The following is a 230,686-nucleotide window of genomic DNA, read 5'->3' on the forward strand; positions in this document are numbered from 1 at the left end:
CACCGGAAGCGTCGCCCCGCCGCGCCTGGAGGCGAGCAGCGCCTGCCCCTGCACGGTCCGGGGCAGCCCGAGCCACCGCACCGGCTGCTGCACCGTCCGTACGTCCTCGATCTGCTGCCACGGCATCGTGGAGGTGCTCAGGAAGCGGACTCGCCGCAGCCCGGCCCGGCTGACCCAGACGCCCATCCGCAGCATCCGCAGCGCCGACGCGATCACGGCGAGGGCGACCACCAGGACCGCGAGCGCCGCGGCCGGACCGCCGGTGAACGCGATGATCACCGCGGCGAGCAGCACGAACGAGGCGAGGAGCAGCAGCACGGCGGCCGCTCCGACCCGCCAGGGGCCCGGCCGGTAGGGACGCCGCCAGCGGTCGTGGTCGTCGAAGGGCAGCGCGACGTCGTCGGCGGTCGCATCGAATGCGCGGTCGGCCGTCAGGAAGGGCAGGGGCACGACTGATCCTCACTCACAAGCACGCTCGATTGGCTGTGCCCGGTGAGGCTACCCAGGAGGCAGTCGGACGACCACTTCCGGGGGGCCGTGGGGGTGTCTCCCACGCCATTCGGGCGATGGGGGAGAGGGTCAGCGCCCGTCCGCCTGGGACTGCTGGGAGTGGCCCGGCGACTGGGCCGGTTCGAGCGCCGGCACGCCGAACAGGAGCGAGCCCGCGAGCCCGGCCACCACGGTGAGCCCGACCAGCGTACGGCCCACTATTCGGCCGGCGCCGGCACGCTCGCGCGGCGGCGGGGCGACATTGCTGCGGAAGCGGTCGGCCTCGGCGACGAACGTGAAGGGGACGGACTCCCGCCGGCGGAACATGAGGGGCTTCTCCTTGCCTCTGGGGTGGTGCACGGGCTGTGGTGGTGTGCTCGAACTGTGATGCGTCTACCGGTACAGACGTGCGGAGTTGAGGATTGGTGCCCGAATTCCCCGAATTGGCCGAAGAATTCTGTGACGGGTCGTCAGCGCGGGCCTGTCGGCGCCGGGCCACTGGAGCGGGCGCCGCCGTACCGGGTGGGCTGGTCGTACTACGAGGAGTCGGGCCGCTACCGGGAGCTCCAGCCGGTGTCGTACGTGCCGGGCGCCGAGGCCCAGCAGGAGCTACGGAGGAGCGCTGGGCGAAGCTCATGCCGCTCACCCGTGCCGCCTTCAACACCAACGGCCGCGTCGCCCCGTAAGTTGCCCGAATCGGCCCGTACGGGCACAGATGTGCGGATAGCCCGCGCAAAGTGTCCGTATTGCGGCGTTTCGTGAAGTTCATCTAGGCTGATCAAACGGACCCGGCACTGCTTGAACCCCCGAGCAGGCAGTGCCGGGCTCCCTCTGCCACGTCCCCCGAGGGGACACCGGGCGCTGAGCAGCGAGTAGCGTGTTACCCATGGCTCCGATCTCCACTCCGCAGACCCCCTTCGGGCGGGTCCTCACCGCCATGGTCACGCCCTTCACGGCGGACGGCGCACTCGACCTCGACGGCGCGCAGCGGCTCGCCGTCCACCTGGTCGACGCAGGTAACGACGGACTGATCGTCAACGGCACCACCGGCGAGTCCCCGACCACCAGCGACGCGGAGAAAGACCAGCTCGTACGGGCCGTACTGGAAGCGGTCGGAGACCGGGCCCACGTCGTAGCCGGCATCGGCACCAATGACACGCGTCACACCCTGGAGCTGGCCCGCACGGCCGAACGCTCCGGCGCACACGGCCTGCTCGCCGTCACGCCGTACTACAACAAGCCCCCTCAGGAGGGCCTGTACCGGCACTTCTCGGCCATCGCCGACGCCACCGAGCTCCCGGTGATGCTCTACGACATCCCCGGCCGCAGCGGTGTCCCGATCGACACCGAAACCCTGGTGCGCCTCGCCGAGCACCCGCGTATCGTCGCCAACAAGGACGCCAAGGGCGACCTCGGCCGTGCCAGCTGGGCCATCGCCCGCTCCGGCCTCGCCTGGTACTCCGGCGACGACATGCTCAACCTGCCGCTGCTCTCGGTCGGCGCGGTCGGCTTCGTCTCCGTCGTCGGCCATGTGGTCACCCCCGAGCTGCGCGCGCTCCTCGACGCGTACCTCTCGGGCAACGTCCAGAAGGCCACCGAGATCCACCAGCGGCTGCTCCCGGTGTACACGGGCATGTTCCGTACCCAGGGAGTGATCACCACCAAGGCCGCGCTGGCCCTCCAGGGGCTGCCCGGCGGACCGCTGCGACTGCCGATGACGGAACTGACGGCGGAGGAAACCGCCCAGCTCAAGATCGATCTTGCGGCCGGCGGGGTACAGCTGTAGCCCCTGCGGGGTAGAGCTGTCACCACAGACTTCACAACTGAATACGAAGAACGAAACAGACAACAGCAAGTGCACGAATGTCATGCGCGCCACGTGCCCTATAGGTACGTGGCGTGCGTGGTGAGGAGAGTCTTTTGAGTCATCCGCATCCCGAGCTCGGCACCCCGCCGCAGCTTCCCAAGAACGGCCTGCGCGTCACCCCGCTCGGCGGCCTCGGCGAAATCGGCCGGAACATGACGGTCTTCGAGTTCGGCGGCCGCCTGCTCATCGTCGACTGCGGCGTGCTCTTCCCCGAGGAGGAGCAGCCCGGCGTCGACCTGATCCTGCCGGACTTCAGCAGCATCAGGGACCGCCTCGACGACATCGAAGGCATCGTGCTCACGCACGGCCACGAGGACCACATCGGCGGCGTCCCGTACCTGCTCCGCGAGAAGCCGGACATCCCGCTGATCGGCTCCAAGCTGACCCTCGCGCTGATCGAGGCGAAGCTCCAGGAGCACCGCATCCGCCCGTACACGCTGGAGGTCGCCGAGGGCGACCGCGAGCGCCTGGGCCCCTTCGACTGCGAGTTCATCGCGGTCAACCACTCCATCCCGGACGCCCTCGCGGTCGCCATCCGCACCCCCGCGGGCCTGGCCGTCGCCACCGGCGACTTCAAGATGGACCAGCTCCCGCTGGACGGGCGCCTCACGGACCTGCACGCCTTCGCCCGGCTGAGCGAGGAGGGCATCGACCTCCTCCTCTCCGACTCGACGAACGCCGAGGTCCCCGGCTTCGTACCGCCCGAGCGGGACATCTCCAACGTCCTGCGCACGGTGTTCGCCAACGCCGACAAGCGGATCATCGTGGCCAGCTTCGCCAGCCATGTGCACCGCATCCAGCAGATCCTGGACGCCGCCCACGAGTACGGCCGTCGGGTCGCCTTCGTCGGCCGCTCGATGGTCCGCAACATGGGCATCGCGCGCGACCTCGGCTATCTGAAGGTCCCCGCGGGCCTCGTCGTGGACGTCAAGACCCTCGACGACCTGCCGGACGACGAGGTCGTGCTGGTCTGCACCGGTTCGCAGGGCGAGCCCATGGCGGCCCTGTCCCGTATGGCCAACCGAGACCACCAGATCCGGATCGTCCAGGGCGACACCGTGATCCTGGCGTCGTCCCTGATCCCCGGCAACGAGAACGCGGTCTACCGCGTCATCAACGGCCTGACCCGCTGGGGCGCGAACGTCGTCCACAAGGGCAACGCCAAGGTGCACGTCTCGGGCCACGCCTCGGCCGGCGAGCTGCTGTACTTCTACAACATCTGCAAGCCGAAGAACCTGATGCCGGTCCACGGCGAATGGCGCCACCTGCGGGCGAACGCGGAGCTCGGAGCCCTCACCGGCGTCCCGAAGAACCACATCGTCATCGCCGAGGACGGCGTGGTCGTCGACCTGGTCGACGGCGCCGCGAAGATCGTCGGCAAGGTCCAGGCGGGTTACGTGTACGTGGACGGCCTCTCGGTCGGCGACGTCACCGAGTCCTCGCTCAAGGACCGCCGCATCCTCGGGGACGAGGGCATCATCTCGGTCTTCGTGGTCGTCGACGCGTCGAGCGGAAAGATCGTCAGCGGTCCGACGATCCAGGCACGCGGCTCCGGCATCGAGGACTCGGCGTTCACGCCGGCGCTCTCGAAGGTCGAGGAGGCGCTCAACAAGTCCGCCCAGGACGGCGTAGTGGAGCCCCACCAGCTCCAGCAGCTGATCCGCCGCTCGGTCGGCAAGTGGGTCTCGGACACCTACCGTCGCCGCCCGATGATCCTCCCGGTCGTCGTCGAGGTCTGACGACCCGTCTGACACCAACGGCGTACGCCCGGAGCGGGGCCCCTCGATTTGCGTCGGGGCGCCCCGCTCCAGTACGTTTACATCTCCTCCAGACGGGAACCCGGCACCTTCGCGTGCCTCCCGCGTCATCGACGCGGGGACAGGGAAACCGAACGGGAGGGAAATTCCGACTCAGAATCTCTGATAAAGTCGGAGTCGCCGGAAAGGGAAACGCGAAAGCGAAAACCTGGAAAGCGAATCCCGCTGACTGGGAATCGGACACGAAAGAGTCTGATAGAGTCGGAAACGAAGGAAGCGCCCGGAGGGCCCGGAAACGGGAACAAAGGAAGCGTCCGTACCTTGAGAACTCAACAGCGTGCCAAAAGTCAACGCCAGATTGACAACCCCGGCCCATCCCTTGTGGTGGGTTGGAGGTTCCTTTGAAAAGTCCTGTCGGCCCTTGTGGCGGGCAGGCAATTACACAGCGAGGACGCTGAGGACGGTCGGTCTTATTCCGACATGACTGTCCCGCTCTTTCGTGTGTGTGGACCGGATTACCGGTAAACATTCATGGAGAGTTTGATCCTGGCTCAGGACGAACGCTGGCGGCGTGCTTAACACATGCAAGTCGAACGATGAAGCCTTTCGGGGTGGATTAGTGGCGAACGGGTGAGTAACACGTGGGCAATCTGCCCTTCACTCTGGGACAAGCCCTGGAAACGGGGTCTAATACCGGATAACACTCCTGCCTGCATGGGCGGGGGTTGAAAGCTCCGGCGGTGAAGGATGAGCCCGCGGCCTATCAGCTTGTTGGTGGGGTGATGGCCTACCAAGGCGACGACGGGTAGCCGGCCTGAGAGGGCGACCGGCCACACTGGGACTGAGACACGGCCCAGACTCCTACGGGAGGCAGCAGTGGGGAATATTGCACAATGGGCGAAAGCCTGATGCAGCGACGCCGCGTGAGGGATGACGGCCTTCGGGTTGTAAACCTCTTTCAGCAGGGAAGAAGCGAAAGTGACGGTACCTGCAGAAGAAGCGCCGGCTAACTACGTGCCAGCAGCCGCGGTAATACGTAGGGCGCAAGCGTTGTCCGGAATTATTGGGCGTAAAGAGCTCGTAGGCGGCTTGTCACGTCGGATGTGAAAGCCCGGGGCTTAACCCCGGGTCTGCATTCGATACGGGCTAGCTAGAGTGTGGTAGGGGAGATCGGAATTCCTGGTGTAGCGGTGAAATGCGCAGATATCAGGAGGAACACCGGTGGCGAAGGCGGATCTCTGGGCCATTACTGACGCTGAGGAGCGAAAGCGTGGGGAGCGAACAGGATTAGATACCCTGGTAGTCCACGCCGTAAACGTTGGGAACTAGGTGTTGGCGACATTCCACGTCGTCGGTGCCGCAGCTAACGCATTAAGTTCCCCGCCTGGGGAGTACGGCCGCAAGGCTAAAACTCAAAGGAATTGACGGGGGCCCGCACAAGCAGCGGAGCATGTGGCTTAATTCGACGCAACGCGAAGAACCTTACCAAGGCTTGACATATACCGGAAACGGCCAGAGATGGTCGCCCCCTTGTGGTCGGTATACAGGTGGTGCATGGCTGTCGTCAGCTCGTGTCGTGAGATGTTGGGTTAAGTCCCGCAACGAGCGCAACCCTTGTTCTGTGTTGCCAGCATGCCCTTCGGGGTGATGGGGACTCACAGGAGACTGCCGGGGTCAACTCGGAGGAAGGTGGGGACGACGTCAAGTCATCATGCCCCTTATGTCTTGGGCTGCACACGTGCTACAATGGCCGGTACAATGAGCTGCGATGCCGTGAGGCGGAGCGAATCTCAAAAAGCCGGTCTCAGTTCGGATTGGGGTCTGCAACTCGACCCCATGAAGTCGGAGTTGCTAGTAATCGCAGATCAGCATTGCTGCGGTGAATACGTTCCCGGGCCTTGTACACACCGCCCGTCACGTCACGAAAGTCGGTAACACCCGAAGCCGGTGGCCCAACCCCTTGTGGGAGGGAGCTGTCGAAGGTGGGACTGGCGATTGGGACGAAGTCGTAACAAGGTAGCCGTACCGGAAGGTGCGGCTGGATCACCTCCTTTCTAAGGAGCACAGTACCGATTGCAGGCAAATGTTCTGCACGGTCAGCTCATGGGTGGAACGTTGACTATTCGGCACTTCTGGAAGGTTGTCACTAGTACTGCTTCGGCGTGGAACGTGGGGATCGTCTGGAAGGGCCGGGCACGCTGTTGGGTGTCTGAAGGCACGGGCTGTAAAGCCTGTCCTTCGGTATGCCGGCCCCAGTGCACTCACCATGTTGTTGGTGGGGTGATGGGTGGCTGGTCGTTGTTTGAGAACTGCACAGTGGACGCGAGCATCTGTGGCCAAGTTTTTAAGGGCGCACGGTGGATGCCTTGGCACCAGGAACCGATGAAGGACGTGGGAGGCCACGATAGTCCCCGGGGAGCCGTCAACCAGGCTTTGATCCGGGGGTTTCCGAATGGGGAAACCCGGCAGTCGTCATGGGCTGTCACCCATGCCTGAACACATAGGGCATGTGGAGGGAACGAGGGGAAGTGAAACATCTCAGTACCCTCAGGAAGAGAAAACAACCGTGATTCCGGGAGTAGTGGCGAGCGAAACCGGATGAGGCCAAACCTACGACGTGTGATACCCGGCAGGGGTTGCGTCGTGGGGGTTGTGGGATCTCTTTTTCACAGTCTGCCGGCTGTGAGACGAGTCAGAAACCGTTGATGTAGGCGAAGGACATGCGAAAGGTCCGGCGTAGAGGGTAAGACCCCCGTAGCTGAAACATCAACGGCTCGTTTAAGAGACACCCAAGTAGCACGGGGCCCGAGAAATCCCGTGTGAATCTGGCGGGACCACCCGTTAAGCCTAAATATTCCCTGGTGACCGATAGCGGATAGTACCGTGAGGGAATGGTGAAAAGTACCGCGGGAGCGGAGTGAAATAGTACCTGAAACCGTGTGCCTACAAGCCGTGGGAGCGTCGCGCATCGAGTTTACTTGGTGCGTCGTGACTGCGTGCCTTTTGAAGAATGAGCCTGCGAGTTAGCGGTGTGTAGCGAGGTTAACCCGTGTGGGGAAGCCGTAGCGAAAGCGAGTCCGAACAGGGCGTTTGAGTTGCACGCTCTAGACCCGAAGCGGAGTGATCTAGCCATGGGCAGGTTGAAGCGGAGGTAAGACTTCGTGGAGGACCGAACCCACCAGGGTTGAAAACCTGGGGGATGACCTGTGGTTAGGGGTGAAAGGCCAATCAAACTCCGTGATAGCTGGTTCTCCCCGAAATGCATTTAGGTGCAGCGTCGTGTGTTTCTTGCCGGAGGTAGAGCACTGGATAGGCGATGGGCCCTACCGGGTTACTGACCTTAGCCAAACTCCGAATGCCGGTAAGTGAGAGCGCGGCAGTGAGACTGTGGGGGATAAGCTCCATGGTCGAGAGGGAAACAGCCCAGAGCATCGACTAAGGCCCCTAAGCGTACGCTAAGTGGGAAAGGATGTGGAGTCGCAGAGACAACCAGGAGGTTGGCTTAGAAGCAGCCACCCTTGAAAGAGTGCGTAATAGCTCACTGGTCAAGTGATTCCGCGCCGACAATGTAGCGGGGCTCAAGCGTACCGCCGAAGTCGTGTCATTCATACACATAGCCCCAACGGGCGTATGGATGGGTAGGGGAGCGTCGTGTGCCGGGTGAAGCCGCAGCGGAAGCTAGTGGTGGACGGTTCACGAGTGAGAATGCAGGCATGAGTAGCGATACACACGTGAGAAACGTGTGCGCCGATTGACTAAGGGTTCCTGGGTCAAGCTGATCTGCCCAGGGTAAGTCGGGACCTAAGGCGAGGCCGACAGGCGTAGTCGATGGACAACCGGTTGATATTCCGGTACCCGCTTTGAAACGCCCAATATCGAATCCATTAATGCTAAGGCCGTGAAGCCGTTCCGGACCCTTCGGGGAAAGGAAAGTGGTGGAGCCGTCGATCCAAGGTGGTAGTAGGTAAGCGATGGGGTGACGCAGGAAGGTAGTCCAGCCCGGGCGGTGGTAGTCCCGGGGTAAGGGTGTAGGCCGTGTGATAGGCAAATCCGTCACACATTAAGGCTGAGACCTGATGCCGAGCCGATTGTGGTGAAGTGGATGATCCTATGCTGTCGAGAAAAGCCTCTAGCGAGTTTCATGGCGGCCCGTACCCTAAACCGACTCAGGTGGTCAGGTAGAGAATACCGAGGCGTTCGGGTGAACTATGGTTAAGGAACTCGGCAAAATGCCCCCGTAACTTCGGGAGAAGGGGGGCCATCACTGGTGAGGGAACTTGCTTCCTGAGCTGGGGGTGGCCGCAGAGACCAGCGAGAAGCGACTGTTTACTAAAAACACAGGTCCGTGCGAAGCCGTAAGGCGATGTATACGGACTGACGCCTGCCCGGTGCTGGAACGTTAAGGGGACCGGTTAGTCAAGATTCGTCTTGGCGAAGCTGAGAACTTAAGCGCCAGTAAACGGCGGTGGTAACTATAACCATCCTAAGGTAGCGAAATTCCTTGTCGGGTAAGTTCCGACCTGCACGAATGGCGTAACGACTTCTCGACTGTCTCAACCATAGGCCCGGTGAAATTGCACTACGAGTAAAGATGCTCGTTTCGCGCAGCAGGACGGAAAGACCCCGGGACCTTTACTACAGTTTGATATTGGTGTTCGGTTCGGCTTGTGTAGGATAGGTGGGAGACTGTGAAGCGGCCACGCCAGTGGTTGTGGAGTCGTCGTTGAAATACCACTCTGGTCGTGCTGGATGTCTAACCTGGGTCCGTGATCCGGATCAGGGACAGTGTCTGATGGGTAGTTTAACTGGGGCGGTTGCCTCCTAAAGAGTAACGGAGGCGCCCAAAGGTTCCCTCAGCCTGGTTGGCAATCAGGTGTTGAGTGTAAGTGCACAAGGGAGCTTGACTGTGAGACCGACGGGTCGAGCAGGGACGAAAGTCGGGACTAGTGATCCGGCGGTGGCTTGTGGAAGCGCCGTCGCTCAACGGATAAAAGGTACCCCGGGGATAACAGGCTGATCTTCCCCAAGAGTCCATATCGACGGGATGGTTTGGCACCTCGATGTCGGCTCGTCGCATCCTGGGGCTGGAGTCGGTCCCAAGGGTTGGGCTGTTCGCCCATTAAAGCGGTACGCGAGCTGGGTTTAGAACGTCGTGAGACAGTTCGGTCCCTATCCGCTGCGCGCGCAGGAATATTGAGAAGGGCTGTCCCTAGTACGAGAGGACCGGGACGGACGAACCTCTGGTGTGCCAGTTGTCCTGCCAAGGGCATGGCTGGTTGGCTACGTTCGGAAAGGATAACCGCTGAAAGCATCTAAGCGGGAAGCCTGCTTCGAGATGAGTATTCCCACCTCCTTGAGAGGGTAAGGCTCCCAGTAGACGACTGGGTTGATAGGCCAGATGTGGAAGCCTCGTAAGGGGTGGAGCTGACTGGTACTAATAGGCCGAGGGCTTGTCCTCAGTTGCTCGCGTCCACTGTGTTAGTTCTGAAATAACGAACAGCCGTGTTGTTGCCCGGTTTCGTTAATTTCATAGTGTTTCGGTGGTCATAGCGTTAGGGAAACGCCCGGTTACATTCCGAACCCGGAAGCTAAGCCTTTCAGCGCCGATGGTACTGCAGGGGGGACCCTGTGGGAGAGTAGGACGCCGCCGAACAAATTTTCAACGCGGGTTCCCGAGCTTCGGCTCGGGGACCCGCGTTTTTTTATGCCCGATCACCTGCTGTTCATATGGTGCGAGCACCATGCCCAGCTATGGGGATCATCGGAAAGCTGGAGTCCGCGGGCTTCGCGGCCGGAGACGAAGTGATCGTGCCGGCGTACGACGACGGTGCGGTGGCCCGGGCCGTGGTGGCGGCCGGAGCCCTGCCGGTGTTCGCCGACATAGACCCGGAGACGTACTGCCTGGGCGTCGGGGGCATCGAGGCCGTTGTGACCTCGCGGACCGTCGGGCTCGTGCTCGTCCACCGCTTCGGGCACCCGGCCGACGCCGGGCAGTTCAGGCAACTCGCCGACCGGCTCGGGCTGCTGCTGGTGGAGAGGGACGAAGACGACGGCGCGGGCGGCGATGTCGTGCAACGCCGGGAGCGGGCCGGGTACTTGGACCGGCGGCTCATCGGCGTACGGACGCCCGTACCGGCCGCTGGGCACGGGTACCAGCGCTATGTCGTACGGGTTCCTGGGAACGGGCGGCCCGACCGGGACGCGTTCGCGCGGCTGTTGCGGCGGCGCGGGGTCGAGTGTGAGGTGCCCGTGCTCACGCCCGTACACCGCACGCGGGAGTTCAGGCGGGTCGGCTGTGTGCTGCCGGAGACCGAGCGGGCCGTGGACGAGACGCTCGCACTGCCCCGTCTCGACGGGCTTTCCGACGCGGGCGTACGGAAGTTGGTCTCGGTCTGCAATGCCCTTGGAGGGCTGCTTCAGCCCGCGTGACGGGGGTGCTGGGAAGGGCGCCGGAGGAACTGGCGAGCGCGGTTCGGACCACCGTCTGATTCGGGGTATGCTTTATCTCGTTGGTGAGGGGGAAACCCCGAAACAACAACCGGCCCCTATAGCTCAGTCGGTAGAGCGTCTCCATGGTAAGGAGAAGGTCTGCGGTTCGATTCCGCATGGGGGCTCAGGAGAAAGACGATGAAAGGCCCCGCCCAATTGGGCGGGGCCTTTCGCGTTCTTACGGTCACCGGTTTCCGGTGGCCCTCGGCCCTGTCGGGCTCCCCGGCCCCGCTTAGCGCCGGGGCTGTTCCGGGATGCGCATCGACAGGATCGCCATGTCGTCGGACGCGGGCTCGGCGGCGAAGCGTTCCACCGCGCGCAGGACGCGGGCCGCAACGGCGCCGGCGGTCAGGCCCGTACACGTGGCGAGGACGTCGGTCAGACCGTCGTCTCCCAGCATCCGGGTACCCTCGCGGCGCTCGGTGATGCCATCGGTCACACAGAGCAGGACGTCGCCCGGGTCCAGGGTGATCGTCTGCTCGTACAGCTCCAGGTCCTCCATGACGCCGAGCAGCGGCTGGGGTTCGGCGGCGGGTTCGACCGTGCCGTCCTGGCGCAGGCGCAGCGGGAGCGGATGGCCCGCGCACACGACCTTCAGCACCGCGCTGCCGTCCTCCTGCGGCCACAACTCGCCGTACAGGAGCGTCAGGAAGCGGCTGCGGGCGCCCTCGTCGAGGATCGCGGCGTTGAGGCGTTCCAGGACCGCAGGGCCGCCGAAACCCTCGCGGGCGAGGAGGCGCAGGGCGTGGCGGGCCAGGCCCGTGACGGCCGCCGCCTCGGGGCCGGTGCCGCAGACGTCGCCGATGGCGAAGCCGTACGCGCCGTCGCGGATCGGGAAGAGGTCGTAGAAGTCTCCGCCCACCTCGTTGCCCTCGCCGGCCGCGCGGTAGATGACCTCGACCTCGACGCCGGGGATCTGCGGGAGGCCGGGCGGCAGGAGGCTGCGCTGGAGGGAGCGGCTGATGGCCATGCGCTCCGAGTAGAGGCGGGCGTTGTCGAGGGCGAGCGCGGCCCGGCGCGAGAGGTCTTCGGCCAGTTCCAGGATCTCCTGGCGGAAGTGGTCGTCGGAGGGCTTGCCGAGCGTGAGCATGCCGATGACGCGGTTGCGGGCGACCAGGGGCAGGACGACCGTCTCGCCGCCGACCGCGGCGGCCGTGGACAGTGTGGTGCCGAGGCCGCTGCCCAGGTGCGGGCTGGTGCCGCGGCCGAGGTCGCGCATGGAGGTGCGCAGCGCGGCCTGGTGGGCCGCTTCGCCGGGGGCGGTCCAGACGCGGGCGCCCGGGGTGGGGACCGGCTCCGGCGGGTCGATCTTGGAGAGGAGCGCCTTGAGGCCGTCGATGCGCTCCTCGTCCTCGTGGAGGACGTACGACAGGTAGGGATCGGAGGCCTGGTCCGCGATCGTGTAGACGGCGCACCAGGTGGCGAGGGTGGGGACGGTCATCTGTGCCATCAGGGCCAACGTCTGGTCCCGGTCCAGGGTTCCCGCGAGCAGGTCCGAGGCTTCCACGAGGAAGCTCAGCGATCCCCGGCGCAGCCGTTCGAGCTCGCCCAGGCGGGCCGACTCGACGGCGAGCGCGATGCGGTCGGCGGCGAACTGGAGGCGCAACGCTTCTTCGTTGGAGTAGCGCCCGGCCGATTCGGCGGCGACGCCGAGGGAGCCGGTGAGGCGGCCCTCGACCTTGAGGGGGACGGTGACGACCGAGCGCATGCCGGAGCCGCCCAGGATCGGGACGGCGCCGGGGAGGGCCGCGAGGTCCTCGTGGACGGCGGGCATCCTGGCCGAGCCGTAGCGGCCGGTGCCCGCTTCGACGGGCACGCGCGCGAAGCGCTGGCGGGCGGACGGGAGGCCGGTGGTGGCCCGGACCTCCAGTTCGGTCTCGTCGTCGGTGGCCAGGAGCAGGAACGCGGCGTCGCCGTCGAGCATGTCGCGGGCGCGCTCCACGGTCCGCTGGAGCAGTCCGTCGAGGTCGTCGGGGGCGGGGGAGCCGATGAAGACCTCGAACGGGTCGACGTTGCGGCTCTCGCCCATGGAGGCGGAGTCGGCGGGGGCCCGCACGGGGGTCTGGAGTACGGCTCGCTCGTCGTCGCGGACCAGCAGGCAGACGGTGGACGGCTCGCCATTGGTGTCGCGTACCCGAAGATGTGACGCGTACACGGGCAGGACGCGGCCGTCGGAGCCGCGGATGCCGTAACTGCCCTCCCAGCGCGAGAGTTGCAGGGCCTCGACGATTCCGGTGGAGGTGCCGGGGGTGTGCGGCCAGGCCGCGAACTCGGTGAGCTGCTTGCCGGTGACCTTCTCGGCGGGGTAGCCGAACAGTTCCTCGGCGTCCTCGTTCCAGGCGCGGACGGCGCCCGTGCGGTCGATCTGGATGACCGCGACGCGGACCCGGCCGTCGGTGACGGGCAGCAGCTCCACGGGCAGGGCCGGTCCGGCCGAGCGGGTGCCCACCGGGCGGGCGGGGAGGTCGAGCTGGAACCAGACGTGCTTCTGGGTGGGGGTGTACTCGACGCCCCAGCGGGAGGCGATGGCGGCGCACAGCAGGAGGCCGCGGCCGTTCTCGCGGTCGGGGCTTGCGACCTCGGCGGGGGAGGCGTGGAGCGGAACTTCCCGTTCGGGGTAATGGTCGGCGACCTCGACCCGGACGCCGTCCTCGGAGCGCAGGCAGAGTACGTCGGCGGCGGTGCCCGCGTGGACGACCGCGTTGGTGACGAGCTCACTGGTGAGGACGACGGCGTCGTCGACGACGTCCGCGTACCCCCAGCCCTGGAGGGTGTCGCGGACGAAGGCGCGGGCGGTCGCGACGGACCGCCCGACGGGTTCGAAGCTGGCTTCCGCCCGCGCGGTGATCACAGAACTCCTCGTACGCGTCTCGACGGCCGGTTTCCCCTGCCGGGGTCCGGGAAGGTGCCCCCCGGGAATCAACACTCCCATGTGTGGCCCGCCCCCTCCGGTGTCCCGTGGTCGTCCTTGTGGCGCCCGCTGCGCCCCGGGCTCAGAGGAGCAGGGGGCGCTCCCGCCTTCGGACGGACCGGGGCGGTTGGACAGCCGGAAGCCAGGTTACTTACCTTCGCTGTCCTAGCGGATGCCGGTCACCAGTGTTTCCGCCCTCCGAGGGCGGGGACGGTATGCGAAGCTGCCGAACTGTTATGGCCGGGTTCGGCCATGGTGAAACACTGGGAAGGCTTGAAGGAAGCCCGACGAGGGCGGTCGACCCCTGCGGGAGGGACACGGTGGAGTCTGGCGTGGCGGCGCGTGGCAAGAGCACGCGCGCGAAAGGCGGACGGACCCGCGGCAAGGGGACGACCGAGGTGGACACCGCTGCGCTGCAGCGGCTGCTCGCCGCACTGGCGTCGATGCGGGACGGCAATTTCCGCAAGCGGCTGACCGTCTCCGGGGACGGGGTGATGGCCGAGATCGCCGCCGTGTTCAACGAGGTCGCCGACCGCAACCTCCATCTGACCGGGGAGATCGCCCGGGTACGGCGGATGGTGGGGCGCGAGGGGAAGCTGAGCGAGCGGCTGGAGAACGGGGCCTGTGAGGGCTCCTGGGCGGCCGCCATCGACGCCTCGAACGCCCTGGTGGACGATCTGGCCAGGCCGGTCTCCGAGGTCGGCAGGGTGCTGTCGGCGGTCGCCGAGGGCGATCTGGAACAGCGCATGGACCTGCGCTCGCACGGTGTGGACAACGCCGAGCGGCCGTTGCGCGGTGAGTTCCTCAAAGTGGGGCGAACCGTCAACAACCTGGTCGACCAGCTGTCGGCGTTCACCGACGAAGTGACGAGGGTCGCACTGGAGGTCGGCACCGAGGGCAAGCTCGGCGGCCAGGCGCAGGTGCGTGGAATGTCCGGTTCGTGGAAGGATCTCACGGATTCGGTGAACACGATGGCGTACCGGCTGACCGCCCAGGTACGTGACATCGCTCTCGTGACGACGGCGGTCGCCAAGGGCGATCTGTCGCGCAAGGTGACCGTGCACGTCGCCGGCGAGATGCTCCAGCTGAAGAACACCGTGAACACGATGGTCGACCAGCTCTCCTCGTTCTCCTCCGAGGTGACGAGGGTCGCGCGCGAGGTGGGCACCGAGGGCGAGCTCGGCGGCCAGGCGCAGGTGCCGGGCGTCGCGGGCGTGTGGAAGGACCTGACCGACTCCGTCAACCTGATGGCGGGCAATCTCACCGCCCAGGTGCGCGGGATCGCCCAGGTGACGACGGCGGTCGCCAACGGCGACCTGTCGCAGAAGGTGACCGTCAACGCGCGCGGGGAGGTCGCCCAGCTCGCCGAGACGATCAATCAGATGACCGAGACGCTGCGGACGTTCGCCGACGAGGTGACCCGGGTCGCCAACGAGGTCGGCGCCGAGGGCCTGCTGGGCGGTCAGGCGCAGGTGCCGGGCGCGGCGGGCACCTGGAAGGACCTGACCGACTCGGTCAACACGGTCTTCCGCAATCTGACGACGCAGGTGCGGGACATCGCCCAGGTGACCACGGCGGTCGCCAACGGCGACATGACCCAGAAGGTCACGGTCGACGTCGCGGGCGAGATGCTGGAGCTGAAGAACACCGTCAACACGATGGTGGACCAGCTCCAGTCGTTCGGTTCCGAAGTGACCCGGGTGGCCCGGGAGGTCGGCGTCGAGGGGCGTCTGGGCGGTCAGGCCGAGGTGCCGGGCGCGGCCGGCACGTGGAAGGACCTGACGGACTCCGTCAACAACGCGTTCCGCAACCTCACCGGTCAGGTGCGCAACATCGCTCAGGTGACGACGGCGGTCGCCAACGGCGACCTGTCGCAGAAGGTCACGGTGGACGTCTCCGGCGAGATGCTGGAGTTGAAGAACACCGTCAACACGATGGTCGACCAGCTGGCGTCGTTCTCCGCCCAGTTGACGCGGATGGCGCAGGACGTGGGCACGGAGGGCCGGCTCGGCGGCCAGGCGCGGGTGGACGGCGTCCTGGGCACCTGGAAGGAACTCACCGACTCCGTCAACTTCATGGCGGGCAACCTCACCTCCCAGGTGCGCCAGATCGCCCAGGTGACCACCGCGGTGGCGCGCGGCGACCTGTCGCAGAAGATCGACGTGGACGCCCGCGGCGAGATCCTGGAGCTCAAGAACACCATCAACAACATGGTCGACCAGCTGTCCGGCTTCGCCGAGCAGGTGACCAGGGTCGCGCGCGAGGTGGGCACCGACGGCCGCCTCGGCGGCCAGGCGCAGGTGCCGGGCGTGGCCGGTGTGTGGCGCGATCTGACCGACTCGGTGAACGGCATGGCCGGCAACCTCACCGCCCAGGTCCGCAACATCGCCCAGGTCGCCACGGCGGTGGCGCGGGGCGACCTGTCGCAGAAGATCGACGTGGACGCGCGCGGCGAGATCCTGGAGCTGAAGAACGTCCTGAACACGATGGTCGACCAGCTCTCGAACTTCGCGGAGCAGGTGACCCGGGTGGCCCGCGAGGTGGGCACCGAGGGCATCCTGGGCGGCCAGGCCGAGGTGCAGGGCGTCTCGGGCACCTGGAAGGACCTCACCCAGTCCGTCAACTTCATGGCGAACAACCTGACGTTCCAGGTGCGCAACATCGCCGAGGTGACGACGGCGGTCGCCAAGGGCGACCTCTCGAAGAAGATCACCGTCGATGCCAAGGGCGAGATCCTGGAGCTGGTGACGACCGTCAACACGATGGTCGACCAGCTCTCCAACTTTGCGGACGAGGTGACGAGGGTCGCGCGCGAGGTGGGCACCGAGGGCATCCTCGGCGGCCAGGCCCGGGTGCGCGGGGTCACCGGCATCTGGAAGGACCTCAGCGACAACGTCAACCTGATGGCCGCGAACCTCACCTACCAGGTGCGCAACATCGCCCGTGTCTCGACGGCCGTCGCCAACGGAGACCTCACCAAGAAGGTGACGGTCGAGGCGCGCGGCGAGGTCGCGGAACTCGCCGACACCGTCAACACGATGGTGACGACCCTGTCGTCCTTCGCCGACCAGGTGACCCGCGTCGCGCGCGAGGTGGGCACCGACGGCATCCTCGGCGGCCAGGCCCGCGTCCCCGGTGTCTCCGGTACGTGGAAGGACCTCACCGAGTCGGTGAACTCCATGGCCGACAACCTCACCGGCCAGGTGCGCCAGATCGCCACCGTCACCACCGCCATCGCCAAGGGCGATCTCACCAAGAAGATCGACATCGACGCGCGCGGTGAGATCCAGGAGCTGAAGAACACCATCAACACGATGGTCGACCAGCTGTCGTCGTTCGCCGTGGAGGTGACCAGGGTCGCCCGCGAAGTGGGCACCGAGGGCCAGCTCGGCGGCCACGCGCGCGTACGCGACGTCGACGGCACCTGGCGCGACCTCACCGAGTCCGTGAACGAGATGGCCGGGAACCTGACCCGGCAGGTCCGCGCCATCGCGGCCGTCGCCACCGCGGTGACCCGCGGCGACCTCAACCTCAAGATCGACGTGGACGCGGCGGGCGAGATCCAGGCCCTCCAGGACAACATCAACACGATGATCGCCAACCTTCGCGACACCACGGTCGCCAACAAGGAGCAGGACTGGCTCAAGGGCAACCTCGCCCGTATCTCCGGCCTGATGCAGGGCCGCCGGGATCTGGACGACGTCGCCTCCCTGATCATGACCGAGCTGACGCCGGTGGTCTCGGCCCAGCACGGCGCGTTCTTCCTCGCGCTGCCGACCGTCGGCTCCCCCGAGGTCGGCGGGGACGAGGACAGCCCGTACGAGCTGAAGATGCGCGGGAGTTACGGGTACTCGTCGGGCTCGATGCCCACCTCGTTCCGGCCCGGCGAGACGCTGATCGGCACGGCGGCGGAGGAGAAGCGCACGATCCTGGTGGAGAACGTGCCGCCGGGCTATCTGAAGATCTCCTCCGGCCTCGGGGAGGCGCCGCCCGCGCATGTGATCGTGCTGCCGGTGCTCTTCGAGGGCAAGGTCCTCGGCGTGATCGAGCTGGCGTCGTTCCAGCCGTTCACCCACATCCAGAAGGACTTCCTCAACCAGATCGCGGAGATGATCGCGACCAGCGTCAACACGATCAGCGTCAACTCCAAGACCGAGGTGCTGCTCAAGCAGTCGCAGGAGCTGACCGAGCAGCTGCGCGAGCGGTCGGCGGAGCTGGAGAACCGGCAGAAGGCCCTGCAGGAGTCCAACGCGGAGCTGGAGGAGAAGGCCGAGCTGCTCGCCCAGCAGAACCGTGACATCGAGGTGAAGAACACCGAGATCGAGGAGGCCCGGCAGGTCCTGGAGGAGCGCGCCGAACAGCTCGCGGTCTCGATGCGCTACAAGTCCGAGTTCCTGGCGAACATGTCGCACGAGCTGCGCACGCCCCTCAACTCGCTGCTGATCCTGGCCAAGTTGCTCGCCGACAACGCGGAGGGCAACCTCTCGCCGAAGCAGGTCGAGTTCGCGGAAACGATCCATGGTGCGGGTTCGGACCTGCTCCAGCTCATCAACGACATCCTCGACCTGTCGAAGGTCGAGGCGGGCAAGATGGACGTCAGCCCCACCCGGATCGCCCTGGTGCAGCTCGTCGACTACGTGGAGGCGACCTTCCGGCCGCTCACCGCGGAGAAGGGGCTCGACTTCTCCGTACGGGTCTCGCCGGAGCTCCCGGCGACGCTGCACACCGATGAGCAGCGGCTGCTGCAGGTGCTGCGCAACCTGCTGTCGAACGCGGTGAAGTTCACCGACAGCGGCGCTGTCGAGCTGGTGATCAGGCCCGCCCACGCCGACGTTCCGCACGCGATCCGCGAACAGCTCCTGGAGGCGGGCTCGCTGCGCGACGCGGACGCCGATCTGATCGCGTTCTCGGTCACCGACACCGGCATCGGCATCGCGGCCAGCAAGATGCGGGTGATCTTCGAGGCGTTCAAGCAGGCCGACGGCACGACCAGCCGCAAGTACGGCGGCACCGGCCTCGGCCTCTCCATCAGCCGCGAGATCGCCCGGCTGCTCGGCGGTGAGATCCACGCGGCGAGCGAGCCCGGCCGCGGCTCCACCTTCACGCTCTATCTCCCGCTGCACCCCAGCGAGTTGCCGCCGCAGGGTTACCCGCAGCTGCCGCCCGGCGGCGAGGCGGCCGCCGAGGGCGCCCCGGCGGACGGCGTACGGCAGGACCTCGTCCCGCGCGAGAGCGCGGCGCCCACGCCGGGCGAGAGCCAGATGGGCGCGGCCGGGCTGTTCCGGCGCCGCCGCAAGGCGCTCGGCACGGAGCCCGCGGCGACGCTGCCCGGCCAGCAGGGAGAGGCGCAGCAGGACTCCTGGGCCGCCCAGGAGCCGGAGCGCGCGCCGACGCGCACCTTCCACTTCGGTGGAGAGAAGGTACTGATCGTCGACGACGACGTACGGAACGTCTTCGCGCTCACCAGCGTCCTGGAGCAGCACGGCCTGTCGGTGCTGTACGCGGAGAACGGCCGCGAGGGGATCGAGGTGCTGGAACAGCACGAGGACACGGCCGTCGTGCTCATGGACATCATGATGCCGGAGATGGACGGGTACGCCACGACGTCGGCGATTCGTCGTATGCCGCAGTTCGCGGGGCTGCCCATCATCGCGCTCACCGCGAAGGCGATGAAGGGCGACCGGGAGAAGGCCATCGAGTCCGGCGCGTCCGACTACGTCACCAAGCCGGTCGACCCCGACCATCTGCTCTCGGTGATGGAGCAGTGGATGCACGGGAAGTGATCGGTGGCCGCACGGTTCACCGCGAGTTGCTGACTGACTGTGGCCGAAGGCGTGTGAGACGGCGGTATTCGGGGAACCTTCTGGTCTCCCGCTACGTTTCTGCTACGTGCACAGTGACATCGCGGTGACAGGGTGTGGCGACAGGCGGGGTGCGGCTACCATGACCGGCACAAGGACGGGCGGCGCAAGGGAGTCGTCCCCTGGGGCGGCGCCCGGTGCACTGCCGGGGCGAGGAGGACGGGCCATGGTGCAGAAGGCCAAGATCCTCCTGGTCGATGACCGGCCGGAGAATCTGCTGGCGCTGGAGGCCATCCTCTCTGCGCTCGATCAGACACTGGTGCGGGCATCGTCAGGGGAGGAAGCGCTCAAAGCACTGCTGACGGACGATTTCGCAGTCATCCTGCTGGACGTCCAGATGCCGGGCATGGACGGTTTCGAGACCGCCGCGCACATCAAGCGGCGGGAGCGGACCCGGGACATCCCGATCATCTTCCTCACCGCCATCAACCACGGCCCGCACCACACGTTCCGGGGGTACGCGGCGGGAGCCGTCGACTACATCTCGAAGCCCTTCGACCCCTGGGTGCTGCGCGCCAAGGTGTCGGTGTTCGTCGAGCTCTATATGAAGAACTGTCAGCTGCGCGAGCAGGCCGCGCTGCTGCGGCTCCAGCTGGAGGGCGGCGGCCAGACGGCCGGCGACCCCAAGGAGCCGGCGGGCCTCCTCGCCGAACTGTCCGCGCGGCTCGCGGCGGTCGAGGAGCAGGCCGAGGCGCTCTCCAAGCAGCTCGACGACGAGTCGGCGGACGCGGCGGCGGTGGCCACCGCCGCCCACCTGGAGCGCAAACTGACCGGCCTGCGGCGGGCTCTTGACGCCCTGGAGCCCGGCACCGGCAGCGGCACGGCGGCCCTGCCCTCGCAGAACTGAGCGGCGCTGAGCGGCTCCGAGTGGCTGTGAGCGGCGCGGAATCGAGCGGTCCGGAGGGGCCTGACGCTGATGAGGCGTCAGGCCCCTTTGTGCGTACGTGAGTATCGTCTTTCGGTACGACACGAACGGGTGAAGCACCGGCCGTCGTGTCGACCGCCGCCCGCACCGGTAACCTCAGCACCATGGCCTCACGTACGTCCGGCAAGGGTTCCCAGGGCACGGCGGGCACCGCGAAGCGCGCCGGCCGTACCGCGGCACCCGCCAAGAAGGCGGCCGCGCCCGCCAAGAAAGCGCCCGCGAAGAAGGCTGCCGCGCCCGCGAAGAAAGCTCCCGCCAAAAAGGCACCCGCCAAGAAGGCGGCGGCCGCCAAGCCCGCGCCCAAGCCGGCGCCTTCGCCCACCGGGGGCGTGTACCGGCTCGCGCGCGCCGTCTGGCTGGGCGCGGCCCACGGGGTCGGGGCGATGTTCCGCGGCATAGGGCGGGGCGCCAAGGGCCTCGACCCGGCCCACCGCAAGGACGGGCTCGCCCTGCTGCTGCTCGGTGTCGCGCTGATCGTCGCCGCGGGCACCTGGTCGAATCTGCGCGGCCCGGTCGGCGACCTTGTCGAGATGCTGGTGACCGGCGCGTTCGGACGGCTCGACCTGCTGGTGCCGCTGCTGCTCGGCGCGATCGCCGTCCGTCTGATCCTCTACCCGGAGAAGCCCGAGGCCAACGGCCGGATCGTGATCGGCCTCTCCGCACTGGTGCTCGGCGTGCTCGGCCAGGTCCACATCGCCTGCGGCTCGCCGGGCCGGGACGACGGCACCAGCGCGATGCAGGACGCGGGCGGTCTCATCGGCTGGGCCGCGTCCAAGCCGCTCGAATTCCTGATGGGCGATGTCCTGGCGGTGCCGATGCTGGTGCTGCTGACCGTCTTCGGGCTGCTAGTGGTCACCGCGACGCCCGTCAACGCCATCCCGCAGCGGCTGCGGGCCCTGGGCGCCCGGCTCGGCATCGTCGAGCCCCTGCCGGAGGAGTACGGCGAGGACGAGCTGTACGAGGACGACTGGCGTGACGAGGAGCCCGCGCCGCGCGCCCGGCGTACGCCCGGGCGCCGCGTCGCCCCGGCCGACGAGTACGCCCAGGGCGAGGCCGAGCAGGCGGCGCTCTCGCAGCGCCGCAAGCCCCGGCGCGCCTCGGTGCAACCGCCGTTCGACCTGCCGATGGACCCGGTCGACGTGGCCGCCGCCGCGGCCGCCGCGCTCGACGGCGCCGTACTGAACGGCCTGCCGCCGTCCCCGATCGTCGCCGACCTCACCCAGGGCGTCTCCGTCGAGCGGGAGCGCGGCAGCACCACACCGGTGCCCACGGCCCGCGGCGGGGCCGCCGCCAAGGCCGGGGCGCAGCCCGCCGCCAAGACCGACGTCACCAAGCCGGCGCCCAGGGCGACCCCGGGCGCGCCCGGCGTCGTACCGGATCTGACCAAGGCGGCGCCGGAGCACTCCGAGATGCCCTCGCGCGCCGAGCAGCTCCAGCTCGCGGGCGACATCACCTACGCGCTGCCCTCGCTGGACCTGCTGGAGCGGGGCGGCCCGGGCAAGACGCGCAGCGCCGCCAACGACGCCATAGTGGCCTCGCTGCAGAACGTCTTCGTGGAGTTCAAGGTCGACGCGGCCGTCACCGGCTTCACCCGGGGCCCGACGGTCACGCGGTACGAGGTGGAGCTGGGCCCGGCCGTGAAGGTCGAGCGGATCACCGCGCTGACCAAGAACATCGCGTACGCGGTGGCCAGCCCGGACGTACGGATCATTTCGCCGATCCCCGGCAAGTCGGCGGTCGGCATCGAGATCCCCAACACGGACCGCGAGATGGTCAACCTCGGCGACGTGCTGCGTCTGGCGGACGCGGCCGAGGACGACCATCCGATGCTCGTCGCGCTCGGCAAGGACGTCGAGGGCGGCTATGTGATGGCCAACCTGGCGAAGATGCCGCACGTCCTGGTGGCCGGCGCGACCGGCTCCGGCAAGTCGTCCTGCATCAACTGCCTGATCACCTCGGTGATGGTGCGGGCGACGCCGGAGGACGTACGGATGGTGCTCGTCGACCCCAAGCGCGTCGAACTCACCGCGTACGAGGGCATTCCGCACCTGATCACGCCGATCATCACCAACCCCAAGCGGGCCGCCGAGGCTCTTCAGTGGGTCGTGCGCGAGATGGATCTTCGCTACGACGACCTGGCGGCGTTCGGTTTCCGCCATATCGACGACTTCAACGAGGCGATCCGCAACGGCAAGGTCAAGCTGCCCGAAGGCAGCGAGCGGGAGCTGACCCCGTACCCGTATCTGCTGGTGATCGTCGACGAGCTCGCGGACCTGATGATGGTGGCGCCGCGTGACGTCGAGGACGCGATCGTGCGCATCACCCAGCTGGCCCGCGCCGCCGGCATCCATCTGGTGCTCGCCACCCAGCGGCCGTCCGTGGACGTCGTGACCGGCCTGATCAAGGCGAACGTGCCGTCGAGGCTCGCCTTCGCGACCTCCTCGCTGGCCGACAGCCGCGTCATCCTCGATCAGCCCGGCGCCGAAAAGCTCATCGGAAAGGGTGACGGACTGTTCCTGCCGATGGGCGCGAACAAGCCGACCCGCCTCCAGGGCGCGTTCGTCACCGAGGACGAGATCGCGGGGATCGTCCAGCACTGCAAGGACCAGATGGCGCCGGTCTTCCGCGAGGACGTCACCGTCGGGCAGAAGCAGAAGAAGGACATCGACGAGGAGATCGGCGACGACCTCGATCTGCTTTGCCAGGCCGCTGAGCTGGTCGTCTCCACCCAGTTCGGGTCGACGTCCATGCTCCAGCGCAAGTTGCGGGTCGGCTTCGCCAAGGCGGGCCGGCTGATGGACCTGATGGAGTCGCGCGGGATCGTGGGCCCCAGCGAGGGCTCCAAGGCGCGTGACGTCCTGGTCAAGCCGGATGAACTCGACGGTGTGCTGGCGGTGATCCGCGGGGAGGCTCCCTAGTGGCCCGGGGCGGGCCCGAGGGGCCGGTCCCGCGGCCGAATGGAGCACAGGGACAGGAGCGTGGGGCAACCGTTTTCCCCGGCTGTACGTCCAGTTGAGGGAAGAGCAGGAACGTGTCCCCCTCCTGACCCGTTAGGAGGAAGGGAGGAGGCCATTCCTATGGCGTACAAACTCCACCCTCCCGGTTGCCCCACCCTTTCGTACCCCCCCTAGACTGAACACCCAGCAGGTGGCTCACGCTCGAAAGGCGCCCCCGTGTCCATCGGCAACTCCCCCGAAGACGACCGGCCTTCCCTCGGCGACGACGACCGGCCCTCCTTCGCTGACGACGATCGGCCGACGATCGGCCACGCCCTCAAGCAGGCCCGTATCGCGGCAGGACTGACCGTCGACGAGGTCAGTTCGATCACGCGGGTGCGCATCCCGATCGTGCAGGGCCTGGAGGAGGACGACTTCTCCCGGTGCGGCGGCGATGTGTACGCGCGCGGACACATCCGCACGGTCGCGCGCGCCGTGCGCCTCGATCCGGAGCCCCTGGTCGAGCGGTACGACGCCGAGCACGGCGGCCGTCCCGCGCCCACGCCCGCGGCGCCCATGTTCGAGGCCGAGCGGATCAGGCCCGAGCGGCGCCGCCCGAACTGGACCGCGGCCATGGTCGCCGCGATCGTGGTGGTCGTCGGCTTCGTCGGCTTCACGATGTTCAGCGGCAGTGGCGACTCCAAGGGCAAGAGCGCCCAGGTCGCCGAGGGCCCGACCCAGACGCAGCAGCAGAGCCCCAGCCCCAAGCCGGCCCCGAGCCTGCCCGCCGCGCCCAAGCCCCCCGCCCCCTCCGACAGCGCCATCGCCGCGGCCCCGCAGGACAAGGTCACCGTCAAGCTCAGCGCCATCTCCGACAAGAGCTGGATCTCCGCCAAGGCGCACAACGGCCAGGTGCTCTACGACGGCCTCCTGGAGAAGGGCGAGTCGAAGACCTTCGTGGACGGCGAGAAGATCGACCTGATCCTCGGCAACGCCGGGGCGATCGAGCTCTACGTGAACGGCAAGAAGGTCGAGGACCAGTTCGGTGACGGCCAGGTCGAGCGGCTGACCTACACCAAGGGCGACCCGGTCGTCGGCTGACCGGAGCCGCCGCGCCCCGGCCGCGTACGGCCGCCGATTCCTTGATCAACCCTCGCGGCGGGGACGCGGGCCGGGACAAAGTAGTCTTGAGTCCATGCCCGAACGCCGTACCGTCGCCCTTGTCACTCTCGGCTGCGCCCGTAACGAGGTGGACTCGGAGGAGCTTGCAGGCCGCTTGGCAGCGGACGGCTGGGAGCTCGTCGAGGACGCCTCGGACGCCGATGTCGCCGTCGTCAACACCTGTGGGTTCGTCGAAGCCGCCAAGAAGGACTCCGTCGACGCCCTCCTCGAAGCCAACGATCTCAAGGACCACGGCCGCACCCAGGCCGTGGTCGCTGTCGGCTGCATGGCCGAGCGGTACGGCAAGGAACTCGCCGACGCGCTCCCCGAGGCCGACGGCGTGCTCGGTTTCGACGACTACTCCGACATCTCCAACCGGCTCCAGACCATCCTCAACGGTGGCAGTGTGGAGGCGCACACCCCGCGCGACCGGCGCAAGCTGCTGCCGCTGAGCCCCGTCGAGCGCCAGAGCGCCGACGTGGCGCTGCCCGGCCACGCGCAGGAGGCACCGGAGAGCGCCCCCGAGGACCTGCCCGAGGGCGTCGCGCCCGCCTCCGGCCCGCGCGCCCCGCTGCGCCGCCGCCTGGACACCAGCCCGGTCGCCTCGGTGAAGCTGGCCTCCGGCTGCGACCGCCGCTGCACGTTCTGCGCCATCCCGTCCTTCCGCGGCTCCTTCATCTCGCGCCGCCCCTCGGACGTCCTCGGCGAGACGCGCTGGCTGGCCGAGCAGGGCGTCAAGGAGGTCATGCTGGTCTCCGAGAACAACACCTCGTACGGCAAGGACCTCGGCGACATCCGGCTCCTGGAGACGCTGCTGCCGGAGCTCGCGGCCGTCGACGGCATCGAGCGTGTACGCGTCAGCTACCTCCAGCCCGCCGAGATGCGGCCGGGTCTGATCGACGTGCTGACCTCGACCGACAAGGTCGTCCCGTACTTCGACCTGTCCTTCCAGCACTCCGCGCCCGGCGTGCTGCGGGCCATGCGGCGCTTCGGCGACACCGAGCGGTTCCTGGAGCTCCTGGAGACGATCCGCGCCAAGGCCCCGCTGGCCGGTGTGCGCTCCAACTTCATCGTCGGCTTCCCCGGTGAGACCGAGGCCGACTTCCAGGAGCTGGAACGCTTCCTCACCGGCGCCCGGCTCGACGCCATCGGCGTCTTCGGCTACTCCGACGAGGACGGCACCGAAGCCGTCACGTACGAGAACAAGCTGGACGCCGAGGTGATCGCCGAGCGGCTCGACCACCTGTCGCGGCTCGCCGAGGAGCTGACCGCCCAGCGTGCCGAGGAGCGCGTCGGCGACACCGTCCGGGTGCTGGTCGAGTCGGTCGACAGCGAGGACGGCGTGATCGGCCGCGCCGAGCACCAGGCGCCCGAGACCGATGGTCAAGTGCGGTTCACGGAGGGCGCGGGACTGACGCCGGGCCGTATCGTCGAGGCGAAGGTCGTCGCCGCCGAGGGCGTCGACCTGGTGGTGACGAGTCTCGACGTCCTTGAGGAGGCGGCCAGATGACCGGAGTCCCGGCATCCGCGGCGGGCGGTACCGGCCGGACGCCGGCGCCCGGCGGCAAGCTGGGCGCGGCGGCCGTCAACCAGGCCAGCCTCTGGAACATCGCCAACATCCTCACCATGATCCGGCTCGTCCTCGTGCCGGGCTTCGTGGCGCTGATGCTGCAGGACGGCGGGTACGACCCGGCCTGGCGGGCCTGGGCGTGGGCGGCGTTCGCCGTCGCCATGATCACGGACATCTTCGACGGCCATCTGGCCCGGACGTACAACCTGGTCACGGACTTCGGGAAGATCGCGGACCCGATCGCGGACAAGGCGATCATGGGCGCCGCGCTGGTCTGCCTCTCCTCGCTCGGCGATCTGCCGTGGTGGGTGACCGGGGCGATCCTCTTCCGGGAACTCGGGATCACGCTCATGCGTTTCTGGGTCATCAGGCACGGGGTGATTCCCGCCAGCCGGGGCGGGAAGCTGAAGACCCTGGCGCAGGGCACGGCAACGGGGATGTACGTGCTGGCGCTCACGGGTCCGCTGGCGACCCTGCGCTTCTGGGTGATGGCGGTCGCCGTGGTGCTGACGATCGTCACCGGGCTCGACTATGTGCGACAGGCGGTCGTACTGAGGCGCCAGGGGCTCGCGGCGCAGCGCGCGGCGCGCGCCGCCGAGGCCGCCGTGGAGGGACCGGGCCGGTGAGCGGGGCGGCCCGGATCGTGCGGATTCTCACGGAGCGTGAGCAGACGCTTGCGGTGGCGGAGTCGCTCACGGGCGGTCTGGTGGCCGCCGAGGTGACATCCGTGGCGGGCGCCTCGCGCGTCTTCCGCGGCTCCGTCACGGCGTACGCGACCGAGCTGAAGCGGGACGTACTGGGCGTCGACGCGACCCTTCTGGGCGAGCGCGGAGCGGTGGATCCCGAGGTCGCACGGCAGATGGCGGCGGGGGTGCGGAAGGTTCTGGGCGCCGACTGGGGCATCGCCACCACCGGCGTCGCCGGGCCCGCACCCCAGGACGGCCGGCCGGTCGGGACCGTCTACGTGGCGGTCGAGGGGCCGGACGGGAACGGGAAAACCGTCGCTTTGAGGTTGAACGGCGACAGGGCGGAAATCCGTAGAGTGAGTGTACGGAGCGTGCTCGAACTGCTCTCCGGTGAACTCGGCGCAGATGCGCGGGCACAGGATACGGAACAGAACGGGGGGAATTGATGTTTGCAGCCCTGAGTGAACACGACATCGCTCCCCGCACGGCCGCAGCGCGAGGCGGTACGGTGGGGCGTGAAGGATGCGGCTACGCGGTCCGAGGAGGGAGCCACCGATGATTCTGCTCCGTCGCCTGCTGGGTGACGTGCTGCGTCGGCAGCGCCAGCGCCAGGGCCGTACTCTGCGCGAAGTCTCCTCGTCCGCCCGAGTCTCACTCGGCTATCTCTCCGAGGTGGAGCGGGGGCAGAAGGAGGCATCCTCCGAGCTGCTCTCCGCGATCTGCGACGCGCTTGACGTACGGATGTCCGAGCTCATGCGGGAAGTGAGCGACGAGCTGGCACTTGCCGAGCTCGCTGCCTCGGCGGCGGCGAGCGATCCGGTGCCCGCACCGGTACGTCCGATGCTCAATTCGATCTCCGTGACGTCGGTGACCGGTGTCCCGACCGAGCGAGTGACGATCAAGGCGCCCGCGGAAGCGGTGGACGTCGTCGCGGCCTGACGCTGTCGGGCTCTGTCTGTGAGTGGCCCCGGCCGGTCTGTTGACCGGCCGGGGCTTCTTCTTTTCCCCGGAATGCCCCATTTGGGGCTTCCGTGTAAAGGTGGGGGAGGAGAAGCGGAGAGTCGGCGCATACGAAACGGAGTGCACGCATGTCTGTCGTGAAGAGCTCGCTGTCCGAGGCCGACCTGAAGGTGGTGGGCGACGCGTTGCAGGGCGCCCTCGTCGACCTCGTGGACCTGTCGCTGGTCGCCAAGCAGGTGCACTGGAACGTGGTCGGGCCGCGCTTCAGGTCCGTCCACCTCCAGCTCGACGAGGTCGTCGACACGGCCAGGCTCCACTCCGACACGGTGGCCGAGCGGGCCGCGGCGCTCGGGGTCACCCCGGACGGCCGGGCGGCGACCGTGGCGTCGTCGAGCGCGATCGGCAAGGTGCCCACCGGCTGGATCAAGGACGGTGACGCGGTACGGATCCTGGTCGACGCGCTGGGCGCGGTGATCACCAGGATGCGCGAGCGGGTCGGGTCCACCGGCGATCCGGACCCGGTCAGCCAGGACGTGCTCATCGGGCTGACGGCGGACCTGGAGAAGCATGCGTGGATGTTCCAGGCGGAGACGGCCTGAGGGTCTGCGGTCCTGGGTTTTTGTGGCCTTGGGTTCTGTGGCCTTTTGGGTTCTGCGGTCTGAGGCGCTTGAGGGGTGTGTGGGGCGCGCGGGGTGGTGTGTGCGCCGGGACTGCATCCGGTGCGCCCTCCCGGTGAACGAGGGGGCGGTCTAGCGTCGGCCCGAGGAGGCGGCCATGGCAGTGGCGGTGCGCTGGGTGCCGGCGCTCGTGGTCGGGGCGCTGTGGTGGTGGGCGGTGCTGCGCCTGCTGACGGCGCCCGACGAGGCCGGAGTTCTCGAAGGTGCGGTGGCCGCGGGCGGCTGGGGTCTGAGCCTGCTGCCGGTGCACGTCGCGAGCCCCGCGGTCACCACGGCATCGCGACGCCGCCGTTCGGACGCAGGATCTGGCCCGTCGTGAACGACGACGCGTCCGAGGCGAGATAGAGCACGGTGTGTGCGATGTCCTCGGGCTCGCCGACCCGCCCGAGCGGGGAGAGCCGGACCATCGTCGACTCGATCTGCCGCTGGTGCTCGGCCGAGTGCCGCTCGGTCATCGGCGTGCGGACCCAGCCCGGCGCGACGGCGTTGACGCGGATGGAGTGCGGGCCGAGCTCCGTGGCGAGGGTCTTGGTCAGCTGGACGACGGCCGCCTTCGAGGCGCTGTAGCAGAAAAGGCCGGGCCCGGCGGAGTCGACGGCTCCGGACGCCATGGTGATGATGCTGCCCGCCGTACCGTTCTCGATCATGACGCGGGCCGCCTCCTGGCAGGAGTGCAGCACGCCCTTGAAGTTGACCGCGAGAACGCGGTCGAGGTCGGCGTCTTCGGTGTCGAGGACCGTACTGGAGTGCATGATCCCGGCGACGGCGGCCAGGACGTCGACCCGGCCCGCGGCCCGCACGGCCGCGCGCAGCCGGGTGCGATCGGTCACGTCGAGCACATGCGTGTACGCGGTGCCCCCGGCCTTGGCGATCAGCTCACGGGTGCCCTGGAGGCCCTGCTCGTCGAGGTCGGCGCAGTGCACGACCGCGCCCGCCTCCGCGAGCAGTACGGCACTGGCCCGCCCGATACCGCCGGCGGCGCCGGTCACGAAGGCGGTCCGATCGGTGAGGTCGTACGCCGAGAGGGGCATGCGGGGACGGTACGACTGGATCTGACGGGTCGTCAACTCTCGTGTCGTCGTAGCTGCTTCGCCGCGTCCACCGGTCGGCCGGGTCAGCCGCCGTTCTGCCCGGGGCGGCTGTCCGCCGGAGGGTTGGGCTGGCACCGGGGGCACCAGTAGGTGGGGCGCTCGCTGCCGGCCGGGTCGCGCAGGGTGGTGGCGCGCAGTGCCGTACCGCAGCGGGGGCAGGGCTGCCCGCCGCGCCCGTACACATACACCTTCCGGGACGTGCGCTCCCGGTTCGCCTCCAGGAGCTTCTTGGCGGCGACGACGACCCGCGCGGGGTCGGTGAGCTCGCCCACCGGCAGCCACGGCACGGCCCGGACGACGAAGCAGATCTCCGACTTGTAGATGTTGCCGACCCCCGCCAGATTGCGCTGGTCGAGCAGCGCCTCGCCGAGCGGCCGGGCCGGGTCCTGGAGCAGATTGCGCAGGGCCAGCTCGGGGTCCCAGCCGGGCCCGAGCAGATCGGGGCCGAGGTGGCCGACGACGCGGTGTTCGTCGCGGGTGCGGAGCAGTTCGAGCACGGCCAGCCGGTACCCGACGGCCGTCCGCTCCGCCGTGCCCAGGATCGCCCGGATCTGGTCGCTCCGGCCGCCGCGCCAGCGCTCCCCGGGGGCGAACACCCGCCAGGACCCTTCCATCCGCAGATGCGAGTGGAGGGTGAGACCGCCCTCGATCCGGGTGAGCAGATGCTTCCCGCGCGGGGTGACGTCCAGCACGGTCCGCCCGGTCAGGTCGACGGTCGCGAGCCTGGGCACGCGCAGATCGGACCGGATCAGCTCACATCCGCCGAGCGCGTCATCGAGCCGCCGGGCGGCCTGCCAGACGGTGTCTCCTTCGGGCATGGGGACATTGTGCCGGGGTGGGGGCCTGGGGGCGTACGGGGCGGTGCTGGCGCGGCCCTTGTCGGTGGGGGTGGCGGGGATCCGTGGAGGGGGTCGGTGGCGGGGTTGGGGTTCGGGGCCAGCCGCTCAGTGGGTGGCAAGGGTCGGGGCGTGCCCCGGGGGCGTGCGGGGGAGCGAGCCCTGACCGGGTGCGGGGTTCGGGGCGGAGCCCGAGGAGGTTCGGGGGCGCGGCCCCGCTTGGAGGCTCAGGGGAGGGCGAAGCCCCCGGGAAACCCACCTCATCCGCCACCGGCCGCCCGCAGGGCGTTCCGGAACGGGCGGGGTGGGGAACATTCAAGGCCGCAGCCGCAACCCCCTCGGTGTCGGGACGAAGCCCGCCGCCTCCAGCGCCCGGGCGAGCGGCGACGTGAGCGCGGACTCGGCGTTGACCCGCTCCACGGTCACCGTCCCCAGCCGCCCCGCACGCGCCGCCCCCGCCAGCGCCTCCACCGCCGCCAGCAGCGCCGGATCGTCGGGCTCGGCGGGCCAGACCAGCAGGGACTTGCCGCCACGCTCCATGTAGAGCGCGAGCTCACCGTCCACCAGGACCACCATCGACCCGGCCTTGCGGCCCGGCTTGTGCCCGGCCCCCGTCGGCGGCTCGGGCCAGGGAAGCGCCGCCCCGTAGGCGTTGGCGGGGTCGGCAGCCGCCAGCACCACGCCACGGGTCGCGGGCCGCGCCTCCGCACGGTCGCGCGCGGTGGCCGCCGCCCGCAGCCGGTCCACCGCCCCGTCCATCGCGAACTGGGCCGCGCCCAGCCCCTCGACGACATAGCCCCGCCGCGCCTGGCCGCTGTCCTCGAACGCCGCCAGGATCCGGTACGTCGCCGAGAAGCCGCCTTCGACTCCCTCGGCCGCGACCGCGCCCCGGGTGACCACGCCGTGGCGGTCGAGGAGCGTACGGGCCAGGGCGTGCGCCCGGTGTGTGGGGTCCGGCTCGCGGGCGGGCAGCAGCGACCAGCGGCCCGAAACCGTCGGCGGCCCGGTGCGTGACGCGGGCCGCGCCGCCGCCGTCAGCGTCCCGTAACGCCCGCGTGGAACGGTCCGCCTGGCCCGGTGCGCCGTGGACCCGGCGGTGCGGCCCGACCCGAGCAGCGCCCGCAGCGGCGCCAGCGTGTCGTTGGTGAGCCGCCCCGACCACGCCAGATCCCATACGGCGTCGGCCAGTTGGGGGTCGCTCGCCTCCGGGTGCGTGGTGGAGCGGACCTGGTCGGCGATCTGGCGGAAGAACAGCCCGTATCCCGGGGCGAGCGTTGTCAGCACCGACTCGTGCAGCGCGGTGAGCTCCAGGGGGTGCGGCGGTGGCAGCAGCAGCGGCGCCGCGTCCGCGAGGAACAGGGAGATCCAGCCGTCCTTGCCCGGCAGTGCGCCCGCCCCCGCCCACAGGACCTCGCCGGTGGTGGTGAGCTCGTCGAGCAGCCCCGGCCCGTAGTCGGAGACCCGGGACGGCAGGACCAGTTTCTCCAGGGCGGACGCGGGCACGGCGGCGCCCTGCAGCTGCTCGACGGCCCGGGCCAGCCCGTCGATGCCGCGCAGGCTGTTGCTCCCCAGGTGCTGCCACTGCGGCAGGAAGGTGGCGAGCGCCGCGGGCGGCACCGGTTCGAGCTCCTGGCGCAGCGCGGCCAGGGAGCGGCGGCGCAGCCTGCGCAGCACCGTCGCGTCGCACCACTCCTGCCCGAGCCCCGCCGGATGGAACTCGCCCTGCACCACCCGCCCGCTCGCCGCCAGCCGTTGCAGCGCGCCGTCGGTGACGGCCGTGCCGAGGCCGAACCGGGCGGCCGCCGTGGCCGAGGTGAACGGCCCGTGCGTGCGCGCGTACCGCGACAGGAGGTCGCCGAGCGGGTCCTTGACCGGCTCCATGAACGCCTCGGGCACGCCCACCGGCAGCGCCGTGCCCAGCGCGTCGCGCAACCGCCCCGCGTCCTCGATCGCCGCCCAGTGATCGGCGCCGCCGACCCGCACCCGGATGGCGCGACGGGCACCCGCGAGCTCTTGCGGCCACCCCGGGTCGGCGCCGCGCGCGACCAACTCGTCGTCGGTCAGCGGCCCCAGGACCCGCAGCAGGTCGGCGACGCCCTCCACGTCCTTGATCCGGCGGTCCTCGGTGAGCCACTGGAGCTCCTGCTCCAGCTCGGTCAGGACGTCCGCGTCCAGGAGCTCGCGCAACTCGGCCTGGCCGAGCAGCTCGGCCAGGAGGCGGGAGTCGAGCGAGAGGGCCGCGGCCCGCCGCTCGGCCAGCGGCGAGTCGCCCTCGTAGAGGAACTGGGCGACATAGCCGAAGAGCAGCGAGCGAGCGAAGGGGGACGGCTCGGGCGTGGTCACCTCGACCAGCCGGACCCGGCGCGCCTCCAGGTCACCCATCAGCTCGGTCAGCCCCGGCACGTCGAAGACGTCCTGGAGGCACTCGCGGACGGCCTCCAGGACGATCGGGAACGAGCCGAACTCGCTCGCCACCTGGAGCAGTTGGGCCGCGCGCTGGCGCTGCTGCCACAGTGGGGTGCGCTTGCCGGGGTTGCGCCGGGGCAGCAGCAACGCGCGCGCGGCGCACTCCCGGAAGCGGGCGGCGAACAGTGCGGAGCCGCCCACCTGGTCGGTGACGATCTGCTCGATCTCGCCCTTGTCGAAGACGGCGTCCGCGGCGCCGACCGGGGCCTGCTCGCTGTCGTAGGTCGAGTCCAGGTGCCCAGGGTCCTGGTCGAGGAGGTCGAGGCCCATCAGGTCGGCGTCGGGCAGCCGCAGCACGATGCCGTCGTCCGCGTGCATGACCTGGGCGTCCATCCCGTACCGCTCGGCCAGACGGGCGCCGAGGGCCAGCGCCCAGGGCGCGTGCACCTGGGCCCCGAAGGGGGAGTGGATGACGACCCGCCAGTCGCCCAGCTCGTCGCGGAACCGCTCGACGAGGATGGTGCGGTCGTCGGGCACGTGGCCGCACGCGCGGCGCTGCTCGTCGAGGTAGGCCAGGACGTTGTCGGCCGCCCAGGCGTCCAGGCCCGCGCTCAGCAGCCGCAGCCGTGCGTCCTCGGGGCTGAGCGAGCCGACCTCGCGCAGGAACGCGCCCAGTGCGCGCCCCAGTTCGAGCGGGCGGCCCAGCTGGTCGCCCTTCCAGAACGGCAGCCTTCCCGGCACGCCTGGGGCGGGGGAGACCAGCACGCGGTCGCGGGTGATGTCCTCGATGCGCCAGGACGTCGTGCCCAGCGTGAACACATCGCCTACGCGCGACTCGTAGACCATCTCCTCGTCGAGCTCGCCGACCCGGCCGCCGCCCTTCTTGGGGTCGGAGCCCGCCAGGAAGACCCCGAAGAGGCCGCGGTCCGGGATGGTGCCGCCGGACGTCACCGCGAGCCGCTGCGCGCCGGGGCGGCCCGTCACCGTACCGGCCACGCGGTCCCACACCACGCGCGGGCGCAGCTCCGCGAAGGCGTCGGACGGATAGCGGCCCGCCAGCATGTCCAGGACGGCCGTGAACGCCGACTCCGGCAGCGCCGCGAACGGCGCCGCCCGGCGGACCAGCGCCAGCAGATCGTCCGCCTGCCAGCTGTCCAGGGCCGTCATGGCGACCAGTTGCTGCGCCAGCACGTCCAGCGGATTCGACGGGATCCGCAGCGACTCGATGGCTCCCGAGCGCATCCGCTCGGTGACCACCGCCGACTGGACCAGATCGCCCCGGTACTTCGGGAAGACCACCCCCGTGGAGACCGCGCCCACCTGGTGACCCGCGCGGCCCACCCGCTGGAGGCCAGAGGCGACCGAGGGCGGCGACTCGACCTGCACCACCAGGTCCACCGCGCCCATGTCGATGCCCAGTTCAAGACTGGAGGTGGCGACGACGGCCGGCAGTCGGCCCGCCTTCAGGTCCTCCTCGACAAGGGCGCGCTGCTCCTTGGAGACCGAGCCGTGATGGGCGCGCGCGAGGACGGGCGGCGCGCCCTTGGCCGCCCCCGACTGGGCCATGACCTCGGCCGGGGAGTGGGCCTCCGCCAAGGGCACGGCGGCCTCGCCCGCCTCCAGCGCGGCCGCCGTGGCCCGCTCGTACGCGATCTCGTTGAGCCGGTTGCACAGCCGCTCCGCGAGGCGGCGGGAGTTGGCGAAGACGATCGTCGAGCGGTGCGCCTGCACCAGGTCGACGATGCGCTCCTCGACATGCGGCCAGATGGACGGCTTCTCCGCGCCCTCGGAGGCGTCGGCCGCCGGTGAGCCGCCCAGCTCTCCCAGGTCCTCCACCGGAACGACCACCGACAGGTCGAACTCCTTGGTGGAGCGCGGCTGGACGATCTCCACCTTGCGCTGCGGCGACAGGAAGCGCGCCACCTCGTCCACCGGACGCACCGTCGCCGAAAGGCCGATCCGGCGGGCGGGCCTGGCCAGCAGTTCGTCCAACCGCTCCAGGGACAGCGCGAGATGGGCACCTCGCTTGGTGCCCGCCACCGCGTGCACCTCGTCCAGGATCACCGTCTCCACGCCCGACAGCGCCTCGCGCGCGGAGGACGTGAGCATCAGGAACAGCGACTCGGGCGTGGTGATCAGAATGTCCGGCGGCCGGGTCGACATGGCACGGCGCTCGGCGGGCGGGGTGTCGCCGGAACGGATCCCGACCCGCACCTCCGGCTCCGGCAGCCCCAGGCGCACCGACTCCTGGCGGATACCGGTGAGCGGGGAGCGCAGATTGCGCTCGACGTCGACGGCCAGCGCCTTCAGCGGCGACACGTACAGCACCCGGCAGCGCTTCTTCGCCTCGGCGGGCGGCGGGGCGGCGGCCAGCGCGTCCAGAGCGGCCAGGAACGCGGCGAGGGTCTTGCCCGAGCCGGTCGGCGCGACCACCAGGACGTCCGAACCCTCGGAGATCGCCTGCCAGGCGCCCTCCTGCGCGGCGGTGGGCGCGGTGAAGGCTCCCGTGAACCAGCCCCTGGTCGCGGGAGAGAAGGAGTCCAGTGCTGTCCTTGCCATGGTCCCCATCGTGCACCCACCCACTGACAATGGCCCGGACCTGGGAGAATGGGGATATGAACGCGGCCGAGGAGTGGGCACGGCACTGGCAGTACCCGGGACTGCCGGGCCTGGAACTGCTCCACGCCCGCTACGTCAGCCACTCCTTCTCCCGGCACAGCCACGAGGGCTTCGTCTTCGGCGCGGTGCGCGGCGGGATCGAGGACGTGGTCCTGCCCGGCGAGACCATACGGGCCCGGCCCGGCACCGTCGTCATGATCAACCCCGAGGTGCCGCACTCCGCCCACGCCGGAGTCCCCGAGGGCTGGACGTACGCCACGCTCTACCCCTCGTCGCAGCTGATCGCCGACATCGCCGCCGAGGTCACCACCCTGCGCGGTACCGCGGGATTCGCCGAGATCATCGTCGAGGACCCGGACACCTCCCTGCTCATCCAGGAGGTGCACCGGGCGGCCGAGCAGGGCAACGCGCTCGCCGCCGACACCGTGTTCCGCGTCGCCGTCGCCCGGCTGCTGCGCCGCCACGGACGCTCCCTGCCCGCGCGCACCACCGGCTCGGCGGGTGCTCGCACGGCGGCAGCCGCACGCGCCGTCCTGGAGCAGCGGCTGGCCGACCCGCCGTCCCTGGAACAGCTGGCCCACGGCCTCGGGACCAGCCCGTTCGCGCTGCTGCGGGCCTTCAAGAGCGCGTACGGGCTGCCCCCGCACACCTGGCTCACCGGCGAACGCGTCCGCCGGGCCCGGCAGCTCCTGGAGGCCGGGACCGCGCCCGCGGAGGCCGCCGTGGCCGTCGGCTTCACCGACCAGCCGCACCTCAACCGCCACTTCACCCGCATCGTGGGCGTGACGCCGGGCGTGTACCGCAGGGAGCGCGCAAGAACGTACAAGAACGCGGGAACCCCACCCACGTAACGTCCCGGACGTGGCAACAGAACAGTCAGCACTCCCAGAAATACGCCCGGAGGGCGAAGCCCAACCGGTCGCCGCGGCGACCGGCACCGGTTCGCACCCCGCCGTCGTGCGCGAGGCCAAGCCGGACTCCGCCGTCGTCAGGGACGCCCTCGGCGTCGGCGTGGCCGTCGGGCTCTCCGGCTTCGCCTTCGGTGTGACCTCGGCGGGATCGGGGCTCACGCTCCTCCAGACCTGTGCGCTCAGCCTCCTCGTCTTCACCGGAGCCTCGCAGTTCGCCCTGGTGGGCGCGCTCGCCGCGGGCGGCAACCCGTTCACGGCGGCAGCCGGCGCCTTCTTCCTGGGCGTACGCAACGCGTTCTACGGGCTGCGGCTGTCGCAGCTGCTCGCACTCCCGCGCGCGTTGCGGCCGTTCGCCGCCCAGTGGGTGATCGACGAGACGACCGCTGTGACCCTCGCCCAGCCCACCCGGCGGGCCGCGCGGATCGGCTTCACCGTCACCGGACTCACGCTCTACGTGCTGTGGAATCTGACGACCCTGGCCGGAGCCCTGGGCGCGGAGGCGATCGGCGACACCGACGCGTGGGGGCTGGACGCGGCGAGCCCCGCCGTCTTCCTGGCGCTGCTCGCGCCGATGCTCACCACCGCCACGGAACGGATCACCGCCGGACTCGCCGTACTGCTCGCCCTGGGCTTTCTGCCGGTACTGCCCGCCGGAGCGCCGGTCCTGATGGCCGCGCTCGCCGCCCCCGTCGTGCTGTTCCTCAAGGGACGCGGGGACGCGGCGAAGGGTCGCGAGAACACCAGGAAGAGCCGGGCGAAGTCCGTATCGGCCGACGGGAACTCCGGGAAGGGAGCGGGACGTTGAACGTCTGGATCGCCATCGCAGCCACCGCCGTCGGCTGCTACCTGTTCAAGCTCCTCGGCCTCCTGGTCCCCGCCGGGGCGCTGGAGCGGCCACTGGTGCAACGGCTCGCCGCACTGCTGCCGGTGGCGCTGCTGGCCGCCCTCACCGCCCAGCAGACCTTCAGCAGCGGGCAGCACCTGGTGCTCGACGCCAGAGGCGCGGGCCTCGCGGCGGCAGCCGTCGCCCTGATGCTGCGCGCCCCCTTCCTGGTGATCGTCACCGCCGCCGTACTGGTGACGGCGGGGGTGCGGGCACTGGGCGGCTGAGAGCTGCCCCGCACAGCCCATACGGAGGGCATCCGCCCACCGCCTGCACGGAAGGCAGTCCGTCCTCCGTACGAGAGAGGCGGACGGCCTTCCGTACAGGGAAGACGGGCCGCCCTCCGTAGGGGACAGGTGGACCGCCCTCCGTAGGGGACAGGTGGATGCCCGGCTGTCGGGACGCCCGGCGTCAGTCGATCGCGCGGCCGTACGCGCGCAGGGTCCGCAGCGCCTCGATCGTCACGATCGGCCGCCACTCCAGAGCGGTGCCCGGCGCCCACTCGCGCCAGTGGATGGGCCAGCCGCCGTCCTCCCGCTGCTCGGCCGCGAGGTGGTCGAGCGAGCGCGCCATCTCCTCGTCCGTGAACCACCGGCGGGCCAGCGATTCCGGCACGCGCGCGTAGTCGTGCGGAAAGTGATGCTCGGCCGGGGCGTACCCCGGGGCGACCGGAAAGTCCTCGATCCGGTCCGGATCGAGCACCGCGAGCCGCTGCTCGCGCACCAGCCGCCCGAGCCGGTCCGCCGCCGCCTCGGCCCGCGCGCGGTCCGGCACCCCGTCCAGAAAGGCGATTGCCGCCTCGATCTCGTACGGGTGCGACTTCTCCAGGGTGTCGACCGCCGCCCAGCAGAAGTCCGTCGCCCGGAAGAGCCAGGCGTGCCACACCTGGTTGCGGTGGAGCAGCCCGACCACCGGACCCGTGGCCAGCAGTTCGCTGGGCGGGTCGTCGACGATCTGCACGAACGGCGCCACGGGATAGCCGCGTGCCGACGGGTGCAGCGCGGGCAGGGCGCCGTCCCGCGTCGAGACCGCCGTCAGATAGCCGCAGATCCGCTCCGTCCGCCGGCCGCTCACACGGCCGACGGAGTCCAGGACGCGCAGCGCGTGCGCGGTGGGCAGGGGCTGGCTGACGGGGCCGCGCAGATCGGGCTCCAGCGCGTGCCCGTAGCCCCCGTCGTCGTTCTGGTAGGCGGCGAGTGCGGTCTCCACCGGGTCGGCGCCGCCGCCGAGGAAGTGGTGCGCGAACCGCCGCTGCTCCAGCACACGGGCCGTGAGCCAGACGAAGTGCTCGGCTCGGGCGAGCGGCGTGCGGAGCGTGGGGACAGTCGCGGGTGATGTTCCGGATCCGGCCATGGTCCGACCGTAGGGCGCGAAGCGCCGCAGACAAGCCGGACGGCCCCGGCTGCACTCTCAGGGGCGGGATACTGGGGTCATGCGGTTGACGATTTTCTGGGAGCGGATGGCCGACCACTTCGGCGCCGCCTACGCCGACTCCTTCGCGCGCGACCATGTGATGGCGGAGCTCGGCGGGCGTACCGTGCACGAGGCGCTCGACGCGGGCTGGGAGACCAAGGACGTCTGGCGGGCCGTGTGCACCGCCATGGACGTGCCCGCGTACAAGCGGTGACGATCCGGGGCTGAGGGCCCGCTGTCGCAGGCATGGGCGAGACTTGCTGCGTGGCACCGACTGACGAGAGCGACACCCAGACAGACCGCCTGGCCGACCGCCCGGCCGGGAACGACCGCAGACCCGGGGACGAAGTCCGTTCCGAGGGCGAGCTCCGTTCCGACGGCGACGGGCGCCTGCCCGAGGACGGCCGCCTGTCCGCGACGGGCGGCGACCACGGGCGCGCGCTCCCGCACGCGGCCGTGGGCGAGACCCCGGCCGCGCCCGGAGCGGCTCCGGGCGCCGGGACCGCCGGGCCGCCGCCGCCCGTGCCCGGGACCGGCGGCGCCGTGCGCATGCCGCGGTGGCTGCCGCGCGCCATGGTGCTCGCGCTTGCCCTCTACGCCTGCTTCCAGCTCGGCAGCTGGGCCTTCCACCAGCTCATCGGGCTGCTGATCAACATTCTGATCTCGTTCTTCCTCGCCCTCGCGGTGGAGCCGGCCGTCGGGCGGATGTCGGCCCGCGGGATACGCCGCGGCCTCGCCACCTTCATCGTCTTCTTCGCGGTGATCATCGCGGCGGCCGGGTTCATCGTGCTGCTCGGCTCGATGCTGGCGGGCCAGATCGTCGACATGGTCGAGCACTTCCCGAAGTACCTCGACTCGGTGATCAGCTGGATCAACGAGTCGTTCCACACCGACCTCTCACGCGTCGAGGTCCAGGACAGCCTGCTGCACTCGGACTGGCTCCAGAAGTACGTGCAGAACAGCGCGAGCGGTGTGCTCGACGTCTCGGCCACCGTCCTGGGCGGCCTCTTCCGGGTGCTGACGATCTTCCTCTTCTCGTTCTACTTCGCGGCCGACGGGCCCCGGCTGCGGCGCACGGTCTGCTCCATGCTGCCGCCCGCCCGCCAGGCCGAGGTGCTGCGCGCCTGGGAGATCGCGGTCGACAAGACCGGCGGCTACCTCTACTCGCGCGGCCTGATGGCGCTCATCTCCGGCATCGCGCACTACATCCTGCTGCAGATCCTGGGCGTGCCGTACGCGCCGGTGCTCGCGGTCTGGGTGGGTCTGGTCTCCCAGTTCATCCCCACCATCGGTACGTATCTGGCGGGCGCGCTGCCGATGCTGATCGCCTTCACCGTCGACCCCTGGTACGCGGTGTGGGTGCTCGGATTCGTGGTGATCTACCAGCAGTTCGAGAACTACATGCTGCAGCCCAAGCTCACCGCCAAGACCGTCGACATCCACCCGGCGGTCGCCTTCGGCTCGGTCATCGCCGGCACCGCGCTGATGGGTGCGGTCGGCGCGCTGATCGCGATCCCCGCGGTGGCGACGCTCCAAGCGTTCCTGGGCGCCTATGTGAAGCGCTACGACGTGACGGACGACCCGCGCGTGCACGGCAGGCGCGAGCGGGTCGGAGACTCCGCCCTGGTGCGCATACGGCGTGCGCTGAGCCGGGACCGGGTGTCGGAGCCGGTCGCTCCGACGGGCGGCGACGGCGCCTGAGGCGCCGGCCGGAGCCGCCCGGCAGCGCCCTCGCCCGTGCCGCGTGGTGCGCTTGACACCAAAATCGAACATCCATTCATATGGAAGCAGGGCCCTGTGTTCCCTTGGGTTCCGCCGGGTTTCCGGTGGGGGTTATCCACAGGCGGGAGGGACTCCGGGGCCCATTGTCAGTGGCAGGGGTTAGCGTCTTTGACGTGAAGCGATCGACTCAAGTAAACCGGGTGGAACCCATGGCAGGAACCGACCGCGAGAAGGCGTTGGACGCCGCGCTCGCACAGATTGAACGGCAATTCGGCAAGGGCGCGGTGATGCGCCTGGGCGAGCGGCCGAACGAGCCCATCGAGGTCATCCCCACCGGGTCGACCGCGCTCGACGTGGCGCTCGGCGTAGGCGGTCTGCCGCGCGGCCGCGTGGTGGAGGTCTACGGACCGGAGTCCTCCGGCAAGACGACCCTGACCCTGCACGCGGTGGCGAACGCGCAGAAGGCCGGCGGCCAGGTCGCCTTCGTGGACGCCGAGCACGCCCTGGACCCCGAGTACGCGAAGAAGCTCGGCGTCGACATCGACAACCTGATCCTGTCCCAGCCGGACAACGGCGAGCAGGCTCTGGAGATCGTCGACATGCTGGTGCGCTCGGGCGCCCTCGACCTGATCGTCATCGACTCCGTCGCCGCCCTGGTGCCGCGCGCGGAGATCGAGGGCGAGATGGGCGACTCGCACGTGGGCCTCCAGGCCCGTCTGATGAGCCAGGCGCTCCGGAAGATCACCAGCGCGCTGAACCAGTCCAAGACCACCGCGATCTTCATCAACCAGCTCCGCGAGAAGATCGGCGTGATGTTCGGCTCGCCGGAGACCACGACCGGTGGCCGCGCCCTGAAGTTCTACGCCTCGGTGCGCCTCGACATCCGCCGCATCGAGACCCTGAAGGACGGCACCGACGCGGTCGGCAACCGCACCCGCGTCAAGGTCGTCAAGAACAAGGTCGCGCCGCCCTTCAAGCAGGCCGAGTTCGACATCCTCTACGGCCAGGGCATCAGCCGCGAGGGCGGTCTGATCGACATGGGCGTCGAGCACGGCTTCGTCCGCAAGGCCGGCGCCTGGTACACGTACGAGGGCGACCAGCTCGGCCAGGGCAAGGAGAACGCCCGCAACTTCCTGAAGGACAACCCCGACCTCGCCGACGAGATCGAGAAGAAGATCAAGGAGAAGCTGGGCGTCGGCGTCCGGCCCGAGGAGCCCAAGGCCGAGCCCGGCCCGGACGCGGCCGGTGCGACCACGGAGGCGGAGGCGGCATCCGTGCCCGCCCCGGCCACCAAGGCCAAGACGGCCAAGGCCACCGCCGCCAAGAGCTAGACCATGACACGCAGGACCGAATGGGCCGAGCCGGACGGGACGGGTCCCGACCGGGCCCGGTCCGGGCGGCCGGGCCCGAAGCGGGCCGGCTCCCGACGGGCCGGCCCGGAGGGATTCGGCGACGGTGCCGACTCGTCGAGGGCCGAGAAGGAACCGGCGCCGCAGGACCCGGCTGAGCGGGCGCGGGCGATCTGCCTGCGCCTGCTCACCGGGACCCCCCGGACCCGCAAGCAACTGGCCGACGCCCTCAAGAAGCGGGAGATCCCCGACGAGGTCGCCGATGAAGTCCTCTCGCGCTTCGAAGAGGTCGGGCTGATCAACGACGCGGCGTTCGCGGGGGCCTGGGTCGAATCCCGCCACCACGGGCGCGGCCTGGCCCGCCGGGCACTCGCCCGCGAGCTCCGCACCAAGGGCGTGGACTCGGCGGTCGTCGACGAGGCCGTCGGGCAGCTCGACCCCGGCCAGGAGGAGGAGACCGCGCGGGAACTGGTGGCCCGCAAGCTCCGCTCCACCCGGGGCCTGGACCGCGACCGCCGCATCCGCCGCCTCGCCGGCATGCTGGCCCGCAAGGGCTACCCGGAAGGCATGGCCCTCAGAGTCGTCCGCCAGGCCCTGGAAGCCGAGGGCGAAACCGCGGACGACCTGTACGAGACGTACTGAGGTTCTTCCCAGGGCTGGCGCACCCCCAGAGCCGACTTCCGCCGGCCCGAGGTCAAGGCCCGCAGCTCCACCCCGGAGCCCGGGCAACTCGCCGCCGCAGCCGCACACGCCCCCGGTCACCCGGCCGGGGGCGTTGTCGTGCGCGGCTCCCACGCCTCTTCGTCCAACCACCACCGACCCTTCTGAGCTGCGGAAACCGTGCTTCCCCCGCACGGGGCGGGGGATATCCCCACCCCGAGGACGCCGGGGCACTCCAGTGCACAGGTATCTGTGCACAGGCGAATGTGTACGCATGGCACAGCAACCCGGCGGTACCGAGATCGCGGATCTCGCCGCGCTCAAGGCGCTGGCGCAGCCGCGGCGGCAGCAGATCCTTCAGCACCTCGCCCTCCACGGCCCGGCCACCTCCGCGATCCTGGCGCGTGGCCTCGGCCTGAACACCGGCGCCACCAGTTACCACCTGCGCGAACTCGCCCGGTACGGCTTCGTCGAGGAGACCGAGGGCAACAGCCCGCGCCGGCAACGCTGGTGGCGGGCCGTCCCCGGCGACCGGCGCTTTCCGCCCCGCAGCCGTCAGACCACGGAGATGCGGCTCGTCATGGACGAGCTGAACCACCACGCCTACGCGGCCGACGTCGAGCTCTTCGAACGGCTTCAGCGCGAGAGTTCCACCGACGACTTCGCCTACTCACGCAGTGAGATCCGGCTCACGGACGCCGAACTCCGCGAGTTCTTCGAGGAGTACATCGCTCTCCTCAACCGCTACAAGCGCGCGAAGGGGGAGACGCCGGCGGGGGCACGGGTCGTGCACACCCGGCTGATGGCCTTCCCCGCCCCCTTTCCCCTCCCCACCCCCACCCCCTCCGCCCCCGAAACTCACGCCCCCGAGGAATCCTCATGATGTTGCGCTATGCCTTGCAGACCATCCGGGACCGCAAGGGCGGGTTCCTCGGTGCGTTTACCGCCCTGATGTGCGCGGCCGCGCTGATCACCGCATGCGGGACGCTCCTGGAGACCGGGTTGCGCGGAAAGATAGCTACCGAACGCTATGCCGCCGCGCCTCTGATCGTCTCCGCCGACCAGAACGTCCACCAGACCACGGTCAAGGAGAAGAAGGGCAAGACCAAGGTCAAGCACAAGGCCAAACCCGTCGCTGAAAGAGCCTGGCTGCCCGACCGACTGCTCCCGGCCGTACGTGCCGTGCCCGGCGTCAAGTCCGCCGTCCCTGAACTCACCTTTCTCGCCCAGCCGTTGGTGACGGGTGGGACGGTCCAGGCGACGTACGGGCACAGCTGGGAGTCCGCTCCGCTCACTCCTTTCTCGCTGGTTCAGGGACGCGCCCCGAGAGCGGCCACCGATGTGGTCATCGACCAGGGGCTCGCCTCGCGCGCCCACCTCACCCCCGGCGACAGGCTGACGGTGCAGTCGACCCAGTCCCCGCAGACGTACACCGTCACCGGGGTAGCCGCTCCCTCCTCCGGTCAGCTCAAGCGTCAGACCTCTCTCTTCTTCGCCGCCGCCGAAGCCACGCGCCTCGCCGCCCGGCCCGGGCAGCTCTCCGCCATCGGAGTCGTCCCCGAACCCGGCGTGGACGTCGGGCAGTTGAAGGCGGACATCGGCAAGGCGCTCGCCGTCGCGACGGGTGGCGGTCGGGGTGCGGCCGCCGGGGACACTCCTCGCGGCGCTGCCCGGATCTCCACCGGGGACGCCCGGGGCGCCGTCGAGTTCCTGGATGCGGCCGGGGCCCGTACCAAGCTGGTTTCCATGGGCGGTGCCATCGGCGGCACCTCGCTGCTCGTCGCAGTCCTGGTCGTCGTCGGCACCTTCGCCCTCTCCATCCAGCAGCGACACCGTGAACTCGCCCTGCTGCGCGCCATCGCCGCCACTCCCCAGCAGGTGCGCAGGCTGATCGGCCGCGAGGCGCTGCTCGTGGGCGCGGTCGCCGGGGTGCTCGGATCCCTCGCCGGACTGCCGCTGGGGGCCTGGCTGCTCGGCCGGTTCGTCGCGATGGGCGCCGTCCCGGTCACCCTGGAGCGAGCCGTCAGCGTCTTCCCGATGTTTGCCGCGGTCGCCGCGACCCTGCTCGGCGCCTGGGGCGCCGCCCGTATCTCGGCCCGCCGGATCTCCCGGATCCGTCCCGCCGAAGCCATGGCCGAGTCCGCCGTGGAGCGCGCTCGCCCCGCCTGGGGCCGGGTCATCGCCGGTCTGATCCTGCTCGCGGGCGGGGTCGTCCTCGTCGTCGTACTGAGCGGACTGCGCACCGAGCCCGCCTCAACTCCGGTCACGTTCCTCGCTGTTGTGGTCCTGGCATCCTCCGTCTCGCTGCTCGGTCCGCTGCTGGTCAAGGGTGCGGCCGCACTGCTCGCCGGGCCGCTGCGGCTCGCCGGTTCCGGCGGCCGGCTCGCCACCGCCAATCTGCGGGGGAACGCCGCTCGGATGGCCGCCGCCGTCACTCCGCTCGCCCTGCTCATCGGTATGACCTGCACGGTCCTGTTCGTCCAGCCGACGCTCGGTGACGCGGCCCGAGCCCAGGTCCGTGACGGCCTTCGCGCCGACTGGGTGCTCGTCGCACAGGGCCCGGGTGTCCCGGCCCGCGCCGCCGAGAAGATCCGTACGACCCACGGGGTCGCGGCCACCACCGAGATCGTCCGGACCACCGTCCGGGTCGGCCTCGACAAGTACGCCGCCCAGGGCGCCACTCCGGACGGTCTTGCGCGCACCTGGGACCCGGATGTGACCCGCGGCAGCCTCGCCCCGCTCACCCGTGACAAGAACGCCGTCGCCGTCAGCCAACTCGCCGCCGACCAGCTGGGGCTGCGCCCCGGCGGCACGCTCAAGCTCACTCTCGGCGACGGAACGCCCGCCACCCTGACCGTCGCCGCCGTATATGCCCGCGGGCTCGGCTTCGGTGACATCACCCTCCCGCACGACCTGCTCGCCCACCACATGGACAACCCCCTCGCCTCCACCGTCCTGGTCTCCGCCGCCAACACGGTTACGCAGAGTGAACTCGCGGCCGCGGTGAAGGAGTTCCCCGGCCTGTCTGTTGTCACCCGTTCGAGTGTCGACAAGCTCCAGGCCGATCAGCAGCGGGCGGGCGCCGAGGTCAACTACCTGGCCATGGGGCTGGTGCTCGCCTTCACCGCCATCGCCGTCGTCAACACGCTCGCCATGTCGGTGTCCGAGCGGTTCCGGGAGTTCGCGATGCTCCGGCTCGCGGGTGCCACGCGCCGCCAGGTGCTGCGGATGCTCCGTCTCGAAGCCGTCGCGGTGCTGTTGATCGCCGCGGTGCTCGGCTCGGCGATCTCGCTGGCCGTGCTCACCGCCTTCAGCGTGGGCATGACGGGCAGCGCCGCCCCGGCCGTCCTTCCGCTGGTGTACGTGACCGTCGTCGGGGTCGCCGGGCTGCTGGCCCTCGTCGCGACGGCCCTGCCCGGGCGGATGGCGCTCGCCGTACGCCCGGTGGAGGTGGCCACCAGCAAGCAGTAGCCCCCCTCGGCCGCCGCCCCCCGGGCTCGGCTCTCTCCTCCACCGGTCCGGGCCCGGGCTGGCGGTCAGCGGATGCACACCAGCTGACCGCCAGCCCTGGCGCTTGCAGGCACACGGGCAAGCCCTGCCACCCCTTGTGCCTGCAAGTGCGGCCGGCCCGCTAGGCCCGCGAAGCCCGCTCGCGCGTCACCCGGCAGGAGCCGTCACCGGCAGTCCGTCCGCGCGCCACGCCTGGAATCCGCCGACGAGGTCCGTCGCCCGGTGCAGCCCCAACTGGCGCAGGGACGCGGCCGCCAGGGACGACGCGTAGCCCTCGTTGCAGATCACCACGACCCGCAGATCGTGGCCGGTGGCCTCCGGGGCGCGGTGGCTGCCCTGCGGGTCGAGCCGCCACTCCAGCTCGTTGCGCTCGACGACGAGTGCTCCGGGGATCAGGCCGTCGCGCTCCCGCAGCGCCGCGTACCGGATGTCGACCAGGAGCGCCTCGCCCGCCCGCGCGGCGTCGTGCGCCTCCCGCGCCTCGACCCGGTCCAGGTCCTCGCGGACCCGGTCCAGCAACTCGTCGATTCCCACCGGGCGTTCGCTCACTGCCAGTCCTCCGGGCGTTCGACGTGCTCCAGCCGCAGCACCGCGCCCGTACGGCTGTAGCGCCGGATCAGGGGCAGTGGCGGGTAGTACGCGTGGACCGAGATCGTGTGCGCGGTCGTCGACTCGTTGCGCACCTCGTGCACGTGGTGCGGCCCGAAAGCCCGCCCCTTTCCGGCCTCCACACTCCGTGAACGGTCGAGGTCCTCGGCGAGTTCCAGCGTCTTCCACCCCTCGGACGGCAGCCTCGCTGCCAGGGAGTCCTCCTTGAGCGTCCCGGCCGCCGTCGCGAACGCGCCGTGGGAGCCACCGTGGTCGTGCCAGCCGGTGCCGGTGCCCGGTGGCCAGCCGATCAGCCAGGCCTCGCTGCCGCCGGGGCCGTCCAGCCGGATCCAGGTCCTGCCCTGCGGGTCGAGCGGCAGGGAGGCGACGAGCGAGGCGTCGGCGGCGGTGCGGCGGGCGAAGTCGAGCAGGTCCGCCTGGCTCGGCGCGGAGGGGGAAGCGGGCCCGGGCAGGGAGACACGGGTGGAATCGGGCGTAGGGGGATGCGCGGAAGGTGACACGTGGGACCGTCCTGGGGAAGTTCGCGTGTGCGCGCGTACGCCGGACGGCGGCCCGGCGGCGCGAGGGGAGAGAGGCGAATCAGCAGGACGGGCGACACACGCAGCCCGCATAGCGGACGAGGTCCATATGGACCCTCCGCCACAGGCGCACATCGGTGTCGGTCACGTTCCGGAGTACACCATGTGCGCCTGTGTCGGTCAATTGATGTCCGCGGTGCGGTCCTCCACGCGCGCGTGGACGACGGCCCCGCCGCGCGCCGTGTCGGCGGCCGTGTACAGCTCGCCCGGCCACACCCCGCCGAACGCGGTGACCAGGTGCCCGTCGGGGCGTACGAGCAGCACGGTGTGGGCCGCGGCTCCCGGGTACTCCTCGGCCACCAGCAGCTCGGCGTCGGCGGGCAGGGCGTTCACCGCGGCCGTCAGGCGTGGCATCACCCCGGCGGTCAGCCAGTGCCGCCGGTCCCAGACGCCCGTGCCCGGTGCGATCAGGACCACCAGGAGCCGTCCCCGGCCCAGCCGGTCCCGCAGTGCCACCGGGGATCCGTCCGGAGCTGTCACGGGGACGTCCTCGACCGGTGCGCCCGCCTCCGTGCCGACCGGCGCGTGCGCCTCGGCGGGTGGGGGTGCGAGGGGGGAGTGCGGGTAGGCGGGCGGCGCGCCGAGCGGGCCGTGCCCCAGGTGGCCGTCGGCGAGCAGCGCGTCGTGGCCGCGTGCCGCGCCCGGGATGTACGAGCGCAGCCCTCCACCGCCGCGCAGCACCGGCATCGCCTGGTCGGCGGCGCGCAGCCGGGCGGCGACACTCGCGCGCCGCTCCGTCTGATAGCTGTCGAGCAGCACCTCGGAGGCGCCGTGGTGCCAGGCCTGCGCCAGCTTCCAGGCCAGGTTCGAGGCGTCCCGCAGCCCCTCGTCAAGGCCCTGGATGCCCACCGCGCCCAGCAGATGGGCGGCGTCCCCGGCGAGGAAGGCGCGGCGCACCCGCCAGCGTCGGGCGAGACGGTGGTGGAGCGTGTAGACGCCGGTGTCCAGGAGTTCGTACGAGGGAGTCGTGCCGCACCACCCGGCCAGCGTGTCGCGCAGCCGGCCCGTCAGCGCGTCCGGGGTGACGAGTTCGGCGCGGGGCGGCAGCAGCCAGTCGATGCGCCAGGTCCCGTCGAGCAGCGGACGGGCCGTCACCTCCTCGCCGCCGGTGCGCCATGGCGGCAGCCGGTGCAGCAACGCCTCGCCGGGCCAGGGCAGTTCGGTGCGCAGGGCGACGACGGCCTGGCGCTCCACCGCCGTACGCCCGGCGAAGCGGACGTCGAGGAGTTTGCGCACGGTGGAGCGCGCGCCGTCGCAGCCCACCAGGTAGCTGCCTCGCCACCAGGTGGCGCCCGGGCCGGTGGTGTGGGCGGAGACGCCGTTGTCGTCCTGCTCCAGGGCGTCCAGACGGCTCTGGGGTGCCAGCTTGACGAGCCGGGAGGCGGCCGCCGCTTCCCGCAGGCCGAGGGTGAGGGCGTGCTGGGGCAGGTGGACCGGCGAGGGGCCGCCGTCGAGACCGTCTCCGAAGGAGACTTGACGTTGCAGGGTGCCGCGCCGCATGCCCCGCCAGCCCACCCAGCGGGCGCCCTCGTCGCGTACCGCGGAGCAGCCCAGCCGTTCCGCGAAGGCGGCCGTGTCGGGCCGCAGGACGGCCGTACGGACCTGGCGGGGCTCCTCACCGCCGGATCCCTCGTCCAGGACGACGGAGGGCACCTTCTGGGCGGCGAGGGAGAGGGCGAGCGCGAGTCCGACCGGACCGGCGCCGACGACGATCACCGGGTCCACGGCGTGGCTCCCTGGGCCCGGCGGGACGGCTGGCAGGTGGCGCTGAGGACCCGGTGCACGATCACAGAACGTATGCAACCCACTGCGGGTGCTTGCGTCAAGTGACGGAGGCAGTGACGCGAGCGCCACTGCCTCATACACCGTCAGTTTGTCGTACCGCCGGGCCCGTCGGGCACTTCGGCACCGGCTCCCACGACCGTACCGACGGGGTCGGCGCCGGTCACTGGGGCCGCTGCCGCAGCCATGGTGATGCCGGTCTTCGCGCGCCTGCCGCGCCGCTCGATCCAGGTGGCGAGCCCGGAGAGCGCCATGCACATCGCCACGTAGATGGTGCCGATGACGACGATCGTCGACACGTACGGGTACTGGCCGTTGACCTGGGTGTTGCTTGCGATCAGGCGGGCTGTCTGGAGCAGTTCGGGGTAGAGGATGATGAAGCCGAGCGAGGTGTCCTTGAGGGTCACCACCAGCTGGCTGATGATCGTCGGCAGCATCGCCCGGACCGCCTGCGGCATCAGCACGCTGGTCATGACCTGGGTCTTGCTCATGCCGAGCGCGTACGCCGCCTCGCGCTGGCCCTTGGGCACGGAGTTGACGCCCGCGCGCAGCACCTCGGCCTGGACACAGCCGTTGTAGATCGACAGGCCGAGCGCCAGCGCCCACATCGAGTAGTCGGTCAGGAATCCGACCCAGACGGCGTAGATGGTGATCAGCAGCGGGATCGACCGGAACAGCTCGATGAAGCCCGTCGCGGCCCAGCGGACCGGCTTGTGGTCGGAGAGCCGGGCGACCGCCAGGAGCACACCGAGGACCAGCGAGCCGACCGCCGCCAGGCCGAAGGCCTTCAGGGTGGCGACGACACCGTCGGCGATGTTCTCCCGGATGCCCGAGTAGTTGAAGATGTCCCACATCTCGGGGGCGAGATGCCCCTTGTCCGACAGCCGCACGATGCTCAGGGCGAGCAGCGCGAGGATGGCGAGCGAGCCGAGGACGGCGTAGATCCGGTTGCGTACGACGGCCTTGGGGCCCGGGGCGTCGTAGAGAACGCTGGCGCTCATCGGGCGACCTCCATGCGGCTCTCCAGCAGGCGGAAGGCGCCGCTGATGGCGAAGGTGACGACCAGGTAGCCCAGGGCGACCCAGACGAAGACGGGGACGATGTCGTAGCCCTGGTCGCTCATCAGCTTCTGCCAGCCGAAGAGTTCGGTGACGCTGAAGGCGCCGGCGATCGCCGAGTTCTTGGTGAGCGCGATGAAGATCGAGCTCAGCGGCGGGATGACGGTCCGGGTGGCCTGCGGCAGGACGATCAGGCGCAGGGTCTGCGCGAACGTCATGCCGATCGAGCGGGCGGCCTCGGCCTGGCCCAGCGGCACGGTGTTGATGCCGGACCTGACGGTCTCGCACACGAAGGAGGCGGTGTAGAAGCCGAGGGCGAGCGAGCCGAGCAGGAAGGGGCTCATCCCGGGGAAGAAGATCTCCGGGACGACGAAGAAGAAGACGAGGAACAGCAGGGTCAGCGGGGTGTTGCGCAGCAGCGTCACCCAGGCGGTGCCGAAGAAGCGCAGCGGCGGCACCGGCGAGACGCGGAATCCGGCCAGCAGCAGCCCGAGGACCAGGGCGATGACCGAACTGACGGCGGTGATCTCCACGGTTCCTATGAAGCCGTCACGGAATTCCGAGAAGTTGTCGAGCAGTACGTTCATGAGGTCTCCGCGTCGGCGGGCGGCTGGGCGGGCAGGGCCGGGAGCGCCCTCCACGCGCGCGTGGAGGGCGGCTCAGTCGGCCGGATCGGTGGCGGCGCGGTCAACCGTGCCGTCTCGGTGACACCCGTAGGGGTGCGACCGGATCAGTAGCGCTGGACGGCCGGCGGGTCGACGTACTTGGCGTCCGACAGACCGAGGGTCGCCTCGTAGATCTTCTTGTAGGTGCCGTCCTTGACGTGCTTCTCGATCGAGTCGTTGATGAAGTCGCGCAGCGCCTTGTCGTCCTTGCCCATGCCGACGCCGTACGGCTCCTGGGTGAAGGGGTGGCCGGTCACCTTGAGCTTGCCGTGGTTGGCGGCCGCGTAGCCCTTGAGGATCGAGTCGTCGGTGGTGACCGCGTCGACCTGCTTGGTCAGCAGCTGCTGCACGCAGTCGGAGTACTTGGCGAGCTGGACGACCTTTGCGCCGTACTCCGGCTTCTTGATCTCCTGGAGCGGGGTGGAGCCGACGATCGAGCAGACCTTCTTGCCCTTGACCGTGTCCTTGTTGGTGATCGCGGTCTCGTCCTTGCGGACCAGCAGGTCGGCGCCGGCCTTGTAGTACGGGCCCGCGAAGCCGACCAGCTTCTTGCGCTTGTCGTTGATCGTGTAGGTGCCTACGTAGTAGTCGACCTGGCCCTTGGAGATCGCGGTCTCACGGATGCCGGAGTCGACGGTCTTCCACTCGATCTGCTGGTCGGTGAAGCCCAGGTCGGCGGCGATCATCTTGGCGATCTCGACGTCGAAGCCGGAGCGCACCTTGGTCGACTGGTCCTCGAAGCCGAGGTAGGGCTGGTCGGCCTTGGAGCCGATGACCAGCTTGCCGCGGGCCTTGGCGGCCTTGAAGGCGGGGGAGTCGAGGGCGACGTCCTTGGCGACGGTGTACGTGGGCAGCTGCGGGGCGCCCGACTGGCCGGGCTTGGCGGCCTGCTTGTCGCCCGCGGAACCGGACTTGCCGCCGCAGGCGGTCGCGGTCAGCGCGAGCACAGCGATCGCCGCGAAGGCGGCGGACTGGCGGAGCTTCATGTGAACATCCCTCGTATCGCTTGAATCGCTCAGATGTGGGGGCCGTCGGCCGGTGGCGCCGGTGCGGGAGGAGCCGCACTCGGGCAGCCGCTCCGGATCCGCGGGGAGCCTCAGTGGTGAAGGATCTTCGACAGGAAGTCCTTGGCCCGGTCGCTGCGCGGGTTGCTGAAGAACTGGTCGGGCGTGGCCTCTTCGACGATCTTTCCGTCGGCCATGAAGACGACGCGGTTGGCGGCCGAGCGGGCGAAGCCCATCTCATGGGTGACGACGATCATGGTCATGCCGTCGCGCGCCAGCTGCTGCATGACTTCCAGGACCTCGTTGATCATCTCCGGGTCGAGCGCGGAGGTGGGCTCGTCGAAGAGCATGACCTTCGGGTCCATCGCCAACGCGCGCGCGATGGCGACGCGTTGCTGCTGTCCGCCGGACAGCTGCGCGGGGTACTTGTCGGCCTGGGTGCCCACGCCGACCCGGTCGAGCAGGGCGCGGCCCTTGGCCTCGGCCTGCTTCTTCTCCGCCCTGCGGACCTTGGTCTGGCCCAGCATGACGTTCTCCAGCACGGTCTTGTGCGCGAAGAGGTTGAACGACTGGAAGACCATGCCGACGTCGGCGCGGAGCCGGGCCAGTTCGCGGCCCTCCTGCGGCAGCGGCTTCCCGTCGATCGATATCGCCCCGGAGTCGATCGTCTCCAGGCGGTTGATGGTGCGGCACAGCGTGGACTTTCCGGACCCCGACGGTCCGATCACGACCACGACCTCGCCGCGCGCGATCGTCAGATCGATGTCCTGGAGCACGTGCAGCGCGCCGAAGTGCTTGTTGACGTTGCTCAGCACGACCAGGTCGCCCGACGCGGGTGCCGCGTCCTCGGCGTCCTTGGCCACTGATACTCCGCTCATCGGCTTCCAGCTCCGCTCTTCCTCGGTTGGGGAGGAACGTAGTGCGCCGCTACGACCAGCGTCATTACATCTGAGCGGAAATTGAGCATCACGATCCGGTAGCGGAGTGACACTCTCCGTTAAGGGGGCGCATGGTGCAATACCGGCTGCGTAACGGAAGCCGCGCTCCGGTGCGCGCCCTCTTGACGCACACCGGCGGCATGGGCGTGGATGCGGGAGTACATGCCTGGCGACGACTACGGAAGGGGGGACGATGAGACTGCTGCTCGTCGAGGACGACGACCATGTGGCCGCGGCCCTGTCCGCCGTGCTCGCCAAGCACGGCTTCGCCGTGGTGCACGCGCGCAACGGCGAGGAGGCGCTGCGGGCGCTGCTGCCCGACGACCGCGCCCCCAAGGAGCCCTTCGGGGTCGTCCTGCTCGACCTCGGACTGCCCGACCAGGACGGCTACGAGGTCTGCGGGAAGATCCGCAAGCGCACCGCCATCCCGGTGATCATGGTCACCGCGCGCGCGGACGTGCGCTCGCGCATCCACGGCCTCAACCTCGGCGCCGACGACTACGTGGTCAAGCCCTACGACACCGGCGAGCTGCTGGCGCGCATCCACGCGGTCAGCCGCCGCACCACCACCGGCGAGGACAGCGGCGCGATCCCGGCGGTCGCCCTGCGGCTGGGGCGTGTCCAGATCGAGCTGCCCACCCGTCGGGTCAGCGTCGACGGCGAGTGCGTCCAGCTCACCCGCAAGGAGTTCGACCTGCTCGCCCTGCTCGCCCAGCGGCCCGGGGTGGTCTTCCGGCGCGAGCAGATCATCAGCGAGGTGTGGCGGACCAGCTGGGAGGGGACGGGGCGCACCCTCGAAGTGCACGTCGCGTCCCTGCGCTCCAAGCTGCGGATGCCGGCCCTGATCGAGACCGTGCGCGGCGTCGGCTACCGGCTCGTCGCCCCGGCCGCGCTGTAAGGCCCGACGCCCCCGGTGCGTACGCGACTCCTGCCGCTGCTGATCTTCCTGCTCGCCCTCGTCCTGATGGCGCTGGGCTTCCCGCTCGCGATCAGCGTCGCCTCCGCCCAGCAGCAGAAGGTCGTCGTCGACCGCATCGACGACACCGCACGCTTCGCGGCGCTCGCCCAGTTCGTCACCGCCGCCGACGACAAGGACACCAGCAGCAAGGAGCGCCTGGCGACCCTGGAGGAGGAACTCGCCCGCTACCACGAGCTGTACGGGATCCGCGCGGGCGTCTTCTTCCGCAACGGCGTCGCCATGGCGAGCGCCCCCAGGGGCTGGGGCGTGCCGGACGACGGCAAGGGCGGCGACGCCTTCCAGGAGGCGCTGGCGGGCCGCAGGAGCCACGATCCGCCCCAGGTCTGGCCGTGGCAGCGCGGACGGCTCGTGGTGGCCTCTCCGGTGGTGCGCGAGGGCGATGTGATCGCCGTGGTGGTCACCGACTCGCCCACCGGGCACATGCGTTCGCGGGTGCTGCGCGGCTGGCTGCTGATCGCGGCGGGCGAGGTGGCGGCGATGCTGCTCGCGGTCGGTGCGGCCTTCCGGCTCACCAGCTGGGTGCTGCGGCCCGTACGCGTCCTGGACGCGGCCACCCACGACATAGCGACCGGGCGCATGAAGTCACGGGTCGCGGTCGCCGGCGGACCCCCGGAACTAAGAAGGCTGGCCCGGTCGTTCAACGAGATGGCGGACAACGTCGAGGACGTGCTGGACCAGCAGCGCGCCTTCGTCGCCGACGCCTCCCACCAGTTGCGCAACCCGCTCTCCGCCCTGCTGTTGCGCATCGAACTCCTCGCGCTCGAACTGCCCGAAGGGAACGAGGAGATCGCCTCCGTGCGCGCCGAGGGCAAGCGCCTCGCCCAGGTGCTCGACGACCTGCTGGGCCTGGCGCTGGCCGAGCACGCCGAGGCGGACCTCCATCTCACCGACATCGGCGCGCTGGCGGGCGAGCGGGTGGGGGCCTGGCGTCCGCTCGCCGAGGACAAGGGCGTGCGGCTCACCGAGCAGCGGGCCGCCGTCACCGCCTGGGTGGACCCGGTGGCGCTCTCCAGCGCCCTGGACGCCGTCATCGACAACGCACTGAAGTTCACGCCGGAGGGGGAGGAGGTCACGGTCGCCGTCGCCGCCGACGGCGATTACTCGAAGATCACCGTCACCGATCGCGGACCCGGCCTGACCGACGACGAACTGAGCCGGATCGGGGACCGGTTCTGGCGCTCGGGCCGGCACCAGAACATCAAGGGATCGGGCCTCGGCCTGTCCATCTCGCGGATCCTGCTCGCGGCGGGCGACGGCACCATCACGTACGCCCACCACGAGCCGCACGGCCTGCGGGTGACGCTCAGGGTGCCGCGCACCTCCCCGACGGGCTGAAGGCGCCTGCGGCCCCGGGACGGGCCGGCTGAGGCGGGCGGCCGCCCGCCGGTGGCAGCCCCGGGTCAGGGCTTGGTCGAGAGGTAGTAGCGGCGCGCGCCGTCGTGCAGCGGCAGCGGCTCCGTGTAGATCGCGGTGCGCAGATCCACCAGCTGCGCGGCGTGCACCTCGCGACCGATGGCGTCACGGCTGCGGATCACCGTATGGGTGAACTCCTCGGTCAGGCCCCGGTCCGTACGGTCCGTGGTGACCAGCAGGTTCGCCACCGCGATCGTCGGTACGGCGACGCCCCGCTGCGCCTGCGGATAGGCGTCGGCGGGCATGGTCGCCGCCCGGTAGAAACCGGTGGGGCCGTCCTCGCGGTGCAGCGCGGTGACCAGGTCGCCCAGCGGCACCAGGCGGATCTGGTCCTGCTCGGACAGCCGCAGCACCGCCGTGGTGGGCAGCCCGCCCGACCAGAAGAACGCGTCGATCTTCCCGGTCCGCAGCAGCTCCGGCATGGTGTCGATGCCCGCCGACACCGGAGTGATGTCATGCGCCGGATCCAGCTTGGCGGCGGTCATCAGCCGCTCCGCGAGCAGCCGCACCCCCGACCCGGGCTGGCCTATGCCGACGCGCTTTGAGCGCAGGTCCGCCGTCGTGCGCACCGACGAGTCGCGGCCCACGACGAGCTGGACGTAGTCGTCGTAGAGGCGGGCGCAGCCGCGCAGCCGGTCGGCCCCGACGGAGCCGTCGCGGAGATACTTGGCCACCGCGTCGGCGGTCGCGATGGTGAAGTCGGCCTGCCCGGTGGCCACCCGCTTCAGGTTCTGCTGCGAGCCCTCGCTGGTCTGGAGCCGGACGTCCACCTCGGGCAGATCGTCGGCCAGCGCCCGCTCCAGCAGCTCGCCGTACCGCTGGTACACCCCGGTCCGCACGCCCGTACTGAACGTGATCGTCCCCGACGGCCGCGAGGCCCCCAGCGACAGCAGCCACCACAGCAGCAGCCCGAACACCACCAGGGCCGCGACCGCCCCCTGGAGGGCACGACGGCGACTGACACGGGGGAGGGCCTGGAGCATGGCGCGATCCTGCCAGCTCACTCCCCGTGATGGCCAGGCCCGGGGTCGGGGGAAGGCGGGGCGGCGTGCCGGTACGACCTCGTACCCTGGTGTACGAGATGAGCGAGGTAGAGGGTTTGAAAACGTACGAGGTGCGCACCTACGGGTGCCAGATGAACGTGCACGACTCCGAGCGGCTGTCCGGCCTCCTGGAGGGCGCGGGCTACGTACGCGCGCCCGAGGGCAGCGACGGTGACGCCGACGTCGTCGTCTTCAACACCTGCGCGGTGCGCGAGAACGCCGACAACAAGCTGTACGGCAATCTCGGCCGGCTCGCCCCGATGAAGACGAAGCGGCCCGGGATGCAGATCGCCGTCGGCGGCTGTCTGGCCCAGAAGGACCGCGACACCATCGTCCGGCGGGCGCCCTGGGTGGACGTCGTCTTCGGCACGCACAACATCGGCAAGCTGCCGGTGCTCCTTGAGCGCGCCCGCATCCAGGAAGAGGCGCAGGTCGAGATCGCCGAGTCGCTGGAGGCGTTCCCCTCGACGCTGCCGACCCGGCGCGAGTCCGCCTACGCGGCCTGGGTCTCCATCTCGGTCGGCTGCAACAACACCTGCACCTTCTGCATCGTCCCCGCGCTGCGCGGCAAGGAGAAGGACCGCCGCCCCGGCGACATCCTCGCCGAGGTCGAGGCGCTGGTCGCCGAGGGCGTCTCCGAGATCACCCTGCTCGGCCAGAACGTCAACGCGTACGGCTCGGACATCGGCGACCGCGAGGCCTTCTCCAAGCTGCTGCGCGCCTGCGGCAAGATCGAGGGCCTGGAGCGGGTCCGCTTCACCTCGCCGCACCCGCGCGACTTCACGGACGACGTGATCGCCGCGATGGCCGAGACCCCGAACGTGATGCCGCAGCTCCACATGCCGATGCAGTCCGGCTCGGACACCATCCTGAAGGCGATGCGCCGCTCGTACCGGCAGGAGCGTTTCCTCGGGATCATCGAGAAGGTCCGCGCCGCCATTCCGCACGCTGCCATCTCCACCGACATCATCGTGGGCTTCCCCGGCGAGACCGAGGAGGACTTCGAGCAGACCATGCACGCGGTCCGCGAGGCCCGCTTCGCGAACGCCTTCACCTTCCAGTACTCCAAGCGCCCCGGCACCCCCGCGGCGACCATGGAGGGACAGATCCCCAAGGAGGTCGTGCAGGCGCGCTACGAGCGTCTGGTGGCCCTCCAGGAGGAGATCTCCTGGTCGGAGAACAAGAAGCAGGTCAGCCGCACCCTGGAGGTCATGGTCGCCGAGGGCGAGGGCCGCAAGGACGGCAGCACGCACCGGCTCTCCGGCCGCGCCCCCGACAACCGCCTGGTGCACTTCACCAAGCCGGAGCAGGACGTGCGCCCCGGCGACGTGGTGACCGTCGAGATCACCTACGCCGCCCCGCACCACCTGCTGGCCGAGGGCCCGACGGGCGCCGTGCGCCGCACCCGCGCGGGCGACGCCTGGGAGAAGCGCAACGCGGCCCCGGCACAGCCCGCCGGAGTGCTGCTCGGCCTGCCGAAGATCGGTGTCCCCGAGCCGCTGCCGGCCGCGACGGGCGGATGCAGCGTCGTCTGATCGCCCCTCCACGCGCGCGTGGACGAAGCCACTCGCGGGTGGCCCGTTGACGCGCGCGTGGCAGGCTCCGGCTCGTGGCGCGGATGAGTTGCCCGTACGGGCTCCGCTCACGCGCGCGTGGCCGGTTCATCGGTAAGCGCGCCGCCGTCCGGATCGCCTTCGCTCCGCTCGCGCGTATGGCCGGTTCGTGGCGCCGGTGCGGGGCCGAAGCCGGGCGCACCCACTACGCTGCGGATCATGCTCGTAGCCGCCGCCGTCTGCCCCTGTCCGCCGCTACTGGTGCCCGCGGTCGCCTCCGGCGCCGCGCCGGAGCTCGATGCCGCGCGGGACGCCTGCGCCGACGCCGTGGGGCTGCTGGCCGCCTCCCGGCCCGATCTGCTCGTCGTGGTCGGCCCCGCCGACCAAGCGGCGCGCGGCCCCCACCCCCAGGGCGCACCCGGGTCCTTCGCGGGCTTCGGGGTGGACCTTCCCGTACGGCTCGGCCCGGCACCGACCGACGGTGACGCGCGCGAGGAGCGAGAGCTGCCGCCCTCGCTCGCTGTCGGCGCGTGGCTGCTGGAACGGTCCGGCTGGTCGGACGCCCCGGTAGAGGGGCTGGGAGTGGGCGAGCCGCTGGAGGCCGCACACTGCGCCGACGCGGGGCGGGGCCTGGGCGCCAGGGCCGACCGTGTCGCTCTCCTGGTGATGGGCGACGGCAGCGCCTGCCGCACCCTCAAGGCCCCCGGCTACCTCGACGAGCGCGCCACCGCCTTCGACGAGGGCGTGGCGAGCGCGCTGGGCGCCGCCGACACGCGCGCGTTGCTGGAGCTGGACGCGGAGCTCGCGTACGAACTCAAGGCGGCCGGCCGGGCACCCTGGCAGGTGCTTGCGGGCGCCGCCGAGGGGGCGGGCCTGGCGGGCCGGATGCTGTACGAGGACGCGCCGTACGGCGTGGGGTACTTCGTCGCCGTCTGGTCCTGAGCGACACCGGATCCCGGCCGGGCCGACCCGAAGCAGCGCACGCGGGGCGGCGCACAAGGCCGCGACGCCGCGACACCACACGGGGACGGCCGTGGAGCTTGAGCGCTCCACGGCCGTCCCCGAGGTGATCAGGCCGTCGGTGGCGGAGTGCCGCCGTCGCCCTTGTGCGAGATCCGGTCCAGGGCGTCCTTGGCCTTCCCCGTACCCGTTTGGATCTTGTCGCTGTACTTGCCCTTGGTCTTTTCGTCGACGGTCTTGGCGACCTTGTCCAGCCCCTGTCCGATCTTGGCCTCGTGCTGCTGTGCGAAGTCGGACACCTTGTCCTTGGCGGGGGCCAGTTTGTCCTTCAGGCTCTCCAAGAAGCCCATGTGGTCACCTTCCCTCTGCCCTCATCTCGGGAACTGCGCGCCCTCGACCAGGGGACCGTACGAAATGCATGCATACGCCACGTTACTTCCGGGCGCTCTCGCCCGCCTCGTTGTCCGCCGCTTCCTCCGCCGACTGCTGCTTGGGAATCTCCACGCCCTCGGCGGCGGCGGCTTCGGCGGACTCCTCCGCCGTGGCCTCCGCGGCAGGCTCGGAACCCTCCGTGGCGGCGGTCTCCGCCTCGCCCTCCGCGGCCTCCCCCTCGGCCGTCAGGGTGGCGGACTTCGCCTCCTCGGTTGACTCCGCTACAGCCTCCTCGGCCTTACGGCGAAACCTTGAAAAAACACCCATATCTACTCCATAGCGTACTCGTGTGGGCGAAATCCCGCCCCCATCCGGAGCGCCTCATTGCGTCGCCCGGGGGCACCGGTTCGGCAAACCGGCGGTCGGAACCTCGCAACAGGCAACGAACCCGCATGCACCCCGTCACGTAGCTCGTTCGGGGACGGTGGCCGAGGTTTGCGAGACTGTGACAGTGAGAACTGCAGCTCCCGCACCGCGGGTCATCGCCGTCGTCGGCCCCACAGCGGCCGGAAAGTCCGATTTGGGTGTCTTCCTGGCCCAGCAGCTCGGCGGCGAGGTCGTCAACGCCGACTCGATGCAGCTCTACCGGGGGATGGACATCGGCACCGCCAAGCTGACGCTCGACGAGCGCGGCGGAGTGCCCCACCACCTCCTGGACATCTGGGACGTGACCGAGCCCGCCAGCGTCGCCGAGTACCAGAAGCTCGCCCGCGCCGAGATCGACCGGCTGCTCGCCGAGGGCCGCACGCCGGTCCTCGTCGGCGGCTCCGGCCTCTACGTGCGCGGCGCGATCGACGTGCTCGACTTCCCCGGAACCGACCCCGAGGTGCGCGCGCGTCTCGAACGCGAGCTGGAGCAGGACGGGCCCGGCGCGCTGCACCGGCTCCTGGCCGAGGCCGACCCCGAGGCGGCGCGCGCGATCCTGCCCAGCAACGGCCGCAGGATCGTGCGGGCCCTGGAGGTCATCGAGATCACCGGCAAGCCGTTCACGGCCAACCTGCCCGGCCACGACTCCGTGTACGACACCGTGCAGATCGGCGTCGACGTCGGCCGCCCCGAGCTCGACGAGCGGATCGCCGTCCGGGTCGACCGGATGTGGGAGGCGGGCCTGGTGGACGAGGTGCGCGCGCTGGAGGCCCAGGGGCTGCGGGAGGGGCGTACCGCATCGCGCGCGTTGGGCTACCAGCAGGTGCTCACGGCGCTCGCGGGGGAGTGCACCGAGGACGAGGCGCGCGCCGAGACCGTCCGTGCCACCAAGCGCTTCGCGCGCCGCCAGGACTCCTGGTTCCGCCGGGACCCGCGCGTGCACTGGCTGAGCGGCGCCGTCGAGCACCGAGGGGAACTCCCGGGGCAGGCGCTGGCGTTGGTCGAACGAGCGGTTACAGCCTGATCACGTGATGGCATCGGGACGCACCGCCGGTCATTCCGGCACCCGCGCGCGTGCCATCATCGACCTCGATCGACCAGTGGAGTCCGAGTTGGGAGGGCGCGTGGCGATGGAGGCCGGCCCTCGCGACAGAGAGCACGGAACGCGGGACGAGCCCGCGCAACCGGGTCCTTCGGAAGTGGCAGCAGTGTCGGAAGGGCCGGACGTGAGCGACGCCGGACGGGAGCCCGCCCACCGCGACGCCCCGGAGCCGAGCCCCGCGGAGCTGAGCGTCGGCGCCCTGGGCCCGGCCGTGCCGGGAGCCGTCGGGCTCACCCCCGACGGACCGCAGGACGACGGCGTGCTCGCCGAGGGCGGCGAGGTCGAGGTCGAGATCCGCCCGCAGCGCAGGCTGCGGATCTGGCAGCTCGCGCCGATCGTGATGCTCGCGGCCATGGGCTCGCTGATGTTCGCCTTCCCGCTCGCCTTCGAGTTCGGCGACGGCGGCCCGGTCGTGGCCATGCTCGGCCTCCTGATCAGCTGCTGCGCCGCCGGCTGGGGCATGATGGCCGCCCGCCGGGTCGGCTACACCTGGCCGGGGCTGCCCGCGCGCGGATCGGGCGAGCGGCCCGACTGGCGGGTGATCGGGCTGTACGTGGGCGGCCTGGCCGTGGCGGTGGCACTGGCCGTCTGGCGCGTCGCCCGGCTGCGCTGAGCGCCGCGGCCCGGCGTGACCCGGCGGCGCCCGCCGACTCCGACGAGGACCCATCGACCCGGCCCCCCCGCCCGGGACCCATCGACGCAGCCCCTCCCCGCCCAGGACCCGTCGTCCCGGAGCGCCCCGGCCCGTTGTCGGTGGGCACCCGTACGATTGACGGCGTGAACAACACCTCGCCGCTCACCTTCCTCAAGGGCCACGGGACCGAGAACGACTTCGTGATCCTCCCCGACCCGGACAACGCCCTCGACCTGCCCGCCTCGACCGTCGCCCGCCTCTGCGACCGCCGGGCCGGCATCGGCGGCGACGGGCTGCTCCACGTCGTGCGCAGCGCCGCGCACCCCGAGGCGAAGACCATGGCCGGCGAGGCCGAGTGGTTCATGGACTACCGCAACTCGGACGGCTCGATCGCCGAGATGTGCGGCAACGGGGTGCGCGTCTTCGCCGGGTACCTCCAGCGCGCCGGGCTCGTCGAGGAGGGCGACCTGGCGATCGCCACTCGCGGCGGGGTCAAGAAGGCGCACATCTCCAAGAGCGGCGACATCACGGTCTCCATGGGCCGCGCCGTGCTGCCGGACGAGGGCGTCACGGTCGCGGTCGAGGGCCGCAGCTGGCCCGCCCGCAACGTCAACATGGGCAACCCGCACGCGGTCGCCTTCGTCGAGGACCTGGCCCACGCGGGCGAACTGCGCTCGGTGCCGCCGTACAGCCCGGCCGCCGTCTACCCGGAGGGTGTGAACGTCGAGTTCGTCGTCGACCGGGGCCCCGGCCATGTGGCGATGCGCGTGTACGAGCGCGGCTCCGGCGAGACCCGCTCCTGCGGCACGGGCGCGTGCGCGGTCGCCGTGGCGGCGGCGCGCAGGGACGGCGCGGACCCCGCCCTCACCGGCGCTCCCGTGACGTACACGGTGGACCTCCCGGGCGGGACTCTGGTGATCACGGAGTTCCCCGACGGCGAGATCGAGATGACCGGCCCCGCCGTGATCGTCGCCGAAGGCGTGATCGACCCGGTGCTCCTCGAAACGGTTGAAACGGCCATGGCCTGAACCTTCGCTCGAATGGGTGATCCGGTTCACGCTGAGCGAGAGCCGGACTGCGCCACGTGGTGGGGTCGGTAGCATCAAGCACCGGCCCGGAGGGCACGCCTGCCTTTCCACCGCCGGTCGATGCTGCCGGAGGTGCCCCATGAGTGCAGAGGCCACGAATCCTGACGCGCAGAGTCGCCGACGCGGACTCCCCAGGATCGACCTCCGCAGGCTGGGCCGGGCCGCCCTGCTGGGCCCCACGTCGCGCGACCGGCTGCCCGACGCCATCGGGCACGTCGCCGAGGCGCACCGGGCCCACCACCCCGACGCCGACTTGGCGGTGCTGCGGCGCGCGTACGTACTCGCGGAAACGTCCCACCGGGGCCAGTTCCGCAAGAGCGGCGAGCCGTACATCACGCATCCGCTGGCCGTCACCCTCATCCTCGCCGAACTGGGCGCCGAGACCACCACGTTGACGGCCTCGCTGCTGCACGACACCGTCGAGGACACCGAGGTGACACTCGATCAGGTACGGGCGGAGTTCGGCGAGGGAGTCACCTATCTGGTGGACGGCGTCACCAAGTTGGAGAAGGTCGAATACGGCGCGGCGGCCGAGCCCGAGACCTTCCGCAAGATGCTCGTCGCCACCGGCAACGACGTACGCGTGATGTCGATCAAACTCGCCGACCGGCTGCACAACATGCGCACCCTGGGCGTGATGCGCCCGGAGAAGCAGGCGAGGATCGCCAAAGTCACCCGTGACGTGCTGATTCCACTGGCCGAACGGCTGGGGGTGCAGGCCCTCAAGACCGAACTGGAGGATCTGGTTTTCGCCATCCTCCACCCCGAGGAGTACGAGCACACCCGGGCCCTGATCGCGGCCAACTCGGGCTCCGAGGACCCGCTGACCGCCATCGCGGACGGCGTCAGGGCCGTGCTGCGCGAGGCCGGCATCAGCGCCGAAGTCCTCATCCGGCCACGGCACTTCGTCTCCGTCCACCGCGTCCAGCTCAAACGCGGAGAGCTGCGCGGCACCGACCTCGGCCGGCTGCTCGTCCTGGTCGCCGAGGACGCCGACTGCTACGCCGTCCTCGGTGAGCTGCACACCTGCTTCACCCCGGTGATCTCCGAGTTCAAGGACTTCATCGCCGCTCCCAAGTTCAACCTGTACCAGTCGCTGCACACGGCGGTGGCGAGCTCCGACGGCGCGGTGGCCGAAGTCCTCATCCGCACCCACCAGATGCACAAGGTCGCCGAGGCCGGCGTCATCGCCCTCGGGAACCCGTACGCCGGGGGCGGGCCCGGCGACGGCGCCGACCCGGCGGCCGACGAGCGCGAGGACCCCACCCGGCCCGGCTGGCTCTCCCGCCTCCTGGACTGGCAGCAGAACGCGCCGGACCCCGACACCTTCTGGTCCTCCCTACGGGAGGAACTGGCGCAGGACCGCGAGATCACCGTCTTCGGCGCCGACGGCCGCACCCTGGACCTGCCGGCCGGAGCGAGCTGCGTGGACGCCGCGTACGGCCAGTACGGCGAGGCCGCCCACCGCTGCATCGGCGCGCGCGTCAACGGCCGTCTGGCGACGCTCAGTACGGTGCTGAGCGACGGCGACACCGTGCAACTGCTGCTCGCCCAGGACGCCGCCTCCGGGCCGTCCCCGGACTGGCTCGACCACGCCAGGACCCCGGCCGCGCGGATCGCCATCACCGGCTGGCTGGCCGACCACCCCGAAGGGGTCAAGATCCCGGCGGCCGCGCCCCGCCCGCAGGTCACCTTCACCACCGACCGGCGCAGCGCCGCCAACGCCGTCACCGACCTGCCGGACGCGACGGTACGGCTCGCGGGGTGCTGTACGCCGGTGCCGCCGGACGCGGTCACCGGCTTCGCGGTGCGCGGCGGCGCCGTGACCGTCCACCGCGAGGAGTGCCCGGCGGTGGCCCGTATGACGACCCTCGGACGGGCCAGGGTCGGGGTGCGCTGGGGCGACACCGCCGCCTGCCGGGTCACGCTGGTCGCCGAGGCGTTCGGGCGCCCGCGCCTGCTCGCCGACCTCACCGAGGCCATCGCCACCGCGGGCGCCGCGATCGTCTCCGCCACCGTCGAGCCCCCCAGCGAGCAGCGGGTGCGGCACACCTACACCCTCCAGCTGCCCGACGCCGCCGAGCTGCCCGCCCTGATGCGCGTGATGCGCGATGTGCCGGGCGTGTACGACGTGACCCGCGCGCAGCACCCGGCCGCGGCCGGCTGAACCGACGGGCCGACGCTCGTTCGGGTGGGGGTGGTGCGCGTCGGCCCCGCCCTCGCACGGTGTGCTGGTAGCGGTAGGGCATGCTGCTCTCCTCACGCCGTATGCGTGCCGCTCTGCTGGCCACCGCAGCCGCCTGTGTCCTGGCCGCCGCTCCGCCGCCGCCCGCCCCGGCCGGAATCGGCGACCCGCTCTTCCCGCGTCTGGGCAACCCCGGGTACGACGTCCTCTCGTACGACATCGGATTCACCTATCAGGGCGACAACAGCAAGCCGCTGGAGGCCGTCACCACCATCGACGCCCGCGCCACCGACTGGCTCGACCGGATCAACCTGGACTTCGCGCGCGGCACCGTCCACGGCGTCGAAGTCAACGGGAAGCAGGCCGAGTTCGCGAGCGCCGACGAGGACCTGGTGATCACCCCGCGCCACCCGGTGTACGGGGGAGAGAAGCTGCGGATCACCGTCCGGCACACCAGCGACCCGCGCGGCGCCGAGGACGGCGGCTGGGTGCGCACCACCGACGGCCTGGTGATGGCCAACCAGGCCGACGCCGCGCACCGCGTGTTCCCGTGCAACGACCACCCCTCCGACAAGGCGCTGTTCACCTTCCGGGTGGACGCCCCCAAGGAGTACACGGTCGTCGCCAACGGGCTGGAGACCGGCTGGACGAGGGCGGGCGGCCGGGCCGTCTCCACGTACCGCACCGAGCACCCGATGGCGACCGAGCTCGCCCAGGTCTCCATCGGCCGCTCGGCCGTGGTGCGCCGCCAGGGGCCGCACGGGCTGCCCTTGCGCGACGTCGTCCCGGCGGCCGACCGGCAGCAGCTGGAGCGCTGGCTGAAGAAGACGCCGGCCGAGATCGCGTGGATGGAGAACCAGGTCGGGCCGTACCCGTTCGAGACGTACGGCGTCCTCATCGCCGGCGCCGACACCGGGTTCGAGCTGGAGACCCAGACGCTGTCGCTCTTCGAGCGCTCGCTGTTCCTGCGCTCCGGGTACCCCGAGTGGTACGTGGACTCGGTGATGGTGCACGAGCTGGCGCACCACTGGTTCGGCGACAGCGTCTCCCCGCGCGCGTGGTCCGACCTCTGGCTCAACGAGGGGCACGCCACCTGGTACGAGGCGCTGTACGCGCAGGAGCACGGCAAGCGGCCGATGGAGACGCGGATGCGCGAGGCCTACCGACAGTCCGACGCCTGGCGTGCCGCGGGCGGGCCGCCTGCGGCCCCCAAGCCGCCCGCCCCCGGCCAGAAGATCAGCATCTTCCGTCCGGTCGTCTACGACGGGAGCGCGCTGGTGCTGTTCGCGCTGCGGCAGGAGATCGGAGCGGCGAGGTTCGGCGAGCTGGAGCGGCGCTGGGTGAGCGACCACGAGGACGGGACGGCCGCCACCGCCGACTTCGTCGGCCTGGCGTCCGAGGTCGCCGGGCGCGACCTCGCCGGGTTCTTCCAGGGCTGGCTGTACGGGGCGAAGACGCCGCCGATGCCCGGACACAAGGACTGGCGCAGCGCCGCACCCCGGCACGCCTAGGCGCACGGGCGCCGCGGGACCTGCCCCCGGTGCCGCCCAGAGCCGGAAAACCGGGGTGACGGGCCCGGTGGCACCGTGCGACCATCGACGGGTCGGCGGCGCTGCCGGGGCCGGATTCCACTCGGGAATCTTTCGGGTCCATTACGCGTTGTGACCGACGTAACCGCAATTCCAACGACGTAAGGATCCAATGACCTCCTCTTCTTCCCCTTCCCAGGACGAGCAGAGCTTCGCGGAGAAGAACCGCACCGAGAGCCTTCGGGCCGATGCCCTGATGGAAGAGGACGTCGCCTGGAGCCACGAGATCGACGGCGCGCGGGACGGCGAGCAGCTAGACCGCTCCGAGCGTGCCGCCCTGCGGCGCGTGGCGGGCCTCTCCACCGAGCTCGAAGACGTCACCGAGGTCGAGTACCGCCAGCTGCGCCTGGAGCGCGTCGTGTTGGTGGGCGTCTGGACCACGGGCACGCTCAAGGACGCGGAGAACTCCCTGGCGGAGCTCGCCGCACTCGCCGAGACGGCGGGCGCGATGGTGCTCGACGGCGTGTACCAGCGCCGTGACAAGCCCGACCCGGCAACCTACATCGGCTCCGGCAAGGCGCTGGAGCTGCGGGACATCGTCCTGGAGTCCGGCGCCGACACCGTGGTCTGCGACGGTGAGCTCAGCCCCGGCCAGCTGATCCATCTGGAAGACGTCGTCAAGGTAAAGGTGGTCGACCGAACCGCCCTGATCCTCGACATCTTCGCCCAGCACGCCAAGTCCCGAGAGGGCAAGGCCCAGGTCTCGCTGGCCCAGATGCAGTACATGCTGCCCAGGCTGCGCGGCTGGGGCCAGTCGCTCTCCCGGCAGATGGGTGGTGGCGGCTCCGGCTCGTCCGGCGGCGGCATGGCCACCCGTGGTCCCGGTGAGACCAAGATCGAGACGGACCGGCGGCGGATCCGCGAGAAGATGGCGAAGATGCGCCGGGAGATCGCGGAGATGAAGACCGGCCGCGAGATCAAGCGCCAGGAGCGCCGTCGCAACAAGGTCCCCTCGGTAGCCATCGCGGGGTACACCAACGCCGGCAAGTCCTCGCTGCTCAACCGCCTCACGGGCGCGGGCGTGCTGGTGGAGAACTCACTGTTCGCCACCCTCGACCCGACCGTGCGCCGGGCCGAGACGCCCAGCGGCCGGCTGTACACACTGGCCGACACCGTCGGGTTCGTCCGGCACCTGCCGCACCACCTGGTCGAGGCGTTCCGCTCCACCATGGAGGAGGTCGGCGACTCCGACCTGATCCTGCACGTGGTGGACGGCTCGCACCCCGCCCCGGAGGAGCAGCTGGCCGCCGTGCGCGAGGTGATCCGCGAGGTCGGCGCGGTCGACGTGCCCGAGATCGTGGTGATCAACAAGGCGGACGCGGCCGACCCGCTGGTCCTCCAGCGACTGCTGCGGATCGAGAAGCACTCCATTGCGGTCTCCGCCCGTACGGGCATGGGCATCGAGCAGCTGCTCGGCATCATCGACGCCGAACTGCCGCGCCCCGAGGTCGAGATCGAGGCCCTCGTGCCGTACACGCACGGACAGCTGGTCTCGCGGGTGCATGCCGAGGGCGAGGTGATCTCCGAGGAGCACACCCCGGAGGGCACGCTGCTCAAGGCGCGGGTGCACGAGGCGCTGGCGGCGGAGCTCGCTCCGTACGTACCGGCCAAGCACTGACCGCACGCGCGGCCGGGCACCGACCGGCGCGCAGACGCGAACAAGGCCCGCCCCCTCCGTACGAGGGGGCGGGCCTTGTCGTCGTCAGGTGTCAGCAGTCCTACCGGCCGCCGTACTTCTGACTCATCTGGGTGAAGATCTGCTGGGCGCCGGCGCCCAGCTGGGGTCCGGCCAGCCAGCCCGAAGTGACCGGGCCGATCGAGGTGTTGGAGACCAGCTCCGCCTTGCCGCTCGTGCCGGTGATGAACCAGCCGCCACCGGAGGAACCGCCGGTCATCGTGCAGCCGATGCGGTACATCGCGGGCGTGCCGGGGCTGACCGAGAGACGGCCGGGGCGGTCGACGCACTTGAACATCTTGAGGCCGTCGTACGGCGGCGCCGCCGGGTAACCCCAGGCGCCCATCGCGGAGACCGAGTGCGCGGCCGGCGTCGAGAAGTTGACGGTCAGCGCGTTGCCGACGGTCTCCTCAAGCGACTTGGTGCCGTTCTCCGGCTTCACGTGCAGCACGGAGTAGTCGTACGGGGCGCCGGAGCCGCCGGTGGGCCCGCCGCCAGTGATCCACTCGCCCGACGTGGAGGCCCAGTCGGCCCAGAACGCGCCGTACGGGGCGACTTCCTGCGGCTGCGCGTTGCGCAGCTGCGCCGCCGACTTGCCCTTGTCGTTGTAGGCCGGGACGAAGGCGATGTTGCGGTACCAGCCGCCCTTGGCGCCCGCGTGGACGCAGTGGCCCGCGGTCCAGACGAGGTTGGACTTGCCGGGGTGGGCCGGGTCCTTCACGACGGTGCCCGAGCACACCATGGAGCCCTCGGGGGAGTCGAAGAACACCTTGCCGACCGGGGCGGCGTAGTTGTGGTACGGCAGACTCTCGGCCTTGGCCTGGACCGGCCGCGGCTCCGGGTCGCTGATGCCCTGGTCGCCGTTGACGTCACCGGCGGCCATGGTCTTCTGCGGGTCCTTGGCGGACTTCATCCGCTCGGGCTTCCACAGGTCCGCGATGACCGGGTTGACGAAGTCCTTGGCGTCACGCAGCCACTTGGATTTGTCCCAGTTCTTCCAGTCGCCGTTCTTCCACTTGTCCAGGTCGACGCCGTGCTTCTTGAGGGCGCCGGCGACATCGTCGGGAAGACCCTGGTCGCCCTTGCCCTGGGCGGTGCTGGACGCGGACGGCTTGCTGTCCGCGCCGTCGTCGCCGGGGCCGCACGCGGTGGCCGTCAGCGCGAGTGCCGCCACGAGGCCGGTGGAGGCCAGCAGCGGACGTATGGATCGCATGGAAACGATTCCCCCTGAAATTGCTCGTACCTTGTTCAGTTGCGCGCGCCGGGCAGCACACCGCGAAGGGTGTGTTGCCATGGGCACGTCATCTCGCGAAGCGGGGTCTTCCGGGACCGCCGTTTCGCAGCCCCCCACTATGCCGGTCGCACGTGGGGGTCTCGCACAGGGGTCCGGGAGCTCTCGTGGAGAGAGCTCCCGGACCCGGCCGGGGCCTACTGGCCCGCGTACTTGTTGCTGACCGAGTCGTACACGCCCTTGGCCTCCGGGCCCAGACGCGGACCCGCCAGCCAGCCGGCCGTCACCGGGCCGATGGAGGTGTTGGAGACCAGCGCGGGCTTGCCGTCGGCGCCCGCGGCGATCCAGCCGCCGCCGGAGGAGCCGCCGGTCATGGTGCAGCCCAGGCGGTACATGGTCGGGCTGCCGGCGTCGAGCGAGAGCCGGCCCGGCTTGTCCTTGCACTGGTACAGCTTCTGGCCGTCGTACGGCGGCGCGGCCGGGTAGCCGTTGGCCGTCATGCTCGCGATCTTCGGCACGGCCGGGGCGTTGAAGTCCACCGGGAGCGCCGTACCGACCGTCTCCTCAAGGGACTTGCCGCCCTTGCCCTTCTCAAGGGTGACGTGCAGCACCGCGAAGTCGTACGGAGCGCCCTGGCCGCCGGTCGAGCCGCCCCCCTGGATCCACTGCTGCGACGTCTGCGCCCAGTCGGCCCAGTACACGCCGTACGGCGCGATCTGCTGCTTGGTCGCCTTCTGCAGCTGCGCGAGCGACATGTCGGCGTTGTTGTACGAGGGCACAAAGGCGATGTTGCGGTACCAGCCGCCCTTGGCGCCCGCGTGGACGCAGTGGCCCGCCGTCCACACCATGTTGGACTTGCCGGGGTGCGCCGGGTCCTTCACGACGGTCGCGGAGCAGACCATCGAGCCCTCGGGGCCGTCGAAGAACAGCTTGCCGAGCTCCGGCAGGCTCTGGTGGTACGGAGCCTTCTGAGCCCGGGCCTTGACGGGCGCCGGGGTCGGGTCCGTCACGCCCTTGTCGCCCGAGATGTCGTTGGGGACGGGCTTCTGCGGGGGCTTGTCGGCCTTCCGCATCCGGTCCGGGTCCCACAGGTCCTGGATGATCGGGTTGACGAAGTCCCTGGCCTCACGCAGCCACTTGGACTTGTCCCAGTTCTTCCACTCGCCGTTCTTCCACTTGTCCGGGTCGATTCCGTGTTTCTTGAGCCGGTCCTTGATGTCGTCCGGGAGCTGGAGGCCGTCGTCGCCGGCGGTCGCCGAGGCGGTCGGCTTGGCGTCGGCCTTGTCGTCGCCGCCCGGACCGCACGCGGTGGCGGTCAGGGCGAGAGCGGCCGTGAGGCCGAGCGCTGCCAGTACGGGGGAGGTCCGGCGAAGTGCGCCCCTCCCACCACGGGCCGCGGAATTCGGGCGTGTCGGTCGCATGTTCTTGATCCCCCTGGGACTTCGGTACTGAAGCTGCTGATGCGCGGTGCAGCCACCGTTGCTCCACCGCTTGTGGTTACTGAAGCGAACCCGTCGGCTTCCTCGAAGCCGTCGGCCCACCTCGCTCCGGCCGGAAAGTACTGGCCGAAGTGCGGCCCCCACTATGCCGGTGCCGGTTGGGACGGTGCGCGGCAGGGCCACGGTTCCGCTCCGCAAGGATCTTCGCGCCTGCCCGTGATCCTCCGGCCCCGGCGTCGTTGGTACGTACGGGGGACAACACGCCAGCGTTCAGCCCCACCGTTCGCACCGGGCAACGGGCGTGCCACGGAACCGTCACAGGGTCCCGGCGCGGCTGGCACAGCAGAGCGCGCACCGTGGGAGGACCAGAACTCGTGGCCGTGACCGAATCCGCGCCGGTACCACCGCCGGCCGAGCTTCCGACCACATCGCCGCGGACACCGCCCGCCCACGAGGGAATCCTGCGGCGGCAGTCCCTGCGCGAGTCCGCCGCCCGGACGTACGCCCGCTCGCTGCCGATCGTGCCCGTGCGCGCCCGCGGGCTGACCATCGAAGGGGCGGACGGGCGGCGTTACCTCGACTGCCTCGCGGGCGCGGGCACCCTCGCCCTCGGGCACAACCACCCGGTCGTCCTCGAAGCCATCCGCAAGGTCCTCGACTCCGGCGCCCCGCTGCACGCGCTCGACCTGGCCACCCCGGTCAAGGACGCGTTCACCACCGAGCTGTTCACCACCCTGCCGCGCCCCCTGGCCGACCACGCGCGGATCCAGTTCTGCAGCCCGGCCGGGACCGACGCGGTCGAGGCCGCGCTGAAGCTGGTCCGCACCGCGACCGGCCGCAGCGGGCTGCTCGCCTTCACCGGGGCGTACCACGGCATGACGGCGGGCGCCCTCGACGCCTCGGGCGGCGCCTCCAACGCGCGCGTGACGCGGCTGCCCTACCCGCTCAACTACCGCTGTCCGTACGGCGTGGGAGGCGAACGCGGCGCCGAACTCGCCGCCCGCTGGACCGAGAGCCTGCTCGACGACCCCAAGGGCGGGGTGCCCGCGCCCGCCGGGATGATCGTCGAGCCGGTGCAGGGCGAGGGCGGGGTGAACCCCGCGCCCGACACCTGGATGCGCCGGATGCGCGAGATCACCGCTGCCCGCTCCATCCCGCTCATCGCCGACGAGGTGCAGACCGGCGTGGGGCGCACCGGCGCCTTCTGGGGCGTCGAACACAGCGGGATCGTGCCGGACGTGATGGTCCTGTCCAAGGCCATCGGCGGCTCGCTGCCGCTCGCCGTGATCGTCTACCGCGACGACCTCGACGTCTGGCAGCCCGGCGCCCACGCCGGCACCTTCCGCGGCAACCAGCTCGCCATGGCCGCGGGCACCGCGACCATCGCCTACGTCCGCGAGAACCGGCTCGCCGAACGCGCCGCCCTGCTCGGCGGCCGGATGCTCGCCCGGCTCCAGGGCCTGGCGGCGGACCACCCCAGCATCGGCGACGTCCGCGGCCGGGGGCTGATGATCGGCGTCGAACTCGTCGACCCCGAGCGCGAGGACCCCCACACCGGCACCGCGGCCGCCGCGCCCACGCTGGCCACCGCCGTCCAGCGGGAGTGCCTGCGCCGTGGCCTCATCGTCGAACTCGGCGGCCGTCACTCCAGCGTCGTGCGACTGCTGCCACCCCTCACCCTCACCGACGAACAGGCGGCCGCCGTGCTCGACCGGCTGGCCGACGCCCTGGCCGCCGCGGAGCGCGCGACCCGCCACCGGACCGACGCCGGGCCGTCCCACTGACCCGGTCCACCACACAAGGAAGCCCACCGTGAACCGCATCCCCGCGCCCGACGCGCCCGACGGCCCCGGCCGCCCCACCGCCCCCTGCGGCCCCCTTGTGGCAGAGACGGCGACGGTGCCGCGCCAGAAGGCGGGGATCCACGGCGAACGGCTGCCCGCCGACGATCCGGCCGAGCACGGCCGCGATCCCCGGAGCCAAGTCCCCGTGAGCCAGGGCCCCCTGGACCCGGACCTCCAGGACCGGGAGCTTCTGGACCACCCGGACCCGGAAGCCGCCGCCGAGGCCGCGGCCGTCGAGAATCTGCTCCGCTGCTGGGTACGGGAGAACGACCTCGCCGCACCCGAAGGGCCCGTGCTGCGCATCCCACTGCGCGCCAGCGGCACCGCCCTGCTCGTCCCCGTCCGGTACTGGTCCGCCACCGGCTGGCACCGCTTCGGCATGCCGGAGCTCGACGGTGCCCCGCACGGCGCCCCGGCCGTGGACGCCGTCACCGTGGCCGCCCTGATCAACCGCGAGTCCGGCCGCAGCGAGGGCGCCGATCTGGTGGGCCGCGTCGCGGATTCGGTCCGGCACACCGCGGAGTTCATCGCGGAACGCCGCCGCCACCCCGGCCCCGCCGACGAGGCCGACCTCTTCCTCAGCGCCGAACAGTCCCTGCTCCTAGGTCACCCCCTCCACCCCACCCCGAAGAGCCGTGAAGGACTCTCCGAGGCCGAAGTGCGCCTCTACTCACCCGAGTTGTTCGGCTCCTTCCCGCTCCACTGGATGGCCGTCGACCGCACCGTCCTCGCCGCCGACTCGGCCTGGACGGACGGCGGCCGCCCGGTCGCCGCCGACGAACTCACCGCCCGGCTCGCCGCCGGACTCCACGTCCCGGCGAACACCGTGGCGCTGCCCCTGCACCCGTGGCAGGCGCGCGAGCTCGCCCACCGGCCGGCCGTCGTCGAACTGCTCGACGCCGGGTTCCTGCGCGACCTCGGCCCGTACGGCGAACCCTGGCACCCCACCTCCTCCGTCCGTACCGTGCACCGGCCCGGCGCCGACGCCATGCTCAAGCTCTCCCTCGGCCTGCGCATCACCAACTCCCGCCGGGAGAACCTCCGCAAGGAACTCCACCGAGGCGTGGAGGTCCACCGGCTGCTGCGCACCGGCCTCGCCGAGCAGTGGCAGGCGGCGCACCCCGGATTCGACATCGTCCGCGACCCGGCCTGGCTCGCCGTCGACGCCCTGGACGGCCAGCCGGTCCGCGGGCTCGACGTGATGATCCGCCACAACCCGTTCGGCCCCAGTGACGACGCCGTCTGCATCGCCGCCCTGACCGCGCCGCGCCCCCTGCCCGGCCGCCCCGGGACCGCGATGCACTCGCGCCTCGCGGACATCGTGGCCAAGCTCGCCGCCCGAACCGGCCGTCCGACCCCGGCCGTGGCCGCCGAGTGGTTCCTGCGCTACCTCGACCAGGTCGTCCGCCCCGTGCTCTGGCTGGACGCCACGGCGGGGATCGCGCTCGAAGCCCACCAGCAGAACACGCTGGTGCTGCTCGACCCCGACGGCTGGCCCGTCGGCGGCCGCTACCGCGACAACCAGGGCTACTACTTCCGCGAGTCCCACCGGGACGCCCTCGAACGCCGACTGCCCGAAGTCGGCGCCGCCAGCGACACCTTCGTCTCCGACGCCGTCACCGACGAACGCTTCGCCTACTACCTCGGCATCAACAACGTCCTCGGCCTCGTCGGGGCCTTCGGGGCCCAGCGCCTGGCCGACGAGCGCGTGCTCCTCGCCGCCCTGCGGCAGTTCCTGGCCAAGGCCACCGCCCTCGGCTCACCGCTGCCCGCGTACCTGCTGGACAGCCCGACCCTGCGCTGCAAGGCCAACCTCATGACCCGGCTGCACGGCCTCGACGAACTCGTCGGCCCGGTCGACACCCAGTCCGTCTACGTCACCATCGCCAACCCCCTCCACACCAACGGAACTTGATCCCCACGAACAGCTGAATGACGAGAGAGGAGCGTCGCCGTGCCTCCCACCGATGCGAGCACCGACGCCGACGCCGGAGCCGGTCCCTCCCCCCAGCCCGGCGGCGCCGAGGACACGCTGGACATGCGGCTGCCCTACGAACTCATCGCGCTGTTCGGAGAGTCGAGGACGGCCGGGACCGGCGCGGCAGAGGTGGGCGGCGACAGTGCGAGAGAGGGCAGTGCGGGAGAGGGCAGCGGTGAGGATGGCGATGAGGACGGCGTCCCGGGCTCCGGTGCGCCGGACCGCGGGGCTCCAGCGTCGGGTGTCCCGGACTCCCGGGCCTCCGACTCCGGTGTGCCGGACTCCGCGCCCCTCGGCTCCGGGACCCCCGACGCCGGAGTCCCGGGCCGTGGAACCCCCGACCCCGACGCGGCCGAGCCCGCGACGGCGGGTGCGGAAGCGGGCGCCCGCACCCCGTCACATTTCCAGCCCGAGGCCGACCGCTCCGATGCGGCCCTTCGTACCACCCACTCGTACGGCGCGATCGGCGCATCCCACATCGCCTCTCAACCCGTCGGCGCATCCCGCATCGCTTCCCGCATCGCCTCCCACCCCGGCGGGGACGACCTGCTCGACTGTCCCGGGGCATGGGGACCGGTCACCACACCCCTCGGCGTCTTCCAGCTCGTACCCGCTCGTGTCGAACGTGACCTCTCCCTTCTGAGTACCTGGATGAACGATCCCGCCGTGGCCGCCTTCTGGGAGCTGGCCGGGCCCGAGTCGGTCACGGCGGCCCATCTCCGTCCCCAACTCGACGGCGACGGGCGGAGCGTGCCGTGCCTCGGCCTGCTGGACGGCGTCCCCATGAGCTATTGGGAGATCTACCGGGCCGATCTCGACCCGCTGGCCCGGCACTATCCGGCGCGTCCGCACGACACCGGTATCCACCTCCTCATCGGCGGTGTCGCCGACCGCGGGCGCGGGACCGGGACCGCACTGCTCCGGGCCGTCGCCGATCTCGTCCTCGACAACCGGCCGCAGTGTCCCCGTGTGGTCGCTGAACCCGATCTGCGCAACACCCCCTCCGTCTCCGCCTTTCTGAGCGCCGGCTTCCGGTTCTCCGCGGAAGTCGACCTTCCCGACAAGCGGGCCGCCCTCATGGTTCGTGATCGCGCGCTCAGGCACCTGCTGTGAACCACCCGCTGCCCTACATACACCGCTCGAACCACATCGGTTCCACCCCGAGGAGTCGCCTTGCCGAATCCGCTTGTCCCCGATGATTTCGACGAACGGGAGGAGCCGCCCACACCGCCTGGGCTGTCCACACCACCAGCGCCACCCACACTGCTCGCCCCGCCCGAGCTGAACCGCGAAGCCTGGGACCGCGCAGCCCGTCGGCTGCTCGCCAAGATGCTCGGCGCCTTCGCGTACGAAGGGATCATCGAGCCGGTCCCGCAGTGGGGCGGCGGCAGCGAGGACCTCCGACCGGAAGACACCCCGGGGCGGGACGACGCCTCCCACGGTGCCCCGCACGCCGCCGCCCACGGCACCCCCCGCCGCCCCCGTGCCCACTACACCCAGCCCCTGGACGACGGCTCCGCCCTCTCCTTCCGGGCCCGGCGCGGCTCGTACGACGACTGGCTCGTCGACGCCGACTCCGTCAGCCACGGCGGGCGGCCCTTCACCGACCCGCTCGCCTTCCTCGTGCGGGCCCGCCGCACGCTCGGGCTCGACGGCGCCACCTTCGGCCACCTCGTCGGCGAGCTCACGGCCACGCTCACCGCCGACACCCGCCTCGACCACACCGCGCTGCCCGCCGCCCGCCTCGCGGAGCTCGGGTACGCGGAGCTGGAAGGCCACCAGACCGGACACCCCTGGCTCGTCCTGAACAAGGGGCGGCTGGGGTTCTCGGCCGTCGACGCCGCCCGATGGGCCCCCGAGGCCCGCAGGCCCGACCGGCTGCCCTGGATCGCCGTCCGCACCGACCTCGCCCGCTACCGGGGCGTCGGCGCGCTCGCCACGCCCGACCGGCTCTACACCCGGGAGCTCGACCCGGCGGTCCGCGAGGGCTTCGCCGCCGCGCTACGCGCGCGTGGTCTCGCCCCGGACGACTACCTCTACCTGCCCGTGCACCCCTGGCAGTGGGACGAGGTGGTGCTGCCGCTCTTCGCCCCGGCCGTCGCCGACGGCGCGATCGTCCCGCTGCCGGGCGACGCCGACCTCCGGCTGCCGCAGCAGTCCATCCGGACCTTCCTCAACACCTCGCGCCCCGACCGGCACACAGTGAAGCTGCCGCTCTCGATCCTGAACACGCTGGTCTGGCGAGGGTTGCCGACGGAGCGCACCCTCGCCGCCCCGGCCGTCACCGCCTGGGTCCACGCCCTGCGCGACGCCGATCCGTTCCTGCGTGACGAATGCGGGGTGATCCTGCTCGGAGAGGTGGCCTCCGTGGCGGTCGAGCACCCGCTGTACGACCACCTCGCCGAGGTTCCGTACCAGTACAAAGAGCTGCTCGGGGCGATCTGGCGCGAGCCGCTGCAGACCCGCCTCGCGGTGGGCGAACGCGCGCGTACCCTCGCCGCGCTGCTCCACACCGATCCGCAGGGACGTGCCTTCACCGCCGAACTCGTCGCCCGCTCGGGCCTCGCCCCCCAGGTCTGGCTGCGCCGCCTGTTCGCCGCGCTGCTGCCGCCGCTGCTGCGGTTCCTCTACCGCTACGGGACGGTCTTCTCGCCGCACGGCGAGAACGCCATCGTCGTCTTCGACGACCACGACGTGCCCGTACGCCTGGCGATCAAGGACTTCGTGGACGACGTCAACATCAGCGCGGAGTCGCTGCCCGAGCACGACTCCATGCCCGACGACGTCCGGGACGTCCTGCTGACCGAGCCGCCCTCCTTCCTCACCCAGTTCATCCACTCCGGTCTCTTCGTCGGGGTGTTCCGCTATCTCGCGCCGCTGTGCGAGGAGCAACTGGACGTTCCGGAGTGCGACTTCTGGGCGCTGGTGCGCGACGAGATCCTGCGCCACCAGGCGCGGTTCCCCGAGCTCAAGGAGCGCTACGAGACGTTCGACCTGCTCACGCCGCGTATCGAGCGGCTCTGTCTGAACCGGAACCGGCTGCATCTGGACGGCTACCGGGACCGCCCCGAGCGCCCGCACGCGGCCGTCGCGGGTACCGTCCCGAACCCGCTCGCACCGCCGACGTGATCGGATTGTCAGTGGTGCCCTTTAGGGTGGACAGGCTATGACGAAGCCATCTCTCCCCGAGCTCCTGCACGCCGCCGTCTCCGCCGTCGGCGGTCTTGAGCGCCCCGGCCAGGTCACCATGGCCACGGCTGTCGCCGACGCCATCGACGGCGGTTCCCACCTGCTCGTCCAGGCCGGCACCGGCACCGGAAAGTCCCTGGGCTATCTGGTGCCGGCGCTGGCGCACGGCGAGCGCGTCGTGGTGGCCACGGCGACCCTGGCGCTCCAGCGGCAGCTCGTGGAGCGCGATCTTCCGCGTACGGTCGACGCGCTGCACCCGCAGCTGCGCCGCCGCCCGGAGTTCGCCATGCTCAAGGGCCGCTCGAACTACCTCTGTCTGCACCGCCTCCACGAGGGGGTGCCGCAGGAAGAGGAGGAGGGTCTCTTCGACCAGTTCGAGGCGGCCGCGCCCACCAGCAAGCTCGGGCAGGACCTGCTGCGGATGCGGGACTGGGCCGACGAGACGGAGACGGGCGACCGGGACGACCTGACGCCCGGCGTCTCGGACCGCGCCTGGGGCCAGGTGTCCGTCTCCTCCCGGGAGTGCCTGGGCGCCTCGAAGTGCGCGTACGGGGCGGAGTGCTTCGCGGAGATGGCCCGCGAGCGCGCCAAACTCTCGGACGTCGTGGTCACCAACCACGCCCTGCTCGCCATCGACGCCATCGAGGGCGCCCCGGTGCTCCCGCAGCACGAAGTGCTGATCGTCGACGAGGCGCACGAGCTGGTCTCCCGGGTCACCGGAGTCGCCACCGGAGAGCTCACCCCGGGGCAGGTCAACCGGGCCGTGCGGCGGGCCGCCAAGCTCGTCAACGAGAAGGCGGCCGACCAGCTCCAGACCGCCGCCGAGGGCTTCGAGCGGCTGATGGAGCTGGCGCTGCCCGGCCGTCTGGAGGAGGTCCCGGAGGACCTCGGGTACGCCCTGATGGCGCTGCGCGACGCGGCTCGTACGGTGATCTCGGCGCTCGGCTCCACCCGCGACAAGTCCGTCCAGGACGAGGACGCGGTGCGCAAGCAGGCCCTCGCGGCGGTCGAGAGCGTCCACGGGGTGGCCGAGCGGATCTCCAACGGATCCGAGTACGACGTCGTCTGGTACGAGCGGCACGACCGCTTCGGCGCCTCCCTGCGGGTCGCCCCGCTCTCCGTGTCGGGGCTGCTGCGGGAGAAGCTCTTCGCCGACCGTTCGGTGGTGCTCACCTCGGCCACGCTCAAGCTCGGCGGTGACTTCAACGGGGTCGGCGCGTCGCTGGGCCTCGCGCCGGAGGGCACCGAGGGCGAGGACGTCCCGCAGTGGAAGGGGATCGACGTCGGCTCGCCCTTCGACTACCCCAAGCAGGGCATCCTCTACGTCGCCCGGCATCTGGCCACCCCGGGCCGTGAGGGCTCGCGCGGCGACATGATGGACGAGCTGGCGGAGCTGGTCGAGGCGGCCGGTGGCCGGACGCTGGGCCTGTTCTCGTCGATGCGGGCCGCCCAGGCCGCCGCCGAGGAGCTGCGCGGCCGCCTTGACAGGCCGATCCTGCTCCAGGGTGAGGACACGCTGGGCGAGCTGATCAAGACCTTCTCGGGTGACCCGGAGACCTGTCTGTTCGGCACGCTCTCCCTCTGGCAGGGCGTGGACGTGCCGGGCGCGAGCTGCCAGCTGGTGGTCATGGACCGGATCCCGTTCCCCCGGCCCGACGACCCGCTGATGAGCGCCCGCCAGAAGGCGGTGGAGGAGGGCGGCGGCAATGGCTTCATGGCGGTGGCCGCGACTCATGCCGCGCTGCTGATGGCCCAGGGCGCGGGCCGTCTGGTCCGGGCGACGGGGGACCGGGGTGTCGTCGCCGTGCTCGACCCCAGGCTGGCCAACGCGCGCTACGGCAGCTATCTGCGGGCCTCGCTGCCGGACTTCTGGTACACCACGGACCGCAATCAGGTGCGCCGCTCGCTCTCCGCGATCGACGCGGTCGCCAAGGCCGACGGGAAGTAGCCGTCCCTCCGGCAGTGCAGTAGGCCCGGGCGCTCGGACGGGCAGTGACGCAGCCCCCTGCGGAGGATCCGGCACCCGGACACAACAGGGCCCCGGGACCGGCGCAGGGGGTCCCGGGGCCGGTCCTGGCCGGCGGGTCGGTCAGACCCGCCGCAGCACCGCCACCACCTTGCCGAGGATGGTGGCCTCGTCACCGGGGATGGGCTGGTACGCGGAGTTGTGCGGGAGCAGCCAGATGTGGTTGTCCTCGCGCTTGAACCGCTTCACTGTGGCTTCGCCGTCCAGCATCGCCGCGACGATGTCGCCGTTCTCCGCGACCGGCTGGCGGCGCACGGTGACCCAGTCGCCGTCGCAGATCGCGGCCTCGATCATCGAGTCACCGACGACCTTCAGGACGAAGAGCTCGCCGTCGCCGACCAGCTGGCGGGGCAGCGGGAAGACGTCCTCGACCGACTCCTCGGCGAGGATGGGGCCACCGGCGGCGATCCGGCCGACCAGCGGCACATAGGAGGCCGCGGGCTTGCCGGTGGTGTCGGTCGGCTGGCTGCTCGGCTGGTCCGAGCCGCGCACCTCGTACGCCCGCGGGCGGTGGGGGTCGCGGCGGAGGAAGCCCTTGCGCTCCAGGGCCATGAGCTGGTGGGCGACGGAGGACGTGCTGGAGAGACCCACCGCCTGACCGATCTCCCGCATCGACGGCGGGTACCCCCGGCGCTGGACGGAGTCCCGGATGACCTCGATGACCCGCCGCTGCCGGTCGGTGAGACCGGAGCTGTCCGCCCTGATGCCCGGAGGTCGGCCGGGCAGCGAGCGTGTGGCCCGCGCTGGGTCGCCGCCCTCCTGGTTCGTGACTGCGTCATTCATGGCATGCACCGGCTCAAGTCGGGTCTGGGAGCGGTCCTGGGCAGTGATGGTGGCACTGTCTGCGGTGGTGGTCACGTCGGCCCCTCTCGAAATGGTCTCCCTAGCTGGACAACGGTAGTTGCTTTCGAAAGGTTGCGCCAAACACACGTTCGAGTGAAAAATCGCAGAAAGCGTGACGTGATGATGGGGCCGGGTGTATGCGGGCACCCTTGACGGGGCCGGTCGGCAGGCAATTCGGTCGATTACGGTACCCTTCACCGCTGAGGCCGGAGCCCGAAGGCGCCGCCCGGGAGCGTCGCCGACAGCCACCGGACCGTGCGTACGTACGACCGCGACGCGATGGCCGGTACCGGGCTCCCAGTCTGCCATCCGGTCGCCCGGAAACGGGGGCGGGCGCGCCCGCCCCGGCGTCCCCGATCCGGCGTTCCGTCGGATGTTCGTCGGGTGGTTCGTCGCCCTCCGGGCCCGCCCGGACACGGGCCGGAACCAAGCCCCTCGGCGCGGTTCCCTGCGCTACCGATCCGCGACACGCGGTAGTGGGCAGTTGGCGGCAAAACCCCAGATCTAGTGGTTGGATTGGCACCGCCACCCAGAAGTTGTGGTCGTTGGTCCTCCGGACTGCGGCCATCGCCTATGCTTGTGGCTGCTTCGCGGGGCCTGTTCAGGCCTGTCGAGGCTATTCGGTCGTGCTGCGAAGGAGGGTTGGGTTTCATGCACTGCCCCTTCTGCAGGCACCCCGACAGCCGTGTCGTCGACAGTCGGACCACCGACGACGGCACGTCGATCCGCAGGCGCCGTCAGTGCCCCGACTGCTCCCGTCGTTTCACGACGGTGGAGACGGCCTCGCTGATGGTGGTCAAGCGGTCGGGCGTCACTGAACCTTTCTCTCGCACCAAGGTCATCTCTGGCGTCCGCAAGGCGTGCCAGGGGCGGCCGGTCACCGAGGACGCCCTCGCCAAGCTCGGCCAGCGGGTCGAGGAGGCGGTGCGCGCCACCGGCAGCGCCGAGCTGACCACCCATGACGTGGGTCTGGCCATACTCGGCCCGTTGCAGGAGCTCGACCTCGTCGCGTACCTGCGCTTCGCGTCCGTGTACCGGGCATTCGACACCCTTGAAGACTTCGAGGCCGCCATCGCGGAACTCCGCGAACAACGGCCTCCCGCGGACGACGCGGACGCGCGCGTGGCCGGAGTGACCCCCGAGGTCCCCGTGCCCGCCACCGCTGCCGACTGACCGGCGGACTCCGGTCGCGATCGGCGGCAATCCAGGACCTGTCACGGGCGCTCTGCGCGGCGTCCGGGGCACCAGACAAACACCGTGCCACGGGAACATTCGGGCACTTTTGGGCGTTTTCGCCCGCGTATGGGAGGCGGCATGACAGAGACGACGAGCGGCCCGGCACGAGGATCCCGCACCAAGGGTTCCAAGGCGAGCAAGGGTCTGCGTATCGAGCGCATCCACACCACCCCCGGCGTGCATCCGTACGACGAGGTGACGTGGGAGCGCCGTGACGTCGTCATGACCAACTGGCGCGACGGCTCGATCAACTTCGAGCAGCGTGGCGTCGAGTTCCCCGACTTCTGGTCGGTGAACGCGGTCAACATCGTCACCAGCAAGTACTTCCGCGGGGCCGTCGGCACCCCGCAGCGCGAGACCGGTCTGAAGCAGCTGATCGACCGGATCGTGAAGACCTACCGCAAGGCAGGCGAGGACTACAGCTACTTCGCCTCGCCCGCGGACGCCGAGATCTTCGAGCACGAGCTGGCGTACGCCCTCCTGCACCAGATCTTCAGCTTCAACAGCCCCGTGTGGTTCAACGTGGGCACCCCGCAGCCCCAGCAGGTCTCCGCCTGCTTCATCCTGTCCGTCGACGACTCCATGGAGTCGATCCTCGACTGGTACAAGGAAGAGGGCATGATCTTCAAGGGCGGCTCCGGCGCCGGCCTGAACCTCTCCCGCATCCGCTCCTCCAAGGAGCTGCTCTCCTCCGGCGGCAACGCCTCCGGCCCGGTCTCCTTCATGCGCGGTGCCGACGCCTCCGCCGGAACCATCAAGTCGGGCGGCGCCACCCGCCGCGCGGCCAAGATGGTCATCCTCGACGTCGACCACCCCGACATCGAGAACTTCATCGAGACCAAGGTGAAGGAGGAGGAGAAGATCCGCGCGCTGCGCGACGCGGGCTTCGACATGGACCTGGGCGGCGACGACATCACGTCCGTCCAGTACCAGAACGCCAACAACTCGGTCCGGGTGAACGACGAGTTCATGAAGGCCGTCGAGACCGGCGGCAAGTTCGGGCTGCGCGCCCGGATGACCGGTGACGTCATCGAAGAGGTCGACGCCAAGTCGCTCTTCCGCAAGATGGCCGAGGCGGCGTGGGCCTGCGCCGACCCGGGCATCCAGTACGACGACACGATCAACCACTGGCACACCTGCCCGGAGTCCGGCCGCATCAACGGCTCGAACCCGTGCAGCGAGTACATGCACCTGGACAACACGTCCTGCAACCTCGCCTCGCTGAACCTCATGAAGTTCCTCAAGGACGACGGCGAGGGCCACCAGTCCTTCGAGGTCGAGCGGTTCGCCAAGGTCGTCGAGCTGGTCATCACCGCGATGGACATCTCCATCTGCTTCGCGGACTTCCCGACCCAGAAGATCGGCGAGAACACCCGCGCCTACCGCCAGCTGGGCATCGGCTACGCCAACCTCGGCGCCCTGCTGATGGCCACCGGCCACGCGTACGACTCGGACGGCGGCCGCGCGCTCGCCGGTGCCATCACCTCGCTGATGACCGGCACCTCGTACAAGCGCTCCGCCGAGCTGGCCGCGGTCGTCGGCGCGTACGACGGCTACGCCCGCAACGCCGAGCCGCACCAGCGCGTCATGAAGCAGCACGCCGACGCCAACACGACGGCCGTGCGCATGGACGACCTGGACTCGCCGATCTGGGCCGCCGCCACGGAGGCCTGGCAGGACGTGGTCCGCCTGGGCGAGAAGAACGGTTTCCGCAACGCTCAGGCGTCGGTCATCGCCCCGACCGGCACCATCGGTCTCGCGATGTCCTGCGACACCACCGGCCTGGAGCCCGACCTCGCGCTGGTCAAGTTCAAGAAGCTGGTCGGCGGCGGCTCGATGCAGATCGTCAACGGCACGGTGCCGCAGGCGCTGCGCCGCCTCGGCTACCAGCCGGAGCAGATCGAGGCGGTCGTCGCCCACATCGCCGAGAACGGCAATGTGATCGACGCCCCCGGTCTGAAGACCGAGCACTACGAGGTCTTCGACTGCGCCATGGGCGAGCGCTCCATCTCCGCGATGGGCCACGTCCGCATGATGGCGGCCATCCAGCCGTGGATCTCGGGCGCCCTCTCCAAGACGGTCAACCTGCCGGAGACGGCGACCGTCGAGGACGTCGAGGAGGTCTACTTCGAGGCGTGGAAGATGGGCGTCAAGGCGCTCGCGATCTACCGCGACAACTGCAAGGTCGGCCAGCCCCTCTCCGCGAAGACCAAGGAGAAGGAGAAGGTCGAGGTCACCGAGAAGACCGAGGCCGAGATCCGCAAGGCCGTCGAGAAGGTCGTCGAGTACCGCCCGGTCCGCAAGCGCCTGCCCAAGGGCCGTCCGGGCATCACCACCTCCTTCACGGTCGGTGGCGCCGAGGGCTACATGACCGCCAACTCCTACCCGGACGACGGCCTGGGTGAGGTCTTCCTGAAGATGTCCAAGCAGGGCTCGACCCTCGCGGGCATGATGGACGCCTTCTCGATCGCCGTCTCGGTCGGTCTGCAGTACGGCGTTCCGCTGGAGACGTACGTCTCGAAGTTCACCAACATGCGCTTCGAGCCGGCCGGCATGACGGACGACCCGGACGTGCGGATGGCGCAGTCGATCGTCGACTACATCTTCCGCCGCCTGGCGCTGGACTTCCTGCCGTTCGAGACCCGCTCGGCGCTCGGCATCCACTCCGCCGAGGAGCGTCAGCGCCACCTGGACACCGGTTCGTACGAGCCGACCCTGGACGACGAGGAGATGGACGTCGAGGGCCTGGCCCAGTCCGCCCCGCGTCAGACGGAGACGCTGAAGGCCGTCGCCGCGCCCAAGCCGGCGGTCGTCGAGCCCCCGAAGGCCGTGCACAACTCGGCCGAGCTCGTCGAGATGCAGCTCGGCGTCAGCGCCGACGCGCCGCTCTGCTTCTCCTGCGGCACCAAGATGCAGCGGGCCGGCTCCTGCTACATCTGCGAGGGCTGCGGCTCGACCAGCGGCTGCAGCTGATCACGGGCGCTCGAAGCCCGAGCGCTTCTGAGGGCTGAGAGGCCCTGCCCTGTGGGGACCGGTGAACTGCCGGTCCCCACTTGGGCGTTCGGGGGCAGGCGCACGCCCTCGTCCTTCACCTACGTACTACGTACGCAGGTGTCAGAGGGACCGTGCGCCCATCGCGGCGGTGAAGGCGTCCGGGTCCAGGTCGAAGCCGTGCACGGCCGGGTGGAACTCCCAGGCGCCGCCCGAGGTCCGGACGAACTCCGCGACCGTCGCGGCCGTGCTGTGCGCGACGCCGGAGAAGTCGTCGCTCGCCAGTACCGTGTAGCCCTCGCGGATGTGCACCTCGGGGTTGGCGATGTCCGCGAAGACGAGCCGGTCCGGGCGCTGTTGGATGACCACGCCGACCACGATCCGGGCGTGGGCGTCCGGCTGGCGGGCGAACTCCAGCGTCAGCACCTCGTCGTCCCCGAAGCCCTTTCCGGTGGTGCTGTCGCGGCTCAGATAGACCGTGCCGTCGGGGGAGCGGCTGTCGAAGTGCACCAGATAGGCGGGGCTGCCGTACGGATCGGACGCCGGGTAGACCGCGGCGATGACATCCAGGTCGTGGGGCGGGGAGCCGAACGGGCTCGGGTCCCACCGCAGTGCCACCTCGACCTTGTCGAGCCCCTTGCTGAAGCCGCTCATCGCCAAACCCCTCCCCGTGACTGCCCGTTGTCAGCCGCTCACCGACCATGCTGCCACGCGCGCGGGGCGAACCGGTCCGCCGGAGTGGGACCGGCGCCGTGGGCGCGGGCCGTACGATGGCGCGGTGCTGGTCAAGTGGATTCGCTGCACTGTGGTCGACCGTCCCGGCTTCGACCGGGGGCAGCGGAAGTGGGCGGGACTGCTGGGGGAGCCGGGATTCAGAGGCCAGGGCGGCGGGTGGAGCCGGGGGCGGCCCGATGTCGCGCACGTCTTCACGTTCTGGGAAAGCCGCCCGTTCTACGACTCCTTCATGGCGCGCGCCCACGACCGCCTCGCCGCCGCGCAGTCCGGCACGTACAGGGACGCGCGCGCCAAGCTGTTCGACCACCGCTTCGACGTGAAGACCGGCTTCGAGCCGCGCTTCACCGACGCCGATGTGGTGCGGGTGGCGAACTGCCGGGTGCACGCCGACCGCGTCGAGCACTTCGCGTCGGCGCAGGAGCGGATCTGGAACCCGGCGATGGCCGGGTCGCCGGGGATGCTGCGCGGGGTGTTCGGGGAGGCGCCGGGCAACGAGTTCCTGGTGCTCTCCATGTGGCGGTCGGCGGCCGAGCACGGCAAGTACCGGGCCGACCGGGTGGAGCGGCTGTCGCTGCGCGCGGGGACGGAGGCCGACGTCGCGGGCCTGACCGGGGCCGTCGTCGACCTGAACCCCAGCTGGACGGTGTGAGCGATACGCCGGATGGCGGCCGGACGGCTGCTCGGATGTCAGACCGGCGATCTAGGGTTTACGCATGGCAAGACCGCGTCGCATCGTCCTCGTCCGGCACGGCGAGTCGGAGGGGAACGCCGATGACACCGTGTACGAGCGCGAACCCGACCACGCGCTGCGGCTCACCGAGGCCGGGCTGCGCCAGGCCCGCGCGACCGGCACGGGGCTGCGCGAGATATTCGGGCGCGAGCGCGTCAGCGTCTACGTCTCGCCGTACCGGCGCACCCATGAGACGTTCCGGGCGTTCGGGCTCGATCCGGAGCTCGTGCGGATCAGGGAGGAGCCCAGGCTCCGCGAGCAGGACTGGGGGAACTGGCAGGACCGCGACGACGTACGCCTGCAGAAGGCCTACCGGGACGCGTACGGACACTTCTTCTACCGCTTCGCCCAGGGCGAGTCGGGGGCGGACGTGTACGACCGGGTGGGGTCGTTCCTGGAGAGCCTGCACCGCAGCTTCGAGGCGCCGGACCACCCGCCGAACGTTCTGCTCGTCACCCACGGCCTGACGATGCGGCTGTTCTGCATGCGCTGGTTCCACTGGACGGTGGCGGACTTCGAGTCGCTCTCCAATCCGGGGAACGCGGAGAGCAGGACACTGCTGCTCGGCCCGGACGGGCGGTACACACTGGACCGGCAGTTCGCGCGGTGGCGCGTCCCCGAGCCGTACGGCATCACCGGTTAGAGTGGGTGTGCGATGACCGCTGACTCCACACTCGACGCACGCTTCGAACGCGCGCTGGGCAGCCTGCGCGGGCTGTCCGTGGGAGACGCCCTGGGCTCCCAGTTCTTCGTCCCCGCCCACTATCCGCTGCTCAAACGGCGTCGGCTGCCCGACGGCCCGTGGCAGTGGACCGACGACACCGAGATGGCCTGCTCGGTCCTGGCCGTACTGGCCGCGCACGGCCGCATCGACCAGGACCGGCTCGCCCGCTCCTTCGCCGAGCACCACGACTTCGACCGGGGGTACGGCCCGGCCGTCAACCGGATGCTGCGGCTGATCCGGGAGGGCGGGGACTGGCGGGAGCTGGCCGCCGCGCTCTTCAACGGGCAGGGCTCCTGGGGCAACGGCTCCGCGATGCGGATCGCGCCCCTGGGTGCCTGGTACGCGGACGACCCGGAGCAGGCCACCCACCAGGCCGAGATCTCCTCGTACACCACCCACCAGCACCGCGAGGCCGTGGTGGGCTCGATGGCGGTGGCGGCCGCCGCCGCGCTGGCCGCCGCTCCGGCGGGCCCGCCGACCCCGGCGGAGCTGCTCGACGGCGTCGTTGCGCTGGTGCCGCGCAGCGCGGTCGGTGCGGGGCTGCGGCGGGCGCGGGACATGCTGGACTACGGGGACGCGGGCACGGTGGCCGCGGTGCTCGGGTGCGGGCGGCGGACCAGTGCGCACGACACGGTGCCGTTCGCGCTGTGGTCGGCGGCGCGGGGGCTCGGGGACTTCGAGAAGGCGTTCTGGACGACCGCGCAGGCGGGCGGCGACGTCGACACCACCTGCGCGATCGTCGGCGGGGTGATCGCGGCCGGCAAGGCCGGGGCGCCCCCGGCCGAGTGGCTGGCGCGGACCGAGGAGCTGCCGGGCTGGGTCCCGGCGACGGCTCCGCGCTGAGACGGGCCTTCGCGCCGGGCCTCAGCCGGTGGCCGTGGGGCCTTCCCGGGCGCCCCGGACCGGTGGGCGCCCGGACCGGTGGGTGTCACCCGCCGGCACGCCCGCCTTGCCGCTCAGCGCCTCCAGATCGCTCTTGCGTACCTGGATGACGAAGACGGCGACCAGCGCGGCGAGGGACACCAGGGCCACGGCGGCGATGAAGGCCGTGCCGATGCCGTGGGCGAGGACCTCGTCGCTCCAGGGCGCGGGCAGCTGGTGGGACTTGGCGAAGGCCGCCTTCTGCTCGGGTGAGCCGTGCGCGAGGAAGTCCTGGAGCTGGGTCCTGCCCTCGTTGCGGCTCGCGGTGCCGAAGACCGTGGTCAGGATGGACAGGCCGAGCGCGCCGCCGACCTGCTGGGTGGTGTTGAGCAGGCCGGACGCGGCCCCCGACTCGCTGTCGGCGATGCCGGAGACCGCGGTCAGGGTGAGCGTGACGAAGTTGAGGCCCATGCCGAAGCCGAAGAGCAGCAGCGGGCCGATGATCCCGCCGGTGTAGGTGCTGTCCGGGTCGATCAGGGTCAGCCAGGCCATGGCGCCCGCGGTGATCAGTGTCCCGGTGACCACGATGGGCTTGGGACCGATGCGGGGCAGCAGGTTTGTGGCGAGGCCCGCCGCGAGGACGATGGCCAGGGTCGAGGGGAAGAAGGCGACTCCTGCCTTGACCGGGCTGTAGTGCAGCACGTTCTGCACGAAGAGCACGATGAAGAAGAACATGCCGAACATGGCCGCGGCGAGGCTCAGCATGATCACGTACGTACCGGAGCGGTTGCGGTCGGCGAACATCCGCAGCGGGGTGATCGGCTGCGGGGAGCGCCGCTCCACCGCCACGAAGGCGAGGAGCAGGACGACTGCCACGCCGAAGGAACCCAGGGTCAGGCCGTCGCGCCAGCCGTCGCTCGCGGCCCGGATGAACCCGTAGACCAATGCCGCCATGCCGCCGGTCGAGGTGAACGCGCCGGCCAGGTCGAAGCTGCCGGGGTGACGTTGCGACTCCCGGATGTAGCGGGGCGCGAGTGCGGCGATGACCAGGCCGATGGGGACGTTGACGAAGAGTACCCAGCGCCAGTTGAGCCAGTCGGTGAGCATGCCGCCCGCGATCAGACCGATGGCGCCGCCGCCCGCGGAGACCGCCGAGAAGACGCCGAACGCCCGGTTGCGCGCGGGGCCTTCGGGGAACGTGGTCGCGATCAGGGCGAGCGAGGTGGGGGAGGCGATCGCGCCGCCGATGCCCTGGAGGGCGCGGGCGGCGAGCAGCTGCCAGGGTTCCTGGGCGAAGCCGCCGAGGAGCGAGGCGAGCGTGAAGACCAGGATGCCGGTGATGAACATCCGGCGCCGGCCGAGGAGGTCGCCGGCCCGGCCGCCGAGCAGGAGCAGCCCGCCGAAGGTCAGCGCGTAGGCGTTGATGACCCAGGTCAGGTCGCTGGTGGAGAAGCCGAGGGAGGTCTGGATGTGGGGGAGCGCGATGTTCACGATCGTCGCGTCCAGGACCACCATCAGCTGGCACATCGCGATGACCGCGAGGGCGATGCCGGGGCGGTCCGGGCGTGGGGGGTGCGGTTCGGGAGTGTGGGCGCCGGGCTTCGCGTCTATCTGATCTGACGTCATAAAGGGTCCCCTTGAGCAGCCGTGCTAGGAAACGCCACCGTTCACTATGGAAGACCCTAGCGAGCCGGAGAGAGTGAACACAAGCGTTCACTAAGGGGAGTTGGGGCAGGCGGGCGGTGGGATGGCGGGACCCGTACGGGGTGTTCGGGGATGCCGTGCCTGGTCAAACGGATGGCGGGCGACCACCATGGGGGCAGACCCGTCCGCCCCGCGGACCCGTCCCCAACGGAGAGAAGACGATGGCTACTTCGCGCCTGACTGCTGCCGACGAGGCCCCGCAGGTCTCGCCGCGCCGCCGGGGACCCGTCCTGGAACGGGCGATCCTCGACGCGGCCCTTGAGCAGTTGAGCACGGTCGGCTGGAACGCCCTCACCATGGAGGGCGTGGCCGCCGGAGCGCAGACCGGGAAGGCCGCGGTGTACCGGCGCTGGTCCTCCAAGGCGGAGCTGGTGGCCGACGCGCTGCGGAACGGGCTGCCGGATCTGGACCGGGCCGACGACCACGGCTCGGTGCGCGAGGACCTCTACCAGCTCTGTCTGCGGCTGCGGGAGGCGATGTACTCGCGGTCGGGGTTCGCACTGCGCTCGGTGCTTTACGAGTGCGACGCCGCCAGCGCCGAACGGTTCCACGGGATGGTGCTGCGGCGCCTGGTCGAGCCCGCCCAGCGGCTCTTCCGGGAGGCCGTGCAGCGCGGAATCGAGCGGGGTGACGTGCGGTCCGACGCCACGGCGGAGGTGATCTTCGATGTCATTCCCGGGCTGATGATGTTCCGGGCGAAGGTGCGCGGAAGCGAATGGCCGGACGAGGCGGTCGCGGAGATGATCGATCACGTGATGGTGCCGCTGCTGCGGGCCGGGTCTGCTTGACCACGGTGCAGGGTCTGCTTGACCACGGTGCAGGGTCTGCCTGATCACGGTGTCGGGCCTGCCTGATCACGGTGCCGGGTCTGTCCGATCGTGTGGTCCGGACTCCCCGCTCACCGGGTTCGCGCGGCCCGACCGCGCGGTACGGGGTGGCCGGGGTGTCATCGGCGTCCCGGGCGGCGTAACCTTGCTGACGCCATGCCGTACGAACCACCCACCCACACCGTCGAGCGCTCGATTCGCGCCACCACCGGATGCAAGATCATTGCCGGTGTCGACGAGGTCGGACGCGGGGCGTGGGCCGGTCCCGTCACGGTGTGCGCCGCCATCACGGGGCTGCGCCGGCCGCCCGAGGGCCTGACCGACTCCAAACTGATCAGCCCCAAGCGCCGCCTCGAACTGGCCGGGATCCTGGAGTCCTGGGTGACGTCGTACGCGCTCGGGCACTCCTCGCCACAAGAGATCGACGAGCTCGGAATGACCGCCGCGCTCCGTCTCGCCGCCGTCCGCGCACTGGACGCGCTTCCGGTACGGCCGGAGGCGGTGATCCTCGACGGCAAGCACGACTACCTCGGCGACCCGTGGCGGGTCCGTACCGTCATCAAGGGGGACCAGTCCTGCATCGCGGTCGCGGCCGCCTCGGTGATCGCCAAGGTGCGCCGGGACGCGATGATGGCCGAACTCGGGGGAGCGGCGGGGGAGTACGAGGTGTTCGGCTTCGCCGACAACGCCGGCTACCCCTCGCCCACGCACAAGACGGCACTGGAGGACCGGGGGCCGACCCCGTACCACCGGCTGTCCTGGGCGTACCTCGACGCGATGCCGCGCTGGCGGCACTTGAAGAAGGTCCGGGTCTCCGCGGCGGCGGCCGCGCTGGAAAGCGGGGGCCAGCTCGGCTTCGACTTCTGAAATCCCTGGACTTTCCCCGCCCTTAACGGGGAGACTCCGCCCCGATCGCACTTTTGTGCCCACCTGGTGGTGCCCCATTCACCGGCGTTTGATAGACCTTTACCCATGCCTCTCATCCCCGAGGAGCCTCAGATTCACGAGAGCGCCCAGGGTCCCCGCGTCACTCCGGCCGCCGGCCGCACCGCGCCGACCCCCCGTCCCGTTCCTGGTCCGCGTACCGCGGCCGCACCGCGTCCCGGCACCCCGGGCCCCGGTCCTGCCCGGCCCACGCCCCCCGCGCAGCGCACGCACACCGCCGCGCAGCCCCAGGCACCCCGTCCGGAGACCGCTTCCGGGCCGCAGATCCAGCTGATCCCGGCCCCGGCCGACGGCGCGCTCGACGCCGCGGGCGAGGCGGTGGACCTGCTGCTCGACACCGGCCGCGCGCCGGGCGAGATCCTGGTCCTCACCACCGGTGACCCGCACCCGTGGGCGGCGCACGAGCTGTCCTTCGGCGAGGAGCCGTACTGGGCGCAGCACGACGCGCGCGACGACGTCTTCTACGCGGACGCGGCGAACGCCGCCCGTGCGGCCGCCCGGCCCGTGGTGATCGTCGCAGTCAACGGCGGGGATGACGCGGCTCTGGCCGCGCTGCCGGTCGCGCGCGAGCGCGCGCGGGCGCTGCTGATCGTCTGCGGTGACCCGCAGCGGATCAACGCGGCGCTCAGCGCGGGCGTCTGAGGGCGGGCTCTCTGGGTGCGGGTCGTTTTGGGCTGATCGCGCAGTTCCCCGCGCCCCTGGGTGGCCAGGGGCGCGGGGAACTGCTCGCCCAGCCACCCACGGTCCGCAGACGATACTCAGCTCAAGGCGTTGCGACGCGCTAGCGGGCCGCCACCCTGCGGAGGGTTTCCGCAGGGCCGCTGCGCAGGGGCAGGGGAGCGAGGTCGGGGTCGCCCAGGGAACCCGGGCGGGTCGCGGAGTTGGGTTGGCGGCCGCCGCGGCCCTCGCCCAGCACCTGCCAGCCGCCGCGCGTCAGCGTGATGTACGCGCCGCAGCGCAGCCCGTGCAGGGTGCAGGCGTCCCGCAGGCCCCACATCCAGGCGCCGTCCTCCTCGGTCCAACGCTCGTCGCCGTCACGGCAGTAGAGCAGTACGGCGGTGCGCACCGGGGTCCGGCGGCGCAGGTCGTGCGGGAGCACCCTGCGCAGGTGTGCGAGGAGCGCGTTGCGGAACTCCCAGCCGTCGGCGGCGACCGGGCGCCGGACGAACGAGGCGCTGGCGGCCAGCCGTTCCTCGTGGTCCAGGACGGCGATCACGGCGGTCGACAGGGTCGGGCGGTGCCTGCTGTGCAGCCCGCTGACCACCTCGCGGGGGTTGCGCAGCAGCGGGATCCCCGCCGAGGCCCACTCCGCGGGCTCCAGCATCCTGGCGAGGCGGTTCGCCGAGGCCGCCGACATGAGGGACGACGCGCCTGCCGAGGCTGCGGACGGAGCGAATCCGAAGGTCACGGTCCTCCCTTCCGGATACGCGCCCACAGTGCGGGCAGGGTCGGGTGAGGGCGCAGCACGGCAGGGCCCCGGACACCGGGTCCGCCGTTGAGGCGCGGCTCCAATTCTCGCTGGCCGACGGGCACGCGGCAACGAGCAATTGGAGCCGCTGACTGGAATCGGAGGGTATGGCGCTCATATCCCTGCCCAGTCGCACCCCGGGTCACGCCCCGGACTCCCAGCGGTCACCCCTGCACGGCGAGGACCAGCGGAAACACCCCCTGCGCGCCCGCCCGGCGCAGCAGCCGGGACGCCACGGCCAGCGTCCAGCCCGTGTCCGAGCGGTCGTCGACGAGCAGCACCGGGCCGCCCGCCTCCCGCACCGCCCGCGCCAGCTCGTCCGGCACCGTGAAGGCGTGGTGCAGGGCGCGCACCCGCTGGGCGCTGTTGGAGGCGGGAACGCGGGCCCCGGCGGCCTCCTCCCCGTACTCCACGCGTCCGAGGAGGGGCATGCGGCCGATCTCCGCGATCCGGGCGCCCAGCGACTCGACGAGGCGGGGCCGGGTGAGCGAGGCGACGGTGACCACTCCGGCGGGCCGGGGCGGCGCGTCGGGGCCGCCGCCCGCCCAGCCGCCGGGGCCCTTGGCCCAGTCGGCCAGGACGGTCACGACGGCGTCGACCACATCGTCCGGAACCGGTCCGTCGGGGGCCTGGGGGGCGAGCATCGGGCGCAGCCGGTTGCCCCAGCCGATGTCCGAGAGGCGGCCCAGCGCCCGGCCGGGGAAGGCCTGTTCGCCCGCGGGGATACGGCCCTTGAGGTCGACGCCGACCGCCGCGAGCCCGGTCGGCCACATCTTGCGGGGCTCGACCTCGACGCCGGGCCTGCCCAGCTCGCCCTTGGCCGCGTCCAGCGCCTTCCCGGAGACCTCGGCGGTGAAGCGGGCGCCCGCGCAGTTGTCGCAGCGGCCGCACGGGGCCGCCTGTTCGTCGTCGAGCTGGCGGCGCAGGAACTCCATCCGGCAGCCGCTCGCCGCCGCGTAGTCACGCATCGCCTGCTGCTCGGCGGAGCGCTGGCGGGCCACCCACGCGTACCGCTCCGCGTCGTACACCCAGGGTTGTCCGGTGGATGTCCAGCCGCCCTTGACGCGGTGGACCGCGCCGTCCACGTCGAGGACCTTGAGCATGGTCTCCAGGCGGGTGCGCCGCAGCTCGACCAGCGGCTCCAGGGCGGGCAGCGAGAGCGGGCGGCCCGCCTGGGCCAGCACGTCCAGGGTGCGGCGGACCTGCTCCTCGGGCGGGAAGGCGACCGAGGCGAAGTAGCGCCAGATCGCCTCGTCCTCCTTGCCGGGGAGCAGCAGGACCTCCGCGTGCTCCACACCGCGGCCGGCGCGGCCCACCTGCTGGTAGTAGGCGATGGGGGAGGAGGGCGAGCCGAGGTGGACCACGAAGCCGAGGTCCGGCTTGTCGAAGCCCATGCCCAGGGCCGAGGTGGCGACCAGTGCCTTGACCCGGTTGGCCAGCAGGTCGTCCTCGGCCTGCTGGCGGTCCGCGTTCTCCGTGCGGCCCGTGTAGGAGGCGACCGGGTGCCCGCACTGGCGCAGATACGCGGTGATCTCCTCGGCGGCCGCCACGGTCAGCGTGTAGATGATCCCGGAGCCCGGCAGTTCGTCGAGGTGGTCGGCGAGCCAAGCCAGGCGGTGCGCCGCGTCCGGCAGCGACAGCACGTTCAGACTCAGGCTCTCGCGGTCGAGGGGGCCGCGGAGCACCAGCGCGTCGGTGTCCGCGCCGGTGCCCAGCTGCTCCGCCACGTCGGCCGTCACGCGCGCGTTGGCCGTCGCCGTTGTCGCGAGGACCGGGACGCCCGGGGGGAGCTCGGCGAGCATGGTGCGCAGCCGGCGGTAGTCGGGGCGGAAGTCGTGGCCCCAGTCGGAGATGCAGTGCGCCTCGTCCACCACGAGCAGGCCGGTGGCCGCCGAGAGCTTGGGCAGCACCTCGTCGCGGAAGTCCGGGTTGTTGAGCCGCTCCGGGCTCACCAGGAGGACGTCGACCTCGCCCGCGGCCACCTCGGCCTGGACGGTCTCCCACTCCTCGGTGTTCGACGAGTTGATCGTGCGGGCGCGGATGCCCGCGCGGGCGGCGGCCTCCACCTGGTTGCGCATCAGCGCGAGCAGCGGCGAGACGATCACGGTGGGGCCGCTGCCGCGCTCGCGCAGCAGCGAGGTCGCCACGAAGTACACCGCGGACTTGCCCCAGCCGGTGCGCTGGACGACCAGTGCCCGCCGCCCCCCGGCGACGAGCGCCTCGATGGCGCGCCACTGGTCCTCGCGCAGCCGGGCCGCCCCCGTCGGGTCGCCGACCAGGCGGGCCAGGACGGCGTCGGCCGCGGTGCGCAGATCCGTGGTGCTCGTGTCGTTCATGCCCCCATACAACAGGACGGGTCTGACATCCGGCCCGTCCACGGGCGCCCCCGGCCCCGCCGCACGCCCCCGGGCCGGCCGCTACGGCGTGATGTGGTCCGAGCGCAGGCCGTCGAGCACGATGTCGATGTAGCGTCGCCAGTCGCCGGTGCGGCGGTGCACGATCGAGGTGAGGCCGCAGGTCAGGGCGAGGATGTCGACGCCCGCGATGTCGCGCCGGATGGAGCCGGTCGCCTGGCCCTTGCCTACCAGGTCCACGAGCTCGGCCTCCAGGTCGGCCCGCATGGTGCTGGGCGGGCCCTCGGAGCCGAGCGTGCCGCCGACGACGCTGGCGAAGCCGCGGTCGCGGGCCTCCACCTCGCCGACCCGGGTGAGCAGCATCTGGAGCGCTTCGAGCGGCTCGGCCGACTCGCGGCACACCGTGCGGTAGTACGTGAGGATCTCGCCGAAGCGCTGCTGGGAGGCCGCCACGACCATGGCTTCCTTGGTGGGGAAGTGGCGGTAGAGCGTGCCCACGCCGACCTCGGCGTGCCGGGCCACCTCGTCCATGGACACGTTGGCGCCGCGTTCCGCGAAGAGCTCGCGCGCCGCGTTCAGGACCCGGGCCCGGTTGCGCTCCGCGTCAGCCCGGAGCCGGCGGGGACCGCTCTCACTGACTGGCGTTGACGTTGGCATACGGAACCTCCCTCCGTTTGACTCTACTATGCCCTGCCGTTACCTACTGAACCAGCCCCGACTTCACGCCAGTTGGGGTATGCGGTTCGCAGTTGCCCAGTCTGTTCCAAAGGTCGGCCCCGGGTGTTGACAATGGCCTGGTAGCCGGAGTGAGACGGAAGGAAGAACACGATGTCGTTGCCCCTGGGGCGTACGAGTGCGCCGGAGGTGTCGGCGTCGGTGGAGGCATTCCTGGCGGAGCCGCACATCGGCACGCTGACCACCATCCGGCCCGACGGGTCCCCGCACGTGGCACCGGTGCGGTTCACCTGGGACGCGGAGGCGGGGCTCGCCCGGGTGATGACGGTGTCCTCGTCCCGCAAGGCCCGCAACCTGATCGCCACGGCGGGCGGCCGGGTCGCCATCTGCCAGGTTGCCGGGTTCAGTTGGGTCACCCTGGAGGGCGCGGCCGCGGTCGTCGACGAGCCCGCACGGGTCACCGAGGGCGCGCGCCGCTACGCCCGGCGCTACCGCTCCGGCCCGCCCAACCCGCCCGGCCGCGTGGTGGTCGAGATCCGGGTCGACCGCGTGCTGAGCCTGAACGTGTAGGGAAGGCCGTACGGCGAAGGCCGAGCGGCAACTGCCGAGCGGCAACCGCCAAGCAGAGCGCGGCGGTACGGGGAGTGTTTCCCCGTACCGCCGCGCTCTTGTTCGTCGTGGGCGCTCAGCCCTTGCGGGGCGGGGTGCCGGTCACCCAGATCATGCGCAGCGACAGCAGGCTCAGCCGCCAGCCGTCCGGGGTGCGGCGGGCCTTCGCGCTCACCAGGCTGCCGTTCGCGAATATCGGAGCGCGGTCGGCGTCCTCCGGATGGTCGGAGGGGTGGTGCACGTGGGTGGAGACGATGTTGGCGCGCAAAGAGGCGTGGTCGCCGTCGATTTCGACCACGGCGGGCGAGTTGATGTGCTGGGTGAGGGCGAACGCCGCCAGCGCCGTGCTGTGGTACTCGGCGAGGCCCGCGATCCCCTCGTGCCGGCTCATCGGGAACTCGACGACGGCGTCCTCGGTGAACAGCCCCCGGGCCCAGGCGTCATCGAGCTTGTCGTCGTCCAGATTGATCAGGTAGCGGTCGAGCAGTCCCGCCACATCGGCGGTGGATTGGCTTGAGGTCATGGTTGAGGATGACTCCGGTACAGGCCTCTGACCAAGACTCCTTGTAGCGGAGTTGACGTACTTGTCAAAGGCCTGTACTAGCAGCTATTTACGCTCGGTTGCCCCCTCGGGATACTGGAGAAACGCCAGTCGGAAGAGGGTAGATGTCTAACTTTGACGCGGACGTAATTATCGCGGGAGCCGGCCCCACTGGACTCATGCTCGCAGGCGAACTGCGCCTGAACGGCGTGTCCGTGATTGTCGTCGATCGCCTTGCCGAGCCGATACAGCAGTCGCGTGCTCTGGGATTCTCGGCGCGTACCATCGAGGAATTCGGCCAGCGTGGACTGCTGGAGCGTTTCGGTGGTGTGGACGTCATTCCGGTCGGCCATTTCGGCGGAGTGTCCATCGATTACCGGTTGGTCGAGGGCGGTTCGTACGGGGCTCGGGGCATCCCCCAGTCGCGCACCGAGGGCGTGCTGGCCGGCTGGGCCGGGCAGCTGGGCGCCGAGGTCCGCCGCGGGGTCGAGGTCACCGGCCTGGAGGACGGCGCCGACGGGGTCACCGTGGAGGTCTCCACGCCCGACGGGCCGGCCACGCTGCGCGGCCGTTACCTGGTGGGCGCGGACGGCGCCCGCAGTGTGGTGCGCAAGCTCGCGGGCATCGACTTCCCGGGCACCGACCCGGCCATCGAGCTCCGGTTCGCCGACATCAGCGGGGTGCCGTTGCGCCCGCGCTTCAGCGGCGAGCGGGTGCCCGGCGGCATGGTCATGGTGCTGCCGCTCGGCCCGGAGCGCTGCCGGATCGTCTACTTCGACCGGAGCGAGCCGCTCCGCAAGAGCCCGGACCCGATCACCTTCGACGAGGTGGCCGAGACGTTCAAGCGCCTGTCCGGTGAGGACATCAGCGGCGCCACGGTGCACTGGGTCTCCACCACCACCGATGTGAGCCGCCAGGCCGCCGAGTACCGCAAGGGCCGGGTCTTCCTGGCCGGCGACGCCGCGCACATCCACCTGCCCATCGGAGCCCAGGGAATGAGCGCCGGAGTGCAGGACGCGGTGAACCTCGGCTGGAAGCTCGCCCTGGAGATCAAGGGCCAGGCCCCCGAGGGCCTGCTCGACACGTACCACTCCGAGCGCCACCCGGTCGGTGCCCGGGTGCTCACCAACACGCTCGCCCAGCGGATCCTCTATCTGGGCGGCGACGAGATCACCCCGCTGCTCGATGTCTTCACCGAGCTCACCGGGTTCGAGGACGTCCAGAAGACGCTGATCGGGATGGTCACCGGACTGGACATCCGGCACGACGTGGGCGAGGGCGACCATCCGCTCCTCGGCCGCCGTCTCAAGGACGAGGAACTGGTGGTCGACGGCAAGAAGACCACCAACTTCGAGCTGCTGGCGGCCGGCAAGGCCGTCCTGTTCGACCTCACCGACGACTCCCACCTGCGAGAGCTCGCCGCGGGCTGGGCCGACCGTGTCACCACGGTCACCGCAGAGCAGCACGACTGCGACTCGGGCCTGGACGCCTTCCTTGTGCGTCCCGACGGCTACGTCGCCTGGGTCGCCCCCTCCGCCTCGCGCACGGAGGGGCTCGCCGAATCCCTCAACCGATGGTTCGGCCGAGCCAACTGAGCTGGGCTTACTCCCTTTCCACCCGTACACCCGAAGGAAGCGAAGAACATGCCCAAGATTTCCTCCGATGACCAGAACCTGACCGTCCTCAACCTCTTCTCCACGGACGCCCCGGAGAAGCAGGAGGGCCTGCTCGGCGCGATGCGCGAGATCGTCGACTCGGCCGCCTACCCGGGCTGGATGTCCTCCACCGTGCACGCCGGTGTGGACAAGCCGGGCACGGCCAACTTCATCCAGTGGCGCAGCCGCGCCGACCTGGAGGAGCGGTACGACGGCGAGGAGTTCAAGCACCGTACGCTGCCGCTCTTCGGCGAGCTGACCACCTCGATCCGCCTGCTGCAGAACGAGATCGGCTACTCGCAGTCCAAGTCGGGCGACGGCGTCGAGATCTCCCCGGAGCGCACCGACTACACCGTGATCGCGGTCTTCGGTGTCGAGGAGAAGAACCAGGGCGACCTGGTCGACGCGCTCGGCCCGTCGATGAAGTTCCTGAACGACGTTCCCGGTTACATCTCCCACACGATCCTCAAGGGCGTCGCCGCCCGCGGGCTTGAGGGCTCCTTCGTGGTCTCCTACTCGCAGTGGGAGAGCAAGGAGGCGTTCGACGCCTACCAGGCCGTGCCGCAGGGCGACAAGCCCGCCGCCCGCCAGGACGCCGAGAAGCGCACCGGCTCGCTCCTGACGTCGGTGGACTCCAACACCTACCGCGTGGTCCACACCCGCGCGGCCGGCGAGTAACACCTAGCTCCACCGCAGCACCACGGAACGCCCGGCTCCGCTCCTGGAGCCGGGCGTTTCGGCGTTCCGGGCCCGAACGGGCAGGGGAGACGCTCCGGTTCGCGACCTGACGACACCTGACGCCGACGTGACACTTCTGCGTCAGGCACCTGCTCATCGCTGCCGGTTCTCTGACATGGCTGCGGTGTATTTGCGGAACCTGACCGAACCGGACGTAGACCTGAACCGGGGCGCCTTGAACGGCGAGCGGGATCAGAAGACCCTTGAATACATGATCCGGGGCGTGGTTCGCCACCGCTGATCCTCTCGCTCAACTCCCGTTCATGGCCCTCGTATTCGGGTGCGTCCGACGTCGTACGCGCCAGGAGCACGGCCAGTGCCGGATCAACCGCAACCGCTGAGGAGCGAAAACGTATGCACAGCACGCTGATCGTCGCCCGCATGGAACCCGGTTCGAGCACCGACGTCGCCAAACTGTTCTCCGAGTTCGACGCGACGGACATGCCGCACCTGATGGGAACGCGGCGCCGCCAGCTGTTCTCGTACCGGGGCCTCTACTTCCACCTGCAGGACTTCGACGCGGACAACGGCGGTCAGCTGATCGAGGCCGCGAAGAACGACCCGCGGTTCATCGGGATCAGCAACGACCTCAAGCCGTTCATCCAGGCGTACGACCCGGCCACCTGGCGCTCGCCCGCCGACGCCATGGCCGCCCGCTTCTACAACTGGGAGGCGGGCGCGTGACAACGCCTCGCAGGGTCGTCATCACGGGGATGGAGGTGCTCGCCCCGGGTGGAATCGGCAGCAAGAACTTCTGGAGCCTCCTCAGCGAGGGCCGCACGGCGACGCGCGGCATCACCTTCTTCGACCCGACGCCGTTCCGCTCCCGGGTGGCCGCCGAGATCGACTTCGACCCGTACGAGCACGGTCTGAGCCCGCAGGAGGTCCGCCGCATGGACCGCGCCGGGCAGTTCGCGGTCGTCGCCTCGCGCGGCGCGGTCGCCGACAGCGGCCTGGAGCTCGGCGGACTCGACCCGTACCGCATCGGCGTCACCGTCGGCAGCGCGGTCGGCGCGACCATGGGACTCGACGAGGAGTACCGGGTCGTCAGCGACGGCGGCCGGCTCGACCTCGTGGACCACAAGTACGCGGCCCCGCACCTCTACAACCACCTGGTGCCGAGCTCGTTCGCGGCCGAGGTCGCCTGGGCGGTCGGGGCCGAGGGCCCCAGCACCGTGGTGTCCACCGGCTGCACCTCCGGCATCGACTCGGTCGGCTACGCCGTCGAGCTGATCCGCGAGGGCTCCGCCGACGTCATGATCGCCGGATCCTCGGACGCGCCGATCTCGCCGATCACGATGGCGTGCTTCGACGCGATCAAGGCCACCACGAACCGCTACGACGAGCCCGAGACGGCGTCGCGGCCGTTCGACAACTCCCGCAACGGCTTCGTGCTCGGCGAGGGCACCGCCTTCTTCGTGCTCGAAGAGCTGGAGAGCGCACAGAAGCGCGGCGCCCACATCTACGCGGAGATCGCGGGCTACGCCACGCGCTCCAACGCGTACCACATGACCGGTCTGCGCCCCGACGGCGCGGAGATGGCCGAGGCGATCCGGGTGGCGCTCGACGAGGCGCGGATGAACGGCGACGAGATCGACTACATCAACGCCCACGGCTCCGGCACCAAGCAGAACGACCGCCACGAGACGGCGGCCGTCAAGCGGATCCTCGGCGACCACGCGTACCGGACGCCGATGAGCTCCATCAAGTCGATGGTCGGGCACTCGCTCGGCGCGATCGGCTCGATCGAGATCGCCGCCTCCGCGCTCGCCATGGAGTACAACGTCGTGCCGCCCACGGCGAACCTGCACACGCCCGACCCCGAGTGCGACCTGGACTACGTGCCGCTGACCGCCCGCGACCGGAAGACCGACGCGGTCCTCTCGGTCGGCAGCGGCTTCGGCGGTTTCCAGAGCGCCGTGGTGCTCGCCCGTCCCGAGAGGAAGCTCGCATGACGTCGTCCGTGGTGGTCACCGGCCTGGGGGTGGCGTCCCCCAACGGGCTCGGCATCCAGGACTACTGGGCGGCGACCGTCGGTGGCAAGAGCGGCATCGGCCGCATCACCCGCTTCGACCCGTCGTCCTACCCGGCCAAGCTGGCCGGCGAGGTCCCGGGCTTCGTCGCGGAGGACCTGCTGCCGAGCCGGCTGCTCCCGCAGACCGACCGGGTGACCCGGCTCGCGCTGGTCGCGACCGACTGGGCGCTCGCCGACGCGGGCATCACCCCGGCCGAACTCCCCGAGTTCGACATGGGCGTGGTGACCGCGAGCGCGGCCGGCGGCTTCGAGTTCGGCCAGGGCGAGCTCCAGGCCCTGTGGTCCAAGGGCAGCCAGTACGTCTCGGCGTACCAGTCCTTCGCCTGGTTCTACGCGGTCAACAGCGGCCAGATCTCCATCCGCAACGGGATGAAGGGCCCCAGCGGCGTGGTCGTCAGCGACCAGGCCGGCGGTCTCGACGCGGTGGCGCAGGCCCGGCGGCAGATCCGCAAGGGCACCGCGCTGATCGTCTCCGGCGCCATCGACGCCTCGGTCTGCCCGTGGGGCTGGGTGGCCCAGCTGGCCAGCGACCGGCTCTCCACCAGCGAGGAGCCGACCCGCGCCTATCTGCCCTTCGACAGCGAGGCGGCAGGTTACGTACCCGGCGAGGGCGGCGCGATCCTGATCATGGAGGACGCCGAGGCGGCCCGCGCCCGCGGCGCCCGGATCTACGGCGAGGTCTCCGGATACGGCTCGACCATCGACCCGAAGGCCGGCTCCGGCCGTCCGCCGGGGCTGCGCAAGGCCATCGAACTCGCCCTGGCCGACGCGGGGGTCGCCCCGGGCGACGTGGACGTGGTCTTCGCCGACGCGGCCGCCGACCCCGAGCTCGACCGCCAGGAGGCCGAGGCGCTCAACGCGGTCTTCGGCACCCGGGGAGTCGCGGTCACCGCGCCCAAGACGATGACCGGACGGCTCTACTCGGGCGCGGCCCCGCTGGACCTGGCCGCCGCCTTCCTCGCCATCAAGGACGGGGTCATCCCGCCCACCGTGCACATCGACCCGGCCGCCGAGTACGACCTGGACCTGGTCCTGGGCGAGCCGCGCACCGCCGAGGTGCGCACCGCCCTCGTCCTCGCCCGCGGCTACGGCGGGTTCAACTCCGCCGTGGTCGTCCGCGCAGCCGAGTAGCCGGTGGGCCGCACCGGCCCAACGGACAGACGACACGCCGTACTTACTTTGGAAAGGGAAATCCCATGGCCACCACGTTCACCCTCGACGACCTCAAGCGCATCCTCCTTGAGGCAGCGGGCGCCGAGGAGGGCGTCGACCTGGACGGCGAGATTCTGGACACCGAGTTCGAGGTCCTGGGATACGAGTCGCTCGCGCTCCTGGAGACGGGCGGCCGGATCGAGCGTGAGTACGGCATCTCGCTGGACGACGACGCGCTGACCGACGCCACCACGCCGCGCGCCCTCATCGACGTCGTCAACGCCCAGCTGTCCTCCGCGTCCGCCGCCTGAGCCACAGACAAGGAAGAACGACAATGACCGAGAACACCGCACGGGTCGCACTGGTGACGGGTGCCACGAGCGGCATCGGGCTCTCCGTGGCCCGTCTGCTCGCCTCCCAGGGACACCGGGTCTTCATCGGCGCGCGCAACGCCGACAACGTCACCGAGACCGTCAAGCAGCTCCAGGGCGAAGGCCTCGATGCCGACGGCTCGGCGCTCGACGTCACCGACGCCGACAGCGTCAAGGCGTTCGTCCAGGCGGCCGTCGACCGCTTCGGCACCGTCGACGTGCTGGTCAACAACGCCGGCCGGTCCGGTGGCGGCGTCACCGCCGACATCGAGGACGAGCTGTGGGACGCCGTCATCGACACCAACCTGAACAGCGTCTTCCGGGTCACCCGCGAGGTCCTGAACACCGGCGGCATGCGCCACAAGGACCGCGGCCGGATCATCAACATCGCCTCCACCGCGGGCAAGCAGGGCGTCGTCCTCGGCGCCCCGTACTCGGCCTCCAAGCACGGCGTGGTCGGCTTCACCAAGGCCCTGGGCAACGAGCTCGCGCCCACCGGCATCACGGTCAACGCCGTCTGCCCCGGATACGTCGAGACGCCGATGGCGCAGCGCGTGCGCCAGGGCTACGCCGCCGCGTACTCCACCTCCGAGGACGCGATCCTGGAGAAGTTCCAGTCCAAGATCCCGCTCGGCCGCTACTCCACCCCGGACGAGGTCGCGGGCCTGGTCGGCTACCTGGCCTCCGACACCGCCGCCTCCATCACCGCGCAGGCGCTCAACGTCTGCGGCGGCCTCGGCAACTTCTGATCGCCAAGTTCCTGAAGGAGGAGCGGCTATGACGACCCGTGAGGTCGAGCACGAGATCACCATCGACGCCCCCGCCGCCGCCGTGTACCGGCTGCTGGCGGAGGTGACCAACTGGCCGCGGATCTTCCCGCCCACGATCTACGTGGACCAGGTCGGCGAGCACGACAACCACGAGCGCATCCGGATCTGGGCCACCGCCAACGGCGAGGCCAAGAACTGGACCTCGCACCGCGAGCTGGACCCGGAGGGCCTGCGCATCACCTTCCGCCAGGAGGTCACCACGCCTCCGGTCGCGGCGATGGGCGGCACCTGGATCATCGAGACCCTGGCCGAGAACTCCTCGCGGGTGCGGCTGCTGCACGACTACCGGGCGATCGACGACGACCCCAAGGGCCTGGCCTGGATCGACGAGGCGGTCGACAAGAACAGCCGCTCGGAGCTGGCCGCGCTCAAGCAGAACGTCGAACTGGCCCACGCGACCGAGGAGGTGACGTTCTCGTTCACCGACACCGTCATCGTCCAGGGCTCGCCCAAGGACCTGTACGACTTCATCAACGAGGCGGACCTCTGGTCCGAGCGACTGCCGCACGTGGCCGTCGTCCGGCTCACCGAGGACACCCCCGGGCTCCAGACGCTGGAGATGGACACCCGCGCCAAGGACGGCTCGGTGCACACCACCAAGTCGTACCGGGTGACCTTCCCGCACCACAAGATCGCGTACAAGCAGGTCACGCTGCCCGCGCTGATGACCCTGCACACCGGGATCTGGACGTTCGAGGAGACGCCCGAGGGCACGGCCGCCTCCTCGCAGCACACCGTCACGCTCAACACGGACAACATCGCGAAGATCCTCGGCCCCGAGGCCACCGTCGCGGACGCCCGTGAGTACGTGCACACCGCGCTGTCCACCAACAGCACGGCCACGCTCAACCACGCCAAGACGTACGCCGAGCAGAAGGGCTGAGCCAGAAATGACCCCGGACCGCCTGGACACACAGGTCATCGTCGTCGGCGCCGGCCCCGTCGGGCTTCTGCTCGCCGGTGAGCTGCGTCTTGGCGGCGCCGATGTGGTCGTACTGGAACAACGGGCCACGCCCACCACGGAGTCGAGGGCCTCCACGCTGCACGCCCGCACCATGGAGCTCCTCGACAGCCGTGGCCTGCTCGACGTCTTCGGGACGCCGCCGAACGAGCCGCGCGGCCACTTCGGCGGCATCCCGATGGACCTCACGCTGCCCAGCCCCTTCCCCGGGCAGTGGAAGATGCCCCAGACCCGGACCGAGGCCCTGCTCCAGGAGTGGGCGCTCTCGCTGGGCGTGGACATCCGGCGCGGCCACGAGCTGCGCGAGGTGTCCGACCGGGGCGACTTCGTCGAGGCGACGGCGGCCGGGCCCGAGGGCACGGTCGTGGTGCGCGGTGGCTTCCTCGTCGGGTGCGACGGCGAGGACTCCACCGTGCGCCGCCTCACCGGGGCCGAGTTCCCGGGCAACGACGCCGGCCGCGAGCTGCTGCGCGCGGACGTGGCCGGCGTCACCATCCCCAACCGCCGCTTCGAGCGGCTGTCCGCCGGGCTCGCCATCGCGGCGACCCGCGACGGGGTGACCCGGGTGATGGTGCACGAGTTCGGCTCCACGGCCGAACCGCGCACCGGCGACCCGGAGTTCGGCGAGATCGCGGCGGTCTGGAAGCGCGTCACCGGCGAGGACATCAGCGGCGGGACCCCGCTCTGGGCGAACTCGTTCGGCGACGCCAACCGCCAGCTCACCCAGTACCGCAGCGGCCGGATCCTGTTCGCCGGGGACGCGGCCCACCGCCAGATGCCGATCGGCGGCCAGGCCCTCAACCTCGGCCTCCAGGACGCCTTCAACCTGGGCTGGAAGCTGGCCCTGCACCTCGCAGAGACGGCCCCCGAGGGCCTGCTCGACACGTACCACACCGAACGCCACGAGGTCGGCCGGCGGGTCCTGTCCAACATCAGGACCCAGGCCATGCTGCTGCTCGGCGGCCCCGAGGTGGAGCCGGTGCGCTCGGTGCTCACCGAGCTCCTCGTCCACGACGACGTCCGGGCGCACCTCGCCGGGATGGTCAGCGGTCTCGACATCCGCTACGACGTCGGCGGCCCCGGGCACCCGCTGCTCGGCGCCCGGCTGCCGGACGCGGGCCTGACCACCGGCGAAGGCCCGGTGAACACGGCCCAGTTGCTGCGCACCGCACGCGGTGTGCTCCTCGATCTGTCCGGCGGCGGTGCGGCGCTGCCGGACACCTCCGGCTGGGCGGACCGGGTCACGGCGCTGCCGGCCGCGCCGGAGAAGGACGGCGCCCTCGAAGGCGTGGGCGCCGTCCTGGTGCGGCCCGACGGATACGTGGCCTGGGCCGGCGAGCCGGACACCGACGGCACCGGGCTGCGGGAGGCCCTGGAGCGCTGGTTCGGCCCCGCGCACTGAATCTCCCGTACCACCCCCCACCCCCGCGCACGACCGTACGACTCCTCAGCACGACAGGGCACCACAGGGCACGTCCAGGAAAGGGAACACTATGGAGGGGACAGCCGTGGACACCGATGTCATCATCGTCGGCGCGGGTCCGACCGGTCTCATGCTCGCCGGCGAGCTGCGCCTCGGCGGGGCGCGGGTCGTCGTCGTCGAACGGCTGGCGGAGCCCACCGGGCAGTCCCGTGGCCTGGGCTTCACGGCCCGCGCCATGGAGATCTTCGACCAGCGCGGTCTGCTGCCCCGGTTCGGGCAGGGCGAGACGCTGGAGATCAGCCCGATGGGCCACTTCGGCGGGGTGCAGTTCGACTACACCGTCCTGGAGGGCGGGCACTTCGGGGCGCGCGGCATCCCGCAGTACAAGACCGAGGCGGTCCTGGAGGAGTGGGCGGCCGGTCTTGGCGTCGACATCCGGCGCGGCTGGGACTTCCTGGAGCTGACCGACGGCTTCCTGGACGGCGACGACGTCGAGATCACCGTCCAGACGCCCAACGCGGTACGCAAGCTGCGCGCCTCCTACCTGGTGGGCGCCGACGGCGGCCGCAGCGTGGTGCGCGAGGCCGCCGGGTTCGACTTCCCGGGCACCTCCGCGACCCGGGCGATGTTCCTCGCCGACGTCACCGGCTGCGAGCTGCGCCCGCGCTTCCTGGGGGAGCGGCTCAACAACGGCATGGTGATGGCGGCCCCGCTCGCCCCGGGCGTGGACCGGATCATCGTCTGCCCCGACAACGCGCCCGCCCGCGCCAGCGGCGAGTCGGTCTCCTTCGAGGAGGTCGCCGCCGCCTGGCAGTCGATCACCGGTGAGGACATCTCGCACGGTGGCGCCGAGTGGGTCAGCTTCTTCAGCGACGCCACCCGCCAGGCCTCCGAGTACCGGCGCGGCCGGGTCCTCCTGGTCGGCGACGCCGCCCACATCCACCTTCCGGCCGGCGGCCAGGGCCTGAGCACCGGTGTGCAGGACGCGGCCAACCTCGGCTGGAAGCTGGCCGCGGAGGTCGCCGGGACCGCGCCCGAGGGGCTGCTCGACACCTACCACGACGAGCGCCACCCGGTCGGCGCCCGGCTGCTGATGAACACCCGCGCCCAGGGCATGGTCTTCCTCGGCGGCCCCGAGGCCGACCCGCTGCGCCAGCTCTTCGGCGAGCTCATCCAGTACGACGACGTCAAGCGCCACCTCGCCGGGATCGTCAGTGGTCTGGACATCCGGTACGAGCTGGGTGACGCGTCGCATCCGCTGGTCGGCCGTCGTGTCGCGCACCGCACGCTGGTGGGTGCGGCGGGTGAGACCAGCACCACCGCGCTGCTGCACTCGGCTCGTGGGGTGCTGCTCGATCTGGCCGACTCCGGTGCGGTCCGGGATGCCGCGGCCGGGTGGGCGGGGCGTGTCGATGTCGTCACGGCCTCCGCCAAGCCGGTGGATGGCGGTACCGACCCGCTCGCGGGTGCGGGTGCCGTGCTCGTACGGCCCGATGGATATGTCGCCTGGGCCGGGGACGACGTTTCGGCCCTGGAGGCCGCCCTCGGGCAGTGGTTCGGTCCGGCGAGTTCGTGACGCCGGAGAGCTCGGTCCGGAGGGCTGTGAAGCGTCTGCGGGCCGGCTCCGGCTGGTCGCGCAGTTCCCCGCGCCCCTCTGGGGGTGCGGGGCGTCGGCCACGTAACAGTCGTCCACTCAACAGCCAACGCAAACGGGGGCATTGATGGAAAGCACGCTCGCACCGGCGGTCGTTTCCCAGGGCGTTCGCAGGATCACCCTGGACGCGGGCGGTGTCACCCTGTCCGCGCTGCTGTGCGAGCCGGAAGGCACCCCCCGCGCGACCGTCGTCGCCGTCCACGGCGGCGGCATGAGCGCCGGGTACTTCGACGGCCAGGCCCACCCCGAGCTGTCCCTGCTGACGCTCGGCGCCCGGCTCGGCTACACGGTCCTGGCCGTCGACCGGCCCGGCTACGGGCAGTCCGCCGCCCAGCTGCCCGACGGCCTCACCGTCGCCGACCAGACCGACGTGCTGCGCGCCGGGATCGACGACTTCACCGCCAAGTACCCCACCGGCGCGGGCATCCTGCTCGTCGCCCACTCCTTCGGCGGCAAGCTGGCGCTCTCCGCCGCCGCCCACTGCACCGGCGACGGCCTCCTCGGCCTCGACATCTCCGGCTGCGGCCACCGCTACGCCGTCACCCCGGGCGTGCTCCGCAAGGGCCTCAAGCACATCGCCCGGCACTGGGGCCCGCTGCGGCTGTACCCGCCGAACACGTTCCGCAGCAGCGGCTCCGTCGTGGCGCCGATGCCGGAGCGCGAGGCGGGCGAACTGCCGCGCTGGCCCGAGCTGTTCGCGGCCCTCGCACCGCGCGTCCGCATCCCCGTCCGGCTCACCTTCGCCGAGCACGAGGGCTGGTGGCTGCACGGTGACAAGGACCTCGCCGACCTCGCCGCGCAGCTGACCGCCGCACCCCGCATCGTCGTCGACCGCCAGCCGGACGCCGGCCACAACATCAGCCTCGGCTGGGCGGCCCGCTCCTACCACCTGCGCACGCTCGCCTTCCTGGAGGACTGCATCACCAGGGCGGGACGCGATGCCTGACCATCCGAGCCTATGACCAGCACCTTCGCCCATCCCTTCCGCTCACTGGCGGTCCGTAACTTCCGGCTGTTCGCGGCCGGGCAGGTCGTCTCCGTCGCGGGCACCTGGATGATGGTCGTGGCCCAGGACTGGATCGTCCTGGGCCTGGCCGACAACTCCGGCACCGCCCTCGGCGTCGTCACCGCGCTCCAGTTCACGCCGCTGCTGCTGCTCACCCTGTACGGCGGGCGCCTCGCCGACCGCTACGACAAGCGGCTGCTGCTCACCTGCGCCAATCTGGCGTCCGGTGTGCTGGCCCTGGTCCTGGCGCTGCTGGCGTTCGCGGACGCCGTCCAGCTGTGGCACATCTGGCTCTGCGCGCTCGGCCTCGGGGTCGTCAACGCCGTCGAGGTGCCGACCCGGATGTCGTTCGTCAGCGAGCTGGTCGGGCCCGAACTGCTGCCGAACGCCTCGGCGTTGAGCGCCGCCTACTTCAACACCGCCCGGGTGGTCGGCCCGGCCCTCGCGGGGCTGCTCATCACCGGCTTCGGCACCGGCTGGGTGATGCTGTTCAACTCCGTCAGCTATCTGGCGACCGTGATCGTCCTGCGGATGATGCGGCCCGGCGAACTTCTGCTCGGCGCGCGGCAGGACACCCGGCCCCGGGTGATCGACGGGCTCAAGTACGTCGCCGCCCACCCGGACCTGAAGCTGCCGCTCGCCCTCGTCGGGGTGATCGCGCTCTTCGGGCTCAACTTCCAGCTCACGCTGCCGCTGTACGCCAAGACCGTCTTCCACGCCGACGCCGCCTCGTTCGGGCTGCTCACCACCGGCTTCGCGGCGGGTTCGCTGATCGCCGCGTTCGCCACCACCGCGCGCCGCAGCCGCCCCTCCAGCCGTCTGGTGGTGGGCGCGGCGCTGGTCTTCGCGGTCCTGGAGACGGTGGCGGGCTGGGCGCCCAGCTTCGCGGCCGCGATCGTGCTGCTCTCGCTCACCGGCGGCGCGACCATCTTCTTCGTCCAGGCCGTCAACCACCGCGTCCAGCTCGGCAGCGACCCGCAGTACCGGGGCCGTGTGATGGCGCTGTACACCCTGATCCTCCAGGGTTCGACCCCGCTGGGCTCGCTGCTCATCGGCTGGCTCGCCGAACACCTGGGCGCCCGCTCGGGCTTCTACGTCGGCGGCCTGGTCTCGCTGGCGGCGGCGCTCGCCGCGCTGGCGTACGACCGGCGCGGCGGGCGCGACGCGGGCCTCACCGAGGCCGCCGGGGACGCGGCAGGTGACCCGGAGCAGGGTGACCCGGAGCAGGGCGGCCCCGTCCACGAGGCGGTGCGCCGGTGAACGCGACCCGTACGCCGCTGCGGGCGGCCCCCGCGGCGGGACGGCTGCACCTGCTGGTGTTCCGCCCGCCCGCCGAGGAGGTGGCGCAGGTGTGCCCGCTGATGCGGGCCCTGGACGAGTTGGAGTCGGCGCGCGCGGCGTCCTACGTCTCGGTGCGCGACCGGATCCAGTACGTGGCCGCGCACGCCACCCTGCGGGGCCTGCTCGCCGCGTACACCGGCCTCGAACCCGGCCGGATCGTGCTCGGCCGCGGCGAGGAGCCGTACGGGAAGCCGCAGTTGATCGATCCGCCCGTGCCGCTCCACTTCAACCTCTCGCACAGCCACGGCCTGATCGCCATCGGGGTCGCGGCGGACCCGGTGGGCGTCGACGTCCAGCGCGTCCCGTCGCCCGAGGCCGTCGAGATGGTGCTGCCCCGGCTGCACCCGCAGGAGCGCGAGGAACTGCGCGCGCTGCCCACCGCCGAGCGGACGGTGGCGTTCGCCCGGCTGTGGACCCGCAAGGAGGCCTATCTCAAGGGCCTGGGCACCGGACTCACCCGCTCACCCGCGGCGGACTACCTGGGCGACCGCAACGCCCGGGGCCGCCCGCACGGCTGGACGGTGCGCAATGTGCCCGTACAGCCGGGCTACGCGGCCGCGGCCGCGCTCCGCAACCCGACGTGACCGTGAAGGCAGTCGATTCCGCACCAAGGATCCGCAACCTACAGGGGGAACAGAACATCATGCCGACCACGCCGACCACACAGTCCTCCGCCGAGGTCTCCGACCGGCTGGGCGAACTCAGCGAACGCAAGGAGCAGGCTGTCCGCGGCCCGAGCGACAAGGCGACCGAGGCGCAGCACGCCAAGGGCAAGCTGACCGCGCGCGAGCGGATCGAACTCCTTCTGGACAAGGGCAGTTTCACCGAGGTGGAGCAGCTGCGCAGGCACCGGGCGACCGGCTTCGGCCTGGAGGCCAAGAAGCCGTACACGGACGGTGTCATCACCGGCTGGGGCACGGTCGAGGGCCGTACGGTCTTCGTCTACGCGCACGACTTCCGTATCTTCGGCGGCGCCCTGGGCGAGGCTCACGCCTCCAAGATCCACAAGTTGATGGACATGGCCATCGCGGCCGGGGCGCCGCTGGTGTCCCTGAACGACGGCGCCGGCGCCCGTATCCAGGAGGGCGTCTCGGCGCTGGCGGGCTACGGCGGCATCTTCCAGCGCAACACCCGGGCCAGCGGGGTGATCCCGCAGATCAGCGTGATGCTCGGCCCGTGCGCGGGCGGCGCCGCCTACTCGCCCGCGCTCACGGACTTCGTGTTCATGGTCCGCGAGACCTCGCAGATGTTCATCACCGGCCCGGACGTGGTGCAGGCGGTGACCGGCGAGGAGATCTCCCAGAACGGGCTGGGCGGCGCGGATGTGCACGCCGGGATCTCGGGTGTGGCGCACTTCGCGTACGACGACGAGGAGACCTGCCTCGCCGAGGTCCGCTATCTGCTCTCGCTGCTGCCGTCCAACAACCGGGAGATGCCGCCGCTGGCGCAGACCTCGGACCCGGTGGACCGCGAGGGCGCGGCCCTGCTCGACCTGGTGCCGGCCGACGGCAACCGCTCGTACGACGTGCGCTCGGTGATCGAGGAGCTCGTCGACGAGGGCGAGTACATGGAGATCCACGCCAACTGGGCGCCCAACCTGGTGGTCGCGCTGGCCCGGCTCGACGGCCACGTCGTGGGCATCGTCGCCAACCAGCCCTCCGCCATGGCGGGCGTCCTGGACATCAAGGCGAGTGAGAAGGGCGCGCGGTTCGTCCAGTTCTGCGACTCCTTCAGCATCCCGCTGATCACCCTCGTCGACGTCCCCGGGTTCCTGCCGGGCGTCGACCAGGAGCACGACGGCATCATCCGGCGCGGCGCGAAGCTGCTGTACGCGTACTGCAACGCCACCGTTCCGCGCATCTCGGTAGTGCTGCGCAAGGCGTACGGCGGTGCGTACATCGTGATGGACTCGCGCTCGATCGGCGCCGACCTCGCCTTCGCCTGGCCCACCAACGAGATCGCGGTGATGGGCGCCGAGGGTGCGGCGAACGTGGTGTTCCGCCGGGAGATCGCCGCTGCCGACGACCCCGACGCGATGCGCAAGCAGAAGATCGACGAGTACAAGAACGAGCTGGTGCACCCCTACTTCGCGGCGGAGCGCGGCCTGGTCGACGACGTCATCGACCCGCGCGAGACCCGCTCGGTGCTGTGCCGCTCGGTCGCGATGCTCATCGCCAAGGACGCCGAACTGCCCCGCCGCAAGCACGGCAACCCGCCCCAGTAGGCCCGACTCCTCCAGAGAGGTGACCGACATGAGCGAGATGACCCAGATCACCGAGCCCGCCGCCGAGCCTGCCGCGCCTGCCGAAATGACCCTGGAGCACTGCCGTGAGCTGCTGAGAGTGGAGCGCGGTAATCCGGATCCGGAGGAACTGGCGGCGCTGGCCGCGCTGTTCTTCGCACACTTCTCGGCCATCGAGGCCCGGGAGGAGGCGGCCCGGGTCATGATCCCCAGGCAGCGCCGCTCCGCGAGCTGGCGCCGCACCGACCGGGCGACGGGCTTCGACGGCCCGCGCACCTGGCGGGCGGGCGGCCCGGTGCTCGCCTGACGAAATTCCTGATGGTCCGTCAATTCACGGCCGTCCAGCGCCTTTCCCCTTGTGGGGAGCGGTGCGCAGCGCCCCGAGCGGGCCGCCCCGACCCGGCGGCCCCGCCCGGGGCGCGCCGCTGTTCAGGGCCCCCGGACTTTACTTGACACAGACTCTCCCGGACGACCATTCTGTGCGGTGAATGGGGGTCTTCGTCATGCAGGTGTTGCCGTACTGCAAGCTACAGCCCGATCACAGGGAGCGCTGGGGGGCGCGAGCCGCGCCCGACTGAGGCGCAGTACCGGCGAATTCAAGCCATCGGCCAGCATGACGCCACTTGGACACCTGTTATTTAACTTGCTGTCAGCAAAGTTGCCTGAATTCCGTAAACCTCCAGGCCGATGTGGCGAACATCATGTCATGGCATCGTCAACGTCAGAGGCGCGCCAAGATGGCCGGATTATGTGAGTCGCGGCGAGTTACCCTTGGTTGAATCAACGGATCTACCAGTGTTCCGCTTCCGCATGGCGGGCACTGGTTGACGGGGGCTCCCGGCCGTGATCACGTATGGAAACGAAGAGGGCACCCTGTCCGATCTCGCTCAATAACCGACACAGTTTATTTGTTATTTGCTCGAACCTCTTTGAATTCCGTAGCAGCGGTCTGTAGGTTCGTCGGTGGATCCGGATCGGATCTCGTATTGGACTCACTCAGATGGGGGAGGGACATGACTCGCGGGGGAGGCATGACTCAGAGTTCGTCAGAGGCAGTGCTGGAGCCTCATATACCTGTCCAGCGTGGTCCAGGTGGACCACACCTGATCGAAGAGGGCGTGTCGGAAGCGGTACGCAGGGTGGCGGGCCTCTCCCGGGGCCGGCGGATCCTCGTGGTCGACAGTGACGTCGACGGCGCGGAGTCCCTGGTGTGCCGACTGCGCAGGCACGGCCACGAAGCCATCGGCGTGAAGAGCGGCAGCACCGCCCTGCAGGCGTACGAGGACGTCGACCTCGTCCTGCTCGACCTCGAACTTCCGGACCTGGACGGCCTGGAGGTCTGCCGGGCCATCCGCTCGGTCAGCGGCATCCCGGTCATCATCGTCACGGCCCGCGGCTCCGAGCTCGACTGCGTCCTCGGCCTCCAGGCCGGCGCGGACGACTATGTGGTCAAGCCGTACGGCTTCCGGGAATTAATGGCACGGATCGAAGCCGTCATGCGACGAGCGAGGTTCCAGCCGCCCGTGGCCAGAGAGATCTTGCACGGGCGGTTGCGCATTGACGTGAGCTCCCGCGAGGTGAGCCTGGACGGCCGCGAGGTGGGGCTGACCCGCAAGGAATTCGATCTGCTCTGCCTGCTCGCGTCCCATCCGGACACCGTCATTCCGCGTAAGCGCCTGCTGCAGCAGGTCTGGGGTGACTCATGGTCGCGCCGCACTGTCGACACCCATGTCAGCAGTCTTCGCGGCAAGCTCGGCGACAGCGGATGGATCATTACCGTGCGAGGGGTCGGCTTCAAGCTGGGCAACGGGTGAATCTTCGCCTTTCCGCCCGCCGGGAACAAGAGAAAAACAAGTTGAACAACCGTCATAAATCCAGAGAATTCTTTGGTGCGGCAGCCTGGTAATGGCTACCAAGAGTAAGACGGGTTTTCGGCCGGGGCCTGCGGGGTAATGACATTACCCCGCAGGCCCCGTCGCTTTACCAGTGATTCCCCGGAATATCAATTCCGTGCAACATCCGCATCTGCACACCCGGAACATCCCGGAACACCCCTCTACACCTGAAAGGCCCCCGCGACCGGACGAGCCGGACCGCGGGGGCCTTTCAGGTGTACTGCCGCCGGTTGCCTACGGGTTGAGGACCCATGCGGAGTTGTGCTGGTTGAAGCCGATGTGCGGGTAGTAGTCCACCGCGGCCGGCGCAGACAGCAGGATGACCTTGGCCTGCGGGGCCTCCTTCTGCGTGGCGTCGATCAGCGCCCGGCCGATCCCCGAGCGCTGGTAGTCGCCGCTCACCGCGATGTCCGAGAGGTACGTCGCGTAGCTGAAGTCGGAGATGCTGCGGGCGATGCCGATGAGCCTGCCCTCCGCACGGGCCACGACCACGAGATTGGCGTTCCGCACCATGGCGGCGAACCGCGTCACGTCCTCGATCGGACGGCGCTCACCGAGCCCGGAGGAGCGGTAGACCTCAAGGACCTCCTCCAGGTCCAGGTCGGCACCCTCCACACGCTCAATCTTCCAGGTCACGAAGTTGCTCCAATCGATCGAGAATCACGCCGTGGTTGACGAGGAAACGCTCAGGGCGCAGCTGGCCGATGTCCATGCCCTCCTGGCGCAGCGTGTCCCCGAAGTGCTCGCCGGTGGCGATCGTACGGTTCGCGGCGGCCTGGACCCCGCGGTAGGCCTTCTCCCGCTCCACCCCGTCCGCCAGCAGGTCGGCGAGGACCGCCGAGCTGTAGACGAGGCCGTCGGTACGGTCGATGCCCTCGCGCATCCGGTCCGGGAACACCTTGAGGTCACGGACGAGCTGGGTCGCCATGGTGGCCTGGAAGTGGCCCACCGCCAGAGCGTCCGGCAGGATCACCCGCTCCACCGACTGGTGCGCCAGATCGCGCTCGTGCCACAGCGCCACGTTCTCCAGGGCGGTGGCCGCGTAACCGCGCAGCAGCCGCGCCAGACCGTTCAGCCGCTCGCTCGTGGTCGGGTTCCGCTTGTGGGGCATGGCGCTGGAGCCCTGGTACGCGGAGGTGCGCTGCTCCTCCACCTCGCGGACCTCGGTGCGCTGCAACAGCCGCAGCTCCAGGGCGATCTGCTCGATGCTCGCGCCGAGCAGGGCGACCGCCTGGAGCAGCTGGGCGTGCCGGTCGCGGGCGACGACCTGGCTCGGCGCCGGCTCGACACCGAGCCCGAGCTCCTCGCAGACGTACGCCTCCACCGAGGGGTCGATCAGCGCGTACGTGCCGACCGAGCCGGAGATGGTGCCCACCGCCACGGCCTTGCGGGCCGCCTTGAGGCGGGTGAGCGAGCGGTCCACGGAGAAGGCGAACTGCGCCAGCTTGTGGCCGAACGACGTCGGCTCGGCGTGCACCCCGTGGGTGCGGCCGACGATCACGGTCTCCCAGTGCTCAAGGGCGCGCTCGACCAGGACCTTGCGCAGCTCCACCCCGGCCGCGAGGACCAGGTCGGTGGCGCGGGCCAGGTTGTAGCCGAGGGAGGTGTCGACGAGGTCGTAACTCGTCATGCCGAGGTGGACCCAGCGGGCCGACTCGTCGGGGATGCCCTCGCAGTAGGCGGCGAGGAACGAGAGCACTTCGTGGTCCCGCTCCCGCTCGATCTCCTGCACCCGCTCGGGAGTGGGGACCGAGGCCCGCCGCATGTCCTCGACGGCGTCCTCGGGCACCCGGCCCAGGCGCACCTGGGCCTCGGAGGCGAGGATCTCCACCCGGACCCAGGTCGCGTAGCGCGCCCGGTCCGAGAAGATGTCCGCCATCGCGGGCAGGGTATAGCGGGGAATCATATGGGCCAGCACCCCCAGGGTGAGCTTGTCGACAGGTGGTTCGGACGGGGCATCAGTAGGCCTCGAAGTATTCGCGCTGCTCCCACTCGGTGACCTGGCCCTCGGCCGGCCGCTCCTGGGCGCGCCAGGCCTCGAAGCGGGAGACCTCGCTCTCCTTGAGCTTGGCGAGCGTGGCGGCCAGCGGCTTGCCGAGCAACTCGGCGCCCTGACCGGCCCGGAAGGCCTCCAGAGCCTCGCCGAGGGACTGCGGCAGGGTCTCGTGCGCGTCCTCGCCGCCGGCAGGGCGCGGGGCCGCGCCCGGGGTGGCGGTGAGCCCGTCGAAGCCCGCGGAGAGCTGGGCCGCGATGGCGAGGTACGGGTTGGCGGTGGGCTCGCCGGTCCGGTTCTCGACGTGGGTCGCGGAGCCGCCGCCGACCACGCGGAGCATCACGCTGCGGTCCTCGTAGCTCCAGCCGATCCTGGTCGGCGAGAGCGAGAAGTCCGAGCTGAGGCGGCGGTAGCCGTTGACCGTGGGCACGGAGAGCAGACACAGGTCGCGGGCGCGGGCCAGCAGGCCGTCGATGTACGCCTTGCCCTGGTCCGAGATGCCGCCCTCGGCGGCCGCGAAGATGTTGCGGCCGGTCTTCGCGTCCATCACCGACTGGTGCAGGTGCCAGCCGCTCGGGTCGAAGCTGTCGACGCGCGGCAGCGACATGAAGGTGGCGTGGTAGCCCTGCCGCGTCGCGGTCTGCTTGACCATGGTGCGGAACAGCAGCATCGCGTCGGCGGTGTCCAGCGCGTGCATCGGGTTGAAGGTCGTCTCGATCTGGCCCGGGCCCGACTCGTGCTCGATCGACCGCAGCGGCAGGCCGAGTTCGAGCAGCTTGAGGGCGAGCGGGCTGGTGAAGTGGGCGACCGAGTCGTAGTTGGAGTCCAGGTTGAACTGGTAGCCCGAGTTCACCGCCTCGACCTCGGGAGCGGCGCCCTGGAGGCCGAAGCCGTTGCCCGCGTTTCCGGGGGGACCGGGCAGGCGCTTGGTCAGGTACCACTCGACCTCAAGGCCGAGGACCGGCGTCAGGTCGCGGGCCGCGTACCGGGCGATGACCTGGCGCAGCACATTGCGCGCGGAGAGCGGGTGCGGGGAGCCGTCGCGCAGGTACTCGTCGCCGAGCACCCAGGCGGTGCGCGGCCCCTCGTGCGGCAGTATCTGGAAGGTCAGCGGGTCCGGCACCAGGACGAAGCTGCCCGCGCCGGCGATCTCGTCGACGCCGACGCCCGGGTCGGAGAGGTAGTCGAGCGCGGCCGCGTGGCCGGTGTCGAAGATGAAGGGACCCGAGCTGAAGTCCATGCCGTTGCGCAGGACCGAGCGGAAGGCGTCGACGGTGAGCGTCTTGGAGCGGGCCAGACCGTGCGGGTCGCCGAAGACCAGGCGGACGAGGTCGACCTCGTCGAGCGACGCCTCGATCTGCTCGGCGGCGGCGGCCTGTTCATCGGTCCAGAGGCCGAACTCGGTGACGAACGCGGGGCGTCCGACACCGCCCGACTCGGAGAAGGGGCGGGACCACGACCGGGAGAACATGGTTTACAGGATCCTTTCGGTTACTCGGTCCGGTGCGGCCGGCAGGGGCCCGAGGTCCGCCTCAAGACGGCGTGCGGCTGACAGGACCAGATCGTCCGCCCCGAACGGGCCCACGAGTTGGAGCCCCACCGGGAGGCCGGAGCGGGTGAGCCCGGCCGGGAGGGAAACGGCCGGCTGGCCAGTCATATTGAAGGGATACGTGGCGGGTGTCCACGCCAGCCAGAGCAGGTCCTCCGGACGGCTGGCCCACTGCGGGCCGATCGCGTGGGGGTCGAACGGCTCGATGGGCACGGTGGCCATGGCTAGCAGGTCGTACCGGTCGAAGATCTCGTGCAGTCTGGTACGCAGCGTGAGCCGCACCTCCTCGGCCCGCATCACGGTCGCACCGCTGAGCGTGCGCCCGTGCCGGACGATCGCGAGGCGGCCCGGGTCGCACCACTCCTCGTCGGCGGGCGAGGTGGAGGCGGCGTCGCTGGCGGCGAGGATGTCGACCAGGGCCGGATACGGGTCGCGGAAGGGCACCTCGATCCGCTCGACGTGGTGGCCCTGCGCGCTGAGCGCGGGCAGCGCCTGCTCGCTGACCCGGCGGATCTCCGGCGAGGTGCCCGGGAACTCGATCCAGCCGATGCGCAACGAGCGCCGCTCGCCCGGCACTTCGACCGCGCCGATCAGCGAGTCGGGGTCGCCCGGGTGCCCGCCGGTGATCACCGAGGCGAGCTCGATGACGTCCGGCACGGTCCGCGCGATCGGCCCCTGGTGGGAGAGCCGGTCGGCGCAGGCGGGCACATAGGGCACCTTGGCGAACGACGGCTTGTAGCCGACGACCCCGCAGAACGCCGCGGGGATACGGATCGAGCCCGCGCCGTCGGTGCCGAGCGCCCCCGAGCCGAGGCCCGCCGCCACCGCTGCCGCGGCGCCGCCGCTGGAGCCGCCGGCGGAGAGCTCGGGGTCCCACGGGTTGCGGGTGGGTGGGGCCACCCGGCTCACCGTGGAGGCGCTCCAGCCGTACTCCGACGTCGTGGTCTTGCCGACCACGATGGCCCCGGCCGCTCGCAGCCGGGCGACCGAGGGCGCGTCCGCCCGGGCCCGCCGGTTCTCCAGGAGGGACCCGCGGGCGGTGGGCAGGTCCCCGGTCTGGATGAGGTCCTTCACCGAGACGGTGATCCCGAGCAGCGGCTGCCGCTCGAACGCCGCCCGGCCCAGCTCGCGGATCCGGGCGTCGGCCAGCTCGGCCTCGCGTACGGCCTCGTCGCCCGCGACCGAGACGAACGCCCCGAGCTCGATGTCGGTCTTCTGGATCGCGGTGAGGACCGACTGGACGTGCTCGGCCGCGGTGAGCTCGCCCCGGGCGAGGAGCTCGCGTATGTCACCGATGGAGGTCAACGGATCTCCTTGCAAGGACAGGTGGGACGCCGGTCACGACACCTGGTGCGGCTGCTTGGCGTTCGCCGCGGCGGCCTGGACCGACTTGAGGTGCCACTCGGAGTCGAAGGCGGTGACCTCGATGTCCTCGCCCTCGGCCACCAGTGAGGCGGCGGCGCTCATGGCGCTGGCGATGAACCCGGAGGTCCGGTGGGCGGCGAGCAGGTCGCTCTCGCCGAACGGCCTGCCGTCGCAGCGCAGCAGGCGCAGGTCCATGAACCCGTTGAACTTCTGGCCCATCACCTCGACCGACTGCGGGCTGCGGATGCTGAAGCGCACCTTCGACGCCACATGGCCGTGGTGGTGCTGGTCGGAGTAGAAGGCGACATCGGGGATGGTCGGCGGGATGAAGTGGTCCCGCTCCACCACGGCGGGCACCTTGGGCAGGTTTCCGGCGATGAAGTGCCAGGAGTTGTACTGCATGCGGGACGACATCGCCCAGGCGTTGTCGGCCAGTTGCAGCACCGAGTCCTCGTAGTGGCGCTTGGCGGCGGGGGCGGGCACCACGCAGCAGAAGAAGTCGGTGATGTCCCACTTGGTGATCTCGGTCCAGCTCTGCTCCCGCAGTGCGCGCATGAGTTCGGGTATGGAACGCATGCCCCGGCTCATCGCGAAGTCGGCCTCGAAGACGTCGGTCGCACCGGACACCGTCTCGTACACCAGGGCTTCGAGCCCGGTGTCGAACTCGCCGTGCGGGCGCGCGAGCCAGCCGGGAGACGCGGTGAGGCTCGCGCTCAGCTCCTCGAAGGTGGCGCCGGTGATCGGCAGCCGGTCGCGCAGCCGCGCGGTGAGGTCCGCCTCGCGCTGCTTCGACGCCTCGCCGTACGGCCCGGCCAGGCGCTCGATCTTGTGCATCAGCGCGCCGTGGATCTCGCGGTAGAGCTGGGCGTTGGGCAGGACGTGTCCGACGCGGCGCTCGCGCAGCGCCATGGCCATGGTGTTCAGCGCCTCGACCCGGTGCGTGGGGGCGGCCGGGACCGGCTCGCCGCCGGGCACCGCGTTGTAGTTCTGGCGCGTGCGCTCCAGCATGTACGCGAGGTGGTCCAGGGTGAGCTGGGTGCCGTTGGCCTCCTCGATCCGGCCGGCGCCCGCCGACCGCACGAGCAGGGTGAGGCAGACGACCAGCATCGCGTCGTGGTCGGACCAGCGCTCCATCTCGACGCCGAGCAGGCTGCTGAACGTCTCGCTCGGGTGGCCCGCCCACAGGGTCTTGCCGATGAGGTTGTTGCCCTCGCGGAAGTTGGTGTAGAGCTTCCCCTCCTGGTGGAGGACGAAGGGGGCGGTCCGCAGCGCGGACTCCCGCACCGTCTCCAGGAGTTCGTCGCGGGCCTGGGTGCCGAGCGCCGCCAGCCACTGGCGGCAGTCGACGACCTGGTCGGCGTAGCGGGCGGCCGCGCGGTTGACCTCGCTCTCGTAGTCGAGCAGGTCCTGCGCCGACCACGGCACGTCGATCACGCCGTCGACCAGGTTCTCCTCGTCGGCGAGCGAGCCCTGGGAGGGGACGCGGATGACGATGCGGCCGGTGGTGGTCAGACCCAGCTCGCCCAGGAACGCCGGGCGCTCCAAGGTGTCGCGCACCGGGGCGGGCAGGTTCTCCTCGCGCCACGAGATGCCGCAGAGCACCTTGAGCGCGGCCTCGTCCGCGGTGCGCAGCGCACGCAGCTGGACGTCGCCGGGTACGTGCCCGTCCAGGGTGAGCAGCGCGGTCACCGCGGCCCGCAGGTCGGGGGCCTCGACGGCGGTGTCCCAGGCGCGCTTGAGGAGGGTGGGGAAACCGGCCTCCTCGTCCTTGAGGCGGTCCGGCTTCGGCGTGGCGCCGGCCACCGCGCCCAGGCGGCTGGGCCGGCGGCTCTGCCGCTTCTTGGCGTTGATGGCCCGGCGCGAAGTGCCGTTGCGCTCAGCGAAACTCGTCATGACACACCCTCAGCGGTAAGCCCGATGTGGTTCCACATCTGATCGGACGTCGGGGTCCAGTCCTCGTCCACGTAGATGCAGTCGACGGGGCACTCCAGGACGCACTTGGGGCAGCCCGAGCAGAGTTCCGGGATGATGACGACGTCGAGCCCGTTGTCGAAAATGGCGTTGAACTCGGGCGGGCAGGCACGCAGGCAGGTGTCGCAGGTGATGCATTCGGCCCGCTCGATGCGGCGCGGCGGCTTCTTCCACGTCTCGCTGCGGGTGCGCTCGGCGATCACCTTGTTGCGCCCGGAAACCGAGCCTTCCACCTCGTCGAGTGAGTCGTCCGAAGTATTCGTGGGCATGTGGCCCCCCTCTTGTCCTGTTTCGCTCGTGACCACGTAAGAGAGCATCAATAGCGCGCCGCACCTTGGCGACTTCGGCCAGAATTACACGGAGGCCTGCTTCATGGGAACGGCAGGCGAGCGGTGTGCAGGCGCGGATCAAAACGTGCGGTGGATTCCTGCTGGAGGGAATCTTGAATCGCGCGGACTCTTGATAATCCCCGGTTCCGCAAGGGGATGCAATATGCTCAAGTCACCACGCCGCAGGCGTTGCTGCGCAGGCCCGACGGATCCCGCGAGGAACTCGCTGACCTGCTAGAAGTACGCGATCCGGGCTCGGGTTGCGGCCGGTCGGCCGGGACCCTGAGGGCCACGCCGTACGAAGGTATACACGAAGCGCGCCCGTGCAACCGCGGAACTTTCGCAGTCGAACACCTTGCGCACCCACCACCGCGCGGCAACTCCACGCACGGCTGCTTACTGGTGTCACCTTACCTTTTTCCGGGATTGCTGTCCGTTATCTTTTCCGTGCACATTCCCGCCTCACCGGCCTATGAGTGAAGCAGGGGAATCCCGTGATCGGGCATCCGATTAACGTGCGGGTGAAGGCGTTCTCGGAACGTCAATATGTTCAACGAGAGCAATGTGCGGGCGAGGGTGCGAGCGGCGCTCCGGCCGCACGCGAACGGCGCGCCACCGGGGAGAACTACCCGGTGGCGCGCCGTGATTGTGCCGGACGTCACCCCGACTGGGGCGAGGGACGCGGAGTTGACTGTTCCTATTCGCCCAGGATCGTCAGATCGGTCCGGCTGAGCCGGTCGGGGGCGGCCCGCATGTCGATGCCGGTGATCCGCTCGTCCACGATCGTGAAGCCGAAGACGACCCGCGGCCGTCCGCGCGGCGCCCACACCGCGCCCACGGACCCGTCCACCAGAGCCAGTTGGGCGTAACGGGCCCGCCCCGAGAACGTCTTCGCCACCGACGTCGCGCCCCGCACCTCCGTCGGCGCGCCCACCGCCACCGCCTCCGGGTCGGCGTGCAGCACCACATCCGGGTCGAGCATCGCGATCAGCGTGTCGAAGTCGCCGCCGCGCGAGGCGGCGAGGAAGGAGTCCACTATCCGCCGCAGCCGGTCCGGGCCGTCGTCCGGCACCGGGTCGACGCTCTGCACCCGGACCCGCGCCCGGCCCGCGAGTTCGCGCGCGGCGTCCGGCCCGCCGACGCCGACGATCGGCGCGATCTCCTCGTACGGCAGACCGAAGAGGTCGTGCAGGACGAACGCCATCCGCTCGGCCGGGTCCAGCGTCTCCAGGACCACGAGCAGCGCCAGGCCCACCGAGTCCGCCAGCAACTCCTCGTGGGCCGGGCCCATCCGGGCCAGGTCCGCCGCAAGCGCGTCGGGCACCGGGGCCGCCAGGTCGTCCGGCGCCCGGCGCGCGGCCGGCACCCGCGGCAGCAGGGGCGCCTGCGGGGAAACCGTTCTGCGCGTGCGCAGCCGGTCAAGGGAGACGTTCGCGACCACCGTCATCAGCCAGGCGGGCAGGCCCCGGACACCCTCGTCCGTGGCGTCGTCGCCGCTGTCGATGATCTGTAACCACGCTTCCTCGACGGCTTCGTCGGCCTCGTTCAGCGACCCCAGCATCCGGTACGCCACGGCCCGCAGATGCGGGCGGCTCTCCTCGAAACGCCGCGCCAGCCATTCGCCGTCGTCCATCGGTCACATTCCTTCGTCGCGCTCCGTCAGTGAGTGACGAACGCGTCACGGTCACACCCTCTGGCCACGTTCCGTCATACCAGTGACGAACAAAACCCAGCTCATGTGACAGGAAGAGGTACCCCGATCGAGTCGAGGCGATCGGGTCGTACAGGGGAGGCCCCTCGAACAGACCGAGTTCGACAGAGCCCTGAGCGCCGTACGGCTGCGCAGGGCTCCCGACCCTTAGCGAGCAGTCATGACGACGCATCCTCCATCACCGAGGCAGTCCACCGAGGAGCCGCCGCCCCCATCCACGACGTCGTTCGCCCACAAATACGCGAGGGCCGTCGCCGGCCGCCGCGCCAAGTGGGCCGTCCTCGTGCTGTGGGTGCTGCTCATCGGCGTGGGCGGATCCCTGGCGGCCAAGCTCGGTGACGTCCAGAACAACGAGGCCCAGACCTGGTTGCCGAAGAACGCGCAGGCGACGCAGGCGGTGAAGATCGCCGAGGACTACTTCCAGGACAAGGGCCGGCTCGGCTCCGTCGTCGTCTACGCGCGCGACAGCGGCCTCACCGACGCCGACCTGGCCAAGGTCAACAGCGACCGCGCCCAGTTCGTCACGGACAAGCTCGCGGCGGCGGAGGTCCCCCAGGTCACCATCGCCTCCGACAAGAAGGCCGCGTTCCTCAGCGTGCCCATCAAGTCGGACAAGAGCGACAACAGCGTCCTCGGCGACGGTGTGAAGGACCTGCGCAAGGCGGCGGAGAAGAACGCGCCGGACGGCCTCGACGTCCGGATCACGGGCCCGGCGGGCAGCATCTCCGACTTCATCGATGTCTACTCCGGCATGGACGGCGCGCTGATGGGCGCCACGCTCGGACTCGTCGCGATCTTCCTGCTGTTCACCTACCGCAGCCCCATCCTCTGGCTGATCCCGCTGCTCTCGGTGGGCCTGGCCAGCCAGGTCGCCAGCGCCGTCGTCTATCTCCTCGCCAAGCACGCGGGGCTGACGGTCAACGGGCAGAGCGCGTATGTGCTGATCGTCCTTGTTCTGGGCGTCGGCACCGACTACGCGTTGCTGCTGATCGCCCGATATCGCGAGGAACTGCACCGCCACGAGGACCGGCACGAGGCGATGGTGTACGCGCTGCAACGCTGCCTGCCCGCGATCACGGCGTCCGCGGCGACCGTGGGCATCGCCACGCTCTGCCTGGTGTTCGGCTCGATGAACTCCACCCGGGGCCTCGGCCCGGTCGTCGCCCTCGGCGTCGTCATCGTCTACTTCGCGATGACCACGCTGCTGCCCGCGTTCCTGGTGATCCTGGGCCGCTGGGTGTTCTGGCCGTTCACCCCGCGCTACTCGGCGGAGTACGTGGACGCGGCCGTCGAGAAGGAGCACGGCTTCTGGGGGAAAATCTCCGGCTTCGTGGGCCGCAGGCCGCGCCCGATCTGGATCGGCACGGTGGTCGTCCTCGGGGCGCTGGCGTTCGGCGCGATGTCGCTGTCCACCGGGCAGACCCAGGCCGAGCAGTTCACCAAGAAGGTCGACTCGGTGGCGGGCCAGGAGCTGCTGTCCGAGCACTTCCCGGCCGGCTCGTCGGCGCCCGCCGACGTGTATGTCAAGGACGCGGGCGCGGCCGCCGCGCTCTCCACGGTCCAGGGCGTGCCCGGCGTCACCAGCGCGACCTCCGTGGCGTCCAAGAACGGCTGGACGCACATCGAGTCCGTCCTGAAGAACGCGCCGGACACCCAGGCGGCCCGGAAGACCGTCGACCGTATGCGCACCGCCCTCGACGGCAGCTCCGGCGAGGCCAGGGACGCGGTGGTCGGCGGCCAGACCGCGATCGCGCTGGACACCTCCGACGCCCAGGGCAAGGAGGAGAAGGTACTGATCCCGCTCATCCTCGCGGTGGTCCTGATCATGCTGATCATCCTGCTGCGGGCACTGGTGGCGCCGCTGATGCTGCTGCTGTCCGTGGTGCTCTCGTACACCGCGGCGGTGGGAACCGCGGCGCTGCTGTTCCACGCCATCGGGTATCCGCGGATCGACCGGGGGCTGCTGCTGTTCGGCTTCCTGTTCCTGGTCGCCCTCGGTGTCGACTACACCATCTTCCTGATGACCCGGGCCCGCGAGGAGGTCGGCAAACGCGGCCACCGCGACGGCATCCTCACCAGCCTCACCGTCACCGGCGGTGTGATCACCTCGGCGGGCCTCGTCCTCGCCGCCACCTTCAGCGTCCTCGCCGCGATCCCGACGGTGGCCTCGCTCCAGCAGGGCCTGCTCGTCGCGGTCGGCATCCTGCTGGACACGTTCATCGTCCGCAGCCTGCTGATCCCGGCGCTCGCGCTTGAGCTCGGCCCGAAGTTCTGGCGCCCGGGCCATCCCGAGCGCGACGAGGCGGACCTCCCGGTCAGGCCGCACGCCGAATCGGCGCGTCTGGGCTGACCCCGTACGTACGGCGCACGCACCGGCTCGTACGTGCGGTCCTCGATCGCGGGCGCATCGCTTCCTCGGGGGAGCGGTGCGCCCGTGCGCGTGTCCGGGGCCGGTCCGGAACCCCAGCGTCACACTTTCGCGGGCCGGATCGTCAGTGTGGCGACACTTCAACCAAGGAGGAGCCATGACGTCGCCCATCCTGGTGACCGGCGGCACGGGCACGCTGGGACGACTGGTCGTCTCACGGCTGCGGGACGCCGGTTCCGACGTCCGGGTGCTCAGCAGGAAGAGCCGCCCGGCCGAGAACGGCATCGCGTACGTGACCGGCGACCTGGCCAAGGACCAGGGCATCGGCCCCGCGGTCGACGGCGTCCGGGCGCTCGTGCACTGCGCCAGCGACAAGAAGGGCGACGCCGACGCCACCCGCAACCTGGTCCGCGCGGCCGAGAAGGCGGGGGTCGCGCACCTGGTCTACATCTCCATCGTCGGCGTCGAGGACGTCTCCTTCGGATACTTCAAGTCCAAGCTGGAGTCGGAGCGGGTGGTCACCGAGTCCGGGCTGCCGTGGACGCTGCTGCGGGTCACGCAGTTCTACGACTTCATCCTCAACGGGGCCCAGAAGGCGAAGAAGCTGCCGCTGGTCCCGGTGCCCTCGGGCTTTAGGGTGCAGCCGATCGACCCCGAGGAGGTGGCGGTCCGGCTCGCCGAGCTGGCCCTGGACAAGCCGGCCGGGCGGGTGCCCGACCTGGTGGGGCCGCAGGCCACCGACGCGGTCGCGATGATCCGTGCGTATCTGAAGGCAGTCCACAAGGGCGCCCCGGTGGTGCCGCTGTGGATGCCCGGCATCGGGAAGATCCGCTCCGGCGGGCTGCTGCCGAAGGGCCCGAAGGACGGGTACGACACGGCCCGGGTGACCTGGGAGGAGTTCCTCGCCACGAAACTCGGCTGACGGCGGGCGGCGGCGGACCACCTGGCGAGGGGGCCCCGCCCCGGACGCCGGGCGGCGTCCGGGGCAGGGAACGGGAAGACAATTTCATATGAAATGACCGAACTGGATACCGAACATCCAAGATCTGAACTTGATGTGACTTGTCCCATAGGCTGGGTTTCGCAGTACGTGACGACGGGCCCGGCGGAGGAATGTGACCGATGGACGAGACCGAACGGCTGGCGGAGCGCTTCGAGGCGTACCGCCCCCATCTGCGGGCCGTCGCCTACCGGATGCTGGGCTCGCTGAGCGAGGCCGAGGACGCCGTGCAGGAGTCCTGGTTCCGGCTCAGCCGCTCGGACGTGAACGCGGTGGAGAACCTGGGCGGCTGGCTGACCACGGTCGTCGCGCGCGTCTGCCTGGACATGCTGCGCTCGCGCGAGTCGCGGTGCGAGGACCTGCTGGGCGAGCGGCCACCGCCCGCCCTGCACGGTGCGCACGAGAGCGCCGACCCCGAACAGGAGGCGGTACTCGTCGACTCGGTCGGCCCCGCGCTCCTCGTGGTGCTCGACACACTCTCCCCGGCGGAGCGGCTCGCCTTCGTGCTGCACGACATGTTCGCCGTCCCCTTCGACGACATCGCCCCGGTCGTGGGGCGCTCCACCATCGCCACCCGGCAGCTCGCCAGCCGGGCGCGCCGCCGGGTCCAGGGCGCCGAGGCCGCGCCCACCGCCGACCGGGGGCGCCAGCGGCAGATCGTCGACGCCTTCCTCGCCGCCTCGCGCGGCGGCCGGTTCGACGAACTGCTCGCCCTGCTCGACCCGGAGGTCGTGGTCCGCGTCGACGGTGCCGCCCTGGCGATGGGCGCGAGCGGCGCCCTGGGTGCCCAGGCGGTCGCCAAGACGTTCTCGGGCCGGGCCCAGGTTGCCCAACTCGCGCTGGTGGACGGGGCCCCGGGCATGGTCTGGGCGCCGAACGGCAGCGTGAAGGTGGTCTTCGACTTCATCGTCGTGGACGGGCGGATCGCCGCGATCGACATGCTCGCCGACCCTGAGCAGCTGGACGAGATGGACGTGAAGGTCCTGGCGGAGTAACCGGCCATCATCCGGACGGAGCCATGAAACCGGGAGCGTTCCCTGTTTCGAGTGGCACGTTCCATGCAACACCAGGAGGCGCAGCGCGGCCATCGGGCCGTGCTGCGCCTCTGTCGTTCCTTGAGCGGATCGCGAGGCGGTGCGGATCGCGATCCGGTACGAACTAGCCGCGCCGTACCGACATCCGCTGGCGCGCCGCCTCCGCGAGCGCCGTGAACGGGCTGTTGTCGTCGGACTCCTCGGCGTGCCACTGCACACCGACCGCGAACGGGTGGTCGTTGACCTCGATGGCCTCCACCGTTCCGTCCTCGGACCACGCGGTCACCGTCAGGCCCTCGCCGACCTCGTCGATGACCTGGTGGTGGTGGCAGGGCACGACGTCCTTGGCGAGGAACTTGGCGAGGTGGCTGCCGGGTTCGAGCCGCACCTTCTGCTGCCCGTACTCCTTCCCGCCGGGGGAGTGGTTGTCGTGGCCGACGATGTCCGGCAGGTGCTGCTGGAGCGTGCCGCCGCGCAGGATGTTCATCAGCTGCTCGCCCCGGCAGATGCCGAGAGTGGGCAGGTCGGATGCCAACGCGGCTTCGAGCAGGGCCAGTTCGTGCCGGTCGCGGACCTTGTCGTTCCAACCGGTCTTCTCGTGCTTCTCCTGGCCGTAGAGCGCCGGGTCCGCATCCGGGCCGGCGAGCATGAGCAGACCGTCGAGCCCGTCGACGGTCTGCTCGATCCCGGGCTGGGGAGCCAGCAGAACCGGTATGCAGCCGGCGTCGGCGACCTTCTGGACGAACGTCTGGGGTACGAACGTCGCGTCCATCTCGAAGATCGCGAATTTGATCTGGGTCACGACGGCCGTGATGCCGATGACGGGCCGACGTGTGCGGTCCAGCGAGTTCAAGGTCTCATTGACGGCGGAATGCACAGTGCACCTCACAAAGTGTCAGAGCTGGGGTACGGGGCGGAGCTCCGCCTCGTGGTGGGTGATCCACTCGGCGTACGTGTAGGCCGGCCGGCCGGTGACGACGTCGACGGTGGGAAGCACTTCCGCGACCTCGCCCTGCGTCTGCCGGCGGCGGTCGAGGATCTGATCGGCCACGTACCCGGAGAGGTACTTGACCATCGCCGCGCGGACGCGTTCGCGCGGCACTTCCTGGAAGCGGGTGGGGATGCCGAGCGCGGCACCGATCATGCGCACCCGGTCCGCCGGGCTGAGCGACTGCGGCCCGGTGATCGAATGGATGATTCCGGATTCCGCCGCGAGCAGGGACTTCACCGCGACCGACGCGATGTCGCGCTCATGGATCGGCGCCATCGCGGAACTTCCGTACACACCGTGCACCACTCCGTCTTTGGCGATCTGGGGTATCCAGAGGAGATCGTTGGACATGAACGCGCTGGGCCGCAGGAACGTCCACGACATTCCCGACTCGACGACTGCCTTCTCGCACGCGATGTGCGGCTCTTCGGCAGCATAGGTGACCGCCTCGGAAGACAGCATGACCACATGTTGCACCCCGGCCCGCGCGATGGCGTCGACGGCTCCCTGGAGCTCGCCGAACACCGGCCAGAGGTAGAGGCGTTCGACGCCGCGCAGGGCCGGGGCCAGGGTCTCGGGGCGGCTCAGGTCGGCCGCCACGACCTCCACTTCGCCGGGCAGGGCGCACTTGGCGGGGTCGCGTGCGATGGCCCGCACCTGGTCCCCCGATTTCAGCAGCTCGTCGACGATGTTTCTGCCGACGTTCCCGGTCGCGCCGGTTACCAAGATCATGTGTTCTCCCGTGGTCAAGGGGGGACGTCCGACGGATGTCTTGCATTTTGCGAAGGCAACTCGAAACGTGCACGGGAAATCCGGGCAGGGTGAAACCCGGCAGGAGGAAAGCGCGCGGTGGACAAGGGCCGGCAGCGGGCAGCCGAGCAGTGGGCGCCGAGAATCCGAGAATAAGTGACTGACCGGTAAGTAATGGGATTATGGAAGAAAGGTTCCGCAGGGAAGCGTCGGCCATGAGGCAGCAGTGCCTCATGGCCGACGGTGGAGCGGGAGGGAGTGCGGTTACTTGACCTTGCTCTCGGAGAGGTTGATCCGCCAGGAGACGCCGAAGCGGTCGTTGACCCAGGCGAACTTGGCGCTGAACCCGTAGGTGCCGATCGGCATGATCACCTCACCCTTCTCGGAGAGGCCCTCGAAGACCCGGTCGAACTCCTCGTCCGAGTCGCACTGGATGTACACCGCCATCGCGGGAGAGAACGCGTAGCTGTCCCAGGGGGCGTGGTCGGAGCCCCGGGCGCCGTCCGGCGGAATGTTGATGCACATGAACTGCTGGCCGGCGATGGTGAAGACCGCGTGCTGCAGGGTCCCCTCCACCCAGCCGGGCTCGTCGGCGCGGGCCCGAATGGTGTTGATCACCTCGGAGTCGTCGAAGAGCGACGTATAGAACGTCACCGCCTCCTCGGCATCCCGCGGGAACGCCAGAAAAACGGTGAGCTTCTGCGTGACTGCGGAGGACATCGTGGCTCTCCTTATTAAGTCTGGTGTTCTGCGTGGATCACCCTTCCAACATCCAATTCGCCGAGTCAAGAGGGCAACCGCGGAAAGTCGATGTCGAGCGGAGAAATGGATCTTGATTCGCCGCCGATTATCCGGAACGAGGCACTACGGTCTCCTGAATGGGCCATTCCTATTCCATTTTAATGATCCTTTCCGGCGGGTGGAAAAGGATCACCCGGAAGGTGTGGCGGGTATTTAAGTAATGCTTGCCTAAATGGCCAGGTGGAGACTTCTGGAAAAGATCATGAAAAACAGCAGGACCCATTCCCCTTGACGCCCCTGATCGACTAGTTGCAGACTTCTTCGGCGGCCCGAAAGGCTTTTCCTGAGCCGCTGAGCATGATCACATTTAACGCTCCGTTTTCGATCTCGATAGGCCGCTTGAGCGGCATCGAGAGGCGTTGCGAGTTGATTCCCGAAGTGCTGAATTCGATCTCGCATATCTCATCCAGGAGGGCGAAAAATGGGAACTGGCGTGATCATTGCCGGTGCCGGACCGGTGGGACTGATGCTGGCCGGCGAGCTCCGGCTGAACGGTGTCGACGTCGTTGTCTACGAGCAGAGAGCCACCCCGAGCGGCGAGTCGCGCGGAGTCGGCTTCACCCGGCGGGCCGCCGAGGTGTTCCACCAGCGGGGACTGCTGGCCCGCTTCGGTGACATCGAGATCGGCAACGAGGGCCACTTCGGTGGTGTGCGCATCGACTTCACCGCCCTGGAGGACAACCACTTCGGCATCCGGGGAGTGCCCCAGTACCGCATCGAGGAGATCCTGGAGGCATGGGTCCGCGACCTCGGCGTGGACGTACGCCGCGGATACGAGGTGGTCGACTACCGGGAAGGGGCCGACGACATCACGGTGGTGGTCGACGGGCCGGACGGCCGTGCCGAGCGCACCGCGCAGTACCTGGTGGGCTGTGACGGCGGGCGCTCCCGGATCCGCAGGCTGGCCGGCATCGAGTTCCCGGGACGCGAGGCCACCCGGGGCATGTACGTGGCCGACGTCGTCGACCGCCCCGACATCAAGCCGAGGGTGATCGGCGAGCGGGTCGACGGCGGCATGGTGATGGCGATCCGGCTGGAGGAGGGGGTGACCCGGATCATCATCCATCCGGCGAAGCTCACTCCCCGCGACAACACCAAGCTGACGTTCAGCGAGATCGCGGACTCCTGGCAGGAGCTCACCGGCCAGTCGCTGCACGGCGCCGAGACGAGGTGGGTCAGCGCGTTCACCAACGCCACGCGCCAGGCCGCCGAGTACCGGCGCGGCCGGGTCCTGCTCTCCGGCGACTCCACCCACATCCACATCCCGGCCGGCGCCCAGGGGCTGAGCGTCGGTGTCCAGGACGCGGTGAACCTCGGCTGGAAACTGGCCGCCACCGTCAACGGCTGGGCGCCCGAGGGCCTGCTCGACACCTACCAGGCCGAACGGCACCCGGTGGGCGAGAAGTTACTGCGCAACACCCTCGCCCAGGCGTCCCTCTATCTCACCGGTGACGAGATGGAGCCGATGCGCCAGGTGATGCGCGAGCTGGTGCAGTCGCCCGACGCGGCGCGGCGCCTCGCCGGGCACGTCAGCGGGCTCGGCATCCGGTACGACATGGGCGGCGCCACCGGCCACCCGCTGCTCGGGCTGCGGATGCCCGACCGCGAGGTCAAGCTCGGGGACGGCTCCACCACCCGGGTGTCCCAGCTGCTGCACCCGGCGCGCGGGGTGCTCCTCGTCGCGGACGGCAGCGCCGAGGCGGCCCGGCTGGCCGCCGGCTGGTCCGACCGGATCGACATCGTCACCGACGCGGGCTGGTCGGACCGGGTGGACATCGTCCCGGACGGCTGGGTTCCGGCGGACACGGCCGAGGGGACGACGCCGGACGCCGTCCTCCTCCGTCCCGACGGACACGTCGCCTGGGCCGCGCCGGACGGCGGCGAGCTGCTCGACGCGCTGGTGCGCTGGTTCGGCTCGCCCCGCTGACCGGCACTCCGGCTCATCCCGCCGACCCGCAGGAGGTTCCGTGATCGAATTCGTGGAGGCCGACGAGACCGCTCCTTATATAAGGCAACTCCAGGAGCGGACCGGCCCGGTCGTGCTCGTCAACACGTTCACCGTTCCGGAGGGCAGGGCCGAGGAGTTCCTGGCGCTGTGGCGCGAGGACGCCGCATACTTCACGCGGCAGCCCGGCTTCATCTCCACGCAGATGCACCGGGGCATCGCCGGCAGCCGGATCCTGGTGAACGTCGCGGTCTGGCAGTCCGCCGCCCATCTGGCGGCGGCGCACAGCAACCCCGACTTCCACCCGGGCGGTGAGGGCTACCCCGAGGGGTGCACCGTCTCGCCCCATCTGTACGAGAAGGTCGCGGTCGACGGCATCTGCGTCGGCTGACGCTTCGCAGGCCCGGGGCCCGTCACGCCGGTGTGACGGGTTCCGGGGCTGTTCTCGGCCAATAAACCGGCCAACTTCACGCCAGTCGGGTGGAGTTGCCCCAGCGCCTCGCGCCCGAATTGTGACCGGCGGTTACCCCGGGGGTGGGTGACGGCCCCGGGAGCATCACGAGTGCGAAGCCGATCAACCGGGCGGAATGTGTGATTCCGGCCCCTCTTCTGACGCTCCCCGAACGTCCGGCCCCACTCCGTGGGCCGATCCCCTCGCCTGTTCACCATCGACGGTACAGAAGGTTGTCCGCACTTGACGGAACCTGAACTTCCGCTTTCGACGGCTCGGCGTTTGCCCTCGTACAGCAGTGCGATGCGCGCCGCTCCGAGGGCACTTCGGGCCGCCCCGCGGGATGCTCGCGCGCGCGTGAACGGCCTTGTCCTGTATGGGAATCCGGGCCCCGCGAACCGGCTCCAGGGTGGTTGACAAGGCCTCGCCCGTCGCCTTTCATTTCGCACACCGGAAGTGGATTCCGGTTCCGATTCATTGCGAGGGGGCGCAAAGTGAGTCTGGCCGAGCAATCAATTGACGATCAGTTACTGAAGATCCATGCGGCGGACCTCGACGAGGTCGTGACCTCCATGGTCTGGATCGAGTCGCATCCCGCCGGTGAAGTACGCATCGACTCCCTCGTCTTCGAGGACTCGCCCCGTCTCGGCGGCGCGGACGAGGATCACGTACGCGTACTCGCCGAGGCAGGGGACTCGCTGCCGCCGATCACCGTCCACCGCTCGTCGATGCGCGTCATCGACGGTACCCACCGGGTGCGCGCCGCGCTCCTCAACGGCCGTACGACCATCCAGGCCCGGATGGTGGACTGCGACGAGGGCGCCGCATACGTCCTGGCGGTCAAGGCCAACGTCACCCACGGCCTGCCGCTGTCGCGGTCCGACCGCTCGGTGGCCGCCGCGCGCATCATCATGACCCATCCGCAGTGGTCCGACCGCGCCGTCGCCGCCGCCGTCGGCCTCTCCGACAAGACCATTTCCAGGATCCGGTCCCGCTCCTCGGCGGACGCTCCGCAGTCGAACGCGCGCCTCGGCCGCGACGGCCGCCTGCGCCCGCTGGACAGCGGATACCGCCGCCAGCAGGCCGCCGCGATGATCCACGAGCGGCCCAACGCGGGTCTGCGCGAGGTGGCCAGGGCGACCGGCCTCTCCCCGGCCACCGTGCGGGACGTGCGCCAGCGCATCGACCGGGGCGAGGACCCCGTGCCGGGCCGCTACCGCGCGGCCGCGGGCCAGAGCCCGGCGCCGGGCGCGCCCGTGGTGCCCCGCCAGACACAGCGTGCGGTGAGCGCCCGCAGCGAGCGGCGGGACATTTCCGTCGATCGGCAGAAGCTGCTCGCCAAGCTGAGCGAGGACCCCTCGCTGCGGCTCAACGAGGCCGGCCGGCGCACCCTGCGCTGGCTCCACCACTACACGGTGGACGGCGAGGGCATGGAGAACCTGGGCCGCGGTCTGCCCGGTCACTGGGCGCCCGAGGTGGCCGACCTCGCGCGCAGCTGCGCGGCCGCCTGGCAGACCCTTGCCGAGCAGCTCCAACAGCGGGCCGAGTGAGCCGGCCGGGCGCCGGCCGTGACAGCGCCGGTGAGCGCTGAACACCGCGCACAAGTGAAGAGCGACGCGGAAGGAGTGCTGGTCGCGGGCCCCATGCCCGCGCCAGCACTCCGCCCGTTCGCCCGTGCAACTGCGGCACACCCGCATCCGTCCGCCGACGGGCGGATCATCGATACGTTCGAACAGCTGCCGAACCAGCCGCCACTACCGTCAGGTTGGAAAGGCTCAACGCGCTGACGTAACCAGGAGGCTGTCCGTGTCCCCCTACGCAGATACCCGCGAGAACGGCCCCCGGACGGGGGTCTGGTTCATCGGAGCCCGCGGCTCCGTCGCCACCACGGCGGTCGCCGGCTGCGCCGCCGTGGCCGCCGGGCTCCAGCCCGCCACCGGCATGGTCACCGAGACCCCCGACTTCGCCGGGACCGGACTTCCCGAGCTGTCGTCGTTCGTCTTCGGCGGCCACGACGTGGCCAGCAGCCCGCTGCCCAAGCGGGCCGAGGAACTGGCCGCCGGGGGAGTGCTCCCGCACGGGCTGCCCGCCGCCGTGCGCGCCGAACTCGCCGCCGCCGACGAGGAGATACGCATGGGCGGCCCGCTGCCCGGCGACACCCGCGACGACGAGGAGCTGATCGCCGCGTTCGCGGCCGACATCACCGCCTTCGCCGACCGCACCGGCGTGGCCCGCACCGTCGTCGTCAACGTCTCCTCGACCGAGCCCGCGCCCGCCGGGGGCGACACCCGGCTGCCCGCCTCCTCGCTGTACGCGGCGGCCGCGCTGCGCGCCGGGTGCGCGTACGTCAACTTCACCCCGTCGACCGGCCTGGGCCACCCGGACCTCCGGGCGGCGGCCGACGCGGCCGGCGTGCCGTACGCGGGCCGCGACGGCAAGACCGGCCAGACCCTCCTCCGCGCGGTGCTCGCACCGATGTTCCACCAGCGCGCCCTGGCCGTACGGGCGTGGTCCGGCAGCAACCTGCTCGGCGGCGGGGACGGGGCCTCGCTCGCCGACCCGGCGGCCGCCGCCGCGAAGAACGCGGGCAAGAACCGCGTCCTGGAGGACAACCTCGGCATGCTGCCCGAGGGCCAGGTGCACATCGACGACGTTCCGGCGCTCGGCGACTGGAAGACCGCCTGGGACCACATCGTCTTCGAGGGCTTCCTCGGCTCGCGGATGGTGCTCCAGACGATCTGGCAGGGCTGCGACTCGGCGCTCGCCGCGCCGCTCGTCCTCGACCTGGCCCGCCTCGCCGCCCGCGCCCACCAGGCCGGACTGACCGGCCCGCGCCCCGAGCTGGGCTTCTACTTCAAGGACCCGGACGGCGGCTCCTCGGCGCTGGCCGAGCAGTACGCGGCCCTGCTGTCGTTCGCCGAGCGGCTGCGGGAGGCCCGGTGAAGCCGGTCCTGCGCGACTGGGCCGAACTCCTGCGCGTCTCCGCCCTGTTCACCGTTCCCGGCGACGCCCTCGCGGGGGCGGCGTCCGCCGGGCTGCGCCCCAACCGGCGCACCGCGCTCGCCGTGGCCTCCTCCCTCTGCCTGTACGAGGCGGGGATGGCCCTGAACGACTGGGCGGACCGCGAGGAGGACGCCGTCGACCGCCCCCACCGCCCGATCCCGTCCGGCCGCGTCAAGCCGGCCGCGGCCCTGGCGGCGGCGGCCGGACTCACCGGCGCGGGCCTGGCGCTCGCCTACCGCGCGGGCCGCCCGGCCGGGCTGGTCGCGACGGCGCTCGCGGGCACGGTGTGGGCGTACGACCTGCGTCTGAAGCACACGCCGGCGGGCCCGGCCGCGATGGCCGCGGCCCGCTCCCTGGACCTGCTCCTGGGCGCGACGGCCACGACCGGCACGGTGACCAGGCGCCCCCTGCTCCCGGCCACGGCCCTGGGCGCGCACACCTACGCGGTGACCACGGTCTCCCGGCACGAGACGCAGGGGGGTTCGGTGCGGGCGCCGCTGGCGGCGCTGGCGGGTGCGGTGACCCTGGGCGCGCTGACGGCGCGGCGGCCGGGCGCCACGCAGGCGTTCCGGCTTCCGTCCGAGCCCCGTGACATCGCCAGGACCGCGTTCGCCGCGACCTTCGTGGCCACCGCCGCCAAGCCCCTCTTCCACGCCGTCCTCAACCCGTCCCCTCCGCTCACCCAGCGGGCCGTGGGCGGCGGCATCAAGGCGATGATCCCGCTCCAGGCGGCCCTCGCGGCCCGGGCCGGATCCGTCCGTACCGCCGCCGCCCTGACCGGCCTCATCCCCGTAGCCCGCAAGCTCGCACGAAAGGTCAGCCCCACATGAGCCTCCGCCTCGGCTACGGCACCAACGGCCTCACCGACCTCCGCCTCGACGACGCCCTCGGGCTCCTCGCGGACCTCGGGTACGAGGGCGTGGGGCTGACCCTCGACCACATGCACCTCGACCCGCTCGCCCCCGAACTCCCCGCCCGCACCCGCCGGGTGGCCCGACGGCTCGGCGAGCTCGGCCTGGGCGTGACCGTGGAGACAGGCGCCCGGTACGTACTCGACCCGCGGCGCAAGCACGGCCCGTCCCTCCTCGACCCGGACCCGGACGCCCGCGCCCGCCGCACCGCACTGCTCGTCACGGCCGTCCGCGTCGCCGCCGACCTCGGCGCGCACGCCGTGCACTGCTTCAGCGGCATCACGCCCGGCGGCACCGACGACGACACCGCCTGGAAGCTGCTCGGGGAGGCCCTCGGCCCGGTGCTCGACGCGGCCTCGGACGCGGGCGTTCCGCTCGCGATCGAGCCCGAGCCCGGCCACCTCCTCGCCACCCTCGCCGACTTCCACCGGCTGCGCGAGCGGCTGGGCGACCCGGAACCGCTCGGGCTCACGCTCGACCTCGGGCACTGCCAGTGCCTGGAGCCGGCCTCGCCCGCGGAGTGCGTGCGCGCCGCCGCACCCTGGCTGCGGCACGTCCAGATCGAGGACATGCGGCGCGGGGTGCACGAACACCTGCCGTTCGGGGACGGCGAGATCGACTTCCCGCCCGTCCTGGAGGCGCTCGCCGCCACCGGCTACGGCGGTCTGACCGTCGTCGAGCTGCCCCGCCACTCCCACGCGGGCCCCGAACAGGCCCGCAGGTCCATGGAGTTCCTGCGCCCGCTGATCGCGAGTGCCGCCTCGCCCCTGAAGGGAGCCTAGCCGTGATACCTCGTGCGGAACTCGACGCCCGCTTGGGCGGCGCCGCCCGTGCCTGGCTCGACGAGGCGCTCGCCGAGGCGGCGCACACCGCCGCCCGCCCGGCCGCCGGGTACGGCACCGCCCCCTGGGAGCTGCGGTTCGCCTCGGCCGGCCGCCACCTCGGCGCCGACGCCGTCGATGAAGCCCGCGTCCTGCTGCTGCACACCGCCCGCGTGGACGCGCCCACCGCGACCCGGATCTACCAGCAGGGCAGCGCCGCCGAGCGCCGCGCCGTCCTGCTGGCGCTCCCGGACCTCGGCCTCGGCCCGGCGGCCGGGGTGCCGCTCGTCGAGGACGCGCTGCGCGCCAACGACACCCGTCTGGTGGCGGCGGCCGTCGGCCCCTACGCCGCGGCCCACCTGGACCCGCACGCCTGGCGGCACGCCGTACTGAAGTGCCTGTTCACCGGCGTGTCCGTGGACGCCGTCGCCTCCTTGCGGGAGCGCGCCCACGGCGACACGGAACTCGCCCGGATGCTCGGCGACTACGCGAAGGAACGTACCGCCGCCGCCCGCCCCGTCCCCGACGACCTGCACCGCGTACTGGCCCTCACCGGGGCCGAGGAGTCCTGACCATGCGTATCTTCGACCCGCACATCCATATGACGTCCCGCACCACCGACGACTACGAGGCCATGTACGCGGCGGGCGTGCGCGCGGTCGTCGAGCCCGCGTTCTGGCTGGGCCAGCCCCGTACCTCGCCCGAGAGTTTCTTCGACTACTTCGACGCGCTGCTCGGCTGGGAGCCGTTCCGGGCCGCCCAGTACGGCATAGCCCACCACTGCACGATCGCCCTCAACCCCAAGGAGGCGAACGACCCGCGCTGTACGCCCGTCCTCGACGAGCTGCCGCGCTATCTGGTCAAGGACGGCGTGGTGGCGGTCGGCGAGATCGGCTACGACTCGATGACGCCCGCCGAGGACCACGCGCTCGCCGTCCAGCTCCAGCTCGCCGCCGAGCACGGCCTGCCCGCCATGGTGCACACCCCGCACCGCGACAAGCTCACCGGTCTGCGCCGCACGATCGACGTCGTACGCGATTCGGCGCTCGCCCCCGAGCGGGTGCTGCTCGACCACCTCAACGAGACGACCGTCAAGGAGGCCAAGGACAGCGGCGCCTGGCTCGGCTTCTCGGTCTACCCGGACACCAAGATGGACGAGGACCGGATGGTCGCGATCCTCGACGAGTACGGGCCGGAGAAGGTGCTGGTCAACTCGGCCGCGGACTGGGGAAAGAGCGATCCGCTGAAGACCCGCAAGGTGGCCGACGCGATGCTGAAGGCCGGGTTCGACGAGGACGCGGTGGACCTGGTGCTGTGGCGCAACCCGGTCGCGTTCTACGCGCTGAGCGGACGTCTGGACCTGGACCTGACCGCCCCGGACGCCCTGCACGAGGGCAACTCCATCCTTCGCGGCGGCGAGTGAGCCCATGCGACTGCGCCACCCCGACGGCTCCACGGTCCACCTCGCGTACTGCACCAACGTCCACCCCGCCGAGACCCTCGACGGCGTCCTCGCCCAGCTGCGCGACCACTGCGAGCCGGTCCGCCGGCGGCTTGGCACCGACCGGCTCGGCATCGGCCTGTGGCTGGCCCGGGGCGCGGCCGAGGAGCTGAGCGCGGACGCGGCCGCGCTGCGCGGGCTGCGCGCGGAACTCGACGGACGCGGCCTGGAGGTCGTCACCCTCAACGGCTTCCCCTACGACGGATTCGGCGCCGAGGAGGTCAAGTACCGCGTCTACAAGCCGGACTGGACCGATCCGGAACGCCTGGAGCACACCGCGGACCTGGCCCGGCTGCTCGCCGCGCTGCTCCCCGACGACGTCACCGAGGGCACCATCTCCACCCTCCCGCTCGCCTGGCGCACCGGCTTCGACGCCGCCGCGGCCGAGACCGCGCACACCGCCCTCACCACACTGGCGGCGCGCCTCGACGCCCTGGAGGAGGAGACCGGGAAGTCCATCCGGATCGGCCTGGAGCCGGAGCCCGGCTGCACGGTCGAGACCACCGCCGACGCCATCGCCCCGCTCGCCGCGATCGGCTCGCCGCGCATCGGCATCTGCGTCGACACCTGCCATCTGGCCACCTCCTTCGAGGACCCGTCGCAGGCGCTCGACGCGCTGCACGCCGCCGGGATCGCGATCCCCAAGGTCCAGCTGTCGGCCGCGCTGCACGCCGAGGAGCCGGGCAGGCCCGAAGTCCGCGCCGCGCTCGCCGAGTTCGCCGAGCCGCGCTTCCTGCACCAGACCCGCACCAGGCACGGCGCCGGGCTCCTGGGCACCGACGACCTCGACGAGGCCCTGGCCGGGCAGGCCCTGCCGGACACCGCGCCCTGGCGCGCCCACTTCCACGTACCGCTGCACGCGCGGCCCGCGGCGCCGCTCACCTCCACGCTGCCCGTGCTGCGCGAGGCCCTGGCGGGCCTGGTCGGCGGCCCGGTCGCGCGCACCCGCCACCTGGAGGTCGAGACGTACACCTGGCAGGCCCTGCCCGCCGAGCTGCGCCCGCGCGACCGGGACCAGCTCGCCGACGGCATCGCCGCCGAACTCACCCTCGCCCGGGACCTGTTGACCGACCTCGGCCTCAAGGAACTGCCATGACCGACGCCACCGCCGGCGCACCCAACCCGCTCCTCGTCCTGGACGTCGTCGGCCTCACCCCCAAGCTGCTTGAGCACATGCCCCGGCTCAAGGCGCTCAGCTGCTCCGGCTCCAAGGCGCGGCTCGGCACGGTGCTCCCGGCCGTGACCTGCGCCGCCCAGTCCACCTTCCTGACCGGTACGCTCCCCGCCGAGCACGGCATCGTCGGCAACGGCTGGTACTTCCGCGACCTGGGCGACGTCCTCCTGTGGCGTCAGCACAACGGCCTGGTCGAGGGCGACAAACTGTGGGACGCGGCCCGCCGCGCCCACCCGGGCTACACGGTCGCGAACATCTGCTGGTGGTACGCGATGGGCGCGGACACCGACATCACGGTCACCCCGCGTCCCGTCTACTACGCCGACGGCCGCAAGGAGCCCGACTGCTACACCCGGCCCCCGGCGCTCCACGACGAACTCCACGACAAGTTCGGCACGTTCCCCCTCTTCAACTTCTGGGGACCCGGCGCGAACATCGTCTCCTCCCAGTGGATCGTCGACGCCACCCGCCACATCCTGGCGACCCGCAACCCCGACCTGGCGCTGTGCTATCTGCCGCACCTGGACTACGACCTTCAGCGGTACGGCCCCGACGACCCGCGCTCCTACCGCGCGGCCGCCGACCTCGACGCCGCCATGGCGCCGCTGCTCGACGACGCGGAGGCGGCGGGCCGCACGGTCGTGGCCCTGTCGGAGTACGGCATCACGCGCGTCAGCAAGCCGGTGGACATCAACCGCGCCCTGCGCCGCGCCGGGCTGCTCGAAGTGCACACCCAGGACGGCATGGAGTATCTGGACCCGATGGCGTCCCGCGCCTTCGCGGTGGCCGACCACCAGCTCGCGCACATCTACGTCCGCAGGCCCGAGGACCTGGACGCCACCCGCGAGGCCCTCGCGGACGTGGCGGGCATCGACCAACTCCTCGACGACGAGGGCAAGAAGAGCTTCGGCCTCGATCACCCGCGGTCGGGCGAACTGGTCGCGATCGCGGAGCCGGACGCCTGGTTCACGTACTACTACTGGCTCGACGACGACCGCGCCCCGGACTTCGCCCAGCTCGTCGAGATCCACCGCAAGCCCGGGTACGACCCGGTCGAGCTGTTCATGGATCCGCTCGACCCGTATGTGAAGGTCAAGGCCGCGAAGGCGCTGGCGCGCAAGAAGCTGGGGATGCGCTACCGGATGGCGGTCGTGCCGCTGGATCCCTCGCCGGTGCGGGGCAGCCACGGACGGCTGCCCGACGACCCGCAGGACGGGCCGCTGCTGCTGTGCTCGGCTCCGGACGCGGTGGGCGACGCGGTGGAGGCCACCGAGGTGAAGGGCCTGCTGCTGAGGCTGGCGGGGCTGGAGTAGTTCCCCGTCGCACTGAGATGACACGAAGAAGCTCCTGGCGGAACGATCCGCCAGGAGCTTCTTCGTATAGGTGAGGTGCGGCCGGATCAGACCGGGCGCGCCTCGACGATCGAGACGCCCGCGGCGGTCTGCACGATCTTGTCCAGCTGGAAACCGGTGGCGCGCAGGATCTCCGAGTACTGGCGCTCGGTGCGCTCCTTGCCGCCGACCAGGATCATCAGCCACAGGTCGACGAGCTTGGCGGGGTGCGCCGCGTTGCCCTCCGGAGGCACGAATTCCATGACGAGCAGCCGGCCGTCGGGGCTGATTGCCTCACGGGCGTTCTTGAGGATCTCCAGCGCCTTCGGCTCCGGCCATTCATGCAGAATGTGCTTCAGCAGATAGGCGTCCGCACCGGCCGGCAGCGGACCGAAGAGATCGCCCTTGTCGATCTCGACCCGGTCGACCACGCCCTCTTCGGTGAGAAACGCGTCGGCGCCCAGCTCGTCCGCCCGGGAATCGAAGAGGATGCCCTTCGACTGGGGCGTCTTCTTCAGGATCGCCGACAGCAGTCCGCCGCGGCCGCCGAAGACGTCGACGAGCGTCTTGTACTTGGAGAAGTCGTACGCGGCGAGAATGGGCTCGGTCTCCATATTCGAGAGCGTGCCCATGCCGTTGAGGAAGATCTCCCCGAATTCCGGGTTCTGGCCCAGGTACTCGTACGCGTGCATGCCGCGGTTCTTCTCAAGGCTGGGCTGACCGGTGCGCACGGTGTGGATGAGCGCACCCCAGTCCTCCCAGCTCGCGGGGTGACCTGTCAACAGAGCCATGTCGCGCATCGACATCGGCGTGCCGGTGCGCAGCGCGTCGGCCATCGGCGTCAGCTTGAACCGGCCGTCGCTCTGCTCGCTGAATATCCGGTAGCTGGCGAGGGCGCGCAGCAGCCGGTGGACCGCGTCCGGGTCGGCCTCGATCCGCCGGGCGATCTCCTCCGAGGACAGCGGGCCGTCGGCGAGCTGGTCGGCGATCTTCAGCTCGGCCGCCACGTAGATCGCCTGGGACACCCAGGCGCCCTGGGCCAGTTCGAGGACGGCGATCGGCGCGGGCACCATCAGCTGGGCGAGGCGCTGCACCCGCGCGCGCACCCCTTCGACGATGCGGACGACTCGGGCGGGCGGAATTGGGGGCATGCGTATCCTCCGTGGGCGGTTGCGCAGCGGTATCAAGAGTCTCAATTACCGGGATACCGGAAACTATGGGCGTCGCCCGGCAGACTCTAGAGCCGCACACGGCGGCGAACAACCACTCAACGCGCGAGAACTCGCCCCGAGTTGGCCGAAATCCGGCGCGAGTTAGGCGCCAGTGAATTCCGAGCGCGAATCAAGTGTGCAACTGCGGATAGGGCGCAGTCGGACAGGGCTTACAACTTACCTGCGAATACAGGACGGTTGAGGTAGAAGCGTCTATCGTGGCGCCGGTTGAGTCGGCTCCCAATGACGGGGGCACGCCATGATGAGGGAGAGACATGTCGAGAATACGCAGGTCTTGGAGTGGGGCCTTCGTGGCAGCGGCGGCGGTGGGCACCATGGCCGTCACGCTGATCCCCGGCCCGGCACAGGCCTCGCCGAAGGAGGCGAAGGCCGCTGCCGGTACCACCGCGGGTGCCACTGCCAACATTGAGGTCATTGCGAGCAAGCTCAACAACCCCCGCGGCCTCTCCGTCCAGGCGGACGGGACGATCCTGGTCGCCGAGTCGGGCGTGGGCAAGCCGGGCTGCGCGCCGGGCACCAAGTGCGTCGGACTGACCGGTTCCGTCTACCGCGTCAAGGGCACCGAGCAGGGCCGCGTCGTCACCGGCCTGGCGTCCTCCGCCGTGGCCCCGACCAACCCGTACGAGCCGATCTCGGCCGCCGGCCCCAACGACGTGGAGGCCAACGGGTCGGGTTACCTCGTCCTCAACGGCTTCGGCGGCAGCACGGACGACCGCGCCAAGCTCGGTGCGGACGCGGCCAAGCTCGGCACGCTCCAGACGTCGAGCGGCTGGGTCGTCGGCGACCCGGTCAAGCACGAGACGCTGCTCGACCCGGACTGGGTCCTGGGCCACCCGGCCAACCCGGAGGAAGCGTCCATCCACAGCAACCCCTGGCGCTTCGCCCGCAACGGCCGCGGCTTCCTGGTCACGGACGCCGGCGCCAACGACCTGGTCGGCGTCGGCTTCGGCGGCCGCACCACCACCGAGGCGATCTTCCCGGACAACGAGCTCCCCGCCCCGGGCGGCGCCGCGGCCCCGTCGGCCAAGCAGAAGAAGGCGCTGGAGTCCCTCGTCCCGCAGACCAAGTCGGTCGCGGCCGACGGCACGGTCAAGGTCCAGGCGGTGCCCAGCGGCATCGTCAAGGGCGCGGACGGCGCGTTCTACATCGCCGACATGGGCGGTCTGCGTCCGGGTGCCTCGCGCATCTGGCGGATCGTGCCGGGCCACCGTGCGGAGGTCTTCGCCAGCGGTCTGACCGCGGTGACCGACCTGGCCGCCGACAAGAACGGCAACCTGATCGCGCTGACGCTGACCGGTGGCTTCCAGCAGCAGGGCCCGCCGCTGCCGGGCAAGCTGAGCCGGATCGACGTCAAGACCAAGGCGGTCACCGAGATCCCGACCGACGGCAAGCTGGCGATGTCCACCGGCCTGGCCGTCGGCCCGAACAACGAGATCTACGTGACCAACAACTCGGTCGGCACCGAGGGTCAGCTGATCAAGGTCACGCAGTAGTCCTGATGGACGTCTTCCTGACCGACTGATCAGCGCGTGACGTGCGGCCCCGCCGGGAACCTGACGCCCGGCGGGGCCGCTTCGTCGTACGCGCGGAAAAATCTTCCTCGCCTTCGGTCACACTCCTGAGCCGGGACCCGTCAGACCAGTGACGTGGATCCCGGCCGATGGGATCAAGCCAGCGTCACCGCTGAACGAACGCTGTAGATCTCTGAAGGAGAGCAGTCATGGAAGCACGGATGCAGAACCCGGCGATGGTCCTCCCCGACGCGATGCAGGCCATCCAGAGCCTGTACAAGGCCACCTACGCGGGCGGCGTCCCGGCGGGTCTGCTCGCGCTGAGCCACCTGCGTGCGAGCCAGATCAACGGCTGCAGCCCCTGTGTGGAGTCGGCGTCCGGCCAGGCGCGCAAGGCGGGCGAGAGCGACGAGAAGATCTTCTCCGTCGGCGCGTGGCGGGAGACCCCCTTCTACACCGACTCCGAGCGCGCGGCGCTGTCGCTCACCGAGCACGTGACGCGGCTGAGCGACCGCGAGGACCCGGTCCCGGACGCGGTGTGGAACGAGGCCGCCCAGCACTTCAACGAGCAGGAGCTCGCGGCGCTCGTGCTGCACATCGCCGTCAGCAACCTGTTCAACCGCCTCAACGCCACGACGAAGCAGCAGGCCGGCCAGAAGTGGTAGGCACGGCCTAGCGAGGTGTTCGGTACGGCCGGGCCGGACCCGGACCGAGTGGGCGGTGTGGCGGTCGCGCGACGACACGCGACGGCCACACCGCCCCTCAGCGCACGGATCGGTCCGCCTACGCAGATCAGTACGTGGGTCGGTACGCAGGTTGGTACCTGGATCAGTATGCAGATCATCGCGATGGCTCGTTCTCGCCTGTGGACAACGTTATCCACAGGGGTGGTGAGGGGTGGCCGGGCGCGGGACCGTCGAGGCATGAACAAGCACCACGAATCGCACGGTTCCCACGGTCTGCCCGACGACGACCCGCAGCTCACCCTGCGCAACCCGGCCGAACTGGCCGATGCGCTGCCGTATTTGATGGGCTTCCATCCAACGGACTCCGTCGTGATGGTCGCCCTCCATGGTCGTCGGGGCCGCTTCGGCGGGCGGCTCCGGCTCGGCATCCCACGTGCGCCGGGGGAGTGGCCGCACGTCGCCGAGCAACTGGCCGAGTGCCTGGTGACGGGGAGCGAGCGGCGGGGGCCGCGCCCGGACGCGATCATCGTGTTCCTCTGCCAGGACCCGGACCCGGCAGGTGAGGTGACGGCCGGTCAAGTCATGGAAAGGCTGCGGCCGTTGGCCCAACTCCTGCGGACGGCCTGCGGGGCCCTGGACGTTCCGGTCCTGGAGGCGCTGTGCATCTCGGACGGAAGGTACTGGTCGTACTGCTGCCCGGACGCGCGCTGCTGCCCGCCGGAGGGGAACGTGCTGGCCATGCCCGGTACGTCGGTGCTGGCGGCGGCCGCGACCTTCGCCGGGCTCCAAGTCCGGGGCTCCCTGCGGGAGATGGAGGCGCGGCTCACCCCCTGGCGGCGCCCGGCGGCGGCCGACCAGGAACGCGTGCTCGCGGCGGCGGAGGAGGCGCTCGTGCCGCGCATCCTGGACGAGGAGGAGCGGCTGCGGGTCGGGCGGGAGACCCTGGACCTGGCGGGCCGGCTGATGCGCCGCCTCTCCGGCGCGCCCCCGGCCACGGGCCGTACGGACGCGGACGCCCTGGACGACGGCCTGATCGCCCACGACGAGGCGGCGGCCCTGGTCCTCGGCCTCCAGGACCGCACCACCCGGGACCGCGCGGCCGAGTGGATGGAGGGCCCGGACGCGGCCCCGGCCCAGCGTCTGTGGCGCGCCCTGGCCCGCCGCTGCGTGGGCCGCTACGAAGAGCACGCGGCGGCCCCGCTCACGCTGGCGGGCTGGGTGGCCTGGTCCACGGGCGACGAGCCCGCCGCCAGGGTCGCCCTGGGCCTGGCCCTGCGCGTGGACCCCGACTACCAGTTCGCCCAACTCCTCCACCAGGCCTGCAATCAGGGCCTGGACCCGGAGGCGCTGCGCAGGTGCCTGCGGGAGGAGAGGCGGGAGCGGGAGGAGGGCGTGGGGGCTACGGCTCCGGGCGCGGCCGGGGCCCCGGGACTCGGCGTCCCCGTGCCCGAGCCTGCCGTGCCCGAGCCTGCCGCCGCCGGGCATGGGGTGGCTATGGAGGCGCCGGTGTCCGACGTGGCCGGGCCCGCTCGGCGGCCCAAGTCCCGCCGCAAGGCTCCGGCGAACCGGAACGACAGCGCGGCCGCCACCTCCCCGGCGAACCGCAGGGACGCGGCATCCGCCTCCGTCCGTCCCGAGGGCGTCGAGGGTGGCTCCGCGACGGCCGGGTCCGCCCGGCGTGGGGCCCGGCGGACCAGTCGGGCGGGGCAGCGGGACGGGACCGGCCGATGACGCCGGGTCCACGCCACGCCGTGTCGCTCCGTGACCCGTGCGCCGCCCGCCGCGTTCACGAGGGGGGCGCCGCGCGAGGGCGGTCCGCCCGACCCGCGAATGCGGCCGGAGTGCTCGGAAGGCAAGCTATGCCGTTCAACGTTCCTCCCCGGGCAGATCCCCCGTCCCGGGCCGATGCTCTTTCCCGGGCCGAAGTCCCGCCCTGGGACGACGTCTCTCCCCGGGCCGACGTCCCGCCCCGGGGCAATGTCTCGCCTCGGCCCCCCGCCGGAGGCGGTCCGGCCTCCCCGGGAGCGGGACGAGCATCCACGCCCGGGTCCGGGCCTCGACCAGGCGCGGGGCCGGGGCGGCGCCCGGCACCGGCACCCCGGGCGTCCGGCCCGGCCGGAAACTCCGGACCCGGGCCCGGATTCGGCGAGCTCCCCCCACTGCACGCGGCCCTGATCTCCGTCGCCCTGCCCGGCCTCGTCGTCTCGGCGGAGCACGGCCAGCTCACCGGCCACGGCCTGGAGGGCTTCTACCGCCACGGTCGACGGCTGCTCGCGCGCTGCCAGCTGAAGGTGGCCGGGCGGGAACCGATCGCCCTCCAGGGCAGACCGATATCGGCCGACCGCGCCCGCTTCTTCGCGGTGGTGCGCACCCCGGCCGACAGCGGCCCCGACCCCGAGATCACGATCGAGCGGCTGCGCCAGGCCGAAGGCAGCGAGCGGATCACCCTGCGCAGCTCCTCGCCCCGCCCCCTGCGGCTACCCGTGGAGATCGCCCTCGGGACCGACCTCGCCGACCTGGGCACGGTCGCGGCGGGCCGGGCCGGACCCGAACTGCCGGGCAGCGTCCACGCCTCGGGCATGCGCTGGACGGCCCCCGGCGCGCACGCGGTGGTGAGCGCGCACCCGCCCCCGGCCGACGCCCTCGCCTCGGCGGGCGTGCTGCGCTGGGACGTGGAGCTGCCCCCGGGCGGTTCGTACACGATCGAGCTGCGGATCCGCACCGACCGCCCCACCCGGCCACCCGGCCAGGCCGCGAGCCACCCGCTGCCACAGGCCGAGGCGGAGGGCGACGACCCTCGGGTCGGACCGCTGCTCCAGAGCAGCCTCGACGACCTGCGGGCCCTGCTCGTACGGGACCCGGCCCACCCGGCGGATGTGTACGCGGCGGCGGGCGTCCCCTGGCGCACCGGCCCGGCCCCGGCCGAGGCGCTGTGGGCCGCGCGGATGGCCCTGCCGCTCTCCACCCGGCTGGCGGCCGCGACCCTGCGCGCCGTATCGCGTACCCAACTGGCAGGAGGGGAAAGGGAGTTCGGCCGCATCCCCGGGCCGCTGCGGGACGCGGGACCCCATCTGCCGCCGAGCTGCACCGGAGTGGAGGCCACGCTCGCGTTCCCGGTGGTGCTCGCCGAGGCCCGCCGCTGGGGGCTGGCCGAGTCCGAAGTGGCCGAGCTGCTGCCGACGGCGGAGCGGTGTCTGCGCTGGCTGCGCGCGTGCGCCGGTGACGACGGCTATCTCGGCGAGCCGGGCCCGGCGGCGGGCCTGGCTCGGGCCGAGACCCAGGCCCACGCCCACCGCGCCGCCGTCCTGGGCGCGGAGCTGCTGCGGGAGTGCGGCAGGCCGGGAGCCGAGGAGTGCGCGGCCTGGGCGGCGGGGCTGCGCGAGCGGTTCCGGGAGGAGTTCTGGATCGAGGACCTCGCGGGCGGGCGCCCCGCCGCCGCCCGTACCGCGGACGACCGCCACCTGCCGTCGCTCGGCGCGGGCGCCGCCCACCTCCTGGACACCGGGCTGCTCGGCGCCGGACGGCTCGCCCCCGGGCTGCTCGACAAGGTGCAGACGGAACAGCTGGCCCGGCTCCTGGGCGGCCCGGCCATGGACTCGGGCTGGGGCCTGCGCGGCCTCGGTGCCAAGGAGCCGGGCTACAACCCGTTCGGCCACCGCGCGGGCGCGGTGCGGGTGTACGACACGGCCGTCGCCGTCGCGGGCCTCGCGGCCGCCGGGTACGAGAAGGAGGCGAGCGCACTGCTGCGCGGACTCCTGGACGCGGCCGAGGCGTTCGGCTACCGGCTGCCCGAGATGTACGCGGGAGAGCAGCGCACCGCGGACAGCGCCCCGCTGCCGCACCCGGCCGCGTGCCGCCCGGCCGCCGTCGCCGCGGCCTCGGCGCTCCAGTTGCTCACCACACTCGCCGGGATCCGCCCGGACGCCCCGGCGGGCACGGTCGCCCTGTGCCCCGTACGGTCGGCGCCGCTCGGCGCGGTGCGGCTGTCGGGGCTGAGTGTCGCGGGGGAGCCGTTCGCCGTGCGGGTCAGCAGGCTCGGCGTCGGCATGGTCGAGCAGGCCGCCGGCCGGCTCCAGTTGGGAGGCTGAACGGAGTGCTGAGTGAATCCGGTACGGAGGAAGAGGCGACGCCGGTGGCCGCCGCGGCAGCGGTGGGCACCGAGGGCATCGAGCCAAATGTGGTGAGAAGCCGTGCGCGGGGCGCCTCGGGAGGAACCCGTGGGGCGGCTGGTGAAGATGGTGCGACCGGCCGTGCCCGGGGGCGTGTTTATCGTCAGGGAGACGACTATGATCGCTTCATGTCTCCCTACGACCCGTCGGCCTTCCCGCCCTTCGCCGTGACCGTCGACCTGGTCGTGCTCACCGTGCGTCGCCACGCCCTGTGCGCGCTGGTCGTCCGTCGTGGGGAGCCGCCGTTCCAGGGGCGGTGGGCACTGCCGGGCGGCTTCGTCCGGGGCGACGAGGACCTGTCGGCCGCGGCCGCCCGCGAACTGACCGAGGAGACCGGACTCTGCGCCCAGGACCCGGCGGCCACCGCCCCGGCCCCGGGCAACGGTGCCCATCTGGAGCAGCTCGCCACCTACGGCGACCCCCGGCGCGACCCCCGCATGCGGGTCGTCAGCGTGGCGCATCTGGCGCTCGCCCCCGATCTGCCCGCCCCGCGCGCGGGCGGCGACGCGCACAGTGCGCGCTGGGCGCCGGTCGAGGACCTGCTGAGCCAGGACGGCGGCTTCGGCCGCGACGGCGAGCAGCCCGCCCCGCTCGCCTTCGACCACGCCCAGATCCTCGCGGACGGCGTGGAGCGGGCCCGCTCCAAGATCGAGTACTCGTCGCTGGCCACGGCGTTCTGCCCGGCCGAGTTCACCGTCGGGGAGCTGCGGCGGGTGTACGAGGCGGTGTGGGGGGTCGCGCTGGACCCTCGCAACTTCCACCGCAAGGTGACCGGCACCCCGGGCTTCCTTGTCCCGTCGGGCGGCACCACGACCCGCCAGGGCGGCCGCCCCGCGCAACTCTTCCGCGCGGGCGGCGCGACACTGCTGAACCCCCCGATGCTCCGCCCGGAGGTCTGACCCGCCCCGGCCGCCCACGCCACAGCCCCGCGACCCAAAGAGGCGCGGGGCTGCGTCATTGTGCGGCTCCGCCGGGTGGGCGCGACCGGCCGCGCACGGTCCGCGGCTGAAGGCCGCACACCTCCGGCGGAGCGCTTGGCTCGGGGCGGACGCGTGCCCACCGCAGGGCACGCGCGCGCCCTGCTTGCACAAAAAGCGCGAAATGTCGCGTTATGTTACTCCGGTACTCGTCGTACCTGTCATACCCGCCGTACCCGTCCTCCCGCCGTGCCGTCGAGTGGTCCCACTCCCGGGAGAGAAACGATGCTCCAGGCCATTGGACTCACCAGCACACCCCGCCGCGACCGTCCGCCCGAGGTGGACGACCTGACCTTCGAGGCCCGGCCGGGCCGGATCACCGCCCTGCTCGGCGTCCCCGGCTCCGGCAAGACCACGGCCCTGCGCCTGATGCTGGAGCTCGAACCGGGCCGGGGCGTCACCTACTTCCGGGGCCGCCCCCTCCACAAGGTGGCCCACCCGGCCCGCGAGGTCGGCACCCTGCTCGGCGACGTGCCGGGCCACCCCGCCCGTACGGTCCGGGGCCAGCTCCGCCTCATGTGCGCGGTCGCCGGGGTCCCGGCCGTCCGCGCCGAGGAGATGCTCCACGTCGTCGGCCTCGACGGCCTCGGGGACCAGCGGCTCGGCACCCTCTCGCTCGGCATGGACCGCAGACTCGGGCTCGCCGCGGCCCTCCTCGGCGACCCGCACACGCTGGTCCTCGACGAGCCCGCCGAGGGCCTCTCACCGCGCGAGAACAGCTGGATGTACGGACTGTTGCGCGGCCACGCACAGCACGGCGGCACCGTGCTGTGCACCTTCGCCGACCCCAAGGAGGCGGCCCGGGTGGCCGACCGGGTGGTCACCATCGACGGGGGCCGCCTCGTCGCGGACCAGGACGCGACCGAGTTCGCCCGCACCCGGCTGCGCCCCCGGGTGGCAGTCGCCACCCCGCACGCCGCCCGCCTCGGCGCCCTGGTCAGCCGCGAGGCCCGCGCCGCACGCCGCTCGGTCGAGGTGGTCGCCGAGGACGGCAGCCACCTCTCCGTCTATGGCACGACCTGCGCCGAGGTCGGCGAAACGGCCTTCCGCCACGGCGTCCTCGTCCACCGCCTCACGGAAGAGTTCGGCGACACCGGCCCGACGGCGCCGGGCCCCCGCCCGGCCCCGGCGTCCGGTCCCCACCCCACTCCGGCGGCCACCACCCCGGACCCCGCCGCTCCGACGGAACCGCTCCCGCCGCACACCGGCGCCCCCGCCCCCCACCCGCGCCCCCCGATCACCCCCGCCCGACCCCGCACACCACTCCGCCCCCTCCGCTACGAGCTCCGCCGCCTGCTCGGTGTGCGCACCACGTACCTGCTCGCCGGCGCCGTGCTCGCCGGGTCGGTCGCGCTCGCCGTGGTGCTCGGGCGCACCGGGCACACACCGCTGCCGCACCTGGCGGCCGCCTGGCCGGGGCTGCTGCCGCTGCCGCCCGCCGCGTTCGGCGCCGGGGTCCTGGGCGCGCTCGCCTTCGGCGAGGAGTACCGCTACCCCGCGCTCGCCGCCGACCGCGGCACCGTCCCGCGCAGGCTCGGGCTGCTGCTCGCCAAGCTCGCCGTGTCGGCCGGGGCCGCCCTCCTGCTGGCCGTGCTCACCGTCGCCCTGGACGCGCAGGCCCTGCGTCTGGTGTACGGCGGCGAGTTGGTGCGGATCCCGCCGGACTGGCCCTCGCTGGCGGCGAGTTGGGCGGGGCTGACCGTCGGCTGCGCCTGGGCCGGGCTGCTCGCGGCCGGCATCTTCCGGGCCACCACGGCCGGGCTCGCCGCCGTCCTGGCGGTGCCGGTCGCCGTCGTACCCCTCGTACAGAAAGCGTTGTCCGCTCCGCAGGCGCGTTCGGTCGCCGGACTTCCGGCCAGGCTGCGGGACGTGGCCTGGCTGCGCTGGCCGCGCATGCTGGACAACGGGCTCGACGCGGCGCTGCACCTGCTCGCCCGGCCGCAGGGCGCGGCCCTCGCGCTGTCGCTCTCCGTGCTGCTCTGCGCCTACGTGGTCACCGGCCTTCGCGGAAGGGCCCGTTGGTGACCCCACCCTGACCTCGGCGTATACGGAGAGGCACAACTCCCTAGGGAATGCCCGCTTCTTTCCGATAAAGCGTCAATTGCGAGGGGTGCGGCGATCACCCTTTCGTGTGCTTTTCACCAAAGACCTCAAGGGCCGTGGAAGTCCCGCCGACAAAGGATGCGTGAGTACCCTTGCGCACACCATGATGACCACCGCCCGCGCCGCCGACACCGGCCTCGCAGGACCGGGCGAACTCGACCGCTACCCCTACGCGGAGGCGCGTGGCGCCGACCGCGTCTCCCTCCCGGCGTGGGACGGAGCCGAGGCAGACCTCGGCCGGGTGAGCCGCCGCGCGGCGGGCAGCCGCGGGAGAGGACTGCACGGCCAACTCGTCCAGCAGCTCGGCCAGATGATCGTCTCCGGCGATCTCGGCGCCGACCGCCCGCTGGTCCCCGAGGAGATCGGCCAGCGCTTCGAGGTCTCCCGGACCGTCGTCCGCGAGTCGCTTCGCGTACTGGAGGCCAAGGGCCTGGTCAGTGCCCGCCCCAACGTCGGCACCCGGGTCCGCCCGGTCAGCGACTGGAACCTGCTGGACCCCGACATCATCGAGTGGCGGGCCTTCGGCCCGCAGCGCGACGACCAGCGGCGCGAGCTCAGCGAGCTGCGCTGGACGATCGAGCCGCTGGCCGCCCGGCTCGCGGCCGGACACGGCCGCGAGGACCTCCAGCAGCGCCTCGGCGACATGGTCGAGATCATGGGTCACTCGCTCGCGCAGGGTGACGTGATCACCTGCTCGCGGGCCGACGCGGAGTTCCACTCCCTGCTGATCCAGGCCGCGGGCAACCGCATGCTGGAACACCTCTCCGGCATCGTCGGCTCCGCCCTCCAGGTCTCCGGCGGACCGATCACCGGCTGTGACCGCCCCTCCGAAGCCGCGCTCACCCATCACGCCCGGATCGTGGACGCCCTGGCGAACGCCGACGGGACGGCGGCCGAGACGGCCATGCGGCAGCTGCTCACCGTCCACCCCGAGGTCGAGCGCGTCGTCCCCGCGCCGCGCGAGCACTGACGGCGGAGCGCGGCCGGGCGCGGGCTGGCCGCCCCGCCCGGAGGGAGCATGCGTCGCCGGACCTCGGGGGGTCCGGCGACGCGATTATGGGCACTATGACCCTTGTAGGCTTTTTGTCGTAAATGGGGTGTGACTCGGGCCACGTGGATTGGGCGTAACACTCCTCGAAACCGTGCGATGACCTAAGAGGTAACAGCCGAGGAAGGAATACAGCTGCCGCTCGCGGCGCTGTGCACCTCCGAGGTTCAGCCCGCGCCGTCGGCACAATCCCCAGCCGACGGTCGTCGGCTCCGGCCCGATCATGGGCGGGGCCGGAAGCCGTTTCCATCGTTCCGAGAGGTTGTTCGTGTCGGCCAGCACATCCCGTACGCTCCCGCCGGAGATCGCCGAGTCAGAGTCTGTGATGGCGCTCATCGAGCGGGGAAAGGCTGATGGGCAGATCGCCGGCGATGACGTGCGTCGGGCCTTCGAAGCCGACCAGATTCCGCCAACCCAGTGGAAGAATGTTCTGCGCAGCCTCAACCAGATCCTCGAGGAAGAGGGTGTGACGCTGATGGTCAGTGCCGCGGAATCTCCCAAGCGCACCCGGAAGAGCGTCGCAGCGAAGAGCCCGGCGAAGCGCACCGCCACCAAGACCGTCGCGGCCAAGACGACCGTGACCAAGACCGTCGCGGCCAGTGCGGCCCCGGCGGGCGAGACAGTGGACGTGTCGGCGGACGACGCCGAGGCGCCCAAGAAGGCCGTGGCCAAGAAGACGGCCGCGAAGAAGACCGTCGCCAAGAAGGCCGTGGCCAAGAAGACGGCCGCGAAGAAGACCGCCGGCAAGAAGGGCGACGACGAGGCCGCCGAGGGCGAAGAGCTCCTTGAGGACGTCGCGCCCGGCAAGGGCGAGGAAGAGGAGGCCGAGGGCGAGAACAAGGGCTTCGTCCTCTCCGACGACGACGAGGACGACGCTCCCGCGCAGCAGGTCGCCGTCGCCGGTGCCACCGCCGACCCGGTCAAGGACTACCTGAAGCAGATCGGCAAGGTCCCGCTCCTCAACGCCGAGCAGGAGGTCGAGCTCGCCAAGCGCATCGAGGCCGGCCTGTTCGCCGAGGACAAGCTCTCGGCCGCCGACAAGCTCGCCCCCAAGCTCAAGCGCGAGCTGGAGATCATCGCCGAGGACGGCCGCCGCGCCAAGAACCACCTGCTGGAGGCCAACCTCCGCCTCGTGGTCTCGCTGGCCAAGCGCTACACGGGCCGCGGCATGCTCTTCCTGGACCTGATCCAGGAGGGCAACCTCGGTCTGATCCGCGCGGTCGAGAAGTTCGACTACACCAAGGGCTACAAGTTCTCCACGTACGCCACCTGGTGGATCCGTCAGGCGATCACCCGCGCCATGGCCGACCAGGCCCGCACCATCCGTATCCCGGTGCACATGGTCGAGGTCATCAACAAGCTCGCGCGTGTGCAGCGCCAGATGCTCCAGGACCTGGGCCGCGAGCCCACCCCGGAGGAGCTGGCCAAGGAACTCGACATGACCCCGGAGAAGGTCATCGAGGTCCAGAAGTACGGCCGTGAGCCGATCTCCCTCCACACCCCCCTGGGTGAGGACGGCGACAGCGAGTTCGGTGACCTCATCGAGGACTCCGAGGCGGTCGTCCCGGCCGACGCGGTCAGCTTCACGCTCCTCCAGGAGCAGCTGCACTCGGTCCTCGACACCCTGTCGGAGCGCGAGGCGGGCGTGGTCTCCATGCGCTTCGGCCTCACCGACGGCCAGCCGAAGACCCTGGACGAGATCGGCAAGGTCTACGGAGTGACGCGTGAGCGCATCCGTCAGATCGAGTCGAAGACCATGTCGAAGCTCCGCCACCCGTCGCGTTCGCAGGTGCTGCGCGACTACCTCGACTAGGTCGCGTCCTTACGTACGTAGTACGTAGTCGTACGTGACGCAGGGCCCGGTTTCCGCAAGGGAGCCGGGCCCTCGTGCGTGTCTGAGCGGGTGCGGGCCGTCAATAGCTCGTTGACTCTGGGGTGTGCCTGTGTCACCCGAAGTCAGGAGACCGTATGCGACGCCCCACCGTCCGAGCGCTGCGCGGGGCGCTGGCCCTCACGGCGGCCGCGACCGCCGTACCGCTGGCCGTGCCCGTACCGGCCGCCGCCGACAGTGTGGTCATCGGGGGCACGCCCGCCTCCGTCGAGGACAACCCGTACGCCGTGGCGCTCTCCAGCCGTACCCGGTTCGGGGGTACGCGCGCGGGCCAGTTCTGCGGGGGAGTGGTGGTCGCGCCCACCAAGGTGGTCACCGCCGCGCACTGCCTCAGCAAAGAGGTGCTCGGCGCCAACGGGGTGCGGGACCTGAAGGTGATCGCGGGGCGCTCCCAGCTGAGCAGCAGCAAGGGCCAGGAGGTCGTCGTACGGGACACCTGGGTCAACCCCGACTACAACCCGGTCAGCAACGCCGGTGACATCGCGGTGCTCACCCTGGCGAGCGCGCTGCCCGAGTCGTACGTCATCGGGCTCGCCGGGCCGCGCGACGCCGCGTACGCACCGGGCACCGCCGCGACCGTCTACGGCTGGGGCGACACCTCCGGGCAGGGCAGCTACGCCTCGGTGCTGCAGTCGTCCCGGGTCCAGGTGCTGGCGGACGGGGCCTGTGAGCGCGCCTACCCGGGGAACACGGAGGGGGAGTACCTGAGCGCCACCATGCTCTGCGCAGGCGCTCCCAGGGGCGGCCACGACGCCTGCCAGGGCGACAGCGGGGGGCCGCTGGTCGCCGGTGGGCGCCTGATCGGCCTGGTGTCCTGGGGCAGCGGCTGCGGGCAGGCCAAGAGCCCGGGGGTGTACACCCGGATCTCCGCGTTCGTCAGCCCGTCACGGAACGCGGCGCCCCTGTAGCGGGGCGTGGGCATGAGAACGGGCGGCCGCCCCCGGGTGCGGGGGCGGCCGCCCGTCGCCGGTCCTGGACCGGCCCTGGCTCGTCGTCAGTGCGAGGTGTCAGTGATCCTCTTCGCCTGCGGATTCGGGCACCGCGGTGAGGCGGTCCGTCTCGTCCTGTATCTCAGCGGCGATCTTCTTCAGTTCCGGCTCGAACTTGCGTCCGTGGTGAGCACAGAAGAGCAGTTCGCCGCCGCTGGTCAGAAGGACACGCAGGTAGGCCTGTGCGCCGCAGCGGTCGCAACGGTCAGCGGCCGTCAGGGGGCTCGCGGGGGTCAGAACAGTAGTCACGTCGCCTCTTCTCTAGCTCGACGAGCTGTCGTACCAGGGTCAACATCCAACCAGGCCGAAAACGTTCCCGCTCGTGCCTTCTCCTTGAAACTTCTTGGTCAAGGTGGCTGGCTGCTGCCGGTTGGCGGCGAATGAGCCGTATTGCGTTGCTTTACGGTTTCGCGTTGCTTGTCTTGGTTTGGTCCTCCCGGCGGGGTTGCCGGTCGTTCATGAGGACGTGCCCGGAGCCTAAATGGTTCATGCCTGGATGGGAACGTGATATCCGCATCACCCCAACGAGGGATCGAACATGCATACGAGGCTGGACTAGCATGAGTATTGCCGAGGGTGGCGTGACAACGGCTCTACCAGGCCTCGGTACCCTCTGACCGGCGACCGACGCCGACCCCCTACCCATCGGGGGCGAATTGAAATTCAGCGAGGAGCGAACTGCGTGACCGCCGAGACGTCCGTTCCGTCCACTGCGCTGCTGTCCGGCGCCGACCGGGACGGCTCCAACTACACCGCGCGGCACCTGCTCGTCCTTGAAGGCCTCGAAGCGGTCCGCAAGCGCCCCGGCATGTACATCGGCTCGACCGACAGCCGCGGCCTGATGCACTGCCTCTGGGAGATCATCGACAACTCCGTCGACGAGGCCCTGGGCGGGTACTGCGACTTCATCGAGGTGATCCTGCACGACGACGGCTCGGTCGAGGTGCGGGACAACGGCCGGGGCATCCCGGTCGACGTCGAGCCCAAGACCGGCCTGTCGGGCGTCGAGGTCGTCATGACCAAGCTGCACGCCGGCGGCAAGTTCGGCGGCGGTTCCTACGCCGCCTCCGGCGGTCTGCACGGCGTGGGCGCGTCCGTGGTGAACGCGCTGTCGGCCCGCCTCGACGTCGAGGTCGACCGCAGCAGCGCGACGCACTCGATCAGCTTCCGGCGCGGCACGCCCGGCATGTTCACCGAGCAGGGTCCCGACGCGCCCTTCGACCCGTCGAGCGGGCTGCTCAAGGGCAAGCGGGTGCCCAAGAACCGCACCGGCACGCGCATCCGCTACTGGGCGGACCGCCAGATCTTCCTCAAGGACGCGAAGCTCTCCCTGGAGACGCTCCACCAGCGCGCGCGTCAGACGGCCTTCCTGGTCCCCGGCCTGACCATCGTCGTCCGGGACGAGCGCGGCCTCGACGGCGAGGGGAAGACGGAAGAGACGTTCCGCTTCGACGGCGGGATCAGCGAGTTCTGCGACTACCTGGCCCAGGACAAGGGCGTCTGCGACGTGCTGCGGCTCACCGGCCAGGGCACCTTCAAGGAGACCGTCCCGGTCCTGGACGAGCGCGGCCACATGACCCCCACCGAGGTCACCCGCGAGCTCGTCGTGGACATCGCGCTGCGCTGGGGCACCGGGTACGACACCAACCTGAAGTCGTTCGTGAACATCATCGCCACCCCCAAGGGCGGCACCCACGTCAGCGGCTTCGAGCGCTCGGTCACCAAGACCGTCAACGAGGTGCTGCGCTCGGCGAAGCTGCTGCGCGTCGCCGAGGACGACGTCGTCAAGGACGACGCCATGGAGGGCATGACGGCGGTGGTCACCGTCCGTCTCGCCGAGCCGCAGTTCGAGGGCCAGACCAAGGAGGTGCTCGGCACCTCGGCGGCCAACCGGATCGTCGCCAATGTGGTCGCCAAGGAGCTGAAGGCGTTCCTGACCTCCACCAAGCGCGACGCCAAGGCGCAGGCCCGGTCGGTGCTCGACAAGATCGTGGCCGCGGCCAGGACCCGGATCGCCGCCCGTCAGCACAAGGAGGCGCAGCGGCGGAAGACCGCCCTGGAGTCCTCCTCGCTGCCGGCCAAGCTGGCCGACTGCCGCAGCGACGACGTGGAGCGCAGCGAGCTCTTCATCGTCGAGGGCGACTCCGCGCTCGGCACCGCCAAGCTCGCCCGGAACTCGGAGTTCCAGGCGCTGCTCCCGATCCGCGGCAAGATCCTCAACGTTCAGAAGGCGTCCGTCTCGGACATGCTCAAGAACGCCGAGTGCGGCGCGATCATCCAGGTCATAGGGGCGGGCTCGGGCCGGACCTTCGACATCGACGCGGCGCGGTACGGCAAGATCGTGCTGCTCGTCGACGCCGATGTCGACGGCGCCCACATCCGCATCCTGCTGCTGACCCTCTTCCAGCGCTATATGCGCCCGATGGTCGAGGCGGGCCGGGTCTTCGCCGCCGTCCCGCCGCTGCACCGGATCGAGCTGGTCCAGCCCAAGAAGGGCCAGGACAAGTACGTGTACACGTACTCGGACAACGAGCTGCGCCAGACCCTGCTGGAGTTCCAGCGCAAGGGCGTCCGGTACAAGGACTCCATCCAGCGTTACAAGGGCCTCGGCGAGATGGATGCCGACCAGCTGGCGGAGACCACGATGGACCCGCGGTTCCGCACCCTGCGCCGGATCAACATCGGCGACCTGGAGGCCTCCGAGCAGGTCTTCGATCTGCTGATGGGCAACGAGGTGGCGCCCCGCAAGGAGTTCATCACCAGCTCGGCGGCGACGCTGGACCGCTCGCGCATCGACGCGTAGCCGCAGCGGGGGCCGGCGGGGTGGCCGGGCCGGTCCGGGCTGCCCCGACGGCCGGGCCCGTCCGGGCGCCGGGGGTGGCGTGTCCACCCGTGGGTGGAGCCGAGAGCTCCACCCACGTTCAACCCCTGCTCCGATGTGTCTGACCAGGTCGTTTCCGTAACTTCGATGGCGTAGGGAAGCCCTGCCGTCGTAGTTCCGGAGGCCCAGATGTCCGCGCTCGTGAATGTGCTGGTGGCGGTAGCCGTCGTCGCGCTGATCGTCTCGCGCCAGGTGCGGCCCCAGCAGCTGGCCGACGCCAAGCGCTGGTGGCTCGTCCCTGCGGTCCTGGTGTACCTGGCGATACGGGAAAAGGGCCTGGTCGACCCGGACCACCACATGGCCTCGGTGCTGCTGCTCGGCACGGAGATCGCGACCGGGCTGCTCATGGGCGCGGCCTGGGGCTGGACCAGCAAGGTGTGGACCGAGGCGGACGGCTCGGTGTGGACCAGGGGCACCAGGGCGACGGCGGCCGTCTGGGCCGTGGGCATCGCGGTCCGGGCGGGGCTCGCCGGCATCGGCGCCCTGGCCGGGATACGGATGGGCACGGGCGCGCTGCTGCTTGGCCTGGCGGCATCGCTCCTGGTCCGCAGCGGCATCCTGGTGTGGCGGGCCCAGTCGCCGCCCGCGTCGTACGGTGTTGCTGCCGACGGCTCCACCCGGCCGCTGTGGAAGGACCGCGTGTGACCACCGACGTCTGGTTCACCTGGCCCTCACGGGAGGCGCTCTCCCGCGAGGGGCTCAGCCGCGCACGGCTGGGCATCATGTGGGGCGTGCGCGGGCTGCTGCTCGGCGGGATGCTGTGGACCGCGATCAGCGAGAAGGGGCCCGACGGCTGGTCCTGGGCCGTGGGCGTCGCCATGGTGGCGGTGATGGTCGTGCTGGCCCGGGCGTTCTGGCAGCAGACGCTCGCCCACCGGCTGTGGCCCTCGCTGGGGCTGCTCGCGCTGCTGATGGCGTCGGCGCTCGGGGCGCAGCAGACCGACTGGCACATCTTCGCGATCATCGTGTGGTGCGGCTGCGCGATCTCCGCCCTGGAACGGCTCCCGCTGGGCGCCGCCGTCCCCTGCACCCTGGTGGCCCTCGGGGCGTACGCGGTGGTGAACACCGACAACTGGCTGACCACCGCCCTCACCACCGCGGGGCTGGGCCTCGCCGGATATGTGCTGCGGCTGGACGCGGAGGCGCGGGGCAGCGCCCAGCGGCTGCTCGCCCAGGAGCGGGCTGCCCGGGCCGCCGAGGCCGAGTCGGCGGCGTTCGCCGAGCGGGCCAGGATCGCCCGCGAGATCCACGATGTGCTGGCGCACAGCCTCTCCGCCCAGCTGGTGCATCTGGAGGCGGCCCGGCTGATGATCGAGCGCGAGCCCGCCGGGGACTTCAGGGACCGGATTCTGGAGCGGGTGGTCGCCGCCCGGTCGATGGCGCGGGAGGGTCTGGCCGAGACGCGGCAGGCGCTTTCCGCGCTGCGCGGCGAGATCACGCCGGTCGAGGACTTCCTGCACACGCTCGTCGAAGGCGGCGGGCCCGGCGGTCCGGCCGGGGTCGAAGTGGCGGGGGAGCGGCGGCCGTTGGCGGCCGAGGCGTCCCAGGCGGTGCGGCGCGTGGCGCAGGAGGCCCTCACGAATGTGCGCAAGCACGCGCCGGGCGCCGCCGTGGCCGTCCGGCTGGAGTATCTGCCGGACGAAGTGGCCCTGGAGGTACGGGACTCGGGCGGCGGCCGGGTCGCCGACGAGCTGGCAGTCAGCGGTTCCGGATACGGTCTGCTCGGGATGAGGGAGCGCGCCGAACTGCTCGGCGGGACTCTGGAGGCGGGACCGGAGGAAGAGGGCTTCGTGGTGCGGCTGAGGGTGCCGGCATGACCGGGGAAGGGGGCGGCGTGGCTGTGGGAGGTGCTGGGGCCGAGGGCGGGCCCGGAAGTGGGGGCCGCGCGATGCGCGTGGTCGTGGCGGACGACCAGGCGGTGGTGCGCGAGGGGATCGTGATGCTCCTCGGGCTGCTGCCCGGCGTCGAGGTGGTGGGCGCGGCCAAGGACGGCGAGGAGGCGGTCGCGCTGGTCGCCGAAGTGGCCCCGGACGTGGTCCTGATGGACCTGCGGATGCCGCGCTGCGACGGGGCCGAGGCCACCCGCCGCATCCGCTCCGCTTATCCGGGCACGCAGGTGGTGATCCTGACGACCTACGCCGACGACGACTCGCTCTTCCCGGCGCTGCAGGCCGGGGCGCGCGGGTATCTGACCAAGGACGCGGGCGGCGACGAGATCGTCAGGGCGATACAGGACGTGCTGGCCGGACAGGCCGGTCTGGCCCCCTCGGTGCAGCGGCGACTGCTCGAACGGGTGACGGCGCCACCGCCCGCAACGGCTCCCGCGGTGCTGCCCGACGGGCTCACCGGCCGTGAGGGCGAGGTGCTCGGCCTGGTCGCGGAGGGCCTGTCCAACCCCGAGATCTCCCGTGCGCTGCACATCTCCACCGCGACGGTGAAGACGCACATCAACAACATCTTCGCCAAGACGGGAGCCAGGGACCGGGCGCAGGCCGTGCGGTACGCCTATCAGCACGGCCTCTCGCGACCACCGGGTTCGGCCATCACCTAATGGGGTGAAGAGGGGGCGTTGAAGAGTGCGGAGGCGTCCCCTCTGCCCATCCTTGGGCACGCGGCCGAACAGGGCCGTGGACTAAGGAGTGTTGTTCGGTGGAGAGACAGGAACGGCACGAACCGGCGGCGGCACGGATCGACGACCCCTGGTACGACGCGCTCGCCTCCGGGTGGGGCGAACTGGACTGTACGGTGCCCGCGTTCGCTCCGCCGCAGCAGCGGGCAGCAGAGCCGGACGCGGGGCACAGCGCGGCCGACATCTATCTGGAGGTGCAGCGCAGCGCTGCCTTCCAGGAAGTGCGCGCCCGCTACCGCAGGTTCGTGATCCCGGCCGCGCTCGCGTTCCTCACCTGGTACATCGCATATGTCGTCGCCGCTACCACCGCGCCTGACCTGATGGCCCATCAGGTGGTCGGGGCGGTCAATGTCGCCATGGTCGCCGGGCTCGGCCAGTTCCTCTCCACCTTCCTGCTGACCTGGGCGTACGCCCGTCATGCGCGGCTGCGCCGGGACCGGGCCGCGCTCGAACTGCGCTGGGACACCCAGGAGATGACACGGGGGATGGCCAGGTGAGCGCCGGACGGGATCATCAGGCGCTGGCGCTGCTGCTGTTCAGCGCGTTCGTGGCCGCGACGCTGGCGATCACTACCTGGGTGAGCCGCAACCGGCGCGGCTCGGCGGAGGAGTTCTATGCGGGCGGGCGGCTGTTCTCCCCCATGGAGAACGGTTTCGCCATCGCGGGCGACTACATGTCGGCCGCCTCGTTCCTGGGGATCTCCGGACTCATCGCGCTCTTCGGGTACGACGGGATGCTCTACTCCGTCGGGTTCCTGGTGGCCTGGCTGGTGGTGCTGCTACTGGTGGCCGAACTGGTCCGCAACTGCGGGCGGTTCACCCTCGCCGATGTGATCGCCGCCCGGATGAGCGAGCGCCCGGTGCGGATCGCGGCGGGAACTTCTTCGGTCACCGTGTCCGTTCTCTATCTGGTGGCGCAGATGGTCGGCGCGGGCAGTCTGGTGGCGCTGCTGCTCGGCGGCTCCAGCGGCGCGGCCCGCTCGTGGACCGTCATCGGCGTGGGCGCGCTGATGGTGATCTATGTGTCGCTGGGCGGGATGCGGGCGACCACCTGGATCCAGATCGTGAAGGCCGTCCTCCTCATGGCCGGAGCGGTCACGCTCACCGTGCTGGTGCTGATGCGCTTCCACGGAAACATCAATCTGCTGCTCAACACGGCGGCCGAACGGAGCGGCCACGGAAAGGAGTTCCTCTCCCCGGGGCTCAGATACGGCGGTGGCTGGACCGCGCGGCTCGACTTCATCAGCCTGGGCCTGGCCCTGGTGCTCGGTACGGCGGGGCTGCCGCACATCCTCTCCCGCTTCTACACGGTGCCGACCGCCCGGGCCGCGCGCCGCTCGGTCGTCTGGGCGATCGGTCTCATCGGCGGCTTCTATCTGATGACCATCGTGCTCGGCTTCGGTGCGGCCGCCGTGGTCGGCTCCGCCGAGGTGAAGTCCGCGAACGCGGCGGGGAACACGGCCGTACCGCTGCTGGCGCTCGATCTGGGCGGCGGTGCGGGTTCCACAGGCGGAACGGTTCTCTTCGCGGTCGTGGCCGCGGTCGCCTTCGCCACCATCCTGGCCGTCGTCGCCGGGATCACCCTCGCCTCCTCCGCCTCCGTCGCCCATGACCTGTACGCCTCGCTGCGGCGGCGCCACGCCAGGCAGCACAGCGAGGTGGCGGTGGCCCGGGTCGCCGCCGCCGGGATCGGGGCGGTCGCCATCGGCCTCGGCCTGCTCGCCCGGGACCTGAACGTGGCGTTCCTGGTCGGGCTGGCGTTCGCGGTCGCGGCCTCGGCCAATCTGCCCGTGCTGCTCTACTCGTTGTTCTGGCGGAACTTCACCACCCGGGGCGCGGTCTGGTCGGTCTACGGCGGGCTGGTTCCCGCGCTGGTCCTGGTGGTGCTGTCGCCGGTGGTCTCCGGCGGGCCCCACGCGCTGTTCCCCGGGGTGGACTTCCAGTTCTTCCCGCTGGAGAACCCGGGCCTCGTCTCCATCCCGCTGGGCTTCCTGGCCGGCTGGCTGGGCACGGTGACCTCACCCGAGCCGCCGGACGAGGCCCGCCACGCGGAGACGGAGGTGCGGTCGCTGACGGGAGCGGGCGCGGTCTAGCCGTCGGCAGGATCGATCCTCCTGAGGTCAGGGCCGCCCGTCCGCGGACCCGCCGGTCACACCGCCCAGGCGTACCGGTGTTCCGGGCGGCCCGTCTCCCCGTACCGCAGGGTGAGGCGGAGGCGGCCGGACTGCTCCAGGAGCCGCAGGTAGCGCTGGGCGGTGGAGCGGCTGAGGCCGGTGCGGCCCGCCACCTCATGGGCCGAGAGCGGATGGTCCGCGTGGTGCAGCACCTCGCGGATCAGCTCGGCCGTAGGCAGCGAGTGACCGCTGGGCAGCCCGGGGGCACTCGGACCTCCCCGGGCGTCACTCGGACCCGGGCGTCAGCGGCCGGTCGCCCACTCGTAGCGGTGCTCGGGGCGGCCGGTCTCCCCGTAGCGCAGACCGAGCCGCACCCGGCCCGCCCGCTCCAGGAGCTTCAGATAGCGCTGGGCCGTCTGCCGGCTCACCCCCGCCCGCTCCGCGATCTCCTGCGCCGAGAGCGGGCCTTCGGCCGCGAGCAGCACCTGGCGCAGCAGTTCGGCGGTGGTGGGGGAGTGGCCCTTGGGCAGGTCGGGCTCGGCGGAGACGGAGAGGGCGCCGAAGATCCGGTCCACCTGGGCCTGTTCGGCCTCGCCGCCGCCGTCGAGGGTGCGGCGCAGCGCGGCGTACGCCTCCAGCTTGGTGCGCAGCCCCGCGAAGTTGAACGGCTTGACGAGGTACTGGAGTGCCCCCTGGCGCATCGCGGCCTGGACGGTGCTGACGTCGCGGGCGGCCGTCACCATGATCACGTCGGTGTGGTGGCCGAGCCGGCGCAGCTCGCGTACGACGGCGAGGCCGTTCTCGTCCGGCAGATAGTGGTCGAGCAGGACCAGGTCGACGGGGCGCTCGGCGATGACCGCGAGCGCCTCCGCGGCCGAATGCGCCTTCGCCACCACCCGGAAACCGGGAACTTTCTCGGCGTACGCGGCATTGATGTCGGCGACCCGCCGGTCGTCGTCCACGACGAGGACATCGATCATCGCGCCTCCTCATGCAGTACGGTCCCGTTCTCCGCAATGATCATGTTCCCGGGGCCGGTCGCGCCCGGATCCCCGTCCAGGGCCTCGCTCAGCGCCTCCGGCAGGACGACGGTGAACTCGGCCCCGCCGTCCGGACCCGTCGCCACGCGCGCGTGCCCGCCCTGCCGCTCGGCGAACCGCCGGACCAGGGCGAGCCCCAGACCCCGCTTGCCGTGGGCGGGGAGAGCCTTGGTGGACCAGCCCTCGGTGAAGATCAGTTCGCGCTGCCCGTCGGGGACGCCGGGGCCGCTGTCGACGACCCGCAGCACGGCCGTACGCCCCTCGGCGCGCAGGGTCACTCCGACCGAGGCGTCCGGAGTGCCGGCGGCCGCGTCCAGCGCGTTGTCGACGAGGTTCCCGACGACGGTGACGAGTCCGCGTGGGTCGACCAGCCGGTCGGGGAGCAGGGTGTCCGGGGTGATGCGCAGGGCGACCGCGCGCTCGGCCGCCACGGTGGCCTTGCCGACCAGCATCGCCGCGAGCAGCGGGTCGCGGACCTTCTCGGTGACCTGCTCGGCGGTGGTCCGGTGCACCCCGACGACCTCGGTGACGAACTCGACCGCCTCTTCGTGCATCTCCAGCTCCAGCAGTCCGAGCAGGGTGTGCAGCCGGTTGGCGTGCTCGTGGTCCTGGGCGCGCAGGGCGTCGATGAGGCCGTGGGTGGAGTCCAGCTCGCGTCCCAGGCGCTCCAGCTCGGTGCGGTCCCGCAGGGTGGCGACGGCGCCGCCGTCGTCGGTCGGCATGCGGTTGGCGACCAGGACGCGGTGGCCGCGTACGGTCAGCAGATCGGTGCCCGAGACGCGGCCCGCGAGCACATCGGTCGTCCGCCCCGCGCCGAGCACCTCGTCCAGGGGGCGGCCCGCGGCCTCGGGGCCGACGCCGAGCAGCCGCTGGGCCTCGTCGTTGAGCAGCCGGATCTTGCCGGTGCGGTCGAGCGCCACCACGCCCTCGCGGATCGAGTGGAGCATCGCCTCGCGCTCCGCGAGCAGCGCGGAGATGTCGGAGAAGGCCAGGTCACGGGTCTGTTTCTGGATCCGGCGGGAGATCAGATAGGCGGCGAGCGCCCCTGCCGCGAGGGCGCCGCCCGCGTAGGCGAGCAGCCCGGGGATGGCGGCGAGCAGCCGGGCGCGCACGCTGTCGTACTCGATCCCGACCGAAACCGCCCCCACGATCGCGCCGCCGGAGTCCCGCAGCGGCACCTTGCCGCGCGCCGAGCGGCCCAGCGTGCCGCTGTCGATCTCCATGACCTCCTCGCCCGCCAGCGCCTCGCTGGGGTCGGTGGAGACGACCTTGCCGATCTGCCTGCCGTCGGTGTGCGACCAGCGCACCCCGCGCCGGTCCATGACCACCACGTACTCGGCGCCGGTGGCCTTGCGGACCCGCTCGGCCTCGCGCTGCACGGGGCCGTCGGCGGCGGGCCGGGACGCGACCAGGTCCGCCGCGAGCTGCGGCTGGGCGGCCGTCGACTCGGCGATGGCGAGGGCCCGGCGCATCGCCTGGTCGTCGAGCTGGTGGCTGAGCGGGGCGAGGAACAGGCCGGTCGCGAGCACGGTGACACCGGCGGCGATGGCCAGCTGCATCAGCAGCACCTGGGAGAAGACGCGCTGCGGCCAGCCGAACCGCCGCCGTCCGGGTGCGGGCGTGCTGGGGACGGCACTCATGCCTATGCACGGTAGACGGCTCCGCGGCGCATTCGAAATCTGTTCGCACCGTGGGCGCCGCGGCACTCCTGGTCACCTGGGTCCTGTGCAACCACTTGAACGCCGCCGGGAGGCTGCCGCGCGACACCGCTGTCCGGCTGCGGGCGTGAATTCCTTATCCGCTCCTTATGCTCCTCTATTCGTTCCTTATCCGTTCCTTACGCCTCGGGGATGTCCGCCTTGGCACGCACGAGCGTGTCGCGGGTGATCACGACGATCCGCTCGTAATCGGCACGCGCGGCGTCAAGGGGCAGCCTGCCGTCCAGGATCTCGGTCACGTCCGTACCGATGACGGCGAAACGGCCGTCACTCAGCTCGAAGATGTCGGGGCATGTCTGCCCCGACAGGCTGCCGCGTTCTCGTGGGGAAGCACCGACCCGGCGCACGATTTTCACCAGGGACCGTTCCAATGGCTCGGAGGAGTCTGGGTCGTAGGACAGATAACCAGACTCCCGCAGGCCGCGGTAGGCCCCCATGGAATTGGTGAGGATTACCTCAACTGGCTGATGTTCTGCACGATCTCGTCGACACGCCGGCCGAGGCGTGCCTCCTGCGAGTCCTCCTGGAGTTCGGACCGGTGCTGCCGGGTGAACTCCCAGTATTCGCGGAAAATAGGACTGCGGCAGATGACGTGCAGATGTCCGCCGATCTCGCTCTCGTTCGTCGAACCGGTGCGGTAGGCGTGCAGCACATTGCTGTAGAGAGCGTTCGCGTAGAGGAACTGCCGCTGTTTCACCGGGGGCACGTCCTCCTCGAACGTATCGAGGACGGCGGCGAGTTCGGGGTCGTCGATGGCCTTGCTGAGCAGGTCGAAGTGGAGCCGGTGCTGGTGGGTGAGGGTGATCCGGCGGGCCAGCAGCCGGTGCTGGAGGGCGAGTCCGGCGGCGCCCGCGGCGATGGCGAGCCCGGCGAAGACGCCGCCGGCGGAGGCCGTGCCGGCCGCCGGGGCGATCGCGTGGAACCCGGCGCCGAGCGCCAGGCTGAGGACGGCGGCCAGCGCCACGGCACCCGCCGCGAGCGCCGCCGTCGTCACCGTGCCGTCGTGCTGTCCGGTTCTGTGCTGGCTGGTCATGTCTCTTCTCCCGTACGACTTTTACTACTGTGGGGGAGTGGGCGGCCCCTGGGTGGCCCTGATCTCCTCGTCGATCAGCTCTGCCAGTTTCCTTTCGTGGCTGTCCCCGGGGAGAGTGAATTTCGCGTCCCTGGAGAGCGCCCAGTACCGAAGATAGGGTGCACTGCTCCGTAATGACCTCGCGTGTACGCGCAGTTCGTCGTCCGAATAGCTGCCCCACTGACGGGCGAGCAACAAGTGCCCGAACGTCAGGTTGGCGAACAGGTACTGTCGCTCCTCCTCGTGAGGGATACCCGGAAAGCCGTTCCACACCGCCGCGAGCGACGGATCCTCCATGGCCATCCGGGTGAGCTGCACATGCAGCGAGCGCATATTCGCCTCGGCGCTTCGGTGAAGTTCCTGGCGGGACTGGGTCAGTTCCTCGCGCTGGTCCGCGAGTTCGGTGCGCTGCATGCGCAGTTCCTGGTATTGGAGCAGCAGTGCCACCACGAGTATGAGGAATGCCAGGCCGGAGAAGACGGCGCTGGCGGCGCTGAAATAGTTGCCGATCTGGCTGCGGCGCTCGGCGCGGTCCAGGCTGCCCTCGCGCCGCTGGACGGTGTCGATGAGCCAGCCGCTGACCAGCACGGCGGCCGCGCTCACCAGGGCGGTTCCGGCGAGTGTGGCGGCCGTCCAGAGGGCGAACTTCGCGGTGGAGCGGAGCCGGCCGGACGGGGCTGTCGTTCCTGGCATGAGACCTCCCGAGGGTGGGCAGTCAATCTGCCCGCGCGCCCGCCGGGCGACGCGCGGCCGGGACGGCGGGCGCGCGCGTTCCGGCCACGGGCGGTGGGCGCTCGGGCGCGGGGGTGTGCGCCGGGACGCGCCGCGGGTGGTCGGGCTGGGCCGACCTCGCCCCGGGCCGCCCCGCCCCGGGGCGCCAATATCCTGGAGCGGGCTCGGGGAACATCCCCGAGCCCCGCCCGCCCCGCCTGAGAGAGGTCCCCCTCGTGAGTCCGACCGGTCCGGCCCAGCAGATCCCCGTCGTCGTCCTCGCGGGCTTCCTCGGCTCGGGCAAGACCACCCTGCTCAACCATCTGCTCCGGGCCAGCAGGGGCACCCGGATCGGGGCGATCGTCAACGACTTCGGGTCCATCGAGATCGACGCGATGACCGTGGCCGGACAACTCGGCGACTCGACGCTGTCGCTCGGCAACGGCTGCCTGTGCTGCGCCGTCGACGCGAGCGAGCTCGACGTCTATCTGGAGAAGCTGACCCGGCCCGCCGCCCGGCTCGACGTCGTCGTCATCGAGGCGAGCGGTCTCGCCGAGCCGCAGGAGCTGGTGCGGATGGTCCTGGCCAGCGAGAACCCCCGGGTCGTGTACGGCGGGCTCGTCGAGGTCGTCGACGCGGCCGAGTACGAGGCGACCCGCGAGAAGCACCCCGAGATCGACCGGCACCTCGCGGTCGCTGACCTCGTGGTGCTCAACAAGACCGACCGGGTGCCGTGGGCCGGCCTCGACCGGCTGCGCGCGTCCCTGGGCGGGGCCGCGTCGGTGGTCGAGTCCGTGTACGGCCGGGTCGACCCGGAGCTGTTCTTCGACCGCAGGCCGAGCACCGAGCGGGTCGGCCAGCTCGCCTTCGAGGACCTGCTGGACGACGAGGAGGCGCACGGACACGGGGAGGAGCACGGGCACGGGGAGGCGTGCGGCCCCGAGTGCGGGCACGGGCACGGGCACGCGGCCCATCTGCACACCGCGTACGAGTCCGTCGCCTTCACCTCGGCCGCGCCCATGGACCCGCGCCGGCTGATGGCCTTCCTCGACAGCCGCCCCGAAGGCCTCTACCGCATCAAGGGGTTCGTCGACTTCGGCGCGGCCGACCCGCGCAACCGCTACGGCGTCCACGCCGTCGGCCGCTTCCTGCGCTTCTACCCGGAGCCCTGGCCGCCCGGCGAGGAGCGCCTCACCCAGCTCGTCCTCATCGGCTCCCGCATCGACGCCGAGGGGCTGCGCAAGTCACTGGAAGCGGCCGTGGCCCCGGCGCCGCAGGGCACCCCGGACGAGCACGCCATGTGGGGCGTCCTGCGATACGTACAGCAGGAGGACGAGGCCGAGGAGGACGCGAACGAGGCCGAGGCGGACCCGGGCGCGGACGCATAGCCCCGCCCCCGGGTCCGCCGACGAACCGAGCCCGCTACGACGCCGGCCCCGCCAGCACCGTCACCGTGTGCCCCAGCGGTGTGCCCGAGCCGTCGCGGCGCGGGTCCGGCTCCGGGAGCTCCACCGGCGTGCCGTTGGCCTGCGCCGCCTTCGCCGGGGCCGCGCCCGCCCAGGCCAGGACCAGCATGTCCTCGCCCTTCAGGAACCGCTGGCAGCGCACCCCGCCGGTGGCCCGGCCCTTGCGCGGATACTGGTCGAACGGCGTCAGCTTGACGGTCGCCGCCGAGTCCCCGAGCAGCGTGCCGCGCGAGCCCGCCACCGTGAACACCACCCCGTCCGCCGCCGGGTCGACCACGGTGAACGAGATCACCTTGGCGCCCTCGGTGACCTTGATGCCCGCCATACCGCCCGCCGGGCGGCCCTGCGGCCGCACCTGCGAGGCCTGGTAGCGCAGCAACTGGGCGTCGTCCGTGATGAAGACCAGGTCCTCCTCACCGGTGCGCAGCTCCGCCGCACCGACGATCCGGTCGCCGTCCTTGAGGGTGATGACCTCCAGCTCGTCCTTGTTGGCCGGATAGTCGGGCACCACGCGCTTGACCACGCCCTGCTCGGTGCCGATCGCCAGCCCCGGCGACGACTCGTCCAGGGTCGTCAGACAGACCAGCGTCTCGTCGGCCTCCAGCGTCAGGAACTCCGACACCGGGGCGCCGCCCGAGAGGTTGGGCGCGGCCGCCGTGTCCGGCAGCTGCGGCAGGTCGATCACGGCGAGCCGCAGCAGCCGCCCGGTCGAGGTGACCGCGCCGACGTCGCCGCGCTGGGTCGCGGGCACCGCGGACACGATCACGTCGTGCTTGGTGCGCCGCTCGGCCTCCGCGAGCGGTTCCGCGTTCGCCGTACGCGCCAGCAGGCCCGTCGAGGAGAGCAGCACCCGGCACGGGTCGTCCGCGACCTCCAGGGGCACGGCCGCGACCGGCGCGCCCGCCGACTCCAGCAGGACCGTCCGCCGCTCGGTGCCGAACTTCTTGGCCACCGCGGCCAGTTCGGTCGAGACCAGCTTGCGCAGCTCGGTGTCGGACTCCAGGATCCCGGTCAGCTCGTCGATCTCGCCGGTGAGCCGGTCGCGCTCGCTCTCCAGCTCGATGCGGTCGAACTTGGTGAGGCGGCGCAGCGGGGTGTCCAGAATGTACTGCGTCTGGATCTCGCTGAGCGAGAAGTGCTCGATCAGGCGCTGCTTGGCCTGCGCCGAGTTGTCACTCGACCGGATGAGACGGATGACCTCGTCGATGTCGAGGAGCGCGACGAGGAGACCCTCCACCAGATGCAGCCGGTCGCGGCGCTTGGTGCGGCGGAACTCGCTGCGGCGGCGCACGACCTCGAAGCGGTGGTCGAGGTAGACCTCCAGGAGCTCCTTGAGGCCCATGGTGAGCGGCTGGCCGTCCACCAGCGCCACGTTGTTGATGCCGAAGGACTCCTCCATCGGCGTCAGCTTGTAGAGCTGCTCCAGGACGGCCTCGGGGACGAAGCCGTTCTTGACCTCGATGACCAGGCGCAGACCGTGCGAGCGGTCGGTGAGGTCCTTGACGTCGGCGATGCCCTGGAGCTTCTTCGAGCCGACCAGGTCCTTGATCTTGGAGATCACCTTCTCCGGGCCGACCGTGAACGGCAGTTCCGTGACGACCAGGCCCTTGCGGCGGGCCGTCACGTTCTCCACCGCGACCTTGGCGCGGATCTTGAAGCTGCCGCGGCCCGACTCGTACGCGTCCTTGATGCCGGACAGGCCGACGATCCGGCCGCCGGTCGGCAGGTCGGGGCCGGGGACGAAGCGCATCAGCGCTTCCAGGTCCGCGTTCGGATACCGGATCAGGTGGCGGGCGGCGGCGATGACCTCGCCGAGGTTGTGCGGCGGCATATTGGTCGCCATGCCGACCGCGATCCCCGTCGCGCCGTTGACCAGCAGGTTCGGGAACGCGGCGGGCAGGGCCACCGGCTCCTGCTCCTGGCCGTCGTAGTTCGGGGAGAAGTCGACGGTGTCCTCGTCGATCGACTCCGTCATGAGCGAGGTGGCGTCGGCCATCTTGCACTCGGTGTAGCGCATCGCGGCCGGCGGGTCGTCGTTGCCGAGCGAACCGAAGTTGCCGTGGCCGTCGACGAGCGGCACGCGCATGGAGAAGGGCTGCGCCATCCGCACGAGTGCGTCGTAGATCGACGCGTCGCCGTGCGGGTGGAGCTTGCCCATGACCTCGCCGACCACGCGCGCGCACTTCACGTAGCCGCGCTCGGGGCGCAGGCCCATCTCGTTCATCTGGTAGACGATGCGGCGGTGGACCGGCTTCATGCCGTCGCGGGCGTCCGGCAGGGCCCGCGAGTAGATCACCGAGTAGGCGTACTCAAGAAAGGAGCCCTGCATTTCGTCCACGACGTCGATGTCGAGGATCTTCTCCTCGAAATCGTCCGGCGGCGGGGTCTTCGTGCTGCGGCGGGCCATCGCGGCTGCGGCTCCTTCACCAACGAGTTCTTCTAGCGACCACCAACAAGGTCTGCTGCTGACGCCGACCATTGTGGACCGTCCCACTGACAACGCCGACCGCGACCCGGGAACTTCGCCAGGTGTCGGTGCGCTTGCATACAGTGGCAGGACTTCTTCACCGCGATCGAAGGGACGTACATGCCCATGGGTCACACGGCCACCGCCCAGGCCGGCTCCGGCGGCCTGACAGCGACCGAGCACCGGCTGGCCAATGGCCTGCGCGTGGTGCTCTCCGAGGACCACCTGACCCCGGTCGCCGCGGTCTGCCTCTGGTACGACGTGGGTTCCCGCCACGAGGTCAAGGGCCGCACGGGCCTGGCGCACCTCTTCGAGCACCTGATGTTCCAGGGCTCGCACCAGGTCCACGGAAACGGTCACTTCGAGCTGGTGCAGGGGGCGGGCGGCTCGCTCAACGGCACCACCAGCTTCGAGCGCACCAACTACTTCGAGACCATGCCCACCCACCAGCTCGAACTGGCGCTGTGGCTGGAAGCCGACCGTATGGGCTCGCTGCTCTCCGCACTGGACGAGGAGTCCATGGAGAACCAGCGCGACGTCGTCAAGAACGAGCGCCGCCAGCGGTACGACAACGTGCCGTACGGCACGGCGTTCGAGAAGCTCACCGCGCTGGCCTACCCGGAGGGCCACCCGTACCACCACACGCCGATCGGCTCCATGGCCGACCTGGACGCGGCGACGCTGGAGGACGCGCGGAACTTCTTCCGTACGTACTACGCGCCGAACAACGCGGTCCTCTCCGTCGTCGGCGACATCGACCCCGAGCAGACGCTCGCCTGGATCGAGAAGTACTTCGGCTCGATCCCGTTCCACGACGGCAAGCAGCCGCCGCGCGACGGCGAGCTGCCCGGCGTGATCGGCGAGCAGCTGCGCGAGGTCGTCCACGAGGACGTCCCCGCACGCGCCCTGATGGCCGCCTACCGGCTGCCGCACGACGGCACGCGCGAGTGCGACGCCGCCGACCTGGCGCTCACCGTCCTCGGCGGCGGCGAGTCCTCCCGCCTCCACAACCGTCTGGTGCGCCACGACCAGAGCGCCGTGGCGGCCGGGTTCGGCCTGCTGCGCCTCGCCGGCGCGCCCTCGCTCGGCTGGCTGGACGTCAAGACGTCCGGCGGCGTCGAGGTCCCCGACATCGAGTCGGCCGTCGACGACGAGCTGGCCCGGTTCGCCGAAGAGGGCCCCACGGCCGAGGAGATGGAGCGCGCCCAGGCCCAGCTGGAGCGCGAGTGGCTGGACCGGCTCGGCACGGTCGCCGGCCGCGCCGACGAACTCTGCAGGTACGCGGTGCTGTTCGGCGACCCCCAGCTCGCCCTGACCGCCGTCGACCGGGTGCTCGACATCACCGCCGAGGAGGTGCGGGACGCGGCCCGGGCCACCCTGCGCCCGGACAACAGGGCGGTGCTGGTGTACGAGCCGACCACCGCCGAAGCAGACGACGCGGCCGACGCCGACGCAGAGGGAGCAGCGCAGTGAGCGAGACCGGCGTGACCATGCAGTTCCACCCCCAGCCGGCCGCCGGCACCGCGCGTCCCTGGGCGTTCCCCGCCCCCGGCCGCGCCACCCTGCCCAACGGGCTCACCGTGCTGCGCTGCGACCGCCCCGGCCAGCAGGTCGTGGCCGTCGAGATCTTCCTCGCCGCCCCGCTGGACGCCGAGCCGACGGGCCTTGACGGCGTCGCCACGATCATGGCGCGCGCGTTCTCCGAGGGCACCGACAAGCGCTCCGCCGAGGAGTTCGCCGCCGACCTGGAGCGCTGCGGCGCCACCCTGGACGCGCACGCGGACCACCCGGGTGTGCGGGTCTCCCTTGAGGTGCCGGTCTCCCGGCTGGCCAAGGCGCTCGGCCTGCTCGCGGAGGCGCTGCGCGCCCCCGCGTTCGCCGACGCGGAGGTCGACCGGCTGGTCCGCAACCGCCTGGACGAGATCCCGCACGAGCTGGCCAACCCGGCCCGCCGCGCCGCCCAGCAGCTCTCCAGGGAGCTCTTCCCGGCCACCGCGCGCATGTCGCGCCCGCGCCAGGGCACCGAGGAGACCGTCACACGGATCGACGCGGGTGCGGTGCGGGCCTTCTACGAGGCGTACGTACGCCCGGCGGCGGCCACCGCGGTGGTCGTGGGCGATCTGGGCGCCACCGACCTGGACGCGATCCTGGCGGACACCCTGGGCGCCTGGACCGGCACCGCGGCGGTGGAGCGCCCGATGCCTCCGGTCACCGCCGACGACACCGGCCGCGTGGTCATCGTGGACCGGCCCGGCGCCGTCCAGACGCAGTTGCTGATCGGCCGGATCGGCCCGGACCGCCACGACCGCGTCTGGCCCGCCCAGGTCCTCGGGACGTACTGCCTGGGCGGCACGCTCACCTCCCGCCTGGACCGCGTCCTGCGCGAGGAGAAGGGCTACACGTACGGAGTGCGTGCGTACGGTCAGGTGCTGCGCTCCGGCGCGGAGGGCACCGGCGCGGCCATGCTCGCCATCAGCGGCTCGGTCGACACGCCCAACACCGGCCCGGCGCTCGACGACCTGTGGACGGTGCTGCGCAAGCTCGCCGCCGAGGGGCTGACGGACGCCGAGCGGGAGACCGCCGTGCAGAACCTGGTGGGCGTGGCCCCGCTGAAGTACGAGACGGCGGCCGCGGTCGCCGGGACGCTGGCCGACCAGGTCGAGCAGCACCTCCCGGACGACTTCCAGGCGCAGTTGTACGCGCTGCTGGCCGACACGGGCACCGTGGAGGCCACCGCGGCGGTCGTCAGCGCCTTCCCGGTGGACCGTCTGGTGACCGTCCTCGTCGGGGACGCGGCGCAGATCGAGGAGCCCGTCAAGGCGCTCGGCATCGGTGAAGTCACCGTCGTCGCGGGCTGATTGAGCGGACCGCCACGCGCGGACGCGTGCGCGGAGGAGGACCCCGGTGGCCGATGTGCCGCCGGGGTCCTCCTGTATGTCCGATTTGTTGGGGAGGTTGCCTGTCTGTCATGTGGCGTGTGCAACAAAAAGACGTGTCTGTTTGGTGATTGAAAGATCAGCCGTCTAGCGTCGGTCGCGCTGTCCGTCACCACCCGTCGCAGCCGCGGCACCGGACAGCGATCGCCGAGTCCCCAACTGGCGCGAGCCAGGGGAGCCGGGGACCCACTCAGTCCCTGGGGTGAATCGGACGCCTCCGCCCGCGGAGGAGCCCGTAGGAGACCTTCCAGCTCCGAACCCGTCAGCTAACCCGGTAGGCGAGATGGAAGGAAAGGACACCGCCCCTTCATGGCGTTCACCCGTGCCACCGGGAAGCACCGTCGTCCGAGCGCCATGTCGCGCAAGAGCGCGAACATAGCGGGCATCGCCACCCTCGCCACCGCCGGCGTCGTGGGCACCCTCGCCTCCCCGGCCATGGCCGCCGAGAGCTCGGCGCCCGCCGCGGCCTCCGTCGAGGACACCGGCATCACCCAGGCCATCGTGATCGGCGACTCCCTCGCCGACCGCATCGACGCCCAGGCCGCCGCCCAGAAGCACGCCGCCGACAAGGCCCGCGCCGCCGCCGAGGCGAAGCGCAAGGCCGAGGCGAAGGCCAAGGAGGAGCGCGCCGCCAAGGAGCGCGCCGCCCGCGAGGCCGAGCGCAAGCGCCTCAACTCCTTCGTCGCGCCGATCGACGGCAGCTACGTCTCCACCGGCTACAAGACCGGCGGCTCGATCTGGTCCTCCGGCAGCCACACCGGCATCGACTTCCACGCGGGCATGGGCACCTCGGTACACGCCGTGGGCCTGGGCACCGTCGTAGAGGCGGGCTACGGCGGCGCCTACGGCAACAACATCGTGATCCAGATGAACGACGGCACGTACACGCAGTACGGCCACCTGTCGTCCATCGGTGTCTCCGTCGGCCAGCGCGTCGAGCCGGGCCAGCAGATCGGCCTCTCCGGCAACACCGGCAACACCACCGGCCCGCACCTCCACTTCGAGGCCCGCACCGGCGAGGGGTACGGCTCGGACATCGACCCGATCGCGTATCTGCGCTCGCACGGCGTCAACGTCTGACGCGGCCGTCTCCGCACGTCTCCCCCAAGCCCCCGGCGTCCCGCGCCGGGGGCTTCGGCGTCGCCGCCGGGCGCGGAGAGCCGTCCGTGGCCAAAAGATATGCATTGCATACGGCATGTCACCGGGAATTAACAGTCGCTGGAATAGAGTCACCGAACAGGCGTCGATCAACCGCGTTTCGCGGGGATTAAGGCGGAGGTTCGGTCATGCGCATTCCAGCGCAATCGGTATGCACGGCAATCCGCGACGACATCGTCGCGGGACTCTTCGCGCGCGGCAGCCGGCTCACCGAGGAAGTGCTCGCCCGGCGGTACGGGGTTTCGCGCGTCCCGGTCCGCGAGGCGCTGCGCACGCTGGAGTCCGAGGGGTTCGTGACCACGCGCCGGCACGCCGGGGCCTGTGTCGCCGAGCCGACCGAGCAGGAGGCCGCCGACCTGCTCGAACTGCGCGCGTTGCTGGAGCCGCTGGCCGCCTCGCGGGCCGCCGCCCGGCGCACCGAGCCCCATCTCAAGGTGCTGCGCGGGCTGGTCAGGCTGGGCCAGGACCGCATCCGGCGGTCCCAGGGCGAGGATCTGCGCTCGCTGGGCGTCTGGTTCCACGAGACGCTGGCCCAGGCCTCCGGCAGCCCCGGCCTCATCTCGCTGCTCACCCAGCTGCGGCACAAGATCGCCTGGATGTACGTGGTGGAGCAGCCCGCGCTGCCCGCCGAGTGCTGGGCGGAGCACGGGGCGATCGTGGACGCGCTGGCGCGCGGCGACGCCGAGCGGGCCAGATCGCTGGCGGCCCACCACGCCGACCGCGCGTTTTCCGCCTATCGCCTGCGGAGCCCGGTGGACGTGAGGACTTCGCAACATGCCGTAAACACCGCGAGCGTCCGCGCTTAACGGGGTCGCCGTATACAAAGGGAGTGATTCGGCGGGGTTCTTTTGTGCTGCCCGAATTCGTCGCCGGAAATCAGCGGCGCGGGTAAGGGGTTCGGGCGACCCGCACAACCAGCTAAAAGGAAAGGAGCCGCGGATCCTGAATTCAGGATCCGCGGCTCCGTTTCGCGAAGTGCGGTGACGCATCGGCCCGGGCCGGGGTTCGGCCGACCGGGTGCGGTCAGACGGTCTCGGGGAGCTCCTCAAGGCCCGCCTCGACCAGCTTCGCCAGACGGTCCAGGGCCGCCTCGGCGCCCTCCGCCTCGGAAGCCAGCACGATCTCCTCGCCGCCCTGCGCACCCAGGCCGAGCACCGCGAGCATGGAGGCGGCGTTGACCGGGTTGCCGTCGGCCTTGGCGATCGTCACGGGGACGCCGGAGGCCGTGGCGGCGCGGACGAAGATGGAAGCGGGGCGGGCGTGCAGGCCCTCGGCCCAGCCGACATTGACGCGGCGCTCAGCCATGGTGATGCCCTTCGAAATCTCTGACGGTTGTCTAGACCAGTCTCTCATGTCCTGCGCAGTGCTCGTGCCGACGTCGGTCCCGGATCCGGCGGCCCTTCGGCCCTGGCCGCCCTCTCCACTCTGCCCCCTACCTTGACCTGACCGCAGCGGCCCCGCGACCCGTAGGCTGCCCGTATGCAGGCTCCGCAGGAGAAGACGCAGGACCCCGCGTACCCGGCCCACTGGGAGGCCGACGTCGTGCTGCGCGACGGGGGGACCGCGCGGGTCAGGCCCATCACGACCGACGACGCGGAGCGGCTCGTCTCGTTCTACGAGCAGGTGTCGGACGAGTCCAAGTACTACCGCTTCTTCGCGCCCTACCCCCGGCTGTCGGCGAAGGACGTGCACCGCTTCACCCATCACGACTACGTGGACCGCGTCGGGCTCGCGGCGACGGTGGGCGGCGAGTTCATCGCGACCGTCCGCTACGACCGGATCAACGCGCAGGGCAGGCCCGCCTCGGCGCCGGCCGACGAGGCCGAGGTGGCGTTCCTCGTCCAGGACGCCCACCAGGGGCGCGGGGTCGCCTCCGCACTGCTCGAACACGTCGCGGAGGTCGCGCGCGAGCGGGGGATCCGGCGGTTCGCGGCGGAGGTGCTGCCCGCCAACAACAAGATGATCAAGGTGTTCACGGACGCGGGCTATCAGCAGAAGCGTTCCTTCGAGGACGGCTCGGTCCATCTCACACTCGATCTGGAGCCGACCGCCGAGTCGCTGGCCGTGCAGCGCGCCCGCGAGCAGCGCGCGGAGTCGCGCTCGGTGCAGCGGCTGCTCGCCCCCGGCTCGGTGGCCGTGATCGGCACCGGCCGCGCGCCCGGCGGCGTCGGCCGCACGGTGCTGCGCAACCTGCTCGGGGCGGGGTTCACCGGACGTGTGTACGCGGTCAACCGGGCCTTCCCCGAGGGCGGTTCGCAGGTCGACGGCGTCCGCGCGGTCCGCTCGCTCGGCGAGATCGCGGAGCAGGTCGACCTCGCGGTCGTCGCGGTCCCGGCCGAACGGGTGCCGGAGGCGGTCGCGGAGTGCGGTGAGCACGGGGTGCAGGGGCTGGTCGTCCTGTCCGCCGGGTACGCCGAGAGCGGCGCGGCCGGGCGCGAGCGCCAGCGCGAACTGCTGCGCCAGGTGCGGTCGTACGGGATGCGGCTGATCGGGCCGAACGCGTTCGGCGTCATCAACACCGCGCCCGGGACGCGCCTGAACGCCTCGCTGGCGCCCGATCCGCCGCAGCGGGGCCGGATCGGACTGTTCACCCAGTCGGGAGCGATCGGGATCGCGCTCCTCTCGGGCCTGCACCGGCGGGGCGCGGGCCTGTCGACGTTCATCTCGTCGGGCAACCGGGCGGACGTCTCGGGCAACGACATCCTCCAGTACTGGTACGAGGACGCGGACACGGACGTGGTCCTGCTGTACCTCGAATCCATCGGCAACCCGCGGAAGTTCACCCGGCTCGCGCGCCGGACGGCGGCGGTCAAGCCGGTGGTCGCGGTGAAGGGCGCCCGCCACAGCGGCTCGACCCCGCCCGGCCACGCGGTCCCGGTGACCCGGGTCCCGGACACGGCGGTGTCGGCGCTGCTGCGCCAGGCGGGCGTGATCCGGGTGGACACGGTGACCGAGCTGGTCGACGCGGGCGTCCTCCTCGCGGGCCAGCCGCTCCCGGCCGGCCCGCGCGTGGCGATCCTGGGCAACTCGGAATCCCTCGGCCTGCTCACCTACGACGCCTGCCTCACCGAGGGCCTGCGCCCCCACCCGCCCGTCGACCTCACGACGGCGGCCACCCCCGAGGACTTCCGCGACGCGCTGGCGCGGGCCCTGGCGGACGAGTTCTGCGACGCGGTGGTGGTCACGGCGATCCCCTGGGTGGGCGAGCCCGGCTACCCCGACGAAGCCCTGGCCACGGCCCTCCAGCAGGCCACGACCACGGCCCCGGCGAAGCCGGTGGCGGTAGTACACGTGGAGCTGGGCGGCTTGGCGGAGGCGCTGGCGAGCGCGGCGAGCACGGCCCGCCGCACCACACCCCCGCACCGAGCCCCGCTCACCCCGACGAGGCCGGACGGCGAGCCGGGGACGAGTGCCGCGACGACGCCAGGGGCGACGCTCGGGGCGCGCCCCGAGCGGGGTGCAGGGGCCGCAGGCCCCGCCGGGGTTCCGGGGGCGGAGCCCCCGAGGGGGTCCTCCCGTATCAGCCCACCCCCACCCCCGGAGGGTCTCGGGAAGGGGCGGGGTGGGGGACAAGCCATCCCCACCGGCCCCGCACCCGAACCCCCCGCCGAACCCCACAGCATCCCCGCCTACCCCGCCGCCGAACGCGCCGTACGGGCCCTCGCCGAGGCCGTCCGGTACGGGCAGTGGCGGCGGCAGGCCGCCGAGCAGGGGAAGGTGCCGGAGTACGACGACATCGACGAGGCCGGGGCCGCCGCCGACATCGGGCGGCTGCTCGGGGACGCGGACCCGAGGGGGACGACCCTCGCCGCCGCCGAGGCGGAGGCGCTGCTCGCCCGGTACGGGATCCCCGTGCGCCCCGCCCTGCCCGCGCCCCACCCGGACGCCGCCGTCGAGGCCGCCGCCCGCCTCGGCTACCCCGTGGCCCTCAAGACCACCGCCCCGCACCTGCGCCACCGCCCCGACCTCGGCGGCGTCCGCCTCGACCTCGCCGACGAGGAGCAACTGCGGCGCGCATACGACGAGTTGGCCCAGGTCCTCGGCAAGCCGGAGGAGCTGCTCCCGGTCGTGCAGGCGATGGCGCCGCGCGGCGTGGACACCGTCGTACGCGCGGCCATCGACCCGGCCGTCGGTGCCGTGCTCTCCTTCGGCCTCGCCGGAGCCGCCTCCGAGCTGCTCGGCGACACCGGCCACCGGCTGGTCCCCGCCACCGACCGGGACGCCGCCGAGCTGGTCCGGTCGATCCGGACCGCACCCCTCCTCTTCGGCTGGCGCGGCTCCGCACCGGTGGACACGGCCGCCCTGGAAGAGCTGCTGCTGCGGGTCTCCCGGCTGGTCGACGACCACCCGGAGGTCGTCGCCGTCTCCCTGGAACCGGTCGTCGTCGCCCAGCACGGCCTCTCCGTACTCGGCGCGAGCGTCCGCCTCGCGCCACCGCCGCCCCGCTCCGACCTGGGGCCGAGGCGCCTGCCCAGCTACTGAAACGATCGGGCCTCAGGGCCCCGTAGGATGGAGCTCATGGCGAAGACCGGCACGATGACCCAGGGGCTGCGCGCGGCGATCGAGCGCAGCGGCTACTACCCGGCCCTTGTGGCCGAGGCGGTGGAGGCCGCCGTCGGTGGTGAGCCCATCGCGTCGTACCTGGTCCATCAGGAGACCACCTTCGACGCCAACGAGGTGCGCCGCCACGTGACGGTCCTGGTTCTGACGGGCAACCGTTTCATCGTCAGCCACACCGACGAGCAGAACGCCGACACCAGCTCCCCGACGCCGTACGCCACGACCTCCACCGAGTCCGTGAAGCTCAACCGGATCTCGTCCGTGGTGGTCAGCCGCGTGGTCGCCAACCCCGAGTCGTACACCCCGGGCACCCTGCCCCGCGAGGTCGTCCTGACCATCGGCTGGGGCGCCGTCTCCCGTATCGACCTGGAGCCCGCCGCCTGCGGCGACCCCAACTGCGACGCCGACCACGGCTACACCGGCAGCTCCACCGCCGACGACCTCAGCCTGCGCGTCAGCGAGGCCGGGGACGGGCCGGACACCGTGCGCCAGACCCTCGACTTCGCCCAGGCGCTCTCCGAAGCCACTGCGGCCACCGCCCGCTGATGGCCCAGCCCGCCTGGCAGGATCCGGAACCCCTCGCCCTCGACACCGCCCCCGTGCCCGAGTACGGCAGCGGCTCGCTCGCCGATCTGCTGCCCACCCTCGCGGCCGGCATGGGCGTGCCCGGTGCGACCGCCGCCATCCCCGAGCTGACCCCGGCCGACCGGAACTGTGTGTTCCTGATCGACGGGCTCGGCTGGGAGCAGATCAAGGCCCACCCCGACGAGGCGCCCTATCTGCACGGGCTGCTCGCCACCTCGCGCGGCGGCACCGGACGGCCGATCACCGCCGGGTTCCCCGCCACCACCGCCACGTCGCTCGCCTCCGTCGGCACCGGCCTGCCGCCCGCCGCGCACGGCCTGCCCGGCTACACCGCGCGCAACCCGGAGACCGGCGAGCTGATGAACCAGCTCCGCTGGAAGCCCTGGACCGACCCGCACGTCTGGCAGCCGTACCCCACGGTCTTCCAGCTGGCCGACGCGGCCGGCGTGCACACCGCCCAGGTGTCCTCACCGACCTTCCAGCACACCCCGCTCACCAAGGTCGCGCTCAGTGGCGGAACGTTTCACGGCCGGCTGACCGGCGAGGACCGCATGGACCTGGCCGCCGCGCAACTGGCCGCCGGGGACCGCTCGCTGGTCTACACGTACTACAGCGAGGTCGACGGCAAGGGCCACCGCTTCGGCGTGGACTCGGACGCCTGGCGCGGCCAGCTGATGTACGTCGACCGGCTGGTCCAGCGCCTCGCCGAGCAGCTGCCGCCCCGCTCCGCGCTGTACGTCACCGCCGACCACGGCATGATCGACATCCCCTTCGACGAAGAGTCCCGCATCGACTTCGACGAGGACTGGGAGCTGCGCGCCGGAGTGGCCCTGCTCGGCGGCGAGGGCCGGGCCCGCCATGTGTACGCGGTCCCGGGCGCCGAGTCCGACGTGCTCACCGTCTGGCGCGAGGTGCTCGGCGAGCAGTTCTGGGTGGCGAGCCGCGACGAGGCGATAGCGGCGGGCTGGTTCGGGCAGCCGGGCGCGTGCGACGAGCGCGTGTACGGGCGGATCGGCGACGTCGTCGCGGCCGCGCACGCCGATGTGGTGATCACCGCCTCGCAGAACGAGCCGCACGAGTCCGCGATGGTCGGCATGCACGGCTCGATGACCCCCGTCGAGCAGCTCGTGCCGCTCCTCGAAGTACGCTCGTAACCCTTCCGCACCTCCCTCCTGTCTCCTGTACGCGGACGCGTGCGCAGATCCGAAAGGCCGTCAACTTCCCATGCCCGAGCTGGTGTTCTTCTCCGGAACGATGGACTGCGGAAAGAGCACCCTCGCTCTTCAGATCGAGCACAACCGCTCCGCGCGCGGCCTCCAGGGCATGATCTTCACGCGGGACGACCGCGCGGGCGAGGGCAAGCTGTCCTCCCGGCTCGGCCTGGTGACGGACGCCGTCGAGGCCGCCGAGGGCTTCGACTTCTACGCGTATCTGGTCGCCCACCTCTCCAAGGGCGGCCGCTGCGACTACGTGATCGCCGACGAGGCGCAGTTCCTCGCGCCCGGCCAGATCGACCAGCTCGCCCGGGTCGTCGACGACCTCGACCTGGACGTCTTCGCCTTCGGCATCACCACCGACTTCCGCTCCAAGCTCTTCCCCGGCTCCCAGCGCCTGGTCGAGCTGGCCGACCGCGTCGAGGTCCTCCAGGTCGAGGCGCTCTGCTGGTGCGGGGCGCGGGCCACGCACAACGCGCGTACCCGGGGCGGGGAGATGGTGGTCGAGGGCGCGCAGGTCGTCGTCGGTGACGTGAACCAGTCCGAGGACGAGATCGGCTACGAGGTGCTGTGCCGGCGCCACCACCGGCGCCGCATGACGGCCGCGGGTGCGCGCGCGGCCGCGCTGTCGCCGGACGTCCTGCCCGTCGACGCGTAGCCGCTCCGCGGGGGCCCGGACTTTGTCCGCGGGCCGTCTGTGGCTGGGCGCGCCCACGCGGCGGAGCCGCAAAATGTCACAGCCCCGCGCCCCTAGGGGGTTGATCGGATCAGCGTGAACACCGCGCCCTCCGGGTCCGCCACCGTCGCCAGGCGGCCGCTCGATCCCTCGTGCGGTGGGCGGAGCACCTGGCCGCCCAGCTCGGTGACCCGCCGGGCCGCCTCGTCGGTGTCCGCGACCTCGAAGTACGTCATCCAGTGCGCGCCCCTGTCGCGCGGCAGGGCGTGGCCCACGCCGTGCAGCGAGCAGACCGGGCGTCCCTCGATGTGCAGCGTCACGTGGTCGAATTCGGCCGAGACCACCGTCTCCTTCTCGTAGCCGAACACCGACTCGTAGAACTTGCTGACCGTGGAGGTCTCGCGGGTCACCAGCTCGTTCCAGACGGGGGTGCCCGGCGCGCCCGCCACCATCGTGCCGACGTGCGCCTCGGCCTGCCAGGCGCCGAAGACCGCGCCCTCCGGGTCCGAGGCGATCACCAGGCGCCCCGCGTCGCCCGCGTCGAGCGGACCGACGCCGACCGTGCCGCCGCAGTGCCGGATCGTCTCGGCCGTCGCGTCGGCGTCGTCGGTGGCCAGATACGTGGTCCAGGCGATCGGCAGATGGCGGTCGGGCGGCAACTGCCCGATGCCCGCGACCTCGGCGCCGTCGAGCAGGGCCCGCACATAGGGGCCGAGCGAGGCGGGCCCCGGCCGGAACTCCCAGCCGAACAGCGCCGCGTAGAACTCCTGGGTAGGAGCCAGGCCGTGCACCATGAGGCTCACCCAGCAGGGTGTGCCGGGCGTGCGCCGGGTCTCTGCCTGGGACATCGTGACTCTCTCCTCGGACCATCGCTGTGAGAACGCGCCCTGAAGAGGCGGGCGGCCGGGCCGCGCCGGCGCCCACCTCCTCGCAGATGCTTGCACCACCTACGGCGAAGCGCGCCCCGGCCGCGCCGCTTTTGGCGCGTTCCCGCAGGAGGATGCCCGCTTTGGCATTTCTCATCCGTTTCGCGGCCGTTTCGCGGCGCCGTGCGCTGCGCGAGGATGGCCCCATGAACGCCATCATCAGCGCACCCGAACTGGCGAACGAGCTGACCGGGGCACGCCCTCCGGTCCTCCTGGACGTCCGCTGGCAGCTCAGTCTGGCGAAGGCCGCCGGCGCCGCCGCCTTCGACGGCCGGGCCGAGTACGAGGCCGGGCATCTGCCCGGCGCGGTCTTCGTCGACCTCGACGCGGAGCTGGCGGGGCCGCCCGGCGCCGGCGGCCGCCACCCGCTGCCCGACGTGGCGGCGTTCGGCGCCGTGATGCGCCGCGCGGGCGTGTCCGCCGGGACACCGGTGGTCGTCTACGACGGCGGCCAGGGCTGGGCGGCCGCCCGCGCCTGGTGGCTGCTGCGCTGGACGGGTCACCCGGACGTCCGCGTCCTCGACGGCGGTCTCGCCGCCTGGACCGGCGCGCTGTCCACCGACGTCCCGGCGCCCGCCGAGGGCGACTTCGCCCCCGAGCCCGGCGCGGTGGACCTGCTCGACGCGGACGGGGCGGCCGCGCTCGCCCGCTCCGGACTGCTGCTCGACGCCCGGGCGGGGGAGCGCTACCGGGGCGAGGTCGAGCCCATCGACCGGGTCGGCGGCCACATCCCGGGCGCGGTCTCCGCCCCCACCACCGAGAACGTGGGCCCCGACGGGCGCTTCCTGGCTCCCGAGGTCCTCGCCGACCGCTTCAAGGCCCTGGGCGCCTCCGGTACCGAGGTCGGCGTCTACTGCGGCTCCGGGGTCTCCGGCGCCCACGAGGTGCTGGCCCTGGCGGTCGCGGGGATCCCCGCCGCGCTCTACGCCGGGTCCTGGTCGCAGTGGTCCTCGGACGAGTCGCGCCCGGTCGCGACCGGCCCCGACCCGCAGTAGCGCACACCGAGGGGCCCGCGCTCGGCGCGGGCCCCTCGGCTCGTATCGATGTACCTCGTATCGACGTACGACGCGTCGACGTACGACGCGTCCTACTCCTGTTTCTTGCGCCGGGTGCCGAAGACGATCTCGTCCCAGCTGGGCACGGCCGCCCGTCGTCCGGGCCGGACGCCGTCCGCCTCGGCCTGGCGGTCCGTGGTGCCGGTGAGGCGGTCGCGGTGACCGGCCACCGAGCGGGGCATCAGGACGTCCGCGTACGCCGCGCCGGCGCCCGCCGACGCCGCCGGTGCGGGCGGCTCCTCGACCTCGGGCTCCGCCTCGGGCTCGGCCGCCGGGGGCTCCGGCGGCGCGGCGGGCCGCTCGGGCACCACCATGTCGCCGCGGAAGCTCGGCACGGCCTCCAGGAGGCTGGTCAGCGAGTCGCTCTCGTCCGCGGCGGGTTCCGGCGCGGGCGGGGTGGGACGCTCCAACTGCCGGTCCAGGGCGCGGTCCAGCGGCCGGTCCCGGGGCAGTCTGGCGATCCTCGGCACGAACGGGAAGCTCGGCTCGGGGGTGTCGTCGGTCTCGCCGATCAGCGAGCGGGCCTCGTCGTCGACGGCCTGGACGAGCCGTCGCGGCGGGTCGTAGGTCCAGCTCGCGGCGTGCGGCTCGGTCGCCACCCGGTAGACCAGCAGGACTTCCCAGGTGCCGTCGTCGCGGCGCCAGGAGTCCCACTGGACGCTGTCCTTGTCGGCGCCGCGCAGCAGCAGCCGCTCCTGGACGGCCTCGCCGAGCTGGGGTCCGGTGTTCTCGCCAGGGCGCCGTACGGGGGTCTTGCGTGCCCGCTCGGCCATGAAGGCGCGCTCCGCGAGCACCGGGCCCTCGAAGCGCCGGACCCGGTCGACGGGGATCCCGGCGAGCTGGGCGACCTCTTCGGCCGAGGCACCCGCGCGTATCCGTGCCTGGATGTCGCGAGGACGGAGATGGCTCTCGACCTCGATCTCGATCTGCCCGAGCCGGGCGCGGTCGTTGCGCACGGCGGCGCGCAGCCGCTCATCGATCGGAAGCGTGTACTCCGTGCTGTCCGCAGCCTTGAGCACCAGTCGTGTGCCGTCGTTGGAGACGGCCACGACACGCAGTTCGGGCATGGGGACCTCCCGGGTGGTGCCTGCCGACGTCACCTGCGTCGCTGCTTCCGCTAGTCGAGTGTGGCCTGCCCGGGTGCAGCCTGCCACAACCTTGCCGAGTTGCCCGGCGTGTCGGGCATGGGCCCTGGAACGCCGTTATGGCACGGTTACCTATTTGCAACGCAGAGTGACCGAAGTGGTCGCCCTGGGTAGCTGGCGCCCGTGCGGTGCCGCGGCGCCGCCGGTTCGAGTGCCGCTTTCGGCCCCCTCCCGCAGAGCCCGGAAACCCGAGAGGGAGACCAGGCCCAGGGCTCGCCACAGTACTCCATTCGGGCCACCTGGGTGGACCGCCGCGCCGCCGAAGTTCTCCCTGGGGGCGGGAGTTGGAAGCCGTGCGCCGTACGGGTGCGCACTTCATACGTGTCGTGCTTCACAGAATCGACAGAAACGGAACTATTCGCTTCGCCCATAGGTCCCCACTACGTACAAGCTGGCGGAGAAGGGCGAACAGAGGCTGTAGATGGGTGACAAGCCGGATACCGGGACGAAGCAGGACGAGAAGCGGCTCGATCTGAGTGTGCCCCAGGTCGCGGGCAGTGCGCTCGCGGCGATCGCGGCCGCCGTGCTCGCCTCCAAACTCGGTGTCTACGGGACGATCCTCGGCGCCGGTGTGGTGAGCGTCGTCGCCACCTGCGGCGGCACGGTCTTCCAGCACCTGTTCCGCCGCACCGGGGAACAACTGCGCGACGCCACCGTCCAGTCGCTGCCCAAGCCGCGCCGCGACCCGGGCTTTCCGGCGTACGAGGACACCCGCGAGGGCGAGTTCGGCGCGGCCACCGTGCACGGCACCCGGCTCCGGGGCTGGAAGCGGTCCGCGCTCGGCGCCGCCGTCGTCTTCGCGGTCGCGATGGGCGGCATCACCGCGTACGAACTGGCGTCCGGCGGCGAGCTGGGCGGTGGCAAGGGCGGCACCACCTTCGGCTCGGTGGTGAACGGCGGCGGGGGCGGCGGCAAGTCGTCGGAGAAGGACTCGGAACCCGAGCGGCGCACCCCGCACACACCCGGCACGGGCGCCGACGGGGGCACGTCCTCGTCGCCGGACCCCGGGAAGGGAACCGGCGGAACATCCACCACGGGCGCCACTTCGGGCTCGGGCGGCACCACCCCGGCACCCACTCCCACCCCCTCCACCGGTGGTTCGGGGTCCTCGGGCGGCACCCCGAGTCCGCCGCCGACGCCCTCGCCGTCCACGGGCGGCGCGTCCACCGGCTCGGGCACCGCCACCCCGGGCACCGGATCGGGAGCGGGGTCGGCGGCGACCCCGCCCGCGACGTAGGACGTCAGTCGCCGAGCACCCGGCGCAGATACGCGTTGCCGAACAGCCGGTCCGGGTCGAGCCGGTCGCGCAGCGCCGTGAACTCGCCGAAGCGCGGATAGGCCTCGGCGAAGTACTCGGCGTCGCGGGTGTGCACCTTGCCCCAGTGCGGACGGCCCGCGTGCGCGGTCATGATCCGCTCCACGGCGGTGAAGTACGCCTGGTACGGCGTGCCCTTGTACATGTGCACGGCGATGTACGCGGTGTCCCGGCCCGACGCCGTGGAGAGCGCGATGTCGTCGGCCGGGGCGGTGCGCACCTCGACCGGGAAGCTCACCCGCAGGTTCGACCGCTCGACCAGCGCCCGCACTTCGCGCAGCGCCGCCACGACGGCCTCGCGCGGCAGCGCGTACTCCATCTCCACGAACCGCACCCGGCGCGGACTTGTGAAGACCTTGTACGGAATGTCGGTGTACGTACGGGCGGAGAGGGCGCGGCTGGAAACCTTGGCGATCGCGGGGATCGTCGCGGGGACGGCCCGGCCCAGTGAACAGACGACCTGGAAGAGGCCGTTGGACATGAGCTCGTCCTCGATCCAGCCACTCACCCTGCCGGGCGGGGCGGCGGGACCGGCGCTGCGGTTGTTGCGCTTGGTGTTGCAGTTACCGGTGTGCGGGAACCAGTAGAACTCGAAGTGCTCGTTCTCGGCGTGCAGCGCCTCGAACTCCGAGGTGACCTTGTCGAAGGTCATCGGCTCCTCGCGCGCGGTGAGCAGGAACTCGGGCTCCACGGCGAAGGTGATCGCCGAGACGACCCCGAGCGCCCCCAGCCCGATCCGGGCCGCCGCGAAGACGGCTCGCTCTTCATCGGTTCCCTTGGCCGAGCACTTCAGGACCGAGCCGTCGGCCGTGATCAGCTCAAGTCCCGTGATCTGTGCGGCTATCGAGGCCGAGTCGCGGCCGGTGCCGTGGGTGCCGGTGGAGGTGGCCCCGGCCACCGTCTGCTCCATGATGTCGCCCATGTTGGTGAGCGAGAGCCCCTCGCGCGCGAGGACCGCGTTCAGCCGCTTCAGGGGCGTGCCCGCCTCGACGGTCACCGTCATGGCCGTACGGTCGATCTCCCGGATGCCGGTGAGCAGATCCGGACGTATGAGCACGCCGTCGGTGGCGGCGGCCGTGGTGAAGGAGTGGCCGGTGCCGACCGCCTTCACCTTCAGACCGTCCTCGGCCGCCCGGCGCACGGCGGCGGCCAGTTCGGCCACCGAGGCGGGGGAGACCTCCCGCACCGGCCGGGCCGTGACGTTGCCCGCCCAGTTACGCCACGTGCTGCTGCTCGCTCCGCTCATCTGCTCCGAGCCCCTCCCGTTGCGGCGCCGGCCTGCTCAGCCGGCGGTACCCCAGGAACGCCACCGCGGCCGCGAGCGCTCCCGACACGACGGGCACCAGATACCCCGAGCGCGCGCCCGCCGCGTCCACCACCCAGCCGGCGGCCGACGAGCCGAGCGCCACACCGACCGCCAGCCCGGTACCGGTCCAGGTCATGCCTTCGGTGAGCTTGCTGCGCGGTACGTGCTGCTCGACGAGGGCCATGGTGGTCACCATCGTCGGTGCGATGGACAGGCCCGCGACAAAGAGCGCCACGGCCAGGAACGGCAGGCTCCCGGCCAGTTGGAGCGGGATCATACTCACCGCCATCGCACACACTCCCACCAGCCACCTCGTGGCAGCGGCGCCCTTGAGGCGCAGCAGCCCGAACACCGCTCCCGCGAGGCACGAGCCCAGCGCGTACACGGCGAGCACCAGGCTGGCCGCCGCCTTGTGGCCGCGCTCGTCGGCGAAGGCCACGGTGACCACGTCGACCGCGCCGAAGATCGCGCCGGTGGCGACGAAGGTGGCGACCAGGACCTGGAGGCCCGGGGAGCGCAGGGCGGAGCCGCCGGTGTGGTGCTCGCGCGGGTGCGGCACGGGCTCGGTGGCGCGCTGGGCGGTCAGCCAGAAGACGCCGACGACCAGGAAACCGGCCGCGATCAGCGGCCCCGCCTCGGCGAACCAGGCGGTGGAGAGCCCGATGGAGAGGATCGGCCCGACGATGAAGCAGAGCTCGTCGACGATCGACTCCCACGAGTACGCGGCGTGCAGGTTCTGCCCGTCGCCCCGGTAGAGCTCGGCCCAGCGGGCGCGGACCATGGCGCCGACGCTCGGCACACAGCCCGCGGCCGCCGCGAAGACGAACAGCGACCAGTCCGGCGCGCTCTGCTGGGCGCAGACGAGCAGCCCGGCGACGGCGGCCACCGCGGCGAGCGTGGCGGGGCGCAGCACCCGGCGCTGGCCGTGCCGGTCGACCAGGCGCGAGATGTACGGGCCGAGCACGGCGGCCGACATCGCGAGGGTCGCGGAGAGCGCCCCGGCCAGGCCATAGCGGCCGGTGAGCTGGGAGACCATCGTGACGATGCCGATGCCCATCATGGACAGCGGCATCCGGCCGAGCAGCCCGGCCGCGGAGAACCGCTTGGTGCCGGGGGCGGCGAAGATCGCGCGGTACGGACTGGGCATGGGGGCTCCGGCGGCCGGCTCAACCGTGTGGCTGAAGCGTGTAATTAATAGCTAAAGCTTACGGTGTTGAAGTTACGGTGTCGGGTGCCACCGGCGCACGCGGTTTTCCGGACCGCCCGGTGCGCGCTCTCCTCTCGCCCCCGTTCCCGGCCGGTTCCGCGGTTGTCAGTGGCGGATGGCAGGATCGATGTCATGTCCGATCTGCGCGATCAAGCTCCCGGAGCGGCCGCCGACGCGGCTCCGTACGACGCCCTGCTGCTGCTCTCCTTCGGCGGCCCCGAGGGCCCCGACGACGTGGTCCCGTTCCTGGAGAACGTGACGCGCGGCCGGGGCATCCCCAAGGAGCGGCTCAAAGAGGTGGGGCAGCACTACTTCCTGTTCGGCGGGGTCAGCCCCATCAACGAGCAGAACCGCGCGCTCCTGGACGCGCTGCGCGAGGACTTCGCGAAGAACAGCCTGGACCTCCCGGTCCACTGGGGCAACCGGAACTGGGCGCCGTACCTGACGGACACCCTGCGCGAGATGGCCCTGGCGGGCCACCGCCGTATCGCCGTGCTCACCACCAGCGCCTACGCGTCGTACTCGGGCTGCCGCCAGTACCGCGAGAACCTGGCGGACGCGCTGGCCGCGCTGGAGGCGGAGGGCATCGAGCCGCCGCGCGTGGACAAGCTGCGGCACTACTTCAACCACCCCGGCTTCGTGCGCCCGATGATCGACGGCGTCCTCGCCTCGCTGGCCCGGCTCCCCGAGGAGGTCCGGGCCGGCGCCCACCTCGCGTTCACCACCCACTCGATCCCGGACGCCTCCGCCGACACCTCCGGCCCGGCCGAGGAGCACGGGGAGGGCGGCGCCTATGTGCGCGAGCACCTGGACGTGGCCCGGCTGATCGCCGACGCGGTGGCCGAGGAGGCCGGGGTCGAGCGGCCCTGGGAGCTCGTCTACCAGTCCCGCTCCGGCGCCCCGCACATCCCCTGGCTGGAGCCGGACATCTGCGACCACCTGGAGACGCTGCACGGCAAGGACGTGCCCGCGGTCGTGATGGTGCCCATCGGCTTCGTCTCGGACCACATGGAGGTCCTGTACGACCTGGACACGGAGGCCACCGCCAAGGCCGCCGAGCTCGGTCTGCCGGTCGTGCGGTCGGCCACCGTCGGCGCGGACCCCCGGTTCGCCGCCGCCGTGCGCGAGCTCGTCCTGGAGAGAGCGGCGGCCGAGCGCGGACAGCGCGTCGAGCGCTGCGCCCTCGGCGCGCTCGGCCCCTCGCACGACCTCTGCCCGGTCGGCTGCTGCCCGGCCCGCGCCCCCCGGCCCGCCGCGGCCGGCGCCGACAGCCCGTACGCGTAAGGAGCGACGAATGACCGCGCACCACACCGCTGCTCAGCAGGACGAGCACGCCGGGAACACAGAACTGCTGACGCTGGCCCTGGAGGCGGCCCGCCGGGCCGGGGCGCTGCTGCGGGACGGGCGCCCGGACGACCTGGGCGTCGCCGCCACCAAGACGAGCTCCATCGACGTCGTCACCGAGATGGACATCGCCGCCGAGAAGCTGATCACCGGCTTCCTCTCCGAGCGCCGCCCCGACGACGGCTTCCTCGGCGAGGAGGGCGCCTCCAGTGAGGGCACCAGCGGGATCCGCTGGGTCATCGACCCGCTCGACGGCACCGTCAACTACCTGTACGGACTGCCCACTTGGGCCGTCTCCATCGCCGCCGAGCGCGACGGCGTGCGGGTCGCGGGCGTGGTCGAGGCCCCGATGCGCGGCGAGACGTACCACGCGGTGCTGGGCGGCGGCGCGTTCCTCGGCGAGCGGCGGCTGCGCTGCCGCCCGGCCGCCCCGCTCGAACAGTCCCTGCTCGGCACCGGCTTCGCCTACGTCCAGTCGGTCCGGGCCCACCAGGCGTCCGTCGTGCAGCGGCTGATCCCGCGGTTCCGGGACATCCGGCGCGGCGGCTCGGCGGCGATCGACCTGTGCGACGTGGCGGCCGGCCGCCTGGACGCGTACTACGAGCGCGGTCTGAACCCCTGGGACCTGGCGGCGGGCGACCTCATCGCGCGCGAGGCGGGCGCCCTGACCGGCGGGCGCGCGGGCGACCCGGCCTCCCGGGAGCTGACGATCGCGGCGACCCCGGAGCTCTTCGGCCCGCTCCAGACGCTCCTGGAGGAGTACGGCGCCTGGCACGACTGAGCCGCCCGCCCCCGGACAGCGGAGACCCCCGGCACCGTCCCGCGGTGCCGGGGGTCTCCTCCGGCGCGTCAGTGTGCCGCGGCCGCCACCTCGACGCCGTGTTCGGCGGCGAGGCGATGAAGATCGTCGAGCTCGGCCTGCTCGACCTCCGCGAGGAAGTCGTCGCCGCTCTCACGAGCCTGCGTGAGGTCCGTCTCCGTGGCCCTGATGCGCTGCAGGAGTCCTGCGGTGAATGCGTCCATGATGCGCCCCCTCGTCGTGGGTCGTGGCGGGTGGCACGGGGGTGTGCCGACGGTGGTTCCACGATCACGAGCAGCGGGTAGTGGCATGCCACATACAGGGCGTGATCGCGGGTGTGCAGTCGTCCTCCCCAGGCCCGGTGTACGAGAAACCTCAACTCGCGCGGCAATCCCCGGAATTCCCGGGCGACCCGGGAAGCCGCAGGTCGGGCGGTGGCTGTGCGGCGGCATCGTCTTACCGCCGGTTTATGGCCGTAAGGGGCAGGATGGAAGCACACAGTCACTGCCTCAGCGCCCACAGAACTGCCCGTACGGGCTCAGGAACCGCCCGCGCGGGCCCCAAGGGCGCCCACGGGGCATCAGCGGCCCGCGAGGGCTCACAGGAAGGAAAAGCGCCGTGCGCGTACTCGTCGTCGAGGACGAGCAGCTGCTCGCCGATGCGGTGGCCACCGGACTGCGCCGGGAGGCAATGGCCGTCGACGTCGTGTACGACGGCGCCGCCGCCCTGGAGCGCATCGGGGTCAATGACTACGACGTGGTCGTGCTCGACCGGGACCTCCCGCTGGTGCATGGCGACGACGTCTGCCGCAAGATCGTCGAGCTGGGGATGCCGACCCGGGTCCTGATGCTGACCGCCTCCGGCGACGTCAGCGACCGGGTGGAGGGCCTGGAGATCGGCGCCGACGACTATCTGCCCAAGCCGTTCGCCTTCAGCGAGCTGACCGCCCGGGTGCGGGCCCTTGGCCGGCGTACGACGGTGCCGCTGCCGCCCATCCTGGAGCGCGCGGGCATCAAGCTCGACCCCAACCGGCGCGAGATCTTCCGCGACGGCAAGGAGATCCAGCTGGCTCCCAAGGAGTTCGCGGTCCTGGAGGTGCTGATGCGCAGCGAGGGCGCGGTCGTCTCGGCCGAGCAGCTCCTGGAGAAGGCCTGGGACGAGAACACGGACCCGTTCACCAACGTGGTGCGCGTGACGGTGATGACGCTGCGCCGCAAGCTCGGTGAGCCGCCCGTCATCGTCACCGTGCCGGGCTCGGGATACCGGATCTGACCGCGATGGCCACCACGCCCGCGCCCCCCACGGCGCCACCGAAACCGACCTGGGACCCCAGGGGAGCCGAGCCCCCCTTCCCGTGGGTGCGCCCGACCATCCGCATAAGGCTGACCCTGCTCTACGGCGGCATGTTCATGATCGCGGGCATTCTGCTGCTCTCGATCATCTATCTGCTGGCGGCGACGGCGCTGCGCTCCGGCAACACCCCGTTCAAGATCCTCAGCGGGCAGAACGTGACGGTGTCCAGCGGCAGCTGCCAGGTCCCGGCCACGGGGATCGCCCAGGAGTTCAACGACGCGATCAGCAGGTGCATGGCCCAGCAGCGCCAGCACGCGCTGGACGACCTGCTGACCCGCTCGCTGATGGCGCTGCTCGGCCTCAGCGTCATCGCCTTCGCCTTCGGATACGCGATGGCGGGCCGCGTCCTGTCGCCGCTGGGCCGGATCACCCGCACCGCCCGCCGGGTGGCCGGGACCGATCTGAGCCGGCGGATCGAGCTGGACGGCCCGGACGACGAGCTCAAGGAGCTCTCGGACACCTTCGACGACATGCTGGACCGCTTGGAGCGGGCCTTCACCGCCCAGCAGCGGTTCGTCGCCAACGCCTCGCACGAGCTGAGGACCCCGCTGGCGATCAACCGCACGCTCCTGGAGGTCCACCTCTCCGATCCCGGGGCGCCCATGGAGCTCCACCAGCTGGGCAAGACGCTGCTCGCCACCAACGAGCGCAGCGAGCAGCTGGTGGAGGGCCTGCTGCTGCTGGCCCGCAGCGAGAATGAGATCGTCGACCGCAAGCCGGTCGACCTGGCCGAGGTCGCCTCCCGCGCCCTCGACCAGACCCGCGGCGAGGCCCAGGCCAAGGGCGTGGAGATCCGCGGCGAGCTGGCGCCCGCGGTGGTCCAGGGCAACGGCGTGCTCCTTGAGCGGATCGCCCTGAACCTGGTGCAGAACGCCGTACGCTACAACGTGCCGGAGGACGGCTGGGTCTCGGTGACCACCGAGCTCAGGGACGGCCAGGCGGTCCTGCTGGTGTCGAACACGGGGCCGGTGGTTCCCGCGTACGAGATCGACAACCTCTTCGAGCCGTTCCGGCGGCTGCGGACCGAGCGGACCGGCAGCGACAAGGGCGTCGGCCTCGGCCTGTCCATCGCCCGATCCGTCGCGCGGGCTCACGGAGGCCGTATCATCGCGGAGCCCCGTGAGGGAGGTGGCCTCGTGATGCGTGTCACCCTGCCCGTCTGAGATGCTTTTCGATGCCATCGAGAAGTTCGCTTTGAGCGGAATTTTCGGGACCTGTTCCGAAGATATTCGTGTGTGATCAATCACAGGGACAAAATTCCGGCCATCTACTCTCCGTGATCAAGGCTTCTCCCGGAAAACCGGGAAAAGTCCGGGTTTCCGGGGGGTGAGATCACGGGAAGTACACGGGGTGGCGCCCGTGAAGTGCGACATTCGGACCGTGTACGGTCCCGATCGCCATCCAAGACGATCACTCTTGAGGAGTGCGGCTGGGTGTCGATTGAGTAACAGACCTTGATGTGAGGCAAAATCTCCGCCTCGGGTCGGGCACAAGTCCGGCCTCTCACGCGTTACGTGCGCTGGAGACACCGCAACCACCCAGAGGGGGAGAGCGACATGGCAACGGACTACGACACCCCACGCAAGACCGATGACGACGTCGATTCCGACAGTCTTGAAGAACTGAAGGCCCGGCGGAACGACAAGTCCGCCTCGGCCGTCGACGTCGACGACTTCGAGGCCGCGGAGGGCATGGAACTGCCCGGCGCGGACCTTTCCAACGAGGAACTCGCCGTCCGGGTCCTGCCCAAGCAGGCCGACGAGTTCACCTGCATGAGCTGCTTCCTCGTGCACCACCGCAGCCAGCTGGCCAGGGAGAAGAACGGCCAGCCGATCTGCCGCGACTGCGACTGATCAGGCACGTCCATGAAAGGCGGGGAAGGCGCCGAACCGCCCCGGAAGCGACCGTTCCGGCGAAAGGGTGCCTCGGGTACGCCCGAGGTGTCACAGGGCGGCACAGGCCCGGCAGAGGGCGTCCAGACGCCCGCCGAGCCCTCCGCCCTCCCCGCGGTGAGCTCTGCCGCCCGTGCACATGAGGACGAGCGAGGCCGGCCGGCCTCGCTCGAAGCAGTACTGGACGACCAGGCGGGGCCCGCGGCCGGGGCCCGACGCCTGGACGCCCTGCGCAGAGCAGCCGCCACCAAGGGCGTCCCGGCCCTCAAGAAAGGGGTCCGCAAGAGCGGCGCGGGCGCCAAGGCCGGAATCGCCCACCTCGCCGACCGCGTCATCGAGATCGCCCCACGCATTCCCGTCCGCGACCTGGCGACCCTGCGCGGGCAATTCCCGGGTCTCGGCCCGGAGGAAATCGCGGACAAACTGATCGCGGGCGCCGCGAACGCCACGTCGACGGTGGGCGCGGGCATCGGCGCCGCCGCGATGCTCCCCGTCCCGCCGGCCATGCCGGCCGAGCTGGCCGCCGAGATCACCGGCGTCGCCGCCATCGAACTCAAGCTCATCGCCGAGCTCCACGAGGTCTACGGGTTGCGCCCGCCCGGCAATCTGAAAGAGCGCTCCATGGCGTATCTGACGTCCTGGACCGAGGAGCGCGGCGTCCAGATGACCAAACCGGCGACCATCAATGCCGCGCTCGGCGGCCAGATGAAGCGCGAACTGCGCCAGCAGATCACGAAGCGCATGGTCCGCAATCTGCCGAACCTGACGCCGTTCATGATCGGCGCGGCGGTGGGTGCGGTGATGAACCGGCGAGACACGAAGAAGGTCGCGGCGCATGTCCGCGACGATCTGCGCAAGCACGCGGTTCCCTGGGAGGCGCTGCCCGCGCTCCCGGCCCTGGAGCAGCCCGCCGACCCCTTGCGGCCGGGTGAGCTCCCGAAGGAACTCGGCCGTTAGGCCGTGGGCGCGGGGCTCTGCCCCGGACCCCGCTCCTCAATCGCCGGAGGGGCTGATTTCCCCAGTGCCGCCTTGAGGGCCTGAGGGTCCCTGGTGGAGATGTAGGCGTACGGGGTCGGGTCATCGGGGTCGGTGATCGCCACCCGCACCGCCGTCGGGATGTAGCTGCGCAGCAGCATGAAGGCGCGTGGGTCGGCCTTGTGCAGCCGCCAGGCCCGGGCCTCCTCCGCGTCCAGCACCTCGGGCTCGCCGAGCGCCGTCACCGGGATCCGGGCGTCGCCCGCCACCAGTGTGCCCGCCACGACCCGGATCCGTACCGACCCGTACGAACTCACCACCATCGCGGCCGCGGCCGTCCCGCCGATGAGGCCCGCCAGGAGCGGCAGGCCGCCCAGCGGCAGCAGCATCAGCGCGCAGGCCACCCCGACCAGGGCGGCGATCAGCCACCACGAGCGGGGGGCGGTGAGGCGTTCGGTGTACTGAGGGGCGTTCGGCTGCATGACAGCAAGCTTGGCACGGCGCGACCGGCGCCCTGGACCGCGGGTAAGGTCAGCGGCTGTGACTGCTAGATCTGCGTCTTTGACGCCCCCGGCCGACGCGAAGCCGCCGGTCCGGCACCCCGACGCGCCCGCCCCGGGCGAGCTGCTCGGCGCGCATTACGAGCACTGCTTCGGCTGCGGCGGCGGACAGCCCCACGGACTGCACCTGGAGGCGCGGGCCGGCGCGGGCGTGACCGTCACCGCCGAGTTCACCGTGCGCCCCGCCCACCAGGGCGCCCCCGGCCTCGCGCACGGCGGGGTGCTCGCCACGGCGCTCGACGAGACGCTCGGCTCGCTGAACTGGCTGCTGCAGACGATCGCGGTGACCGGCCGCCTGGAGACCGACTTCGTACGGCCAGTGCCGGTGGACACCGTGCTGTTCCTGGAGGCCGAGGTCACCGCCGTCGACGGGCGGAAGATCTACTCCAGGGCGACCGGGCGGATAGGCGGCCCCGACGGGCCGGTGGCGGTCCGGGCCGACGCCCTCTTCATCGAGGTGAAGGTCGACCACTTCATCGAGAACGGCCGTCCGCAGGAGATCCAGGCCGTCATGTCCGACCCCGACCAGGTCAGGCGCGCCCGCGCCTTCGAGGTGAACCCGTGACCCGTAACCCCGTAGACGTCCTCATCCGCCGAGTCGACCCGCAGGTGCCGATCCCGGCGTACGGGCACCCCGGCGACGCGGGGGCCGACCTCGTCACCACCGAGGCCGCCGAGCTCGCCCCCGGGGAGCGGGCCGTCCTGCCCACCGGGGTGAGTATCGCCCTGCCCGACGGGTACGCGGCCTTTGTGCATCCGAGGTCCGGCCTGGCCGCACGCTGCGGTGTCGCCCTGGTGAATGCCCCGGGGACGGTGGATGCCGGGTACCGTGGGGAAATCAAGGTGATCGTGGTCAATCTCGACCCGCGCGAGACCGTGCGGTTCGAGCGATTCGACCGGATTGCCCAACTTGTCGTCCAGCAGGTCGAGAAGGTGCGCTTCCACGAGGTGGCGGAGCTTCCCGGCTCGGCGCGGGCCGAGGGGGGCTTCGGTTCCACCGGCGGTCATGCCGCTGTGGACGGCACTACGGGTGGGAATCGATACGCTTCGGTCGTATCCGACCGGGAAGGACAGTGACGTGTTCGGACGTCGCAAGAAGAGCGGCTCCGCCGAAGACACGGCGGGCGAGGCCGAGCAGGTCGTCGACGGCATCGATGCCGAAGATGCCGACTACGCCGATGACACCGCCGACGCGGACGAGCCGCGCAGGATGAACCTGCCGCCGGCGCCCCGGCCGAACGGTCCGTGGGACATCTCCGAGGTCACCGAGGCCGGAGAGGGCCGCGTCGACCTGGGCGGCCTGTTCGTCCCCGGAGTCGAGGGCATGGAGCTGCGGGTCGAGGTCGCGGGCGACGCGATCGTCGCGGCGACCGTCGTGCTGCGCGACAGCGCTGTACAGCTGCAGGCCTTCGCGGCCCCCAAGAACGAGGGCATCTGGGGCGAGGTCCGCGAGGAGATCGCCTCCGGCATCACCCAGCAGGGCGGCATCATCGACGAGGTCGAGGGCCCGCTCGGCTGGGAGCTGCGCGCCCAGGTGCCGGTCCAGCTCCCGGACGGTACGAACGGGGTGCAGCTGGTCCGCTTCGTGGGCGTGGACGGGCCGCGCTGGTTCCTGCGCGGTGTGATCTCCGGCCAGGGCGCGGTGCAGCCGCAGGCCGCGGGGCTCCTTGAGCAGATCTTCCAGGACGCGGTCGTGGTCCGCGGCGAGGGCCCGATGGCCCCGCGCGACCCGATCGTCCTGAAGCTGCCGGACGACGCGCAGATGATGCCCGACGGCGTCCAGCAGGAGGAGCAGGAGGGCTCGCGCTTCTCCGGCGGCATGGGCCAGCTCCAGCGCGGCCCGGAGATCACCGAGGTGCGCTGACCGGTTCCGGTCTTCCGGCGGGCCGTACCCCTTCGCGGGGTGCGGCCCGTCGGCGTTTTCGAACCCCGTACGCATTGCCCGGACGGGCGCCGCCTGCACATACTGGCGCGGCCGGGGACAAGACGTACGGGGGAGCGGACATGAGCGAGAGCACCAGCGGGCGCGGCACGGCCGTCGTGGCGGAGCCGAACACCGGGCCGATGGTCCGCGTCGAGGACCTGCGCCGCTCGTACGGCGAAGGAGCCGCCGCCGTCCACGCGCTGCGCGGGGTGTCCTTCGAGGTGCCGCGCGGCGAGCTCGTCGCCCTCAAGGGGCGTTCCGGATCGGGCAAGACGACGCTGCTCAACCTGGTCGGCGGGCTCGACCGGCCCGACGGCGGCCGGATCACCGTCGACTCCACCGACCTGGCCGACCTCGGCGAGGACGGCCTGCTGGCGCTGCGCCGCGACCGCATCGGCTTCATCTTCCAGTCCTTCGGACTGATCCCGATCCTGTCGGCGGCCGAGAACGTCGGCGTCCCGATGCGGCTGCGCAAGGCCGACCCGCGCGAGCGCGACGCGCGCGTGGAGCTGCTGCTCGCCCTGGTCGGGCTCGGCGACCACGCCCAGCAGCGCCCCGGCGAGCTCTCCGGCGGCCAGCAGCAGCGGGTCGCCATCGCCCGCGCGCTCGCCAACCGGCCGGCGCTCCTGATCGCCGACGAGCCCACCGGCCAGCTGGACGCCGAGACCGGGCTCGCGGTCATGGAGCTGCTGCGCGCGGTCGTGCGCAGCGAGGGCGTCACCGCCCTGGTCGCCACCCACGACACCCAGCTGCTCGGGCTCGCGGACCGCGTCCTGGAGCTGAGCGACGGGCGGATCACCGACCACGGCTGAGCGCCCCGGGCCCCACCCCGCGTATCAGAATCGCGTCAATACGGCAGCTCAGCGGCACCCCCGGTCCGATTTGCCGGGATTGGGGGCCGTAAGGTCGGCACCGGGTACGCAGCAGTTCTCTGAAAGACAATGGGGCCATGGCACGCGGCAAGCTACGGATATACCTCGGTTCGGCACCGGGCGTCGGCAAGACGTACGCGATGCTGTCCGAGGGCCACCGGCGCGTGGAACGCGGCACCGACTGCGTGGTGGCGTTCGTGGAGCACCACGGGCGCCCGCGCACCGAGGTGATGCTGCACGGCCTGGAGCAGATCCAGCGCCGCACCATCGAGTACCGCGGCTCGGTCTTCACCGAGATGGACGTCGACGCGGTCCTGGAGCGCAGGCCCGCCGTCGCCCTGGTGGACGAGCTCGCCCACACCAATGTGCCCGGCTCGCGCAACACCAAGCGCTGGCAGGACGTCGAGGAGCTGCTCCAGGCGGGCATCGACGTGGTGTCGACCGTCAACATCCAGCACCTGGAGTCACTGGGCGACGTCGTCGAGTCGATAACCGGCGTGCGCCAGCGCGAGACCGTGCCCGACGAGGTGGTGCGGCGGGCGAACCAGATCGAGCTCGTCGACATGTCGCCGCAGGCGCTGCGCCGCCGGATGGCACACGGCAACATCTACAAGTCCGACAAGGTCGACGCGGCCCTGTCCAACTACTTCCGCCCCGGCAATCTGACCGCGCTGCGCGAGCTCGCGCTGCTGTGGGTCGCGGACCGGGTCGACGAATACCTCCAGCAGTACCGGGGCGAGCACAACATCCGCTCCACCTGGCAGGCCCGGGAGCGGATCGTCGTCGGTCTGACCGGCGGGCCCGAGGGCCGCACCCTGATCCGGCGCGCGGCCCGGATGGCCGCCAAGGGCTCCGGCAGCGAGATCCTCGCGGTGTACGTGGCCCGCAGCGACGGGCTGACCTCGGCCTCGCCCAAGGAGCTGGCCGTCCAGCGCACCCTGGTCGAAGACCTCGGCGGATCGTTTCATCACGTCATAGGCGACGACGTCCCCGCCTCCCTCCTGGAGTTCGCCCAGGGCGTCAACGCCACCCAGATCGTCCTCGGCTCCAGCCGCCGCAAGGCCTGGCAGTACGTCTTCGGGCCGGGCGTCGGCGCCACCGTGGCCCGCGAGTCCGGGCACGACCTGGACGTGCACATCGTCACCCACGAAGAGGTCGCCAAGGGGCGCGGGCTTCCGGTGGCGCGCGGCGCGCGGCTCGGGCGGGCCCGGAGCATCTGGGGCTGGCTCTCGGGCGTCGCCGGACCCGCGCTGCTCACCCTGCTGCTGACCAACGTCGACGCGGACCTCGGGCTCGCCAACGACATGCTGCTCTTCCTGACGCTCACGGTCGCCGCGGCCCTGCTCGGCGGGCTCCTCCCGGCGCTCGCCTCCGCCGCCTTCGGCTCGTTCCTGCTGAACTACTACTTCACCCCGCCCGTCCACCAGATCACCATCGCGGACCCCAAGAACATCCTCGCCATCGCGATCTTCTTCCTGGTGGCGGTCTCGGTGGCCTCCGTCGTCGACCTCGCGGCCCGCCGCACCCACCAGGCGGCCCGGCTGCGCGCCGAGTCCGAGATCCTCTCGTTCCTGGCGGGCAGCGTGCTGCGCGGCGAGACCACGCTGGACGCGCTCCTGGAACGGGTCCGAGAGACCTTCGCCATGGAGTCCGTGGCCCTCCTGGAGCGGGCGGGCGACGTGGAGCCGTGGACCCGCGCGGGGAGCGTCGGCCCGCACCCCGTGGCCCGCCCCGAGGACGCCGATGTCGACATGCCGGTCGGCGACCACATGGCACTGGCCCTCAGCGGCCGGGTGCTGCCCGCCGAGGACCGCCGGGTGCTCGGCGCCTTCGCCGCCCAGGCCGCCGTCGTACTCGACCGCCAGCGCCTGGTCGACGAGGCCGAGGAGTCGCGCAAGCTCGCCGAGGGCAACCGCATCCGCACCGCGCTGCTCGCCGCCGTCAGCCACGACCTGCGCACCCCGCTGGCCTCCATCAAGGCCGCCGTCACCTCGCTGCGCTCCGACGACGTCGAATGGTCCGAGGACGACGAGGCCGAGCTCCTGGCGGGCATCGAGGACGGCGCCGACCGGCTCGACCACCTCGTCGGCAACCTGCTCGACATGTCCCGCCTCAACACCGGCACCGTCAGGCCGATCATCCGCGAGATCGACCTCGACGAGGTCGTCCCGATGGCGCTCGGCGGCGTCCCGGAGGACAGCGTCGAGCTGGACATCCCCGAGAGCCTGCCGATGGTCGCCGTCGACTCCGGGCTCCTGGAGCGGGCCGTCGCCAACATCGTCGAGAACGCCGTCAAGTACAGCCCCGACGCCACGCCCGTCCTGGTGGCCGCCAGCGCCCTCGGCGACCGTGTGGAGGTCCGGGTGGCCGACCGCGGCCCCGGCGTCCCGGACGAGAGCAAGGAACGGATCTTCGAGCCCTTCCAGCGGTACGGTGACGCTCCGCGCGGCGCCGGGGTGGGACTGGGGCTCGCGGTCGCCCGGGGATTCGTCGAGTCGATGGGCGGCACCCTCACCGCCGAGGACACCCCCGGCGGCGGAATGACCATGGTGCTCACCCTCAGGGCGGTGCCCGGCCCCGGCCCGGTCGTCGCCGACCTCTCCGCCCAGGTCACCTCGTGACCCTCGGCCCACGGCAGAAAGCAGGATCCGCATGACCCGGGTGCTGGTGGTGGACGACGAGCCGCAGATCGTCCGCGCCCTCGTGATCAACCTCAAGGCGAGAAAGTACGAGGTGGACGCGGCCCCCGACGGGGCCACCGCCCTCCAGCTCGCGGCCGCCCGCCACCCCGACGTGGTCGTCCTGGACCTCGGCCTGCCCGACATGGACGGCGTCGAGGTGATCAAGGGGCTGCGCGGCTGGACCCGGGTGCCGATCCTGGTGCTCTCCGCCCGCCACACCTCCGACGAGAAGGTCGAGGCGCTGGACGCGGGCGCCGACGACTACGTCACCAAGCCGTTCGGCATGGACGAGCTGCTCGCCCGGCTGCGGGCGGCCGTCCGCCGCGCCGAGCCGGTCGGCGGCGAGGGCGCGGACGACGTGGTGACGGTGGAGACCGAGGGCTTCACGGTCGACCTGGCCGCGAAGAAGGTCAACCGGGAGGGCCGGGACGTACGCCTCACGCCCACCGAGTGGCACCTCCTGGAGGTGCTGGTCCGCAACACCGGCCGACTGGTCAGCCAGAAGCAGCTCCTCCAGGAGGTCTGGGGCCCCTCCTACGGGACGGAGACGAACTACCTGCGCGTCTACATGGCCCAGCTGCGCCGCAAGCTGGAACTGGACCCCGCCCACCCGCGCCACTTCATCACCGAGCCGGGGATGGGGTACCGCTTCGAGCGCTGAGCCGTGGAGATCTGCTGGGGGTCCGGGGGTCGCCCCCCGGGAGACGCAGCATCACCGAGCCGGGGATGGGGTACCGGTTCGAGCGGTGAGCGGGGCGTGTTCGGGCGGTGAGCAGGGTGTGAGCGGGCCTGCGCAGGGGGAGCGCGGACACCTCCCGTGCCGGTGGGGGCCGGTACGCTTTCTGTATGAGTGCTGACCTTCGAACCGAGAAGCCCGCGGGGCGCTTCCGCCGGATGCTCGACCGGCTGTCCACCTCGCAGGAAGAGCTGCACTCCGCGGAACTGCAGGAGGACACGCAGGCCACGGGGTGCACCCGCATCTCCGACTGCGACGACCGCCAGATAGTCAAGGTGACTGGTACCTTGCGGACGGTCACCCTGCGCCCGAGGGCGGGCGTCCCGGCGCTGGAAGCCGAGCTCTTCGACGGGACCGCCCCACTGGACGTGGTGTGGCTGGGACGGCGCTCGATCGTGGGCATAGAGCCGGGCCGCAAGCTGATCGCCTCGGGCCGGATCTCGATGAGTCACGGCCGACGGGTGCTGTTCAACCCCAAATACGAACTCCGACCGCTCGGACAGGAGTAGCCGGTGACGTCAGTCGACAAGCCGACCACCACGACCGCCGCCAAGCACGCGCGCACCGCACCGGACGCCGACGCCAAAGCCGTCACCGAAGCCGCGCTCTTCGAGGCGTTCGGCGGGATCCGGGGCATGGTGGAGACGTGCCTGCCCGGGCTCCTCTTCGTCACGATCTTCACGGTCAACAAGGACCTGCACAGCTCGGCGATCGCCGCCGTCGCGGTCTCTCTGCTGCTCCTCGTGGTCCGGCTGATCCGCAAGGACACCGTCAAGCACGCCTTCAGCGGCGTCTTCGGCGTGGCCTTCGGCGTGGTCTTCGCGATGATGACGGGCAACGCGAAGGACTTCTATCTGCCGGGCATGCTCTACACCCTGGGCCTGGCCGTCGCGTATCTGGTGACGACGCTCTTCGGGGTCCCGCTGATCGGGCTGATGCTGGGCCCGGTCTTCAAGGAGAACCTGTCCTGGCGCACCAGGAACCCCGGCCGCAAGAAGGCGTACGCGAAGGCCAGTTGGGCCTGGGGCCTGATCCTGCTCGCCAAGTGCGCGATCCTCTTCCCGCTCTACTGGTGGGCCAACACCTCCCAGCTCGGCTGGGTGCTGATCGCCCTGAAGATCCCGCCGTTCCTGCTGGCGGTCTGGCTGACCTGGATCTTCCTGGCCAAGGCCCCGCCGCCCATCGACGTGTTCGCGGAGATGGAAGCGGAAGAGGAGGCCGCGAAGGCGGCCAAGGCCGCCGAGGCGGCCGGAAGCTGAGCTCATGTCAGAGGGCCCGGGGTGCACGCACCCCGGGCCCCTCTCACGTACGACCGTCAGCTCGCGGCGTCATCCCGCCGCACCGACAGCAGGTCCTCCAGCTGCTCCTCCTGGGCCTGCGCGGCGACGAACAGCAGCTCGTCGCCCGCCTCCAGGGTCTCCTCCGGCTGCGGAGTGAGCACCCGGGTGCCCCGGATGATCGTGACCAGCGAGGTGTTGTCGGGCCAGGCCACGTCCCCGACCTGGGTGCCCGCCAGCGCCGACTCCGGCGGCAGCGTCAGCTCGACCAGGTTGGCGTCGCCGTGGCTGAAGCGCAGCAGCCGTACCAGGTCGCCGACGCTCACCGCCTCCTCGACCAGCGCCGACATCAGCCGCGGGGTCGAGACGGCGACGTCCACGCCCCACGACTCGTTGAACAGCCACTCGTTCTTCGGGTTGTTGACCCGGGCGACCACGCGCGGCACGCCGTACTCGGTCTTCGCGAGCAGCGAGACGACCAGGTTGACCTTGTCGTCGCCGGTGGCCGCGATGACCACGTTGCAGCGCTGGAGCGCCGCCTCGTCCAGCGAGGTGATCTCACAGGCGTCGGCGAGCAGCCACTCCGCCTGCGGCACCCGCTCCACCGAGATGGCGGTGGGCGCCTTGTCCACGAGGAGCACCTCGTGACCGTTCTCCAGAAGCTCGCCCGCGATGGAACGACCCACCGCGCCGGCCCCGGCAATCGCGACGCGCATCAGTGATCGCCCTCCTCGGGACCCTGGGCGAAGGCCGCCTCGACCTTCTCGACCTCGTCCGTACGCATCATCACGTGGACGAGGTCGCCTTCCTGCAGGACCGTCTGGGAGCTCGGCAGCACCGCTTCGCCCAGCCGGGTGAGGAACGCGACGCGCACGCCCGTCTCCTCCTGCAGCTTGCTGATCTTGTGGCCGATCCAGGCCGTGGAGGTGTGCACCTCCGCCAGCTGCAGCGCGCCGCTCGGGTCGCTCCACAGCGGCTCCGAGCCGGACGGCAGCAGCCGTCGCAGCATCTGGTCGGCGGTCCAGCGGACCGTGGCGACCGTCGGGATGCCGAGCCGCTGGTACACCTCGGCGCGGCGCGGGTCGTAGATGCGGGCCGCGACGTTCTCGATCCCGAACATCTCGCGGGCCACCCGGGCCGCGATGATGTTGGAGTTGTCGCCGCTGGAGACCGCCGCGAACGCGCCGGCCTCCTCGATCCCCGCTTCACGCAGGGTGTCCTGGTCGAAGCCGACGCCGGTGACCCGGCGCCCGCTGAACCCGGAACCGAGCCGGCGGAAGGCCGTGGGGTCCTGGTCGATGACGGCGACCGTGTGCCCCTGCTGCTCCAAGGTCTGCGCGAGAGCGGCTCCCACTCGCCCGCAGCCCATGATGACGATGTGCACGTCCCCTCACATACTTCCTTGTCGGCGTTGCCCGGTGACGAGCTTATGCGGCTCGCGGCGGGATGCACTCACCAGCGTCGGTACTTCCGCGGGCGCAGTCGGTGAGCCTCCCACCGGACGACGCCCCGCCGCACATCCGTCGCGCAGGCTGAGACGCGTGAAAACGACAAGGCGTTCACTCCCGCCGCACACCGCGTCCGCCGGGGCGGTGGAGCACCCCCGCGCGGGCACCGCCGAGCGGCTCTGTCTGGCCACCGCGGCCGTCCTGTTCGCCTCCGGTCTGTTCCATCTGGGCGTGTTCGCGGTGGCGGGCGGCCCCTGGGACGGGCCGGTCTCCTGGCGCAAGCCCGCCACCTTCGGCCTGTCCTTCGGCCTCACCCTGGCCGCGCTGACCTGGGTGACCTCGTACGTACGGACCGGGCCGCGCACCCGGACGGCCCTGCTCGGCCTGCTGGCCGCCGACAGCGTCCTGGAAGTGGCCGGGATCACCCTCCAGGCATGGCGGAAAGTGCCCTCGCACCTCGACATGGAGACGCCGTTCGACTCGGCCGTCTCGATGACGCTGGCCGTCGGCGGGGGCCTGCTCGTGGTGATCCTCACGTGGTTCGCGGCCGCCGCGTTCCGCCGCCCGCCGTCCGGACCGGCCGGGATGGCGCTCGCGGTCCGGGCGGGCTTCGCGATCCTGCTGGTCGCTCTCGCCTCCGGCGCCGCGATGATCGCCCGCGGCGTGGTGCTCACCCGCACCGGCCACCAGCTCGACGCCTACGCCTCGACCGCGCCGCTCAAGCCGCTGCACGGCGTGAGCCTGCACGCGGTCCTGGTCCTGCCCGCTCTCGCGTGGCTGCTGTCCCGTACGTCACTCGGCGCCGAGAACCGCGAGCGGACGGTGGCCGCGGCGACCGGCTGCTACCTGATCGCGGTCGTCGTCACGGCCGTGTGGGCGGCTCTCTCGTACTGATGGGGGGTGGCGGGTGGGCCGTGTCAATCCGCAGCCCCTACTCTTCTCTGTTGTGTCCAAACTGACCGACGTGCCCAAACGGATCCTGATCGGCCGGGCGCTGCGCAGCGACAAGCTGGGAGAAACGCTCCTCCCCAAGCGCATCGCGCTCCCCGTCTTCGCGTCCGACCCGCTCTCGTCCGTTGCGTACGCGCCCGGAGAAGTCCTCCTGGTGCTCTCCGTGGCGGGTGTGTCGGCGTACCACTTCAGCCCCTGGATCGCGGTCGCGGTCGTGGTGCTCATGTTCACCGTGGTCGCCTCGTACCGGCAGAACGTGCACGCCTACCCCAGCGGCGGTGGTGACTACGAGGTTGCCACCACCAACCTGGGGCCCAAGGCCGGACTCACCGTCGCCAGCGCGCTCCTCGTCGACTACGTCCTGACCGTCGCCGTCTCGATCGCCTCCGGCATCGAGAACCTCGGCTCGGCCGTCCCGTTCGTCGTCGAGCACAAGGTGCTCTGCGCGGTCGTCGTCATCGTGCTGCTCACGCTGATGAACCTGCGCGGCGTGAAGGAGTCGGGCAACCTCTTCGCCATCCCCACGTACGTCTTCGTGGGCGGCGTCTTCGTCATGATCGCGTGGGGCGCCTTCAAGGGCATGGTCCTCGACGACACGATGAAGGCCCCGACGGCCGACTACACGATCCACGCCGAGCACCAGGGCCTGGCGGGCTTCGCGCTCGTCTTCCTGCTGCTGCGCGCCTTCTCCTCCGGCTGTGCCGCGCTCACCGGCGTCGAGGCGATCAGCAACGGCGTCCCGGCCTTCCGCAAGCCCAAGTCCAAGAACGCGGCGACCACCCTCGCCCTGATGGGCGGCCTCGCGGTCACCATGTTCTGCGGCATCATCGCGCTGGCCATGACCACCAAGGTGCGGATGGCCGAGAAGCCCGCCACCGACCTGCTCAGCAACGGCGTCCCGGTCGGCGACGGCTACGTCCAGAACCCGGTGATCTCCCAGGTCGCGGAGGCCGTCTTCGGCAAGGGCAGCTTCCTCTTCATCATCCTGGCCGCGGCCACCGCGCTGGTCCTGTTCCTGGCCGCCAACACCGCGTACAACGGCTTCCCGCTGCTCGGCTCGATCCTCGCCCAGGACCGCTATCTGCCGCGCCAGCTGCACACCCGCGGCGACCGCCTCGCGTTCTCCAACGGCATCGTGCTGCTGGCCGGGGCCGCGATCCTGCTCGTGGTGATATACGGCGCGGACTCGACCCGGCTGATCCAGCTCTACATCGTCGGCGTCTTCGTCTCGTTCACCCTGAGCCAGACCGGCATGGTCCGGCACTGGAACCGGCACCTCGCCACCGAGCAGGACCCGGCCAAGCGCCGCCGCATGGTCCGCTCCCGCGCGATCAACACCTTCGGCGCCTTCTTCACCGGGCTCGTCCTGGTCGTCGTCCTCGCCACCAAGTTCACCCACGGTGCCTGGGTCGCCCTGATGGGCATGGTGATCTTCTACGGAACGATGACCGCGATCCGCAAGCACTACGACAAGGTGGCCGACGAGATCGCGGCGGCCGAGGAGCGCCCGGACGAGTACGTCCGCCCCTCGCGCGTGCACTCCGTGGTCCTGGTCTCCAAGCTCCACAAGCCGACCCTGCGCGCCCTCGCCTACGCCAAGCTGCTGCACGCCAACCAGCTGGAGGCGATCAGCGTCAGCGTCGACGCGGCCGAGACCAAGGCGCTCAAGGACGAGTGGGAGCGGCGCGGCATCGACGTACCGCTGAAGATCATCGACTCGCCGTACCGCGAGATCACCCGCCCGGTCATCGAGTACGTCAAGGGTCTGCGCCGCGAGAGCCCGCGCGACGCGGTCAGCGTCTACATCCCCGAGTACGTGGTGGGCCACTGGTACGAGCACCTGCTGCACAACCAGAGCGCACTGCGCCTGAAGGGCCGCCTGCTCTTCACGCCGGGCGTGATGGTGACGTCCGTCCCCTACCAGCTCCAGTCCTCCGAGGCCGCCAAGAAGCGGGCCCGCAAGCGGCAGGACTGGAACGCGCCGGGTTCGGTGCGGCGGGGCCCGGTGGCGCCGCAGCGCCCGAAGGAGCCTAGCGGGAAGGGCTGAGCGGGTAGGGCTGAGCGGTCCGCTCGCCGACGTAGACTGGGGGGCTGCCGTCCGTATGCGGACGGCAGCCCCTCCCTCACCACTTCTGGAGTCACCCCCACATGCAGAACGAGTCTGAGCCTTCGTCTTCGCTGGTCGGGGAGGAGTACGAGGTCGAGGTCGGCCCCGTGGCGCACGGTGGCCACTGCATCGCCCGCACGGAGCAGGGCCGGGTGCTGTTCGTGAGGCACGCGCTGCCGGGTGAGAAGGTCGTGGCCCGCGTGACGGAGGGCGAGGAGGACTCCCGCTACCTGCGCGCGGACGCGGTCGAGGTGTTGTCGCCGTCCAAGGACCGGGTCGAGGCGCCGTGCGTGTTCGCGGGCCCCGGCAAGTGCGGGGGCTGCGACTGGCAGCACGCGAAGCCGGGCGCGCAGCGCCGCTTCAAGGGCGAGGTCATCGCCGAGCAGCTGCAGCGGCTCGCCGGACTGACGCCCGAGGAGGCCGGCTGGGACGGCACGGTCATGCCGGCCGAGGGCGACAAGCTCCCCGCGGGCCAGGTCCCGGCGTGGCGCACCCGCGTCCAGTACGCCATCGACGAGGACGGCCACGCCGGCCTGCGCAAGCACCGCTCGCACGACGTCCAGGTGATCGACCACTGCATGATCGCGGCGCCCGGCGTCAGCGAGCTCGGCATCGAGAAGCGCGAGTGGCCGCAGATGGAGTCGGTCGAGGCGATCGCCGCGACGGGCTCGCACGACCGCCAGGTCGTACTGACCCCGCGCACCGGCGGCCGCCTCCCGCTGGTCGAACTCGACAAGCCGGTCTCGGTCCTCCGGGTGGAGGAGAAGGACGGCGGCGTCCACCGCGTCCACGGCCGAGCCTTCGTCCGCGAGCGCGCCGACGAGCGCACCTACCGCGTGGGCATGGGCGGCTTCTGGCAGGTCCACCCGCAGGCCGCGGACACCCTGGTCAAGGCCGTGATGCAGGGCCTGATGCCGCGCAAGGGCGAGATGGCGCTGGACCTGTACTGCGGTGTCGGCATCTTCGCGGGCGCCCTCGCCGAGCGCCTCGGCGAGACCGGCGCCGTCCTGGGCATCGAGTCGGGCAAGCGCGCGGTGGAGGACGCCCGCCACAACCTGGCCGACTTCCCCCGCGTCCGCGTCGAACAGGGCAAGGTCGAGCAGGTCCTGCCCCGCACGAAGATCACCGAGGCAGACCTGATCGTCCTCGACCCGCCGCGCGCGGGCGCGGGCAAGCAGACGGTGCGCTACCTGTCGGGCTTGGGCGCGCGCCGCATCGCGTACGTCGCTTGCGATCCGGCGGCGCTGGCGCGGGATCTGGGGTATTTCCGGGAGGGGGGGTATCGGGTGCGGACGCTTCGGGCGTTTGATCTGTTTCCTATGACGCATCATGTGGAGTGCGTCGCGATCCTTGAGCCTGCCGAAAAGGGCGCCTGACCTGCGGTTTCACCGAGTGTGCATTATGTGCGTTGTGGGCGTTACGGGCGATATCTTGACGCATATTCGACGCACGTGAGGCCCTTCTGACGCACGTTTGACGCACGTTCTGATGGTGCGTCAGGCTGTTGTTCTTGCAGGTGGCGGTGCGTCGGGTGTGGGTCTTCGGGGTTACGTCTTTACCGTCTCTTGGTGAAAATCCGTGGGTAGTGGCCCGATTCGGGGCTCAGTAGGAGCGGGGGCCGTAGGGGCTCCAGTGGCCGAGGAAGGGCTTGAGGTCGTCGCCGCTGGGCTTCGGTGGGCTGGGCAACTTCGGCGCTGAGGCGGAGTCGGTGAGGTGCTGGAGGTGAGCGTCTGCGAAGGCTAGCCACGCCTCGATCTCGGTCCTTTCTTGTCCAGGCGGCAGTGATGTGGCGTGGTCGCGTACTGCTGTGACGTAATCGGTCAGGCGCTTGGCCTGGTGCCAGGCGTCTGCCTGTTCTCCGAGGTGATTGACGCGATAGGCGTGGGCGTATGCGGCGCGTGCTTCCTGCATGGAGGCTTCCCAGCGCCGCTGCTGCTCCTCGCGGGTTTGCTGGTCTGCGCGGCGTTTGCGTTCGGCGGCCTCGCCGCGGAGGTCGACTTCCTGCGCGATTTCGGCGAGTTGGTCCTCCAGTGGCCGGTCGGGGAGGTCAGCCCATTCGCTGGCGCGATGCGGGTTGCCGCCACGGAGAATGAAACGCAGGCGGTTTGAGGGGGTGTAGTCGAAGCGGGCGATGCGCATCCATGAGTACTTCTTGGCGTCGGCGAGTTCCTTGTCGGTGGGGACGTGTTCGCTGCGGTCCTGTTCTTGGAGGACGAGGAATCCGATACTTTCGCCTTGGGTGGTGATGGTGAAGTGCGGTGGTGCGCTGCGGCGCCGATGGGGTGGGGGAGCGCCTTGTGTGGTTCCGAGCGCTGCCTTATTGCCTTGTGTTTCGGAGGCGGTGATGAGGGCCTGGATGATGCGCAAGGCTCGGCCTTGGACGGGTTTGGTCAGACCCATGGGTTGCGGCAGTTTTTGAAGGGTGGTCACGACGGAGTGGGGTTTGGTGAGTCTGACCGGAACGGGCAGCGGGGCGAGTTCGGCGAGGCGCCAGGCGGGGATGTCGACGAGTTTGATTTCGTAGCCGCGGTGGGTGCGGTATCCGTGGAGTTCCTGCGTGTGGGGGATCTTGCCGGACTTGCGGGCGGCGTTGACTCGTGACGTCCAATTCACTGCGTGTGGGCCGGATTCGAGGGGTTTGATGAGACAGCCGTCGTTCGCGGCCAGTTCTTCGAGGAGCTGGTCCGCGTAGTTCGTACGGGCCTTCGGCGCTGTCTTAGGCCGTGATGGCGCCGCTCGTCGGCCGGGCCGCGCAGGCGGTTCAGTACTCGGCTCCAGAGGGCAGATGCCACGTTCGGTGAGATGCCGCCGCCCTTTGTCGGTGAGACGGGCGCTCCAATACCCGCGGTGTTTGGTGATTTTGACGAGCCCTCGGCTTTGCAGGGCCTGAGCGCTGACCTTGTACGTACTGTCCGGCCAGACTCCGTCGGGACACCCTTGGCTCACCCAGTCGAGCACCGCCTGCTGCCGGTCGTTGAGGAGCTGGTTCATGTGGTTCTCCCGCGGTCCCGGGTGCGCTGCCCTGGGAACAATGCCCACTGCTCCCGAGGGAATTCGGGACGTGCCGAGAGGCCCCCTCGTTCTGGGTTCCTCGGCTGGGCACCATCAGTCAGGTCGGGCCGCGATGCCGCCGAGCGCGCGGGACGGGGTGTGCAGGTGAGTGCGACGTGGGCGGCGTCATATCTGCGGGGTCTTTCGGGAGGGACAGTGGCTCGACAGGACCTGGCGGTTGACCATCGACTGTGTCCATGCCTGGCAGAAATGCATGATCAGGATCGGTGTGAGCGCGCTGGGCACGCTGGGCACGCTCAGGTACCGGGAGGATATGACGCCGGGTGAGTTCAGCGACGTCGATCATGGGGGCAGAGGCAATGCGGTCGAGGAGTTCTGCCTGCTGAGGTTCCAGGGCTGTGAGATGCCTGAGTACGGCGAGGACTTCGACGAGTTCCCGGCTCCAGTCGGGTTCCCAGCGCTCGGGACGTTCACGGTCCAGTTCGCTGGTTACTTTGCCGGCGGCGCGGTCGCTGCGGTAGGCGAGCCAGCTGTCGAGCACGTTGCGCCCGCCCGTGGAGTAGTTGCGCATGCGTGCAGTGACACCAGTGAAGATGCCGCCTTCGATGACAAGTCGCTGACCTTCGCTGTCAAAGCTGATGGCCGAAGGGAGCTTATCGGGCGCGACTTCTCGGGCATACGTGATCTCGGGGCATAGACGACGCCACCAGTTCGATGTGCCGGCCGGGCGACCGTCGGCGGGGTCGATGCAGCGTGAGCCAAATGTCGAGGCCCACAGTATGTGGTGTCCCAGGCTGGCTGCCTCGTGCCAGAGTCCGCGATCGGCGGTCAGGGGGATGCGTACGCCGAGGGAGTTGAGGTCGTCCGCGTAGCGCTCGGTGAAGGCTGGATGGGCAGTGACAGCAGCGATGTAGGCGAGCAAGTCCTTCGGGAGAACTTGCAGTAGGCCGTATGAGTTGGCGAGGTGGGGTAGGAGCCCTGGTGTGATGTTGGGGGTTCGGTCGGCGTGCAGGAGCGGCAGGACGCGGCCGCCGTTTCCCTTGAAGTAGTCGTTGTCCGGAACGAGGGCGGTGAAGAGCAGAGCTGGGCCGGTCTGTAGTCGTTGGGTGTGCTGCTCGACTGCGAAGATTTGGCCGTCGATGTCGGCCTGCCACAACTCGGGGCGAGAGAAGTCGATGACGCGGCCGTCGGGTATGAGCCATTGGCGGTCCAGGGCTCTACGGGCAATGCGTATCGGAGTAGGGCAGGGGCCGTGCTCTATGCGCAGGCAGGTCGGTGGGTGGGGATGCCCGGGAATCTGGAGAGCTTCCTTGTCCAGGGTACGGTCTCGGGTCTCTTTGAACAGTTCCTGTTTCGTTACGGGGTCGCCTTCTTGGACGAGGCGGTTCCAACGTATGTGCAGGATGGATTTGGACGGACTGATGACCCAGTTCCGGTTGGGCTTGATGCCAGGCTTACACCAAGGCATTAGTTCGGTGAGGGCGGGGAAGGTGTCCCAATCGCTTTGGGGAGCAGGTGTGAAAGGAACGGGCTCGACAGGCCGGGAAGTGCGCCAGCCGGGACCGTCGATGTGCAGGTTGTGTAGTTGCTTCTCTTTGCTCTGTCGGGTGCCATGGACGGCTACGTAGTGGATGGGGGCCATGTCCTCTTGCCGCTCGCCTTGTCGGCGGACGAAGATGGCGATGGCCAACTCCTGCTGTACTCCAGGGAAGAAGCGGCTGTTGAGCGGGGGTCTTTTGGTCTCGGGTGTGAGGTCGACGATCCAGCCCTCGGTGCAGGTACGCCGAAGGTAGGAACGCATCCCCTGGAAGCCGGCACCGCGGATGAAGCCGCCGGTGCTGACGAAGCAGACGACGCCGTGGCGGTGATCGTCGTGCTGGTCGAAGACCTTGTGGGTGGCCCAGCGCCAGAAGTAGGTGCAGAGGCTTTTCAGTTTGTTCTCGTACACGCCTGCTGCGCCGCGCAGTCGGAAGTCGTCCAGGGGCGGTGAGCCTCGGCCCGGTGAGCCCTTCTCGATCCATCCGCCCTGGCCCTCTGCCTGTTCGCGGTGGGGAGGGTTGCCGATGACGACGGTGATGCGTTCGTTGCGTTGGATAGTGCTGGCTGCCTCGGCGTCGTCGCGTAAAGGACCCCACAAGGCGCCGTAGCGGTCGAAGAGTTCACTGGGCCGCCACGGATCAGCGAGAGTGTCGGCTAGGTGCAGGCGCATGTCACGCAGCCGGACTCGGGCATTGAGGTGCTTGAGCATCTGCCCTACGCGCATCTGAGCAACGGCAAAGGCGCCCATCTGCTTTTCGAATCCGATCAGTCGGCTTGCGAGTTCTTGCACGGATTCGGCGCGGAAGCCTTCGTTGCCACCCTCGGACTGTTTGCGGGCGACGAGTTCGATGATGCCGGTGAGGAAGGTGCCGGTTCCCATCGACGGGTCGATGATGGAAACACCAGGGTCGGCGAAGCCATCCGGGCAGTCCAGAGTGGTTGCCAGTACCTCATCAACCAGCCGGATCATCTCTGTCACCAGCGGGGCCGGGGTGTAGTAGGTGCCGGAGTCCTTGCGCAACTCGGCGTCGTACTCCTGCAGGAAGTGCTCGTAGAGATGGATGTGGAAGCCGGGTTCGCCGGTGAGGGCACTTCTCCAGTCGATGGCATCAATGACGCGGACGAGCATGTCAAGGCTGTCGCGGAATTCTCCCTCCACCTGGTCGGTGAGGATCTGCAAGGCGCGGCCCATGACGGAGTGCTCGGCCCCGAGTCGTCGGCCTATCTCGTGCAGGCTCATGCCGACCAGTGCCTTGTCGCTGCCGCCTGTGGTGTCGGAACCGGCTAGCAGGAGGGCGAAGGTGACGGACTGTGCGTAGCGGTCGGCAAAGGTCGCGCGCTTGTCCCGGTCATCCGTGGTCGGGAAGAGATCAACTTCAAGTGTGGAGGCCAGGTCAGTGAACGGGCGCTGGTGGCGTGGCAGGCCCGCTTCGGCATCGAGGCGATCGTGAACAGCATCACGCAGGAGCGTGCATAGCGGGGCGATTTGGGAGACCACTTCTCGCATTGACGTCAGTGGGTGGGGCTGCCAGCCGAAGAATGCGACAAGCATCGCCTCGAAGGCGGTCTCGCTGGCGACCGGAAGCCGTAGGCGGGAGCCGGCGCTGTGTAGATCACCTTCGAAGTGGATGGCGTCGCCGTACTGCCGACCCGAGCGGTACATGATCCACGTCTGGCCGTTCGTGTAGATCAGGTTGGGCAGTTTCGCCATGCCTTCCCATTGGCGGTGGTCGCGCTGGTTCAGGCCGCCAGGATGGATCGTGCTCTTGTCGGGGCTTTTCAGCTCGACGTAGCCGACGATGTTGCGTGGTGATTTTCCAATCCGCACTGCCAGGTCAGGGCGTATCCGGTGCGTGGCAATGGCCACCTCGGCATGTAAGACCGCTCGCAGTCCCAACACCCCTGCTGCATCGATGAGAAGGGTTTCGACTGCTCGGCGGATGGCGGCTTCCTTCTGCCCGTGCAGCAACGCCTGCTTACATGTCGCACCGAATTCGCTGACGATGCTCCGAAACCGCTCCTTGCGCTGCATCCCGCCCCCCGAGGTCAGCACACCCCCACGCCTTCTTCAACTCACGGTAAGCACAGCATCACTTCTCGTCGAGAGTGCCTCCCAGCCCAAGGTGCCGAGTCCGGGTGGCGATCCTGGGCCAGGGTGAGGCCGAGTGCCGTCCCCCGACGAGCCTGTAGGGGGCCCTGGTCCAACTCCATTCCGTGAGAGCCGGCATTGCGGGCGGCGGGTACCGTCAGCGAGGTTCGGCGCTGATGCTTGCTCTGGCGGAGCTAGACCTTCTCGGTCGCGATCTGCGGGTGGTTGGCAGTGAGCATGGCGATGTCCTCGACGTCTGAGGTCAGGATCGTGACGCGTCCACGGTGGGTGAGCGCCGTCGCGCAGAGCATGGCGTCGATGGCGTACTTGTGGCCGTGCAGCCCGGCCGTGCGTAGCAGGGTGGCGGCGGACTGGGCGATGGCCTGGGTGACCGGCTCTACGCGCATTCGGGACAGCGTCCATCTCAGCGCCGCGTCATTGATTCGAGGGTGGATCACCTCGACCAACACTGCGGCGGAGGTGACCACCGGCAGGTCGGCGTCACGGGCGGCGGTGAGCCACTCGTGGACCTCGCGGTCGCGTTGAACGGCCTTGGCCAGGCCCTCACTGTCGAGGACGAGGGCGCCGCTCACGCAGCAGCCCCGGTACCGGAAGTGGGAGTGGTTCCGGTGAGCTTGGCTCGCTTGGCGGCCACGGCCTCCGGATCGGCCGGACCGTTGGCCTGGTCGAAGGCGGCGATCAACTCGTCCAGGTTGTCGCGCTCGATCTGGCGTTGGGCGGCCTTCTCTAGGTACGCGGATACGCCACGCTTGCCTACTCGCTCGCGAATTGCCTGCAGGGTGCCGGCGGTGAGGGAGACGGAGATGCCGCTGCTGGGGCCATCGCCGGGGAAGAAGTCGGTGTCGTCGTCAGCCATGACGTGAGTATGGCATTTCTAATGCTATACGGCGACCTCCTGGGTCGGACCGTGCGTCAAGAGATCGCACGTAATGCCCATGGCGCACGCAATGCACGTTGCCCGCGAGGCAGATTTGCATCCCTGATGCGCCGCTGACCTGCGATTTTCTTCCACATGTTTTTGATTCACATCTTTCCGATGACGCATCATGTGGAGTGCGTGGCGATTCTGGAGCCGGTGCGGGACGAGGGCTGAGCTGCGGGTTCGGGGCCTGCGGGTTGTGGGCGTTACGGGCGATGTCGTGAGGCATGTTCGACGCACGTGACGCGCATGACGCACGTTTGGCGCAGGCACGGCTTAGTTCTGTCCGGGTTCACGCCCTGGCGCATGGTCAAGGCGGCGCGGGAGTTCACCGAGCAGCGGGGGCGTGCAGGAGCATCGACGCGGTGCTGCGCCTCATGGGTGGCCTCGGCGGGACGTGCGGCAACGGGCGACCGCTACTGAAGGGGCTGGAGGGTGTGGCCCAAGGGGCCCAGGTCCTCCTGTGCGAGGGCTTCAGGCTCGCGCAGCGCTTTCCGGGAACCCGAGTTCCTGCCCGCCGCCGGTCTCGAAGAACCTCTCCACCACCCCGTCCTCAACTTCCCCGAGCGTCCCCGGCGCCCACCGAGGCTCCCGGTCCTTGTCGATCACCTGGGCCCGGATCCCCTCGACCAGGTCCGGGGAGGTCAGGGCCGCGCAGGAGATGCGGTACTCCTGGGTCAGGACTTCCTCCAGGGTGGGGAGTTCGCGGGCCCGGCGCATCGCCTTCAGGGTGACCTTGAGGGACGTGGGGGACTTCGTCAGGATGGTCTCGGCTGCTTCCTTCGCCTCCTGGATGCCGGAGGTCAGAAGGCGGTCCACGATCTGCTCCACCGTGTCCGCCGCGTAGCAGTGGTCGATCCACTCGCGGTGGGCGGCGAGTTCGCCTGGCGGGGGAGGCTGGTGGGTGTGGTGGGTGAGTGCGTCTCGTACCGGTGACATCGTCAACTCGGCTATCAGCGCCGGGAGTTGGAGCGACGGGACGTAGTGGTCCGCCAAGCCGCACAGGATCGCGTCCGCCGCGCCCACCGGTGTGCCCGTGAGGGCCAGGTGGGTGCCCAGTTCGCCGGGCGCTCGGCTGAGCAGATACGTACCGCCCACGTCCGGGACGAAGCCGATGCCCGTCTCGGGCATGGCGACCCGGGAGCGCTCGGTGACGATCCGTACGTTGCCGTGGGCCGAGATTCCGACCCCGCCGCCCATCACGATGCCGTCCATCACGGCCACGTACGGCTTGGACCAGCGCGCGATGCGGGCATTGAGACGGTACTCGTCCCGCCAGAAGTCCGCCGAGGCCGTGCCGCCCGAGCGGGCGTCCTCGTGGATCGCGCGGATGTCGCCGCCCGCGCAGAGCCCGCGCTCACCGGCGCCGGTGAGGACGACCGTCTCCACGGACGGGTCGTGCTCCCACGCCGTCAGCGCCTCGTCGATCCGGCGGACCATGGCGTGGGTCAGCGCGTTCAGCGCCCTCGGCCGGTTGAGGGTGAGGTGGGCGGCGCGGCCATGGCGCGTCAGCAGGACGTCCTCGGCGTCGGGGGCGGCGTCGGGGAGTGCGGCGGTGCTGCTGGGGCCCATGGGCTGGCGGTTCCTTTCGGATCCGGGCAGATCCTTGCGGATCTTTGAGACGATCTCCCCGAACATATAGTTGGACGTCCTAGTAAGTCCATCGGGTGAGTCGCCGACCGTTCCCGCCGCCCTCGCCCGCCGTCCTCGGGCCTAGGGTGCTGTCGTGCCGACGTACAGCATTGGCCAGGCAGCGGGGCTGCTCGGCGTGAGTTTCGAGACCGTCCGGCGGTGGGCCGATGCCGGGCGGCTGCGGAGGGAGCGGGACGGTACGGGCAACCGGGTGATCGACGGGGTCGGGCTCGCCGCGTTCGCGCAGGAGCGTGCCGTCGGGTCGTACGAGGTTCCCGGCGGGGTGGCCACCTCGGTGCGGAACTCCTTCGTGGGGATCGTGACGGCCGTGGCGGCCGACGACGTGGCCGCGCAGGTGGACATCCAGTGCGGGCCGCACCGGGTGGTCTCGCTGGTGACGCGCGAGTCCGTCGAGGAGCTCGGCATCGACGTCGGGGTGACCGTCACCGCCCGGGTCAAGTCGACTCATGTCCATGTCGACCTGGGGTGAGTCGTGAGCAGGAGAACGGCTTGCTCAGCGACACAGCAGTGCCGCCCGTAGGTCCAGTTTGTGGTCGAGGCGGGACAGGTCTCTGCCGGTGAGGACCTCCACGCGTTCGATGCGGTAGTGGACCGTGTTCACATGCAGATGCAGCGCCTCGGCCGTCCGTGCCCACGAGCAGTTGTGCGCCAGGAAGACCTCAAGTGTCTCCAGGAGCATGGCGTGTGACGCACTGTCGGCTCGCAGCAGCGGGCCGAGCGTGCGCGCGCAGTACGCGGCTCGCACATCCGCCGGTACGCCCGCGAGCAGTGACTCCAGCGTCGACAGGTCCTCGACCGCCGTCACCCGGGCGGCGCCCGGCGACGTGGTCCGGGCCGCCGCGAGCGCGTACCGCGCCTGCCCGAGAGCGGCGCCGAGCCCGGCCGCGGCGGCGGGCGCGCTCACTCCGGCGTGGAGCGGGGTCGCCTTTGGCCTGCAGTCCGCCAATAGGGGCCATATTTCCCCGAGTTGGTGCCAGGCGTCTTCCTGCTCCTGTTCTTGGACGATCGCCACCGCCTCGCCCTCCTCTGCCCTGCCCGTGCCCACGACGAACGTCGCCGGAGCCACGTGGTTCAGCGCCTCCGTCAGCGCGTCGACGGCGCCCGTCTGCCCCTCCGTGCCGCCGAGCGTTGAGACCAGGACCCGGTACGGGCCCTCGGCCCGCAGCCCGCACGCACGCAGCGCGCCCTCCACTGCCTTGGCGTCCGGACCGATGCCCGCCGCTCCGGCCGCGCCCGCCCCCACCGCCGCGACCAGCTCGTCCGCCGTCTGCCGTTCCGTCGCCCGGCGGCGGTCATGGTCGTGCCGGGTCTGGGCGAGGACCTCGGCTATCTCGTGCAGCACGCGCGACGGGACCTCCGCCGTGCCCGGCAGGTGCAGATGCCAGACGTCGTACGGGCTGTGTGAACCGTAGGGCGGGTAGGGGCCGGATGAGCCGTACGGGCCGCGCGGGCCGCTCTCCGTCTGGATCCGCAGCGTCGTACCCGCCGCGGCGCGCATGTTCAGCGCGGCGCGGTCGGCGGGCAGCGCGGGCGCCGAAGGGGTACGGGCCACCGTACGGCCGCTGCTGGTCAGCAGGTAGCAGGGCGGGCCGCCGAGCGGGGCGAGTGCGCGGTCAAGGAGCTCGCCGGGGTCCGCGCCTCGGTCCAGGAGTCGGCTGAGCTCGGCGCGTACATTCTCGGGCAGCGCGTAGTGCGGTGCCGGCAGGCGGCTGAGGTCGCCCCACTGCCGCAGGTACACCGCCTCGGTGATCGCGCGGAAACTCGTCCGCGCGGGCACGGCGAGCAGCGGCACCCGGTGTGCGCGGCAGGAGTCGATCAGCTCGTCGGGGACCGTGCCGTGGGTCTCCTCGCCCGCCAGGAGCGCGGTCGCCCCCGACGTACGCAGTGCCGAGACGAATTTGTCGGTCTTGGCCCGGGCGTCGCCCGGGTTCCACCACACCAGGCCGCTCAGCACGACCTCGCCCTCCTGGAGGAAGCGCGCCGGGTCCTCCAGGTCGGTCGTGGTCACGCCGCTCATCTCGCGGCCGAGGAGCGATTCCTCGCCCCAGAGGAGGGTGAGGTCCAAGCTGTCGAGCTGGAGGAGGTGTCCGACGTGCATGCTCTGGCTCCTTGCGCGGCTGCCGGGCGGGCAGTGGCCCGGCTTCTCACAATCACTAGGTGAGTGTGGGTCGAGCCATCGTAAATGCCAGGTCAGTGACGGGGAATGGTTCTTGGTTGGTCCTCCAGATACCGGTCGCGCTGCTGGGATGTTTCTGCGTGGGGCGTCGGTCGCGTCCGGCCGCCCGTACAGGCTTCACTGGGTCGAGGGTGACGGCGACGGCGACCGCCGGCCAGCCGGCCGGACGTGAATTGGTGGTCCCGCCCGACCGCTGCGGGGCGTGCTAAGGCAGCGCGATCACCGGCATCTGGGTCGGTGACTTTCCCCGGCATGTCCGACCAGGGGAACGGCGGTCACTCACAGAGGAACGGCGGCTGCTCAGTAGACATCGCGGACATAGCGTTTCCCCGCCGTCATCCGCTTCAGATACGCCGCCGCCGACTCCTCGTCGAGCCCGCCGTGCGCTATCGCGATGTCGCGCAGCGCCCGGTCGACGTCCTTGGCCATACGGGAGGCGTCGCCGCACACATAGAAGTGCGCCCCGTCCTGGAGCCAGGACCACAGCAGCGGGCCGTGCTCGCGCATACGGTCCTGTACGTACACCTTGGCGCGCTGGTCGCGGGAGAACGCCGTGTCCAGGCGTGCGAGGGTGCCCTCCGCGCTCAGTTTGGTCAGTTCGTCCTCGTAGTAGAAGTCGGTGGCACGGTGCTGCTCGCCGAAGAACAGCCAGTTCGGGGCGTGATGGCCCAGGGCGCGGCGTTCGTAGAGGAAGCCGATGAACGGGGCGACCCCGGTGCCGGGGCCGACCATCACCATCGGCGTCCCCGGGTCGGCGGGCGGCCGGAAGTGCCGGGTGCGCTGCACGTACACCGGAAGCGGCGCGTCCGGCGGCGAGTCTGCGAGCAGAGCCGAGCACACGCCCGCGCGCCCGTGGCCGAGGCGGTTCTCGTACCGGACGACCGAGACCGTTACGGACACCTCGTGCGGGTCGGTCAGCGGGCTGGACGAAATCGAGTACAGCCGTGGCCGCAGGCCGCGCAAGACGCCCGCCCACTCGGGCGCGCTCGCGCGCACCCCGTGTTCGGCCACCACGTCCACCGCCTGACGGCCCCAGGACCACTGTGCCAGCTGCCACTTGTTGTCGGGTCGCAGCAAGTGCTTCAGGCGGCGGTCATGGGTCCGCTCGGCGACGAACTTGAGCAGGTCGGGGCCGACCCGCGTGATGTCCAGGTGTTCGTGCAGCGCCGTACCGAACGGGACTTCGCCGACCCCGCCGATCTCGACGGGGGCCGTGGAGTCCAGACCGGTGACGGCCAGCCACTCGGCCACCAGGTCCGGTGAGTTGACCGGGTGCACGCCGAGTGCGTCCCCGGCCGCGTAGGTGAGCGGGGTCTCGCTCGCGCGGGTGTCGAAGGTGAACCGCCGCACCTCCTTGCTCGAACCGGGGAGGCTGAGCAGCGAGTTCCCCGTCAGTCGGGCCGTGACGGCGGCGGCCCGGGAGCTGGGGAGGGGTGTGGTGGGGCGAGATGCGGCGGGGGCGGCTGACGTTCGGGCCGCCGTGGAACTCGTAGGGACAGTTGCGGTGTTGGGGACCGAGGATGTTGCTGTACCCGATGAACGGACACCGTGCGACGCGAGTTCCCCTCCCGCCGCGAATTCGTCAGGGAAATTTTCGTCAGGGAAATTTCCGGGCGTCCCGGGGGAGGGCTGGACGGGGGTGCCCAAGGCCGTGTCGCCGGGGAGACCGGCGGGCGCGTCGGGAGGCGTGTTTCCGGCGGCCGACAGCTCGTCCAGGCGGGTCAGCACCCCGTCGAGCCACTCCTGTGCCCGGTCCTCGAAGTCCGGTTCGCAGTCGGTGCGGGGGAGCAGCCGTACCGCACCCAGCTCGGCCAGCCGCCGGTCCAGGCGTCGGCCGTGCCCGCAGAATTCGTCGTACGACGAGTCCCCGAAGGCCAGGACCGCATAGCGGCGCCCTTCCAGGCGCGGGGCCTCGTCATCGGCCAGGGCGTCCCAGAACGCGGCGCCGTTGTCGGGCGCTTCGCCGTCTCCGGTGGTGCTGGTGATCAGCAGCACCTCGGCGTCGGCGGGCAGCGTGTCCGGAGCGGTGTCGTCCATGGAGACGAGCCGGATCCGGTGCCCGGCGCCGGCGAGCCGTTCGGCGCCGGCCGCGGCGAGCTGCTCGGCGTTGCCGGTCTGCGAGGCCCACAGCACCAGCACGTCACGGCCTCGGGGGGCCGAGGGCGGCGTGACGGGTGCGGGGGCGGGCCGCGGGGTCGCCCGCGAGTACATCCCGGCCAGCACGCCGTTCACCCACAGCGCGTGCTCCTCGCTGAACGGCGCCGTCGGCGGCAGTACGGGGATGCCGGGCGCGCCCGACTCCAGCCCGGCCAGGAACCCGGCGAGGTACTGGCGTTCCCGCTCGGTGAGGACCGGCGGGGGTGCGCCGAGCCCGAACACGGCGGCGGGGGCGGCGCCTTGACCCGCAAGAAGGGGCGAGTCGGAGGCCGTGCGCTGGGCGGGCACGGCGTATGTGAGGGGCGCGGGGGCGTCGAGGAGCGCGGTACCCGCGACGAGCGCCCCCGCCGTGCCGGAGGCGCCTGGCGCCACCGCCACAGCGCCGCCCACTCCCGCTGCCCCGGAAGCACCTGCCGCCACCCCGGCCGAGCCGTTCGCGCCCGCCGTCCCCCGGCCACCGCCCGCGCCCGCCCCCGTCCCCGGCATGACAGGCCGCGCCACCTCGGCCGTGACCCTCGTCAGCGACACCGCGCACACCTTGAACTCGGGCTGCAGCGAGATCGGGTCCACCGCGTCGCTGGTCACCGCGTTGATGCTCAGATCCGCGCCGAACAGGTCGTTCCAGTGGAAGGGCGCGAAGCAGCACCCCGGCCGCACCCGGTCGGTCACCACGGCGGGCAGCACCGCGCGTCCGCGCCGGGAGGCGATCTCCACCCCGTCGCCCTCGGCGATGCCGAGGCGTTCGGCGTCCTGCGGGTGCACCTCCACGAACGGCGCCGGGTTGAGCTTGTTGAGCTTGGCCACCTTCCCCGTCTTGGTGAGCGTGTGCCACTGGTGCTGCAGCCGCCCGGTGTTGAGTACGAACGGGAAGTCGTCGTCGGGCATCTCGGCGGCCGGGAGGTGCGGGCGTGCGTGGAATACGGCCCGTCCGCTCGCCGTCGGGAACACCGGACCGCCGCCGTCCTCGGCCACGTACCGGATCGGGTTGCGGTCGGGCCCCTCGGCGGTAGGGGCAGGCCACTGCACCGGCGTGGCGCGCAGCCGCTCGTAGGTGACCCCGCGCAGGTCGTAGCCGGTCTTCGGGTTCCAGGCGCGCTTGATCTCCTCGAAGACCTCTTCGGGACCGGCGTAGGTGAACGCCTCCTCGTACCCCATCGCGCACGCCACGCGCGCGATGATCTGCCAGTCGGGCAGCGCCTCGCCGGGCGCGTCGACGGCCTGCCGGGCGAGGGTGAGGTTGCGCTCGCTGTTGACGAGGACGCCCTCGGCCTCCGTCCACAGGGCGCCGGGCAGCACCACGTCCGCGTACGCGGTGGTCTCGGTCTCGGCGAACACGTCCTGGACGACGACGAACTCGGCCGCCCGCAGGCCCTCGGCGACGGTGCGGCGGTTGGCGACCGAGGCGACCGGGTTGGTGCAGATCACCCAGCACGCTTTGATGTCGCCGTCGGCCATCCGCCGGAACATCTCGACGGTGCCGAGCCCAGCCCCGTCGGTGCGCAGCGTGCCGGGCCGCAGCCCCCACAGCTCCTCGGTGAAGGCCCGCTCCTCGTCGACGAGCACCGAGCGCTGGCCGGGCAGCCCGGGGCCCATGTAGCCCATCTCGCGGCCGCCCATGGCGTTCGGCTGGCCGGTGAGGGAGAACGGGCCGCTGCCGGGGCGGCATATCGCGCCGGTCGCCAGATGCAGGTTGACCAGGGCGTTGGTGTTCCAGGTGCCGTGCGTGGACTGGTTGAGCCCCATGGTCCAGCAGCTCATCCACTCCCCGGCCGTGCCGATCCACCGCGCCGCCGTGCGGATGTCCTCCTCGGGAATCCCGGTGATCTCGGCGACGGAGGCGGGCGGGTAGTCGGCCAGGAACTCCCCCATCGCCTCCCAGCCCTCGGTGTGCTCGGCGATGAAGGCGGGGTCCGTGTGCCCGTTCTCCTGGAGCAGGTGCAGCAGCCCGTTGAGCAGCGCGAGATCCGCGCCCGGCTTGATCTGTAGGAAGAGGTCGGCCTTGGCGGCGGTCGCGGTGCGGCGCGGGTCGACGACGATCAGCTTCGCCCCGGCCTTGACGCGCTCCATCATCCTCAGAAAGAGGATGGGATGGCAGTCGGCCATGTTGGAGCCGATGACCAGGAAGACGTCCGCCTTCTCGAAGTCCTGGTACGAGCCGGGCGGCCCGTCCGCGCCGAGCGACAACTTGTAGCCGCTGCCCGCACTGGCCATGCACAGCCGGGAGTTGGACTCGATCTGGTTGGTGCCGATGAACCCCTTGGTCAGCTTGTTGGCCAGATACTGCGCCTCCAGGCTCATCTGGCCGGACACATACAGCGCGACGGCGTCCGGCCCGTGCTCGTCGACGATCGCCCGCAGCCTGCCCGCCGTCTCGGCGATCATCGCGTCGACCCCGGCGGGCACCGGCTCGGCCCCCCGCTCACCCCGTACCAGCGCGGTGGCCAGGCGTCCGGGAGCGGCCAGCATGTCGGCCGTCGTCGCCCCCTTGGTGCACAGCCGTCCGGAGTTCGCGGGGTGCGCCTTGTCGCCGGAGGCCTTGAGTACCGTGCGCCGGCCGTCCGGCCCCACGGTGATGTCGAGGACCATCCCGCAGCCCACACCGCAGTACGAGCAGACCGTGCGCACCTTTTCGGTGGCGGCCCGCGTGCCCTGTGCGGTCAACGGGTGTCCCCTCTCGTCTCGGCCGGGATACCTTGGGCTCCGACCGTACGAAATGCCCGTTACTTCGATGTCACGTGCGGCGATCACGAGTGGTTACGTCGGCCACACTAATCGCCCCGCGATGCTGTGAGCACCTGTGTGCGACTGCGGCACGCCTCCGATGTCGGACATCACGAGGTGTGCGGGCCCGATGTGAGGGGGCCTGTCGACCCCCGACTCTGTAGGGTGGCGCTCGCAGCTGGTTCGCCCCGTCCGCCAGGCGGGAGGCGTCGTAAGAGGGAACCCGGTGGGAATCCGGGACTGCCCCGCAGCGGTGAGCGGGAACGACCGCCGTCATACGCACTGGGCCCGGCCGGGTCTGGGAAGCGACGGCCACTAGGTGTCCGCCGGGAAACCGGCAGGCGTGCCCGCGAGTCCGAAGACCTGCCCGTTGCCCGTGCGCGACCGACCGCGTGCGGAGACCTTGGTGACCTCGTGGGCGGGTCGGCGAGACAAGAGGTGGTTCGAGCGCGGGCACCGCTCCGCGCGGGCCGCCCTGTCCGTCTCCCTTCGCACCCACGACCCGTACCAGGGTTGTTTTCGGGACATTCTCGCGAAGGAGAGTTTCGTGACCAGCAAGTCCGCAGCCGCGGCAGCACGAGCCACTGTGTACGGCTACCCCCGCCAGGGCCCCGACCGGGAACTCAAGAAGGCCGTCGAGGGCTACTGGAAGGGCCGCGTCAGTGCCGACGCCCTCCGTGACACCGCCCGCGACCTGCGCCGCGCCAACTGGCGCCGGCTCGCCGACGCGGGCGTCGACGAAGTCCCCACCGGCGACTTCTCGTACTACGACCACGTCCTCGACACCAGCGTGATGGTGGGTGCGATCCCCGACCGGCACCGCACCGCCGTCGAGAGCGACACGCTGGACGGCTACTTTGCCATGGCCCGCGGCACCCAGGACGTGGCGCCGCTGGAGATGACCAAGTGGTTCGACACCAACTACCACTACCTGGTCCCCGAGCTCGGCCCGGACACCGTCTTCACCGCCGACTCCGGCAAGCAGGTCGCCGAGCTCGCCGAGGCGCTGGCGCTCGGCCTCACGGCCCGGCCCGTCCTGGTCGGCCCGGTCACCTACCTCCTCCTGGCCAAGCCCGCGCCCGGCGTCGACGCCGCCTTCGAGCCACTGGCCCTGCTGGAGCGGCTGCTGCCCGTGTACGCCGAGGTGCTCGCCGATCTGCGGGCGGCCGGCGCACAGTGGGTGCAGCTCGACGAGCCCGCCCTCGTCCAGGACCGCACCCCCGCCGAACTGGACGCCGCCGCCCTCGCCCACCGGGCGCTCGGCAGCCTCACCGACCGCCCCAAGCTGCTGGTCGCCTCCTACTTCGACCAGCTCGGCAAGGCCCTGCCCGTTCTCGCCAAGGCGCCCGTGGACGGCCTCGCCCTGGACTTCACAGGACCGGCCGCCGCCAACCTCGACGCCCTCGCGGCCGTCGGCGGACTGCCTGACAAGCGGCTGGTCGCGGGCGTCGTCGACGGCCGCAACATCTGGATCAACGACTACGAGAAGTCCCTCGCCACCCTCGGCACGCTCCTCGGCCTCGCGGGCACTGTCGACGTGGCACCGTCCTGCTCGCTGCTGCACGTCCCGCTCGACGCGACGGCCGAACGCGACATCGACCCGCAGATCGCCCGCTGGCTCGCCTTCGCCCACCAGAAGACCGCCGAGACGGTGACGCTGGCCCGCGGCCTCGCCGGCGGCACCGGCGCCATCGCCGCCGAACTCGCCGCCAACCGCGCCGACCTGGCCTCGCGCGCCGGATCCGCGCTCACCCACGACCCGGCGGTACGCGCGCGTACGTCGACGGTCACCGAGGCGGACGGCCGCCGCTCCCAGCCGTACGGCGAACGCGCCCCGGCCCAGCGCGCCCGGCTGCGACTGCCGCTGCTGCCCACGACCACCATCGGCTCGTTCCCGCAGACCACCGAGGTGCGCACCGCCCGTGCCGACCTGCGCGCCGGACGCGTCGACACCGCAGGGTACGAGGAGCGCATCAAGGCCGAGATCCGCGAGGTCGTCGCCTTCCAGGAGAAGGCGGGCATCGACGTCCTGGTCCACGGCGAGGCCGAACGCAACGACATGGTGCAGTACTTCGCCGAGCAGCTGACCGGCTACCTCGCCACCCGGCACGGCTGGGTCCAGTCGTACGGCACGCGCTATGTCCGCCCGCCGGTCCTGGCCGGCGACATCTCCCGGCCGCGGCCGATGACGGTGCGCTGGACGACGTACGCCCAGTCGCTCACCGACCGCCCCGTCAAGGGCATGCTCACCGGGCCGGTCACCATGCTGGCCTGGTCGTTCGTCCGCGACGACCAGCCGCTCGCCGAGACCGCACGCCAGGTGGCGCTCGCCCTGCGCGACGAGGTCGAGGACCTGGAGGCGGCCGGGACCTCGGTCATCCAGGTCGACGAGCCGGCCCTGCGCGAGACGCTGCCACTGCGCGCCGCGGACCGCGCCGCCTATCTGGACTGGGCCACGGAATCGTTCCGCCTGACCACCGGCGGCGTACGTCCCGACACCCAGATCCACACCCACATGTGCTACGCCGAGTTCGGCGACATCCTCCAGGCCATCGACGACCTCGACGCCGACGTCATCAGCCTGGAGGCGGCCCGCTCACACATGCAGGTGGCCGACGAGCTCGCCGCCGCGGGCTATCCGCGCGAGGTGGGACCCGGTGTCTACGACATCCACTCGCCGCGCGTACCGAGCGCCGAGGAGGCGGCCGCACTGCTGCGCAAGGGGCTCGCGGCCATCGCGCCGGAACGGCTCTGGGTCAACCCGGACTGCGGATTGAAGACCCGCGGCTGGACCGAGACGAAGCAGTCCCTGGAGAACCTGGTCGAGGCCGCCCGTACGGTCAGGACGCAGGTGCAGCAGGGGGCTTGACACGGCCGGGGTGTTCGGGCACGCGCGCGTGCCCGAACACCCCGGGACCCGCCGAGGCAGACGGGGCTCGCTACACATCGGCCATCTGCGGCATCTCGCCCTGTGTCGTCTGCAGGTCGATCACCGAGAACGTCGCGCCCTGCGGGTCGCTGAGCGCCGCAAAGCGCCCGAAGGGCGTGTCCATCGGCCCGAACCGCAGCACCCCGCCCCGCTTGGTCGCCTTCGCCACCGCGTCGTCGCAGTTGTCGACCGCGAAGTACACATTCACGTACGAGGGGACCTCGGGCGGGAACTCCTCCGTCATCCTCATGCGCCCCATCACCATCTCGTCACCCACGCTGAAGACCCGGAAGTCGACCGCGTCGTCCTGCATCTGCTTCGTGCCGTACGGAAACACCGCGGGCAGGAACGCGTCGACCTTCGCCGGGTCGCGGGTGAAGAACTCGGCCCAGCAGAACGCGCCATGCACGCCCTTGGCCTCGAAGCCCTCGTGACTGCCCGCCTGCCACACGCCGAAGACGGCGCCGCTGGGCTCGCGGGCGATCGCCATCGACCCGAAGTCGCCGACCTGCATCGGCTCCATCAGCACCTCGCCGCCGTTGTCCTTGATCTTCTTCGCGGTGGCGGCGACATCGGGCGACGCGAGGTAGAGACACCACGCCGACTGGCCCTCCTGCCCCGGCATCGGCGGCACGACGGCCGCCACCGCCTTGCCGTTCGCGTACGCCTGCGTGTAGTTGCCGTACTCCGACGACGCCTCCCCGAACGTCCAGCCCAGCACGTCACCGTAGAAGCTCTTCGCTCCCTCGACATCGGTGAACATCGCATCGGCCCAGCACGGAGTGCCCTCTGGTTCTGCGGCCATGACTGTGCTCTCTCCTGTGTGACAGACGGTCCGGCTTGCCACGCTAGCCAGCCGCCCCCGACCCCGCGCGTCGAGCGCTTCCACGCGCCGGGGCGCGGACGACCGGAGCGCCGAAAGGGGTGACGCGCCGGGACGGCGGGCAGGTAATCGGGTACGGATCCTGGCGGGGCGGGACGACTCGGGCGTAGCGTGACCCGGCGCTGGCGCGCACAGCGACCTACAGGGGGCGTGTGACCTCATGGACAAGCCGGTCTGGCAGTTCTCGGACGACCGCGGGCAGGTGGCCACGGCGAGCGGGGTGCCCACCAGGGTGACCGCCTACATCCAGGCCGGAGCCACACTCTGGGACCACGGAGTCGGCCCCGGAGCCGTCTTCGGCTCCTTCCACGACGGGGCCGCACCCGACCGCGCCAAGGCCGGCGGGCTGCCCTTGGACCGCCTGCGCTACCTGGGCGCGGGCGCCGCCCTCGACCTCGACGTGCTGCTCCAGGGCACGCCCGACCTCGTGGTGGCCGTCAGCTACGGCGGCGGCCAGGTCTACGGCCTCGCCCCCGAGACGGCCAAACACCTGGAGGAACACGTTCCGGTGGTCGTCATCGACATCGGGCACTCGCGCTCCCTGGCCGAGATCAGGGACCGCTTCACGGACCTCGCCCGCGCCCTCGGCGGCGACCGCCACCACGAGGACGCCGCCCGCCTCCTCGACGCGGCGCAGCGCCGTCTGCGCACCGTGACGGCCGCCACGCGCGCGTACGCGGAGACGGACCCGCCCGTGGCGCCCCGCGTACTCGCCCTCTCGCCCGCCGGGACCGACCAGGTCCACGTGGCGCGCCCGGGAGCCTGGCCGGAGCTGCGCGCCCTGGCCGAGCACGGTGTCCACCTGGTGGAGCCGCCCGCCGGAACCGGGGCGAACTGGACCACGCTCACCTGGGAGGAAGCGGCCGCCCTGCCCGCCGAGATCGTCCTGTCCGACGTACGGGTGAACGCCACCCCCGTCGAGCAGCTGCGCGCCGACGCGCACTGGAGGACGATCGAGGACCGCGCGCGCGTGCTGCCGTGGAACCCGGAGACGCCGTGCAGCGCCCGGGCCCACGCCCGGTTCTTCGCCCTGGTCGCCGACGCGGTGGACTCCCGTACCGCACGTTAGTACGCCTCAGTGCGGACAACTTCACAGCTCAGAGCCGTGTCGGAGTTGGGCTGAACGGGTGAGCGGCGTCATCATGGCCGGATGCAGATACAGCACATGGGCGAGGTGGTCCGGTGAGCAGGTACGACGTCACCGATGAACAGTGGGAGGGGCTCGCCCAGGTCGTTCCGCTGCGCAGTCGCAATGAGTGGCCGTCGCGCGTCGACCACCTCACCATCCCCAACGAGTACGCGGCCGTCGCACAGCGCCGCTTCGTGGTCCTGCGCGTCCAGGTCTTCGCGGACGCGCGCGAGGTCGCCGAATACATGATGGCGCAGACCCCGGTCCTGCTCGATCTGACGGGCGCGGACACCGAAGTCGCCAAGCGCATACTCGACTTCAGCAGCGGAGTGGTCTTCGGCCTGGGCAGCGGAATGCACCGGGTCGACCGCAACGTCTTCCTCCTCGCCCCCGCCGGCACGGAGGTGGAGGGCATCGCCGAGGCCGTCGTGCCCCATGCGTAGGGCCGTTCCCGTGCGGGAGAACGTTGTGTAAGGCCATCCCCCAGGGCGGAGCCGTCCCTCGTTCGTAGGAAGGCGATCGAGGCGTAACGGTTCGTCACGTTTCGCCCTCGTACGGTCCGTTCCATGAACGGAACCTGCGACCGGCCCACCGTCACCGAACTGCGGCTCTCCGCCTTCAAGTCGCACCGCGGCGCGGTCTTCCCGCTCGGCCCGCTCACCTTCCTGGCGGGACCGAGCGGCAGCGGCAAGTCCAGTGTCCTCCAGGCGTACGAGGCACTGGCCCGGCTCGGCTCCGGCGCCACCCTCGCCTCGGCGTTCCCCGACCCCGCCGGGTGCGTACCGGAACGCGCCGAGGCGGACGCCCAAGGCAGACGCGGGTTCCGCATCGGCTGCACCGTCGACGGGCCCGCCGGACCCGTCCGGCTCGACCTCGCCGTCCAGGCCGAGCCGGAACTCCGCGTCGTCGGCGAACGTTTGACCAGTGACGGCGACACCCTCCTGTCCACCGCCCTGCGCGACCCCGGCCGCTCCACCGTGCAGGCCGCCTGGCACACCGCCGGCGCCGTCCCGGTCACCCGCGCCCCGCTCCCCGACGACCGGCTCGGCACCGCCCTGCTGCCACTGCGCGTCGCCGGGAAGACCGAGGGGCAGCTGCGGGTCCTCGCCGCCGCCGAGCAAGTGGTCGTCGCCCTGCGGTCCGTGTTCGCCTGCGACCC

The 230,686-nt window shown here is 70.9% G+C and carries 185 protein-coding genes, 1 tRNA gene, 3 rRNA genes, 2 pseudogenes and 2 riboswitches (2 of these 193 cut by a window edge); of the genes and pseudogenes, 128 read left to right on the forward strand and 63 right to left on the reverse strand.

Annotated elements, in window-relative coordinates:
- Positions 1-450: the 5' portion of a hypothetical protein gene (locus tag OG965_RS29385; RefSeq protein ID WP_371655050.1), read on the reverse strand. Its footprint begins 102 nt before the window's first position; the window shows 450 of its 552 coding nt (coding positions 1-450); it begins with the start codon at positions 448-450; the stop codon falls past the left edge of the window.
- Positions 451-579: 129 nt separating this feature from the next.
- Positions 580-816 carry a hypothetical protein gene (locus OG965_RS29390; protein ID WP_371655051.1) on the reverse strand — a complete coding sequence of 79 codons (237 nt, stop codon included), beginning with the start codon at positions 814-816 and terminating at the stop codon, positions 580-582.
- A 189-nt stretch (positions 817-1,005) separates the two neighbouring features.
- On the opposite strand from OG965_RS29390, the pseudogene OG965_RS29395 reads away from it, so the two are divergent.
- From OG965_RS29395 to OG965_RS29430, 8 genes and pseudogenes are all read left to right on the forward strand, one after another.
- Positions 1,006-1,086: pseudogene (locus OG965_RS29395) on the forward strand (thymidylate synthase (FAD)); the annotation flags it as partial.
- Positions 1,087-1,375: 289 nt separating this feature from the next.
- The gene (gene dapA / locus OG965_RS29400; protein WP_371655052.1) at positions 1,376-2,275 is read left to right on the forward strand and encodes a 4-hydroxy-tetrahydrodipicolinate synthase; all 900 of its coding nucleotides are present in this window, start codon (positions 1,376-1,378) and stop codon (positions 2,273-2,275) included.
- A 134-nt stretch (positions 2,276-2,409) separates the two neighbouring features.
- The gene (locus tag OG965_RS29405) at positions 2,410-4,095 is read left to right on the forward strand and encodes a ribonuclease J (RefSeq protein ID WP_371655053.1); all 1,686 of its coding nucleotides are present in this window, start codon (positions 2,410-2,412) and stop codon (positions 4,093-4,095) included.
- Positions 4,096-4,641: 546 nt separating this feature from the next.
- Positions 4,642-6,167 (forward strand): 16S ribosomal RNA (locus tag OG965_RS29410).
- 280 nt (positions 6,168-6,447) lie between these two features.
- Positions 6,448-9,571: ribosomal RNA gene (locus OG965_RS29415) — 23S ribosomal RNA — on the forward strand.
- Between the two features lie 78 nt (positions 9,572-9,649).
- Positions 9,650-9,766 (forward strand): 5S ribosomal RNA (rrf, locus tag OG965_RS29420).
- Together the 16S, 23S and 5S rRNA genes form the textbook arrangement of a ribosomal RNA operon.
- 98 nt (positions 9,767-9,864) lie before the next feature.
- Positions 9,865-10,542 carry a DegT/DnrJ/EryC1/StrS family aminotransferase gene (locus tag OG965_RS29425; protein ID WP_371655054.1) on the forward strand — a complete coding sequence of 226 codons (678 nt, stop codon included), beginning with the start codon at positions 9,865-9,867 and terminating at the stop codon, positions 10,540-10,542.
- 112 nt (positions 10,543-10,654) lie between these two features.
- Positions 10,655-10,727, forward strand: a tRNA-Thr gene (locus OG965_RS29430).
- 107 nt (positions 10,728-10,834) lie between these two features.
- Here the strand turns inward: OG965_RS29430 and OG965_RS29435 are convergent.
- Positions 10,835-13,534: a SpoIIE family protein phosphatase gene (locus OG965_RS29435; protein WP_371655055.1), complete on the reverse strand. Its 2,700-nt coding sequence runs from the start codon at positions 13,532-13,534 to the stop codon at positions 10,835-10,837.
- A gap of 299 nt (positions 13,535-13,833) precedes the next feature.
- Here OG965_RS29435 and OG965_RS29440 point away from each other — a divergent pair, with 299 nt between their 5' ends.
- The 10 genes from OG965_RS29440 to OG965_RS29485 all read left to right on the forward strand — a co-directional run bounded on the left by OG965_RS29440 (position 13,834) and on the right by OG965_RS29485 (position 28,608).
- Positions 13,834-19,296, forward strand: a complete 5,463-nt coding sequence (locus tag OG965_RS29440) for a HAMP domain-containing protein (protein WP_371655056.1) — start codon at positions 13,834-13,836, stop codon at positions 19,294-19,296.
- A gap of 244 nt (positions 19,297-19,540) precedes the next feature.
- Complete coding sequence (locus OG965_RS29445) at positions 19,541-20,221, forward strand: two-component system response regulator (protein ID WP_067165024.1); 681 nt, start codon at positions 19,541-19,543, stop codon at positions 20,219-20,221.
- 182 nt (positions 20,222-20,403) lie between these two features.
- The gene (locus OG965_RS29450) at positions 20,404-23,217 is read left to right on the forward strand and encodes a DNA translocase FtsK (RefSeq protein ID WP_371655057.1); all 2,814 of its coding nucleotides are present in this window, start codon (positions 20,404-20,406) and stop codon (positions 23,215-23,217) included.
- A 255-nt stretch (positions 23,218-23,472) separates the two neighbouring features.
- A complete protein-coding gene (locus tag OG965_RS29455; protein WP_371655058.1) occupies positions 23,473-24,336 on the forward strand; it encodes a helix-turn-helix domain-containing protein in 864 nt (287 codons plus the stop codon).
- Positions 24,337-24,430: 94 nt separating this feature from the next.
- Positions 24,431-25,906, forward strand: a complete 1,476-nt coding sequence (rimO, locus tag OG965_RS29460) for a 30S ribosomal protein S12 methylthiotransferase RimO (protein ID WP_371655059.1) — start codon at positions 24,431-24,433, stop codon at positions 25,904-25,906.
- Positions 25,903-26,592, forward strand: a complete 690-nt coding sequence (gene pgsA / locus OG965_RS29465) for a CDP-diacylglycerol--glycerol-3-phosphate 3-phosphatidyltransferase (protein ID WP_371655060.1) — start codon at positions 25,903-25,905, stop codon at positions 26,590-26,592. Before rimO ends, pgsA begins: the two co-directional genes overlap by 4 nt.
- Complete coding sequence (locus OG965_RS29470; protein ID WP_371655061.1) at positions 26,589-27,098, forward strand: CinA family protein; 510 nt, start codon at positions 26,589-26,591, stop codon at positions 27,096-27,098. Before pgsA ends, OG965_RS29470 begins: the two co-directional genes overlap by 4 nt.
- A 109-nt stretch (positions 27,099-27,207) precedes the next feature.
- Entirely contained in the window at positions 27,208-27,591 is a 384-nt protein-coding gene (locus tag OG965_RS29475) for a helix-turn-helix domain-containing protein (protein ID WP_067165033.1), read from the forward strand.
- Positions 27,592-27,740: 149 nt separating this feature from the next.
- Positions 27,741-28,211 carry a Dps family protein gene (locus OG965_RS29480; protein ID WP_371655062.1) on the forward strand — a complete coding sequence of 157 codons (471 nt, stop codon included), beginning with the start codon at positions 27,741-27,743 and terminating at the stop codon, positions 28,209-28,211.
- Between the two features lie 181 nt (positions 28,212-28,392).
- Entirely contained in the window at positions 28,393-28,608 is a 216-nt protein-coding gene (locus OG965_RS29485) for a hypothetical protein (RefSeq protein WP_266988428.1), read from the forward strand.
- On the opposite strand, the gene OG965_RS29490 is transcribed toward OG965_RS29485, so the two are convergent.
- The 3 genes from OG965_RS29490 to OG965_RS29500 all read right to left on the reverse strand — a co-directional run bounded on the left by OG965_RS29490 (position 28,556) and on the right by OG965_RS29500 (position 35,181).
- Positions 28,556-29,320: an SDR family NAD(P)-dependent oxidoreductase gene (locus OG965_RS29490; RefSeq protein WP_371655063.1), complete on the reverse strand. Its 765-nt coding sequence runs from the start codon at positions 29,318-29,320 to the stop codon at positions 28,556-28,558. The two genes, OG965_RS29485 and OG965_RS29490, sit on opposite strands and share 53 nt — an antisense overlap.
- Before the next feature lie 83 nt (positions 29,321-29,403).
- Positions 29,404-30,198, reverse strand: a complete 795-nt coding sequence (locus tag OG965_RS29495) for an Fpg/Nei family DNA glycosylase (RefSeq protein WP_371655064.1) — start codon at positions 30,196-30,198, stop codon at positions 29,404-29,406.
- 333 nt (positions 30,199-30,531) lie between these two features.
- On the reverse strand, positions 30,532-35,181 hold the full coding sequence (locus OG965_RS29500) for an ATP-dependent helicase (RefSeq protein WP_371655065.1): 4,650 nt from the start codon (positions 35,179-35,181) through the stop codon (positions 30,532-30,534).
- Between the two features lie 56 nt (positions 35,182-35,237).
- Between OG965_RS29500 and OG965_RS29505 the strand changes: the two genes are divergently transcribed.
- The 3 genes from OG965_RS29505 (at position 35,238) to OG965_RS29515 (ending at position 37,262) form a co-directional block, all read left to right on the forward strand.
- Positions 35,238-36,092 carry an AraC family ligand binding domain-containing protein gene (locus OG965_RS29505; protein WP_371655066.1) on the forward strand — a complete coding sequence of 285 codons (855 nt, stop codon included), beginning with the start codon at positions 35,238-35,240 and terminating at the stop codon, positions 36,090-36,092.
- A gap of 106 nt (positions 36,093-36,198) precedes the next feature.
- Entirely contained in the window at positions 36,199-36,957 is a 759-nt protein-coding gene (locus OG965_RS29510; RefSeq protein ID WP_371657096.1) for an AzlC family ABC transporter permease, read from the forward strand.
- On the forward strand, positions 36,954-37,262 hold the full coding sequence (locus OG965_RS29515) for an AzlD domain-containing protein (protein ID WP_371655067.1): 309 nt from the start codon (positions 36,954-36,956) through the stop codon (positions 37,260-37,262). Before OG965_RS29510 ends, OG965_RS29515 begins: the two co-directional genes overlap by 4 nt.
- Before the next feature lie 184 nt (positions 37,263-37,446).
- On the opposite strand, the gene OG965_RS29520 is transcribed toward OG965_RS29515, so the two are convergent.
- The gene (locus OG965_RS29520) at positions 37,447-38,388 is read right to left on the reverse strand and encodes a hypothetical protein (protein ID WP_371655068.1); all 942 of its coding nucleotides are present in this window, start codon (positions 38,386-38,388) and stop codon (positions 37,447-37,449) included.
- 79 nt (positions 38,389-38,467) lie between these two features.
- On the opposite strand from OG965_RS29520, the gene OG965_RS29525 reads away from it, so the two are divergent.
- From OG965_RS29525 to OG965_RS29550, 6 genes are all read left to right on the forward strand, one after another.
- The gene (locus OG965_RS29525) at positions 38,468-38,662 is read left to right on the forward strand and encodes a DUF3046 domain-containing protein (protein ID WP_371655069.1); all 195 of its coding nucleotides are present in this window, start codon (positions 38,468-38,470) and stop codon (positions 38,660-38,662) included.
- A gap of 335 nt (positions 38,663-38,997) precedes the next feature.
- Positions 38,998-40,149, forward strand: coding sequence for an AI-2E family transporter (locus tag OG965_RS29530; RefSeq protein ID WP_371657097.1), 1,152 nt, complete (start codon positions 38,998-39,000; stop codon positions 40,147-40,149).
- A gap of 230 nt (positions 40,150-40,379) precedes the next feature.
- On the forward strand, positions 40,380-41,501 hold the full coding sequence (recA, locus tag OG965_RS29535) for a recombinase RecA (RefSeq protein WP_371655070.1): 1,122 nt from the start codon (positions 40,380-40,382) through the stop codon (positions 41,499-41,501).
- 3 nt (positions 41,502-41,504) lie between these two features.
- Positions 41,505-42,161 (forward strand): recombination regulator RecX, encoded by a 657-nt coding sequence (gene recX, locus OG965_RS29540; protein ID WP_371655071.1) that lies wholly within the window; start codon positions 41,505-41,507, stop codon positions 42,159-42,161.
- Between the two features lie 292 nt (positions 42,162-42,453).
- Complete coding sequence (locus tag OG965_RS29545) at positions 42,454-43,062, forward strand: ArsR/SmtB family transcription factor (RefSeq protein ID WP_371655072.1); 609 nt, start codon at positions 42,454-42,456, stop codon at positions 43,060-43,062.
- The gene (locus tag OG965_RS29550) at positions 43,059-45,650 is read left to right on the forward strand and encodes an FtsX-like permease family protein (RefSeq protein ID WP_371655073.1); all 2,592 of its coding nucleotides are present in this window, start codon (positions 43,059-43,061) and stop codon (positions 45,648-45,650) included. Before OG965_RS29545 ends, OG965_RS29550 begins: the two co-directional genes overlap by 4 nt.
- Before the next feature lie 186 nt (positions 45,651-45,836).
- Here OG965_RS29550 and OG965_RS29555 read toward each other — a convergent pair whose 3' ends face one another.
- From OG965_RS29555 to OG965_RS29590, 8 genes are all read right to left on the reverse strand, one after another.
- Positions 45,837-46,238: a rhodanese-like domain-containing protein gene (locus tag OG965_RS29555; RefSeq protein ID WP_371655074.1), complete on the reverse strand. Its 402-nt coding sequence runs from the start codon at positions 46,236-46,238 to the stop codon at positions 45,837-45,839.
- Entirely contained in the window at positions 46,235-46,798 is a 564-nt protein-coding gene (locus OG965_RS29560) for a cysteine dioxygenase (RefSeq protein WP_371655075.1), read from the reverse strand. The genes OG965_RS29555 and OG965_RS29560 overlap by 4 nt, the downstream gene beginning before the upstream one ends.
- Positions 46,799-46,877: 79 nt before the next feature.
- On the reverse strand, positions 46,878-47,090 hold the full coding sequence (locus tag OG965_RS29565; protein ID WP_371655076.1) for a putative leader peptide: 213 nt from the start codon (positions 47,088-47,090) through the stop codon (positions 46,878-46,880).
- Positions 46,997-48,601: an FAD-dependent monooxygenase gene (locus tag OG965_RS29570; protein ID WP_371655077.1), complete on the reverse strand. Its 1,605-nt coding sequence runs from the start codon at positions 48,599-48,601 to the stop codon at positions 46,997-46,999. Before OG965_RS29570 ends, OG965_RS29565 begins: the two co-directional genes overlap by 94 nt.
- A 143-nt stretch (positions 48,602-48,744) precedes the next feature.
- The gene (locus OG965_RS29575) at positions 48,745-49,659 is read right to left on the reverse strand and encodes an amino acid ABC transporter permease (protein ID WP_371655078.1); all 915 of its coding nucleotides are present in this window, start codon (positions 49,657-49,659) and stop codon (positions 48,745-48,747) included.
- Positions 49,656-50,303 carry an amino acid ABC transporter permease gene (locus OG965_RS29580; RefSeq protein WP_371655079.1) on the reverse strand — a complete coding sequence of 216 codons (648 nt, stop codon included), beginning with the start codon at positions 50,301-50,303 and terminating at the stop codon, positions 49,656-49,658. Before OG965_RS29580 ends, OG965_RS29575 begins: the two co-directional genes overlap by 4 nt.
- Before the next feature lie 143 nt (positions 50,304-50,446).
- Positions 50,447-51,367 carry a glutamate ABC transporter substrate-binding protein gene (locus OG965_RS29585; RefSeq protein WP_371655080.1) on the reverse strand — a complete coding sequence of 307 codons (921 nt, stop codon included), beginning with the start codon at positions 51,365-51,367 and terminating at the stop codon, positions 50,447-50,449.
- A 110-nt stretch (positions 51,368-51,477) separates the two neighbouring features.
- Positions 51,478-52,263, reverse strand: coding sequence for an amino acid ABC transporter ATP-binding protein (locus tag OG965_RS29590; RefSeq protein WP_371655081.1), 786 nt, complete (start codon positions 52,261-52,263; stop codon positions 51,478-51,480).
- A gap of 253 nt (positions 52,264-52,516) precedes the next feature.
- On the opposite strand from OG965_RS29590, the gene OG965_RS29595 reads away from it, so the two are divergent.
- Positions 52,517-53,221, forward strand: coding sequence for a response regulator transcription factor (locus OG965_RS29595; RefSeq protein ID WP_371655082.1), 705 nt, complete (start codon positions 52,517-52,519; stop codon positions 53,219-53,221).
- 15 nt (positions 53,222-53,236) lie between these two features.
- A complete protein-coding gene (locus OG965_RS29600; RefSeq protein ID WP_371655083.1) occupies positions 53,237-54,637 on the forward strand; it encodes a sensor histidine kinase in 1,401 nt (466 codons plus the stop codon).
- Between the two features lie 65 nt (positions 54,638-54,702).
- On the opposite strand, the gene OG965_RS29605 is transcribed toward OG965_RS29600, so the two are convergent.
- A complete protein-coding gene (locus OG965_RS29605) occupies positions 54,703-55,698 on the reverse strand; it encodes a TAXI family TRAP transporter solute-binding subunit (protein ID WP_371655084.1) in 996 nt (331 codons plus the stop codon).
- 98 nt (positions 55,699-55,796) lie between these two features.
- On the opposite strand from OG965_RS29605, the gene miaB reads away from it, so the two are divergent.
- Both miaB and OG965_RS29615 read left to right on the forward strand, forming a co-directional pair.
- Entirely contained in the window at positions 55,797-57,293 is a 1,497-nt protein-coding gene (gene miaB, locus OG965_RS29610) for a tRNA (N6-isopentenyl adenosine(37)-C2)-methylthiotransferase MiaB (protein ID WP_371655085.1), read from the forward strand.
- A 237-nt stretch (positions 57,294-57,530) separates the two neighbouring features.
- Entirely contained in the window at positions 57,531-58,253 is a 723-nt protein-coding gene (locus OG965_RS29615; protein ID WP_371655086.1) for a class III extradiol dioxygenase subunit B-like domain-containing protein, read from the forward strand.
- A gap of 128 nt (positions 58,254-58,381) precedes the next feature.
- Here OG965_RS29615 and OG965_RS29620 read toward each other — a convergent pair whose 3' ends face one another.
- On the reverse strand, positions 58,382-58,621 hold the full coding sequence (locus OG965_RS29620) for an antitoxin (protein WP_371655087.1): 240 nt from the start codon (positions 58,619-58,621) through the stop codon (positions 58,382-58,384).
- An 82-nt stretch (positions 58,622-58,703) separates the two neighbouring features.
- Positions 58,704-58,970, reverse strand: a complete 267-nt coding sequence (locus tag OG965_RS29625; RefSeq protein ID WP_371655088.1) for a hypothetical protein — start codon at positions 58,968-58,970, stop codon at positions 58,704-58,706.
- A gap of 184 nt (positions 58,971-59,154) precedes the next feature.
- On the opposite strand from OG965_RS29625, the gene miaA reads away from it, so the two are divergent.
- The 6 genes from miaA (at position 59,155) to hflX (ending at position 67,285) form a co-directional block, all read left to right on the forward strand.
- Entirely contained in the window at positions 59,155-60,093 is a 939-nt protein-coding gene (miaA, locus tag OG965_RS29630) for a tRNA (adenosine(37)-N6)-dimethylallyltransferase MiaA (RefSeq protein ID WP_371655089.1), read from the forward strand.
- Positions 60,094-60,199: 106 nt separating this feature from the next.
- On the forward strand, positions 60,200-60,784 hold the full coding sequence (locus OG965_RS29635; RefSeq protein WP_371655090.1) for a hypothetical protein: 585 nt from the start codon (positions 60,200-60,202) through the stop codon (positions 60,782-60,784).
- A 164-nt stretch (positions 60,785-60,948) separates the two neighbouring features.
- Positions 60,949-61,833, forward strand: coding sequence for a diaminopimelate epimerase (gene dapF, locus OG965_RS29640; RefSeq protein WP_371655091.1), 885 nt, complete (start codon positions 60,949-60,951; stop codon positions 61,831-61,833).
- A 139-nt stretch (positions 61,834-61,972) separates the two neighbouring features.
- Positions 61,973-64,060, forward strand: a complete 2,088-nt coding sequence (locus OG965_RS29645) for a bifunctional (p)ppGpp synthetase/guanosine-3',5'-bis(diphosphate) 3'-pyrophosphohydrolase (RefSeq protein WP_371655092.1) — start codon at positions 61,973-61,975, stop codon at positions 64,058-64,060.
- Between the two features lie 80 nt (positions 64,061-64,140).
- Positions 64,141-65,589 (forward strand): M1 family metallopeptidase, encoded by a 1,449-nt coding sequence (locus OG965_RS29650; protein ID WP_371655093.1) that lies wholly within the window; start codon positions 64,141-64,143, stop codon positions 65,587-65,589.
- A 190-nt stretch (positions 65,590-65,779) separates the two neighbouring features.
- The gene (gene hflX / locus OG965_RS29655) at positions 65,780-67,285 is read left to right on the forward strand and encodes a GTPase HflX (protein ID WP_371655094.1); all 1,506 of its coding nucleotides are present in this window, start codon (positions 65,780-65,782) and stop codon (positions 67,283-67,285) included.
- A 100-nt stretch (positions 67,286-67,385) separates the two neighbouring features.
- On the opposite strand, the gene OG965_RS29660 is transcribed toward hflX, so the two are convergent.
- Positions 67,386-68,555, reverse strand: coding sequence for a serine protease (locus OG965_RS29660; RefSeq protein WP_371655095.1), 1,170 nt, complete (start codon positions 68,553-68,555; stop codon positions 67,386-67,388).
- A 215-nt stretch (positions 68,556-68,770) separates the two neighbouring features.
- On the reverse strand, positions 68,771-69,994 hold the full coding sequence (locus OG965_RS29665) for a serine protease (RefSeq protein ID WP_371655096.1): 1,224 nt from the start codon (positions 69,992-69,994) through the stop codon (positions 68,771-68,773).
- Positions 69,995-70,386: 392 nt separating this feature from the next.
- Here OG965_RS29665 and OG965_RS29670 point away from each other — a divergent pair, with 392 nt between their 5' ends.
- The 5 genes from OG965_RS29670 to OG965_RS29690 all read left to right on the forward strand — a co-directional run bounded on the left by OG965_RS29670 (position 70,387) and on the right by OG965_RS29690 (position 78,971).
- Positions 70,387-71,796: a diaminobutyrate--2-oxoglutarate transaminase family protein gene (locus OG965_RS29670; protein ID WP_371655097.1), complete on the forward strand. Its 1,410-nt coding sequence runs from the start codon at positions 70,387-70,389 to the stop codon at positions 71,794-71,796.
- Positions 71,797-71,824: 28 nt separating this feature from the next.
- Positions 71,825-73,771, forward strand: a complete 1,947-nt coding sequence (locus OG965_RS29675; protein ID WP_371655098.1) for an IucA/IucC family siderophore biosynthesis protein — start codon at positions 71,825-71,827, stop codon at positions 73,769-73,771.
- Between the two features lie 336 nt (positions 73,772-74,107).
- A complete protein-coding gene (locus tag OG965_RS29680) occupies positions 74,108-74,947 on the forward strand; it encodes a GNAT family N-acetyltransferase (RefSeq protein WP_371657098.1) in 840 nt (279 codons plus the stop codon).
- Between the two features lie 123 nt (positions 74,948-75,070).
- Positions 75,071-76,963 carry an IucA/IucC family siderophore biosynthesis protein gene (locus OG965_RS29685; RefSeq protein ID WP_371657099.1) on the forward strand — a complete coding sequence of 631 codons (1,893 nt, stop codon included), beginning with the start codon at positions 75,071-75,073 and terminating at the stop codon, positions 76,961-76,963.
- Between the two features lie 37 nt (positions 76,964-77,000).
- Entirely contained in the window at positions 77,001-78,971 is a 1,971-nt protein-coding gene (locus tag OG965_RS29690; RefSeq protein ID WP_371655099.1) for an ATP-dependent DNA helicase, read from the forward strand.
- Positions 78,972-79,112: 141 nt separating this feature from the next.
- Here OG965_RS29690 and lexA read toward each other — a convergent pair whose 3' ends face one another.
- Entirely contained in the window at positions 79,113-79,907 is a 795-nt protein-coding gene (gene lexA, locus OG965_RS29695) for a transcriptional repressor LexA (protein WP_371655100.1), read from the reverse strand.
- A gap of 636 nt (positions 79,908-80,543) precedes the next feature.
- On the opposite strand from lexA, the gene nrdR reads away from it, so the two are divergent.
- Complete coding sequence (nrdR, locus tag OG965_RS29700) at positions 80,544-81,065, forward strand: transcriptional regulator NrdR (protein ID WP_371655101.1); 522 nt, start codon at positions 80,544-80,546, stop codon at positions 81,063-81,065.
- 141 nt (positions 81,066-81,206) lie between these two features.
- A complete protein-coding gene (locus OG965_RS29705) occupies positions 81,207-84,101 on the forward strand; it encodes a vitamin B12-dependent ribonucleotide reductase (RefSeq protein ID WP_371655102.1) in 2,895 nt (964 codons plus the stop codon).
- 141 nt (positions 84,102-84,242) lie between these two features.
- Here OG965_RS29705 and OG965_RS29710 read toward each other — a convergent pair whose 3' ends face one another.
- Positions 84,243-84,773 (reverse strand): TerD family protein, encoded by a 531-nt coding sequence (locus tag OG965_RS29710; RefSeq protein ID WP_371655103.1) that lies wholly within the window; start codon positions 84,771-84,773, stop codon positions 84,243-84,245.
- 124 nt (positions 84,774-84,897) lie between these two features.
- On the opposite strand from OG965_RS29710, the gene OG965_RS29715 reads away from it, so the two are divergent.
- From OG965_RS29715 to OG965_RS29725, 3 genes are all read left to right on the forward strand, one after another.
- Positions 84,898-85,503, forward strand: a complete 606-nt coding sequence (locus tag OG965_RS29715) for a YdbC family protein (RefSeq protein ID WP_371655104.1) — start codon at positions 84,898-84,900, stop codon at positions 85,501-85,503.
- A gap of 64 nt (positions 85,504-85,567) precedes the next feature.
- Positions 85,568-86,227, forward strand: a complete 660-nt coding sequence (locus OG965_RS29720; protein ID WP_371655105.1) for a histidine phosphatase family protein — start codon at positions 85,568-85,570, stop codon at positions 86,225-86,227.
- A gap of 12 nt (positions 86,228-86,239) precedes the next feature.
- Positions 86,240-87,151 (forward strand): ADP-ribosylglycohydrolase family protein, encoded by a 912-nt coding sequence (locus tag OG965_RS29725; RefSeq protein ID WP_371655106.1) that lies wholly within the window; start codon positions 86,240-86,242, stop codon positions 87,149-87,151.
- A gap of 21 nt (positions 87,152-87,172) precedes the next feature.
- Here the strand turns inward: OG965_RS29725 and OG965_RS29730 are convergent, their stop codons facing one another.
- Complete coding sequence (locus OG965_RS29730; RefSeq protein ID WP_371655107.1) at positions 87,173-88,795, reverse strand: MFS transporter; 1,623 nt, start codon at positions 88,793-88,795, stop codon at positions 87,173-87,175.
- A 239-nt stretch (positions 88,796-89,034) separates the two neighbouring features.
- On the opposite strand from OG965_RS29730, the gene OG965_RS29735 reads away from it, so the two are divergent.
- The 3 genes from OG965_RS29735 (at position 89,035) to OG965_RS29745 (ending at position 91,287) form a co-directional block, all read left to right on the forward strand.
- A complete protein-coding gene (locus tag OG965_RS29735) occupies positions 89,035-89,661 on the forward strand; it encodes a TetR/AcrR family transcriptional regulator (RefSeq protein ID WP_371655108.1) in 627 nt (208 codons plus the stop codon).
- A gap of 195 nt (positions 89,662-89,856) precedes the next feature.
- A complete protein-coding gene (locus OG965_RS29740) occupies positions 89,857-90,567 on the forward strand; it encodes a ribonuclease HII (RefSeq protein ID WP_371655109.1) in 711 nt (236 codons plus the stop codon).
- Between the two features lie 105 nt (positions 90,568-90,672).
- Complete coding sequence (locus OG965_RS29745) at positions 90,673-91,287, forward strand: hypothetical protein (RefSeq protein ID WP_371655110.1); 615 nt, start codon at positions 90,673-90,675, stop codon at positions 91,285-91,287.
- 139 nt (positions 91,288-91,426) lie between these two features.
- On the opposite strand, the gene OG965_RS29750 is transcribed toward OG965_RS29745, so the two are convergent.
- The 3 genes from OG965_RS29750 to OG965_RS29760 form a co-directional block, all read right to left on the reverse strand.
- The gene (locus OG965_RS29750) at positions 91,427-92,053 is read right to left on the reverse strand and encodes a hypothetical protein (protein ID WP_371655111.1); all 627 of its coding nucleotides are present in this window, start codon (positions 92,051-92,053) and stop codon (positions 91,427-91,429) included.
- A gap of 224 nt (positions 92,054-92,277) precedes the next feature.
- Entirely contained in the window at positions 92,278-94,449 is a 2,172-nt protein-coding gene (locus tag OG965_RS29755; RefSeq protein ID WP_371655112.1) for a RecQ family ATP-dependent DNA helicase, read from the reverse strand.
- 81 nt (positions 94,450-94,530) lie between these two features.
- A complete protein-coding gene (locus tag OG965_RS29760; RefSeq protein WP_371655113.1) occupies positions 94,531-95,124 on the reverse strand; it encodes a TetR/AcrR family transcriptional regulator in 594 nt (197 codons plus the stop codon).
- A 171-nt stretch (positions 95,125-95,295) separates the two neighbouring features.
- On the opposite strand from OG965_RS29760, the gene OG965_RS29765 reads away from it, so the two are divergent.
- Positions 95,296-95,712, forward strand: a complete 417-nt coding sequence (locus OG965_RS29765; RefSeq protein ID WP_371655114.1) for a pyridoxamine 5'-phosphate oxidase family protein — start codon at positions 95,296-95,298, stop codon at positions 95,710-95,712.
- A 115-nt stretch (positions 95,713-95,827) separates the two neighbouring features.
- On the opposite strand, the gene OG965_RS29770 is transcribed toward OG965_RS29765, so the two are convergent.
- The gene (locus tag OG965_RS29770) at positions 95,828-96,274 is read right to left on the reverse strand and encodes a nuclear transport factor 2 family protein (protein ID WP_371655115.1); all 447 of its coding nucleotides are present in this window, start codon (positions 96,272-96,274) and stop codon (positions 95,828-95,830) included.
- Positions 96,275-96,417: 143 nt separating this feature from the next.
- On the opposite strand from OG965_RS29770, the gene OG965_RS29775 reads away from it, so the two are divergent.
- The 16 genes from OG965_RS29775 to OG965_RS29850 all read left to right on the forward strand — a co-directional run bounded on the left by OG965_RS29775 (position 96,418) and on the right by OG965_RS29850 (position 113,514).
- Entirely contained in the window at positions 96,418-97,887 is a 1,470-nt protein-coding gene (locus tag OG965_RS29775) for an FAD-dependent monooxygenase (RefSeq protein ID WP_371655116.1), read from the forward strand.
- 48 nt (positions 97,888-97,935) lie between these two features.
- Complete coding sequence (locus OG965_RS29780; protein WP_371655117.1) at positions 97,936-98,625, forward strand: antibiotic biosynthesis monooxygenase; 690 nt, start codon at positions 97,936-97,938, stop codon at positions 98,623-98,625.
- Between the two features lie 414 nt (positions 98,626-99,039).
- A complete protein-coding gene (locus OG965_RS29785) occupies positions 99,040-99,369 on the forward strand; it encodes a TcmI family type II polyketide cyclase (RefSeq protein ID WP_371655118.1) in 330 nt (109 codons plus the stop codon).
- The gene (locus tag OG965_RS29790; protein WP_371655119.1) at positions 99,366-100,640 is read left to right on the forward strand and encodes a beta-ketoacyl synthase; all 1,275 of its coding nucleotides are present in this window, start codon (positions 99,366-99,368) and stop codon (positions 100,638-100,640) included. The genes OG965_RS29785 and OG965_RS29790 overlap by 4 nt, the downstream gene beginning before the upstream one ends.
- Positions 100,637-101,851, forward strand: a complete 1,215-nt coding sequence (locus tag OG965_RS29795; protein WP_371655120.1) for a ketosynthase chain-length factor — start codon at positions 100,637-100,639, stop codon at positions 101,849-101,851. The genes OG965_RS29790 and OG965_RS29795 overlap by 4 nt, the downstream gene beginning before the upstream one ends.
- A gap of 65 nt (positions 101,852-101,916) precedes the next feature.
- Positions 101,917-102,183 (forward strand): acyl carrier protein, encoded by a 267-nt coding sequence (locus OG965_RS29800; protein WP_371655121.1) that lies wholly within the window; start codon positions 101,917-101,919, stop codon positions 102,181-102,183.
- Between the two features lie 23 nt (positions 102,184-102,206).
- Positions 102,207-102,992 carry a 3-oxoacyl-ACP reductase FabG gene (gene fabG, locus OG965_RS29805; protein ID WP_371655122.1) on the forward strand — a complete coding sequence of 262 codons (786 nt, stop codon included), beginning with the start codon at positions 102,207-102,209 and terminating at the stop codon, positions 102,990-102,992.
- A gap of 28 nt (positions 102,993-103,020) precedes the next feature.
- Complete coding sequence (locus OG965_RS29810; protein WP_371655123.1) at positions 103,021-103,956, forward strand: aromatase/cyclase; 936 nt, start codon at positions 103,021-103,023, stop codon at positions 103,954-103,956.
- Between the two features lie 7 nt (positions 103,957-103,963).
- Complete coding sequence (locus tag OG965_RS29815; RefSeq protein ID WP_371655124.1) at positions 103,964-105,436, forward strand: FAD-dependent monooxygenase; 1,473 nt, start codon at positions 103,964-103,966, stop codon at positions 105,434-105,436.
- A 91-nt stretch (positions 105,437-105,527) separates the two neighbouring features.
- Positions 105,528-107,033: an FAD-dependent monooxygenase gene (locus OG965_RS29820; RefSeq protein WP_371655125.1), complete on the forward strand. Its 1,506-nt coding sequence runs from the start codon at positions 105,528-105,530 to the stop codon at positions 107,031-107,033.
- Between the two features lie 145 nt (positions 107,034-107,178).
- The gene (locus tag OG965_RS29825; protein WP_371655126.1) at positions 107,179-108,057 is read left to right on the forward strand and encodes an alpha/beta hydrolase; all 879 of its coding nucleotides are present in this window, start codon (positions 107,179-107,181) and stop codon (positions 108,055-108,057) included.
- 12 nt (positions 108,058-108,069) lie between these two features.
- A complete protein-coding gene (locus OG965_RS29830) occupies positions 108,070-109,377 on the forward strand; it encodes an MFS transporter (protein ID WP_371655127.1) in 1,308 nt (435 codons plus the stop codon).
- Entirely contained in the window at positions 109,374-110,042 is a 669-nt protein-coding gene (locus OG965_RS29835) for a 4'-phosphopantetheinyl transferase superfamily protein (protein WP_371655128.1), read from the forward strand. The genes OG965_RS29830 and OG965_RS29835 overlap by 4 nt, the downstream gene beginning before the upstream one ends.
- Positions 110,043-110,101: 59 nt before the next feature.
- Positions 110,102-111,682, forward strand: coding sequence for an acyl-CoA carboxylase subunit beta (locus OG965_RS29840; RefSeq protein WP_371655129.1), 1,581 nt, complete (start codon positions 110,102-110,104; stop codon positions 111,680-111,682).
- A 28-nt stretch (positions 111,683-111,710) separates the two neighbouring features.
- The gene (locus OG965_RS29845; protein WP_371655130.1) at positions 111,711-112,007 is read left to right on the forward strand and encodes an acyl-CoA carboxylase epsilon subunit; all 297 of its coding nucleotides are present in this window, start codon (positions 111,711-111,713) and stop codon (positions 112,005-112,007) included.
- A 706-nt stretch (positions 112,008-112,713) separates the two neighbouring features.
- On the forward strand, positions 112,714-113,514 hold the full coding sequence (locus tag OG965_RS29850; protein WP_371655131.1) for a response regulator transcription factor: 801 nt from the start codon (positions 112,714-112,716) through the stop codon (positions 113,512-113,514).
- Positions 113,515-113,829: 315 nt separating this feature from the next.
- Here the strand turns inward: OG965_RS29850 and OG965_RS29855 are convergent, their stop codons facing one another.
- From OG965_RS29855 to OG965_RS29885, 7 genes are all read right to left on the reverse strand, one after another.
- Positions 113,830-114,231, reverse strand: a complete 402-nt coding sequence (locus OG965_RS29855; protein ID WP_371655132.1) for a GNAT family N-acetyltransferase — start codon at positions 114,229-114,231, stop codon at positions 113,830-113,832.
- Complete coding sequence (gene purB / locus OG965_RS29860; RefSeq protein WP_371655133.1) at positions 114,215-115,501, reverse strand: adenylosuccinate lyase; 1,287 nt, start codon at positions 115,499-115,501, stop codon at positions 114,215-114,217. Before purB ends, OG965_RS29855 begins: the two co-directional genes overlap by 17 nt.
- Before the next feature lie 52 nt (positions 115,502-115,553).
- On the reverse strand, positions 115,554-117,059 hold the full coding sequence (locus tag OG965_RS29865) for a glutamine synthetase family protein (protein ID WP_371655134.1): 1,506 nt from the start codon (positions 117,057-117,059) through the stop codon (positions 115,554-115,556).
- Between the two features lie 3 nt (positions 117,060-117,062).
- The gene (locus OG965_RS29870) at positions 117,063-118,442 is read right to left on the reverse strand and encodes an amidase (protein ID WP_371655135.1); all 1,380 of its coding nucleotides are present in this window, start codon (positions 118,440-118,442) and stop codon (positions 117,063-117,065) included.
- Between the two features lie 33 nt (positions 118,443-118,475).
- Positions 118,476-120,395 (reverse strand): hypothetical protein, encoded by a 1,920-nt coding sequence (locus OG965_RS29875; RefSeq protein WP_371655136.1) that lies wholly within the window; start codon positions 120,393-120,395, stop codon positions 118,476-118,478.
- On the reverse strand, positions 120,392-120,742 hold the full coding sequence (locus tag OG965_RS29880) for a 4Fe-4S dicluster-binding protein (RefSeq protein WP_371655137.1): 351 nt from the start codon (positions 120,740-120,742) through the stop codon (positions 120,392-120,394). The genes OG965_RS29875 and OG965_RS29880 overlap by 4 nt, the downstream gene beginning before the upstream one ends.
- Before the next feature lie 757 nt (positions 120,743-121,499).
- Positions 121,500-122,435: a sigma-70 family RNA polymerase sigma factor gene (locus tag OG965_RS29885; protein WP_371655138.1), complete on the reverse strand. Its 936-nt coding sequence runs from the start codon at positions 122,433-122,435 to the stop codon at positions 121,500-121,502.
- Positions 122,436-122,673: 238 nt separating this feature from the next.
- Between OG965_RS29885 and OG965_RS29890 the strand changes: the two genes are divergently transcribed.
- From OG965_RS29890 to OG965_RS29900, 3 genes are all read left to right on the forward strand, one after another.
- Positions 122,674-124,863, forward strand: a complete 2,190-nt coding sequence (locus OG965_RS29890; RefSeq protein WP_371655139.1) for an MMPL family transporter — start codon at positions 122,674-122,676, stop codon at positions 124,861-124,863.
- Positions 124,864-125,038: 175 nt separating this feature from the next.
- On the forward strand, positions 125,039-125,803 hold the full coding sequence (locus OG965_RS29895; protein WP_371655140.1) for an SDR family oxidoreductase: 765 nt from the start codon (positions 125,039-125,041) through the stop codon (positions 125,801-125,803).
- 200 nt (positions 125,804-126,003) lie between these two features.
- Positions 126,004-126,876, forward strand: coding sequence for a sigma-70 family RNA polymerase sigma factor (locus tag OG965_RS29900; protein ID WP_371655141.1), 873 nt, complete (start codon positions 126,004-126,006; stop codon positions 126,874-126,876).
- A gap of 163 nt (positions 126,877-127,039) precedes the next feature.
- On the opposite strand, the gene OG965_RS29905 is transcribed toward OG965_RS29900, so the two are convergent.
- The 3 genes from OG965_RS29905 to OG965_RS29915 all read right to left on the reverse strand — a co-directional run bounded on the left by OG965_RS29905 (position 127,040) and on the right by OG965_RS29915 (position 129,376).
- On the reverse strand, positions 127,040-127,804 hold the full coding sequence (locus OG965_RS29905) for a gamma-glutamyl-gamma-aminobutyrate hydrolase family protein (RefSeq protein WP_371655142.1): 765 nt from the start codon (positions 127,802-127,804) through the stop codon (positions 127,040-127,042).
- Positions 127,805-127,810: 6 nt separating this feature from the next.
- Positions 127,811-128,638 carry an SDR family oxidoreductase gene (locus tag OG965_RS29910; RefSeq protein ID WP_371655143.1) on the reverse strand — a complete coding sequence of 276 codons (828 nt, stop codon included), beginning with the start codon at positions 128,636-128,638 and terminating at the stop codon, positions 127,811-127,813.
- Positions 128,639-128,920: 282 nt separating this feature from the next.
- Positions 128,921-129,376 (reverse strand): VOC family protein, encoded by a 456-nt coding sequence (locus tag OG965_RS29915; RefSeq protein WP_371655144.1) that lies wholly within the window; start codon positions 129,374-129,376, stop codon positions 128,921-128,923.
- A 502-nt stretch (positions 129,377-129,878) separates the two neighbouring features.
- Between OG965_RS29915 and OG965_RS29920 the strand changes: the two genes are divergently transcribed.
- From OG965_RS29920 to OG965_RS29965, 10 genes are all read left to right on the forward strand, one after another.
- The gene (locus OG965_RS29920; protein WP_371655145.1) at positions 129,879-131,384 is read left to right on the forward strand and encodes an FAD-dependent monooxygenase; all 1,506 of its coding nucleotides are present in this window, start codon (positions 129,879-129,881) and stop codon (positions 131,382-131,384) included.
- 40 nt (positions 131,385-131,424) lie between these two features.
- On the forward strand, positions 131,425-131,793 hold the full coding sequence (locus OG965_RS29925; RefSeq protein ID WP_371655146.1) for an antibiotic biosynthesis monooxygenase: 369 nt from the start codon (positions 131,425-131,427) through the stop codon (positions 131,791-131,793).
- 554 nt (positions 131,794-132,347) lie between these two features.
- Positions 132,348-133,403 carry a ParB N-terminal domain-containing protein gene (locus OG965_RS29930; protein WP_371655147.1) on the forward strand — a complete coding sequence of 352 codons (1,056 nt, stop codon included), beginning with the start codon at positions 132,348-132,350 and terminating at the stop codon, positions 133,401-133,403.
- A 250-nt stretch (positions 133,404-133,653) separates the two neighbouring features.
- A complete protein-coding gene (locus tag OG965_RS29935; RefSeq protein ID WP_371657100.1) occupies positions 133,654-134,796 on the forward strand; it encodes an inositol-3-phosphate synthase in 1,143 nt (380 codons plus the stop codon).
- Between the two features lie 8 nt (positions 134,797-134,804).
- Positions 134,805-135,686 (forward strand): SCO3242 family prenyltransferase, encoded by an 882-nt coding sequence (locus OG965_RS29940; RefSeq protein WP_371657101.1) that lies wholly within the window; start codon positions 134,805-134,807, stop codon positions 135,684-135,686.
- The gene (locus OG965_RS29945) at positions 135,683-136,549 is read left to right on the forward strand and encodes a sugar phosphate isomerase/epimerase family protein (RefSeq protein ID WP_371655148.1); all 867 of its coding nucleotides are present in this window, start codon (positions 135,683-135,685) and stop codon (positions 136,547-136,549) included. Before OG965_RS29940 ends, OG965_RS29945 begins: the two co-directional genes overlap by 4 nt.
- A 2-nt stretch (positions 136,550-136,551) precedes the next feature.
- Positions 136,552-137,160: an EboA domain-containing protein gene (locus OG965_RS29950; protein WP_371655149.1), complete on the forward strand. Its 609-nt coding sequence runs from the start codon at positions 136,552-136,554 to the stop codon at positions 137,158-137,160.
- Between the two features lie 2 nt (positions 137,161-137,162).
- On the forward strand, positions 137,163-138,011 hold the full coding sequence (locus OG965_RS29955; RefSeq protein ID WP_371655150.1) for a TatD family hydrolase: 849 nt from the start codon (positions 137,163-137,165) through the stop codon (positions 138,009-138,011).
- Positions 138,012-138,015: 4 nt separating this feature from the next.
- Positions 138,016-139,185 (forward strand): metabolite traffic protein EboE, encoded by a 1,170-nt coding sequence (gene eboE / locus OG965_RS29960; RefSeq protein ID WP_371655151.1) that lies wholly within the window; start codon positions 138,016-138,018, stop codon positions 139,183-139,185.
- Entirely contained in the window at positions 139,182-140,576 is a 1,395-nt protein-coding gene (locus OG965_RS29965; RefSeq protein WP_371655152.1) for an alkaline phosphatase family protein, read from the forward strand. The genes eboE and OG965_RS29965 overlap by 4 nt, the downstream gene beginning before the upstream one ends.
- Before the next feature lie 86 nt (positions 140,577-140,662).
- Here OG965_RS29965 and OG965_RS29970 read toward each other — a convergent pair whose 3' ends face one another.
- Entirely contained in the window at positions 140,663-141,745 is a 1,083-nt protein-coding gene (locus OG965_RS29970; protein WP_371655153.1) for a methyltransferase, read from the reverse strand.
- A gap of 371 nt (positions 141,746-142,116) precedes the next feature.
- Between OG965_RS29970 and OG965_RS29975 the strand changes: the two genes are divergently transcribed.
- The 9 genes from OG965_RS29975 to OG965_RS30015 all read left to right on the forward strand — a co-directional run bounded on the left by OG965_RS29975 (position 142,117) and on the right by OG965_RS30015 (position 155,119).
- Positions 142,117-143,319, forward strand: a complete 1,203-nt coding sequence (locus OG965_RS29975; protein ID WP_371655154.1) for a ScyD/ScyE family protein — start codon at positions 142,117-142,119, stop codon at positions 143,317-143,319.
- Positions 143,320-143,546: 227 nt separating this feature from the next.
- Positions 143,547-144,002, forward strand: coding sequence for a carboxymuconolactone decarboxylase family protein (locus OG965_RS29980; protein WP_371655155.1), 456 nt, complete (start codon positions 143,547-143,549; stop codon positions 144,000-144,002).
- A gap of 258 nt (positions 144,003-144,260) precedes the next feature.
- Positions 144,261-145,754 carry a DUF4192 domain-containing protein gene (locus OG965_RS29985; protein WP_371655156.1) on the forward strand — a complete coding sequence of 498 codons (1,494 nt, stop codon included), beginning with the start codon at positions 144,261-144,263 and terminating at the stop codon, positions 145,752-145,754.
- A gap of 128 nt (positions 145,755-145,882) precedes the next feature.
- Entirely contained in the window at positions 145,883-148,111 is a 2,229-nt protein-coding gene (locus tag OG965_RS29990) for a glycogen debranching N-terminal domain-containing protein (protein WP_371655157.1), read from the forward strand.
- Positions 148,112-148,320: 209 nt separating this feature from the next.
- On the forward strand, positions 148,321-149,091 hold the full coding sequence (locus OG965_RS29995) for an NUDIX domain-containing protein (protein WP_371655158.1): 771 nt from the start codon (positions 148,321-148,323) through the stop codon (positions 149,089-149,091).
- Positions 149,092-149,394: 303 nt separating this feature from the next.
- On the forward strand, positions 149,395-151,194 hold the full coding sequence (locus OG965_RS30000; protein WP_371655159.1) for an ATP-binding cassette domain-containing protein: 1,800 nt from the start codon (positions 149,395-149,397) through the stop codon (positions 151,192-151,194).
- 106 nt (positions 151,195-151,300) lie between these two features.
- Positions 151,301-152,242 carry a FadR/GntR family transcriptional regulator gene (locus OG965_RS30005; RefSeq protein WP_371655160.1) on the forward strand — a complete coding sequence of 314 codons (942 nt, stop codon included), beginning with the start codon at positions 151,301-151,303 and terminating at the stop codon, positions 152,240-152,242.
- Positions 152,243-152,588: 346 nt separating this feature from the next.
- Complete coding sequence (locus OG965_RS30010) at positions 152,589-154,133, forward strand: RNA polymerase sigma factor (RefSeq protein WP_371655161.1); 1,545 nt, start codon at positions 152,589-152,591, stop codon at positions 154,131-154,133.
- A gap of 155 nt (positions 154,134-154,288) precedes the next feature.
- Complete coding sequence (locus OG965_RS30015) at positions 154,289-155,119, forward strand: trypsin-like serine protease (RefSeq protein ID WP_371655162.1); 831 nt, start codon at positions 154,289-154,291, stop codon at positions 155,117-155,119.
- A 99-nt stretch (positions 155,120-155,218) separates the two neighbouring features.
- On the opposite strand, the gene OG965_RS30020 is transcribed toward OG965_RS30015, so the two are convergent.
- Positions 155,219-155,449: a hypothetical protein gene (locus OG965_RS30020; RefSeq protein ID WP_371655163.1), complete on the reverse strand. Its 231-nt coding sequence runs from the start codon at positions 155,447-155,449 to the stop codon at positions 155,219-155,221.
- 433 nt (positions 155,450-155,882) lie between these two features.
- Here OG965_RS30020 and OG965_RS30025 point away from each other — a divergent pair, with 433 nt between their 5' ends.
- The 6 genes from OG965_RS30025 to OG965_RS30050 all read left to right on the forward strand — a co-directional run bounded on the left by OG965_RS30025 (position 155,883) and on the right by OG965_RS30050 (position 162,802).
- Entirely contained in the window at positions 155,883-158,003 is a 2,121-nt protein-coding gene (locus OG965_RS30025) for a type IIA DNA topoisomerase subunit B (protein ID WP_371655164.1), read from the forward strand.
- Positions 158,004-158,210: 207 nt separating this feature from the next.
- A complete protein-coding gene (locus OG965_RS30030; RefSeq protein WP_371655165.1) occupies positions 158,211-158,726 on the forward strand; it encodes a DUF1453 domain-containing protein in 516 nt (171 codons plus the stop codon).
- Positions 158,723-159,898 (forward strand): sensor histidine kinase, encoded by a 1,176-nt coding sequence (locus OG965_RS30035; RefSeq protein WP_371655166.1) that lies wholly within the window; start codon positions 158,723-158,725, stop codon positions 159,896-159,898. Before OG965_RS30030 ends, OG965_RS30035 begins: the two co-directional genes overlap by 4 nt.
- 71 nt (positions 159,899-159,969) lie before the next feature.
- On the forward strand, positions 159,970-160,632 hold the full coding sequence (locus OG965_RS30040) for a response regulator (protein WP_371655167.1): 663 nt from the start codon (positions 159,970-159,972) through the stop codon (positions 160,630-160,632).
- A gap of 98 nt (positions 160,633-160,730) precedes the next feature.
- Entirely contained in the window at positions 160,731-161,207 is a 477-nt protein-coding gene (locus OG965_RS30045) for a DUF485 domain-containing protein (protein WP_371655168.1), read from the forward strand.
- Positions 161,204-162,802 (forward strand): cation acetate symporter, encoded by a 1,599-nt coding sequence (locus OG965_RS30050; protein ID WP_371655169.1) that lies wholly within the window; start codon positions 161,204-161,206, stop codon positions 162,800-162,802. Before OG965_RS30045 ends, OG965_RS30050 begins: the two co-directional genes overlap by 4 nt.
- 56 nt (positions 162,803-162,858) lie before the next feature.
- Here the strand turns inward: OG965_RS30050 and OG965_RS30055 are convergent.
- The 6 genes and pseudogenes from OG965_RS30055 to OG965_RS30080 all read right to left on the reverse strand — a co-directional run.
- Positions 162,859-163,095, reverse strand: a pseudogene (locus tag OG965_RS30055) (helix-turn-helix domain-containing protein); the annotation flags it as partial.
- A gap of 30 nt (positions 163,096-163,125) precedes the next feature.
- Entirely contained in the window at positions 163,126-163,803 is a 678-nt protein-coding gene (locus OG965_RS30060) for a response regulator (protein WP_371655170.1), read from the reverse strand.
- Positions 163,800-165,503 carry an ATP-binding protein gene (locus OG965_RS30065; RefSeq protein ID WP_371655171.1) on the reverse strand — a complete coding sequence of 568 codons (1,704 nt, stop codon included), beginning with the start codon at positions 165,501-165,503 and terminating at the stop codon, positions 163,800-163,802. The genes OG965_RS30060 and OG965_RS30065 overlap by 4 nt, the downstream gene beginning before the upstream one ends.
- Before the next feature lie 197 nt (positions 165,504-165,700).
- Entirely contained in the window at positions 165,701-165,937 is a 237-nt protein-coding gene (locus tag OG965_RS30070) for a hypothetical protein (protein WP_371657102.1), read from the reverse strand.
- Between the two features lie 95 nt (positions 165,938-166,032).
- A complete protein-coding gene (locus OG965_RS30075; protein WP_371655172.1) occupies positions 166,033-166,614 on the reverse strand; it encodes a DUF6082 family protein in 582 nt (193 codons plus the stop codon).
- Between the two features lie 24 nt (positions 166,615-166,638).
- A complete protein-coding gene (locus OG965_RS30080; protein WP_371655173.1) occupies positions 166,639-167,346 on the reverse strand; it encodes a DUF6082 family protein in 708 nt (235 codons plus the stop codon).
- Positions 167,347-167,600: 254 nt separating this feature from the next.
- Between OG965_RS30080 and OG965_RS30085 the strand changes: the two genes are divergently transcribed.
- Positions 167,601-168,752, forward strand: coding sequence for a GTP-binding protein (locus OG965_RS30085; protein WP_371655174.1), 1,152 nt, complete (start codon positions 167,601-167,603; stop codon positions 168,750-168,752).
- A 34-nt stretch (positions 168,753-168,786) separates the two neighbouring features.
- Here the strand turns inward: OG965_RS30085 and OG965_RS30090 are convergent, their stop codons facing one another.
- Positions 168,787-171,237, reverse strand: coding sequence for a DNA topoisomerase (ATP-hydrolyzing) subunit A (locus OG965_RS30090; protein ID WP_371655175.1), 2,451 nt, complete (start codon positions 171,235-171,237; stop codon positions 168,787-168,789).
- 180 nt (positions 171,238-171,417) lie between these two features.
- Here OG965_RS30090 and OG965_RS30095 point away from each other — a divergent pair, with 180 nt between their 5' ends.
- The 4 genes from OG965_RS30095 to OG965_RS30110 all read left to right on the forward strand — a co-directional run bounded on the left by OG965_RS30095 (position 171,418) and on the right by OG965_RS30110 (position 176,197).
- On the forward strand, positions 171,418-172,770 hold the full coding sequence (locus tag OG965_RS30095; RefSeq protein ID WP_371655176.1) for a M16 family metallopeptidase: 1,353 nt from the start codon (positions 171,418-171,420) through the stop codon (positions 172,768-172,770).
- Between the two features lie 17 nt (positions 172,771-172,787).
- Positions 172,788-174,155: a M16 family metallopeptidase gene (locus OG965_RS30100; protein WP_371657103.1), complete on the forward strand. Its 1,368-nt coding sequence runs from the start codon at positions 172,788-172,790 to the stop codon at positions 174,153-174,155.
- A gap of 213 nt (positions 174,156-174,368) precedes the next feature.
- A riboswitch (cyclic di-AMP (ydaO/yuaA leader) is annotated at positions 174,369-174,529 on the forward strand.
- Between the two features lie 13 nt (positions 174,530-174,542).
- Positions 174,543-175,313, forward strand: coding sequence for a M23 family metallopeptidase (locus OG965_RS30105; protein ID WP_371655177.1), 771 nt, complete (start codon positions 174,543-174,545; stop codon positions 175,311-175,313).
- Between the two features lie 206 nt (positions 175,314-175,519).
- Entirely contained in the window at positions 175,520-176,197 is a 678-nt protein-coding gene (locus OG965_RS30110) for a GntR family transcriptional regulator (protein WP_371655178.1), read from the forward strand.
- A 217-nt stretch (positions 176,198-176,414) separates the two neighbouring features.
- Here OG965_RS30110 and OG965_RS30115 read toward each other — a convergent pair whose 3' ends face one another.
- Complete coding sequence (locus tag OG965_RS30115) at positions 176,415-176,696, reverse strand: HPr family phosphocarrier protein (RefSeq protein WP_371655179.1); 282 nt, start codon at positions 176,694-176,696, stop codon at positions 176,415-176,417.
- Positions 176,697-176,870: 174 nt separating this feature from the next.
- Here OG965_RS30115 and OG965_RS30120 point away from each other — a divergent pair, with 174 nt between their 5' ends.
- The 4 genes from OG965_RS30120 to OG965_RS30135 all read left to right on the forward strand — a co-directional run bounded on the left by OG965_RS30120 (position 176,871) and on the right by OG965_RS30135 (position 182,408).
- Positions 176,871-179,873, forward strand: a complete 3,003-nt coding sequence (locus OG965_RS30120; RefSeq protein WP_371655180.1) for a GNAT family N-acetyltransferase — start codon at positions 176,871-176,873, stop codon at positions 179,871-179,873.
- 36 nt (positions 179,874-179,909) lie between these two features.
- Entirely contained in the window at positions 179,910-180,497 is a 588-nt protein-coding gene (locus OG965_RS30125) for a DUF5998 family protein (protein WP_371655181.1), read from the forward strand.
- Positions 180,497-181,690 (forward strand): alkaline phosphatase family protein, encoded by a 1,194-nt coding sequence (locus OG965_RS30130; RefSeq protein WP_371655182.1) that lies wholly within the window; start codon positions 180,497-180,499, stop codon positions 181,688-181,690. The genes OG965_RS30125 and OG965_RS30130 overlap by 1 nt, the downstream gene beginning before the upstream one ends.
- 70 nt (positions 181,691-181,760) lie before the next feature.
- Positions 181,761-182,408 (forward strand): thymidine kinase, encoded by a 648-nt coding sequence (locus OG965_RS30135; RefSeq protein ID WP_371655183.1) that lies wholly within the window; start codon positions 181,761-181,763, stop codon positions 182,406-182,408.
- A gap of 92 nt (positions 182,409-182,500) precedes the next feature.
- On the opposite strand, the gene OG965_RS30140 is transcribed toward OG965_RS30135, so the two are convergent.
- A complete protein-coding gene (locus OG965_RS30140; RefSeq protein ID WP_371655184.1) occupies positions 182,501-183,274 on the reverse strand; it encodes a VOC family protein in 774 nt (257 codons plus the stop codon).
- Between the two features lie 224 nt (positions 183,275-183,498).
- On the opposite strand from OG965_RS30140, the gene OG965_RS30145 reads away from it, so the two are divergent.
- On the forward strand, positions 183,499-184,347 hold the full coding sequence (locus tag OG965_RS30145; protein WP_371655185.1) for a sulfurtransferase: 849 nt from the start codon (positions 183,499-183,501) through the stop codon (positions 184,345-184,347).
- A 92-nt stretch (positions 184,348-184,439) separates the two neighbouring features.
- Here OG965_RS30145 and sepH read toward each other — a convergent pair whose 3' ends face one another.
- Complete coding sequence (gene sepH / locus OG965_RS30150; protein ID WP_371655186.1) at positions 184,440-185,474, reverse strand: septation protein SepH; 1,035 nt, start codon at positions 185,472-185,474, stop codon at positions 184,440-184,442.
- A gap of 499 nt (positions 185,475-185,973) precedes the next feature.
- Between sepH and OG965_RS30155 the strand changes: the two genes are divergently transcribed.
- Positions 185,974-186,789, forward strand: coding sequence for a hypothetical protein (locus OG965_RS30155; RefSeq protein ID WP_371655187.1), 816 nt, complete (start codon positions 185,974-185,976; stop codon positions 186,787-186,789).
- Between the two features lie 4 nt (positions 186,790-186,793).
- On the opposite strand, the gene OG965_RS30160 is transcribed toward OG965_RS30155, so the two are convergent.
- Entirely contained in the window at positions 186,794-188,113 is a 1,320-nt protein-coding gene (locus OG965_RS30160) for a D-arabinono-1,4-lactone oxidase (protein WP_371655188.1), read from the reverse strand.
- Positions 188,082-189,320: an MFS transporter gene (locus OG965_RS30165; RefSeq protein WP_371655189.1), complete on the reverse strand. Its 1,239-nt coding sequence runs from the start codon at positions 189,318-189,320 to the stop codon at positions 188,082-188,084. Before OG965_RS30165 ends, OG965_RS30160 begins: the two co-directional genes overlap by 32 nt.
- A gap of 192 nt (positions 189,321-189,512) precedes the next feature.
- Here OG965_RS30165 and OG965_RS30170 point away from each other — a divergent pair, with 192 nt between their 5' ends.
- Both OG965_RS30170 and OG965_RS30175 read left to right on the forward strand, forming a co-directional pair.
- Positions 189,513-190,664: a ferrochelatase gene (locus OG965_RS30170; RefSeq protein ID WP_371655190.1), complete on the forward strand. Its 1,152-nt coding sequence runs from the start codon at positions 189,513-189,515 to the stop codon at positions 190,662-190,664.
- A gap of 10 nt (positions 190,665-190,674) precedes the next feature.
- Positions 190,675-191,505: an inositol monophosphatase family protein gene (locus OG965_RS30175; RefSeq protein ID WP_371655191.1), complete on the forward strand. Its 831-nt coding sequence runs from the start codon at positions 190,675-190,677 to the stop codon at positions 191,503-191,505.
- 68 nt (positions 191,506-191,573) lie between these two features.
- On the opposite strand, the gene OG965_RS30180 is transcribed toward OG965_RS30175, so the two are convergent.
- Positions 191,574-191,747, reverse strand: a complete 174-nt coding sequence (locus OG965_RS30180) for a hypothetical protein (RefSeq protein WP_371655192.1) — start codon at positions 191,745-191,747, stop codon at positions 191,574-191,576.
- Between the two features lie 394 nt (positions 191,748-192,141).
- Between OG965_RS30180 and OG965_RS30185 the strand changes: the two genes are divergently transcribed.
- The 4 genes from OG965_RS30185 to OG965_RS30200 all read left to right on the forward strand — a co-directional run bounded on the left by OG965_RS30185 (position 192,142) and on the right by OG965_RS30200 (position 195,725).
- Complete coding sequence (locus OG965_RS30185) at positions 192,142-192,795, forward strand: response regulator transcription factor (protein WP_101390599.1); 654 nt, start codon at positions 192,142-192,144, stop codon at positions 192,793-192,795.
- Positions 192,796-192,800: 5 nt separating this feature from the next.
- Positions 192,801-194,039, forward strand: a complete 1,239-nt coding sequence (locus OG965_RS30190) for a sensor histidine kinase (RefSeq protein ID WP_371655193.1) — start codon at positions 192,801-192,803, stop codon at positions 194,037-194,039.
- A 393-nt stretch (positions 194,040-194,432) separates the two neighbouring features.
- Positions 194,433-194,729: a DUF4193 domain-containing protein gene (locus tag OG965_RS30195; RefSeq protein ID WP_067165176.1), complete on the forward strand. Its 297-nt coding sequence runs from the start codon at positions 194,433-194,435 to the stop codon at positions 194,727-194,729.
- Between the two features lie 12 nt (positions 194,730-194,741).
- Positions 194,742-195,725: a hypothetical protein gene (locus OG965_RS30200; protein WP_371655194.1), complete on the forward strand. Its 984-nt coding sequence runs from the start codon at positions 194,742-194,744 to the stop codon at positions 195,723-195,725.
- Here the strand turns inward: OG965_RS30200 and OG965_RS30205 are convergent.
- Positions 195,722-196,225 (reverse strand): DUF3093 domain-containing protein, encoded by a 504-nt coding sequence (locus tag OG965_RS30205; protein WP_371655195.1) that lies wholly within the window; start codon positions 196,223-196,225, stop codon positions 195,722-195,724. The genes OG965_RS30200 and OG965_RS30205 overlap by 4 nt on opposite strands.
- Positions 196,226-196,283: 58 nt before the next feature.
- Here OG965_RS30205 and OG965_RS30210 point away from each other — a divergent pair, with 58 nt between their 5' ends.
- The 8 genes from OG965_RS30210 (at position 196,284) to OG965_RS30245 (ending at position 203,775) form a co-directional block, all read left to right on the forward strand.
- Complete coding sequence (locus OG965_RS30210; RefSeq protein ID WP_283141049.1) at positions 196,284-196,868, forward strand: PaaI family thioesterase; 585 nt, start codon at positions 196,284-196,286, stop codon at positions 196,866-196,868.
- Positions 196,865-197,380: a dUTP diphosphatase gene (dut, locus tag OG965_RS30215; protein ID WP_067165186.1), complete on the forward strand. Its 516-nt coding sequence runs from the start codon at positions 196,865-196,867 to the stop codon at positions 197,378-197,380. Before OG965_RS30210 ends, dut begins: the two co-directional genes overlap by 4 nt.
- A 1-nt stretch (position 197,381) precedes the next feature.
- Positions 197,382-198,167 carry a DUF3710 domain-containing protein gene (locus OG965_RS30220; RefSeq protein WP_371655196.1) on the forward strand — a complete coding sequence of 262 codons (786 nt, stop codon included), beginning with the start codon at positions 197,382-197,384 and terminating at the stop codon, positions 198,165-198,167.
- Between the two features lie 140 nt (positions 198,168-198,307).
- Positions 198,308-199,039 (forward strand): ABC transporter ATP-binding protein, encoded by a 732-nt coding sequence (locus OG965_RS30225; RefSeq protein WP_371655197.1) that lies wholly within the window; start codon positions 198,308-198,310, stop codon positions 199,037-199,039.
- A 137-nt stretch (positions 199,040-199,176) separates the two neighbouring features.
- Positions 199,177-201,720, forward strand: coding sequence for an ATP-binding protein (locus OG965_RS30230; protein WP_371655198.1), 2,544 nt, complete (start codon positions 199,177-199,179; stop codon positions 201,718-201,720).
- Between the two features lie 31 nt (positions 201,721-201,751).
- On the forward strand, positions 201,752-202,441 hold the full coding sequence (locus OG965_RS30235) for a response regulator (protein WP_371655199.1): 690 nt from the start codon (positions 201,752-201,754) through the stop codon (positions 202,439-202,441).
- 185 nt (positions 202,442-202,626) lie between these two features.
- A complete protein-coding gene (locus OG965_RS30240) occupies positions 202,627-203,025 on the forward strand; it encodes an OB-fold nucleic acid binding domain-containing protein (RefSeq protein WP_079126363.1) in 399 nt (132 codons plus the stop codon).
- Between the two features lie 3 nt (positions 203,026-203,028).
- On the forward strand, positions 203,029-203,775 hold the full coding sequence (locus OG965_RS30245; RefSeq protein WP_371655200.1) for a DUF3159 domain-containing protein: 747 nt from the start codon (positions 203,029-203,031) through the stop codon (positions 203,773-203,775).
- Positions 203,776-203,831: 56 nt separating this feature from the next.
- Here OG965_RS30245 and OG965_RS30250 read toward each other — a convergent pair whose 3' ends face one another.
- The gene (locus OG965_RS30250) at positions 203,832-204,509 is read right to left on the reverse strand and encodes a TrkA family potassium uptake protein (RefSeq protein ID WP_371655201.1); all 678 of its coding nucleotides are present in this window, start codon (positions 204,507-204,509) and stop codon (positions 203,832-203,834) included.
- Entirely contained in the window at positions 204,509-205,177 is a 669-nt protein-coding gene (locus OG965_RS30255) for a TrkA family potassium uptake protein (RefSeq protein WP_371655202.1), read from the reverse strand. The genes OG965_RS30250 and OG965_RS30255 overlap by 1 nt, the downstream gene beginning before the upstream one ends.
- Positions 205,178-205,385: 208 nt before the next feature.
- Here OG965_RS30255 and OG965_RS30260 point away from each other — a divergent pair, with 208 nt between their 5' ends.
- The 3 genes from OG965_RS30260 to OG965_RS30270 all read left to right on the forward strand — a co-directional run bounded on the left by OG965_RS30260 (position 205,386) and on the right by OG965_RS30270 (position 209,675).
- Positions 205,386-206,135, forward strand: a complete 750-nt coding sequence (locus tag OG965_RS30260; protein WP_371657104.1) for a hypothetical protein — start codon at positions 205,386-205,388, stop codon at positions 206,133-206,135.
- 52 nt (positions 206,136-206,187) lie between these two features.
- Positions 206,188-208,239, forward strand: a complete 2,052-nt coding sequence (locus tag OG965_RS30265) for an APC family permease (protein WP_371655203.1) — start codon at positions 206,188-206,190, stop codon at positions 208,237-208,239.
- Between the two features lie 101 nt (positions 208,240-208,340).
- Complete coding sequence (locus tag OG965_RS30270) at positions 208,341-209,675, forward strand: class I SAM-dependent RNA methyltransferase (RefSeq protein WP_371655204.1); 1,335 nt, start codon at positions 208,341-208,343, stop codon at positions 209,673-209,675.
- A gap of 226 nt (positions 209,676-209,901) precedes the next feature.
- On the opposite strand, the gene OG965_RS30275 is transcribed toward OG965_RS30270, so the two are convergent.
- From OG965_RS30275 to OG965_RS30295, 5 genes are all read right to left on the reverse strand, one after another.
- Positions 209,902-211,290 (reverse strand): hypothetical protein, encoded by a 1,389-nt coding sequence (locus OG965_RS30275; RefSeq protein WP_371655205.1) that lies wholly within the window; start codon positions 211,288-211,290, stop codon positions 209,902-209,904.
- 118 nt (positions 211,291-211,408) lie between these two features.
- Entirely contained in the window at positions 211,409-214,882 is a 3,474-nt protein-coding gene (locus tag OG965_RS30280; protein WP_371655206.1) for a type ISP restriction/modification enzyme, read from the reverse strand.
- 251 nt (positions 214,883-215,133) lie between these two features.
- Positions 215,134-215,532 carry a type II toxin-antitoxin system VapC family toxin gene (locus OG965_RS30285; protein WP_371655207.1) on the reverse strand — a complete coding sequence of 133 codons (399 nt, stop codon included), beginning with the start codon at positions 215,530-215,532 and terminating at the stop codon, positions 215,134-215,136.
- Entirely contained in the window at positions 215,529-215,816 is a 288-nt protein-coding gene (locus OG965_RS30290; RefSeq protein WP_371655208.1) for a hypothetical protein, read from the reverse strand. The genes OG965_RS30285 and OG965_RS30290 overlap by 4 nt, the downstream gene beginning before the upstream one ends.
- 537 nt (positions 215,817-216,353) lie before the next feature.
- Complete coding sequence (locus OG965_RS30295; RefSeq protein WP_371655209.1) at positions 216,354-217,451, reverse strand: enoyl-CoA hydratase/isomerase family protein; 1,098 nt, start codon at positions 217,449-217,451, stop codon at positions 216,354-216,356.
- Positions 217,452-217,605: 154 nt separating this feature from the next.
- Between OG965_RS30295 and OG965_RS30300 the strand changes: the two genes are divergently transcribed.
- Positions 217,606-218,001: a molybdopterin-binding protein gene (locus tag OG965_RS30300; RefSeq protein ID WP_371655210.1), complete on the forward strand. Its 396-nt coding sequence runs from the start codon at positions 217,606-217,608 to the stop codon at positions 217,999-218,001.
- A gap of 24 nt (positions 218,002-218,025) precedes the next feature.
- Here the strand turns inward: OG965_RS30300 and OG965_RS30305 are convergent, their stop codons facing one another.
- Both OG965_RS30305 and OG965_RS30310 read right to left on the reverse strand, forming a co-directional pair.
- A complete protein-coding gene (locus tag OG965_RS30305; RefSeq protein ID WP_371655211.1) occupies positions 218,026-219,630 on the reverse strand; it encodes a PucR family transcriptional regulator in 1,605 nt (534 codons plus the stop codon).
- A 378-nt stretch (positions 219,631-220,008) separates the two neighbouring features.
- Positions 220,009-224,526 carry a molybdopterin-dependent oxidoreductase gene (locus tag OG965_RS30310; protein ID WP_371655212.1) on the reverse strand — a complete coding sequence of 1,506 codons (4,518 nt, stop codon included), beginning with the start codon at positions 224,524-224,526 and terminating at the stop codon, positions 220,009-220,011.
- 272 nt (positions 224,527-224,798) lie between these two features.
- Positions 224,799-224,951, forward strand: a riboswitch (cobalamin riboswitch).
- A 182-nt stretch (positions 224,952-225,133) separates the two neighbouring features.
- Here OG965_RS30310 and metE point away from each other — a divergent pair.
- Complete coding sequence (gene metE / locus OG965_RS30315; RefSeq protein WP_371655213.1) at positions 225,134-227,455, forward strand: 5-methyltetrahydropteroyltriglutamate--homocysteine S-methyltransferase; 2,322 nt, start codon at positions 225,134-225,136, stop codon at positions 227,453-227,455.
- Between the two features lie 70 nt (positions 227,456-227,525).
- On the opposite strand, the gene OG965_RS30320 is transcribed toward metE, so the two are convergent.
- Positions 227,526-228,320 carry a VOC family protein gene (locus OG965_RS30320; protein ID WP_371655214.1) on the reverse strand — a complete coding sequence of 265 codons (795 nt, stop codon included), beginning with the start codon at positions 228,318-228,320 and terminating at the stop codon, positions 227,526-227,528.
- Between the two features lie 238 nt (positions 228,321-228,558).
- Here OG965_RS30320 and OG965_RS30325 point away from each other — a divergent pair, with 238 nt between their 5' ends.
- The 3 genes from OG965_RS30325 to OG965_RS30335 all read left to right on the forward strand — a co-directional run.
- A complete protein-coding gene (locus tag OG965_RS30325; protein WP_371655215.1) occupies positions 228,559-229,467 on the forward strand; it encodes an ABC transporter substrate-binding protein in 909 nt (302 codons plus the stop codon).
- Positions 229,468-229,580: 113 nt separating this feature from the next.
- Positions 229,581-229,970: a cell division protein SepF gene (locus OG965_RS30330; protein WP_371655216.1), complete on the forward strand. Its 390-nt coding sequence runs from the start codon at positions 229,581-229,583 to the stop codon at positions 229,968-229,970.
- 123 nt (positions 229,971-230,093) lie between these two features.
- A protein-coding gene (locus OG965_RS30335) for an AAA family ATPase (protein WP_371655217.1) crosses the window boundary here: on the forward strand, positions 230,094-230,686 show its 5' portion. Its footprint extends 532 nt past the window's final position; 593 of the gene's 1,125 nt are visible here — the first part of the coding sequence; it begins with the start codon at positions 230,094-230,096; its stop codon lies beyond the right edge, outside the window.

The sequence above is a fragment of the Streptomyces sp. NBC_00224 genome, from assembly GCF_041435195.1.
In the GTDB taxonomy this organism is placed as follows: Bacteria; Actinomycetota; Actinomycetes; order Streptomycetales; family Streptomycetaceae; genus Streptomyces.

What these genes read in the sequence shown, in the direction of transcription:
- sepH (WP_371655186.1), bottom strand. Translation starts at nt 185,474, where the DNA reads ATGCCCGAACTGCGTGTCGTGGCCGTCTCCAACGACGGCACACGACTG.
- OG965_RS30080 (WP_371655173.1), bottom strand. Translation starts at nt 167,346, where the DNA reads ATGCCAGGAACGACAGCCCCGTCCGGCCGGCTCCGCTCCACCGCGAAG.
- OG965_RS29840 (WP_371655129.1), top strand. Translation starts at nt 110,102, where the DNA reads ATGCCGACCACGCCGACCACACAGTCCTCCGCCGAGGTCTCCGACCGG.
- OG965_RS30325 (WP_371655215.1), top strand. Translation starts at nt 228,559, where the DNA reads ATGGACAAGCCGGTCTGGCAGTTCTCGGACGACCGCGGGCAGGTGGCC.
- OG965_RS29545 (WP_371655072.1), top strand. Translation starts at nt 42,454, where the DNA reads ATGGCACAGCAACCCGGCGGTACCGAGATCGCGGATCTCGCCGCGCTC.
- OG965_RS29795 (WP_371655120.1), top strand. Translation starts at nt 100,637, where the DNA reads ATGACGTCGTCCGTGGTGGTCACCGGCCTGGGGGTGGCGTCCCCCAAC.
- OG965_RS29725 (WP_371655106.1), top strand. Translation starts at nt 86,240, where the DNA reads ATGACCGCTGACTCCACACTCGACGCACGCTTCGAACGCGCGCTGGGC.
- OG965_RS30090 (WP_371655175.1), bottom strand. Translation starts at nt 171,237, where the DNA reads ATGGCCCGCCGCAGCACGAAGACCCCGCCGCCGGACGATTTCGAGGAG.
- OG965_RS29815 (WP_371655124.1), top strand. Translation starts at nt 103,964, where the DNA reads ATGACCCCGGACCGCCTGGACACACAGGTCATCGTCGTCGGCGCCGGC.
- OG965_RS30195 (WP_067165176.1), top strand. Translation starts at nt 194,433, where the DNA reads ATGGCAACGGACTACGACACCCCACGCAAGACCGATGACGACGTCGAT.
- OG965_RS29845 (WP_371655130.1), top strand. Translation starts at nt 111,711, where the DNA reads ATGAGCGAGATGACCCAGATCACCGAGCCCGCCGCCGAGCCTGCCGCG.
- OG965_RS29735 (WP_371655108.1), top strand. Translation starts at nt 89,035, where the DNA reads ATGGCTACTTCGCGCCTGACTGCTGCCGACGAGGCCCCGCAGGTCTCG.
- OG965_RS30015 (WP_371655162.1), top strand. Translation starts at nt 154,289, where the DNA reads ATGCGACGCCCCACCGTCCGAGCGCTGCGCGGGGCGCTGGCCCTCACG.
- OG965_RS29955 (WP_371655150.1), top strand. Translation starts at nt 137,163, where the DNA reads ATGCGTATCTTCGACCCGCACATCCATATGACGTCCCGCACCACCGAC.
- OG965_RS30165 (WP_371655189.1), bottom strand. Translation starts at nt 189,320, where the DNA reads ATGCCCAGTCCGTACCGCGCGATCTTCGCCGCCCCCGGCACCAAGCGG.
- OG965_RS29710 (WP_371655103.1), bottom strand. Translation starts at nt 84,773, where the DNA reads ATGAGCGGCTTCAGCAAGGGGCTCGACAAGGTCGAGGTGGCACTGCGG.
- OG965_RS29915 (WP_371655144.1), bottom strand. Translation starts at nt 129,376, where the DNA reads ATGTCCTCCGCAGTCACGCAGAAGCTCACCGTTTTTCTGGCGTTCCCG.
- OG965_RS30125 (WP_371655181.1), top strand. Translation starts at nt 179,910, where the DNA reads ATGGCGAAGACCGGCACGATGACCCAGGGGCTGCGCGCGGCGATCGAG.
- OG965_RS29480 (WP_371655062.1), top strand. Translation starts at nt 27,741, where the DNA reads ATGTCTGTCGTGAAGAGCTCGCTGTCCGAGGCCGACCTGAAGGTGGTG.
- OG965_RS29425 (WP_371655054.1), top strand. Translation starts at nt 9,865, where the DNA reads ATGGGGATCATCGGAAAGCTGGAGTCCGCGGGCTTCGCGGCCGGAGAC.
- OG965_RS30135 (WP_371655183.1), top strand. Translation starts at nt 181,761, where the DNA reads ATGCCCGAGCTGGTGTTCTTCTCCGGAACGATGGACTGCGGAAAGAGC.
- OG965_RS30040 (WP_371655167.1), top strand. Translation starts at nt 159,970, where the DNA reads ATGCGCGTGGTCGTGGCGGACGACCAGGCGGTGGTGCGCGAGGGGATC.
- OG965_RS29910 (WP_371655143.1), bottom strand. Translation starts at nt 128,638, where the DNA reads ATGATCTTGGTAACCGGCGCGACCGGGAACGTCGGCAGAAACATCGTC.
- OG965_RS29650 (WP_371655093.1), top strand. Translation starts at nt 64,141, where the DNA reads ATGCTGCTCTCCTCACGCCGTATGCGTGCCGCTCTGCTGGCCACCGCA.
- OG965_RS30230 (WP_371655198.1), top strand. Translation starts at nt 199,177, where the DNA reads ATGGCACGCGGCAAGCTACGGATATACCTCGGTTCGGCACCGGGCGTC.
- OG965_RS30290 (WP_371655208.1), bottom strand. Translation starts at nt 215,816, where the DNA reads ATGGCTGACGACGACACCGACTTCTTCCCCGGCGATGGCCCCAGCAGC.
- OG965_RS29660 (WP_371655095.1), bottom strand. Translation starts at nt 68,555, where the DNA reads ATGCGATCCATACGTCCGCTGCTGGCCTCCACCGGCCTCGTGGCGGCA.
- OG965_RS29965 (WP_371655152.1), top strand. Translation starts at nt 139,182, where the DNA reads ATGACCGACGCCACCGCCGGCGCACCCAACCCGCTCCTCGTCCTGGAC.
- OG965_RS29690 (WP_371655099.1), top strand. Translation starts at nt 77,001, where the DNA reads ATGACGAAGCCATCTCTCCCCGAGCTCCTGCACGCCGCCGTCTCCGCC.
- OG965_RS29730 (WP_371655107.1), bottom strand. Translation starts at nt 88,795, where the DNA reads ATGACGTCAGATCAGATAGACGCGAAGCCCGGCGCCCACACTCCCGAA.
- OG965_RS30115 (WP_371655179.1), bottom strand. Translation starts at nt 176,696, where the DNA reads ATGGCTGAGCGCCGCGTCAATGTCGGCTGGGCCGAGGGCCTGCACGCC.
- OG965_RS29575 (WP_371655078.1), bottom strand. Translation starts at nt 49,659, where the DNA reads ATGAGCGCCAGCGTTCTCTACGACGCCCCGGGCCCCAAGGCCGTCGTA.
- OG965_RS30170 (WP_371655190.1), top strand. Translation starts at nt 189,513, where the DNA reads ATGTCCGATCTGCGCGATCAAGCTCCCGGAGCGGCCGCCGACGCGGCT.
- OG965_RS29875 (WP_371655136.1), bottom strand. Translation starts at nt 120,395, where the DNA reads ATGACGAGTTTCGCTGAGCGCAACGGCACTTCGCGCCGGGCCATCAAC.
- OG965_RS30190 (WP_371655193.1), top strand. Translation starts at nt 192,801, where the DNA reads ATGGCCACCACGCCCGCGCCCCCCACGGCGCCACCGAAACCGACCTGG.
- OG965_RS29390 (WP_371655051.1), bottom strand. Translation starts at nt 816, where the DNA reads ATGTTCCGCCGGCGGGAGTCCGTCCCCTTCACGTTCGTCGCCGAGGCC.
- OG965_RS29785 (WP_371655118.1), top strand. Translation starts at nt 99,040, where the DNA reads ATGCACAGCACGCTGATCGTCGCCCGCATGGAACCCGGTTCGAGCACC.
- recA (WP_371655070.1), top strand. Translation starts at nt 40,380, where the DNA reads ATGGCAGGAACCGACCGCGAGAAGGCGTTGGACGCCGCGCTCGCACAG.
- OG965_RS29605 (WP_371655084.1), bottom strand. Translation starts at nt 55,698, where the DNA reads ATGCTCCAGGCCCTCCCCCGTGTCAGTCGCCGTCGTGCCCTCCAGGGG.
- OG965_RS29830 (WP_371655127.1), top strand. Translation starts at nt 108,070, where the DNA reads ATGACCAGCACCTTCGCCCATCCCTTCCGCTCACTGGCGGTCCGTAAC.
- OG965_RS29800 (WP_371655121.1), top strand. Translation starts at nt 101,917, where the DNA reads ATGGCCACCACGTTCACCCTCGACGACCTCAAGCGCATCCTCCTTGAG.
- OG965_RS29980 (WP_371655155.1), top strand. Translation starts at nt 143,547, where the DNA reads ATGGAAGCACGGATGCAGAACCCGGCGATGGTCCTCCCCGACGCGATG.
- OG965_RS30075 (WP_371655172.1), bottom strand. Translation starts at nt 166,614, where the DNA reads ATGACCAGCCAGCACAGAACCGGACAGCACGACGGCACGGTGACGACG.
- OG965_RS29590 (WP_371655081.1), bottom strand. Translation starts at nt 52,263, where the DNA reads ATGAGCGGAGTATCAGTGGCCAAGGACGCCGAGGACGCGGCACCCGCG.
- OG965_RS29985 (WP_371655156.1), top strand. Translation starts at nt 144,261, where the DNA reads ATGAACAAGCACCACGAATCGCACGGTTCCCACGGTCTGCCCGACGAC.
- OG965_RS29495 (WP_371655064.1), bottom strand. Translation starts at nt 30,198, where the DNA reads ATGCCCGAAGGAGACACCGTCTGGCAGGCCGCCCGGCGGCTCGATGAC.
- OG965_RS29435 (WP_371655055.1), bottom strand. Translation starts at nt 13,534, where the DNA reads ATGGGAGTGTTGATTCCCGGGGGGCACCTTCCCGGACCCCGGCAGGGG.
- OG965_RS30065 (WP_371655171.1), bottom strand. Translation starts at nt 165,503, where the DNA reads ATGAGTGCCGTCCCCAGCACGCCCGCACCCGGACGGCGGCGGTTCGGC.
- OG965_RS29820 (WP_371655125.1), top strand. Translation starts at nt 105,528, where the DNA reads ATGGAGGGGACAGCCGTGGACACCGATGTCATCATCGTCGGCGCGGGT.
- OG965_RS30240 (WP_079126363.1), top strand. Translation starts at nt 202,627, where the DNA reads ATGAGTGCTGACCTTCGAACCGAGAAGCCCGCGGGGCGCTTCCGCCGG.
- OG965_RS29825 (WP_371655126.1), top strand. Translation starts at nt 107,179, where the DNA reads ATGGAAAGCACGCTCGCACCGGCGGTCGTTTCCCAGGGCGTTCGCAGG.
- OG965_RS29550 (WP_371655073.1), top strand. Translation starts at nt 43,059, where the DNA reads ATGATGTTGCGCTATGCCTTGCAGACCATCCGGGACCGCAAGGGCGGG.
- OG965_RS29970 (WP_371655153.1), bottom strand. Translation starts at nt 141,745, where the DNA reads ATGCCCCCAATTCCGCCCGCCCGAGTCGTCCGCATCGTCGAAGGGGTG.
- OG965_RS29645 (WP_371655092.1), top strand. Translation starts at nt 61,973, where the DNA reads ATGAGTGCAGAGGCCACGAATCCTGACGCGCAGAGTCGCCGACGCGGA.
- OG965_RS29760 (WP_371655113.1), bottom strand. Translation starts at nt 95,124, where the DNA reads ATGCCAACGTCAACGCCAGTCAGTGAGAGCGGTCCCCGCCGGCTCCGG.
- OG965_RS29525 (WP_371655069.1), top strand. Translation starts at nt 38,468, where the DNA reads ATGCGGTTGACGATTTTCTGGGAGCGGATGGCCGACCACTTCGGCGCC.
- OG965_RS29595 (WP_371655082.1), top strand. Translation starts at nt 52,517, where the DNA reads ATGAGACTGCTGCTCGTCGAGGACGACGACCATGTGGCCGCGGCCCTG.
- OG965_RS30160 (WP_371655188.1), bottom strand. Translation starts at nt 188,113, where the DNA reads ATGAGCGGAGCGAGCAGCAGCACGTGGCGTAACTGGGCGGGCAACGTC.
- OG965_RS29625 (WP_371655088.1), bottom strand. Translation starts at nt 58,970, where the DNA reads ATGGGTGTTTTTTCAAGGTTTCGCCGTAAGGCCGAGGAGGCTGTAGCG.
- OG965_RS30140 (WP_371655184.1), bottom strand. Translation starts at nt 183,274, where the DNA reads ATGTCCCAGGCAGAGACCCGGCGCACGCCCGGCACACCCTGCTGGGTG.
- fabG (WP_371655122.1), top strand. Translation starts at nt 102,207, where the DNA reads ATGACCGAGAACACCGCACGGGTCGCACTGGTGACGGGTGCCACGAGC.
- OG965_RS29490 (WP_371655063.1), bottom strand. Translation starts at nt 29,320, where the DNA reads ATGCCCCTCTCGGCGTACGACCTCACCGATCGGACCGCCTTCGTGACC.
- OG965_RS29505 (WP_371655066.1), top strand. Translation starts at nt 35,238, where the DNA reads ATGAACGCGGCCGAGGAGTGGGCACGGCACTGGCAGTACCCGGGACTG.
- OG965_RS30060 (WP_371655170.1), bottom strand. Translation starts at nt 163,803, where the DNA reads ATGATCGATGTCCTCGTCGTGGACGACGACCGGCGGGTCGCCGACATC.
- OG965_RS29745 (WP_371655110.1), top strand. Translation starts at nt 90,673, where the DNA reads ATGCCTCTCATCCCCGAGGAGCCTCAGATTCACGAGAGCGCCCAGGGT.
- OG965_RS29620 (WP_371655087.1), bottom strand. Translation starts at nt 58,621, where the DNA reads ATGGGCTTCTTGGAGAGCCTGAAGGACAAACTGGCCCCCGCCAAGGAC.
- OG965_RS29580 (WP_371655079.1), bottom strand. Translation starts at nt 50,303, where the DNA reads ATGAACGTACTGCTCGACAACTTCTCGGAATTCCGTGACGGCTTCATA.
- OG965_RS29995 (WP_371655158.1), top strand. Translation starts at nt 148,321, where the DNA reads ATGTCTCCCTACGACCCGTCGGCCTTCCCGCCCTTCGCCGTGACCGTC.
- recX (WP_371655071.1), top strand. Translation starts at nt 41,505, where the DNA reads ATGACACGCAGGACCGAATGGGCCGAGCCGGACGGGACGGGTCCCGAC.
- pgsA (WP_371655060.1), top strand. Translation starts at nt 25,903, where the DNA reads ATGACCGGAGTCCCGGCATCCGCGGCGGGCGGTACCGGCCGGACGCCG.
- dapA (WP_371655052.1), top strand. Translation starts at nt 1,376, where the DNA reads ATGGCTCCGATCTCCACTCCGCAGACCCCCTTCGGGCGGGTCCTCACC.
- OG965_RS29445 (WP_067165024.1), top strand. Translation starts at nt 19,541, where the DNA reads ATGGTGCAGAAGGCCAAGATCCTCCTGGTCGATGACCGGCCGGAGAAT.
- OG965_RS29920 (WP_371655145.1), top strand. Translation starts at nt 129,879, where the DNA reads ATGGGAACTGGCGTGATCATTGCCGGTGCCGGACCGGTGGGACTGATG.
- OG965_RS30275 (WP_371655205.1), bottom strand. Translation starts at nt 211,290, where the DNA reads ATGAACCAGCTCCTCAACGACCGGCAGCAGGCGGTGCTCGACTGGGTG.
- OG965_RS29945 (WP_371655148.1), top strand. Translation starts at nt 135,683, where the DNA reads ATGAGCCTCCGCCTCGGCTACGGCACCAACGGCCTCACCGACCTCCGC.
- OG965_RS29475 (WP_067165033.1), top strand. Translation starts at nt 27,208, where the DNA reads ATGATTCTGCTCCGTCGCCTGCTGGGTGACGTGCTGCGTCGGCAGCGC.
- OG965_RS30200 (WP_371655194.1), top strand. Translation starts at nt 194,742, where the DNA reads ATGAAAGGCGGGGAAGGCGCCGAACCGCCCCGGAAGCGACCGTTCCGG.
- OG965_RS30295 (WP_371655209.1), bottom strand. Translation starts at nt 217,451, where the DNA reads ATGGGCCCCAGCAGCACCGCCGCACTCCCCGACGCCGCCCCCGACGCC.
- OG965_RS29810 (WP_371655123.1), top strand. Translation starts at nt 103,021, where the DNA reads ATGACGACCCGTGAGGTCGAGCACGAGATCACCATCGACGCCCCCGCC.
- OG965_RS30105 (WP_371655177.1), top strand. Translation starts at nt 174,543, where the DNA reads ATGGCGTTCACCCGTGCCACCGGGAAGCACCGTCGTCCGAGCGCCATG.
- OG965_RS29705 (WP_371655102.1), top strand. Translation starts at nt 81,207, where the DNA reads ATGACAGAGACGACGAGCGGCCCGGCACGAGGATCCCGCACCAAGGGT.
- nrdR (WP_371655101.1), top strand. Translation starts at nt 80,544, where the DNA reads ATGCACTGCCCCTTCTGCAGGCACCCCGACAGCCGTGTCGTCGACAGT.
- OG965_RS29755 (WP_371655112.1), bottom strand. Translation starts at nt 94,449, where the DNA reads ATGAACGACACGAGCACCACGGATCTGCGCACCGCGGCCGACGCCGTC.
- OG965_RS29865 (WP_371655134.1), bottom strand. Translation starts at nt 117,059, where the DNA reads ATGTTCTCCCGGTCGTGGTCCCGCCCCTTCTCCGAGTCGGGCGGTGTC.
- OG965_RS29780 (WP_371655117.1), top strand. Translation starts at nt 97,936, where the DNA reads ATGCCCAAGATTTCCTCCGATGACCAGAACCTGACCGTCCTCAACCTC.
- rimO (WP_371655059.1), top strand. Translation starts at nt 24,431, where the DNA reads ATGCCCGAACGCCGTACCGTCGCCCTTGTCACTCTCGGCTGCGCCCGT.
- OG965_RS29895 (WP_371655140.1), top strand. Translation starts at nt 125,039, where the DNA reads ATGACGTCGCCCATCCTGGTGACCGGCGGCACGGGCACGCTGGGACGA.
- OG965_RS30250 (WP_371655201.1), bottom strand. Translation starts at nt 204,509, where the DNA reads ATGCGCGTCGCGATTGCCGGGGCCGGCGCGGTGGGTCGTTCCATCGCG.
- OG965_RS29450 (WP_371655057.1), top strand. Translation starts at nt 20,404, where the DNA reads ATGGCCTCACGTACGTCCGGCAAGGGTTCCCAGGGCACGGCGGGCACC.
- OG965_RS29520 (WP_371655068.1), bottom strand. Translation starts at nt 38,388, where the DNA reads ATGGCCGGATCCGGAACATCACCCGCGACTGTCCCCACGCTCCGCACG.
- OG965_RS30205 (WP_371655195.1), bottom strand. Translation starts at nt 196,225, where the DNA reads ATGCAGCCGAACGCCCCTCAGTACACCGAACGCCTCACCGCCCCCCGC.
- OG965_RS30130 (WP_371655182.1), top strand. Translation starts at nt 180,497, where the DNA reads ATGGCCCAGCCCGCCTGGCAGGATCCGGAACCCCTCGCCCTCGACACC.
- OG965_RS29720 (WP_371655105.1), top strand. Translation starts at nt 85,568, where the DNA reads ATGGCAAGACCGCGTCGCATCGTCCTCGTCCGGCACGGCGAGTCGGAG.
- eboE (WP_371655151.1), top strand. Translation starts at nt 138,016, where the DNA reads ATGCGACTGCGCCACCCCGACGGCTCCACGGTCCACCTCGCGTACTGC.
- OG965_RS29770 (WP_371655115.1), bottom strand. Translation starts at nt 96,274, where the DNA reads ATGACCTCAAGCCAATCCACCGCCGATGTGGCGGGACTGCTCGACCGC.
- OG965_RS29530 (WP_371657097.1), top strand. Translation starts at nt 38,998, where the DNA reads ATGCCGCGGTGGCTGCCGCGCGCCATGGTGCTCGCGCTTGCCCTCTAC.
- OG965_RS29740 (WP_371655109.1), top strand. Translation starts at nt 89,857, where the DNA reads ATGCCGTACGAACCACCCACCCACACCGTCGAGCGCTCGATTCGCGCC.
- OG965_RS29850 (WP_371655131.1), top strand. Translation starts at nt 112,714, where the DNA reads ATGACTCGCGGGGGAGGCATGACTCAGAGTTCGTCAGAGGCAGTGCTG.
- OG965_RS29615 (WP_371655086.1), top strand. Translation starts at nt 57,531, where the DNA reads ATGCTCGTAGCCGCCGCCGTCTGCCCCTGTCCGCCGCTACTGGTGCCC.
- hflX (WP_371655094.1), top strand. Translation starts at nt 65,780, where the DNA reads ATGACCTCCTCTTCTTCCCCTTCCCAGGACGAGCAGAGCTTCGCGGAG.
- OG965_RS30095 (WP_371655176.1), top strand. Translation starts at nt 171,418, where the DNA reads ATGCCCATGGGTCACACGGCCACCGCCCAGGCCGGCTCCGGCGGCCTG.
- OG965_RS29775 (WP_371655116.1), top strand. Translation starts at nt 96,418, where the DNA reads ATGTCTAACTTTGACGCGGACGTAATTATCGCGGGAGCCGGCCCCACT.
- OG965_RS29635 (WP_371655090.1), top strand. Translation starts at nt 60,200, where the DNA reads ATGGAGGCCGGCCCTCGCGACAGAGAGCACGGAACGCGGGACGAGCCC.
- OG965_RS29990 (WP_371655157.1), top strand. Translation starts at nt 145,883, where the DNA reads ATGCCGTTCAACGTTCCTCCCCGGGCAGATCCCCCGTCCCGGGCCGAT.
- OG965_RS30305 (WP_371655211.1), bottom strand. Translation starts at nt 219,630, where the DNA reads ATGCACGTCGGACACCTCCTCCAGCTCGACAGCTTGGACCTCACCCTC.
- OG965_RS30120 (WP_371655180.1), top strand. Translation starts at nt 176,871, where the DNA reads ATGCAGGCTCCGCAGGAGAAGACGCAGGACCCCGCGTACCCGGCCCAC.
- OG965_RS30145 (WP_371655185.1), top strand. Translation starts at nt 183,499, where the DNA reads ATGAACGCCATCATCAGCGCACCCGAACTGGCGAACGAGCTGACCGGG.
- OG965_RS30270 (WP_371655204.1), top strand. Translation starts at nt 208,341, where the DNA reads ATGCAGAACGAGTCTGAGCCTTCGTCTTCGCTGGTCGGGGAGGAGTAC.
- OG965_RS30175 (WP_371655191.1), top strand. Translation starts at nt 190,675, where the DNA reads ATGACCGCGCACCACACCGCTGCTCAGCAGGACGAGCACGCCGGGAAC.
- OG965_RS30280 (WP_371655206.1), bottom strand. Translation starts at nt 214,882, where the DNA reads ATGCAGCGCAAGGAGCGGTTTCGGAGCATCGTCAGCGAATTCGGTGCG.
- OG965_RS29880 (WP_371655137.1), bottom strand. Translation starts at nt 120,742, where the DNA reads ATGCCCACGAATACTTCGGACGACTCACTCGACGAGGTGGAAGGCTCG.
- OG965_RS29900 (WP_371655141.1), top strand. Translation starts at nt 126,004, where the DNA reads ATGGACGAGACCGAACGGCTGGCGGAGCGCTTCGAGGCGTACCGCCCC.
- OG965_RS30320 (WP_371655214.1), bottom strand. Translation starts at nt 228,320, where the DNA reads ATGGCCGCAGAACCAGAGGGCACTCCGTGCTGGGCCGATGCGATGTTC.
- OG965_RS30155 (WP_371655187.1), top strand. Translation starts at nt 185,974, where the DNA reads ATGGGTGACAAGCCGGATACCGGGACGAAGCAGGACGAGAAGCGGCTC.
- OG965_RS29890 (WP_371655139.1), top strand. Translation starts at nt 122,674, where the DNA reads ATGACGACGCATCCTCCATCACCGAGGCAGTCCACCGAGGAGCCGCCG.
- OG965_RS29585 (WP_371655080.1), bottom strand. Translation starts at nt 51,367, where the DNA reads ATGAAGCTCCGCCAGTCCGCCGCCTTCGCGGCGATCGCTGTGCTCGCG.
- OG965_RS30235 (WP_371655199.1), top strand. Translation starts at nt 201,752, where the DNA reads ATGACCCGGGTGCTGGTGGTGGACGACGAGCCGCAGATCGTCCGCGCC.
- OG965_RS30180 (WP_371655192.1), bottom strand. Translation starts at nt 191,747, where the DNA reads ATGGACGCATTCACCGCAGGACTCCTGCAGCGCATCAGGGCCACGGAG.
- OG965_RS29765 (WP_371655114.1), top strand. Translation starts at nt 95,296, where the DNA reads ATGTCGTTGCCCCTGGGGCGTACGAGTGCGCCGGAGGTGTCGGCGTCG.
- OG965_RS29665 (WP_371655096.1), bottom strand. Translation starts at nt 69,994, where the DNA reads ATGCGACCGACACGCCCGAATTCCGCGGCCCGTGGTGGGAGGGGCGCA.
- purB (WP_371655133.1), bottom strand. Translation starts at nt 115,501, where the DNA reads ATGATTCCCCGCTATACCCTGCCCGCGATGGCGGACATCTTCTCGGAC.
- OG965_RS30225 (WP_371655197.1), top strand. Translation starts at nt 198,308, where the DNA reads ATGAGCGAGAGCACCAGCGGGCGCGGCACGGCCGTCGTGGCGGAGCCG.
- OG965_RS29885 (WP_371655138.1), bottom strand. Translation starts at nt 122,435, where the DNA reads ATGGACGACGGCGAATGGCTGGCGCGGCGTTTCGAGGAGAGCCGCCCG.
- OG965_RS30110 (WP_371655178.1), top strand. Translation starts at nt 175,520, where the DNA reads ATGCGCATTCCAGCGCAATCGGTATGCACGGCAATCCGCGACGACATC.
- OG965_RS30100 (WP_371657103.1), top strand. Translation starts at nt 172,788, where the DNA reads ATGCAGTTCCACCCCCAGCCGGCCGCCGGCACCGCGCGTCCCTGGGCG.
- OG965_RS29500 (WP_371655065.1), bottom strand. Translation starts at nt 35,181, where the DNA reads ATGGCAAGGACAGCACTGGACTCCTTCTCTCCCGCGACCAGGGGCTGG.
- OG965_RS30030 (WP_371655165.1), top strand. Translation starts at nt 158,211, where the DNA reads ATGTCCGCGCTCGTGAATGTGCTGGTGGCGGTAGCCGTCGTCGCGCTG.
- OG965_RS30000 (WP_371655159.1), top strand. Translation starts at nt 149,395, where the DNA reads ATGCTCCAGGCCATTGGACTCACCAGCACACCCCGCCGCGACCGTCCG.
- miaB (WP_371655085.1), top strand. Translation starts at nt 55,797, where the DNA reads ATGAGCGAGGTAGAGGGTTTGAAAACGTACGAGGTGCGCACCTACGGG.